Genomic DNA, 224,516 nt, shown 5'->3' on the forward strand with positions numbered 1-224,516 from the left:
CTGCACATCCGCGTTGAAGGGGAGGATCTCGCAATACACGCCGCTCTCGCGCACGCGCCGGGCGATCAGCTGGGTGACCTGGCTGCCGAAGTCCAGGATCAGGATTTTTTGCTGGCTCATGCGCCCAACTAGAGGAGGGCGCGGGGCTTTGCAACAGAGGGAAAGCGCGGCTCAGGCATTTACGTCGAGCAGGGTCTCGATCGGGTCCCAGGCAAAGGCGATCTGGGGGATTTCCTCGCCGCCGACCCAGGTTGTGCCAGAGGCGATCTGCTTGCCGCCGAGATGCTGGTAGAAATAGCGGGACGGATTCTCACTCAGCACCCAGGCATAGACCGAGCGGCAGCCGAGCCGGGCCAGATGCTTGGCCGAGCTGCGCAGCAACTGCCCGCCCAGCCCGCGGTCGCGGTAATCCTCATGCATATAGAGGGTCTCGATCTCGCCATCACCGAGGGTTTTTTCCCGGCAGCGGGCGGCGCTGGAGAAGCCGAGAATCGGCGGGGCGCCGGGCTCGCCATAGCAGGAGATCACATGCAGCCCGCCGCCGACGCGGATGGAATGCTCATAATAGGCACAAAGCCGGTTGAGGGAGAGATTGGCGAGATAATCATCAGGCAGCAGATTGGCATAGGCGCTGCGCCAGGTGGCCACATGCACGGCGGCAACGCCACTGGCATCGGACAACCGGGCGCGGCGTATGGAAATCAACTGGCACGCACCATGATGGCGGCGAAGAACCCGTCAGTGCCGTTGCGGGCGGGGGAGAGGCGCAGATGCGCGGAACCTTTGAGCGCCTCGGGCGCTTCCAGGGGCAGGACGGAGAATTCAGGATGACGCGCCATGAACGCCTCGATTTGTGCCTCGTTCTCATCTTGCAGCACGGAGCAGGTGGCGTAAACCAGTCTTCCACCCGGCTTCACCAGTTTTTGCGCGCGGTCGAGAATATCGGCCTGTTTCACCGTCAGCTCGGCCAGATCGGTCTCGGTGAGGCGGGTGCGGGCGTCCGGGTTGCGGCGCCAGGTGCCGGTGCCAGTGCAGGGGGCGTCCACCAGCACGCGGTCGAATTTTTTCTCCTGGCGCTTCACCCACTTGTCGCCGGGCTCCAGCAGATGGCGCTCGGCATTGTGCACCCCGGCGCGGCGCAGGCGCTTGATGGCGCCCTCCAGCCGGGGCTCGGAGACGTCACAGGCGATGATATGGCCCTTATTGGCCATGCCCATGGCAATCGCCAGCGTCTTGCCGCCAGCGCCGGCGCAGAAATCCGCGACGCGCATGCCCGGCTTGGCATCCACCGCCAGGGCGATGAGCTGGCTGCCTTCGTCCTGGATCTCCACCAGCCCCTCCTGGAAGGCTTTGCCGGTGGTGACGGACTGGCGGTTGCGCAGCCGCAGGCCCCAGGGGGAATATTCGGTCAGCTCGGCGCGCAAGCCTTCGGCGGCGAGCGCCATGCGGGCGCCGTCGCGGTCGGTTTTCAGCAGATTGACGCGCAGATCCAGCGTTGCCGGCTCGTTCATCGCCGCCATTTCGGCGGCGAGGGTGGGGCCGAACTGGGCGCGCAGCTTGGGCAGGATCCAGTCCGGGATCTCGAATTTCACCGCTTCGGGCATGTCCGGATGTTCCAGCGTGCGGGTCGAGAGCTTCTCCAGCAGCGCCATTTCCTCAGGCTGCAGCGGTGGCGGGCCGTAGCGGCCGGAGACGAAGGCCATGGCGATCTTGTTCACCGTCTGGCCGGAAAACAGCGCCTGGGCCGCCAGCAGCAGCCGCGGGGTGTGCGGGGCGCGGTGATAATCCAGCCACCAGCCCAGATGCCGGCGGGTGCGCAGAACCCCCCAGACCAGGGCCGAGACGGCGCGCCTGTCGCCGCCGCCGATGAAGCGGCGGGTGCGGAAGAAATGGTTGGCCACCGCATCGGCGGGGCGGGGATCGGCCTCAATGAGGCCGAGAAGGTCGATGGCGGCGGCAAGCTGTCCGGCGGGTGTCATGGCGCACCCGTCGCGGATGCGGGGCAGGGCGTCAAGTCAAATCCGCCAAATGGGGGCGGATAGGGGGTTTGCAGGGGCTAAAGCGAGAACCCGCCGAGGGTTTGCAGCCCAACACCGCGTTCCATCCACCCAAGCCGCGCCACCCACGGCAAGCCGGAGGCGGGCGCCGCCCGGTTCAATTAGCGCCTTCTGAACGCGGGCCAGCGCCAGCCCTTGAACAGGCTGCGGCGGCTCAGCGGCTCGAAGATTTCGTCGGGCCCTTCCGGGTCGAGGATTTCATTGTCGGCCAGCCACTCTTTCACGCCGCCCAGATCCGGCAATTGGTAGGGCGTGAGGCTGCGGCCGGTGGCAGCTTCGCGCAATGTTTCGATGGTACCGATCAGCGAGCCGCATTGCGCGAACAAAGCGGCGATCTCGTCGGCGGTGCGATCGAAATGCTCCGCGAGGAGATCGTGCAGCAACGGCATGAAATGAAGCTCGCCGTCTTGGTTGTCCGCCTCATGGGCCGGCAGGATCACATCGCATTCAGTGTCAAGCCGCAGCGAGCGGTTGTTGAAGTTGGAGGAGCCGAGCCGCAGATATACGCCATCGACGATGGTAATCTTGGCATGCACATAGATCTCGTTGCCGCCTTTGGTCAGCGGGTGATAGAGCCGAAACCGGCCCTGATGGTCGATCCGCCGCAGCGCCTCGACCAGCCGGGCGCGGGCGGAGTCCATGGCAATGGGCTCGATCCAGCCTTCGGCGCTGACCGGGTTGAGGATGACGATCTCCGGACCGTCACGCTCGGCCAACCGCTTGGCGATGGCCTGCGCCACCCGCCGGGAGGCGAAATATTGGCTTTCCGCGTAGATCCATTTTTTCGCCCGCGCGATGAGGTCGAGATAGATTTGCTCGATCTCGGCAACCGGTTCGCGGTCCGGCATTTTGGGTATGGTGCGGGCAATGGCCAGGCGGATATTATGAAAATTGGGACGTAGCGCGGCTGGCCAACAATCATGCGTGGCGGTTTCCGGGGTGAGCACTTCCCCTGTTGCCGCCCGCCAGCGTTGACGCGCGAGATCTCCCATGGCCCGGGCCAGGGGGCCATCGAAGGCGCTGGTGGCATCATGCCAAGGCTTTAGTTTTTCGCCGTTGGGGCCGACACGTTGTGGGTCGTCGTCAAGATGACGGCGCGTGTCCCACCGCCCGAGAGTCATATCAATGCCGCCGCAAAACGCGATTCGATCGTCAATGACAACGATTTTTTGATGATGTGAGCCCGCCAGCGGATGTTCGCCATCAAGCTTGAGGCGAATCTGCTTATTCAGCTTCCAGCGGATAATTGAGAAAATTGTGCCGCCGCGAAATATTGCCTTGAAGGCGCCGGTGTCCCATCGCAACAACCTGATATTCAGGGATGGCGTGCGCCGCGCCAGCCAAAGGATGAAATCGCCGAGTGCGACAGGCCCGCCATCGCCCCCATCTCCCAAGCGGATACGCGCGTCAAAATCCCAGCCGATGAGATAGATGCTGTGTTTGGCCGCCAACATCGCCTGGCGGACGGCAATGAAATAATCGGCCGCGTCGATGATGACGGCGAAGCGCTCCGCCTGTTCAATGCGCCAGCAATTATGGCCGGGCTGCAAAAGCGCTTCAGCGCGCGGTCCAGGGGAGGGGGGCGTGATGTCGTTGGCTATCGACATAAACCTGCCCAGCCCGGCATTTTCCGCTTCCCTCATCCGCAGTTTTGAGAGCCAGATATGGGATGGCCGAAAGCGAAAACAATTGGCGGGGAGGTTGGTCGCATTCGGGGCAAGCGATTGATCATGCGGCGATGGAGCACGATGAGATGCTTCATGAGAATGAATTTTTAGTTATGTATGGGTGAAAATTATGGATCTGTCCTGTGCGGCGCACTGATCCATATTCCCTTTGGCAGCGTAAGTCTTCTGATGAAGTCCTTTAATTTTTTGTTATCAACAAGTAACGATTGGGATGGTCAGCTGCCATGAGTAGGCTCGGTGATCGCGCGGTTATATTCGGGGCACGCGGTGCCATTGGCGGCGCTTTGGTTGACGCGTTGAGGCGACGCGGCGTGGGGGAGGTGCATGCGCTCTCGCGCCAGCCGGTTGCCGCCGCGCCCGGCATCTATCCCGCGCAGGTCGACCTGTTGGATGAAGCCAGTCTCAGCTTCCATGCGGCGCGGCTGGGAGCTGACGGGGTGTTGGATACGATCATCGTCGCAACCGGGCTCCTGCATGCGCCCGATATGCTGCCGGAGAAGGCGTTGCGTGATCTGCGGGCCGACGCGCTCGCCATGTCGTTCGCGGTAAATTGTATCGGCCCGAGCCTGGTGATGAAGCATTTTCTGGGGCTGTTGCCGCGCGACCGTGCTTCCAGGTTCGCGGCCCTTTCGGCCCGCATCGGAAGCATTTCCGATAATCAAAAAGGTGGCTGGTACGGTTATCGCGCGGCGAAGGCGGGGCTCAACATGATGCTGCGCAATGCCGCGATCGAAACCGCCCGGCGCGCGCCGCACGCGGTTATCATGGGCCTTCACCCTGGCACCGTCGATAGTGCATTGTCGCGTCCATTCCAGAAACTGGTTCCGCCTGGGCAGTTGCGCAAGCCCGAGGATGCGGCCGAGCAATTGCTGGATGTGATGGAGGCGGCCACGCCGGCGCAATCCGGAAAATTATTCGCTTATGACGGCACGGAGATTTTGCCATGACCTCATCATCCGTCGCCGTGATCGGTGCGGGCACGGCGGGGCTTGCGGTGGCGCGTGGTCTCTCCCGCCATTTTTCGGTGCGCGTTTTTGAAAAAGCGCGTGGGCCGGGAGGGCGGCTGGCGCATCGCCGCCGGGAGGGGTTCGCGTTTGACTTCGGCGCGCAATATTTCACCGCGCGCGATCCCCGCTTTGTCGCGGAGGTTGCGGCGCTACGCAGCGCCGGCATCGTCTCCCCATGGCGCTGCCGGTTTTCGAAAATTGAAAATGGGTGTGAGATAAGTCGCCAGCTCTGGGATGATGACACGGCGCATTATGTCGGGACGGGCCGCATGAGCGCGCTCTCCGCGTATTGGGCGCGCGGCTTGGATGTGAAATTGCAAACCAGGATCACGCAGCTGCGTGAGACGCGAACCGGCTGGAGCCTGCAGAGTGACAGCGGGGAGGTGTTCGGCCCGTTTGCCTTTGTGGTCATCGCCTTGCCGGCGTTGCAGGCGGCCGCTTTGTTGCCCGATCAGTCAGCCTTGCGTGTCAATGCCCAGGCCGCGCGCATGTCGGGCTGTTTCGCATTGATGCTGGGGCTGGAGGCGCCTGCGGAATTGCCTTTCGATGCCGCGGAAATTATCAGCGGGCCGCTCAGTTGGCTGGCGGTTTGTGAATCGAGGCCAGGGCATGAAGCCGGGCCAGGGTTGGTGGTGCTGTCCAATAATCTTTGGGCGGATGTTCATATGGAAGATCCCCCGTCTCTGGTTGAGGCGGTGATGCGCGCGGAACTTGATCGTCTGATCGAGGGGAAATTGCGGGTGCAGCACGCGGATCTGCATCGTTGGCGCTATGCGAATTGTCCGCCGGCCCAGGATGGCTTGCCGATGCTCGATGCCGAAAATCGTCTGGCGCTGTGCGGGGACTGGACGGATCACGGACGCGTCGAGGCGGCGTATCTCTCCGGTGTGCGGATCGCGGAGCAGGTTCGCAAGGCGCTTACGGCTTAGCGTGACAAAGTCATCGCACGCATCAACAGATCGAATTATCCTCCATAAAATACTTGTCATTTGTTAAATCTCCCAGGATAGTGTGGCACTCGGCGGCTCGGCGCGTTTGTGCCGTCGTTCGCCGTGCTCGCAAAAATATCCAATAATCGCGTGTAATTTTCTTGGAGAGTATTCATGGATTGGCTTAATCCCCCGGCCCTGGCCGGCGCCATGCTGGAAGCCGGCACAAAGAAGGCAAATCTTCCGGCAAAGACCATCTTACTGACCGGCATTCTCTCGGGCATGTTTTTGGGTTTCACCACCACCTTGTTCGTGAGTGCGCTTGTGGCCACCGGCAATATCGTGGTTTCGGCCTTGTTCTTCCCGGTCGGGTTCATCCTGCTTGTCCTGCTCGGACTTGAACTTTTCACCGGCAATGCCGCGCTGCTGCCTTACGCGCAGATGGGCGGGCGGATTTCCGGCGGCCAGGTCGTCTCCGGCCTGGTCTTGGTCTATATCGGCAATCTCATTGGAAGCGTGATTTACGCTTTGCTCTTCGCCGCCATCGATACGAAGTTTTTCACCGACGCGCCGTCCCCGATTGGGGCGAAAATTATCGCGATCGCCACCTTGAAAGTGGTTCCCTATATGAGCGCGGGCGCGGCCGGTTGGGGCACGGCGCTGCTCAAAGGTGTGATCTGCAACTGGATGGTCAGCCTCGGCGCGGTGATGGCGCTGGTCACGCGCTCGACCATTGGCAAAATCTTCGCGATGTATCTGCCGATCATGGCCTTCGTCGCGCAAGGGTTTGAGCACTGCGTGGTGAACATGTTCGTGATTCCCTGCGGCATCATGCTCGGTGCGAAGGTGAGTGTGGCGCAGTGGTTGATCTGGAACGAGATCCCGGTGACGATCGGGAACATTATCGGTGCGGTCATCATCACGGCGGCTGGGCTGTATCTGTCTTTCGGCAGGTCCGCTACCCCGGTGGCTGAGCAAGGCTCGATACCGGTGCAGGGGTAAATAAAAAGGGAGGGGAATTTCCCCTCCCTTTTTTTTGATGTCTGGAAAATTTCAGTTTCGTTCGTGATGCAGTTGAGACAAGGCTTTATGAACACGCTCATTTAGCCCGCTGCCCCCCTGCTCCAGATGCGCGAAGATATTCGCGAGCATGCGTTTTTCCCAGAAGCTCTTGAGGTGGCCGGCGATTTCTCGCACGGCCACGTCCTCCTTTTCATGCTTGAAGAAAGTGCCGATCTGGTTGGCCATGTAGACGAGTTTCTCGGTCTTCATTCCGCGGCCTCCTGAGGCGCGATCTGGCGGGCCTTCTCGCTATGTGCCTGGTAGCGCTCCTGCCATTCGGTCGGGCCGTTGGAGAGCGAGACCTGCACCGCCGTCACCTTGTATTCCGGGCAATTCGTCGCCCAGTCCGAATAGTCGGAGGTGATGACATTGGCCTGCGTCATCGGGTGGTGGAAGGTGGTATAGACCACGCCCGGCGCAACGCGATCAGTGATCTTCGCGCGCAGCGAGGTTTCGCCGGAGCGGCTGGCGAGCTTCACCCAGGCCCCGTCCTTCACGCCGCGCTGCTCGGCATCATGCGGATGGATTTCCAGAAGATCCTCTTCATGCCAGGCGACATTCGCGGTCCGCCGCGTTTGCGCGCCGACATTATATTGCGAGAGGATGCGCCCGGTGGTGAGCAACAGCGGGAAGCGCGGGCCGGTTTTCTCGTCCGTCGGCACATAGTCGGTGACGACAAACTTGCCCTTGCCGCGGACGAAATGGCCGATATGCATGATCGGCGTGCCCTCGGGCGCGGCGTCGTTGCAGGGCCATTGGATCGAGCCTTTCTCCTCCAGCGCCGCGTAGGAGACATTGGCGAAAGACGGTGTGGTGCGCGCGATCTCGTCCATGATCTCGCTGGGGTGGGTGTAGTCGAGCGCCATCCCCATCGCCTTGGCCAGCATCAGCGTCACTTCCCAATCGGCATAGCCATTGCGCGGCGCCATCACCTTGCGCACACGCTGAATGCGCCGCTCCGCGTTGGTGAAAGTGCCGTCCTTCTCCAGGAAGGTCGAACCAGGCAGGAACACATGCGCGTAGTTCGAGGTCTCGTTGAGGAAGAGATCCTGCACCACCACGCATTCCATGGCGCTGAGGCCGTTGGTGATGTGGGTCGTGTCGGGATCGGACTGGGCGATATCCTCGCCCTGGATGTAGAGCCCCTTGAAGCTGCCATCCATCGCCGCATCGAGCATGTTGGGAATGCGCAGCCCCGGCTCGTTGGAGAGCGGCACGTTCCATTCCGCCTCGAAAATATGCCGGACATTGTCATCCGCCACATGCCGGTAGCCGGGGAATTCATGCGGGAAGCTGCCCATATCGCAGCTGCCCTGCACGTTGTTCTGGCCGCGCAGCGGGTTGATGCCGACACCGCGCCGACCGACATTGCCGGTGACCATGGCGAGATTGGCGATGGCGATGACGGTGGTAGAGCCCTGGCTATGCTCGGTCACCCCCAGACCGTAATAGATGGCGCCATTGCCGCCAGTGGCGTAAAGCCGTGCCGCTTCGCGGATGGTTTGCGCCGGCACGCCGGAAATCTGCTCCACCGCTTCCGGGCTGTTCTTCGGGTCCAGAATGAAGGCCGCCCATTCGGAGAACTCATCCCAATCGCAACGCTCGCGCACATAGGCTTCGTTCACCAGCCCTTCCGCGACGATGACATGCGAGAGCGCATTCACCACCGCGACATTGGTGCCGGGGCGAAGTGCGAGATGGTGCGCAGCCTCGACATGCGGGGTGCGGACAATGTCGGTGCGGCGCGGATCGATAACGATCAGCTTCGCCCCCTGGCGCAGACGCTGCTTCATGCGCGAGCCGAACACGGGATGCCCGTCCGTCGGGTTGGCGCCGATGACCATGATGACATCGGACTCCATCACGCTGTCGAAATCCTGGGTGCCGGCGGAGGTGCCCAAAGTCGTTTTCAGCCCGTAGCCGGTGGGTGAGTGGCAGACGCGGGCACAGGTATCGACATTGTTATTGCCGAAGCCCGCACGGATCAGCTTCTGCACCAGGAAGGTTTCCTCATTGGTGCAGCGCGAGGAGGTGATGCCGCCGATCGCATCCTTGCCATATTGCGTCTGGATGCGCTTGAATTCGGCGGCGACATGCGAAATTGCCTGCTCCCAGCTCACCTCCTGCCAAGGATCGGTGATTTTGGCGCGGATCATCGGCTTGGTGATGCGGTCCTTGTGGGTGGCATAGCCCCAGGCGAAGCGGCCTTTCACGCAGGAATGGCCGTGATTGGCTTGGCCATCCTTGTAGGGAACCATGCGCACCAGCTCCTCGCCGCGCATCTCCGCCTTGAAGGCGCAGCCCACACCGCAATAGGCGCAAGTGGTGACGGCGGAATGCTCCGGCTGGCCCTGTTCGAGCACCGAGGTTTCGATCAGCGTCGCGGTCGGGCAGGCCTGCACGCAGGCGCCGCAGGAGACGCATTCCGAGCCCAGGAACATCTCGCCGATGCCCGGTGAGACTTTCGAATTGAAGCCGGAGCCGGCGATGGTCAGCGCGAAGGTGCCCTGGATTTCCTCGCAGGCGCGCACGCAGCGCGAGCAGACGATGCATTTCGAGGGGTCGAACTGGAAATAGGGATTGGAGGTGTCTTTGGCCTGGCCGAGATGGGTTTCGATCTCGTTGCCATAGCGCACATCGCGCAGCCCGACAGCGCCGGCCATGTCCTGCAATTCGCAATCGCCATTGGCGCCGCAGGTCAGGCAGTCCAGCGGATGGTCGGAGATATACAGCTCCATCACCCCGCGGCGCAGCTTCGCCAGCTTGGCGTTCTGCGTGTGCACCACCATGCCTTCGGCCACCGGCGTGGTGCAGGAGGCCGGGGTGCCGGCGCGGCCTTCGATTTCCACCAGGCAGAGCCGGCAGGAGCCGAAACTATCCAGCGTATCGGTGGCGCAGAGTTTGGGGATTTGCGTGCCCATCTCCATTGCCGCGCGCATCACCGAGGTGCCGTCCGGCACGGTGATGCTCTGGCCATCGATGGTGAGGCTCACCAGCTTGGTGGCGTTGCTCGGCTTGGTGCCGTAATCGACTTCGTGGATCAGACCCATGTTGGACTCCTATTCCGCCGCCAAAGGCAGCGCGGCGCCGCCAAAATCTTCAGGAAAATGCGTGATCGCGCTCAGCACGGGGTAGGGGGTGAAACCGCCCAGGGCGCAGAGCGAGCCGAATTTCATCGTCTCGCAAAGATCCTTGACCAGATCGAGATCCCCCGGCCGGGACGCGCCGGCCACCACCCGGTCCAGAATCTCCGCGCCGCGCGTCGAGCCGATGCGGCAGGGCGTGCATTTGCCGCAGGATTCATGGGCGCAGAATTCCATCGCGAAGCGCGCCATCGCGGCCATGTTGGCGGTGTCGTCAAACACCACCAGCCCGCCATGGCCGATCAGCCCGTTGCGCGCGGCGAAGGCTTCGTAATCATAGGGCGTGTCGAATTGCGCCGGGGCGAAATAGGCGCCGAGCGGCCCGCCCGCCTGCACCGCGCGCACCGGCCGGCCGGAGGCGGTGCCGCCGCCGATCTCGTTCACCAGCTCGCCCAGCGTGATGCCAAAGGCGGTCTCGAACAGCCCGCCATGCTTGATGTTACCGGCCAGCTGCACCGGCATGGTGCCGCGCGAGCGCCCCATGCCGAAACTGGCATAAGCCTCCGCGCCCTGTGCCATGATGTAGGGAATGGTCGCCAGCGAGATCAGGTTGTTGATCACCGTCGGCTGGCCGAACAGGCCGCGCAGCGCCGGGATGGGCGGCTTGGCGCGGACCATGCCGCGCTTGCCCTCCAGGCTCTCCAGCAGCGCCGTCTCCTCGCCGCAGACATAGGCGCCGGCGCCGACCCGCAGCTCCAGCGCGAAGCCGTCGAGCAGGCCGGTTTCCTGCGCGATCGCCAGCGCTTCGTTGAAGATTTTGATGCCGTTGGGATATTCCGAGCGGCAATAGACATAGCCCTGGCTGGCGCCCACCGCCCGCCCGGCAATCGCCATGCCCTCGATCAGGCAGAACGGGTCCGCCTCCAGGATCATGCGGTCCGCGAAGGTGCCGGAATCGCCTTCATCGGCATTGCAGACAATGTATTTCTGCGGCGCCTCGGCCTTGCGCACCGTCTCCCATTTCACCCCGGTGGGGAAGCCGGCGCCGCCACGGCCGCGCAGGCCGGATTTGGTGATCTCGGCGCAGATCGCCTCGGCGCTCATCCCGCGCGCCCGCTCCAGCCCGGCGAGGCCGCCATGGGCGCGATAATCCGCCAGGCTCAGCGGGTCGATGATGCCGCAGCGCGCGAAGGTCAGGCGCTGCTGCTTGGCGAGGAAGGGCAGGGCCTCGACCAGCCCCAGTGCCTTGGGGTGGGAGGCGGGATCGGCGAACAATCCGGCCACATCCGCCAATGTCATCGGGCCAAAGCCGGTGCGCCCTTCGGGGGTCTCGATTTCGACCAGCGGTTCCAGCCAGAACATGCCGCGTGAGCCATTGCGAATGATCTTGGCTGCAACGCCGCGCCTGGCGGCTTCGGCGGCGATGGCGGCGGCCAGAAGGTCAGCCCCCAGAGCCAGGGAAACCGCATCGCGGGGGACGAAAATACGCATCAGGCGGCCTCCTCGGCGAGGGCGTGCAGGGCTTGCGCATCCAGCCGGGCGCGGGGTTCGCCATCCAGCATCGCGTTGGGGCCGCAGGCGCAGAGCCCGAGACAATAAACCGGCTCCACCGTCAGCCGCCCATCCGGCGTGGTCTCGCCCCATTTCAGCCCGAGGCTTTGCAGCAAGGCGTTGGCATGGGCTTCGCCACCGACCGACTGGCAGGCTTCCGCCCGGCAGATTTTCAGCACATGCCGGCCCGCCGGGGCCTGGCGGAAATCATGATAGAACGACACCACGCCATAGACTTCGGCGCGGGTGACATTGAGGCTCTGCGCCACCAGGCGCATCGCCTCGTCACTGATAAACCCGAACTCTTCCTGGAGCGCGTGCAGGATTGGCAGCATCGGACCTTTGATAGGCAGATACTTATTAACAATCTCTTGCGCGCGTGACGCATCCCAGCTGGCGGACATGGATCGCTTCACCTTCTTGCTCTTGACGGCGGGAAAATGCGCGAACGTAAGGTGAATTTCAATCCGGGTAATTCAGTGCTGCGATAGCACAAAACTATAGAACCAGCCCGCCCTCCAGGACTAGGGTGAACATCGCCTGGGCCAGCGGCGGCATCGGGCTGCGGTCGCTCGCCAGCAGCCCGACAATATGCGCCTCCTCGGGGTCATTGATCGGGATTGAGCGAAACCCCGGCCCCAGCCCGAAAATCTCCACCAGCTTCTCCGGCAGCACGCAGGACCAGTTGCCGGTGCGCACATGCGAGAGCAGCACCATGATCGAGTTCGATTCCACCGCCGGCGGCAAATGCGCGCCGGATCGGCTCAGCAGCCGGTCGATGATGCGCCGGTTCTGCATATCCGGCGTCAGCAGGCAAAGCGGCGTCTGCGCGACCTCGGCCCAGCTCACCGCGTCGCGCTCGCCAAAGGCGGAGAGGGCGCTGGTCACCAGCCGGTAATGCTCTCTGTAAAGCGGCGTGAAGCGGAATTTGCCGATCGGCTCGTTATCCAGATAGGTGACGCCGACATCGATTTCAGCGTTCTGCAGCTGCCGCAATATCTCTCCGGAATTGGCGGATTCCACGCTGAAGCGCACATTCGGGTGGCGGGCGCGGAAGGGCGAGGTGAGCCCGGCGACCACCGCCAGCGCCGTCGGGATCACCGAAATCCGCAACAGCCCGGCGAGGCCGCCGCTGGCGGTGGCCAGCTCCAGCCGCATCGAGCGCAGATCGGTGGCGATGCGCCGTGCCCAGCCCAGCACGATCTCGCCTTCCGGGGTGAAGCCCTGAAAGCGCGAGCTGCGAATGACCAGAGGCAAGCCCACCTGCTCCTCCAGCGCGCGGATGCCGGCCGAGAAGCTGGGCTGCGTGACGCCACAGGCCTGCGCGGCGCGGCCGAAATTCTTCTCCCGCGCCAGGGCGATGAGATATTCAAATTTGGTGAGTATGGGGACGCTCCCGGGCTGCTGGCGCAGAGTATCGGCGGGCGTGGCGGGCTGTCAAAGCCCAGATCTGCCGGCTTTGCGCATTGCCGTTTGCCGGCTTCGCCGCCATGTTATCACAACCCGGTCTGAACGAGGCCGGGAGAGGCGGCCGGCCGCCATCCTCCTGGCGCAAGACCGGCGATGGGAGGAAAACAGGGCCATGAGCTTGTCCACATCCGAGCGCGAGGTCGAATCCGGCGCGGCGTTTGATGATCCAGAGCGGACGCCGATGGATGGGGGGCCGGTGCGCGCGCTCAATTTGCTCTCCTTGTCGCTGATCGCGCTGGGGCTGGGGATTTTCACCGGCGCCGGCGCGGCCTTGTTCCGGGCGCTGATCGGGCTGATCCATAATCTCGGCTTCCTGGGGCAACTTTCCTGGCATTACGACGCGAATCACTTCACCGCCGGCTCGCCCTGGGGCGGGCTGATCATTTTCGTGCCGGTCATTGGCGGGCTGGTGGTGACGTTTCTGGTGGTGAATTTCGCCCCGGAGGCGCGCGGCCATGGCGTGCCGGAGGTGATGGACGCGATCTTCTATAAAAGCGGCGTCATTCGCCCGGTGGTGGCGGTGGTGAAATCCTTGGCTTCGGCGGTGGCCATCGGCACCGGGGCGGCGGTCGGCCGGGAAGGGCCGATCATCCAGATCGGTTCGGCGCTGGGCTCGACGCTGGGGCAGCTCATCCGGATGCCGGCGGATCAGCGGATCATTCTGGTCGCCTCCGGGGCCGGGGCCGGCATCGCGGCGACCTTCAACACCCCCATCGGCGGGGTGATGTTCGCCATCGAGCTGATGATGCCCGAAATCGGCGTGACGGCGTTTTTGCCGGTGGCGCTGGCGACGGGGGCGGCCACCTTCATCGGGCGTGCCTTTTTTGGCGACCAGCCGGCGTTCTTCGTGCCGCCCTTGCCGTCGCTGGGCACCGGACCGGACGCCGCCGCGACCTTGCTGCTGTTCGCCGTGCTAGGCGGGCTGATCGGCGTCGCCGCCTGGGGCTTTATTCGGGGGCTGCATTTGGCGGAGGATGCGTTTGAGCGGATCCCGAATCGCTATCTGCGCCACGCGCTGGGCATGGCGATGGTCGGGCTGCTGTTCTACCTGCTCTATCGCACGCTTGGGCATTATTATGTCGATGGCGTCGGCTATGCGACGATCGAGGCGATCCTCACCGGCCAGCTCGGCACCAGCCTGCCAATGCTCGGAGCCTTGCTGCTGTTCCTGTTCGTGGCCAAGCTGTTCGCCACCTCGGTCAGCCTCGGCTCCGGTTCCTCGGGCGGCATTTTCTCACCCTCGCTGTTCATGGGGGCGGCGATCGGCGGCGCCTTCGCCGCGGCGCTGAAGGCGCTGCATGTGCCGTTGCCGATCGACGTGGCGAGCTTCGCCATGGTCGGCATGGCGGCGATGGTGGGCGGCGGCACCGGCGCGGTGATGACGGCGGTGGCGATGATCTTCGAGATGACGCGCGATTACGGCATCGTCATGCCGATGATCGTCGCGGTGGCGGTGGCGGTCGGGGTGCGCCGGCTGCTCTCGCCGGAGAATATCTATACGGTCAAGCTGGTCGGGCGCGGCCACAGCATTCCCCGGGCGCGCCATGCCAACATGTTCCTGGTCCGCCGGGCGCGCGACATCATGGTGCGGAGCGTGACCATCCTGCCCGCCGAGACCAGCTTCGAGGCGTTTCTGAGCGCTGAGGAGGAGACCGGGCGGATGCGCCATGTGGTGGTGACGCAAGCCGGGCAGATCCGCGGCGTGCTGCGGGTGAATATGGCGCTGCGGCGAGGGCTGGCGGAAGATGAGCGCGGGATCACGCTCGGCGATCTGGCCAGCCGGGATTTCACCATCGTGCGCGAAAACACCATGGCTTTCGATGTCATCCGCCGGCTCTGGGGAAAACAGGCGATCATGGCGGTGGTGGTGGGCGATGGCGTCGGCGCCCCGCGCGCCGAGGATGTGCGCGGCGTGATTACCAAGGAGCATGTGGCCGACAGCGTCGCCGCGAATGTCGCCGATTACAGGAATGACTGAGGCGGGGTGAGCTTCAGGGCCGCTCGCGCCCGGTGGTGGAGCCGCGCGTCAGGCAGCGCCCGCCGAGAACCATTTTGCGCAGTGGCGCGTCTGGCTCCTCCAGCCGCTCCAGCAGGAGCTGCATGGCGGTGCGGCCCATCGTCGCCACCGGCTGCTCGATCACCGTCAGCCCGGGGCCGATCAGATCGGTCCAGCTCTCATTGTCGAAACCCGCCACCGCGAGATCGTCCGGCATCGATTTGCCGGCGGCGCGCAGGGCGCGCACCACCCCCATCAGCAGCAGCCCGTTGGAGGCGATGACCGCTTCCGGCGCCGGGCCGCGTCTGAACCAGCCAGCCACCTCTTCCTCCGCCGCCTTGATGCTGGGGGGGATGAAGCGCGCCGAGGGGGTGAGGCCGAAGCGGCGCATCGCCTCCTCATAGCCCAGGCGGCGTTCGACGCCGGTGGTGGAGGCGTTGCCGAACAGCCCCTCGATGCGCCGGTAGCCACGGTCGCGCAGATGCTCGACCAGCAGCGCGGCGGCGCCGGCATTGTCCAGCACCACCGCATCCTGGCCGCTGCCGGGTTCGGCCCGGTCGATCAGCACCATCGGGAAATTGAACTGGCGTTTGGCGAGCTTGCCCACCGTGGCCCGGGTGGGGGCGAAGATGACGCCGGTGACGCGTTCCTCCTCCATCAGCTGCAGGTAGAGTGCCTCCTTGTCCGGGTTTTCGTCGGTATTGCAGAGGATCACCCGTAGCCCGGCCTTGTAGGCTTCATCCTCCACGGCGCGGGCCACGGCGGTGAAGAACGGGTTGGAGATATCCGCCACGATCAGCCCGATGGTCTGCGACTCCTGCGAGCGCAGCCGCCGCGCCGAGAGGTTGGGGCGGTAGCCGGTGGCTTTCACCGCCTCCTCGACCTTGGCGCGCAAGGCGGCACTCACCTGCCCGCCCGCCAAGGCGCGGGATACGGTGGCGGGGGACACATTCGCCCTGGCTGCAACGTCTTTGATGCTTACGCTCATGCTTCCTCCGGTTTCGCCTAAAAGCACGAAATCGTTCTCAGTCAAATGAGCGCTGAATCGCCGGAAAAAGCAAGAGACAAGCATGATGTTGCGTCTTGATGGCCTTGCGATGCTGGATAATGCTTGACATGGAAACTGAAAACGATTTCAGTTGGCCGCAAATATGTCTGAGGAAATGCCATGTCGATGACACCGCCAGATCACCTGCTGGGCCGGGAATTTGTCCGGCTGAACGCCACGCCCGCCAGCAAGGAGGAGGCGATCGCGCAAGCCTGCCAGCTGCTGGTGGCGGCGGGCTGCGTGGCGCCGGCTTTCGGGGAGTCGATGCTGCGGCGCGAGGCGGTGGCGAATACCTTCCTTGGCCATGGCGTGGCGATTCCGCACGGGCTGGGCGAGGATAAAGGGCTGATCCAGCGCGACGGCATCGTGGTGCTGCAGGTGCCGGCCGGGGTGGAATGGAATGCCGGGCAGCGCGCGCATCTGGTGGTGGCGATCGCCGCCCAGGGCGATGCACACATCACCATCCTGCGCCGCCTGACCCGCCTGATCCAGGACGATGCCAGGCTGCAGGCTTTGTTCTCCACCGCCGATGCCGATGCCATCCTGCACGCCCTGGCCAGCGACGGGCCGCGCCAGGAGGCCCCGGCGGCGAAGGATTTCAGCCAGGCTTTTGAGTGGGTTGTGGATTATCCCGCCGGGCTGCATGCGCGCCCGGCCAGTGCCTGGGTGGATGTGGTGCGCGCCCATGGCGTGCCAATTCGGGTGCGCCATGGCCAGGAGATGGCGGATGCGCGCAACTTGGTTTCGCTGCTGCAGCTCGGGCTGCGGCGGGGCGATACGGTGACGGTGTCCGCCGAAGGCGAGGGCGCCGAGACGGCCCTGGCGGCGTTGCGCGCCAAGATCACCGGGCTGACCGCGCAGGAGGTGGCGGATGCCGCCGCCGCTGCCGCCAAGCAGGCCGCCGCCCCGGTACGCGGCTGGACCCCGCCCGGCAATCCCTTGACGATTTCCGCCATCGCCGCCAGCCCGGGCCTGGCCATCGGCAGGCTGCATGTGCTGCGGGGCGACGCGCTGGAGATCCCGGACCAGCCGGTGGCGCTCGCGCAAGGCGGGCAGTTGCTGCATGAGGCCCTGACCAACACCCGCCAGCAGCTGGTGGCGCTGGCGGATGCCACCGCCCGCCGCCTGGGCGCCCAGGATGCGCAGATTTTCAAGGCGCAGGCTGAGCTTTTGAACGACTCGGACCTGATCACGCTGAGCTGCCAGCTGATGGTGGAAGGCCATGGCCCGGCCTTTGCCTGGAATGAGGCGGTGAACCGCATGGCCGCCCGGCTCGGCGCGCTGGGCAACCCGGTGCTCGCCGCCCGGGCGGCGGATCTGCGCGATGTCGGGCGGCGGGTGCTCTCCTGGCTCGACCCGTCGATCGCCTCGGGCTCGCTCACCGAGCTGCCGGAGGCGCCGTGCATTCTGGTGGCGCAGGATCTCTCCCCCTCCGATACGGCGGGGCTGGATATCAACCGCGTGCTGGGGCTGGCGATGATCCAGGGCGGGCCGACCGCGCATAGCGCGATTCTGGCCCGCACTTTGGGTCTGCCCGCCATCGTCGCTGGCGGCGAGGCCTTGGCGCAGGAGGCGCTTTCCGGCCAGCTCGCCATCGTCGATGGCCAGACCGGGCGGCTTTATCTCAACCCCTCGCCGGAGGATGTGGCCTCGGCGGAAAACTGGGCGGCGGGCTTGCGCGCCACCCGGGAGCGTGAGGAGGCTGAGCGCGCCCGCCCGGCCACCACCATTGATGGCGTGCATATCGAGGTGGCGGCGAATGTGAACCGGCCGGACCAGGTGCCGATGGCGCTGGCCGAAGGCGCCGAGGGTGTGGGGCTGATGCGCACCGAATTCTTGTTCCTGGAAAGCGGCGCCACGCCCAGCGAGGATGAGCAGCTGGCGATCTATCGCGGCATGATCGAGGCGCTGGAGGACCGGCCGCTGATTATCCGCGCCCTGGATATTGGCGGCGACAAGCAGGTGGCGCATCTGCATCTGCCGCGCGAGGAAAATCCCTTCCTGGGCGTGCGCGGGGCCCGGCTGCTGTTGCGCCGGCAGGATCTGCTGCTGCCGCAGCTGCGCGCCATCTACCGCGCGGCGGGGCAGGGCGGGAACGTGTCGATCATGTTCCCGATGGTGACCTCGGTGGCCGAGATCATCCGGCTGCGCGAGATCTGCGAGGAGGTTCGCGCCGCGGTGAACGGGCCGGCGCTGCCGATCGGCATCATGATCGAGGTGCCTGCCGCCGCCATCCAGGCCGACAGCCTGGCCGCGCATTGCGATTTCTTCTCCATCGGCACCAATGATCTGACGCAATATACGCTGGCGATCGACCGGCAGAACCCAGAGCTGGCGGCGGAGGCGGACAGCCTGCACCCCGCCGTGCTGCGGCTGATCGCGCAGACCGTGCAGGGGGCGCGGGCGCATGGGCGCTGGGTGGGCGTGTGCGGCGGTATCGCCGGCGATGCGCTGGGCGCGGCCTTGCTGGCTGGGCTTGGGGTGAGCGAGCTTTCGATGACCCCGCGCGACATTCCCGCGGTGAAGGCTAAGCTGCGCGGCGTTGCCTTCAGCGCCCTGAAGGCGCTGGCCGAGCAGGCGCTGGAGGCCGCGAGCGCCGCCGAGGTGCGGGCGTTGGAGCTGCCGTGAGCGCGCCGGTTTTAACCGTCACCCTGAACCCGGCGCTGGACCAGACAGTGCTGCTGGACGGGCTGCACCCCGGCCAGGTGCATCGCGCCAGCGCGGCGTTCGTGCATGCCGGGGGCAAGGGGGTGAATGTCGCCGCCTGCCTCGCGGATTGGGGCGGCGGCCCGGTTGCCGCCAGCGGGCTGTTGGGGGCGGATAACCAGGCTGCCTTCACCGCTTTGTTCGCCGCCAAGGGGATCGAGGACGGGTTTCTGCGCCTCCCCGGCGAAACCCGCACCAACATCAAGCTCAGCCATGATGGCGACACTACCGACATCAACCTGCCCGGCCTCATTGTGCCGGCCGGGATGGAGGCTGCCCTGGCGGACCGTCTGGAGGGTTTGGCGGTGCCGGGGGGCGTGGTGCTGCTGGCCGGCAGCCTGCCAGCCGGGATCGCGCCCGGTTTCTATGCCAGCCTGATCGCCCGTCTGGCCGCGCGCGGGGTGCGGGTGTTGCTGGATAGCTCGGGCGCGCCGCTGAAGGCCGGGCTGGGCAGCGCGGTGAAGCCCTTCGCCATCAAGCCCAACCGGGCGGAGCTGGAAGAGTTGGCCGGCCGGGTCTTGCCTGACGACGCGGCGCTGCTGGCGGCGGCGGGTGAATTGAATGCCGGCGGCGTCGAGCTGGTCGTCGTCTCGCTCGGCGCCGAGGGCGCCGTCTTCGTCACCGCCCGGCAGGCCGTGCACGCCGGCTTGCCGCCCTTGCGGGTGGTCAGCAGCGTCGGCGCCGGGGATGCGATGATGGCGGGGATCATCGCGGCGCTGCGCGACGGGGCGGGGCTGGAGCGGATCGCCCGGCTGGGCACCGCTTTCGCGGCGGGCAAGCTCGGGCGCGCGGGGGCCAATCTGCCGCCGCGCGAGGAGATCGAGGCGCTGGCAAACCAAGTGGTTGTGAAAAACCTGACAAAAATGGAAGCGGAAGGGATGAGCGTATGACGGAGATTATCGCGTCGGTTGCCGCGGGCAAGGCGGTCGTGCAGGGCGTGCTGGCGGCGGAGGCCTTGCGCAAGGCGGCCAAGCTGCAGGGAAGCAGCATCGAGGTGGAGGTGCATACCTCCGAAGGCGTGCTGAACAAGCTCAGCGCCGCGCAGATGCAGCAGGCCAGCCTGGTGCTGCTGGTGGGCGAGGGCGCGGCGCTGCCCGAGGCCACGGCGCCGCGTGTCACCGCGAGCATCGAACAGGTGCTGGCCGATCCCGCCGCCTTGCTGGGCGGGCCGAAGCAGGCGGTGAAGCGGATCGTCGCCGTCACCTCCTGCCCCACCGGCATCGCGCACACTTTCATGGCCGCCGAGGGGCTGCTGCAGGCCGCCGCCGCGCTGGGCCACGAGATCCGGGTTGAAACCCAAGGCTCCGTCGGCGCGCAGACGCCTTTGACGCCGGAGGAGATCGCCGCGGCGGATCTGGTGATCATCGCCGCCGACCGGCAGGTGGATCTCTCACGCTTCGCCGGCAAGCGGCTGTTCGAATCCGGCGCCAAAGCCGCGATCAATGATGGGCAAAATCTGATCCGCCGCGCCTTCGAGCAGGCATCGCTGCAGGGCGGCGCCACGGGCACGGCGACGCCGCAGAAGGCGGCGGGAGTGAAAACCGGTCCCTACCGGCATCTGATGACTGGCGTCTCCTACATGATCCCGTTCGTGACGGCGGGCGGGCTGTTGATCGCGCTGGCCTTCGCCTTTGGCGGCATCTACGCCACCGAGCCGAGCCACGCCCACAGCTTCGCCGGGGCGTTGTTTGAGATCGGCGCGAAATCCGCCTTCACCCTGTTCGTGCCCATCCTGGGCGGGTTCATCGCCTATTCCATCGCGGATAGGCCAGGGCTGGCGCCGGGCATGATCGGCGGGTTGCTCTCCTCACTGCTGGGGGCGGGGTTTCTGGGCGCCATCGCGGCTGGGTTCCTGGCCGGGTATTTCACCTCCTGGTTCAACAAAACCCTGAAGCTGCCGCGCGCGCTGGAAGGGCTGAAGCCGGTGCTGATCCTGCCGCTGGCGGGTACGCTGGTGACGGGGCTGGCGATGGTCTACGTGATCGGCACCCCGATTGCCGACATCATGAATTTCATGACCAATGTGCTGAAATCCATGCAGGGCTCCTCGGCCGTGATTCTCGGGCTGCTGCTCGGCGCGATGATGGCGTTCGACATGGGCGGGCCGGTGAACAAGGCGGCCTACGCCTTCGCGGTCGGGCTGCTCTCCGCGCAGATCTACACACCGATGGCCGCCGTGATGGCCGCGGGCATGACGCCGCCTTTGGGCATCGCGCTGGCGACCTATCTGTTCCCGAGCCGTTTCACCTTGGATGAACGCGAATCCGCCCTCTCCACCGGCGCGCTGGGTCTGTCCTTCATCACCGAGGGCGCGATTCCCTTCGCGGCGCGCGATCCGTTCCGGGTGATCCCCTGCAACATGGCCGGTTCGGCCCTGGCCGGGGCGATTTCGATGGCGATGGGCGTACAGTTGAAGGTGCCGCATGGCGGGATTTTCGTGCTGCCGATCCCGAATGCGGTGACGCATCTGGGGGTCTATGCCATCGCGATTATCGCCGGCAGTGTCGCCACGGCGCTGGCGCTGGGGCTGGCCAAGCGCAACGCCGCCATTCTGGCCTGAGGCTGGGGGCTGGACGCTCCCGTTAGAAGACTCTCGGTTTATCGCAAACGGAACAGGCCGGTGGGCATCCACCGGCCTGTTCCGCGTTTTGGGCCCGGCTGGCGGGGGCGCGCTCTGGCGGGTTTTCTTGAGACAGCCTTTCTGGTAAGGAGCCCTGCCGTTAATCGATCAGTCTGACCGATTAACGGTCGGGTTCAACATCAACAAAGCTGCGTCCACCCGTCTTCGGGGAACGACAACGTCAGGGAGCGAGACATTGCAACCGCATCAACAAACAGCCGCGTCGGGGCCGGGCGGTCATCACGGCGTGATCGGCAAAATCGTATATGTGTTCGAGCGGGTGCTGCCGGACCCGTTTGTGCTCTCGATCTGGCTGACCGTTCTGGTCGGGCTGCTCGCCATCGCCTTCGCCCCGCATGCGAGCGCGACGACATTGCTGAACAGCTGGTATGGCGGGGCCTTCAAGATCCTGCAATTCGCCTTCCAGATGGTGCTGATCCTGGCCACCGGCTTTGCCGTGGCGGATGCGCCGGTGGTGCGCGCCCTGCTGGAGCGCCTCGCGCGCGGCGCGACCTCCCCAGGCCGCGCCGCCGCCTTGGTGTTCCCGATTGTCGGGCTCGCCGCCTGGGCGAATTGGGGGCTGGGTCTGGTGGTGGCGGCCTTCCTCTCGCGTGCCATCGCCCGCAATACGCGGATCGATTTTGGCTGGCTGGTCGCCGCCTGCTATTCCGCCTGGTCGGTCTGCAATAACGGGCTGTCCAGCTCGATTGCACTGTCCCAGGCGAGCCACGGCAATGAGATGAATTTCATCGAAAAGGCCACCGGGCAGTTGATCCCGCTCTCCGCGACGATTTTCGCGCCCTTCGTGCTGTTGCCCAGCCTCGCGGTGCTGGTGGTGATGGGGTTTGTGTTCGTGCGCATGTATCCCGCCGCCGACGTGCAGCCTTTGGTGCCGGATGCGCAGACGCCGGCGCAGGACAGCCATAGCCGCAGCGCCATCGCGCCGGACTCTTTCGCCGCCCGGCTGGAGCGCTCGCCGATCGGCACGCTGATCCTGCTGGCGATCGGGCTTGGGGTGATTTTCATCGCGGTGCAGGCGCATAAATTCGCGCTGGACATCAACACGACCATCCTGATCTTCCTGCTCGTCGGTCTGGCACTGCAGGGGCGGCCGATCGCCTACGCCAACGCCATCCGCGCCGCGGTGACGCAATGCGGCGCGATGGTGCTGCAATATCCGATGTATGGCGGGATCATGGGCATCATGGCCGGCACCGGGCTGGCGGCGGCGATCGCCAAGGGCTTCGTCGCCTTCGCCTCGGCCGGCACGCTGCCCTTCTGGAGCTATTGCAGTTCGCTGATCATCACGCTGCTGGTGCCGAGTGCAGGCGGGCATTGGGCGGTGCAAGGGCCTTTCGTGGTGCCGGCCGCGGTGGCGCTGCACGCGGATGCCGCGCGCACCGCGATGGGCGTGGCGATGGCGGAGAATGTCTCCAACATGCTGCAGCCTTTCTGGGCGGTGCCGATGGTGGCAATGGCGGGCATCCGCATCCAGAAAGTGATGGGCTACACCGCCATCACCTTTCTGGTCTCGCTGGTGATCTATGCCGCGGCGCTGCTGCTGATCCCGTAGGCGGCGATGACTGCGCTGATATCGGTAAGGTTATCAGTCGCCTGTCATAGATTATTTTTACTGTGCGACGTAGGTTGATACGATATGGCGCTTTTTGAAAGGAAGCGCCATGAAAAACATAAAAATCAAATCGACAAAGCAAATGGCCGGAATTGCCGTTCTGGCCGCGATCGCCGGTGTGGGAACGGCACATGCGGATAGCGTGACCCATGACAGTTTCGGCACATTGGCCAACGGTCAGAGCGTGGAGCAATACACGCTGACCAACGCGCATGGCATGGTGGTGAAATTCATCACGCTGGGCGGCTGCATCACCGCCATCGATGTGCCGGACCGCGACAACAAGCTCGGCAATGTCGTGCTCGGCTTCAAGGACCTCAACGGTTACGCGGTGAAGAACTCCACCTATTTCGGCGCGATTGTCGGGCGGTATGCCAACCGCATCGCCAAGGGCACGTTCACGCTTGATGGCAAGACATACCATCTGCCGATCAATAACGGCGTGAACTCGCTGCATGGCGGCACCACGGGCTTTAATCTGCAGCTCTGGAAGGTTGCGACCAAGACCGTCAATGACGGCGTCGCCGCCGTGCTCACCTATACCAGCCCGGACGGGCAGGATGGCTATCCCGGCACGATGAAGGTGACGGTCACCTACACGTTGGAGGATTCCAACGCGCTGCGGATCGATTACGAGGCGACGACCGACAAGCCGACGGTGATCAACCTCACCAGCCATGATTATTTCAACCTGGATGGTAACGGCTCCGGCTCCGCCCTCGGGCAACTGGTGCAGATCAACGCCGACAGCTACACGCCGACCGACGCCACCCAGATCCCCACCGGCGAGATTGCGCCCGTGGCCGGCACGCCCATGGATTTCCGCACGCTGCGGCCGATCGATTCGCAGATTTATACCGATTTCCAGCAGCTGATCATGGCGCATGGCTACGACCATAACTGGGTGCTGAACAAGCCGCAGCCCGATGCGCTCAGCTTCGCCGCGGAAGCCTACGCGCCAAAGACCGGGCGGATCATGAAGGTCTACACGACCGAACCCGGCGTGCAGTTCTATACCGGCAACTATCTCAACGGCACCACGGTCGGATCCGACGACAAGCTTTACCGCCAGGGCGAGGGCTACACCTTCGAGACCCAGCACTACCCTGATTCGCCGAACGAGCCGAAATTCCCGAGCACCGTGCTGAATCCGGGGCAGACCTTCAAATCCACCACGGTCTTTAAGTTCTCGACCGACTGAAACTGAAAACGCCGGCCTCGCGGCCGGCGTTCCTTTCTCTTAGCGCATCAAGCTTTTAGCTTGATGCGCTAGTTTTTGTTTTAGCGGGAAACTTTGTGACCCTGAATGATTCCAGTCAGGGTCATGTCAATTTAGAGCCTCAAGCTTTTAGCTTGATGCTCTAAATTTGGTATTGGCGAGCAATTTCATTTGTTTATCTAGACGCTGGAGCGTTAAGATAAACAAATATTGCTCTAATGGCTGTCGCGGGGGATGCCCTTAGTTTGGGCGATGCGCTGGTAGGCGATGGCGGGTTCCAGCACCGCGCCGGTATCCATCTGGCCGACGACGGCGCGTTGCATTTCCTGCCAGGGCGTCTGGTGCGCGGGATATTGATAGCCCCCGGCTGCTTCCAGTGCCGCACGGCGCGCAGCCAGTTCCGCTTCCGGCACCAGCATGTCGGCCCGGCCATTCTTGAGATCGATCCTGACCTGGTCGCCGGTTTTCAACAGCGCCAAGCCGCCGCCAACGGCCGCTTCGGGAGAGGCGTTGAGGATGGAGGGTGAGCCGGAGGTGCCCGATTGCCGGCCATCACCGACGCAAGGCAGCGAGGTGATGCCGGCCTTGATCAGGTAATCGGGCGCGCGCATGTTCACCACCTCCGCGGTGCCGGGATAGCCGATCGGCCCGGCGCCGCGCATGAACAGGATGCAATTGGCATCGATGTTCAGCGCTGGATCGTCGATGCGCGCATGATATTCCTCCGGCCCGTCGAACACGATGGCGCGGCCTTCGAACGCCTCCTCGTCATGCGGGTTGGAGAGGTAGCGGGCGCGGAATTCTTCTGAAATCACGCTGGTTTTCATGATCGCGGAGGTGAAGAGATTGCCGCGCAGAACCCGGAAACCTGCCCGCTGCTTCAACGGGGTTTCAAAAGGCCGGATCACCGCCTCGGCCATGATCTCCGCCCCCCGGCAATTCTCGCCAAGGGTTCGGCCATTCACCGTCAGCGCCTCCTCATGGATCAAACCATGGCGCATCAGCTGGTTGACCACGGCCGGCACGCCGCCGGCGTGATAATAATCCTCGCCGAGATACTCGCCCGCCGGCTGCAGATTGACGAGCAGCGGGATCTCTTCACCATAGGTCTGCCAATCATCGATGCTGAGCTCCACGCCGATATGGCGCGCTAGCGCGTTCAGATGAATGGGCGCGTTGGTCGAACCGCCAATGGCGGAATTGACGCGGATCGCGTTGATGAAGGCTTCGCGCTTGAGAATATCGGAGGGTTTCAGATCCTCATGCACCATCTCGACGATCCGCAGCCCGGTCAGGTAGGCCATTTCCTGCCGGTCCCGGTAGGGGGCGGGGATGGCGGCGGAGCCGGGCAATTGCATGCCCAAAGCTTCCGCCAGGGAGTTCATCGTCGTGGCGGTGCCCATCGTGTTGCAATAGCCGGTGGAAGGCGCTGAGGAGGCGACCAGCTTGATGAAGCCCGCCTCGTCGATCTCGCCCTTGGCCAGCAATTCCCGCGCCTTCCAGACGATGGTTCCCGATCCTGTCCGCTCGCCGCGAAACCAGCCATTCAGCATCGGGCCTACGGAGAGGGCGATCGCGGGAATATTCACCGTCGCCGCCGCCATCAGGCAGGCCGGCGTGGTCTTGTCACAGCCGATGGTGAGCACCACCCCGTCCAGCGGATAGCCGTAGAGCAGCTCCACCAGCCCAAGATAAGCCAGATTGCGATCCAGCCCCGGTGCCGGGCGCTTGCCGGTTTCCTGGATCGGGTGCACGGGAAATTCCAGCGGAATACCGCCAGCTTCGCGAATCCCTTCCTTCACCCGGGTGGCGAGTTCAAGATGATGCCGGTTGCAAGGGGAAAGATCGGAACCAGTCTGGGCGATGCCGATGATCGGCCGCCCATCCTGGAGTTCCTTCTGGCTGATGCCGAAATTCATGTAGCGTTCGATGTGCAGCGCCGTCATGTCCGGGTTGGCGGGATCGTCGAACCAGGCGCGGGAACGTAGTTTTGGAGGTGTCGTCGTCATGGGCAACTCTTTTCAAAAAGAGGCAGATGGAGGCTGGCGGCGGTTCATGTCCCCCAGCGCAGCACAAGCGGATCGAGCGGGCGGGCGAGGGCGAGCAGCCCTTCGCGTTCGGCGGGATGAACCGGCGCGATCGGGTGGCGCAGCCCATCATGCGCGATCACACCGCCCGCGCGCATCAGGATTTTTGCCGTGGCAAAGCCGCATTGGCGGTTTTCCCAGTTGATCAAGGGCAGCCAGCGCATATAAGCCTGCGTCGCTTCTTCCCGGTTGCCGGCAAACCAGGGATCGATGATCTGCCGGATGCCATCCGGAAAGCCGCCGCCGGTCATGGCGCCGGTGGCGCCAGCGGCGAGATCCGCCATCAGCGTGATCGCCTCCTCGCCATCCCACGGCCCCAGCACGGCGTCCCCGCCTGCCTCGATCAAGGCGCGCAATTTCGACGCGGCGCGCGGTACCTCGATTTTGAAGTAGGCGAGATTGCCGATCTCTTTCGCCATGCGGGCCAGCAGCGCCACGCTGAGCGGCGTGCCGGCGACCGGCGCGTCCTGCACCAACACCGGAATCGTGATCGCCCCGGCGACGCGCTGGTAAAATTCATAAATCTCCGCCTCGCCGACGCGAATGGTGGCGCCATGGTAGGGCGGCATCACCATCACCATCGCCGCCCCCGCCGCTTCGGCGCGGCGCGAGCGGGCGGCGCAGACGGCGCTGCTGAAATGGCTGGTGGTGACGATGACCGGGACGCGCCCCGCAACATGCGCGAGGCAATCCAGCATCAAAATCTCACGCTCTTCATCGCTGAGCGCGAATTGTTCGGAGAAGTTCGCGAGAATACAGATTCCGTGTGAACCGGCGTCGATCATGAAGTCCAGCGCGCGTCTCTGCCCCGCCAGATCCAGCTCGCCATGTTCATTAAAGATCGTTGGGGCGACGGGAAAGACGCCACGATAGACCGGGCCGCTCATTGCGCCGCCGCCCGGTATTCCCGCTTGACGATGTCCAGCAATTCCATCACCGAGGTTTCGGCGGAGCGGCCCTCGAAGGTGCAGGTGCCGCGCTGGACCATCATCACCTTGTCGGCGACATCCAGCGTTTGCGCGTAATTATGCGCGATCATGATCAGCGAGACATCGCCGCGCGCCTTCAAGCGTTCGATCAGCGCGATGATCATCCCGGCTTCGCGCGCGCCCATGGCGGCCAGCGGCTCATCGAGCAGCAGCACCCGGGCATTGGAGGACACCGCTCGGGCAATAGCGATGGCCTGGCGCTGGCCGCCGGAGAGCATGCCAACCTCCTCATCGACGGAGGGCACATTCACCCCGATATCGGCGAGCGCCGCGGCGGCGCGCTCGCGCATCGCCTTGTGATCGAGAAACGGCGTGCCCGGCTTGCGCAGCTCGCGGTTCAAAAACATGTTGTGATAGACAGAGAGCGTGTTGACCAGGGCGAGATCCTGATAAACGCATTCAATGCCGTGGCTGCGCGCATGATCAACCGATTCAAACGCCACCTGTTGCCCATTGACCAGCAGCTCGCCGCTGCTGGGGGCATGAAACCCTGAGAGGATTTTCATCAGCGTCGATTTGCCGGCGCCGTTATCACCCAATATGCCCAGCATTTCGCCTGGTTTCAGGTTCAGGGAAATGCCGTGCAGGGCCTGCACCCGGCCGAAGCGTTTGGTGATGTTGCGCGCTTCCAGCGCGTAGGTTGTGTCGCTCATGTCAGGTCCGGCTCCGGCGGCGCCAGGCCGCGAATTGCACGTTGGAGATCATGGTGATGAGAATCGCAGCACCGGTGATGATGTCGAAGGTGAAGGCGTTGATGCCCAACAAAGTGAAGCCATCCTGCAGAATGCCCAGCACCGCGGCGCCGATCAGCCCGCCCAGAATGGTGCCCGAGCCGCCCATCAGCGAGGTGCCGCCGATCACCGCCGAGGCGATGGCGAGGAACATCACATTCGCGCCTCCGGCATTGGGGTCGATGGAGGTGACATGAAACGCGTTGAGAATTCCAGCGAACCCGCCCAGCAGGCTGCACAGCATGAAATTGCCGATCTTGATCCGCCGGATATGGATGCCGGCCTCCGCCGCCCCGGTGGGGTTGCCACCGACGGCCACGGTATGCAGCCCCCAACGCGTATGCCGCAGCATGACATGCATGCCCAAAGCAATCACGACCGCCCAGAGGATTTCACTATAATCCCAACCGCCGAGCACGAAGCCGGTGGCGCCGGCCGGGGTGTCGATCGGAAAGCCGCCGCTGATCGTCAGGGTCAAGCCGTTGAAGAGCAGCATCGCGCCGAGCGTGGTGATGAAGGAGGGCACACCAAAGCGCACCGTGATCACGCCGATGAACAGGCCGAGCAAGGCTGAAACCAGCAGCGCCACGATCACGCCCAGGATCACCGGAAGCCCGGCGAGCATGGCGAAATGCATGATGAACGGGGCCAGGGCGAAGACCTGGCCGACCGAAAGATCAACCTCGCCGGCGATGAGCAGCATGATCTCACCGCAGGCGATCAGCGTCCAGGGTGCGAAAAACTGGCTCACCGTCTGCAGATTCGCGTCGGTAAAGAAATTCGGCGTCAAAATCTGGAAGACGATGACCAGCACGATGCCAGCCAGCAGGATACTCGCCTCGGGTTTGCGCAATAATAGCGTCGGCAGAGTGGCTTTTGTCTTATTCACGTTCGTTTCATCCCAAATGCAAGAATGCTGGCTGGCGCGCGATTATGCCGAAATCGGGCCGGTGCGCGGCACGATCTGTTGTTTCGCGCTGTTGCCCTCATAGCGGGTGGAGGTGTTCAGGTAGGGGCCGACATTGTCCTTGGTCACGAATTTCAGGCCGGTATTGATATCCGCCGGGCCAACCAGACCGCCGGAGGCGAGATACATGACCATCTCCATCACCGTGTAGAAGCCCTGCAAATAAGGCTGCTGGTCGATGGTGAAATCCAGCACGCCGGCATGAATGGCTTCCAGTGTGCGGGGCACGAGATCGAAGCCGCCGCCATGCACGCCCTTCTTGTCGAGATTGAATTCCTGCATGACCTGGCCGATGGACTGGGTCGAGCCGGCATCCACCGCGAACATGCCTTTCACGTCCTGATGCCCGAGATAATAGGCTTTGATCTTGGGCAGTTCTTCATCGATGGTGGCGCCGGTGGCGATTTCCTCGTAGGTGATCGGCTTGCCAGACGCCTTGATCGCCGCCGCCGCGCCGTCGATCCGCGGCTGGATGTTCAGCTGGCCAGGGGTGGCGATGAACAGCCCGACATGGCCGCTGCCGACCAGATCGACAATTTTCTGGCCCATCTGGAAGCCGGATTTGTAGAGATCCTGCCCGATATAGGCGAGGCGCTTATTGTCGCTGTTGGCCGGCGCGTCGGCATTGTAGGAAAATACCGGAATGCCGGCCTGCAAGGCGGCGTCGGTCGGGCCGTTGAAGGCTTTGGGGTCGACGATGGCGACGGCGATGGCATCGGCCTTGCCGGCGATGGCGGCGTTCATCGCGTTCACCATCTCGCCGACCACGGCGGTCTCCGAGCCGGTCCATTGGTAATCGCAACCGAAATAGGCGCACGCGTCCTGGATGCCATATTGCGTCGGCACGAAGAACGGGTTGGTGGTGACGTGATTCACGAACACCAGCTTCCAGCGCTTATGCTTGGGCAGGGGGCCAGATTCCGCCGCCTGGGCGGTCTTTGACATCGCCGCCATGCCGGCCGCCGCGGCCAGCAAGGCAGGGCCGCCTTGCACCATCATGCGCCGCTTCAGATTGAGCAAACCTTTGGATTTTTCAGTATCGTCCATTTTGGTTGGTTCCTCGGAGGTTATTGTTACTTACGGAATGAAAAATATCTTAGGCGTTGAGCGATAGCAGTCAAATGCTTAATAGCGGGCATTTGATATCTTATTTATTATCGATTTCGCCGGCGATCAGCCGGCGAAATCCGGGCAAGGCAGGCCGGCAAGCCCCGGCTGCAGCGCGAACAAGCCACCCGCCATGGGTTCGCGGGCGCGCTGCGCGGGGTTCAGCCCAATCGCGGCGGTGGTCACGTAAAGCGTCTCCAGCCGCTCACCGCCGAAGCAGCAGCTGGTAACTTGTGAAACCGGCAAGGCGATGGCGCGGTCCAGCCGGCCATCCGGGGTGAAGCGGCTGACGCGCGCGCCGCCCCAATGCGCCACCCACAGCCCGCCTTGTGAGTCCAGCGTCATGCCATCCGGATAGCCATCCGCTTCGGTGAAGCGGATGAAAGGCTGACGCGGCGCCAGCGTGCCATCCGTTTGGCGGGCGTAGCGATAGATCGTGCGCGCGGCTGAATCCGTGTGATAGATGCAGCTGCCATCGGGCGCGATGGCCGGACCATTGGCGATGGTGTAGCCGCGATCCACCAGGCTGGCGGAAAAATCCGGGCGTAGATGGTAGAAGCCGCCGCTGGCATGGGTCTCGCCATCATCCATGCTGCCAAACCACAGGCTGCCATCATGGTCGGTTTTCGCATCATTGAGCCTGTTGCCAGGAAACTCCGCTTCCACCGCCAGGCGCGGCGTGAAATGCGGATGCGGCTCAAGCTGCAAAATGCCGATCTCGTGCGGAAAGCCGGCGACAAAACCGCCGTCCCTACGCGGCAACAGCCAGGCCAGCCGGTCGTGCATCTCCCAATGCTGGGAGCTGCCGTCCGACGGGCGATAGCGATGCAGCCTCAGGCCTTTGATATCCACCCAATAGAGCGCCTGCTCGCGCAGGTGCCAGACCGGGCCTTCGCCCAGTAAGGCACCGGGTTCGCCGCAAGGGCGGATGTCAGATCCAGCCGCCATCGACCGTGAATTCCTGGGCGGTGCAGGCGGCGCTGTCATCGGCGGCGAGGAACAAGGCCATGGCGGTGACATGGTCGGGCATCACCCGTTCCGGCAGGCATTGCTGGCGGGCGCGCTCGGCATCGGCCTCTGGCGTCAGCCAGAGCTGCAGCTGGCGCTCGGTGATGATCCAGCCCGGGACGATGGTGTTGACGCGCACATGGGAGGGCCCGAGATCGCGCGCCAGGCCACGGGTGAGGCCGTGGATCGCCGCCTTCGCCGCGGTGTAGGCCGGCATGCCGCCCTGGCCTTTCTTCCAGGAGGAAGAGCCGAAATTGATGATGCTGCCGGATTGGCGCGCCTGCATGCCCGGCGCCACGGCCTGGGCGGCGAAGAATTGCGGGCGCAGATTCACCGCCATCCGCTCATCCCAGAATTCCGGCGTTACGTCCTCGATCTTGTGGCGCTGGTCGTTGGCGGCGTTGTTGACCAGCACGTCGATATCGCCAAGCGCCTCCTGCGCCTGGGCGATGCTGGCGCGCAGGGCCGCGATGTCGCGAATGTCGCAAGGGATGAAGAGCGGCGTGCGCCCGGTCTCTGCGCCGAGCCGCGTGGCCAAAGCGCGGCTGGGCTCTTCGGCGATGTCGATGAATGCCACCTTGGCGCCCTGCGCGGCGAAGCCGGCGGTCAGAGAGGCGCCGATGCCGGTTCCGCCACCGGTGATGAAGACCACGCGGTCCTTCAGGCTGGGGTAGGAGGCGGTTAGAATCTTTGTCATTTTTTCTCCTTGGACTGGCTTTGCGGCAGGCGCCGCGCGGCGCCTGGATTCGCCGCGACGCGCGAATTTGGGTAGGGCATGGGCAGAATAGCGGTCAAATGCGAAAATGCGGGCGGTCGATAATTTTTTGAATATCGTTCAGCCGGTGGCGCGGAATTTCTCAGGGTAACGGCGGGCCGCAAGCCCCAGGATCGCATCATGCATCACCCGTGCCCCTGGTGAGAGCGGCCGCTCCGCCAGGCGCAGCACCCCATAAGGCTGCAGGAACACGCGCTCGGGAAATTCCAGAATCCGCAGCCGGCTCATATCGGACATCAGCTTCGCGACATTCCATTCCAGCGAGGTGATCGCATCGGACTGGTTGACCATGATCAGCGACATCACCGCCGAGGTGGAGTTGACGATGGAGGAGGGCATCGGCACGCCGGCGGTGAGGAAAAGCTGCTCGACCTTCTGGCGCAACGGCGCGCCACGCGGTTGTAGCACGAAGGGAAATTCCGCCAGCTCGGCCAGGCTGACATTCTTGCGGCCGGCCAGAGGATGAGTTTCCCGGCAAAGCAGATGCAGCTCCTCACCCCATAATTCCTGGTAGGCGAACTGCTTCGGATCCATGTCGCTGGGAATGCGCGCCAGGGCGAAATCGATCTCACCATCCAGCAGCTTTGTCGCCAGCACGTCGCTGATATTATGCTCGACGGTGATTTGCAGCCCAGGATGATGGCCACGCACCTCCTCGATCGCATCGACCAGCAGCTCGATCATCGGCGCCATCACCGTGCCGATGCAGACCATGCCGGTCTGGCCCTTGGTGAAGGCGTTCATCTCCATCGCCGCCTGGGTCAGGGTGCGCAGCGCCATGGCGCCATTGCGGATCAGGATCTCGCCCTGCACCGTCGGTAGCAGGCCGCGCGGATGCCGCTCGAACAAAGGCTGGCCGAAAATCGCCTCGACCTCCGCCAGCAATTTCGAGGCGGCGGGCTGGGCGATATTCATGTGCTCGGCGGCGCGGTGCAGATTGCGCTGCTCGTCGATCGCCAGCAGCAATTGCAGGTGCCGCAGCTTCAGGCGTGAGCGCAGGAACCAGTCTGGTGCGAGACCGTGCGGCATGCGCTCAGCCCAGGCCCGGCCGATGGCGCCAGATGCGTCGCATGAGCGCTTCGAACTCCCTTTGCCATGGTTGATTATGGCCGGATCATTATCACGCATGGGTTGTGCCGTATATGCTGATTATGACCGGCCGGCGGGCAGGGCGTCGTAGGCCGCAATCACGCGCCGGGCGCGCTTGGCCACCTCGTCCGGATGGTCGCCGGGCCGGTAGAGGCTGGTGCCGAGGCCGAAGATACGCACCCCGGCCTGCCAGAAGGCGGGAAAGTCCGGCTCCGCCACGCCGCCGACGGCGCCGGTGAGCGTGCCGGGCGGCAGAATGGCGCGGATGGCCCCCAGCCCCGCCGCGCCCAGCACATTGGCGGGGAAGAATTTCAACCCGGAGGCCCCGTAACGCAGCGCCGCCAGCGCCTCGGTGGGGGTGAACACGCCGGGCATGCTCACCAGCCCCCGCCTGGCGGCTTCCACGAGCACCTCCGCTTCGACATTTGGTGAGACGATCAGCCGCCCGCCGGCGGCGGCGACATCCGCCACCGCGCTTGCGGACAGCACGGTGCCGGCGCCGATCAGCAGGCGATCTCCCCATGCTTTCGCCAGGATCTCAACCGAACGCAGCGGCTGGGGTGAGTTGAGCGGAACCTCAATCGCCTCGAACCCGGCCTCGGCCAGGATCGTGCCAATCGGTTCGGCTTCGTCCGGTGTCAGTCCGCGTAAAATCGCCACGAGTCCGCGTTTGAAGGGCGGGAAGGGCGCTGAGGATGAAAATTCTTGCATGGGTCAACCTTGGAAAAATGCCGGGAAGAGATGGCGTGCCGCCTGTTCCAGCCCGGCCAGGGTCAGCGGTTCGGCCTCCAGCTGGCGGCAGGCGCGGCCGGTTCGGACGATGGCCTGGGCATAAAGCGGCGCCAGCTTCCCGGAGGCCAGCAGCACCAGCTCTTGTGCTGCCTCGCCCTCCAGCGCCGCGGCCAGCTCCGCGCCGATCAACAGGCCCGAGAGCCGTGCCGCCGCCGCGGCGCCTTTTTCTCCGGCCAGCAAACCGGCGGCGCGGACGGGAAACAAAGCCAGCGGCCAGCGCGCCGGGTGCGCCAGCGCCGCCTCCACCCCGGCGGCGAACGCCGGATGATCCGGCGCAAACCCTGACGCATCGCCGATCACATGGCGCAGGACCGAGTGGTGGGCGAGCAAGGCGAATAATTCACCAGTCATCGCGGTGTAGAAATGCATCACCCGTCCGGCCTGCAGCTTCACCCATTTATTATGCGTACCGGGCAGGCAGAGCAGGCCGGAAAATGCCGGTTCGGTGGCGAGGAAGCCGAGCAACTGCGTCTCCTCGCCGCGCATCACATCCGGCCGGTCTGCATCCTCGAAGGCCAGGCCAGGCAGGATGCGCACATGCAGCCCGGCCTCGGTAAAGGCGCTGGCGGCATCTAGACAGGCGGCGGGCGCCGCGGGAAGGCGCGCATAACCGGCCTCGCGCCAGCCGCGCCAAGCGCCCGCCATGCCGCAGATAACCACCGGCAGGTCGTTGCTCTCGGCGAGTCCCATGGCGTGCAGCCGGGCCCGCAGCAGCGGCGCATAATCCGGCGGGGTGAGGCCGTCCGCGCCATCGGGGCTGGCGGCGTGGGCGCAGACCTGACCACCCGCATCCAGCACCCAGAGGCGCAGATTGCTGGTGCCCCAATCGGCCAGCACGAGTCTGTTGCTCATCGGCCTCACCGTGCGGCGCTCACCACAATGCGGCGCTGGGCCGGGTATGGCATGGTTTCACTCCTTGCCAGCGATTTCATATGCTGGTCGATCGGCGCGCAGGTTGTTCCCGAGCGCTTATCGCTCAGTGGTAGGGCGATGGTTTGATAATTGTCAAATCGAATTTTTCGCATGATTGATACCAAAAAAAATATCAAAACGAGAAAAACGAGATGCCTTTTTGATGATCGATCATGGCTTTATCGATATTTGACGCGATCTCGTGCGCAGCCGATCATCGGCGCCTTCGAGCGTCCATGAACTTAAAAAAGGATCAACCATGAGGCTGAAAGGCAAGACCGCTCTCATCACGGCGGCGGGGCAGGGCATAGGGCGTGCCACGGCGCTCGCCTTTGCCGCGGAGGGCGCCAATGTGCTCGCCACCGACATCAACGAAGCCGCGCTAAAGCAGCTTTCCGGGCTGCGGACCGCGACATTGGACGTCACCGACGCCGCCGCGATCCAGGCGCTGGTGGCCGAACATGGTCCCTTCGACATCCTGTTCAACTGCGCGGGCTATGTCGATGCCGGCAGCATCCTGGAAACCGAAGAAAAATCATGGGCATTTTCCTGGTCGCTGAATGTCACCTCGATGTTTCACACCATCCGCGCGGTGCTGCCGGGCATGCTGGCGGCGGGCGGCGGCGCCATCATCAACATGGCCTCCGTTGCCTCCAGCCTGAAGGCGGTGCCGAATCGCTGCGCCTACAGCGTCACCAAGGCGGCGGTGATCGGGCTGACGAAATCCGTCGCGGCGGATTATATCGGGCAGGGGATACGTTGTAACGCGATCTGCCCGGGCACGGTGCAATCGCCATCGCTGGATGATCGGATCGTGGCCCAGGCCAAAGCCCAGGCGCGCGACGCGGAGCAGATCCGGCGCGATTTCATCGCGCGCCAACCGATGGGGCGTTTGGCCACCGCCGAGGAGATCGCCGCCTTGGCCGTCTATCTCGGCAGTGATGAGGCCGGTTTCACCACCGGCACGGCGCAGATCATCGATGGCGGCTGGTCAATGTAGCCTGTGCATCTGATCGCCGCCGGACGGCGTCGGGCCGGGCCTGCTGGTCTCTCGCGGACCGCCTGCGTCTGATGTTGGTCCTGGCGATTTTGCTTTCGCAAACAACCTTGAAAAGATTTGGGAGATTTTGAAATCTCCCAAATCTCGCATCGTAAACGGAATTTTCCGCGAAAATTTCAATAAGTCATCCGGACGATGCCGGGTATCTCTTAGATGAGCGGCCTGTGGCGGCCATAATAATCATCGATCTGGCCGCGATAACCCGGCTGGGACCAATCAGGCGCATCAGCCGCCCCATAAGCCGGCGCGCCTTCAAGAACATCGCGGCTGAGATTGATGATATAGCCGCCATGTTGTTCGCTATATTTCAACTGATTCCAGGGCAGAGGATGATATTTCTCGCCAAAGCCCAGAAACCCGCCGAAGGACAGAATCGCGTAGGCGACACGGCCGGACATTTTGTCGATCATCACATCATAGATCGAGCCGATTTTCTCGCCATCGACGCCATAGACATTTGTGAAATTCACTTTGCTTGCCGCAATCAGCGACATTGTTTCAAGCGCGCCATCGGTAAGCGAGCGGTTTTGATTCGTGTAGCTCATCTTGTCCTCCATTAAGCGTTTTGTTCAGGGTGCCGAGGAGGAGATGTGGGGTGAGGCGCGCCGTCTGATTATGGGCGGGGAAATTACAAATACGGACAGCTTGCCGCGTCTTGAATGCCTTGAGCAGGTGGGTTTATAGCCACGCGTCCTAGATCAGCGGGCTCAGGCTGACGCGCGCCTGCCGGCGCAGCATGGTCTTGAAATCCTCCAACGCCGCGCCGCGCAGCTCCTGCCAGCCGAGCCAGGGGAATAGATCGTCGCGATTGTGATGCAGGACGATCAGCATGCCCATCGCCGCGAAGGCGCGCAGCCTGGTGTTGATATCCTCCGGCGCCTGGCCGGTGGCGATCCCCGCCAGGGCGAAGAGATGGCCGAACAGTTTGTTGGTGAAGCGCTGCTTGTCCTCCGACTGATAAGGGCCGCACCCGTCCTTGGCCTTGATCCGCGCGGCAAAGAGGCGCCAGCCTTTCACCTCCGAGGTCTCGAACAGAAACTCCGCCATCACCGCCAGCGTGTCGCCGAAAATCTCCGTCGCCGCGTCGCGATCGGTCGGCTGCAACGCTGTGGCCCGGGCAAACACGTCTTCCAAAGCCACGCTGAAATGCTCGCGGATATAAGTGAGGCAGGCGGCGTAGAGCCCTTCCTTGCTGTCAAAATAATATTGCAGGGCCGGCGGATTCACCCCGGCCTCCTGGGCGATCTGCCGGGTGGAGGTGCCTTCGTACCCGTCCTCGCCGAAGCGGCGCAGGGCGGCCTCGATGATTTTCAGCCGCTTTTCCTCGCCGCGCGCATAGCCGCCGCTTTTGGGGCTGCGGCGGGGGCCGTCCTGCTTCTGTGGATCATCCACGAGGTGGGTTAAATTTGTACCAGTTGACATACATTTGCGCCGGGTTACATTTGTAGCATCCGGCATACATTGAAAGTCGCCCCTTGTCAGCTTCGTCCTTATCTCCCGGAGCGAGCACCTCTGCCGCGCCCGCGAAAACGCCTCTGCTCAAGCGCCCCGTCACCTGGGCCGTGCTGTTCCTGCTGCTGTTGATCCTGTGCATCTGGGGGCTGTATTGGCTGCTGGTGGCCCGGTTCTATGTCAGCACCGACGATGCCTATTTGAACGCCGACCAGGTGGCGATGGCGCCGCGCATCTCCGGCTATGTCGGCCAGGTGCTGGTGCATGACAATCAGCACGTGACCCAGGGGCAGCTGCTGGTGAAGATCGACCCGGCGAATTACCAGGCCAGCCTCGCCCAGCAACAGGCCAGTGCCCAGGCCCGGCAGATGGATGTGGCCATCGCCCAGGGGCAGCTCACCCAGCAACAGGCGGATCTGGCCCAGGCGCAGGCCAGGCTGGCCGGGGACGAGGCCAACCAGCATTACGCCGCCGGGCAGGTGGCGCGCTATCACAGCCTGGCGCAGAGTGGGGCGGAAGCGCCGCAGACCTACGCGCGGCTGGTCAGCCAGCGCGACCAGGCGGATGCGGCGGTGAAGGCGGATGCCGCCGGGGTGCGCGCCGCCCAGGCGCAGTTGGAGACTGCCCAGGAAAAGATCGGCCAGGCACAGGCGGAGGCGAAGGCCGCGCAGGCGGCCCTGGCCAGCGCCCAGCTCGATATCGACCATACCGAGATCCGCGCCGGCATTTCCGGCGTGGTGGGAGACAAGACGGTGCAGGTCGGCCAGTTCGTGCAGCCCGGCACCAGGCTGCTCACTTTGGTGCCGGTGCAGAATATCTATGTGACCGCGAATTTCCAGGAAACCCAGCTCGACCATATGCGCATCGGCCAGCATGCCACGGTGGCGGTGGATGCGCTGGATGGGCGCAAGCTGGATGCGGTGGTGCAGAGTTTTTCACCTGGCACCGGAGCGCAATTCGCGCTGCTGCCGCCGGAGAATGCAACCGGGAATTTCACCAAGATCGTCCAGCGTGTGCCGGTGCGGCTGCGTCTGCAGGCTGACGCGGCGACGCTCGCGCGGCTGGTGCCCGGGCTTTCGGTGACGGTGACGGTAGATACCCATGCCCAAGGCACCGCTCAGGGCGCCGGCTGATGGCGCCCGATCCGCACGCGAAAGCGAGCATGACCGACTGGCTGGCGGTGCTGGCCGGGGCGCTGGGCGCGCTATTGGCGACGCTGGATACCTCCATCGTCAATTCCGCCTTGCCGACCATCCAGGGTGAGATCGGCGCCACCGGGACCGAGGGCACCTGGATGTCCACCGGCTATCTGGTCTCCGAGATCGTCATCATCCCGCTCACCGCCTGGCTCACCCGGCTGCTCGGGCTGCGCACCTTGCTGCTCGGCACGGTGGTGATGTTCAGCCTATTCTCGGCCCTGTGCGGGCTCTCCTCGGGCCTGACCATGCTGATCCTGGGCCGGGTGGGGCAGGGGTTTTTCGGCGGGGCGCTGATTCCCACCGCGCAGACCATCGTGCGCACCCGGCTGCCGGAGAGCCAGCAGCCGTTGGGGATGAGCCTGTTCGGGCTGATCGTGATCATGGGGCCGCTGGTGGGGCCGGTCCTGGGCGGCTGGCTGACCGAGACGGTAAGCTGGCGCTGGTGCTTCTTCCTCAACATGCCGGTGACATTGGCGCTCGTCACCTTGCTGCTGCTCGGGCTGAAACATGAACCCGCCCGGCCGGAACTGCTGGCCCGCGCCGACTGGGCCGGGATTTTCGGGCTGACATTGTTCCTGAGCTCGCTCACCGTGGTGCTGGAAGAAGGCCAGCGCGACCGCTGGTTCGACTCCAACCTGATCTGCTGGCTGACCGCGACCACCATTCTCGGCTTCGTGACGCTGATGCTCTCCCAGCTCACCGTGGCGGACCCGGTGGTGAAATTGCGGCTGCTGCTCAACCGCTCTTATGCCAGCGTCATCATCATGGTGGTCGCGGTCGGTTCCGGCCTGTACGGGCTCACCTATCTGCTGCCGCAATTCCTCGCCAATATCGCCGGCTATAATGCCGAGCAATCGGGACGGGTGCTGGTGCTCTCCGGCATTCCGGCGTTCCTGCTGATGCCGATCCTGCCGCGGCTGCTGGGACGGGTGGATCTGCGGATCATGGTGACGATCGGGCTGCTTTGTTTCGGCGGGGCCTGCATGCTGAATATCGGCCTCACATCGCAGGAAAATGGCAGCGCCTTCGTCGCCTCGCAGCTGCTCACCGGTACCGGCATGCTGATGGCGATGATGCCGCTGAACCAGGCCTCGGTGGGGGCGGTGGGGCGCGAGTTTGCGGCCGATGCGGCCGGGCTCTACAGCATGGCGCGCAATCTCGGCGGCTCCTCCGGCATCGCCATACTCGGTATTTTCATCGACCGGCGCACGGAGTTTCACGCCGACACCATCCGCGCCAGCCTGGATGCGAATTCGCCTTTGGTGCAGAGCCGGGTGGCGGGGATGGCGGCGAGCTTCATGCAGAACGGCACCGATACCGCCTACGCGCGGATGCAGGCGTTGAGCCAGCTGGCGGCGCAGATTCATATTCAGGCTCTGGTGATGACCTATTCCGATTGCTTCTATCTCTCCGGCGCCATGCTGCTTGGCATTATTCCGCTGGTGGCCTTGCTGCGCCCGCCGCCGCGCCGGGCGCGACCCGCCCAGGGAGGGCACTGAGATGCGCAGAACCGCCAGCCTCTCTCTGGCCTGCCTGCTGCTCTCCGGCTGCATGCTGGGGCCGAATTATAAAGGCCCGCCAAAGATGCTGCCGCCCGGCCAGGGCTTCGCCCGCGCGGCGGATGCCGGCGCTGTCCCCGGCCCGCCTCTCGCGCAATGGTGGACCGAGCTGAACGATGCCGAGCTGAACAAGCTGGAAGCCCAGGCGCTGTCCGCCAGCCCGGATCTGGCGGCGGCGCGCGCGCGCCTGCGCGAATCCCGCGCCCAGCTGCATGCCGATCAGGCGCAGCTTTTGCCGACCACCGGGGCGAGCGCTGTGTATCTGCACAGCCATAGCGGCGATGGGCTGCTGAACGGGCTGGTCGGCAGCACCTCTGGCGGCGGCGCCCAGGATTTGAATTTCTATAGCACCGGCTTCGATGCGAGCTGGGAGCTGGATCTGTTCGGGGCGAAGCGACGCACCGCGGAAGGCGCGGCGGCACAGGCGCAGGCGCGCATCGCGGATCTGGCGGATACCCAGGTGAGCCTGACCGCCAATGTCGCCCGCGCCTATGTGGATCTGCGTGCCGACCAGCAGCGTGTGGCACTCGCCCAGGCCAGCCTGGGGCTGCACCAGCAGATGCTGGGGTTGGAACAGCAGCGCGCGGCCGCCGGCACGGTGTCCCAGGATGATCTGCTGCAGCTGGCCGAGCAGGTACAGCAGGATCAGGCCAATCTGGCGCCGCTGCGGGCGGAGATTTCCGTGCAGCTGGACCAGCTCGCCATCCTCACCGGCCAGCTGCCGGGGGCCTTGGATGCGGAACTGGCCCCCCCGGCGCCGGTGCCGATGCCACCGGCGCAAGTCGCGGTGGGCAACCCCGCCTTGCTGCTGCGCCAGCGCCCGGATATTCGCGCGGCGGAGCGCAACATTGCCGCGCGGAATGCCGCCATCGGCCAGCATCTGGCGGATTATTTTCCGAAAGTGACCCTGCTCGGCGATATCGGGTTTTCCTCAACCAATATCTCGCAGCTTTTCAACGGCAATGCGTTCTCCTCCCTCGCGGCGCCGGTGATCTCCTGGACGCCGTTTGATTTCGGCCGCACCGCCGCCGCCGTCTCGCAGGCCCGGGCGGGGCGCGATGAGGCGGTGGCGAATTATCAGAGCACGGTGTTGAAGGCCTTGCAGGATGCGGAGGATTCGCTGGCGCGTTACGGCGCGCAGCGGCAGAATTTGCAGGCGCTGGCGCAGGCTTACGGGCTGGCGCAACGCAGCGCGGGATTTGCCCGGCAGCGCGCCGCGCAGGGCACCATCTCGAATCTGCAATGGATGAGCGCGCAGCGTGATCTGGACAGCGCGCAGGATCGTTTCATCCAGGCCCAGGCGCGAACCACCGAGGATTACATCGCCTTGCAAAAGAGCCTGGGGCTGGGCTGGCAGGCGCCGGGCCAGGTGTAGGCAACAGCCGCCTGGCATTCCCGTTGTGAAACTGAAGAAAGCAGCGGATTTGGCAGTTGTCTGTAGTGCTGTGCAGCTTGCCTCTGCCGGACTTTCAAGACCAGCTCTCGGACCATGAAATTGGCTTGTTTTGACCCGAATTTTAGGATCGAAAACAGCGAATCGCTCGACCAAAAATGCAAAGACATCCCATTTGCGGCTGATGCGGCGCGGGGCCCGTGACGCGCCGTCAGCCGTCGTCGCTGCTCAGCTCGTGCGGGGGCGACGAAATTAATCCTCACCTTACCCTGAAACCATCCTGATATACTGAGACTTTAGGGATGTCAGGAACTCTGCGGACATGAAGCTCGTCGAGGCGCGTTCTTGCTGACTCCGCCACTCATTTGTCTGCTTCCCGGCTGATGCTGACAATCAGATCATCCATGGCTTGTCTTTTATAACGGGCTTTTTGCAAATTCGGTCTTGATTTCCTGCCTCTCGAAAATCCCGCCCGTTGCGGCTAATAATTTTTCAACTTCACCTGTCGGCGATCGCGCCAGATCAACCAGCCTACATGCGCCGCGCAGAGGAGCGCATATCCAACGGCCCCGTCCATCACCGCCTGGTTAAGCGTGCTTTCAGCGGGCATATCCTGCAGCAGCCAAGCCGGCAGAAAAAGTTGCACCACCGCGGCCGCACTGCCCAGCGCAAGCATGGTGAACATGAACGCCCCTTTGTGCAGTCGATTGGGTAATGTGCTGAACCACCAGAATGGCCGGGTGAACCAACTCTGCCAGGACCTCACCATGGCCAGAAGCCCCAGCGCGTCCAGATCCGTCGCATTGCGGGATAAGGCCCAGAGCGCCATGTCCCGTGCTGTCGCGATGTCGTTCAGCCGGAATGCGATCTGCCCCTTCAATAACATCAGTTCCGGCGTTTCGGGGGCGCAGCGCAAGGCGCGGTCGGCGAAGACTTGCGCCTGTTTAAAATGGCGCTGCGCCTTATGCAGCTGCGCATAACCCTCCCAGACCGATGCTGAATCCGGAGCCAGGCGTTGCGCCTGTGCCAGTGCCGCCTCGGCCGGTTTAAAGCGGCCAAGCGCGCGCAGGACGGTGCTTAGAACAATGTGGTTCTCCTCGGATTCCGGTGCGATGGCGACGGCCTCTTGCGCGGTGCCCAGAGCCTCACGCTTGCGCCGCAATTGCAGCAGCGTGAGCGCCCGCACACGCAAGCCATAGGCGCGCTCCGTCTCGTCGCAAGGCAATCCCAGCCCGGTCTCCAGCAAGGCCAGGGCCTGCTTGTAACGGCCGAAGCCATATTGCAGATTGCCCGCGTGCAGATAGGCTTCGGCCGCGCCAGGGGCGAGGTAAATGGCCCTCTCATAATGCTGCAAAGCCGCTGTCAGATTGCCCGCCCGCCAAGCGGCTTCGCCCTGCTTGAGCACGGTTTGCAACTGAGTATCCGTCACTTCTGATACCGCTCGAGAAAGGCCAGCAACTCTCCATATAATCCGGGCTCGGGCGCGTATTTCGCGTAATTGCGCGCGGTGGAGAGCCATTCCAATGTCGTCGGGCGGGTTTCCTCCAGGGCCGCGTCCATGTGCAGACGCGAAATCTGCGTGCTCTCGCGCCCCTGCATCTCCTGCTCGATGGCGAGATCGATCGCGGTTTCAACGAGGTTGGTAAGATCGGCGCCGGAATAGCCGCTGGTCAGCGTGGCATAGCGCGCAATATCCAGCCCCGGCACAATCGGACGGTTGAGCAGCAGCCGGCGCAATATGGTCAGCCGGGCCGCCTGGTCAGGCGGCGGAACGAAGATGACACGGTCGAACCGTCCTGGGCGACGAAAGGCGCTGTCCACCGCCCAGGGCACGTTGGTGGCGGCCAGCACCAGAATGCCGTCATTGCGGCTATCAAGCCCGTCAAACGTGCTCAGAAAGGTAGAGACCAGTGAGGTGTCCAAGCCGGATTTGCGCCGCGCCGCCAGGGCCTCAATCTCATCAAAAAACAGAATGGCGGGCTTGCGCTGCCGTGCCTCGGTGAATGCGGCGACGAGCTTTTTTTCCGCCTGGCCGCTATAGCAGTCCAGTATCTCCGCAATGCCGACCTCGATAAAACTTGTACGCGCCTCGCCGGCGGCGGCGCGGGCCAGCAGCGTCTTGCCGCAACCCGGCGGGCCGTAAAGGAGAATGCCGCCTCCGGCACGCCGGCCGAAGCGCTCGAACAATTTTGGCTTCTCACGCGGTGCGATGATGCGGCGATGGATCTGGCGCTTCACCTCCTCCAACCCGCCTACATCGGCGAAGCTCATCGGCGCGGCCTGCAACGCTGGCGGCACCGAAACCGGACGATGTTCGTTTAGCTGCACCAGCACAGGCTGCTGACTCCAACGTGCCGCTTCGCCAGGCTCGCCGAGCTCCAGGAGAAACGCTCTGATCTCCCGGCAAAGCGTTTCGTCGGTGATCGCGGCGGGATCAAGTGTCGAAATAAAAGCCGCGGCGTCGGCAAGCTTTCCCGTCTGGGTTGCCAGTGACAGCAAGGCCCGCAGCAAAATACCTGACTCAGGATGCTTCGTGCAGGAGGCCAGCAACGCGTTAAACTCGTGATCCAACGTACCAGACATATGCCAACGCAGCTCCATCTTGTGATCAGCCGACATTACCCATTTGAGCTGCCCATCCGCCCTTGATGGAGGACAGGATAGCCCGATCCTGGCTCTAGGAGAAGGCGGAATGGTGTGGTGATAACCTCCATTCCATTCGCAATCATTGCCCGACAGACATGGTTGAGCTATGCTTGTACGCTATATCCATGGGGTTAGCATGACGAAAGCCATTATTTTTCGCCACGCCCAGCCGCTTGCCGGTGCCCTTCTGCTGTTTTGCTCTTTGGCATCATCTGCCCGGCCTGCCGTCGCGGCGGATATCTCTCTTTCAGACCCTCCGGCATGGGATGTTAATTGGAGCCCGGATGGCAAAAATCTTGCCTATTGCGGGACCCAAAGCTGCCATGTCCTCAATGAAGCGACAGGCAAGACCATCACCAATCTGCCCGACGGGCTGGCAGGGCAGATCATCCATTTTTTTCCTGGTGCCGAAACACTCGTCACGGACGCACCGGGTAACATCCCCGGCCAGGTGCTGACCGTTTGGGAAGCAAAGAGTGGCAAGCTGCAGACCGCGCTGCCTTGGCCGCATGACCCGCATTTCCGGTTTGGTGAGCGCATTGCGGCGTTCTCAGCCAATGGCGCAAGGCTGGCTGTTACGCAGTTGCAGGCACCGGGCCAGCCCGCGCAGCTCTACATGCCACCGGCCTACAAACCTGGCCCGGCCTTTATGCCGCCCGGTAAGTTAGGGGCGCTGGCGCTGGCGCTTTCGCCGGATGGCAACACGCTGGCCATGGCGGTCGATAATGGCCGGATTATCCTCCAGCCGCTTGATTCCGCGACCAGTCCCGTTGTGTTGCATTACCAGTTACCGCCCGGCAGCGTTGCGGTTCTCACTCAGCTTGCCTTCAACCCAGACGGTAACGCCCTCGCCGCGTCCTTCAGCTCTGTGGGGGATGGCTCTTCCGGTTGGCCGCGCCCGCCTTTGTTGCTCTGGCATTTGGCGCAGCCTGGCCCGCCACAGCCGCTTTGTGGGGCGCAGCCCTCCGGTGCCTCTCGCCTCTCCTGGCGTCCTGACGGAGACAGCATTGCTATAGCCAACGGCGAAGGCGCGGTGGAAATCTGCCCGGCAGGTGGAGGTGCGCCGCGTATCATCCACGTACCGGATGGCTGGGCCATTCCGGCATTCAGCCCTGATGGGCAGCAGCTCGCTGTTGCCATAGATTCCGAAATATTGCTCTTCAAACCTGATACTTAAAAGGTTCCACATGCCGGGCGTGGATAATCAAACCTATATTCATGCATCCCGCTTGGCCTATATCGACAAAGCGGGGGATTACGTCAAAACTGTGCTACCCGGCTACAAGCTGGAATCCATGATAGGAACGGACAAGCCGGATGGCTTCCGGGCCCTTGTACTCAGCGGCGCAGGTGGGGTGATTGTTGCCTTCCGTGGGACGGTCCTCTATTTTCACAAACTCTCAGACCGTGCTTTGAGGCTTTTGAGCTGCCTATCCACCCTTGATTGAGGGCAGGATAGCCCCCTGGCCCTAAGAAAAGGCGGAATGGTGTGGTGGTAGCTTCCTCTGAGGTGGCTGGTTTAAGGAGTGCCTGCCCAAGGCGGTGATTGCGGGAGCTATATGTTCAGTTTTGCCGTAAGCGTGGCGGGTGCCTGAATTACCCCTTCGCAGGCAGCCGGATGTTGCGGGAGGCTGCGTTGTTGCGCGCCGGTGATGCCGGCATATGACGCATCTGTTTCAGGCGGCTGTGCGCCCTGAGTTTCGCAAAGAGAGGTGTGTCGTGCATAATGCCTATCGGTCTGTGTCTTTCAGCGGCGGCGAGATGTCCGTCCCGGATGATTGGCCGGGCGAATCATCCGGCGATGGCCTGCAATATTTTATAGGGTCACCGGATGATACGTTGATGATAACCCTCTCGGTTTATTATTTTACCACTGACGGCTCCGCCGAGGACGCCCAGCATGTTTTTGACCGGTTTCTCCAGATTCGCCGGGATTCGGAGTTCAGCGCCGCGCCGGACGCGGATATTACCATCGGCGTCGCAGATGTTCTGCAACATGAGGATGGAACCCTGTCCGCCACCTATGAGGGGCAAGAGGCAGATGAGCGTCGTTTTGCCGCGAAGCTGGCGATGAAGGGCGGTACGCTGGCGGTGGTCTATCTCGAAGCGGTCGGGGAGGATTTGGCGGCTGTCGAGGAAATCGCACCAGCGATATTCCAAAGCCTCGTCGTCAGAGCTGTTTGATCCCCGGCTTTAATAGCGCATTATTTACCGGCCGAACCCGGCCCGGGCCTGGCTAGCGTCCTTGGGGAGGCCGTAAAGATCACGCGGCATCCTCCATCTGCATCTTCGTCGGCTCTTTGCCCCGGCGCCGCGTGCGGCCGATCAGCGCGGCGGCCGATGGCTGTCCCTCCAAACACGATATCCGCCCAGATCTGCGCCAGCTCCCGGCGTTCCTCCAGATATTTCTCCCGGCCCTAAGCGCTGGCGACTTCATCGGACGGGGGCAGCATCAGCTCGATAACATAAGAATCCATACGGTTGCGCTTCTTCATGATGAAGGAAAAGCAGCTCCTGAGTCCATACGCGCTCTGGCCCCCTTCATAGCCGGCTCGTTTAATGAGGCTGTTGACGGCGTTGCCGCTGATGACGCTCACCCTCTGGAAAGACGGAAAGACCCACTCCGAATCCCCGCTCATTTCCCGTACCTGCAGCAGCAACGCCACCGCCTGCCGTGAAAGCGGCACCTTATGATCTGGTGGCACGTGGGGGGCTTCGCCCTTCATCCGATGCCCCGGGATGATTCAGACCGGCGCCTCTCCCGCCAGATCGTGGAACTCTTTCCAGACGGCGAACCGGATTTCGCTCTGGCGTGAGGCGGTCAGCAGCGTCATCCGGGTTTCACCCCTGCATAATGCGTTGGTGTGCAGAGCTTTTCCTGGCGCTTCAGCCCGCGCGTCGCAGCTTCGGCAAAGGTCGCCGGCCGCCGCCGGCTTGTCCTGTGCAGAATGGGCTCGCCGGCGCGTGCCTGCATGCGCAGCGGGTCCCGCGCATCTCGGGCCTGGCGCAAGGTCATGTAAGGGTAATCGCCGAGGGTTATCGTGGTTGGTCGTTTGCCGAGGCGTAGCTGATACTGCCAGACCCGACAGCCTGAGGTCCCGGCCCGCAAAAACAGCCTGTCACGGTCATACGATATATTGCTTTCGGGCCGGCTTGGGCGGCACCTAATTTCGCATTCGTTAAAGGCAACACCTGCGACCTTCTGAAAAGTCATGCTAGCGTTACGTGACATCACTTATGGCGACAAGCGGGCTGAACACTTATGGAACAACAAGAAAAGTTATCACCCTAAAAAACACAAAAACGTTTGATTTCATATGGTTCGCTGTCGGCGCAATAGTGCCGTGTGGGTTTTGGAAGATCTGGCGCCCCCGGCAGGACTCGAACCTGCATAAACGAACTTAGAAGGATCGGAGCTTATCCAATTAGCCAACGGGGGCGCGGCGCCAGGCTCATATCATGAGGCTGCGAAACTGCCAAAATCCGGGTCAACCTTACGATTCACTACAATTTTGCGTGACATAGCTATCAAAATGACCCGCAAATGAGCTAGCATCGAGATGGTTCAGCGCGCTGTTCAGTAATATCTTTGTGTGCCAGCCCTAGGGTGAATGAACTGATGATGTTGAGGGGCTTAGGTCAAAATATGGTCGTCAGGCTGGCGGTTTTTCTGCGCGATCGCCGAGCTGTTACGTCCGTGGAATATGGCGTGATCGCATTGATCATCATCTTGGCTATCGTCGGGGGGTTAACGCGGATCGGCACCGAAGTCGCAGTGCCGTTCAATCAGGTGGCCTCGGAACTCTGACAGGGAGAAAACGCTTATCCGTGTCTGCAGGCGGGCTGTCAATACTGAAGATGCTGCTTGTCTCATAAAAGCAGATTATCATAAAAATTTAAACAAATTCTGTCGCTGTGCGGCTTGGTGACCAAATCGTTAGGGTTGCCGCCGGTCAAGCGTGAGTTTTTTTGACAAAAAAGTCACGCTCACGGATTTTTGTTTAGTTCGTGCGCAAACTTCGTTTGACAGAAATGGCTGATTTTTATGTATTGAACACCAGCCTCGACAGGTTGATGACAAGGTGGGCAGATGGCGTGGCAGTTCCGCGTGAGACGCTTTCTCTGTTATCAGGTTTCGGTCTCGAATTAATTTTTTGAAAGGGTCTTCTTTCATGCTCGCTAACTATATCCGCGCCGCCATGACCACCAAGCTGGCGCAGCTCAATGTCGACAAGCGTGCCGTCACCGCCATTGAGTACGGCCTGATTGCTGCGCTGATCGCGGTTGTGATCATCGCCGCCGTGTCCAGCCTCGGCACTCGCATCTCCAACACCTTCAACGCAGTGGCGTCCGAGCTCTAAGCTCCGCTCCGCGACATCTGCGCTGCGGCCGATCGGGTTCCCGGTCGGCCGTTTTTTGTGGTGTGACACACAGCTTAAAAGCCCTTGTAATTTTTCAATTTTGCACGGTAAAATCGGAGTCTGTGCGGTGTAGGTTGTGTTGAAAATGTCACGCCGAGACCGTACTTCGATGGATTTTCGTTAACCTGATCGCTTTTTTTAAGCAGACTCGGATAAAGGCCTATTTATGGGGCGTTAAAGGGCGGAGCGGATGACGATCCTGGGGCGTATATTGATGAGGCGGACATGATCACCGCCCTTTTCGGCTTGGGGCTGGCTCTGCTTGTCTATGCTGCGGTGCACGACGTCGCTGTGCGAACGGTGCCCAATTCCGTTTCAGCTTTGGTTCTTCTCACCGGTTTCGGGCTGCGGCTGCTTGAGCATGATCTGCTCCCCGCCTTGCTGGCCGCTTTGCTGGTGTTTATCGCCCTGTTCGGCATCTGGGCTCTGGGTTTGATGGGCGGCGGCGATGTGAAGCTCTGGGCCGCGACCACGCTGCTGGTGCCCCCGGGCTGGCTCCCGCAATTGATGTTTCTGGCCGATGTCATGCTGCTCGGCGGCATTCTCGGGCTGCTTTACCTTTTCTTATCCTTCGTCGTGGGAAAACCGGCCGCTTCACGGGCCGGCTCGCGCCTGGCGCGTGCCTTGCGCACGGAGCGGTGGCGAATCCGTCGCCGGGGCCCGCTTCCCTATGCCTGCGCCATTGCCGGTGGCGCTTTCGTGGCAATCCTGCCACGCTTTTTTGAAACATAAGGTGGCCAATGGTCTTTCGCCTCGGCATATTCGCTGTCCTGATCGCCGCGCTGGCCGCTGTCCTCATTTTTGGATATTCGATCCTCAATCAGGGCCATAAAGCCCCGGTGGCCGCCGCTCCGCCGCCGACCGAACAAATTCTGGTGGCGGGGGTGCCGCTCTCCGGCGGCGCGCTGATCCAGCCCGGCAACATTACCAGCAGCTCGATGCTGATCAGCGCCGTGCCGCCCGACGCGCTGATCGACACCCCCAGCAATCGCAGCTCCCTGACCGGCGCGATGGTGAAATCGCCGATTGCCCAGGGCGCGGTCATTCTAAACAGCGGGGTCATCCATCCTGGCGATCACGGCTTCCTGGCCGCGGTGCTCGCACCCGGTATGCGGGCGGTGACGGTGGCGGTCGATAACGTCACCGGCGCGGACGGGCTGATCTGGCCGGGCGATAAGGTGGATATATTGCTGACCCAGAGCATTGCCGGCGCGCCGGATGGCAAAAGCATCGCCGCCGAGACGGTACTGAGCGATGTCCGGGTGATCGCCACGGGTCAGGAACTGATCAAGAATGCCAGCAATGGCAGCGGCGGCCCGAACAACCAGCCAGCCTCGACGGTGACGCTCGAGGTCACACCCGAGCAGGCGGCGCGCTGCCTGGTCGCGGTCAATCTCGGCAAATTGTCCCTGATCGTGCATTCCGCCGCGAGCTCGACCACGGCGTCGGTGCCGCAGCAGACGCCCGGCCCGGTCTGGGCCGGTCAGGTTTCGCCGGCCCTTTCCGCCGCGCAGCCGGCGCAGCAGACCGTCACCACCGTCAATGTGATTTCTTCAGGCACTACAGGGGAGTTCAAGTTCTGATGCGCGGTTTGTTCACGGCGTCAGTGCTGGCGCTTTCTACCCTTGCGCCGGCCGCCCTGGCGCAAACCGCAACCGGCAGCGGCGCCGCGGCGCAACAGGCGCAGGTTGTGCCGCCCGCTTATTATGGCGGCATTACGCTGGCGAAAGGGCAGGGCAAGCTGATCAAACTGCCGCGTCCGGTCGCCAATCTGTTCGTCGCCGATGACAGCATCGCTTCGGTGCGCCCGGCCAGCCCCGGCGCGATGTTCGTGTTTGGCAAGGCGGCGGGCGAGACCGATGTCGTCGCCACAGACGCCGCCGGCAATCGAATCGCGCAATATTCGGTCACCGTGAACCAGTCCGGCTATGCGGGCCAGCGCATCGAAACCCAGTCCCAGGCGGTGGCGCCGGGCAGCGGCGTCACTGCCGAGTCTGAGCAGGGCGGCATGGTCGTGCGCGGCACGGTGCAGAGCCCCGAGGATGCCGACAAGGTGATGAGCCAGGCCAAGCTGATCTCGCCGAGCGGCAAGGTCACCAATGACCTCACCGTGGCGCAGCCGATCCAGGTGGAGCTGAAAGTGCGCATCGCCCAGATGTCGCGGCAAGTGACGCGCGAGCTTGGCATCAATTGGAGCAATGTCGGCTCCTCGGCGATTTCCATCGGCAAATTCGCGCTGACCGGCAGCACCGCCTCGGCCGCCAGCTCGCTCGCCTCGACCACGGCTGGTGGTATCGGCGTCACCTTCCCCGGCGGCACGTTCGAAGGTGTCATCGACGCCCTGGCCACCGATAATCTCGCCCATATTCTGGCCGAGCCGACCTTGACCACGCTCTCCGGCACCCAGGCGAATTTCCAGGTGGGCGGGCAGTTCCCGATTCCGGTGTCCTCCGGCGGCACCGGCGGCAGCTCGACGGTGACGGTCAGCTTCAAGAATTACGGCGTGCTGCTCTCCTTCATCCCGACGGTATTTTCCGATGGGCGGATCGCCCTGCAGGTATCACCGCAGATCAGCACCATCGACAGCTCTAACGCCTCCACCATCAGCACCGGTGGCAGCTCGCAAGTCTTCTCGGTGCCCTCGCTGACGGTGACCGCCGCGTCCTCCACAGTCGTGCTCGGTTCGGGCCAGGGCATGGCGATCGCGGGTTTGCTCGAAGATACCACCAATCAGGTCAGCAATGGTCTGCCCGGCCTCTCCGAGATTCCGATCCTGGGCGCCTTGTTCCGCGGCAATGCCTTCCAGCGCGAGCAGCAGGAGCTGGTGATCACGGTGACACCTTATATCGTCAATCCGGTCAACCATCCCAACAGCATCGCCTCGCCGGACGATGGCTGGTCGCCGCCGAACGATCTGCAGCGCATTCTTTTGCTGCGCAATAATGGCACCGATCAGGCCAGCACCAGCATCCCCGGCAATGCCGGCTTCATGGTGCAATGATGGAGCGCCCCGCCATGACCAAACCCGTGTCGCTGTTTTGTCTGATGGCGCTGCTGGCGCTCGCCGGCTGTCAGGGGGCGTTCAACCCGTTCGACCGCCCCGGTAATTGGTCCCTGACCGGCGCCTCGAATGAGGCGACGGCGCAGCAGGTGGCGAACAAGGCCGATCTGGTCAGCGGCCATGGCGAGCCGGGTAGCAGCGGCATCCTCGCCGTCGGCGGCGTCCAGCGTGCGACCACGAATGGCACCGGCACCGGCATTCAGACGCCGGTGCAGGCAACCTCGCCGGCCACGACCATCAATAGCGGCAGCTAGGATACGGGGATGCACAGGACGGAAGGGGCAATGATATGAGCACCCAGGGCGCGTTTGGCGGACTTGCCGATTCCGGCAGGATGACCAGCCGCACGGACAGGCTGACCGTGCTTGCCTTTATCAACGATACCGTCAGTGAACAGATTCTGCGCGACACGCTGATCACCTCGGCTGGCGGCGGCATGGATGTGCGCCGCGGCACGGTGCGCACCGCCATCGCGGCCATGTCCAAACTGCCGACGCCGGAAGTGCTGATCGTCGACATCGCCGGTGAGGAGCAGCCGCTGCAGGCGCTGGGCGAATTGTCCGACGTGGTGGAGCCGGGCGTGCGCGTGCTGGTGGTCGGCGATATTCAGGAGGTGGATTTCTACCGCCACATTACCCGCGGCATGGGGGTGATGGAATATCTGTTCAAGCCGATCACCCGCGAGGCCGTGGCCCGGCATTTCGCGCCGCTGATCACCCGCAAATCCATCGGCGACGACGCCACACGCGGCGGGCGCGTGGTGGCGGTGATGGGCGCGCGGGGCGGGGTAGGGGCGACCACCATTGCCGGCAATCTCGCCTGGCTGCTGGGCGTGGTGGAAAAGCGCCATACCGTGTTCCTGGAATCCGATATCCATATGGGCTCCGGCGCGTTGCTGCTGGGCGCCAAGACCGGCCCTGGCCTGCGTATGGCGCTGGAAACGCCGGACCGGATCGATCCGCTGTTCGTCGAGCGCGCCGCCCAGCCGGTGGCGGAGCGCCTGCATGTGCTGGCCTCCGAAGAAAAGCTGGCGGAGCCGATGAATTATACCCCCGGCGCCGCCCGCCGGCTGATCGAGGCGCTGCGCATCCGCTATAATTTCATCTTCATGGATGTGCCTTTCCTGCCGATGGCCTGTAATCGCGAGCTGATCGAATTCGCGCATCACCGGGTCATCGTCATGGACCCGTCTCTGGCCTCGGTGCGCGATACGATCCGGCTGCTGGCGCTGCCCAACGGTCCCTGGCAGCCGCAGAGCCCGACCGTGGTGCTGAACCGGCTCGGCCGGCCGGGCGGGCTGTCCCGCAAGCAGATCGAGGAGGCGCTGGAGCTGAAAATCCACATCACCATTCCGGACATGCCCAAGCAGCTGAATGAAAGTGCCAGCTTCGGCGAGCCGGCGGTGACCAACAAGGGCCCGTTCCGCCAGGCGGTTCTGGATCTGGCGCGCGAAATCGGCTTCGTGGGGAATCGCGACGAGATCGAGGGCAGCTTGGCCTTGCCCGGCCGCGGTGGCGGCGGCTTGTTCAAAATGCTCGGCTTCAGCAAGGGATAACCGGCAATGTCTGACAGCATGCCGGTATTTGGCCGCCGCCGCAGGGAAGAGCTGGAAGCCGCGGCCGCCATGCCGGCCCTGGCCGCCGCCGCGCCCGCCGCGCCGACTCCAGAGGCCAGCCGGTTTCCGGCCGATACCAGCACATCAGTGCGGGCCGAAATCGCCGAGCTGCGCAATATGTGCCTGGCGCGCATGGACGCCACCGCCGTCGCCGCCTTGCCGCCGGAACGGCTGCTGATCGAAGTCGAACGGCTGATCTCCGATCTCGCCACCGATAAGCGCGTGCAGCTGAATGCCCGCGAGCAGCGCGCCTTGGCGACCGAGCTGGTGGACGACATGCTCGGGCTGGGGCCCTTGGAGCCCTTGCTTCTGGATGAGAGTATCAACGACATCATGGTCAACGGCCCGGACCATGTGTTTGTCGAGCGCTCGGGAAAATTGCTGCAGGTGCCGGTGCGGTTTCGCGACTGGGCGCATCTGACCAATATTTGCCAGCGCATCGCCGCCTCGGTTGGGCGGCGCGTGGATGAAGCCAGCCCGATGTGCGATGCGCGCCTGAAGGATGGCTCGCGCGTGAATATCGTGCTGCCGCCGCTGGCGATCGACGGGCCGTCGATCTCGATCCGTAAATTCTCCAAGAAGCCGATCGATTTCAAGAAGCTGATCGAATTCGGCGCGATGACGCCGCCGATCGCCCGGGTGCTGGAAATCGCCGCGCGCTGCCGGCTCAACATCATCGTCTCTGGCGGTACCGGCTCGGGCAAGACGACGATGATGAACGCGCTCTCGCGCTTCATCGACGCCACAGAGCGTATCGTCACCATTGAGGATGCGGCGGAGCTGCAGCTGCAGCAGCCGCATGTGGTGCGGCTGGAAACCCGCCCCGCCAGCCTTGAAGGCAAGGGCGAGGTCACGGCGCGCGATCTGGTGCGTAACGCGCTGCGTATGCGCCCGGACCGCGTCATCATCGGCGAAACCCGTGGCGCCGAAGCCTTCGACATGTTGCAGGCGATGAACACCGGCCATGATGGCTCGATGTCCACCATCCACGCCAACAACACCCGCGACGCGCTCTCGCGTATCGAAAACATGGTGCAGATGTCCTCGATGGGCCTCACCCCGCGCGCCATCCGCCAGCAGGTCTGCGCCGCGGTCAATCTGATCATCCAGGTCGAGCGCCAGCGCGATGGCGGTCGTCGCGTCACCCAGGTCACCGAGATCGCCGGGATCGAGGGCGAGACCCAGCTGCTCAACGATATCTTCAAGCTGGAAATCACCGGCGAGACGCCGAATGGCCGGTTGATCGGGCGCTACGAGGTCAGCCGCATCCGCTCCTCCTTCCAGGAACGGCTGCAATATTACGGGCTGGACCGGGCCTGGATGGCGGCGCTGGAGGAAACCTGATGCTGCATCAGCTGCTGATCCTACTTGTGCTGGTCATCATCCTCGCGGTCGCGACGGTGGCGGTCACGCTCAATCTGGTGGGGGCGCATGAGCGCGAGGAGCGGCTGAAACGCCGGCTCACGGCGGCCACCACCTCCACCTCCGCCCCGATCACCACGGTCGATGAAGAATTGCGCCTGGTGCGTCAGGTTTCGCGGGCGGATCAGATCAAGGAAAAAGCCGCCGAGCTGATCGGCGTCGATCTGCAGCAGGCGGAAACCTACCCGATCAAATGGTGGCTGGTTCCGCCGATCGCCGCGGTCATCACCCTGGTGATCATCTGGCTCGCCTCGCACCCGCTGGGCAAATATCCCAGCATCTGGCTGCTGGTGAAATATGTCGGCACGCCGGTGTTCTGGTATCTGATCGACCGTTTCATCTTCAACTGGCTGAAGAATCGCCGCAACGCCAAGCTGATCGAGCAATTTCCCGACGCGCTGAACATCATCGTGCGCTGCGTGCGTGTCGGTATCCCCATCGGTGAGGCGCTGCGCACGGTGGCGCAGGATTCGATGGAGCCGACCAAGCGCGAATTCACCATTTTGGCCGACAAGGTGAGCATCGGCATTCCGCTGGATGTTTCGTTGCGTGAGCTCTCCGAGCGGGTGAAGCTGACCGAGTATCAGTTCTTCGCCACCGCCATCACGCTGCAGGCCCGTTCCGGTGGCGGCATCACCCAGACTCTGGAGACGCTGGCGGATGTGATCCGCAAGCGCGTGGCGCTGAAATCGCGCGGCTACGCGCTGACCGCCGAAGCCCGCATGGGCTCCATGGTGCTCACCGTGCTGCCCTTCCTGGCCGGTGCCGGGCTGTTCTGGCTGCAGCCCAATTATATCCGCATTCTCTTCACCACCGATGGCGGCGAGGCCATTCTTGGCGCGGCGATCCTGCTGCTGGCCGCCGGCATGGGCGTCATTCAATTCATGATCAGCAATGTTCTCAAATAGCTCCATTCCCCCCGTGGTCCTGCTGGCCGGCATGGTGCTCGCTTTGCTGGTGCTGGCGGCTGGCGTTTTCTATCTGAACCATACGATGACCCGTTCGCAGAAGCTCGGCAAACGGATCGATCTCGCCATCCATGGCCGCAATGCGGCTCTGCTGGAGGAGGCCAAGCCGGAAGGCTCGGCGCTGGTGCGTCTGGTCTCGGCCTTTGGCATGTCCGTCGCCCGGTCCGGCCTGTTGTCGCGCAAAACCCTCGCGGAGATGACCGCGACGCTGGAAGGGGCGGGGTTTCGCGGCGGCCGCGGCATTGGCCTGTTCGTCGGCGCCAAGGTGCTGGGTCTGTTTCTGCTGCCGGTGCTGCTCTATTTCGCCTTCCATAATATTTTCGTCTCCACCATCGGGCTGGTGCTGAAGATTGGCGGCGGCGCGGTGGTCGGCATGTTGCTGCCGGATATGATGGCGAAGAATATCCGCACCCGGCATCTCGAACAGGTTGAACGCGGCGTGCCGGATGCACTCGATATGCTGGTGATCTGCGCCGATGCCGGCCTGGCGCTGGAGGCTGGCATTGGCCGTGTGGCCCAGGAGATTTCGCAGCTCAACCCGGATCTGGCGCAGGAGCTGACCCAGACCTCGCGCGAATTGCAGATCGGCGCGGATATGCGCAGCGTGATGTTTTCGCTGGGCCAGCGCACCGGGCTGGAAGTGCTCAAGCGGCTTGCCACCACGCTGAGCCAGTCGCTGCAATATGGCACGCCGCTGACGGCGGCGCTGCGCACCCTCTCCGCCGAATTGCGCGCCGAGGCGCTGATCCGCTTCGAGGATCGGGCCGGCAAGCTGCCGACCTTGATGACGCTGCCGATGATCGTCTTCATCCTGCCCTGCGTCTTCCTCATCGTTGGCGGGCCGGCGGTGATCCAGGTCATGGCCGTGCTGGCCCATCACTGAACATGAACCCTTGCACCGAAGAAGAGACATGATGATCCCCTGCGCCTTCGCTCGATCAGGCTATCCCCTGCGCCGCCTGCTGCGTGGTTCCGCCGCGGCGACGATGGTTCTCGGTCTTGCCGCGTGCAGCCAGCCAGAATCGCAGACGGCCGCGAACGCGCCCACCGGGTCCGTCGGGCCGAACACGCTGAATGTCGCGGATGCGGCCATCGCCGGCGGTGATCCGAACATGGCGCTGTCGATCTCGCAATCGATCCTCAAGGACGATCCGGACAATGTCGACGCGCTGGTGCATGAGGGCGATGCCTATTACGCGCTGGATCGCTGTTTGCCGGCGCAGGCGGCCTATTCCGTCGCGTTGAAATATGACGCCAAATCCAGCCCGGCGGAAACCGGCCTCGGGCGCTGTTTGCTGAAGAGCGATCCGGCGGCGGCCGAGCAGGCTTTCATCGCGGCGGTGAATGACGACCCGGGCAATGCCGCGGCCTGGAGCGATCTGGGGATCGCGCGCGACCTGCAAGGCAATTTCGCCGGCGCGGTCGAGCCTTATCAGAAATCGCTGCTGGCCAATCCCGGCAGCATGGCAACCGAGGTCAATCTCGGCCTCTCCCTGGCGCTCTCCGGGCATGGGCCGCAAGCCCTGGCCTATCTCGGCCCGCTGGCCAGCGGCCAGAGCGCCACGCCGAAAATCCGCGAGGATTACGCGGCGGCGCTGATCGCGTCGGGGCGGGATGAGGAGGCGCGGCAGGTGCTCGCGATCGATCTGCCCCCCGAACAGGTGCAGCAGGCGATGGATGGTTTCTCGGCGCTGATCGCCAGCTCGATCCAGACACCGCCGCCGCCACCGCCGCCGGCACCGACCCAGCCGGTGGTGACGACAACCCAGGTGACCACACAAACCACTAGCGTTGCGCCGACGCCACTTGTGCCGCCGGTGCCGGTGGCGCCCGTGCCGGCTCCGGCTCCGGCTCCGGCTCCGGCTCCGGCTCCGGTGCCAAAGCCAGCGGCGGCCATTCCGACCAGCGGCGACCCCAACGCCGCCTATTCCGGCCCATCGCCGATCCCAGGCGCGATATCCTCCTCGACACCCGGCCCGGTGGCGACGCCGCCGATGCCAGCCGCAACCCCGGGCCCCACACCGGTGGCGATGCGCTACACACCGCCCGCCGTGCCCCCGGCGCCGGTGCATACCAGCCCCGGCGGCCCGGCGGCGGTGCAGCTCGGCGCGCTGCCGAGCCAGGAGGCAGCGCAGCATCAATGGAACAAGGTGCGCGCCGCGGCACCGTCTTTGTTTGCCGGAAAATCGCCCGACATCGTCGAGGCGAATGTGAAAGGCGTTACCTATTACCGCCTGCGCGTCACCGGCTTTTCCAGCCAGCTCGATGCGGCGCGGTTCTGCGGCGAGGTCTCCTCCGCCGGCTATGCCTGCACGGTGGCGAATTTTTGAAAATGAATAGGTTATAAAAGTTTTTTGGTGCCGCTTTTTTACAAAAAAGCGGCACCAAAACAAAAGGCCGGACGTCCCCTCAAGGGGCGATCCGGCCTTTTGTCACGTAGGGGCGTTTTTGAAAAAACGCCCCTACAACCCCCAAAAACTTCCGCGCCTTCAGGCCAAAGCCTTTTACTGGCTATTGCCCGTGGTCCCCATGCCGGTGGTGGATTTGCTGCCGGTCATGTTGCTGGCGCCGGAGCCATTGGTGCCGCTCTTCATCGCGTTGGAGGACGAGCTGCCGCCGGCCGTTCCCATCGACATGCTGGAGCCGCCGGAGCCCATGCCCGCGGTGGAATGGCTGCCGGCCATGTTGTTGGAGCCGGTGCCGGCGGTGCCGGCCTTCATGCCGCTGCCATTGCCGCCGGAGGGGGCCATGCCGGCCCCGGTGGTGCCCATGCCGGCGGTGGAGTGGCTGCCGATGGTGTTGGTCGAGCCGCTGCTGCCGGTGGCGGAGCTCTGTGCCAGGGCCGGGGTGACGGCGCCGATGGCCAGAAGACACGTCGCGGTGGTGAAAAAGCGTTTCATTGCAAACTCCCGTTTTTAGTTGGCCGGGTCGTCCCGGCTCACAACCCGATGTGGGGGCGCGGCCGGGATGTTTGCATGAACATGAGCTGAACGATGAGACGGATTACCCCTCAGGCGGCAACCGCCCGGATGCGCGCCAACGCCTCGGCCTTGCCGAGCGCGATCAGCGTCGCGTCGATCCCCGGGCTCATCGTGCTGCCGGTCAGCGCGGCGCGCAGCGGCTGCGCCACCTGGCCGAGCTTGCGGCCCTCCGCTTCGGCAAAAGCGCGCAACGCCGCGTCGATCGCCTCGGCGGTGAAATCCGTGCCCTCCAGCAGGCCGGCCAGACGCGCCAGCATCTCGCGGGCCTCCAGGCTCAGCAGCGCCTCGGCCTTCGGTTCGAAGGGCAGGGGGATTTCGCGGGCCAGGAAGGCGGAAGAGTTGCTCAGCTCCTCCAGCGTCTTGGCGCGCTCCTTCAAGCCCGGCATCAGCGCCAGAATACGCTGCATGGCGGCGGTGCCGACGGTGATGTCGGCCTTGGCCAGGCGCTCCACCACATCGTCACGCAGCCGCGCATCCTCGGCCTGGCGCAGCCACATGCCGTTGAGATGGGTGAGCTTGGCATAATCCATGCGGCTGGCCGCCCGGCCGACACCCTCCAGGGTGAACAGCGCGATCTGCTCGTCGCGGCCAAGGAACTCGGCATCGCCATGGCCCCAGCCCAGGCGCAGCAGATAGTTGCACAACGCTTCCGGCAGGAAACCCTGCTCGCGGAATTCCAGAATGCTCACCGCGCCATGGCGCTTGGAAAGCTTCGCCCCGTCCGCGCCATGGATCAGCGGAATATGCGCGAAGGCGGGTGTCTCCCAGCCCATCGCGTCATAAATCTGGATCTGCCGGAAGGTGTTGGTGAGATGGTCATCGCCGCGAATCACATGGGTGATCGCCATGTCATGGTCATCCACCACCACCGCGTGCAGATAGGTCGGCGTGCCGTCCGAGCGCAGGATGATCATGTCATCCATCTCGGCATTCTTCACCCGCACCTCGCCCTGCACCAGATCATTCAGCACCACCTCGCCCTCACGCGGGGCCTTCAGGCGGATGGCGGGCTTCACTCCCGCCGGCGCCTCGGACGGGTCACGGTCGCGCCAACGGCCATCGTAACGCGGCGGGCGCTTCTCGGCCATCGCGGTTTCGCGCATCTGCGCCAGCTCTTCCGGGGTGCAATAGCAGCGATAAGCCTTGCCCTGCGCCAGCAGCGCCATCGCCACCTCGACATGCCTTGCCTCGCGGCTGCTCTGGAACACCGGCGCCTCGTCGGCTTTCAGATCGAGCCAGTCCAGCCCGTCCAGGATCACCTGCACCGCCTCCTGGGTGGAGCGGGCCTTGTCCGTATCCTCGATGCGCAACACGAACTCGCCGCCATGATGTTTGGCGAAGAGATAGTTGAAGAGGGCGGTGCGGGCGCCGCCAATATGCAGCAGGCCGGTGGGAGAGGGCGCGAAGCGGGTACGGACTTTCATGGGCTGGCTGTTACTCTTTTGCGCCGATTTGTGCCAGCCGGGCGAAAAGGTTAATCATCCGGAACAATCGGAGGTGGTATTGGCCCGGGACTGGTTCGCGCGCTGGGTGGAGGCGGAGCGGGGGCATTTCATCCTGCTGCTGCCGGTCGCCATGGGGGCCGCCATCCTGGTCTATTTCGCGCTGCCTTCGGAGCCGCCGCTCTGGGTGGCGGCGGCCCTTCCGGTGGGCGCGCTGCTGGCGCTGGGGGCGAGCTGGCGGTTTCCTTATGCGCGGTTTCTGGCCTGGCTGCTGCTGGCGGGGGCCATCGGCTTCGCCCGGGCCGAATATCGCAGCGCTACGATGCCGCCGATGCCGCCCATCCCGTCCGGCGTGGTCAGCGTCAGCGGCTTCGTCGCGCGGGTGGAGATGCTGCCCAACACCGCCCGCGTGGTGCTGCGCGCCCCGCGGATCGATCACGGCCCGACGCTGCGCCGTCTGGTCCGGCTGAAGCTGCGCCCCGGCGATGCGCCGCCCGCCCCGGGGGCGCTGGTGAAAGCCTACGCGCTGCTGTTCGGCCCGGACCCGCCGGCCTATCCGGGCGGCTGGCAGCAGGGGCGGGATGAATATTTCGCCAATCTCGCCGCTGTCGGGGTGGCGCTGACACCGCTGAAGCAGCTGCGCCCGGCCCCGCCCAGCCAGTGGCGCGATGCGCTGCAGGCGCTGCGGCTGGAGATCGCCACGCAGATTCTGCGCGCGCTGCCGCTTTCCACCGGCGCCATCGCGGTCACACTCCTGACCGGCGATGAGCAGATCATCCCGCCGGGTGAGCGGCAGGGCTTCATCCTCTCCGGCCTCGCCCATATTCTCGCGGTGGCGGGGCTGCATGTCGGCATCGTCATGGGCATCGTGTTTGTGCTGGCGCGATGGGGGCTCTCGCGCAGCGCCTGGATGGCACTGCACTGGCCGGGCAAACCCATTGCCGCCGTGCTGGCGCTGGCGGGCGGGGCGGGGTACGCGCTGCTCACCGGGGCGCATCTGCCGATCCTGCGCAGCCTGGCGATGGCCAGCCTGGTGACGCTCGGCGTGCTGCTGGGGCGGCGCGCGGTCTCGCTGCGCGGGCTGGCCCTGGCGGCGATGATCCTGCTGCTGGCCACCCCGGAGGCGATTCTCTCCGCCAGCTTTCAGATGAGCTTCTCCGCCGTGGCGGCGCTGATCGCCGGCTATGAAGCGGTGCATCCGATCTGGCGGCGCTTCCATGCCGGGCGCAGCATGCTGGGGGCGGGGCTGATGCATGTGGCCGAGCTCGCCTTCACCAGCCTGCTCGCCGGCGGCGCCTCGATGCCGTTTTCCGCCTATCAGTTCCAGCAGATCGAACCTTACTGGATCCCGGCCAATCTGGTCGCGGTGCCGCTCACCGCGCTCTGGATCATGCCCTGGGGCTTGGCCGGGCTGGCGCTGCTGAAGCTGCATCTGGCCTGGCTCGCCTTCAAGCCGATGGGCTGGGGCATCGCCATCATCGTCTGGATGACCGCCCATATCGCCACCTGGCCGGATGCGCTGCTGAAGGTGGCGCCGATGCCGGGTGCCGCCATCCTGCTGATCGCGGCGGGGCTGGCCTGGCTGTGCCTCTGGCGCTCGGCCGCGCGGCTGGCGGGGGCGGGGTTGATCGCGGCCGGGCTGGTGGCAGCGCTGCTGGCCCGCCCGCCGGATGTGCTGGTCTCCGCCGATGCCAGGCTGATCGGCATCCGCCAGGGCGGGCAGGTGCTGCTGGTGGAAATGCCCAAGGCCAGCAGCTTCACGCTTGAACAATGGCGCGCGGTCTGGGGCTGGGCGAGCCTGGTGCCATCCGCCTGCAGTGCTGCCACCTGCCGAATCGGCGCGGTGCTCTATGCCGCTACCCCGGTGACGGACTGCCAGGGGGCGCGGTTGCTGGTCTCGCCAGTGTCGCAACCGGGCTGCGCTGGCGCGGTGATCCTGGATGCCCGCCGCGCCGCGCGGGATGGCGCGCTGGCCGCCTGGGTGAGCCCGGCGCGGATCCGCCTGGTCACGGACCGCGCCTTTGAGGGAGTGCGCCCCTGGGTGCCGAATCTGTCGCAACCATAGATTGTTTTCGCCGGCTGTTTTCGTTAATCTATCGTTATGAGTGTCGCACTCCCGCCTCTGGCTGTCGCCGCCCCGCCCTCGCTGGCCGACCAGTTGCAGGGGCTGGGGCGGCGATGGCGGATTTTGCTGCTCTCCACCCTGCTGGCCCCGGCGCTGGCCGGCTTGTTGCTGGCGCTCAGCCCCTCGCATTATGAAGCCACCGGCATTCTGCTCTATGATCCCGAAGCGGCGCGCCTGCCCGGCGCCAATGCCGCCGGCCCCGCGACAGAGCTGAACCAGGATGCGGTGATGGCGAGCCAGAGCGCCATCGTGCTCGCTTTGCCGGCGGCGGCGGCGATCGCGACGCGGCTGCATCTGGACCAGCTGCCGGAATTCAACCCGGCTTTGCGCAAGCGCATCTTCCCGCTCTCGCTGTTGCCTGCCCCCGCCGCGCCGGATGCGGCGACGCTGGCGCAAACCGTGCAGACCCATCTCGCCGTTTCGGTGCAGCCAGGGGCGCGGGTGATCGCGGTGCGTTTCTCCGCCCGCAGCCCGGACCTCGCCGCCGCCGGGGCCAATCTCGCGATGCAGCTTTATCTGGACCAGGGGCGCGATGTCGCCTTCCAGGCCCTCAATGACGCGCAAAGCTGGCTGGAGGCGCATTCCGCTCAGGTGCAGCAGCAGCTGGACGAGACCGAGACGCAGCTGGCGAAAGCCAGGGCCGGGGCAGGGGTGGTGGCGGCAACGCAAGGCAGCACCTTGACCGGCGAGACGGCGAGCCGGCTCGCCGCCTCGCTGGTGGAAGCGCAGGCGGCCCTGGCGATGGCCCGCGCCCGGCTCGATGCCGCCACCGAGGCCGGCGGCGATGCCGCTGCCGCCAACGCCGCCGTGGCCCCCAACCTGCTGCCGCTGCGCACCCAGCAGGCGCAGCTTGCCTCCCAGGTGAAGTCGCTCGCCAGCGAATACGGTCCCGCCTATCCGGCGCTGGTGACGGCGCGCGCGCAATTATCCGCCGTCACCGCGCAGATCGACGCGGAGGCGGGGCGCGAGATGCAGGCGGCCCGCGCCGATGTCGCCGCCGACGAGGCCCAGGTGCGGACGCTGCAGGCGGCCCTGGCCCATATCCGCATCGCCAGCCAGACCGAGGATGAGGAGAGTGCCCCGGTCCGGGCTCTGGAGCAGCGCGCCGAGGCCGGGCGGGACATGTTGCGGGCGATGACCCTGCAGGCCGGGCAGCTGGCGCAAGATGCCTCGCTGACCCGGCCGGAGGCGCGCATCCTGTCCATGGCGGCGGTGCCGGCGCGGCCGGAGTCCAAGCATTATGCCATGGTGCTCAGCGCCGCGACGGTGCTGGGGCTGTGCCTGGGGGTGCTGCTGGCGGGCTTGCGCGATACGCTGGACCGCTCGCTGCGCTCCGGCAATGAAGTGCGCGCGGCGCTGGGGGTGAGCTGCCACGGGCTGCTGCCGGTCGCCGCCAGGCCGGAGGAGCGCGCCATCACCGCGCCGCTCTCGCTCTATTGCGAGCAATTGCGCGGCATCCGCACCGGGCTGGGGCTGGGCGAGCCCGGGCGGCAGATTCTGGCGGTGACGGCGGCGCGCCCGGCGGAAGGCAAGACCACGCTCTGCGTCTCGCTGGCGCGGATGCTGGCCGCCTCCGGGCTGCGGGTGCTGGCCATTGACGGCGATGTGCGCTGCCCCGGCTTCGGGCGGGTGTTCGGCCTGGAGGAGCGCCCCGGCCTGGCGGAGCTGCTCCGCGGCACGGCGCAACTGCCCGACGCGCTGGGCCGCGACAAGCTGACCAGCCTGAGCCTGCTCTGCGCCGGCGGCGAGCGGGCCAGCGCGCTGGATCTGTTTCTCTCCCCAGCCTTGCCGGCCTTGCTGGCCGCCTTGCGGGAGCATTACGATATCATCCTGCTCGACGTGCCCCCGGCCTTTGCCCTGGCGGAGGCGCGGGTGCTCTGCCGGATGGCGGATCTGACCCTGCTATGCATCCGCTGGGGCAGCACCCCGCGCCGGCTGGCGCGCGAGGCGCTGAATCTGCTGCGCGAGGCCGGCGCCGATGTGGCCGGCACCGCGCTCACCCGCGTCAACCCCGCCGCCCATGCCCGCTCTTTCTATGCCGACGCCGAATTCTACGCCCCGCGCTATGGCGGGTATGTGACGAAATAGCCGGGCGACGTACTGCTCCTTTCAGCTGTGGTGCTCGTGGCTGTGGCGCATGCGCGGGGGCAGGGGCGGCCAACCATGGTCCTGGATGAGCAGCCACGCTGCCCGGCATAAGATCGGCCCGAACAATCCCGCCGCCATCAGCGCCGGGGCGAAGAGCAGGAAATGCGAGCCGTTCCAGGAGCCCAGCCGCAGCATCATGCCCTTGGCGAGCCCGATGCAGATGGTGTTGCCGAGATAGATGGCAAAGCTGGCCCGCCCGAGGACGAGCAGCGCGGCGCGCGCCCTCTGCGCCCGCAAGGCCCGCATCGCGCCATGCAGGGCCGGCATCGAGATCACACCGAGCGGCAGCATGTAGAAAGGCTGCGGCCAGTCCTGCCCCCATAGCGCGACGACACTCAGCCCCGCCAGCAGGCAGAGCAAAGCCGGCCGCCAGAGGCGGGTGAGGCAGCGCTCCCAGCTCGCCCGGGCAAACCCCGCCAGCGCCCCCAGCAGAAAGAACGGCGCGTAGCCGGTCAGCCGGTCGGCATAGAGATAGCCCGGCACCGGCAGCCAATAGGCCAGCAGCGCCAGCGCCAGCAGATTCGCCAGCCGTTCGATCTGCCCATCCAGCGCCCAGCGCGTCGCCAGCACCAGCACGAACAGGACGAACAGATACCACACACTCAGCGCTGGGCTGGCCTCGGTCTGCCAGAACAGCCCGGTCAGCCCGGCGGTGAGGCTGGGTGGCGTATTGTCCACGGCGATGAAGCGCGCCGCCACCAGCTTGCCGGCGAGAATGAGCAGCCCCAGCGCGAAAAACGGCAGCAGCAAACGTTGCGCGCGCTCCTGCAACGCCGCGCCAAAGCCCGCCCGCCCGCGCACGAGAAAGCCCGAGGCCGCCGCCACGAAGCCGCTCAGATACAGGAAGAACGGCATATGAAACGCATAGATCGCGCGGCGCAGCGGCTCGTACCATTGCACCTGGGCGGGGTCCTGGCGCGCCACGATATGGCCGAACACCACCAGGGTGATGGCGAGGCCCTTGGCCATGTCGATATCCTGGCGGCGTGCGGAAATCTCAGCGTTCATTTGTTTTGTTATTAACATTATTCCACTTAGAGTGGTATCAGAAACCGTGTCGCGTGATCTCGCATCCTGGTTGTGCCTGGTTCTGCTCTGCTGGCCCGCCGGCGCCGGCGCGCAGATGCTGGATGATCTGTTGCCCGTCACCATCCCCGGCTTTGCGCCGGGTGCGCCCGCTCTCACCCCCCGGCAGGGGCGGGCGCTTGGCGCCACCGGCTGGCGGTTCGGCACGCTCAGCCTCAGCCCCACATTGAGTGCCACCAGCGGGTATGACAGCGCGCCGAATGGTGCCGCCGGCTCGATGCTGGTGCAGCTTTCGCCCAGCCTGGCGGTGAGCGACCCGGTGGCGGGGTTCGGCGCCTATGCGCTGGTCAGCCCCAGCCTTTATCCGCAGGACCAGCCGCAATCCTCCACCATGGCGGCGCTGGCGGTGGGGCAGGGCTTCACCATGGCGCGCCAGACCCTTACCCTGGCGGGTGGCTTCGTGCGGGGGGCGGAGACCGGCTTTGCCATCGGGGCCGGCAGCCTCGCCCGCCCACTGCCCTTCACCTTGTCACAGATCCGGCTGAACGATGCCATCACCCAGGCGGCGCTGACCATCACCCCGGAACTCTCCGCCAGCCTGCTGCGCTTCCCCGACGCCCCGGCGCAGGACCGCAGCGACCTGCGCCCGGCCTTGCGGCTTGCCTATAATGACGGCGCGCCGGTGAGCTATTTGCTGGCGCTGCGCGGGGATCTCTCGGATGGGCGGATCGTGGCGCAGGATGCCACCAATCTCGCCCTGCTCGGCGGGGTGCGTGAGCAGGCGAGCGGGCTCTGGTCGGTCTCGGTGCTGGCCGGCGGGGCCGGGCGGCTGCCGCGCCAGGGGCCGGCACTGCTCACCCCGGCGCTGGAAATCCGCCTGGATTGGGCGCCCGACCGGCTCGACGAGCTGCGGCTGAATCTGGTCCGCGAGCTGGACGACCCGGACCGGGTCAGCGCGCTGCCCTACACGCTCAGCGCCGCCAAATTCACCCTGCTGCGCGCCGGGCTGCAACAGCTCTCGTTCAAGGCGCAAGGGGAGGTCTCGCAGGCCGATTATCTGCATGGGGATCTGCGGGAAACCCTGGTCAATCTCGGCGCCACGGTCGCCTGGCAACTCAGCCCCTTCCTCGCGCTGGAGCTGCGCTATGGCTTCAATGACCGGCAATCGCCCCAGCTTGGCGCCGCCAATGAGCATGTGATGACGATGGGGGTGAGCTGGACGCCATGAAACGCTTCGGGCTGCGCTTTGCGACAGGGGATATGAGGATGACCGCCACCGCCATTCTGGCCCAGGCGGAGGCGGCGGATTTCAGATACGTCGTCACCCCGAATGTCGATCATCTGGAACGGCTGCGCCGCCAGCCGGGGCTGCGGCCGCTCTACCAGGAGGCCTGGCTCTGTTTGTTCGATTCGCGCTGCCTCGCCCGGCTGCTCGGGCTGTTTGGCCGCGCCACCCCGCCAGTGGTCACCGGCGCGGACCTCACCGCGGATCTGCTGCCGCGCCTGGCGGGGATGCGGGTTGCGGTGATCGGCATGGCGGATGCTGATTTCGCAGCGCTACGATTACGCTACCCGGCAATCCTGTTTCACCGCCACGCGCCGCCGATGGGGCTGCTCACCAATCTCGCCGCGCAGGAGGATGTGCTGGATTTCCTGCGCCAGCTGCAACCGCGGGTCAGCTTCTTCGCGGTCGGCTCGCCGGTGCAGGAGATCCTCGCCCACCGGCTCTGGCGCGAGGGCGGGGGCAGCGGGGTGGGGCTGTGCATCGGCACGGCGCTCGCCTTTGCCGCCGGCACGGCGCGGCGCGCCCCGCTCTGGATGCGCCGGGCCGGGCTGGAATGGCTGCATCGGCTCATCCGGGAGCCGCGCCGGCTGGCACGGCGCTATCTGCTGGCTGGGCCGCGTTTGCTGCTGGCTTTGGGGCTGGCTGAAATTCGGTCTGGCCATCGCGCGCGAGAGGGCGGATAACAACGCATCCCTCAAGCCTCCAGCAGGAGACCGGATTTGGAGTCACTTCCTCCCGAAAAGCGCCGGGGCGGCGAAGATTCGCTCTGGGCCGTGGTCGCCGTGATCGGCCGGGTGATCCGCATCGCCGAGATCTTCCCCAACCGGGCGCAGGCCTTGCGCGATCAGGCGTGGCGCGAAGCCCAGGTGCGCGCTTATGCGAGCTTCCTTGAAAGAACCGACCAGCCAGCCCCACGTTACATGATAAGGCCGATCCGCCGCACGGATCTGCCCCGCCGGTGGAAACCTCTCCCGGCCCTCGGGTTTTTGCATGGGAATTGGTGATGGCCACAACACGGATTGAACATGACGCGCTGGGCGACGTGGCGGTGCAAGCCGACCGGCTCTGGGGCGCGCAGACCGAGCGCAGCCTGGAGAATTTCAAGATCGGCCGGTCGCGTTATGTGTGGGGGCGCGAGGTCATTCGCGGCTTTGGCATTCTGAAGAAAGCCTGCGCGCTGGCCAACCAGGCACTGGGGCAGCTGCCGGAGGAAAAGGCGCAGCTGATCGTGCAGGCGGCGCAGGAGGTGATCGACGGCAAATGGGATGAGGAATTCCCGCTTGTGGTGTTCCAGACCGGCTCCGGCACCCAGAGCAACATGAATGCCAATGAGGTGATCTCCAACCGCGCCATTCAGATTGCCGGCGGGGTGGTCGGCAGCAAAAAGCCGATCCACCCGAATGATGATGTCAATCACAGCCAGTCCTCCAACGACACTTTCCCGACCGTGATGCATATCGCCGCGGTGGAGGCCACCAAGGCGAAGCTGTTGCCGGCCATCGCCCGGCTCTCGGATGTCTTCCGCGCCAAGGCGCTGGCTTATGGCGATGTGGTGATGACCGGGCGCACCCATCTGCAGGATGCCACCCCGGTGACGCTGGGCCAGGTGATTTCCGGCTGGCAGGCGCAGCTGGATCAGGCCGCGGAGGGGATCGATCTCTCGCTGGCCGGGCTGTATGAGCTGGCGGTGGGCGGCACCGCGGTGGGCACCGGGCTGAACGCGCATCCGAATTTCGGCGCCACGGCGGCCGCGTTTATTGCCGAGGAAACCGGCCACCCCTTCATCACCGCGCCCAACAAATTCGCGGCCCTGTCCGCGCATGACGCGCTGGTGGCAGCCTCCGGCGCGGTGCGGGTGCTGGCGGGGGCGGCGATGAAGATTGCCAATGATGTGCGCTGGTATGCCTCCGGCCCGCGCACCGGCATCGGCGAACTGCTGATCCCGGAAAACGAGCCCGGCTCCTCGATCATGCCCGGCAAGATCAACCCGACCCAGTGCGAGGCGCTGACCATGGTGGCGGTGCAGGTGTTCGGCAACGACCATGCCGTGGCTTTTGGCGGCTCGCAGGGGAATTTCCAGCTCAATGTCTATAAGCCGGTGATGCTCAGCAATCATCTCGACAGCGTGAATTTGCTGGCCGACGCGCTGGAGAGTTTTTGCGCCCATTGCGCCGAAGGCATCGAACCGGCGCGGGGTAAAATTGCGGAGAATTTGGCTGCCAATCTGATGCTGGTGACGGCTTTGAACCCGCATATCGGCTACTCGAAATCGGCTGAGATCGCGCTGAAGGCGCATCGGGAAGGGCTGACCTTGCGTGAGGCCGCCCTGGCCAGCGGAGCGCTGAGCGGCGCGCAGTTCGATGAATGGGTGAAACCCCAGGCGATGACCGCACCGCTGAGCGTTTAGAACAACATGACCCTGACTGGACCCAGTCAGGGTCATGTTGCTTGCCAAAACACAGAGCTAGAGCGCGCTGAGCGTTTACGGTCAGCCTGAAAGCGCTCTAAGCGCGAATTTTGCGGCGCGCGGGCGAGATGTGCTAGCAACCTTGCCCTGACCAATCGAGGATATTTGCTTATGGATGGCGGTGCCGATTCACGCCGGATCACGATCTACAAACCGGAGGATTTCGCGCCGATGCGCGCGGCGGGCAAGCTCGCCGCCGAGACGCTGGATATGATCACCGAACATGTCGCCCCCGGTGTCACCACCGAGCATCTGAACACGCTGTGCCATGAGTTCATCCTCGCCCATAATGCGGTGCCGGCGCCGTTGAATTATCGCGGCTATCCGAAATCCATCTGCACCTCGATCAATCATGTCGTCTGTCACGGCATTCCGGGCGACCGGAAGCTGCTGGACGGGGATGTGCTGAATATCGACGTGACGGTGATCCTGGATGGCTGGTACGGCGATTCCAGCCGGATGTATGTGGCCGGCAATGCCAATACCCGCGCCAAACGCTTGATCGACGTGACCTATGAGGCGCTGATGCGCGGCATCGCGGCGGTGAAGCCGGGCGCGACCTTTGGCGATATCGGCTATGTGATCCAGCAATATGTCGAGGCGCAGCGTTTCTCGGTGGTGCGGGATTTCTGCGGCCATGGCATTGGCCAGCGCTTCCACGAGCCGCCGAATGTGCTGCATTTCGGCAAGCGCGGGGAAGGGGCGGTGCTGAAGCCGGGCATGTTCTTTACCATCGAGCCGATGGTGAATATCGGCCGCCCGGATGTGAAGATCCTGGATGATGGCTGGACGGCGGTGACGCGCGACCGCTCGCTTTCGGCGCAGTTCGAACACATGATCGGCGTCACCGAAACCGGCGCCGAAATCTTCACGGTCTCGCCAAAAGGCTACACCCGCCCGCCCTACGAGGCCTAAAAGAGCAAAAGTTTTTGGGGGGCGGAGGCGCCCAAGGTTCCAACGTCGCGCAGCGGCGTTGGAATGGCGCCGGAGGGGTGGGGGTGTTTTTCCAAAAACACCCCCACCTCTTACCCCTCAACCATTCGGATCAATCCACCCAACATGGCCATCCCCGCGTCGATAAACGACGTTGAGCCCGCCAGTCTTGGAATTGCGGAACATCATCACCGGCTGAAAGGCCAGATCCATCTTCATCACCGCATCGCGCACGGTCAGCGTCTCGATGGTGGTGGTGTCCTCGGCGATGACGGTGGCGTGCAGCTCCATCTGCACCGCCTCATGGCCGTTGGGGGGCGCCTCATGCTCCTCCTCCTCGTCCGGCTCATGCGCCAGCACATAGGCGCGGGCCATTTCCGGCTTGATCTTGCCGAGGTCGCGCTGATGCGCGGAGACCCGGCGCCGGTAGCGGCGCAGCCGCTTGGCGATATGCTCGGCCGCGTCCTCAAAGGCGGCGCGCGCATCCGCCGCCTCGCCCTCGCCGCGCACCGTGATGCCGCGGCCGGCATGAAGGTTGATGTCGCAAGTAAAGAAACTTCGGGCCTTGCTGAAGGTCACCTGTGCCTCAAGCGCGTGATCGAAATATTTGGCGGTAATCGTGCCGAGTTGCTTGTCCACATGCACACGCAAAGCGTCGGACAGTTCAACTTGCTTGCCAGAGACCGTTAACTGCATGGTCTTCTCCCGAACACAAACCGGCTCTGATTTCAGGCTGCCTGACGCCACTCTTTCGCGTCAGGACTAGGCGGGCATTTTCTCCCGCTTACGCTGCGCCGAGCCGGGAATACGCAGCGCTTCCCTGTATTTGGCCACGGTCCTCCGTGCTATGTCTATGCCTTCTTTCTGTAATATTGATGCGATGGCGTCATCCGACAAAATATTTTTCGGACTCTCCTGGCCGATGATCTGCGCAACTCGATAACGAACGGTTTCCGCCGAGTGGGTTTCTCCATTCGCCCCCGCCAAAGCGGTGGTGAAAAAGAATTTCAGCTCGAAAATCCCGCGCGGGGTGGCGATGGATTTGTTGGAGGTGACGCGCGAGACGGTGCTTTCATGCAACCCCAGCTCCACGGCGATGTCGCGCAGGGTCAAGGGGCGCAGATGCGAGATGCCGTGATGGAAAAACCCGTCCTGCCGGCGCACGATCTCGGCGGCGACGCGCAGGATGGTCTGGGCGCGGGATTCCAGCGCCTTCACCAGCCAAGTCGCCCCTTGCAACTGCTCGGAGAGGAAGCTCTTGGTCTCCTTGTTGGCGGAGGCCAGGATGCGGGCATGAAAGCCGCGGCGGATGAGCAGGCGCGGCATCGTCTCCGGGTTGATTTCCAGCAGCCAGTCGCTGCCCTCCTCGTCGCGTACCGGGGCGGGGCGCATCAGCACGTCGGGGATCAGCGGGCGCAGCGGCTCGGACTCAAAGCGCGCGCCGGGTTTGGGGTCGAGGCGCTTCAGCTCGGCCACCATATCGGCGAGATCCGCCGCATCCACACCGCACAGCTCCTGCAGCGCGCGCATCTCACGCTTTGCCAGCAGCGGCAGATGATCGAGCAGCGCCTGCATCGCCGGGTCCAGCCGGTTCAGCTCGGCCAGCTGTGCCGCGAGACATTCCGCCAGGCTGGTGGCGAAGACGCCGACCGGGTCGAAATGCATCATCACGGTGCGCACCGCTTCGAACCGGGACAGCTCCACCCCCAGCGCGCCGGCCAGAGCCTCCGGCGTGTCGCCCAGCCGGCCAGCGGGATCGAGGGTCGCGATCATCATGCTGGCGATCAGCCGCTCCTCGCGGCCAGCGAAGGCCAGACGCGCCTGCTGCTCAAGATGTTCGCGCAGACAAAGGCGCTGAGCCCCCAGCGCGTCGATGGCGTTCCAGTCCTCATCGCCATCGCCACCCAGGCGGCTGGCGCTATAGCCATCGGCGTTTGTGCCTGCGTCATAGACATTGCTGCTATCCATATCCAGCGGCGCCGATCCCGCTTCAGGCAGCATTCCGGCCAGTGTCAGGCTTGCTGTATCTTCGGGCAAATCGGCCGCTTGCGCTGCGGTGGGGGGCTCCAAGGCGGTGACCGTCTCGCCGCCATCATCTTGCTCAAGTAGCGGATTTTTAAGGAGTTCTTCCTCGATATAGGCGCTGACCTCGAGGTTGGTGAACTGCAGCAGCTGGATCGCCTGGCGCAATTGCGGGGTCATCACCAGCGACTGAGACTGGCGTAAATCCAACCGCGGCGCGAAGGACGGAGCAAAAGCCATGCCAGAAACCTAGCGCGGTTTTCATCTTTGTCAAAGGGCGTTTGGCGCGAAACCTGCATGGTGCCGCGCAGCATTTCGGCGCGGCGGATTTGGCGCATGAAAAAGAGGGCCTGCGCCCCCTTTAAGCCAGCCTACAGGCTGAATTTCTCGCCAAGATAGACCCGCCGCACATCCTCATGCGCCACCACCTGGTCGGGCGTGCCTTCCATCAGCACCTGGCCGTCATAGAGAATATAAGCGCGGTCGATGATCTCCAGCGTCTCGCGGACATTATGGTCGGTGATCAGCACGCCCAGGCCACGATGCTTCAGATGCGCGACCAGATCGCGGATCTCGCCCACCGCGATCGGGTCGATGCCGGCCAGCGGCTCATCGAGCAGGATATAGCTGGGGCCGGTGGCCAAAGCGCGGGCGATTTCCACGCGCCGGCGCTCACCGCCGGAGAGGGCCAGCGCCGGGGTGCGGCGCAGATGCGAGATGGAGAACTCCGCCAGCAGCTCGGTCAGCATCTCCTCGCGCTTGTCGGCATCCTGCTCGACCATGTCGAGCGCGGCCATGATGTTCTGCTCGACATTCAGCCCGCGGAACACGCTGGCCTCCTGCGGCAGATAGCCGATGCCAAGGCGGGCGCGGCGATACATCGGCAGCCCGCCGATCTCGGCGCCATCCAGCGAGATGGTGCCGCTATCCGGGCCGATCAGCCCGACGATCATGTAGAAAGTGGTGGTCTTGCCCGCACCGTTGGGGCCGAGCAGCCCCACCGCCTCGCCGCGTTTCACCGACAGCGAGACATTGCGTACCACCGGGCGTTTCTTGAAGCGCTTGCCGAGGCCCTGCGCCACCAGCCCGGTTTGCTCGCCCAGCGGGCCGGTTTGGCTCATCAAAGCCGTGTCGATCGTCATGCTCATTTGGTCTTGCCGGAATTGGGTAGCACCACGCCGGAGACATGCCCGCCCGGGCCGGCCAGCAAGGTGGCCACGCCGGTCTTCATGTTCACCAGGGCGTCCGCGCCCTCCAGCTCGTTCGGCCCATGGATGATATGCACATTGCCGCCCAGCCGCGCCTGCCCGGTGGGGGGCAGATAAATGCCGCGATCGCCGGTGGCGGTATCGGTGGTGGTCTTGATCACCACATGTCCGAACGCTTCCACCTTCTGCAGATTGCCGGCCTGGCCCAGCGCATCGGGGCTGCTCGCTGCGACGGGTTTGGTGCCCGGCTTCGCGTTATCCGCCTGCGCCGCGAAATAGCCGACAATGACATCAGCGGCGATGGAGCGACCGTCATCGGCGACGATCAGCGCGTTGCCGCGCGCAATCGCCTTATGCTCGCCGGCGTAATATTCGATCGAATCCTTGGCGGTGACGGTGTCGTGCTGGGTGGTCAGTTTCAGATGCTGGCCAGTGAGCACCAGCACCTGCTGGGCCATGGAATAAACCGCGTGATCGCCCCAGGCATTATCGGTGGGGGTATAGATATGGACGTTGCCAATTGCATCCAGCTCGGTCAGCTGGGCATTGCCCTGGTCCAGCCCGTCGGTGCCGCCATTGGCGCTGGTGGGCTGGGAAGCGGCGGCGGCTTGCGCTGGCGTGCCGGCCGGCGCAGTGGTGCCGCTCGCGGCCTTTTTCACATAATGCGCCACCAGCTGGTCGGCGGTGACGGTGACATCCCCGCGCACCGCCTTGGCATCGCCATTGGCGGTGACGGTCTGCGCATCCTGCGACCAGGTGATACCCTGCTGGGCGGTGATCTGAATCGGCACCGGCGCTGCCCCGGGTTGGCCACCCAGATTCAAATCCTGCGCATGGGCCGGCGCGGCGGCGAGGGCCGCGGCCGGCAGGAGATAAATGAATTTCATTGAACCTGTGTGAGTGTCAGCGTCGCGGGACCATTGAAGGTGATTTTGCTGCCTCGCCCGGTCAAGGTAAAGCCCTTCTGCGCGTTCAGCGTGCCGAAAGGCCCGGTCACCTGCACCGGATCGGTGCTGGTTGCATCGCCGGCGTGCAGATCGATGGCGCTGCGCTGGGTGGTCACCACGGTACCGTCATTGCGATACAACGTCACACCGCCGCCCAGCTCCAGCCTGTCGCTTTTCTGGTGATAATCACCATTCGCCGATTTCAGCGACAGCCAGGAGCCGGATTTCAAGGTGATGTCCCCCTGCGGCGCGACGAGGGCGACATTATCGTCGCCCTGCTGCACGGCGCTGCTGGCGGTGACGGTGTAAGGCTGGCCCTGCTGGTCGCGGCCATGATAGGTCGCGCCTTGCATACGCGAGGCCTGGGTGCTGGCGCCGGCGGTCACATGATACGTGACGCGGTTGGCGCTGGAATGCCAGGAGGGCGCCAAGGCCAGCGCCACCAGCAACAGCAGAGCCGCCGCCGGCAAGGCGCGTTTGAGCAGCGTCACCCGCAGGCTGCGCTTGGTCAGTTTATCGGCGGCCGGTTGGCGCTGCCGGCGGATTTCATCCAGCACGGAATTGCGGGGCGCCTGCGGAATGTGATTCATGCGGTCTCCTTGCGCGAAGGAACCATGAAAACCATAAAGCGAGCCATGTCTCGATCCTGCCGCTCAAATAAGGCGGGAGCGGGGCAAATCTGCGCCCCGGCGATGCCCTTTGGCAAGGGCGTCGTGCATGCGTCGCCGCGAGGCCCGAAAATCGATCTCATTCTCTACGGTATGAACAGCGTCTCAACACCGGTCAACACGCGTTACGCAACTCTGTGTAACCTAACGTTAATGGCTGAAGAGATCGGGCTCCTGATAGCCCAGCAGGTCCAGCTGGGCCCGCGTCGGCAGGAAGCGATAGGCCGATTCGGCGAGGGCGAGGCGATTTTCGCGGACCAGCAGCGCGCGCAGCTTCTCCCAGATCAGGTGCAGATACAGCACGTCCGAGGCGGCATAGGTGAGCTGCTCGGCGGTCAGGCTGGTACTCCCCCAATCGCTGCTCTGCTGCTGCTTGGAAATATCCACCCCGGCGAGGTCCCGGCACAGCTCCTTCAGCCCATGCCGGTCGGTATAGGTGCGGACCAGCTTGGAGGCGATCTTGGTGCAGATCACCGGGGCGGTGAGCACGCCAAACGCATTATAAAGGGCAGCGATATCGAACCGCCCGTAATGGAACAGCTTGGTGACCTCAGGATCGGCCAGCAAGGCTTTGAGATTGGGGCAATTCGCGCCTTGGCCGCCGAGCGATTCGGGGATGATCTGCACCAGATGCGCAATGCCGTCCCCGGCGCACAGCTGCACCAGGCAGAGTCGGTCGCGATGCGGGTTGAGCCCCATCGTCTCGGTATCGACGGCGACGAGCGGGCCGAGCGACAACCCGGCCGGCAGATCATGCTGGTGAAGCTGAATGCTGCTCGTCATCGTCTTAACTTTGGTTTTCAATGTTTTGGAAAAACAGGAAAAAATGGTGCCCAGGAGAGGACTCGAACCTCCACGCCCTTGCGAGCGCTAGCACCTGAAGCTAGTGCGTCTACCAATTCCGCCACCTGGGCTTGACCATTTTTTCAGGCTCGCTTCGCTTTCGTTCAGCTTGCCGTCCCGACACCGTGGCGTCGTGGGACGGGCGTTTAACTGTCCCGTCACATCACGTCAACTCGACTTGAGAGATTTTTTTCAAGCCTTACATTTGCAAGCAACTCAACAAGGGGGATTTCATGGGCGCGGCGCACGGAATTGCTACGGTTTTCGGGGCTTCAGGCTTTTTGGGCCGGCATATTGTGCAACGCCTGGCCGAGGCCGGGTACCGGGTGCGGGCGGCGGTGCGCGATGTTGAAGGCGCGAAATTCCTGAAACCGATGGGCGATGTCGGCCAGGTGGTGCCGCTTTACGCGCCAGTGAGTGACGAGGCCGCCTGCATGCGGGCGATCGAGGGCGCGCAGATCGTCATCAATCTCGCTGGCATATTGGCCGAATCGCGGACGGGCGATTTTGGCCGCACCCATGCGCAAGGGGCCGGGCGGGTGGCGCGGCTGGCTTATGCGGCCGGGGCGCGGCTGGTGCATGTCTCGGCCATCGGGGCGAATCCGGCCAGCGCTTCCTCTTATGCGCGCAGCAAGGGCGAGGGTGAGCAGGCGGTGCGCGCCGCGCATCCGCGCGCGGCGATTTTGCGCCCTTCCATCGTGTTCGGGCCGCAGGATGAGTTCTTCAACCGCTTCGCCAAGATGGCGGTGGTCTCGCCGATCCTGCCGATCGTCTATGGGGAGACGAAATTCCAGCCGGTTTTTGTCGGCGATGTCGCGGATGCGGCGATGCTCGCCCTCTACCCCCAGGCCGAGGGGCAGATTTTCGAGCTGGGCGGGCCGGAGCAGAAGAGCTTCCGGGCGCTGATGCGCCAGATGCTGGATATCATCGACCGTGATTGCTGGATCTGGGACATGCCGGTGGGGCTGGCCCGGCTGATCGCCAGCCTGCCGATGGCCGGGCTGACCGGGGATCAGATCATTTTGCTCGCCAGCGATAATGTCGTCGCTCCCGGGGCGCTTGGGTTCGAGACGCTGGGCATCGCGCCCAAGCGGCTGGATCTGATCCTGCCTGGCTATCTGCAACGATATCGCGCCACAGGCCGCCGCCACGCTGATATTTTCAATTATTAGGTCCGAATAGATACCTAATATGAGAAAATTTCCCACGCGCCCTCGTGCTCTATGAAGGGTTTTTGCGAAATTAGGTATTAAACTGCGACCTAATTCAAAAAAACCCTTGGCGTTCCGCGAAAAACTTCGTTAAGGGTGTCTGCAACGCACGCTTCCAGGCGCGGCGCCGCTTGCGGTGTCGCGCTTTGTTGACGGGCGAACCCGACGACGATCCCAGACGAACGAGGCGAAACATGGCCGAGCGCATGCTGAAATTCATCAATCTGCCGCAGCAGACCCCGGAGAAACGTCCGGCCACGCTGCGCCGCGAGGATTTCAACGAGATTTACGACAAGTTCGTGCCGGAAAAAGCCGCCGAGCAGGCCAGCCGCTGCTCGCAATGCGGGATCCCGTTCTGCTCGGTGCATTGCCCGCTCTCCAATAATATCCCGGACTGGCTGAAGCTCACCGCCGAGGGGCGGCTTGAGGAAGCGTATGAGCTTTCCTCCGCAACCAACACATTTCCCGAGATTTGTGGCCGCATCTGCCCGCAGGACCGGCTGTGCGAGGGTAATTGCGTGATCGAAAAAGGCTTCGAATCGGTCACAATCGGCGCGGTCGAGCGCTATATCACCGATACCGCTTTCGAGAATGATTGGGTGAAGCCGATTTCCCCCATCGCCGAGCGGCCGCAGAGTGTCGGCATCATCGGTGCCGGACCGGCCGGGCTGGCGGCGGCGGAGCGGCTGCGCGCCCAGGGCTATCAGGTGACGGTGTATGACCGGCATGACCGCGTCGGCGGGCTGCTGATCTATGGCATTCCCGGCTTCAAGCTGGAGAAGGAGATCGTGCTGCGCCGCTGGAAATGGCTGGAAGAGGGCGGGGTGAAGTTCGTGCTCAATGCCGATATCGGCGGCGCGATCCCGTTCGCGCAGCTGCGTCAGGATCATGACGCGGTGCTGATCGCCACCGGCGTTTACAAGGCGCGCGAAATCGGCGGACCCGGTGCCGGCCTGCCCGGGATCGTCAAGGCGCTGGATTATCTGATCACCTCCAACCGCAAGAGCCTGGGCGATGCGGTGCCGGATTATGAGTCCGGCCTGCTGAACGCCGCCGGCAAGGATGTGGTGGTGATCGGCGGTGGCGATACCGCGATGGATTGCGTGCGCACCGCCATCCGCCAGGACGCCAAATCCGTCACCTGCTTGTATCGTCGCGACAAGCAGAACATGCCGGGCAGCTTGCGCGAGGTGAAGAACGCCGAAGAGGAAGGGGTCACCTTCACCTGGCTCTCCGCCCCGGAAGCCTTCCTGGGCGACGACAAGATCACCGGCGTGCGCGCCGTGCGCATGCATCTGGGCATGCCCGACGCCTCCGGCCGCCAGTCGGTCGAGCCGATCGAGGGTTCGTCCTTTACCGTTAAGGCGGATCTGGTGATCAAGGCGCTGGGTTATGACCCGGAAGAGCTGCCGGGCGCTTTCAATGAGCCGGCGCTGAAGCTCACCGGCTGGGGCACGCTGAAGGTCGATTCGAAGACTTTCGAAACCTCGCTGCCCGGCGTTTATGCCGCCGGTGACATTGTGCGTGGCGCCTCGCTGGTCGTCTGGGCCATTCGCGATGGCCGTGACGCCGCCGCCGCCATCCATCGTTCCATCCAAGCCGCACACATCGCGCAGGCCGCGGAGTAATCCCAAGATGAATCACGAAACCGCACCCGAATTCCTCGCCGCCTGGGACGCCAATGTTCAGGCCCTGGAGCACACCTATTCGCGCGACATGGAACATGATGCCTGCGGCGTCGGCCTTGTCGCCGCCTTGGATGGCAAGAAGCGCCGGGACATCGTGCAGGCCGGCATCGACGCGCTGAAGGCCGTCTGGCATCGCGGCGCCGTCGATGCCGATGGCAAGACCGGCGATGGCGCCGGCATCCACATCGAAATCCCGCAGGATTTCTTCGCCGACGAGGTCAAGCGCGGCGGCGACCGGCTGCATGGCGGGCCGATCGCGGTGGGCATGGTGTTCCTGCCCAAGACCGATCTCTCAGCCCAGGAGCGCTGCCGCCAGATCGTCGAGACCGAGATTCTGAGCTTCGGCTATCGCATCTATGGTTGGCGCCAGGTGCCGATCAATGTCGCCTGCATCGGCGAGAAGGCGAATGCCACCCGCCCCGAGATCGAGCAGATCATGCTCTGGAATGCCCGCGGCATTTCCGAGGATGAGTTCGAACGCGAGCTCTACATTATCCGCCGCAAGATCGAGAAGGCGGCGATCGAGGCGCAGGTGCCCGAGCTCTATCTCTGCTCGCTCTCCTGCCGCTCCATTGTCTATAAGGGTATGTTCCTGGCAGAGAGCCTGACGGAATTCTACCCGGATCTGCTGGATGAGCGCTTCGTCTCGCGCTTTGCCATCTATCACCAGCGCTATTCCACCAACACCTTCCCGACCTGGAAGCTGGCCCAGCCTTTCCGGATGCTGGCGCATAATGGCGAGATCAACACCGTCGCCGGCAATATCAACTGGATGAAGAGCCACGAAACCCGTCTGGGCGCCGAAGGGCTCGATGAATTCCTGGATTATGTGAAGCCGGTGGTGCAGGCGCATGGCTCCGACACGGCGGCGCTGGATAATGTGTTCGAGCTGCTGGTGCGCGCCGGGCGCGACGCGCCGATGGCCAAGGCGCTGATGATCCCGCCCTCGCTCAGTTCCGACGCGACGATGCCGCAGGCCCATAAGGATCTGTTCTCCTACTGCGCCGCGGTGATGGAGCCGTGGGACGGCCCGGCCGCCGTCTGCGCCACCGATGGCCGCTTCGTCATCGCCGGGCTCGACCGCAACGGGCTGCGTCCGCTGCGCTACTCGATCACCCGCCATAATATGCTGGTGGTCGGCTCCGAGACCGGCATGGTGAAGTTCGATGAGGAAGACATCATCGAGAAAGGCGCGGTCGGCCCCGGCCAGACCATCGCCGTCGATCTGCAGGACACCAAATTCTATCATGATGGCGAGCTGAAGGACATGCTGGCGGCGCGACAGGATTTCGCCGCCTGGACCAAGCGCATCACCGTCATCGACCATATCGTGAAGACCGACGCGCCGGAGCCGGTGCGCCTGGATGCGGAGGGCTTGCGCCGCCGCCAGCTCGCCGTCGGCTTCTCGTTGGAAGATATGGAGCTGATCCTGCACCCGATGGTGGAAACCGCGCAGGAGGCCATCGGCTCGATGGGCGATGACGCGCCGATCGCGGTGCTCTCCGACAAATATCGCGGCATGCATCATTTCTTCCGCCAGAGCTTCAGCCAGGTGACCAACCCGGCCATCGACAGCTTGCGCGAAACCCGGGTGATGTCGCTGAAAACCCGCCTGGGCAATCTCGGCAACGTGCTGGACGAGAATGAGGAGCAGTGCGACCTGCTGCAGCTGGAGAGCCCGGTGCTCTCCACCGCAGAGTTCGAGGCGATGCGCCGCACTATGGGCGATGCCGCCTGTGTGGTCGATGCCACCTTCAAGATCGCGAACGGGGAGGGTGGGTTGCGCCGCGCCCTGGAGCGCATCCGCCGCGAGGCCGAGGAAGGGGTGCGCGCCGGTTGCACACACGTGATCCTCACCGACGAGGCGATGAGCCCCGAGCGTGCGCCGATCCCGATGATCCTCGCCACCGGTGCGGTGCATACGCATCTGGTCCGCCAGTCCCTGCGGACCTTCACCTCGCTCAATGTCCGCTCCAGCGAATGCCTGGATGTGCATTATTTCGCGGTGCTGGTCGGTGTGGGGGCGACCTCGGTGAATGCCTATCTGGCGCAGGAATGCATTGCGGACCGCCATGCGCGCGGGCTGTTCGGCGCGCTCTCGCTGAAGGAATGCGTCGCCCGCTACAAGAAGGCGGTGGATAAGGGGCTGTTGAAGGTGATGTCCAAGATGGGCATTTCCGTCATCTCCTCCTATCGCGGCGGCTATAATTTCGAGGCCATCGGGCTGTCCCGCGCGCTGGTGGGTGAGTTCTTCCCCGGCATGCCCTCGCGCATTTCCGGCATCGGCCTGCCCGGCATCGCGCAGAAAGTGCTGGAGCTGCATGAGAAGGCGTGGAGCGGCAATGTGGTCACGCTCGATGTCGGCGGGCAATACCGCCTGCGCCGCTCCGGCGAGGCGCATGCCTTCGACAATAACGCCATCCATCTGCTGCAAACCGCCGTCGGCACCGGCTCCTACCGGATGTTCAAGAAATATTCGGAGATGGTGCGCAAGCAGAAGCCGGTGGCGCTGCGCGATTTGCTGGATTTCCGTACGGAAGGCCGGTCCGCGATTTCGGTGGACGAGGTGGAGAGCATCACCGAAATCCGCAAGCGGCTGCTGGCGCCTGGCATCTCGCTGGGCGCGCTGAGCCCCGAGGCGCATGAGACGCTGTCGATCGCGATGAACCGCATCGGCGCGCGCTCGGATTCCGGTGAGGGCGGCGAGGACCCGGCCCGCGCCGAGCCGCGCCCGAATGGCGATAATGCCTCCTCCGCGATCAAGCAGATCGCCTCGGGGCGCTTCGGCGTCACCGCGGAATATCTGAATGATTGCAAGGAGATCGAGATCAAGGTGGCGCAGGGTGCGAAGCCCGGCGAGGGCGGGCAGCTGCCCGGCTTCAAGGTCACTGGGCTGATCGCCAAGCTGCGCCATGCCACACCGGGGGTGACGCTGATCTCGCCGCCGCCGCATCACGATATCTACTCGATCGAGGATCTGGCGCAGCTGATCTATGACCTGAAGCAGATCAACCCGCGCGCCACGGTGTGCGTGAAGTTGGTGGCGCGCTCGGGCATCGGCACCATCGCCGCCGGTGTGGCGAAGGCGAAGGCGGATGCGATCCTGGTCTCCGGCCATGTCGGCGGCACCGGCGCCTCCCCGCAAAGCTCGGTGAAATATGCCGGCATGCCCTGGGAGATGGGGCTTTCGGAGGCGCATCAGGTGCTGATGCTCAACCGGCTGCGCCATCACGTGGTGCTGCGCACCGATGGCGGCCTGAAGACCGGCCGTGACGTCGTCATCGCCGCGATGCTGGGGGCGGAAGAGTTCGGCATCGGCACCGCCTCTCTGGTGGCGATGGGCTGCATCATGGTCCGCCAGTGCCATTCCAACACCTGCCCGGTCGGCGTCTGCACCCAGGATGAGGAGCTGCGCAAGAAGTTCGAGGGCACGCCGGAGAAGGTGATCAACCTGTTCTCCTTCGTGGCCGAGGAAGTGCGCGAAATCCTGGCCCAGCTCGGCTTCCGCAGCCTGCATGAGGTGATCGGCCGCACTGATCTCTTGCATCAGGTCTCGCGCGGCGCGGATTATCTGGACGATCTGGATCTCAACCCGATCCTGGCTCAGGCCGATCCCGGCCCCTATGCCCGCTTCTGCACCCGCGAGGGCCGCAACGAGGTGCCGGAGACGCTGGATGCGCAGATGATCAAGGATGCCGAGCCCTTCTTCAAGAGCGGCGAGAAGATGCAGTTGCAGTACAATATCCGCAACACCCATCGCGCCATCGGCACCAAGTTCAGCTCGCAGATCGTCGCCAAATACCGCAAGGTGAAGCTACAGCCAGACCACGTGACCGTGCGGCTGCGCGGCTCCGCCGGGCAAAGTCTTGGCGCCTTCGCGGTGAACGGGCTGAAGCTGGAAGTGGTGGGCGATGCCAATGACTATGTCGGCAAGGGTCTCTCCGGCGGCACCATCGTGGTGCGCACCGGCCCGTCCTCCAAGCTCAAGACCAACGAGAACACCATCATCGGCAATACCTGCCTCTATGGTGCCACCGGTGGCGCTCTGTTCGCGGCGGGTCTGGCGGGTGAGCGCTTCGCGGTGCGCAACTCCGGCGCCAATGCGGTGATTGAAGGTGCGGGCTCCAATGCCTGCGAATATATGACCGGCGGCACGGTGGTGATCCTGGGCGAGGTTGGCGACAATTTCGGCGCCGGCTTCACCGGCGGCGTGGCCTTTGTCTATGACCGTGCGAATATCTTCGAGAAGCGCATGAACAAGGAGACGCTGCACTGGCAGCGGGTGAATTCCAGCCACTGGGCCGGCGTGCTCAAGGGGCTGGTGGAGCGCCATGTCGCCGAGACGGAAAGCCGCTACGCCGCGACACTGCTGAATGACTGGGAGCGCGAGGCCCCACATTTCTGGCAGATCGTGCCGAAGGAGTTCGTGAAATATCTGGCGGCGCCGTTGGATGAGACGGAGCAGGCGCAGTCGGCGTGAAGTCGTGGGGGCTTTTTGAAAAAAGCCCCCACCCCTCCGGCGGCTTTCCATCGCCGCGATGCGGCGATGGAACCTTGGCCGCCTACGCCCCCCAAAAACTTTTGCAAATTTTGGCTCTGGGGGGCAGTTTTTCCACCCATAACGGCGCGAGTGGCTTTGGCCCTCGCGCCGTTTTCATGCGCGCCGCGTTCATGTGTCCCATGCGCGAAAAATCTCGGCGGGGCCGCTTTTGTTAAAAAATGCCCCCTGCCATAAGAGGCGCCATGCGAATCCTCTATCACCTGCCGCTCTCACCTTATTCGCGCAAAGTCCGCATGGTGCTGGCGGAAAAACGTCTGCCCTTCGAGCTGCGGGCCGAGAAAATCTGGGAACGCCAGGACAGCTATCTGGAGCTGAACCCGGCCTGCACCGTGCCGACGCTGATCGAGGATAACGGGCTGGTCATCCCCGATTCGCGGGTGATCTGCGAATATCTCGAAGAAGCCTACCCGGACACGGCGCTGATCAGCCGCGCCCAGCCCGAGCGTGTGGAAACCCGCCGCCTCGTCGCCTGGTTCGATGAGAAATTCTACCAGGAAGCAACCCGCAACCTGTATTGGGAAAAGCAGCTGAAGCCGGCGCTGAAGCTGGGCTCGCCGGATGCCAACGCGCTGCGCGCCGGTTATGCGAATCTGAAGCAGCATCTGCTCTATATCGGCTGGCTGGCGGAGCATCGCCGCTGGCTCGCGGGCTCGGGCCTCTCGGTCGCGGATTTCGCCGCCGCCGCCCAGCTCTCCACGCTGGATTTCATGGGCGATGTCGATTGGTCGGTCTCGCCCGCGGCCAAGGAATGGTATGCGCGGATCAAATCCCGCCCGAGCTTCCGCGCCATCCTCTCCGACCGCGTCAACGGCATGACCCCGCCGCCGCATTATACCGATCTGGATTTCTGAGGCGGGCCATGCAGCTTTCCGATTTCCCGCTGAAATCCCACGATAAGATCCGCTATAGCGATGTGGACCGGCAAGGCCATGTGAATAACGCCGTCTTTGTCACCTATCTGGAAACGGCGCGGACGGATTTGCTGGAGCAGATCGTCCCCGGCTTCTGGGACTCGGCATACGGCATTGTCGCGGCGCGGCTGGAGCTGGATTACCGGGCGGAATTATTCTGGCCCGGCATTGTCGAGACCGGCACCGCCCTGGCCTCGATCGGCCGGACCTCGATGGTGATCGAGCAGGCGATGTTCCAGGAGGGGCGGCTGGTGGCGCAGGCGAAGACGGTGCTGGTGCTGATCGACGCCAAGACCCACAAGCCGGTTCCGGTGCCGGACGATCTGCGCGCCAGGCTTATGGCGTTTGCACGACCTTCCGCATGAGCCGGTGCGGGATGCCGGCATCGAGATAGACCGGCCCTTCCGCGACATAGCCGAGCGCCTCGTAGAACCCGATCGCATGGGTCTGGGCTTCCAGCATGAATGAGCGGGCAGGGCAGGCGGCTTCGATGCCCTGCATCACCGCCTTGCCCAGCCCGAATTTGCGGAACGGGGCGGCGACGGCGACCCGGCCGATCTTCCACACGCCTGGCGCCTTTTCCACCGCCCGCGCCGTGGCGGCGGGTTGGCCCTCATGGCGCAGCAGTACATGGGTTGCGGTGGCGTCCAGCGCGTCCAGCTCTTCCTCCGGCGACACCTTCTGCTCCTGCACGAACACCGCCATGCGCAGCGCAAAACACGCCTCCAGCTCCGGCGAGCCGGGCAAAGCGCGCAGGATCTCGGCCATTATTGCGTGACCAGCCCGATGATGGTGGTCTGCGGCGGCATGTTGGGCCGCAAGGTCGGCCAGCGCGTCTCCGGATGGTCGAAGCTCGCCCCCGGTGTCGCGCCGGGATGGCGCACCGCGCCAAAGGCGGTCTTGCTGTTGGCATCGAAGGCCACACCGCCGGCGGCGGCGCCCACCGGCGCCAGATAGGCATAGGCCAGGGCGCCGGTCGCTGGGCCGCTGGTCTGCATGATGAACAGCCCGTCGGCGCTCTGTTCGGTATCGCCCTTCTGATCGGTGCCGATCCAGAGATTGCCCGCCGGATCAACCGCCAGCGTGCGCGGCTTGCGCAGCCAGGCCTGGCTGCCGGGGCCGTATTGCGTGCCCTCGCGCAGCGCCGGATTGCCGGCGACAAGTGCCAGCGTGGCGGGGAAATGCCGGGCTGTGGCATCGCCGCCGGGCAGGGTGAAGCGCAGGATATGCCCCTCGCCGCCGCCAGGATTCAGCGAATCGGCAACACTGCGCTGGGCGTTGCCGGCACAGGCCATATAGAGCGCGCCGCCATCCTGGCTCAGCGCCAGCCCGGCCGGAGCGTCGAAGGTCTCGCCGCCGGCGGTGGCGCCGGCATTGGCCAGCCCCGCCAGAGTCGGCACGTCATTCGGCAGGGCCACCCAGTCGATTCCATCGCCCCCCAGCACCGCCACGCTCAGCGTGCCGGAATCGAGCGCGGTGCCGTCCTGGGCGTTGGTCGCGGCGACGAAGCGGAACAGCATGCCGGCCTGCGCGTCCTGGGTGAAGAACAGCACCGGGCGGCCATCCTTGCTCTGGGTGGCGAGCAGCCCGGCGCGGGCGATGCGGCCGATGGCGGTGCGCTTCACCGGAATATAAAGCGGGTTCAGCGCATCCAGCTCCACCACCCAGCCATAGCGCGCGCCCTGGCCCGGGTCGCCATAGCCAAAGCCCAGGCCGGAGAGGCGGTTGAGCCAGGGGCCGGCATCGCCCTCGGCCAGCAGCACATTGCCCCAGGGCGTGGCGCTGCCGGCCTGCACCGCCAGCACGCCTTGCACCGTGCTCCCCACCTGCGCGGCGGCCGGGCCGGAGAGCTGGCAGAGCGTGCCATCGGAGAGGCGGCGGGTCTGATAGCCGCCCACCACCGTCACCCAGCGCCCGGCCTGATATTGCAGATTGACCACCGTCACACCCTGCTCGCGCCCGGCGATGGCGGGATGGTCCATCCCGCCGGGAAACAGCATATTGGCCGGGGCGGTCGGGTTGGCCGTCACCAGCACCAGGCGCGGGATATTATCCTGCGCCGGCGGCGGGGCGATCAGCGCCGCGATTACCGCATCATAAGGAAACTGGTTATCCGCCTGCGCCAGGCTCAGCGCATCGGGGGTGAAAGGCGGCGCATCCGGCTGCAGCAGATCGCCCCAGCGGGCGATCACCAGCCGTGAGAAGCCGGGGCCGATCTTGTCACCCAGCCCCGGCGCCTGTGGGTTGGCCGGGTTGTAGCCGAGATAATAAGGCGGGGTCGCCGCCATCTGCGCGCCAGCCCCGCCGGCGGCGAGGCTGGCAATGCCGGAGAGCAGCAGCGTGCGCCGGCGCATCGGCTAGAAGCTACTGCCGGAGCTGCCGCTGCCGATATTGCCGGAGCTGCCGCCCAGGGAAGCGGCGCCGCCAGCGCTGGTGTCGGAGGCCGTGCCCAGCGGGTTATAGCTGCCGACACCGCCGATCAGCTGCTGCAGGAAGCCGGCGGAACCGCCCGGAACCGGGGTCTGCTTGCCGTCCATATCGACGCGGATACCGTCCTTGAGATCCTTGCGGACATAGGATTCATAGGTGCCGTTGCCATTGAAGGTGACGACCACGACGCTCTGCTTCTTCACGCCCTCGGTCTGGCCGATCCGCATCTTGGTGATCTGCGAGACATAGACCCAGTTATTCGGGTCATATTGCTCCACGAAGGTCGGCGGGCCGATCAGCGCCTGCACATCCGCCTGCTGCGACACGCCCGGGGTGAGCTGCTTCAACTCATCATTCGTCACCGCAATGCCGCGATAATGCGGCGCGTCGGAGAAGATGGCGCAGCCGGACAGGCCCGTCAGGGCGCAGAGAAGCAGGCTTTGGGACAGCTTGGTCAGGCGCACGCGTCTATCCTTAAACATTGGGAGCGATCTCTCGCCCGGTTGGGTCTCATGGCAGGGGCTTACGTGTCAATGCGCAGCGTCTATATTGCACGAATGACTGAAGAATTCAGCTATCCGGTGAAGGCCGGGCAGATCAAGGACCAGAAGCTCGACTACAGCCTGAAGGCGGACGAGGCGCAGCGCGCGGCGCTGGCCAAACGCTTCGGGCTGGTGGGGCTGACCAAGCTCGAAGGGCAGTTCACCCTTTGGCACGAACGCTCGGGTATCATCGCCGGCACGCTGAAAATGCGCGCGGCTTTGACCCAGACCTGCGTGGTCAGCCTGGAGCCCATCGATGCCAAGCTGAACGAGACCGCTGCGCTGCGCTTCGTGCCGGAGGCGCATATGGGCCAGGCGCCCCGGGTTGAGGATAGCGACGAGGATGAGGAGGACATCACCCCGGACTCCTTCGATTCGCCCGACGAAATCCCTTATGCCAATGATATCATCGACCTCGGCGCCGCCCTGGCCGAGCAGCTGGGGCTGGCGCTGGACCCGTATCCGCGCAAGCCGGGGGCAAGTTTGCCGGAAGAGGCCAGCGACCATAGCGCCAACCCTTTCGCCGCCTTGGCCGCGAGGCTGACCAAGCCCGAGGGCTAGTACCCTGTTTTCCAATATAATGAGCAGCTATGACTTGCGATGCGTTCAGGCCTCTGCTACGCGGCGCCTTCCATAATACTCAGACTGTTTTCTGTAAGGCGTTTTGTCATGGCTGTTCCTAAGCGAAAGACCTCTCCCTCCCGCGCCGGCATGCGCCGCAGCCACCAGGCGCTGACCGCCAACGCGCATGCCGAGTGCGCCAATTGCGGCGAGCTGAAGCGCCCCCACCATGTGTGCGCCCATTGCGGCCATTATGACGGCCGTGAAGTCGTCGGCGCCGGCAAGGAAGCCAAGGGCGTCGTTCGCGTCTAACCGCTATGGCGGTATGGCGTGAAATGGTGGTGTAACCCGAGACAGGGGTGAGATGAGCCAGAGCAGTAAACTGGCAGTGGATGCCATGGGTGGTGACCACGCGCCGGACGCGATTATTGCGGGGCTCGACATTGCCGCGGAACGCCATCCGCAAGCGCAATTCCTGATTTTCGGCGACGAGGTGCGGCTGCGTCCGGTCCTGGCCAAGTGCAAGCGCCTGGCCGGGCGGTACGAGCTGCGCCACGCCGCCGAAGTGATCACCGGCGACATGAAGCCGACGGTGGCGCTGCGCCTGCGCGATTCCTCGCTGCGCCGGGCCATCGATGCCGTGCTGGCCGGCGAGGCCGAAGGCGTGATCTCCGCCGGCAATACCGGCGCGCTGCTCGCCCTCTCCAAAATCGTTCTGAAAACGCTGAAGGGCATCGACCGCCCGGCCATGGCCGCCATCGCCCCCTCCGCCAAGGGCGATGTGGTGATGCTCGATCTCGGGCTCAACGTGGTTTATGATGCCCGTAATCTGGTCGAATTCGCGCTGATGGGCACGGTGTTTGCCCGCATTGTGCTGGGGCTTCCCACCCCCACATTCGGCCTGCTGAATATCGGCTCCGAGGAAGGCAAGGGGGATGAAACCCTGCGCGCCGCCTCCAATACTTTGCGCGAAAGCCCGATCGCCGGGCAGTTCTATGGCTTCGTCGAAGGCCACGACATCGCCGCCGGCACCGTGGATGTGGTGGTGACGGACGGCTTCACCGGCAATGTCGCGCTGAAGACCGGCGAGGGCGCCTTGAAGCTGGTGGGCGATCTGCTGCGCCAGGTTTTCTCCGCCGGGCCGTTTGCGAAAATGGGCTATCTCTTCGCCCGTGGCGCGCTGAAGCGCCTGAAGGAAACCTTGGACCCCCGCCGCTATAATGGCGCGGTGCTGCTGGGGCTCAACGGCGTGGTGGTCAAATCCCATGGCGGCACCGATGCGCTGGGCTTCGCCCATGCGGTGGATGTGGCGCTGGACATGATCGCCAATGATTTCAACAGCCGCATCGCCGACGCCCTGACGGCGATGGACCACGCCATCCTCTCCGAAGCCCCGGTGCCGAACCAAAATGGTTGATGATAATCTGAGCCTTCGCCGCGCCGTGCTCACCGGCATCGGCGCCTATCTGCCTGCGCAAATCGTCACCAATGCCGATATGGCGGCACGGGTTGAGACCTCGGATGACTGGATCACCGAGCGCACCGGCATCAAGCAGCGCCATTTCGCCGCCCCGCATGAAACCGCCGCCTTCATGGGCGCCGAAGCCGGGCGCCAGGCGCTTCAGAAGGCCGGGCTGGCGCCGGAGGCGCTGGGCGCGATCATCGTCGGCACCTCCACCCCGGATCAGGCTTTTCCCTCCACCGCCGTGCATATCCAGGCGGCGTTGGGCGCGAAGAACGCTTTCGGGTTTGACCTTGCGGCGGCCTGCTCGGGCTTCATCTATGCGCTCTCGGTCGCGGATGCGATGCTGCGCGCCGGCCAGGTGCAAAGCGTGCTGGTGATCGGCTCCGAGGTTTATTCCCGGATTCTGAATTTCGAGGACCGCACCACCTGCGTGCTGTTCGGTGATGGCGCCGGCGCGGTGCTGCTGGAAGCCAAGAGCGTGACCAAGGATGGCCCTGGCGTGCTCTCCACCCATCTGCACGCCGATGGCAAGCTGGCGGATATTCTCTATGTGGATGGCGCTGTCGGCCAGCCTGACAAATCCGGCCATCTGGTGATGCATGGGCGCGAGGTGTTCCGCCATGCGGTGACGCTGCTGGCCGGCGCGGTGAATGAGGCGCTGACCGAGAACGGCCTCACCGCTGCCGATATCGACCTGCTGGTGCCCCACCAGGCCAATCGCCGTATCATTGACGGTGTCGGCAAGAAGCTCGGCCTGCCGGATGAGCGCGTTATCGTCACTGTCGACAAGCACGCCAACACCTCCGCCGCCTCCATCCCGCTGGCGCTGGCGGTGGCGATGGAAGAGGGCAGGGCAAAGCCCGGCCAGCTGGTGCTGCTGGAAGCCTTGGGCGGCGGCCTGACCTGGGGCTCCGCGCTGCTGCGGCTGTAAGCCAACTAAAAAGCGTTTAAGATCAACACCTCGCCACGAGTCGCCACCATTTCACGCGAATCGGTCAAGAACTGATTGACCGCCAAGCCGCTCGTGCTAATCTTGCAAAATGAACACTTTGACGCGTGCACAGCTTACCGAGGCGATCTACGCGAGTGTCGGCTTGTCGCGGCACGAATCGGCGGATCTGCTTGAGCATGTCCTGAACCGGATCGCGGATGCGCTCGAGGTTGGAAAATCTGTTAAAATTAGTGGCTTCGGCACTTTTTCTGTCAGGCAGAAGGGGCGCCGTATTGGCCGGAATCCGAAAACCGGTGTTGAAGTCCCGATCCTGCCGCGGCGCGTTCTGGTGTTTCGCCCCAGCCAGATGTTGCGCGACGCGGTGAATGGCGGCCCGTCCGCCCCCAAAGACTGACTGAGCGAAGGATCGCATGGTGGATGAAGAATTTAACGCGGCGCTGGATGACGGCGTAGCGTCCGACCTGAGCCATGAGGCCGGGCGTCCGCGTATCCGCAAGGCCGCCGATGCGTTCCGTACCATTTCCGAAGTCGCTGACGAGCTGCATGTGCCCCAGCATGTGCTGCGCTTCTGGGAGACGAAATTCCCGCAGGTGCGGCCGCTGAAGCGCGGCGGCGGGCGGCGCTATTACCGGCCCGAGGATGTGGGGCTGCTGCGCCGGGTCGCGGATCTGCTTTATACTCAGGGCTATACGATCAAGGGCGTGCAACGCCTGCTGCGCGATTCCGCGCCGAACCACGCCGCTGAGCCGGCCCGCCAGACCGCGGTGGAATTGCCGCTGGACCAGCCGCCCGTGCCGGTTCCCGTTCTGGTCCCGGTGATCGATGCCTCCGAGACCATGCTGGTTGAGGAGGTGGTGCAGACCGAGGCCGCGCTGGGCGACGACATAACGCCGCTTGAGGATGAGGCCGCGCCGTCAAGCCCGGAGCCGGTCCTGGCGGAGGATGCGCCGGCGCCCCGCCAGCCTCTGGCGCCCGAGGACGAGATCCTGCGCCTGCGCGCGCTGCTCACAGAAACTTTGGTGGCGTTGGAGGCGATGCGCGGGGTTCTGCGCTGATTGCCTGATAAGCCTCTCGCAACACAAACCGCCGCGCCCGCTGGGCCGGCGGTTTTGTTTTAGCCATCGGTTTTATCGCCTCTGCCCCTTGGCGGCGCGCGCCCATGCTGCTACAGCCTCGCCCCACGGCCGGAGCGTAGCGCAGCCTGGTAGCGCATCAGTCTGGGGGACTGGGGGTCGTGGGTTCGAATCCCGCCGCTCCGACCATTTTCCATCTCATAAATCCTTGTTCATCAACGCTTGAACCCCCAATTCGGCGATGATTTGGCACGCCCCGTGGCGTGCCGCGAACAGGATCAAACGCATGAAAATCGGATTTATCGGGCTGGGGCAGATGGGCCACGGCATGGCGGCGAACCTCATCAAGGCCGGGCATGAGGTCACGCTTTATAATCGCAGCCGCGAGAAGGCGGTGGGGCTGGATGCGCCGATCGCCGCCACCCCCGGCCAGGCCGCCGCCGGCAAGGAAATCATATTCACCATGCTCGCCAATGATGCGGCGCTGGAGGCGGTGCTGCATGGGCCGGATGGGATTCTGGCGCATCTGCCCCAGGGGGGCTTGCATATTTCCTGCAGCACCATCGCGGTCGCCACCGCCGAGATGCTGGAAAAAACCCATGCCAAGGCCGGGCAGCGTTATCTCTCCGCGCCGGTCTTTGGCCGGCCGGATGCCGCCGCCGCCGCCAAGCTGTTCATCGCCGCCGCGGGGGCCAAGGCGGATATCGAGGCGGCGCAGCCGCTTTTTGATGTCATCGGCCAGCGCAGCTTCGTGCTCAGCGAAACCCCCTCCCATGCCAATCTGGTCAAGCTCAGCGGCAATTTCCTCATCGTCTCGGTGATCGAGGCGCTGGGTGAGGCGCTGGCGCTGGTCGGCAAGGGCGGGGTGGATAAGGCGGCTTATCTGGAGCTGCTCACCTCCACTCTGTTCAACGCGCCGGTTTATAAAATCTATGGCCAGATCCTGCTGGAGCAGAAATTCTCGCCGCCCGGCTTCGCCGCGCCGCTCGGCCAGAAGGATATTCGCCTGGTGCTGCAGGCTGCTGAGGCGCTCAACGTGCCGCTGCCGCTCGCCAGCCTGCTGCGCGACCGCTTCCTGACGCTGATGGCGAATGGTGGTGAAAATCTGGACTGGGCCGCCATCGGCGCGCTGGCGGCGAAGGATTCCGGCCAGGCTTGAGCCGGCGCCCCGTTCCTTTTAGAACAGAGGCACGGGGATGGAGTCCCCCAAAACCGCTCCTTCGGGGAGCTGATGACTCCTGCACGGATCATGCGCTTTGCATGGAACGCTGCGGGAGTTTTGTGCCTGATTGGCATCTCCCGCGGCATTGAAGAAGGAGAGAGAGACCATGCTGCAAACCCTGGTTGTCGCGCTGGGCGGGGCCATCGGCTCGGTCGGGCGCTATTGGGTGGCCATATTCTTCGCTTCGGTCAGCAAGAATCTGCCCGTCGGCACCATCATCATCAACATCATCGGCTCCTTCGCCATCGGGTTTTTCGGCTCGCTGACACTGAGCCATGGCAAATTCCCAGCACCCGAGCCGGTGCGGATCTTCTTCATGGTCGGAGTCTGCGGCGGTTTCACCACCTTCTCCTCCTTCAGCCTGCAGACGCTGGATCTGCTGCGCGGCGGGGCGCCGGGCCGGGCCTTCCTGAACATCTTCGTCTCCGTGCTGTTCTGCCTGGCGGCGGTGGCGGCGGGGTACGCTTTGGGGACGCATCTTGGCGGCACCAGTGCCCAGGTGGCGGAGGTGGCGCAGAATGCGATCGAGGAGGAAGCCTCCTGATGTTGCGCGTGCTCGCCCTGCTCACCGAAACCGCGACGGCGGATCAAATCCTCTCCGCCAGCGCCTGCCTGCTCGCCCAGGCTGGCCCCACCGCGATCACGCTGCTGCACCCGCTGGCGCAGAGCGACCCTGATTTCATGCCCACCGAAGAGGTGCACACCGCCCGCACCGATGCCCGCTTCGCCGCCGCCCAGCAGGCGCTGGCGGTGGAGCTGGCGCAGCGCGCCGAGGCCTGGCGCCAGACCGGCCTGCCCAGCCTGGAAATCCGCGCCGGCGCGCCCGAGCAGATCGTCACCGCGGCGGCGCGGGAGGCGGATCTGATCCTGCTCGCCGCCCCGCAGGGCGATGCCGATGCCCGCGCGCTGCTGGACCTGCTCTTGCTGCGGCTGGCCAAGCCGGTGCTGTTGCTGCCCCGGCAGATGCCGCACAGCTTCGCCCAGAGCATCGCCATCGCCTGGTCGGATGCCGACAATGCCGCCGCACGGGCCATCGGCGCGGTGCAGGCGCTGCTGCGCGCCTGCCAGCGCGCCACCATCCTGCTCGGCACCGACAGCCCCCATGCCGCGCCGCCGCCGCAAGCTTTGCTGGACAGCCTGGAAGCCGCCGGCCGCCCGGCGCGGCTGCATGAATTCGCCCTTGCCGGGCGCCATGTCGGCACCGCCTTGCTGGCGGAGGCACATGCGGTCGGCGCGGATTTCCTGGTCATGGGGGCGTTTACCCATGGCAGGCTGCGCGAAATCCTGTTTGGCGGCGCCACCGCCGAGGTGCTGCGGCAGCTCGATCTGCCGGTATTGATGCAGCATTGACCAGGCTGGGGCGATTTTGCCCCGAAATCTCGCGACTCTCTTCCAAAGCACCCTATATCCCCTAGCGATATGAATGATTTCCTGACCTCGATGCTGAGCCTGCTGGTGGTGGCGACCCTGGTGGCGCTGATCGCCCATCGTTTGAAACTGCCCTACACGGTCGGGCTGGTGCTGGCCGGCATCGCCCTGGCGGTGAGCCCGTTCCAGGCCGGGCTGACCCTGACCCAGAGCATCATCTATGAAATCATCCTGCCGCCTCTGCTGTTCGAGGCCGCGATCAATATCCAATGGAAGGATCTGCGTCAGGATGCGCTGCCGATCCTCACCCTGGCGCTGCCCGGCACGCTGATCTCGGCCGCCTTCGTCACCGCCGCTTTGCATTTCGGCCTGGGCTGGCCGTTGCCCCCGGCCTTGATGTTCGGCGTGCTGATCGCCGCAACCGACCCTGTCGCGGTCATCGCCATGTTCAAGGATAATGGCGTGCGCGGCCGGCTGCGGCTGCTGGTGGAGAGCGAGAGCCTGTTGAATGACGGCGTTGCCGCCGTGCTGTTCGCGCTGGCGTTGGTCTGGGTGCAGGCGGCGGGGCAGGCGCATGTCGGTGTCGGGCAGATTGGCGGGCTGCTGCTGGTCACGGTCGGCGGGGGCATCCTGGCCGGGGCGCTCTGCGCCGGGGTGGCGATTCTGCTGGTGCGCGGCACCGAGGATCATCTGGTGGAGAGTACTGTCACCGCCGTGCTGGCCTATAGCGCCTTCCTGCTGGCTGAGCATTTCCACGGCTCGGGCGTGCTGGCCACGGTCACCGCCGGGCTGCTGCTGGGCAATCTCGGGCTGGCCGAGACCAAGACCCGCTTCACCGGCATGGTCAGCGTGAAGGGCAAGGAGTTCGCGCTGGAGATGTGGGATTTCGTCGCCTTCATCGCCAACTCCATGGTGTTTCTGCTCATCGGCATCACCGTGGCGGGGATTCCGTTCCATAGACTGGGGATGTGGGCGCTGGTCTTCATCATTCTGGCGGTGCTGGCCGGGCGGGCGCTGACGGTCTATCCGCTTTGCGCTTTGTTCGCGGGCTCACGCTGGCGCATCGAGCCGCCTTGCCAGCACGTGCTCTGGTGGGGAGGCTTGCGCGGGGCGCTGGGGCTGGCGCTGGCGCTGTCACTGCCGCTGGACATGCCGATGCATGACGAGGTGCTGGTGGCGACGTTCGGTGTGGTCGTGGTCTCGGTGGTGGGGCAGGGGCTGACGATGCCGTGGCTGCTGCGGCACTTCAAGATTGGTGGCGTGCGGGAATAGAAAACCAAGAGCGCAATCGGCGTTGAGGTTGACGCGCCAGCCTCAACCTCAACACAGATTGCTCTAAAAAAATCGACTCACTTAGCCTTGGATTTCGGCTTGGCCTTTGCCGCCGGCTTCGCGGCTGGCGCCTTGGCGGCCGGCTTCGCCGCCGGGGCCTTCACAGGCTTCGCCGGCGCATCCGGCAGCAGCTTCGCCCCCACGATCTCCTCGATATAAGCCCGGTAACGCGCGATATACGCATCCATGCCCAGATGCGCCTCGGCATAATCGCGCGCGCCCTTGCGCAGCTTCGCGGTCAGCTTGGCATCACCCAGCAGCCGCAGCACGTTCTCGGCCAGCTTGTCATGGTCCAGTGTCGGTGTGGAGATCCCGTTCACCCCATCCTTGATGAACTCCGCCACCGTCACGCTGTCCGCCCCGATGATGGCGCAGCCGCAGCCCAGAGCCTCGCGCAGCGACCAGGAGGCGACGAACGGGTAGCTGAGATAAACATGCGCGTCCGAGCGCTTCAGCAGGGTCAGATGGTCGCCATACGGTACCTTGCCCATGAAATGCACGCGCGAGATGTCGATCTGGCCTTCCAGCTCCTTCATCATCTTTTGCCGCCAATTGCCGCCCTCGGCGGGCATGGCGCCATAGCTGATATCGTCGCCCCCGACGAGCGAGACCACCACATCCGGCCGCGCCTTCAGGATCGCCGGCAAGGCGCGCATCATGGTGTGGAAGCCGCGATAGGGCTCCAGATTGCGCGAGACGAAGGTGATCAGCTTCTGCTTGGGCGTGACGGTAAGCGGGCCGACCTTCACGGTTTTCTTGAACAGGCTGGGGTCCGGCGCGCAGAGTGACAGATCCACCCCTTCCTCGATGATCCGCATCTTGCCGCGGGCCCATGCGGGGTAGGTGTCGTACTGCCAGCGCGTTGGGGTTTGGCCCCATTGCTCTAGCGCCAGCGCCAGCAGATTGATCGTGTTCTTGCCGCGCACCGCGCCGTAATTGGTCACATGCATCGGGAATTCCGGGTCGAAATTCACGTCTGAATCATGGATGCGGTAATAGAACTCGAAATAGCCGAGGATCGGCACGCCGGGGAAGACATCGCACAGATTGAGCATCTCACCCCAGCCATGATGGCCGATGATGATATCCGGCTTGAAGCCGAGCGCCTTGATCTGGGCGAGGCCCTGATAGCCGGCCTGGGCGCGGATCGCCGCCTGCTCGAATTCCCGCGCCGCCGGAGTGAGGGATTTGGGCGGCGGCGGCGGCCTTGAGTAGGTGACCTTGCGGACCCCTTCCATGTAATTCTGGTTCGGCTCGGACATGAACACGATCTCGTGCGTGCCCGGCTCCGCCTGGTTATCGGCCAGCAGGCTGCGCAGAATATGCAGATACTGGCCGGGAAAGTTCTGATGGACGAAGAGGAAATTCACGCCAGGCCTCGCCGGGTTTTACTTGCGGGCCTTGGCCGGCTTTTTGCCGCGCGGAGTCAGGGTGATCTGGAACGCCTCCAGCGGCGCCAGCCGCTCGGCCTCGCAGGTCTCGTCATTGCCGACCGGCCCGGCCGAGGCGCCGCCGATGAACTTGGCGGAATAGGAAATATCGTACTGCTCCGCCGCTTCGCCGGAGAGACGCACACGCAGCCCCAAGAGCGGCAGCGCCATCCCGCGCGAGCCGCAATATTGCCCGGCTTCCACCCAAGGCGAGAGCCAGCCGCGGCCCAGCACCGCCTGATAGGTGAAGTCCGCCGGGGCAACGCCCGCCGGCGCCTTGATCGAGAAGCCCTCGACCCAGTTCTTGCTGCCAGCCTCGCCCAGCCAGTCCCCGAAGCCAGCGCCGACATCGCCACGGCTCTGGATATGCGCCATGAAATCCATCTCCTCGGCCGGGTTCATCGCGGTGCTGGCCGGGGCAGGGGCGGCTTCAGCGGCCGGAGCGGGCTGGTTGGCGGCGATCTGCGCCTCGCCCAGCAGCTGGCGCACCTGCAGCTTCGGCGCCGCATCCGGCAGGTTGGCGTATTGATAGATGGTCACCAGCACCTGGCCGGGCTGGTTCTTCACCCGCACCAGCGCGGCATCGCCCTCGGCATTCAGCCAGCCATCGCCACGGAAGCTGGAAATCTCGACATTCTGCGCGCCCGAGGGCGGCGGGGAGACGCGCACACCCGGCATGCCGTTATGAATCGCGGCCCCAGGGTTCAGCTCGTTAACGAAACAGAACAGGCCCGGCGGCAGTTGCATCAGATGCCCCGTCACCTTCAGCTCCTGCAGCTTGGCGCCGCCCTGGTTGGCGGCCTCCGGCTGGGGGGCGGGAGCGGGCGCTGCCGGCTTCTTGGGCGTGGCGGTGGCGGATTTGGCAGCGGCCATGGGGTGTCCTCGAAGTTAGAAATTCAAAAAGCAAGACAGCGTGGTTGCCCATATTGTTGCAGAACTTTCCACACACGCAAGGCATGACACAGCTAACTTAACGAAGCCCGACTGGCCAGCCTGAGGGCGGCGCTGCGGGGTCAAAAATTGATCCCGAGCAGGGCGTTGTTGATCCGTTCCGCGGGCAGACCGAGCGGCAGCACGGCGCCGCGTTGGGTGGCCCGCACCCGCTCCGCCTGCGCGCCGAGATCGAACACCAGCGCATACAGCCCCGCCGCCCAGGCCTCGGTGAGGGTGAAGCACCAGGTTTCCGGGCAGATCGAGGGAATGAAGGCGAGGTCGGGCTGGATCTCCGCGATCAGGCTGTCCAGCTCCTCCGGCTTGTAGCCGCCGGTGATCTTGACCCCGGCTTCAAGCAAGGCGCCGTCCTCGGCGCTGGACCCGATGATGAAAAATTCCAAGGGCAGGGCGCGGGCTTTGGCGTCCAGCGCGCAGTCCAGCAGCACGTCATAGCCCTTGGTCGGGCCAATGCCGCCCAGCACCGCGATCCGTCGCGCCCCGGTGCGTGGCGGGCGCAAGGAGACCGGCTGGCTGTCATCATCCCAGGCGGTGATGCGGGGCTTCAGCCCGGGGAAATGCCGCGCCAGGCGGCGGGCCATGTCGCCGGAGGGCACGCGCACCTCCCTGGCGCCAGCGAATTCGGCGCGGGAGCGGGCGAGCAGGCGTTGCACCGGCAGCGTCTCGAACACGCCGCGCCGGTCCTGCTTCACGCAGGTTTCGCAGCCTTTCACATCCGGCTCGCCGCAATAGCGCAACGGCGCCTCCCGCGTCGGGCGGTTGAGCAGCGAGACGCGGGGGCAGAAGCTGGCATAATCATGCAGCACGATGTCCTGCCGTACCCCCAGCGCCGCCGCCAGCCCACGCAGCGCCTCATGCTGGCCCAGCATATGGTGCATCTCCACCCGCTCGACCCGGAAGCCGCGCAGCAGCGCCAGCAAGGCCTCGAACTGGCGGGCGAGGTCGAAGGTCAGGTTGGGGCTGGTCTGGGTATGGCCATCGCAGAGCAAGGCCGGCCAGGGATAGCGCGGGGCCTTCCGGGTGGTGGGAAATTTCGTTGTCAGCACCAGGGGAAATTTCCCCTGCGCCCGCAACGCGGCGCAGACGCGCTCGATCTGCCGGGCCACCCCGCCGCCATGGCCATGGCTGATCAGCAGCACGCTGCGGCGCCCGGCGCGGGCCGCCTGCAGCCGGGCCGCATCCAAGGCGGCGCGGGCGGGGGCGAGCGCATCCGCCGCGCTGGCCGCTTCGATCAGCGCCCGGTAGCCCGGAAAGAGCTGCTCCAGCACCGCCTGATTGCGCCGCATCAACGCCTGGGTGGCGCCCCGGAAGGAGACGCCGCCGCGATGCGCGACATAGGCGCCCAGCGCGGCGACGCTGGCAAAGCCGAGATGGCGTGCCCGCAGGCAGAAATCATTCTCCTCGCCATAGCCCTGGGCGAACAGCGCGGTGCGCAAAGCCCCTGTCTGTTGCAGGCAATCATGCCGGATATAAAGGCAGAACCCGACCCCGGTGGGGATCTCCGCCCAGCCCAGCCCGTTGGTTTTATGCGCCAGCCGGTCCAGCCTGGTGGCGCCCGCCAGATCCGGCATCGCATTGCCGCCGGCGGGATTGGGATAGGAGCAGAGCGTCGCTTCGTTGGAGAGTGGGGTGACGGTGCCGATGCAGGGCGCCGCATAGGCGACCTCGCGCAGTGTCGCGAAGGCATCTTTCGGGACCAAAACGTCACTGTTGAGTAATATCACATCGTGATTTTTGGCCGCGTCCAGGCCGGTATTCACCGCGTCGCAGAAGCCCCGATTCGCTTCGTGCCGCAGCAGCTCGATCTGGCCGCGCTTTGCCGCCCGGTTCAACAGGGCGGCCAGGGCCGGCTCCGGGGTGGCGTCATCGACGACGATCAGCCTTGCGCCGGGCGGCAAGGCGCGGCGCGCACTGGCCAGGGCGGCCCTGGTCTCCTCCAACCCGCGATAGACCGGCATGATGATGGCAAGCCGGGCCCGGCGCGGGCCGCGTGACGGGGCCTTGCCGCGCCGGGCCGCCGGACGCGGGCGCTGCGCGAAATCTTCCGGGTTCAGCGGCGCCCCCAGCAAAGCGCACCCATCCGCGCCGCTGACCAGATAAGGCGGGGTGAGGCCGGCAAGCCGCCGGGCGGTGAGGCTGAACCGGTAGCGCGGCAGCAGCGGCGTCGCCTCATCCGCTGGCAGCGCCGCGCCGCAGGTGAGGCTGAGCCGGGTGCCATTGCCGCCGGTGACGATGAGGCGCGGCTTCTGGTCCGGTGCGGCCGGGCGCACCGCCCAGCCGCGCAGCCCGCCGCGATGCGCCTCCACCACCCCTTCGATCCGGTTCAGCACCGCCTCGTCAGGTGGCGCCCCCAGAAAGGGCGGCTGGCCGTGCTGGATGCGTGTCCCTTGCGCATCCATTCCCTGAAACCCGCCATAGCCGGCATTCAGGCTGATATGCTGCAGGAAGGCCGGCAGCTGCGGATCCTCCCCCAGACAATGGCGCGCCAGCAGCTCCTCGGCGGCGCGGGCGGCGGCGGCGGCATCGCCCTGGATCTGCGCGGCGATGGCCAGGCCAATCCAGGCGGTGGCGCTGTCATGCTTGGCCGCGATCTCGGCGAAACGCGCCGCCGCCCGCTTCGCACCGTCCAGCCCGGCCGCCAGCTCGCGCTGCGCCAGTTCGAGATCGATCCTGGGGTCTTTCGGCGCCAGCCGCTTGGCGCGCTGCAGCCAAAACAGCGCATCCTCGCCCGGACGCTGCGCCCGTAGATAGGCGGCGGTGGCGGTGCTGGGATCTGCCGTGCCGGGCGTTTTGCTCAAGCGCGGATACGGCTCATTCCGCCGCTGCCGCCGGGGGCAGGCCAGCGAGCGCGGCCTTGGCCTCGTCCAGCCCCGCCTCGGCGGCGAAGCTGAAGCATTGCCGTGCCGCTTCGAGATCGGGCGCGGTGGCGATGCCATCGCGCAGATACAGGCCGAGCATCAAGGCCGCGCGGGGATGCTGGCGCTGCGCCGCCTGGCGGTACCAGGCGAGGGATTTGGCGCGATCGGTCTCGATCTGATGGCCGCCGCCATAGAGCGCGCCGAGCGAGAACATCGCCTCCGCGCTCTCCTGTTCGCTGGCGCGCTCAAACAGCACCCGCGCCGCCTCATCGTCACGCGGGCCGCCGAGGCCTTGCAGATGCAGCATGGCGAGATCCAGCAAGGCCGGCAGCAGATTGAAATCGGCGGCCTTCTGCAGCCAGAACCGCGCCTCCTCCAGATTCTGCTCCACCCCGCGCCCTTCGGCGAGGATGCGGCCATAGCGATACTGGGCATTGACGACATTCTCCGCCGCCTTGCGGAACCAATGCGCCGCCGCCGCGTCATCGCGCGCCACGCCGACCCCTTCGGCCAGGCAGACCGCGAAATTATAGGCGCCGATCGGATCGCCGGATTCGGCTGCCTTGGCGAACCAGTCCTGCACCGGCGGAATCTCCGCGACGCGCGGATTGACCTGACGCTTGACCACCATGCTGGCCAGATCCGTCTGGGCGCGCTGATCGCCCTGCTCGGCGGCCAGACGCAGCCATTTCGACGCCTCGTCCGGGTTGCGCGGCACGGCGCCGATGCCGGTGAGGTTGAGCAGCCCGAGCGTGCGCGCCGCCCCGCGATGCCCGCCCTCGGCGGCCACCCGGAACCAGTTGGCGGCCTCGGCATAATTCGGCGGAAACCCGTCATCGCCCTTGGCGTAGATCTCGCCGACGCGCATCGCCGCCTCGGCATCGCCGGCCAGGGCGGCGCGGCGCAGCCAGGTTTCGCCCTCCACCTTGTTCTGCGCGATCACCTGGCCCTGATACAGCATGATGCCATAGCGGTGCTGGGCATCGCGGATGCCCTTCTCCGCCGCCAGCTTGTAATGCCTGGCGGCCTGTTCGAGATCCGCATGCACGCCGATGGCGCGCTCATGGATCAGCCCGAGATAGAAATGCCCGGTGGCCAGATCCGCCTCGGCCGCCTTGCGGATATGCGCGACGGCGGCAAAGGTTTTCTCGTCGTCATCGGCTTCCAGCAGCAGGATGGTGCCCAGCCCGAGATGGCCGTGCGGCAGGCCAGCGGCGGCGGCGCGGCCATACCAATGCTTGGCCTGCTCGATATTCTGCACCTCAGCCGGGCCGCGCGAATAGAGATAGCCTAGCTGGGTCTGCGCATTGGCTTCCCCGGCCTCGGCGGCCAGGGTCAGCCATTTCAGAGCCGCCTGAAGGTCCGGCGCGGTCTGCTCGGGCGTATCGGTGCCTTGGTCCTGGGGGGCGAACAGGGCCTGGCTGTCATCATCGCGGTAGAGCCCATGGGCGTAGAGATTGCCCAGCTCCGCCTGCGCCTTGGCATCCCCCGCCTGGGCGGCCAGCAGCAGCCAGCGCGCCGCCTCCTTGGCGCTGCGAAAGCCGGTGGCGGCACCATTCAGGTAATAAAAGCCAAGCTCCCGTGCCGCGTCCGCCAGCCCGGCCTCGGCGGCGGTGGCGAAGAGCGGGAAGGCCCGCTCATGCGCGCCCTGGGCCGCCAGCTCGCGGGCGCGGGCCAGGGCCTTTTGCGGATTGCGCGCCGCCAGCTTGTCGGCAAGGGAGAATTTCACCGCCATGGCTCAGGGCTCGTGCAAGCTCTGATAGGCGACAGGCGCCATCTGCGAGAGGAAATAAGAGAGGATGGAATGCTTGCCGACGACGATGTCCGCCTCCAGCGGCATCCCCGGCACCAGCCGGAAGCCGGGCGGCACATTATGCAGGTTCATCACATCCAAGGAGATCTGCGCCTTGTAATACAGCGTATGCGGCGCGGTGGGCAGCGGCGCGCCCATGGTCACGGCATTTTCCTGGTTCTGCGGGTTGATGCTCTCCGGGCTGACCGACTGCACGGTGCCCACGGCGCTGCCGTAACGGGTGGAATCCAGCGTGTTGAACTTGATGGTCACCTTGTCGCCCACCCGCACGAAGCCGGATTCATCGGCGGGAATATCGGCCTCGACGATGAAGGGGGCGTTGATCGGCGCCAGCTGCATCAGCTGCTGGCCGGCCTGCAGCACGGAGCCGACGGAAACCGGGGCGACGCTCTGCACGATCGCATCCTGCGGCGCCTGCAGCACCACCAGCGAGTTATTCAGCTTGGCCTTGGCCAGCTCCTGCTGGGACTGGGCGAGATTATTCAGCGCCGTGGCGAGGTCGGTCGAGATCTTCGCCCGGAATTCCTGGGCGAAGCTGTCGCGCTGGGCCTGCACCGCGGCGAGCTGGCGCTCATCCGCCTGCGCCTGGGACTGGGCCTGGGAAAGCTGCGCCTGGACGTTCACCCGTTCATCGGTCGCGGCCTCTGAATCGAGCTGGCTGCCGACCTGCATCTGCTGCAGCTTCTTGCGCATCGCCTCGACATTGGTGGCGATCTTCAGGCGCTGGGCATAATAATCCGCCTGCTGCTGGTAGCCGGTGATCTGGGTTTTCAGCTGGTTGATCTGCTGGTCGTAATTCTCCAGCGTATAATGATACTGGCCCATCTGCTGGTTATAGGTCTGCAGCATCAGCGCCGAGGACGGGTTGTTGGGATCCGGCACATAGGGCTTGTCCTCTTCCTGCGCCTTCAGCTGCGCCACCTGGGCGGCATAGTTCTGCTCCTGCTGGGTGAGGGAATCATAATCCGCTGTCGCGTAGGTCGGGTCCAGCGAGGCCAGAACTTGGCCCTTATAGACGAGGTCGCCCGGGCGGACATTGATGTCGCGCACGATCGAGGCGGCGCTGAAGGCCTGCACGCTGATATCCGGCGTGGTGGCGTTCAGGATGCCGGTGGCGGTCACCAGCCGGTCCACCTTGAACACGGCGGCGATCAGCAGCACGATCGCCACCAGAGCGGTGATCGTATAGCCGGTCGAGCGCGCCAGCGGCGGCAGCGGGGTGGCGATGACGGCGGCGGTGGGGGACTGGAATTCCAGCGCCGCCATCGGCAGCGTGTCTTCCGCGCCGGTGGTCGCCAGCGCGCGCCGGGGGGATTTAGACAATAGCTGGCTGAGACGATTCATCGTCGAACCCTTCAGGCGCAAGGTGGCGGTTCTGCTGGAACCAGAGATGGCGATAGATGGCGCAACGCTGGACCAGCTCCTTATGCGGCCCGATATCCATGGTCTTGCCCTGATCGAGCACCATGATCAGGTCGCAATCCAGCAGCGAGGAGAGGCGGTGGGAGACGATGACCATCGTCCGCCCGGCGGCGATGCGCTGGATATTGGCATTCACCAGCGCCTCGCTTTCCGGGTCGAGCGCCGAGGTGGCTTCGTCCAGGATCAGCACGCGCGGGTCGGAGATCAGCGCGCGGGCGATGGCCAGGCGCTGCTTCTGCCCGCCGGAGAGGTTGGGCGAGCCTTCCTGGATGAAGGTGTCATAGCCATTGGGCAGACGCTCGATGAACTCCTCGGCCCCGGCCAGGCGCGCGGCGCGCACCGCATCCTCGAAGGACAGGCCCGGCCGCCCGGCGATGATATTATCCCGCACCGTGCCGCGAAACAGGAAGTTATCCTGCAGCACCATGCCGAAATTCTTGCGGATATGGCGCAGATTGATCTCGCGCATATCGGTGCCGTCGATGCGGATGGAACCGACATAGTCGCGGTTGATGCCCTGCAGCAGCCGGGTGATGGTGGATTTGCCCGAGCCCGAGCGCCCGACCAGCCCCAGCATGGTGCCGGCGGGGATCTTGAAATTCATCTTGTCCAGCGCCGGGGTCTTGGCCCCTTCATAGCGGAAGGTTACGTCCCGGAACTCGATCGCGCCCTCGAAGCGCGGCCGCAGCCCCGTGGTCAGCGCCTGGCGCTCGTTTGGCCGGTTCAGCACATGGCCGACCTGATCGATGGAGGCGCGGGCCTGATGCACCTCGTCCAGCAGGCCGGCGAGGCTGACCAGCGGGCCGGCGACGCGGCCGCCCAGCAGCATGAAGCCGAACAGGCTGGCGCTGTCGATCGAGTTCTGGGTGTGCAGCACGATGAAGGCGCCGACCAGAATGACGCCATAGCTGCAATAACGCTGCAGCGGCATGGTCAGCACCGCCGGCCAGTTGGCCATGCGCGCCTGCTCGACATTCAGCTCCGCCACCTCGGCGACGCTGGCATCCCATTGCGTGGCGCGGGTATTCTCCAGCGCCAGCGCCTTGACGGTGCGGATGCCGAACACGGTTTCGATCAGGATCGAGCCCTTGGCCGATTCCGCCGCGATCACCTTGCCGATCAGGATGCCGATCGGGCGCAGGAACACGGCGATGATCGCCGCGATCAGGGCGGCGGCGATCAGGATGGTCCAGGCCAGCGGCGCGCTCATATAGAACAGGATCGGCAGCAGCAGGATCAGCATGAACACGTCGATGAAGGCGTTCATCAGCTTGCCGGTGAGGAAGTCCCGCACCCGGTTGACCTGGCTGATCTTGTAGGAAATCTGCCCGGCCTGCTCGCGTTCGAAAAATTCGATCGGCAGCGCCACCAGCCGGTCGAAGATCATCAGGTTGAGCTTCGCGTCCAGCTTCGCCGCGAGCACCACCTCCATCATCTTGCGGCTCCAGGTCATCATCGCCTCGAACAGTACCGCGACCAGCATCAGGATGATGACGAGATTGAGTGTCTGCGTGCTGTGGAACTGGATGACTACGCCGATGATGCGCATCACCACCAGGATCGGCACCAGGCTGAGCACGGTCAGCGTCACCGAGGTGATGGCGATATCGCGCAGGATCTTCGCATCGCCCCAGACGATCCGCGCGATCATGCCGAGATTGAAAGGCTGTTCCTCGAGCGCGCCATGGCGGCTGGAGCGGATCAGCAAGGTGGCGCCGCTCCAGACCTGCTTCAGCCGCAGCTCATCCACCAGCACCGGGGCGGCGGAGGTCGGCTGGCGCGGGTCGCGCAGCACCAGCACGCCGCGTCCCCGGTCGCGCCCCACCAGCAAGGCGGCGCCGCCATCATCCAGCAGCAGGATGATGGGGGAGGGCGACTCCATATTCATGATCTGGCGGAAATTCATCTGCACGCCACGCGCCCACAGCCCGGCCTCCTTCAGCCAGACCACCAGCTCCGGCGGGGGCGGTGCGGCCTCGCTGCCGCGCAGGCGCAGCCCGTCCAAATCCATTTCGACGCCATGGAAGCGGGCGACGTTCAGCACCGCCGCCATCCGCGCCTCGCCAGCCTGGTTCAGCTGCAGCTTGGCATCGCTGAGGGCCGCCATGTCGGGATTGGCGGGACCTCTCGGCTCGTCGGCGCCCAATCCCGGGTTGCGCGGCGTGTCATTCATATGGTCTCAACCCTCACTCATGCGGCAGCATCCGGCGGCGCTAGGCACCGTGACGCACCCGCTTTATGCCCGGAAAACGGCGCGGAGCACAACGGTAAGACAGCGCGCCAGCGAAAGATAACCAATTCATAAAATACACAAAAATATAAAATTTTATAAACTTCATGAAATGATTGTTGGTTTTCGGTCAGCTCGGGATTTGCCATCGCCGGGCGGGTTGCATTACCCAGAAGCGCAAATGACAGGCAGGCCCATGAAAATCAGACCCGCGACCACCGACGATTTGGCGCAGATGCAGGCGATCTACGCCTATCATGTGCTGCACGGCACTGGCTCTTTCGAGGATGTGCCGCCCTCTCTGGAGGAGTTGAGCCAGCGATTCGAGGCCAATCAGGCGGCCGGCTATGCCTGGCTGGTGGCCGAGGACGGGCCGAAAATCCTGGGCTATGGCTATTACGGCCCGTTCCGTACCCGCCCGGCCTATAAGCATACGGTCGAGGACAGCGTGTATGTGCGCGAGGATGTGCGCGGCCAGGGGGTCGGCAAGGCGCTGGTGCTCGGGCTGGTCGAAGCGGCGCAGGCGGCGGGCTATAAGCAGATGGTCTCGCTGATCGGGGATTCGGAGAACACCGCCTCGATCGGCGTGCATGCCAGCCTGGGCTTCCAGCATGCCGGCACCATGCGCAAGGTCGGCTTCAAGCTGGAGCGCTGGCTGGACGTGGTGATCATGCAGAAGGCGCTCTGAAGCGCCCGGCTTACATCCGCTCGAAAGAGCGGAATTTTTCCCAATCGGTGATGGCGGCGTTGAAGGCGTCCAGCTCCACCTTGGCCATATTGGCGTAGTGGGAGACCACCTCGGCGCCGAAGGCGGCGTGGGCGAAGGCGCTGGAGGCGAAATGCAGCGCCGCGTCGCCCAGGCTGGCTGGCACCCGGGGTAATGCCGCCTGATAGGCGTTGCCGGTGAAGGGCGCCACCGGCGCGTAATCCCCTTCGATCCCGGCGAGCCCCGCGGCGATCATCCCGGCCAGCGCCAAATACGGGTTCACATCCCCGCCCGGCAGCCGGTTTTCCACCCGCAGGCCCGGCCCATGCCCCACCACCCGGAAGGCGCAGGTGCGGTTATCCATGCCCCAGGCCAGGGCCGTCGGCGCGAAGCTGCTGGCGACATAGCGCTTATAGGAGTTGATGTTGGGGGCGTAGAATAAGGTCGTCTCCTCGGCATGGCGCAGCAGCCCGGCGATGAATTGCCGGAACAGCCGCGACGGGCCGTGCTGCTCGGCATCCAGAAACACAGCCTCGCCCGCCGCGTTGCGCAGCGAGAGATGGGCGTGGCAGCTATTGCCCTCGCGCTCATTATATTTGGCCATGAAGGTCAGGGCCTGCCCTTCCTGCGCCGCGATCTCCTTGGCCGCCTCCTTGTAGATCACGTGCTTGTCGCAGCATTCCAGCGCCGGGCCATAGCGGAAATTGATCTCGTGCTGGCCGAGATTGCACTCGCCCTTCGAGGTCTCGACCTGGATCCCCGCCGCCTCCATGGCGTTGCGGATGCGCCGCAGCAGCGGCTCCACCCGGGCGGTGCCGAGGATGGAATAGTCGTTATTATACTGGTTGGCCGGGGTGAGGCCGCGATAGCCCTTGTCCCACGCGGCCTCATAGCTGTCCTTGAACAGGATGAATTCCAGCTCGGTGGCGGCATAAGCGAACAGATCATGGCCGCGCAGCCGCTCCAGCTGGCGCTTCAGGATGGTGCGCGGCGCCACCGCGGCCGGCTGATGGCCGGGCAGCTCGATATCGCACAGCACGATCGCCGCCCCCTCCTGCCAGGGGGCCAGGCGCAGCGTCGCGAGGTCCGGCCGGAAGACGAAATCCCCGAAGCCTTTTTCCCAATTATTGATCGCATAGCCTTCGATCGGCTGGCATTCGATGTCGGTGGCCAGCAGATAGGCGCAGCCTTCCGCCTCGCCCTGCGCCACCATTTCCAGGAAATGGCGCGGCATCACCCGCTTGCCCTGCAGGCGGCCTTGCATGTCCGGGATGGCCATGATCACCACATCCAGCGCGCCGCGTTCGGCCAGCGCCCGCAGCTCTGGCAGGGTCAATTGTGTATCGGCCATGTCCCGCACCTCGTCTTGTTGCTTGGCCTTTGATTATACGCGCTTGTTGGCGGCTTCATAGGCTGGGCGGCGAAGGGCAGGGGCATGAAAAAGGCCCCTTGCGGGGCCTTTTTCAACGCGCTCGATCAATTCTCTTCGAAGCTGGCGTCCGCCGGCGCCAGGGACTTGATCAGATCGAAGATCCGCTTGTGCATCGGGGCGTCGGGGATGCGGTAATAGGCCCGCACCAGCTCCAGCGTTTCGCGCTTGGTGAGCTGATCATCGATGCCGACGCTGAACGGCTCCTGCTGCTCGGCGAAGCCATAGGTGCGGCCGCGCGGGCCGGAAACCGGGCTCTCGGACATGCCCTCGGGCATATCATCGAAGAAATAGGAGATGGGGACATCCAGGATCCGCGAAATATCGAACAGGCGCGAGGCGCCAACGCGGTTCATGCCGCGCTCATATTTCTGCACCTGCTGGAACGTCAGCCCCAGCGCATCGCCGAGGCGTTCCTGGGACATGCCCAGCAAAGTCCGGCGGAGACGAATCCGCGACCCGACATGCACGTCGATGGGACTGGGACGGCTTTCACGTTCCGGACGCTCAGCGTTCTCTTCAGCCATAAATGTCTTACTCTCCAGCATCCGACGCGATTACGTCGAATTAAGATTTGACCGTTCCAGTCGACGCGCGCGTGCGCCACGTGAACGGCACATAGAATAACAAAAAGGCCAGGATATACTAGCCTAAGTTAAGTTAACAGGCGTTAACCGCAAAATCAATACAAAACTCATCAAATTGAATTATTAAATAGACACAACATTTATAACCCTATCAGTTTTGCAGCTTTTTGGTGTATCCTACGGCGAGACCGGCGATGAGCAGGGCCAATGATAGCGTCAAGGGGATTTCAAGCCCCCAGCGCGCATAGAGAGTCGCGGGTTGAGCGGCCGGCAGCGGCGCGACGAGCACGCCCTGCGCATCCAGCGGCAATAAGGCGGTCACCCGTCCGAACGGATCGATGACCGCCGAAATCCCGGAATTTGCAGCGCGCACCAGCGGTAATCCCTCTTCCACGGCGCGCAAACGGACATCGGCGAAATGCTGGCGCGGCCCGGCCGAATCGCCGAACCAGGCATCGTCGGTGATGTTGACGATCCAGGAGGGGCGGTACGCCTCGTCGATAATCTGGCCGCTGAAGATCGCCTCATAGCAGATGATCGGCGCGAAAGCCGGCAGGCCGGGGATGTTGGCGATGGTTTCCGGGCCGCTGCCGGGGGTGAAGCCGCCTTCGAGCAGGCTGGGAATGATCTTCAGCGGAATCCAATGCGGCATATATTCGCCGAACGGCACCAGCTTCCATTTATCATAGACGGCAAGCGGTGGTTGTGGCCCGTCCGTGACGATCAAGGAGTTGCGGTAATCCTTCGGCCCGGCGACTCGCAGGCTGCCGGCGATGATCGGGGTGGTGCCGGTGACGGCGGCAAGCTGGGCGCGGGCATTATCGTCGCTCTGCAGCAGCCAGGGGCTGGCGGCTTCGGGCCAGATCACCGTGGTCGCCCCGGCCTTGATCCCGGCCTGGCTCATCGCCAGCAGGCGCTGCCAGTTGGCGAGCAAAGCCGGGCGGGAGAAATCCGGCGGCTCCGGAAAATCCGGCTGCAGCAGGGCGACTTTCGTGTCGGTCTGGCCCTCGGGGGTGGCCAGCCGCACCCAGCCATAGCCGGCCCAAAGGGCCAGCACCGCCACCAGCGCCGCCAGCCCCTTGCGGCCGAAGAGCGGCATCGCGGCCAGGAAGACGGTGAGCAGCGTCAGCCCGTAAACTCCGAACAGGCTTGCCGGCTGCAGGAAGATATTGCCGAGCGTGCCAGGAATCGCCCAATCCGTGCCCCAGAAATTCCAGGGAAAGCCGGTGAAGAGGAATTGCTGGGCGAGGTTGGAGAGCCCCCAGACCCCGGTGAAGACCAGCACCCGGCCCAGCCCCGGCCTTACAAGCCGCGCCGCCAGCACTGGCGGGATGGTGTAGAACGCTACCGCAAAGGCCAGCGCCGGGGCGGCGAGCGGCACCAGCCACCAGAAGGTCTGCGCCTCGGTGAGGATGGGCTCGGTGATCCAGTACAGCCCGGCCAGCGCCAGGCCGAAGCCGTAGCACCAGCCGGTCAGCGCCGCGCGCCGCCAGTTCGGCGCCTGGTCCAACAGCCGCAGCAAGGCCGGCACGGAAAACAGCAGAACCGGAAGCAGATGCACCGGCGGCAGCGCCAGGGCGGCGGCGAGCCCCCACAAAAAAGCCCGCGCGAGCGGGGCTTTCTGCAGGCGCTCAGACAGCGCGCGGAAGAGGGCGACCGGCCGCTTATCCGCGGGGGAGGTGGTAAAATTCTGCGACATCTTTGAAATCCACCGCGTTTTTATGTTTGGCGCTGGGCCTGGTCTCATCCTGCGGGCGCACCAGCTGGCAGGTCGCCAGCCCCGCCGCCGCCGCCGCGTCCAGCTCGGCTTCGACATCCGAGAGAAACAACGCCTCCTCCGGCGCCCCGCCGATCGCCCGGGCGATGGCCTGATAGCTGCCCGATTCGCGCTTTGGCCCGACGGTCGTATCGAAATAAGACTGGAACAGAGGGGTGAGGTCTCCCTCCGGCGTATGGCGGAACAGCAGCTTCTGGGCGGCCACGGAGCCCGAGGAATAGACGTAAAGCCGCAAGCCGGCGCGCATCCAGCGGCGCAGGGCAGGGGGCACGTCCGCGTAAATCTCCCCGGTCAGCTCGCCCTTGGCGTAGCCCTCGGCCCAGATCTCGCCCTGAATGCTCTTCAGCGCGGTGATCTTCTCATCCCGGTCCATCCAGCCCAGCAGCGTCTCCAGCTTCGGCTCCGCCACCTCGGCCAGTGCCGGGTGCTCCGGATGGGCGGCCAGGAAATCCGCCATCCGCGCCCGCGCATAAGGAAACAGCACCCGATGCACGAAGCTGATCGGCGTCGTGGTGCCCTCGATATCCGTGATGACCGAGAGAATCACGCGACCGGAAACCGCTTGGAAATCTCATCCCCGGTGAATTGCGCCACCCAGCCGGACGGGTCGGTGAACACCCGCAAGGCGGTGAAGCTGGGCGCCGGCCCGGCATCGAACCAATGCTTGATGCCGGTGGGCACGAAAATCAGATCGCCCTTTTCGCAGAGCGCGTCATAGACGCGGCCATTGGCGTGCAGCACGAAATGCCCGGCCCCCTCCACGAAAAAGCGGATTTCCGGCTCGCTATGGGTATGCTCGGAGAGGAATTTCTCCCGCAACGCGCCGGCCTGCGGATGATCCGGCGAGAGCTTGATCACATCCGCCGAACCGGCCCCGGTCTCGCCCATCAGCGTGTCCAGATAAGGCCGGTAAGCTTCCAGAATCTCATCCGAACTGGCTTCGGCGGAAAGCTGCACCGGGCTCTCCCAGCGCTCGAACCCGACCTCGATGGTCTTCAGCTCGGCGGCAACGGCCGCCGGATCGGTGCTGTCGAACACCGGCGTGCCGGGGTTGGTGTCTTCATAAACGGTCAGACGGCTCATTTCAGCTTCCTCCGCTCCAGCTCACAGGCCAGCAGGAATTCCAGCGCCTCCAGGCGCCAATAGGCATGCTCGACATCTTTGCCCCAGGCATAGATGCCATGCCCGGCCAGCACATAGCCGATCGGCGTTTCCGCGATCAGATCGGGCTCGATCAAGGCCGCCAGCCGGCCGATATCCTGGTCATTCTCATAAACCGGCAGGGTGATTTCCAGCTCATGGGTGGGAAAGCCAAACGCCTTCAGCAGCTCATAATTGGCGAAGCCGATCGGCCCTTCCTTGGAGAGCACGGTGGCGGCCACGGAATGGCCGTGCAGCACCGCGCCCACGGGCGGGAACAGCCGGTAGAGCTGGCAATGCAGCAGCGTCTCCGCACTTGGCTTCTGGTTGGAGACCAGCGGCTTGCCGGCATAATCCACTGCGATGATGTCCTCATCCGGCTTCAGCCGGCCTTTATGGACACCGCTGCGGGTGATGGCGATGCTCTGCCCGTCCAGGCGCGAGGACAGATTGCCGGCGGAGCCGGGAACCCAGCCGCGCGCATCCATCCGGCGCCCGATCTCCGCCAGCGTCGACGCCGCCTCAGATGGGACCATGTCAGCCCTGGTGGGTCGTCGTGGTCTTGACCTGCTGCTCAGGCAGCGGGGCGTTCAGCTCGCTCATCCGCGCGTCAGCCGCGGGCGCGGGCTTTTCAGCGGGCTTGTCTTCCTCGGCCATGCTCTGCTTGAAGCTCTTGATGCCCTTGCCGAGGTCACCCATCATCGAACTCACCCGGCCGCGGCCGCCCAGCAGAAGCAGGGCAACGACGAGAACAATCAGCCAATGCCAGATGCTTAAACCACCCATAACCTACACTCCAAAACCGCTATCGGCGGTTAGTGTACCGAATTCCCCTTCCCCTGCCAAATGCCCCATTATTGGCTAATGTAACAGCGGTGCGGCGAGCAACAGGCCGGTATTATAGGCGATGTGCAAGGCGATGCCGGGGCGAATGGAGCCCAGCCGCAGCCGCAAGCCGCAATTGATCAGCGCCAGCAGCGTCACATCCACGAAGCCCGGCGGGTAATGCAGCTTTTCGGGCGCATGCAGGGCGGCGAAGAGCAGGCTGGAACCCAGCGTTGCCCAGAGCGGGCCGAGGCGGCTGGCCAGCCCCGCGAACAGAATGCCGCGAAACAGAATCTCCTCGACAATCGGCGCCAGCACGCAGATGGCTAGCAGCAAGGCCGGCAGCGCCCAGAGCGGCCCGGAGAGCATCCGCGCCGAGGGCAGGGATTGCAGCTTCGCCGGATCCGGCGGCAGCAGATGGAAAATCCCCAGCACCAGCAGGATCACCGCCAGCGCCAGGATCAGCGCCAGCGCATAATCCTGGCCGCGCGCCGGGCGCCAGGCGAGGCCAGCGGGGCTGCCATCCTGGGCCAGAGCCGGGCCTAGCCGGCGCAGCGCGCCCACCAGCCAGAGTGCCACCGCCAGCTCGCCGCAAATGGCGATTTCCATCAGGCTCAGCGGCTTGTGGAAATCCGGCAGATGCACCCGCCCGGTATGCAGGCTATGCAGCAGCCCGGCATCCAGCGGCAGCAGCACCGGCAGCAAAGTCGCCAGCCCCATCACCAGCCCGGCCAAAATCAGCAGCCAGATCGCCCGCAGCGGCCCGAGCCGGGCCGGTTGCTTGGCCCTTGTGCCGGGCAGCCCGCCAAAGCCCAGCGCCAGCAGGCCCAGCGCCAGCCCCTCGGCCGCCCCCAGCCCGAGGAAATAAAGCTGCATTTTTAGGGGGTAATGCCCGGGATCGGCGGCGAGATCCCCGGCCGCGAAACATAAGACCGCGCCAATGGCCGCGAACAGCGCCGCCCAGCCGAGAGCTGCCAGCGCCCGCCTCATGCCGCGAATCCACGCAGCAGCGTGTCCGGATGCACGCCCTCCGCCCGTAAGGCGCGCAGCGTCTGCGCCTTGTCGCGCTTGGCCAGCCTTTGCCCGTCCGGCCCCAGCAGCAGGCGATGGTGATGGTAGATCGGGGTTTCATAGCCCAGCAGCTTTTGCAGCAGCACTTGGATATGCGTCGCCTCACGCAGATCCTCGCCGCGGATCACATGAGTCACCCCCTGCAGCGCATCGTCATGCACCACGCAGAGATGATAGCTGGTTGGCGTGTCCTTGCGGGCCAGCACCACATCGCCCAGCCGGCGGGGCTGCGCCTCCACCCAGCCGGTCGCTTCCTCGAAGAACCACAACGCCCCGGCTTGCGCGCAGGCGCGCATTGTATCCAGCCGCAGCGCGTAAGGCGCGCCGTTCTCCATCCGTGCCGTGCGTTCGGCGGCACTCAGATGCCTGCAGGTGCCTGGGTAGATGCCTTCCGCCGCATGCGGAGCGGATTGCGCCTTGGCGATTTCCGCGCGGCTGCAAAAGCACGGATAAAGCAGCCCGCGCGCCGCCATCCCCTCCAAAGCCGCGCGATAATCGGCGAAATGCGCGGATTGGAGTCGCACCTCGCCCTCCCAGCGCAGCCCCAGCCAGGCCAGATCCTCCCGGATCGCATCGGCGAATTCCGGCTTGCAGCGTGTGGTGTCGATATCCTCCAGCCGCAAAAACCACTGCGCCGCGCGGCTGCGCCCGAGCCAGGCGGAATAAGCGTGGCCCAGATGCAGATAGCCGGTGGGGCTGGGGGCGAAGCGGGAGATGATGCTCATATTGCCCCCTGATATAGCGCGCCGCCCTGGCTTCACGAACCGGCCTTGCAGATGACAAATGGGCGACAATCAAGCCCGATGCTTGCCGCCTATCGCGCCGCCTGTCATAAAGTCCACATGACTCGAACGGCCTACCATATGTGGCAGCGTTTCGTATCTGCCCCCCAAGATTTCGGCCTCAGCCCGGATAGGCGAGACTGATGCCCGACGGCGGTTTGCATTTTCCCGCCCTCGTCCTCAATGCGGATTTCCGTCCGCTTTCCTATTTTCCGTTATCGACCTGGACCTGGCAGGATGCCGTGAAAGCGGTGTTCCTGGACCGGGTTTCGGTGCTGTCGGAATATGAGCAAGAGGTGAGATCGCCCAGCTTCTCCATGCGCCTGCCCAGCGTGATCGCCTTGCGCGATTTCATTCCCTCGGCGCGCATGCCTGCCTTCACGCGGTTCAACGTGTTCCTGCGTGACGGGTTTTCCTGCCAATATTGCCTTGATCGTCGCGCCACCCAGGAGCTGACCTTCGACCATGTGATCCCGCGCGCCCGCGGCGGGCGGACCAGCTGGGAGAATGTCGTCACCGCCTGCGGCCCCTGCAATCTGCGCAAGGGCTCGAAAATGCCGCGCGAGTGCAATATGATCCCCCGACAGGAGCCGCGCCGGCCCACCGGCTATGAGCTGCAGGAGCGCGGGCGGCATTTTCCGCCCAACTATCTGCATGAGAGCTGGCGCGATTATCTGTATTGGGATTCGGAACTGGAAGGATAGACCATGGCGTTGACGCTGGAGACCGCGCAGAAAATCATCGCGGGGGCGCTGGCCCATGCCAAGAGCATCGAGACCAAGCCGCTGGCGGTGGTGGTGCTGGATGCGCGCGGCGCGCAGAAGGCGTTCGCGGCGCAGGATGGCACCTCGCTGAAGCGTGGCGAAATCGCGATGGGCAAGGCGCAAGGCGCGCTGGGGCTGGGCATGGGCTCGCGGGCGCTGATGAAGCGGGCCGAGCAGCAGCCTTATTTCATCGCCGCCGCCACCGCCGCCATTGGCGGTTCGCTGGTGCCGGTGCCAGGCGGGGTGTTGATCCGCCAGAACGGGGCGATCATCGGTGTGGTGGGCATTTCCGGCTGCACCTCGGATAATGACGAGGCCTGCGCGGTGGCGGGGATTTCGGGCGCTGGCCTGGACGCGGACGGCGGTTAATAAAAGTTTTTTGGTGCCGCTTTTTTACAAAAAAGCGGCGAAAACGTTTGGGGCGTTGGCAACGAGGTTGCCAACGCCCCAAACGTTTTACAGCCCTTTTTGAAAAAAGGGCTGTACCCCAAAAACTTTTTTAGCCTGGCGTAAACGCGTTGAACGCGGTCATCGTCGAAGTGTCGCGAATCCCAGGCACCTTGTGCAGATGTTTGTTCACGAACAATCCCGGATCCTCGTCCTCCTCCAGATTGATGATCGCCATCAGATCATACGGCCCGGAAATCGAGTAGATATGGCAGGGGATCACATTGTCGATAATATAGGCCGCCACCTCATAGGCCTGGCCCAGCTCGCATTTGATCTGCACGATCAGCGTTTTCATGCGTATTCCTTCAATTCCTGCACGCCCTGGGATTCCACGGCGAAGTTTTTCAGCTGCTCGATGAACCAGCGCCCGGCCGGGCCCGGCGGCGCATCCTGCCGGTAGGCGGCGGACATGCTGATCTGCACCCGTGCTGGAATGTCCTGCAATTGCAATTCCCGCAAGCGCCCGGCATCGAGATCGTTCTGCACCATCTCCAGCGGCATCCCGCCCCAGCCAAGACCTGCGAGCAGAAACGCATGTTTCGCGCCCAGATCCGCCAGCCGCCAGTTGCGCCTGGAATGCACGCTGAATTCCTGCCCGTCGGTCAGTTCCGTGCGGTCGGTCAGCACCAGCTGCACATGCTGCGCCACCTCGCATTCGCCCAAAGGCGCGTTCTTCATCGCCAGCGGATGCGAGGGGGCGGCGACGTTCACCATCTCCACCGCCAGCAGCCGCTCGGTCATCAGCCCGGAAATGCTGATCGGCAGGTTGCACAAGATGCCGATCTGGCTTTGCTGCTGCAGCACGTTTTTCGCCACCCCGCCCAGCGCCTCGACATAAAGCCGCAACGGGGTGAGGGGGAAGCGCTTGCCGAACACCTCCGCCGTGCGGGTGAGCACGGACATCGGGAACATCACATCCACCGCCACGGACAGCTCCGATTCGATCCCCGCCGCCATGCCCCTGGCGCGGGATTTCATCAGCGCCATGCCGCCCAGCATCGCCTTCGCATCGGCCAGCAGCAGCTCGCCCCCCGGTGTGAGTTCCGGATAGCGCCCCTCACGCCGGAACAGCTCCACCCCCAACTGCTCCTCCAGATTGGCGATCGCCTGGCTGACCACGGATTGCGCCCGCCCCAGCCTGCGCCCGGCGGCGGAAAAGCTCTTCTCCTCCGCCGCGGCGGCGAAAATCCGCAACTGGTCGAATGTCACGCCCTCAATCATGCGAACCTATCGGCGAATAAGATGGTATCCATCTTTATATATAGGCTTCTGCGCCGAAAATCATCTCCTTAATAAGGCTCCGAACCGCGCCGCAGACCGGCGCCATAGTCAGGAGTGACATCATGAAGCTTTGGCATATCGATTCCAGCGTGCTCGGCGATAATTCCGCCTCCCGCAAGCTTACCGCCGAGATCGTGGCGCGCGAAAAAGCGAAGCATCCCGGCCTCGAGATCTCGTATCTGGACGTCGCCGCCACCCCGCTGGGTCATCTCTCTCCGGCCCATATCGGCGCCATGTTCGGCCACCCGCCCACCGACGAGGCCACTTTGGCCGACATCGCCCGTGGCGCCGCCGCGATGGACGAGCTGTTCGCCGCCGATATCATCGTCATCGGCGCGCCGATGTATAATTTCGGCATCCCCAGCCAGCTGAAGGCGCTGATCGACCGCCTGCTGGTCGCCGGCAAGAGCTTCAAATATGGCGATGGCGGCGTGCCGGTCGGGCTCGTCCCGGCGGGCAAGAAGGTCATCATCGCCTCCACCCGTGGCGGGCTCTACACCCCGGGCAACCCGGCGGCGGCGCTGGAGCATCAGGAGAGCCACCTGACCGCGCTGCTGAATTTCATCGGCCTGACCGACATTGTGTTCGTGCGCGCCGAAGGCCTGGCGCTGCCTGATAACCGCGCCCCGTCTTTGGCGAAAGCCGAAGCCGAAATCGCCGCGCTGTGAAATCTTGGGGGCTTTTTGAAAAAAGCCCCCAAACCCCCAAAAACTTTTGCCATTATTCATTGCGTTTCGCAGGGAGTTCCTATGAAGACCCAGATTATCGCGCTTGCCGCTCTCGCTCTGCCGGCTTTTGCCATGGCGCAGACCGCGCCCAACCCGAACCCGGCGGACGTGAAGGCCGGCACCTACAGCGTCGAGCCCACCCATACCCGCATCCTGTTCGCGGTAGACCATATGGGCTTCACCACCTGGTACGGCGATTTCACCAACGCCGCCGGCACCCTCACGCTGGACCCGAAGAAGCTCTCCGCCTCCAGCTTCGACATCACCGTGCCGACCGACAGCGTCACCACCACCAACACCACGCTGGATGGCGAGCTGAAATCCCCCGAATGGTTCGATGCGGCGAAGTACCCGACCATCGAATTCAAGTCCGAGAAGATCGTGCGCACCGGCAAGGATACCGCTCTGGTCACAGGTGAGTTCACCTTCCATGGCGTCACCAAGCCGCTGACCCTGAAGGCGAAGTTCAATGCCGGCGGCATCAACCCGCTGAGCAAGCAATACACGATCGGCTTCAACCTCTCCGGTTCGCTGAAGCGCTCGGACTTCGACCAGAAAACCTACGTGCCGCTGATCGGCGACAATGTCGCCATCACCATCAGCGCCGCCTTCGTTCAGAAGTAATATGGCCGCGCGGTCGCGCTATGACCTGGTTGCGATCACCCTGCATTGGGTGATCGCGCTGGGGATGCTGTTCCAGATCGCGATGGGGCTGGCGATGGTGCATTGGGGCTTTCCTATCGGCACCAAATTCATGCTGTTCCAGCTGCATAAATCCATCGGCATCACCATTCTGGCGGCGGTGATTTTGCGCGTGCTCTGGCGCCTCTGGCACAAGCCCCCGGCGCTGCCGCGCACGATGAGCGGGCTGGAGGTCAAGGCCGCGCATGGCACGCATCATCTGCTCTATCTGCTGATGCTGGAAATTCCGCTCAGCGGCTGGCTGGTCGCCTCGCTCTCGCCGCTGCATATCCCGACGGTTCTGTACAAAACCATCCCCTGGCCCGCGCTTCCCGTGCCGGCGGGCTGGGTGAGCCAGCTCGGCGAGCACCGCGCCGGCACGCTGCATGCCTGGAGCGCCTATATCATCCTGGCGGCGATCGGGGTGCATCTGCTGGCCGTGATCCGTCATCAATTTTTCAAACGCGACGGCGTGCTGGCCCGCATGCTGCCCTTCTCCCGGAGCGCCTGATGAAACCCTCACTTCTCCTGGCCGGCTTCCTGCTGGCCGGCTCCCCGGCTCTGGCGGCGGATTGGAGTATCCAGCCCGCATCCTCCAGCCTCACCTTCACCGGCACCGAAACCGGCGCCTCCTTCACCGGCAGCTTCGGCAGCTGGGGCGGGCAGATCTCCTACGACCCAGCAAAGCCGCAGGACGCGCATGTGCATCTCACCATCGCCCTGGCCAGCGCCAAATCCGGCGATGCCCAGCGCGACCAGGCGATGCCGGGCTCGGACTGGTTCGATGTCAGCGCCTTCCCGCAGGCGACGTTCGATGCCACCGGTTTCACCCCGCAGGGCGGTGACAAATTCCTGGCCAATGGCACGCTGACGATTCGCGGCGTGAAGAAGCCGGTGTCGCTGCCGTTCACGCTCGATGTCACCGGCAACAAGGCGGTGGCGAAGGGCAAGATCACGCTCACCCGCACGGATTTCGGCGTGGGGCAGGGGGCCTGGAGCAGCGGCGATTATGTCGGGCTGAAGGTGGATGTCGCGTTCACGCTGACGGCAACCTCGTAAGAATCTGACTTAAGGGCGCAAAAGTTTTTGGGGTGTGGCCCTTTTTTCAAAAAGGGCCACGAAACGTTCGGGGTGGTGGCAACGCCGGTACCACCACCACAGACCTTCGTGGGAACTTTTTGAAAAAAGTTCCCACACCCTCAAAAACTTTTGCTCCTCTTTTATGCTGCTCCGCAGCATTCTTAAAAACTTTGAAAATCAAACGCTGGCATCTATAACTTACGCCATGGCTGTTGATCTGGGTGCGCGTCGTTTCATATCTCCGTCCATCCGCGCCCAGCTCAGGCGCCGGACAGGCGAGCTTGGCGCCATCATTATCGCGCTGGTCGCGCTCACCCTCGGCCTGGCGCTCGCCTCCTACAACCCGGCCGATCCCTCTTTCGACACGATCAGCGCCACCCCGGCCCATAATCTCGCCGGCACCACCGGCGCCGATATCGCGGATCTGATGCTGCAAGGCTTCGGCATCGCCGCCTTCATCCCCGTGGCGGTGCTGCTGGCCTGGGCTTATCGCATGGGTATCCGCGGCCAGGTGGGCCATTCCAAGACACGCATCATCCTCGCCTGCGCCGCCATGCCGCTCGCCGCCATGGCGCTGGCGATGGCGTTTCAGATCATCCCGGGCGGGCGGCTCGGCTGGCCGGTGCCGGCCGGGCTTGGCGGTGCCGCCGGGCAGGTGCTGGCGCATATGGTCACCGCGCTGGGCCATTCCGTGCTCGGCAAGCTGGGCGGCGGGTTGGTGATGATCGTTACGCTGCTCCTGGCCCTCGGCAGTTTCGGCTTCGCGCTCGGCTTCACCCCCGGCGAATGGCGCTCCGGCGGCAGGCGCGCGGTGCAGGCCGCCTCGGGGGCCGCCAGCCATAGCCGCAAGAGCGCCGCCGTCGTCTCCTCCTGGCTCTCGCCCTTGCTGCAGACCGCCTCCGGCGGCGCGGCGGAGGCCGCCGAACCCTCCCGCGCCTGGGTCCCCTCGCTGGGCGCCCCGGAGGATGACGAGGACGAGGCGCTGCCCGCCCCACGCAGCGAACCGGCCTTGCCGATGCGCGCCAAGCCGAACGTAAAGGCCGTCGCCACCACCCGTGCCGCGCCGCCGCAGCAGCAGCGTTTGCCGCTGGAGGAGCTGGGCTGGGAGCCGCCGGCGCTCGATCTGCTGCGCGCCGCTCCGGCCCGCGGCAATAGCGGCCCCTCCGAGGAGGCGCTGCAGAACAATGCCCGCCTGCTGGAGACGGTGCTGCAGGATTACGGCGTGCAGGGCAAAATCGTCGAAATCCGTCCCGGCCCGGTGGTCACGCTCTATGAGCTGGAACCCGCCCCGGGCATCCGCTCCGCCCGCGTCATCGGCCTCTCGGAAGATATCGCCCGCTCGCTCTCGGTGATGTCCGTGCGCATCGCCGTCGTCGCCGGGCGCAATGTCATCGGCATCGAGGTCCCGAACGCCAAGCGCGAGACGGTGTTCCTCTCCGAGCTGCTGGGGGCTGCCGATTGGGGCCGGCAGAACGGCGCGCTCTCCCTGGCGCTGGGCAAGGACATCTCCGGCGCCCCGATCATCGCCGATCTCGCCCGCATGCCGCATCTGCTGATCGCCGGCACTACCGGCTCGGGCAAATCCGTCGGCGTCAATGCCATGATCATGAGCCTGCTGTTCAAGCTCTCGCCCGAGCAATGCCGGCTGATCATGATCGACCCGAAAATCCTGGAATTGTCGGTCTATGACGGCATCCCGCATCTGCTCACCCCGGTGGTGACGGAGCCGCCGAAGGCGGTGGCGGCGCTGAAATGGGTGGTGCGCGAGATGGACCGCCGCTACCGCGCCATGAGCCAGCTCGCGGTGCGCAATATCAGCGGCTATAATGACCGGGTGAACGAGGCCCGCGGCCGCGGCGAGGTCGTCACCCGCCGGGTGCAGACCGGCTTTGACTCCGAAACCGGCAAGCCGGTGTTCGAGGAACAGCCGCTGGCGCTGGAGCCGCTGCCCTTCATCGTCGTCTTCATCGACGAAATGGCGGATCTGATGATGGTCGCCGGCAAGGAGATCGAAATCTGCGTGCAGCGCCTGGCGCAGAAGGCGCGCGCCGCCGGCATCCACGTGATCATGGCCACCCAGCGCCCCTCGGTGGACGTGATCACCGGCACCATCAAAGCCAACTTCCCCACCCGTATCTCCTTCCAGGTGATTTCGAAATTCGACAGCCGCACCATTCTGGGTGAGCAGGGGGCTGAGCAGCTGCTGGGCCAGGGCGATCTGCTCTACATGGCCGGCGGCGGGCGCATCACCCGCGTCCATGGCCCCTTCGTCTCGGACCAGGAGGTGGAGGCGGTGGTGGAATATCTGCGCGAGCAGGGCGAGCCGAATTATCTGGATGAGGTGACCGAGCCCGGCGAGGACGAGGAAGCCCCGGCCGGCGGTGGCGGGGCTATCGGCGGCAACACCACCGGCGAGAACGCGCTTTACGACCAGGCCGTGGCCATCGTGGCGCGGGACCGCAAGGCCAGCACCTCCTATCTGCAACGCTGCTTGACCATTGGCTATAACCGCGCGGCGAAGCTGATCGAGCAGATGGAAAAGGAAGGGGTGGTCTCACCCGCCAACCATGTCGGCAAGCGCGAGGTGCTGGTGCGCCCGGAACGGGATGAGGATTAAAAGTTTTTGGTGCCGCTTTTTTCAAAAAGCGGCGAAGAGGTTTGGGGGGTGACGGCGGCGTCGTCACCTCCCCAAACGCTTTGTGGCCCTTTTCGAAAAAACGGCCACACCCCAAAAACTTTTGTAAATTATTCATTTTTCTGCGTTTTTGCTGCACCGCAAAATAATTCTGGCGGTCCGCGCATGCTTTGTGGCAGGCTGAGCATTCCATTCCGCATAGAGAAGGAAGCCGCTCATGCTCGATAAAGCGATTGTGAATCTCTTCTCCCACGTCAAACCCGCCGACACACCCTGGCGCGCCGACGGTCTTCGCAGCTTCTTCCTCTACAAGGATCTCGGGGTGGACGCCGCCACCGGCGGGCGCGTCATCGCCCAGCTGGTCAAGGCTAACCCGGACTTCCCGCCCGAGGCCGGCACTGGCTGGCACCAGCATGTCGCGGATTTCCACATCGTCTTCATGACCAAGGGCTGGGCCCGCTTCATGTATGGCGACAAGGAAACCCTCGTCGAAGCCGGGGATTGCGTGCACCAGCAGCCCGGCATCACCCATTACCTGTTCGATTATTCGCCGGACATGGAATATCTCGAAATCACTTCGCCCGCCGCCTTCGGCACGGTGGACGCCCCCGGCCCCTGCGCCGTGCCCGACCCCACACCCTGGCCGGCGGCATAAGCCTGGCCTGTTTTTAGGCGCAAATAAGCCGCCTTTCTGCCCGAGAAAGGCGGCTTATTGAATTTGCCATGATCCATCACGCCGCCCAGCCGGGGCGCGCTGGCGGTACGCCGGCGCCGCGCTCAGAAATCCAGATCCAGCTCGATGATCTCCTGCGGTTCCTCGCGGGCATCCGCGATCCATTCCTTCATCGGCGACCAGTTCAGGATGGTGTCACAATAATCCTGGCAGACCGAGCCGACCGTGACATCGTAGGAGAGAAACCGCGTCACCACCGGCGCGTACATGCAGTCGGCAATCGTCGGCTGACGCCCGAACAGGAACGGGCCTTTCCAGGTGGTCAGGCAATCATGCCAAATGGAGAGAATCCGGTCGATATCCGCCTGGGCGGAGGACCAGACGGTGAACCCCGGCTTGCGAAAGCGCAGATTCATCGGCAGCGAGGAGCGCAGCGCCGCGAAACCGGAATGCATCTCGCCCGAGATGGAGCGGCAGCGCGCCCGCGCCGCCGGATCGCGCGGCAGCATATTCGCTTCGGGGAAGGCTTCGTTGAGATATTCAGCGATGGCGATGGTGTCCCACACGCTGATTTCGCCATGGATGAGGCACGGCACCAGAATCGAGGAGGTGCGCATCAGCAGCTCCTCCTTGGCGCGCGGATCATCCGGCGAAACCCGCTCCTCCTTGAAGGAAAGGCCGGAGAGCTTGGCGAGCAAAAAACCCCGGAGCGACCAGGAAGAATAATTCTTGCTGCTGATCAGCAGGGTCGCTTCCGTCATGTTCACCCTTTCCTTTTACCCAAAATGAAACCATGATTACTAAAACTCAAAAGCATCAACAATGCTATGTCGGTTTCGCGGGGCGTGCCCATTTTTGTAAGAGTCGTAGGCGCTGGGGATTAGTTTTTTAATGCTGTATCAAATCTATCAGGCGCAGTCTGACCTTGTCGATCCCCTTCGCCGGCTGGCGCGTGGCACCAGCTCCTGGCTGAGCAGCTTCACGCCTGCCAGCCCGTACGGGCTGGTGATGCGCCATTTTAACGCAGCCCTGCAGGTTTTCGGCTATTCCGGCACCACCCATCAGCGGCCCGATTACGGCATCAAGGAGGTGCAGGTCGGCAACAGCGCGGTGGCGGTGCGCGAGGAGGTGGTGTTTTCCACCCCCTTCGCCAATCTGCTGCATTTCAGGAAGGACAGCGACCGCGCCCAGCCGAAATTGCTGGTGGTCGCCCCGCTTTCCGGCCATTTCGCCACCCTGCTGCGCAACACGATCGAGGTGCTGCTGCGCGACCATGATGTCTATGTCACGGACTGGGCGAATGCGCGTGACGTGCCGGTGTCCGCCGGCACATTCGGCTTCGACGATTATGTCGAGCACGTGATCAAGTTTCTCGAAAAAATGGGCCCGCGCAGCCACGTCATCGGCGTCTGCCAGCCCACCGTCGCGGTGCTGGCGGCGGTTTCGGTGATGGCGCAGGATAATAACCCCGCCACGCCGCGTTCGATGACCCTGATGGCCGGCCCCATCGATACCCGCCGCAACCCGACCAAGGTGAATGTGCTGGCGAAAACCAAGCCGATGTCCTGGTTCGAGGAAAAGATGATCGGCATCGTCCCCTGGCGTTATGCCGGGGCGGGCAGGCGGGTCTATCCTGGCTTCATGCAGCTCACCGCCTTCGTGTCGATGAATATGGACAAGCATATCAGCGCCCATATTCGCCAATACGGCAATCTGGTGAAGGAAGATGAGAACGCCACGGACACGCATCGTCGCTTCTATGATGAATATCTGGCGGTGATGGATTTGCCGGCGGAGTTTTTCCTTGAAACCGTCGATAAGATTTTCATGCAGCATCAGCTTGCCACAGGTGAGCTGACCTATCGCGGCCGCAAGGTGGAGCCTTCGGCAATTCGCAAAACCTTCCTGTTCACGGTGGAAGGCGAGCGGGATGATATTTGCGGCTTGGGGCAGACGGCGGCGGCGCTGGATCTGTGCAGTTCGCTGAAGCCGATGCTCAAGCGCCATTATGTGCAAACCGGCGTTGGCCATTACGGCGTGTTTTCCGGCCGGCGCTGGGAAAACGAAATCTACCCGCTGGTCCGCGAAGTCATTCAATTCTCGGTCTAAAGAAGCAAAAGTTTTTGGGGTGTGGCCCTTTTTTCAAAAAGGGCCACGAAACGTTCGGGGTGGTGACGACAGCGGTGCATACGCCCAAACGTTTTTCGCCGCTTTTTGAAAAAAGCGGCACCAAAAACTTTTGTAACTTAATCCTTGGGCGCGAGCAGATGCCCCATCGCGTGGCCGCCCAGTATGTGCGCATGGAAATGCGGCACCATCTGCTGGCTGTCCGGCCCGGCATTGCAGACGATGCGAAACCCGCTCTCATCCACCCCGCATAATTTCGCCACATGCGAAACCGCCCGGTAAAACCCGGTAATCTCTTCCGCCGAGGCGCTGGCGCCGAAATCCAGCGCAGATACATAAGCCCCCTTCGGGATCACCAGCACATGCGTCGGCGCCTGCGGTGAAATATCCGGAAAGGCCAGCGCGAACTCATCCTCATAGATCACCTTGGCGGGGATCTCCTTACGCAGGATTTTCGCGAAGATATTGTTCGGATCATACGCCATGCCGGCCTCCTTACGGGATCTTCTTGGTGGGAAAGCCAGGTAGCGCCTGCTTGCGCGCGGCCTTCTCGGCGATGCCGCTCATGCCCTCGCGCCGCATCAGCTCGGTCCAGACCTCTTCCGGGCGCAGCCCCGCATCCACCCACAGCACCATCAGATGATAGAGCACATCGGCACTCTCGCCGATCAGCGCGGTGCGGTTGCCCGCCACCGCCTCGATCACGCATTCCACCGCTTCCTCGCCGAATTTCTGCGCCACCTTGGCGGTGCCGCGCGAAAGCAGGCGGGCGGAATGGCTTTCATTCGGGCTGGCATCGGCGCGGCTCAGCACCGTGCCCCAGAGCCGGTCCAGCACCCGCGCATCGGCGCCGGCCAGGGCAGGGGGCGGCACGGCGCTCACCTTGCGCTTCGGTGCGGCCTTCTTCTTGGCGGGGGCAACGGGGGCTTTTTCGGTCTTTTTGGCCATGACTCGCACGCGACTCCTAGGGATCGAGCGCTATATTGCCCGTGGCAGGCGCACCGGCAAGCCGGCAGCCCCCAGCGCCTCTTTCACCTGCGCCACGGTGAACTGGCCGAAATGGAAGACGCTGGCGGCCAGCAACCCGGTGGCCCCGGCCTGTGCGCCCTCGACGAAATGCCGCAATTCGCCCACGCCGCCGGAGGCCACCACCGGCAACCTCACCGCGCCGCATACCGCTTTCAGCAGCTCCTGGTCGAAGCCCTTGCCGGTGCCGTCGCGGTCCATCGATGTCAATAAAATTTCACCGGCGCCACGGGCTTGCATCTGCCGGGCCCAGTCCAGCACGTCGATCCCCGTCGCTTTGCGCCCGCCATGGGAATAGACCTCCCATTTGCCGGGAGCACTCTGGCGCGCATCGATCGCCACCACCACGCATTGGCTGCCGAACTTCTCCGCCGCCTCGTTGATCAGCTCGGGGCGGGAGATGGCGGCGGAATTGACCGAGCATTTATCCGCCCCGGCCAGCAGCAGCCGGCGCATATCGGCCACCTGGCGGATGCCCCCGCCCACGGTCAGCGGCAGAAACACCTTCTCGGCGGTGCGATGCACCACATCCAGAATGGTGTCGCGGTTATCGGAGCTGGCGGTGATGTCCAGAAAGGTCAGCTCATCCGCGCCGGCCTTGTCGTAAAGTGCTGCCTGCTCAACCGGATCCCCGGCATCGCGCAGCGAGACGAAATTCACCCCCTTCACCACCCTTCCGTCCTTCACGTCCAGGCAGGGGATCACGCGCAGCTTCAGCATGCGGCCAGCGCCTCCTTCGGGCTCAGGCTGCCATCATAGAGGGCGCGGCCCAGAATGGACCCGTTCAGATTGGGCTGCTGTGCGGCGGCGGCCTTCAACGCGATGATATCGGCCACCGAGGCCACCCCGCCAGAGGCGATCACCGGCACGCTCACCGCCTTGGCCAGCGCGATGGTCTCCTCCAGGTTCAGCCCGGTCTTCATCCCGTCGCGGGCGATGTCAGTATAGATGATGGCAGCGATGCCGGCATCCTCGAAGCGCTGCGCCAGCTCGGTCGCCGGCAGGTCGGAGGTCTCGGCCCAGCCTTCGGTCGCCACCATGCCGCCCTTGGCGTCGATCCCAACCGCCACCCGGCCCGGAAAGGCCTTCGCCGCCTCGCGCACCAAAGCCGGGTTCTTCGCCGCCGCCGAGCCGAGAATGACGCGGCTGATGCCGGCCTCCAGCCACGCCGCGATCCCGGCCATGTCCCGCAAGCCCCCGCCCAGTTGCACCGGCACGGACACGGATTGCAGAATGCTTTCCACCGCTTCCCGGTTTTCCGTTTTGCCGGCGAAGGCGCCGTTGAGGTCCACCACATGCACCCAGCCGAACCCGGCCGCCTGCCAGGCCGCCGCCTGCGCCCCCGGATCGGTCCCGAACACCGTCGCCTGATCCATCTCGCCGCGCTGAAGCCGGACGCAATTGCCGTCCTTGAGGTCGATGGCGGGATAGAGGGTGAGTGTCATTTCAGCGCCTTGTAGAAATAATGCCCCTGGATGATCTGGCCCTTGACCCGCGCATAAACCGGATGCGTGCCCCAAAGCTGATAGCCCTCGGCCTCATAAAGCGCGATGGCGCTGGTCTGGCTGGCCCGGACATCCAGATTGATCACGTGAAAGCCGAGCGCGCGTGCCCGCTCCTCGGCCTTGCGCAAAATCATCCGCGCCAGCCCGTGGCCGCGCGCATAAGGGGCGACGAAGAGATGCATCAGCTGCACCGCGAAGCTCTGTGCCTCGTTATTGCGGGAGGGTTTCTGCAACTGCGCCGCACCGTAGATGACACCATCCATCCGCCCGACGATCAGCTCGCGCTCCGGCACCAAAGGCACGCCGCGATAATATTGCACCACCGAGGCGGCGGTGGGCGGTTTCACCCAGCCAAAGCCGCCGCCATCGAGCACCGCGGCGGTGGCGGCTTCCGCCAGGGCATGGATGTCGGCCTCGTCGGTGAAGGCCTCGATCCGCTCGGCCGTGATGCTGGTGGGGGCGGGCAGGGTCGTACTCACGCCTGCCTCTTGGCGCGTTCGGGCGGGGTTATCAAGAGGGGCTGGGGCAACAAGGGGGCTTTTTGAAAAAAGCCCCCACCCCTGCGGCGCCTTTCCAACTTTGCTTCGCAAAGCCGGAACCTTGGGCGCCTTCGCCCTCCAAAAACTTTTGCGACTTAACGCCGGGGGCGTTTCTTGGTTACGGGGTCCAGGTGAGGAAATTGCCGAGGATGGTCAGGCCGACTTCCTGGCTTTTCTCGGCATGGAACTGGGTGCCGGCGCGGTTGCCGCTGGCCACCATCGCCACCACGTCCCCGGCATAATCGGTGGTGGCCAGGATCTCATCCGGGCGTCCGCCGGACAGCGCGTAGGAATGCACGAAATAGGCATGGTCGCCCGGCTTCAGCCCGTCCAGCAGCTTATGCGATCCGGGCTCGAAGCGCAGCTCGTTCCAGCCCATATGCGGCAGGCGCTCAGCCCCCACCTGCATCCTGGCGATCTCGCCCCGCACCCAGCCAAAGCCCGGCGTGGTGCCATATTCCAGCCCGCGCTGCGCCATCAGCTGCATGCCGACGCAGATGCCCAGGAACGGCGCGCCCTGCGCCACCCGCTCCTCCAGCGCCGCCTTCAGCCCGGAGATGCTCTCCAGCCCCTTGGCGCAATCCGCAAAGGCGCCCTGGCCGGGCAGCACGATCCGATCAGCCCGGCGCAGCTCATCCGGGTCGGCGGTGATGAACACCTCAACCTCCAACCCCTGCCGCGTCGCCGCCAGGGCCAGCCCGCGCGCCGCCGAGGCCAGATTGCCGCTCTGATAATCGATAACGGCGACGCGCTGGCTCACAGCGCGCCTTTGGTCGAGGGGATCTGCCCGGCGATGCGCGGCTCCGGCGCGATCGCGGCGCGCAGCGCCCGGGCCACCGCCTTGAAGCATGCCTCGGCCACGTGATGGGCATTATGCCCGGCCAGCTGGCGTACATGCAGGTTGAAAAACCCGTTCCCGGCAAAGGCGCGGAAGAATTCCTCCACCAGCTGGGTGTCCATCTCGCCCAGCATCGGCCGCTCGAAATTCACATTCCAGGCGACGAAGGCGCGGCCGGAGAGGTCGATCACCGCCTCCACCAGCGCCTCATCCATCGGCACCGCGGCCTGGCCGAAGCGCTGGATGCCGCGCTTGTCGCTCAGCGCGTTGGCGATGGCCTGGCCCAGCACGATGCCGACATCCTCGACCGTATGGTGCGAATCGATATGCACATCGCCCTTGGCGATGACGGAAATATCGATCAGCCCGTGCCGGGCGAAGGATTCCAGCATATGGTCGAAAAACCCAACCCCGGTATCGACATCCGCCTTGCCGGTGCCGTCCAGATTGACGGTGACGACGATGTCGGTTTCGTTGGTCTTGCGGCTCAGAGAATTGATGCGTGACATGGTGTTGACCTACACCGGTTCGGTGGCCGGAAAAAGGCAGAATCATTGCATGGCACGCCCCGGCGCAAACATTACAGCAATGCTGTCCCGCCGCTTTTCCCGGGCCGGTAATCTCTCTACTCAGGATCGGCCATGAACCGCGCCGTCACCCCAAAATTACCGTTCCTGCTGGGCGCGATCATCGCCATCGGCCCGGTCTCCACCGACATGTATCTGCCCGCCTTCCCGCAGCTGGCGCATGACATGCACGACCAGGCGGCGCCGCAATATTCCCTGGCCGCCTATTTCCTGGGGCTGGCCGTCGGCCAGATGACGCAGGGCGCGCTCTCGGATCGCCTGGGACGGCGCGGGCCGCTTCTGGGCGGGCTGGTGCTGTTCATTCTGGCCTCGGCCGGCTGTGTCATTGCCTGGAACACTCCCTCGCTGGTGGTCTTCCGCTTCCTCACCGCCCTTGGCGCCTCCGCCGGGCTGGTGATCCCGCGCGCCATGGTGCGTGACCTGGCGGATGGTCCGGCGGCGGCGAAGATGCTCTCCAAGCTGATGCTGGCGATGGGGCTGGCGCCGATCTGCGCGCCGATGATCGGCGCCGTCTGTGTCATGTTCGCCAGCTGGCGTTTCATCTTCGGGCTCTGCACCGCCTACGGCGTCGTCGCGCTGCTTTGCGCCTGGTGGCTGATCCCGGATACGCTGCCGCCGGCCCGCCGCTCGCGCCTTGGCGTCGGCGCGGTGCTGGTGCGCTATGTCGAGATCTTCCGCGAGCGCGGCTTTCTTACCCATGCGATCATCAATGCCTGCGTCGCCGCCTGTCTGTTCGCTTATCTCAGCGGCACCCCGCAGATCTTTGAGGAAAGCTTCCACTGGTCGAGCACCGGATACGCGCTGCTCTTCGGGGTCAATTCCCTGGCTTATATCGGCTATAGCCAGCTCAACCCGATCCTGGCGGCCCGATTCGGCATTGCCCCGGTGATCACGGTGATGACCATCTGGCAGCTCGTCTGCACGCTACTGCTGGTGCTGCTTTCGATGCTGCCCTTTGGCGGGCTGCCCTTGGCCGGCGGGCTGCTGCTCACCGAGGGGGCGTTTGGCCTGCTGCTGCCCTGCTGCATGGTCGGCGCGCTCACCCGGCACCAGAACCATGCCGGCTCGGCCGCGGCCTTGCTCGGCACGCTGCAATATGCCGGCGGCGCGGTGGCGGGGCTGGGGGTGGGTGTGCTGGCGGACGGCACCGCCCGGCCGATGGCGCTGGTGATGCTCGGCTGCGCTGCAATCGCCGCGCTTGCCGCCACCAAGCGGCCGCGTTTAAGTTTCGGTGCAGCGGAGTGATTGATATGCAAACATCGATTCTGGTCGGCATCCCGGCCTGCACGAAACTGATCAACGGCTATATCCAGCACGCCACCCCGGCGCGCTACGGCCAGGCGCTGCTGGACGGCGCCGGCGCCATCCCGGTGCTGATCCCGCCCGAGGGCGAGGCGATGCTGCCGCTCCTGGACCGGGTGGACGGAATCATGTTCAACGGCTCCCCCTCCAATGTGATGCCGACGCGCTACGGCGCTGATTACGACGCCACGCCGGACGCGCACGACCCCGAGCGCGACGCCACCACCCTGCCGCTGATCCGCGCCGCGATCGAGCGTGGCATCCCCATCCTGGGCATCTGCCGCGGCATGCAGGAGCTGAATGTCGCCCTCGGCGGCACGCTGTTCCAGGAGGTGCACAAGGTGCCCGGCCGCGCCGACCACCGCTCCGGCGAGGGCGATAACGAATTCCGCTTCCGCCTGCAGCACGAGGTCGCGCTCTCCGGCGAGCTGGCGCGGATTTCCGGCGCCACCTCCATCCAGGTGAACTCCCTGCACGGCCAGGCGATCGACCAGCTCGCCCCCGGGCTGGTGGTGGAAGCCACGGCGCCCGATGGCACCATCGAGGCGGTGCGGGTGGAGGGGGCGAAAGCCTTCGCCCTGGCGGTGCAATGGCATCCGGAATGGGAGGTGACGCATTTCCCCGACCGTCTGGCTTTGTTCCAGGCCTTCGGCGCCGCCTGCCAGGCCTATGCGGCGCAGCGCTCAGCCCGGCTTGCCGCGTAATTTAGTGCAACAAGAGGGCCATCCGGGCCGGAGGCGGCTATAAAGCCGCCTCAATCGGATTATATCATCGGCGGTATCAAGGAGGGTCACATGGACATCCAAACCATCGACAACCAATACGACCAGTTGCAGAACCAAGCGCGCCAGACCGTGATGGAGCTGCAGAATTTGGCGGGCAAGCTGCAAAATGCCGCCAATGCGGGCAACCAGAATGCCCGTGAATGGTTCCTGGACCTGAAGAGCATCGCGCTGGCCATCCAGGCGGAGCAGAATCAGGTCGCCAATCTGCTGCAGGCGCTGCACGGCTATGTCGCCAACCAGGCGCAGCAGGGCTATGGCCAGCCAGCCTACCCGCAACAGGGCTACCCGCAGCAAGGTTATCCGCAACAGGGCTATCCCCCGCAGGGCTATGCGCAGCCGCAGCAGAGCGGCGGCATTCTTGGCGGCTTCCTGAATTCCGGCTTCGGCCGCGCCCTGGAAATGGGCGCGGGCTTTGGCATCGGCGAAGATATCATCAACAAGATTTTCTAAAAGTTTTTGGAGGCGTGGGGACTTTTTACAAAAAGTCCCCACAAACGCCTGGGGTGCTGGCGCATCATCGCCACCACCCCGAACGTTTTTCGCAGCTTTTTGAAAAAAGCTGCACCAAAAACTTTTAGAACTTATACATCACCGCCAGCGAGACGCTCTCGTCATTCGGCGTCTGCGTGATCGGGCTGTCCGCGGCGTCGCCCATCAGCCGCTGATAGCCGCCGCTCAGATCCACCAGCACATGCGGCGTCACGAAATAAGTCGCCGAAATGCCGATCCCGGCCTGTTCAACCCCGCCATGCGCCTTGAAGAAATGATAGCGCGTGCTCGCCGCCTGGGTGTGGCTGACACCGAAATAGGTGGTCATGTAGCGCGTATCCGCCAGCGTCACGCTCGGCCCCATGAACCAGGCGAATTTCCGCGAGCTGCCCGGCATCGGCATATAGGCGCCGATATCCCCGACATAGCCGAAGGAGGCGCCCAGCTGCTTGCGCACATCCACCCGCAGCGTCAGCGGAAAGCTCTTGGAGAGCACGGTGGTGGCGAACAGCTTCACTTCGGGGGCCATATGGATGGTGCCCAGCCCGTTCAAATCCCGCCCATCCACATGCGGCGAGCGGCCAAGATCATAGGTCAGCGCCGTGCCCACCGAAATATGCCGGAAGCTGAACAGATTCACACCCAGCCCCTCGCCGGTGGAGAGGAAGGCGATGTCCTTATAACGGATATCGATCGCCGGGCCGCCCTGCACGGTGTAGCGGCGCAGCCCATCGGCCGCCGGCCCGAACTGGGCACCGGCCCCCACCTCGACCTCCCAGGTCGGGATTTTTGGCTCGAACAGCCGTTGCAGCTGAACCCCGGAGGAATATTGCCATTCGGCCATGGCGGACGCGCTCTGCGCGGCGGCCGGGTGCAGTCCAGCAAGGCTAAATGTGCCCATCGCGCCAACACCGCAGATCATCTCACGCCACGCCATCAAAACCCCATCCCGTCGTTGTTTGATGAGGCAGTATGGCGAACTTGCCGCGTCAGCGCAGCAGGGCAGGCGGCAATTATGGCCATTTTTGCCCTGCGGTTTGATGAAATGACGGCAAGGCGGCGCGTGCCGCCCTGCCGTCCCGTGCTCAGGCGTAATCCGCCGCGTCGGTCTCGTCCTTATGCCGGTCATTCGCCATGGCGTTCAGCGGGAAGCTGAGCACATAAGCGATGAGCGCATTCAGAATCACGGTGGCGAAGGCGATGTAGGCGGGCAAGGTGTAGCCCGCGACATGGAACGCCCAGACGCCGCCGAAATTATTATGCGCCACCAGCCAGGTGGCGGTGACGATGCCCACCGCCCAGCCAATCAGCAGCGCCCAGCCATTGAAGAATCGGGTGAACACCGAGAAGACGATGGCTGGGAAGGTCTGGATCACCCACATGCCGCCGAGCAGCTGCAACTGCACCGCGAACTGGGTGGGGATGGCGACGATGAAGAACAACGCGCCGACCACCATCACCATCGCGAAGATCTTCGCCACCAGCGTCTCCGCACTGCCTTTGGAGCGGCTGATGAAGGGCTCGTAGATGTCGCGGGTGAAGATATTGGCCGAAGCGATCGCCATGATCGCGGCGGGCACCAGCGCGCCGATGGCGATGGCCGCGAAGCCCACACCGACGAACCAGTCCGGGAACTCATACATGAACAAGGCCGGCACCGCGAAGCTCGCCTTGAAATGGGCAAAGCCGGCAGCGAATTGCGGCATCTTGTCCACACCGGTGGCCACCGCCATGAAGCCCAGCATCGCCAGCAGGCTCAGCAGGATGGTGTAGGCCGGCAGCAAAGCGGCATTGCGGCGCAGCACACGCGGCCCGGCGGAGGAGAGAATGCCGGTGGTGGTGTGCGGATACAGGAACAGCGCCATCGCCGAGCCCAGAGCCAGCGTCGCATAGCCGCCATAGCTGCCCAGGCTGTGCGCCGGCGGGGCGGCCAGGATCAGCTTCGCCGGATTCACCTTGGCGAAGATATTGCCGAACCCGCCGAGCGACATCGGAATCGCGATGATGGCGACGATCACGGTCAGATAGATCAGCAGATCCTTGACGATGGAGATCATCGCAGGGGCGCGAAGGCCCGAGGTCCAGGTGAAGGCGGCCAGCACCACGAAGGCGGCGATCAGCGGCAGGTGGCCTGGAATGCCAAGCGCGCCGATGATCACCTGCATGCCGACCAGCTGCAGCGCGATATACGGCATGGTGGCGGCAATGCCGGTCACGCCCACGGCCAGCGCCAGCCAGCGATTGCCATAGCGTCCGCGCACGAATTCCGGCCCAGTGATGTAGCCGTATTTATGCGCCACCTTCCAGAGCTTGGGGAACACCATATAAAGAATCGGGTAGCACACCACCGTATAAGGCACGGCGAAGAAGCCCAGCGCCCCGGCCCCGTAGATCAAGGCCGGAATGGCGATGAAGGTATAGGCGGTATAGGCATCGCCCCCGATCAGGAACCAGGAAATCAGCGTGCCGAAGCGCCGCCCGCCCAGGCCCCATTCCTCGATATGGTCGAGATTGCCGCCCTTCCAGCGCCCGGCCAAGAAGCCCATGATGATGACGGCGACGATGAGGACCACGAACACCGTGATCGCGACGATATGATTCATTTGTCGGCGCCTTCCTTGTCTTCAACCTTATAGACGATCCAGATCATCACCGAGGCGGCGATCACCACCAGCATCTGGAACCAATAGAAGAACGGAAAGCCGAACAGCGTCGGGTCGACCTTGTTATAAAGCGGCACCCAAAGCGCGATCACAAAGATGATCACGAAAAACAATAATCTGATCATTAGACCCCCCAGAACGTTGTTTATGCCAATGATCCGGCGGGAAAGATTTTGCAAGATTTCGCGGCGCTTTTTTGGAGGGCCTACCAATCGAGGCGGCTGAAGCCGGTCCTGTCCGGCGGGCCGGGGGCGAAACATTGTGTCGCAGGGCTGGTTTTCGGCAAATCCACCAGCAGCGCGCAGACCGTGCCGAAGCCATCGGCGGGGGCGGGAATATTCAGCTGCTCTTCGCGCGTGCCGCTGGCATCCGCCAGCAGGGTTTTCCAGTTTTCACGAGGCTGCGCCTCGAAACGCGGCAAATGCCGGGCGATGCGCGGCAGTGCGCGCTCATTCGGCTCGCCGGAGGTGATCATGGTGACGCGCGCGGTGAGCGCCTGCGCGTCGATCAGCCCATCCCCCAGCCCGCGCAGCAGATAGGCCGCGCTGGCATCGGCGATCACCAGATTGAAGCTGCGATAGGCCCCGGCATCCTGCCCGGCCAATGCAGCGGCGGCCTTATCCGCGCTGTCATGCGCCAGCGCCAGCAGCGGCAATTCCCCCCGGCTGCGCTTGCCCGGGGCCGGCCCCAGCGTGCCGTGCCGGTTGAGCAGGGCGGCGAACACCCCGGCCCGGTTCAGCGCCGCCCAGCTGCCGCCGCCCAGCCGGTCCCGCCCGCCGCAAATGCCCGACCAATATTCCGCCGGCGCGTCCCAGGGCCGGTTTTTCATCTCATCCCGGTTGGCGGCAATGAAAATGCCCGTCGCGTCCCGGTGCAGGATGATGCTACACATTCAGCGCATCCCGGATCATCTCCAGATGGTCCGGCACCGCCAGATTTTCGGGCTTCACCTCGGCGGCCGGTAGAATGCTCACCGCCGTGGCGTCGTCCCCGGCCTTGAAGGGAATATCCCGCAAATCTCCCGGCAATTTCACCCGAAAGGCGAGGCTGGAGACAGTGAACAGCTCATTCTTGCGCACCGGCGTGCCGGGCAGGTTGTTCCAGGCGCGGCGAATATCGAACGGGCGTATATGCCGGCGTGCCCCCAGCTGCGTCACAAGCGCGCGCGCCAGCAGCGCGGCGCTGATCCCGGTCTCCTCGCGCGCCTCTCGTAGCGCTGCGATTTCGGAGCGCTCCACCCCGCCCGGCGCCGCATCCAACAGCCCGCCCGGCAGCGCCTGTTTGCCACGTCCGGGGTTATGCAGCCTCGTGATAAGCAGCGTCTGGCCTAAATCATCCAGCAGCACCGCATCGGCGGCATGCACCAGCCAGACCCGCACATCAGACCCGTCCGGCAGGCGCAAAAGCCCCAGATCATTGGCGATGGCGCTGGGTTCATCGGGGAATTGGCCGGCGGCGCAGCGCGCCATGATGTCGGCCTGCAGGCGCGGATCGGCCAGCATATGGTCCAGAAAAAGCTCATCCATGCCGGGAGTTTAGAGCAATATTGGTTTAAATCGAATCTCTATACTCGATTTAAGCCAATGAAATTGCTCGCCAAACAAAGTTAGGGGCGCAAGCAAAAAGCTTGATACCCGAACGCCCGGCGCAGCCCGTCAAACCGTCTGCAGCTGCTCGGCTTCGGCCTGCTTGGCGCGGCGCAGGCTGCGCTTGGCGCGGGGCGGGCGCGGCGGCGCATTGCGCGCCATGCCGAGGATACCGGCCAGGATCAGCCCCAGCGGCAGCAGCGCGAAGCTGCCCCCGAACAGAATCGCCATCAGCGTCCCCCGGCCGAGCAGCGAGGAGCCGGCCAAAGTGCGGAACGGGCTGCCATCCATCGCCATCGGCGCGATCCCGGCAAAGCCCAGCCCGAGAGCCAAAGCGATGAAGGCGGCGGCGAGAAGGGCGAGCAGGGTCAGGCGCATGCGCCTCCTAAACCGCACTCAGCCCGCCCGCGCCAGTCCTGTTTCGGCAAGGCTGCGTTGAGCCTCAGCTCCAATGCGCCGGCACCCACACCCAGGCGCCGCCGCGCAGCGCCCAACGCCCATGCACCCAATGCTGCCAGCCGGCCTGACGCACCACATAATGGCCACGCACCCAGACATAGCGCACCCCATTCCAATGCCAGTGGCCCGGCTGCCAGACATAGGCGGCGGAGGGCGGCGGCGGCACGGTTTCAGCCTGCGGCGGCGGCGGCGGGGCAGGCTCGACCGGGCCCGGCGCCACCACCACAGGCCGCGCCGGCTGCGCCTCAACCGTGCAGCCCGCCAATGCCAGCGCCCCCAGCGACAGGGCGCCGGCGGCCAGGGTCAGGCGGGCAGTGATGCGTGGACTGATCATATTCGGTTTCCTTGTTACTTGAGCCGCGTCCTTATTTTCGCGGCCCAACATCATACCCGAATCATGGCAGCGTTATGGCGGGTTTCAGCCGAACACGCGCTTGAAGATGGTATCCACATGGGCGTGGTGCATCTCGGCACTCATCGCCTTGTCGATCGCCTCCACCGGCACCCGGGCCGCCACCTCTTCATCCGCCAGCAGGTTCTCGCGGAAGCTCTTGGCATCCGCCTGGCCCAGCCTGGTCCAGGTCGCCATCGCGTTGCGCTGGATGATTTTGTAGGAATCCTCGCGGGAGAAGCCGGCCTTGGTCAGCACCAGCAGCACCTCGCCGGAATGCACCACCCCGCCCAGGCTCTCGACATTGGCGGCCATCTGCTCGGGGTAGATGGTCAGCTTGTCCATCATCCCGGCCAGGCGCACCAGGGCGAAATCCAGGGTCACGGTCGCATCCGGGCCGATGCCGCGCTCCACCGAGGAGTGCGAGATATCGCGCTCATGCCACAGCGCCACATTTTCCATCGCCGGGACCACCGCGGCGCGCACCAGCCGGGCCAGGCCGCAGAGATTCTCCGAAAGCACCGGGTTGCGCTTATGCGGCATCGCCGAGCTGCCCTTCTGCCCGGCATGAAAGAATTCCTCCGCCTCGCGCACTTCGGAGCGCTGCAGATGCCGCACCTCGGTCGCCAGACGCTCCACCGAGGAGGCGATGACGCCCAGCGTGGCGAAAAACGCCGCATGGCGGTCACGCGGGATCACCTGGGTGGAAACCGGCTCGGAGGCCAGCCCCAGCTTCTCGGCAACGTACTCTTCCACGCGCGGATCCACATGCGCGAAGGTGCCGACCGCGCCGGAAATGGCGCAGGTGGCGATCTCGGCGCGCGCCGCGATCAGACGCTGCTTGTTGCGGGCGAATTCGGCATAATGCCCGGCGAGTTTCAGGCCAAAGCTGGTCGGCTCGGCATGGATGCCGTGGCTGCGGCCGATGGTGAGCGTGTATTTATGCTCCTTGGCGCGCTTCTCCAGCGCTGCCAGCACCTTGTCCAGATCCGCCAGCAGCAGGTCGGCGGCCTGGGTCAGCTGCACGGCGAGGCAGGTATCCAGCACGTCCGAGGAGGTGAGGCCCTGATGCACGAAGCGGCTTTCCTCGCCGACGCGCTTGGCCAGCCAGGTCAGGAAGGCGATCACGTCATGGCGGGTGACGGCCTCGATCTCGTCGATCTCCTGGGTATCTGCCTCGGTGAAGGCGGCCATCGCCACATCGCCCTTCTCGCGGATCACCTTCGCCGCCTCGGCCGGGATCGCCCCCACCTGTGCCATCGCCTCGCAGGCATAAGCCTCGATCGCGAACCAGATCCGGTACTTGTTTTCCTGGGTCCAGATGGCGGCGGCCTCGGGGCGGGTATAGCGGGGGATCATCGGGCACTCCTGCGGCGAAACGGGGGAAATCTGCGCCTCGCCTAATCAGTTGCGTCCGCATTGACAAGACATGCCGGACTGAGACACCTCCCGCGCATGGATATACTCAGCCTTGCCGCCATCCTGGTGCAGATCCTGCTGATCGATCTGGTTCTGGCCGGGGATAATGCCATCGTCATCGGCATCGCCGTGGCGCGGCTGGCACCGGAGCAAAGGCGGGTGGCGATTCTGGCCGGGATTGGCGGCGCCACCATCATCCGAATCATCTTCGCGCTGCTGGCGCTGAAGCTGCTGGCGGTGATCGGCCTCACTTTGGCCGGCGGGTTGCTGCTGCTCTGGGTGGTGTGGAAATCCGCGCGCGAGCTTTACGCGCACCGGCAGGCGCCAGAGGGACCAGGCGGTGCCGCGCCTGCCAGCCTGCGCGCCGCGATCTGGAAGATCGTCATCGCCGATCTCTCGATGAGCCTGGATAATGTACTGGCCGTGGCCGGGGCGGCGCATGACCATCCCTGGCTGCTGGCCATCGGGCTCGTGGTCTCGGTAGCGCTGATGGGGGTGGCAGCCAGCTTCGTCGCCAGGATCATGCGGCGCTTCCCCTGGGTGGCCTGGGTCGGCATCGCCATCGTCGCCTATGTCGCCCTGGAGATGATCTGGGACGGCTGGCACCAGGTGGCGCCGCATCTGGCGCCACATCTGGCACATGTGCTGCACTGAGCCGCGCGTGACGCAGAGTTCATCGACGCGTTAACCGTAAGAGCCGCAATGCTTAAAATTCTCTTTGCAGAATGAAGCGGGTCGGTTCAGCTTTCTGACATAAGCCACGGCCCCGCCGCCGGCGCCGTGGCGCTCCGCTTTGAAGCAAAAATATTTGAAAAGGACAGCGCATGGGGACTGAACCCACCGAAACCATGAAGGTCGAGGACATGAATGCCGCGCAGAAGCGCGCCTGGCTGGACTCCCATGAGGAAGGCTACCACAAGGGGCTGAAACCAAGGCAGGTGCAGATGATCGCCATTGGCGGCGCCATCGGCACCGGGCTGTTCCTGGGCGCTGGTGGACGGCTGCAGCAGGCCGGCCCGTCTCTGGCGCTGGTTTACGCGGTTTGCGGGATTTTCTGCTTCTTCATCATGCGCGCTTTGGGCGAGCTGGTGATGCACCGTCCCACCTCCGGCAGCTTCGTCTCCTATGCGCGGGAATTCCTCGGCGAGCGCGGCTCCTTCATCGCCGGCTGGATGTATTATCTGAACTGGGCGATGACCGGCATCGTCGATACCACCGCCGCCGCTCTTTATATGAAATATTGGCATATGTTCGATGGCGTGCCGCAATGGCTGTTCGCCTTCATCGCCATGGCGATCATCGGGGCGATGAATCTGATGGCGGTGGGCTGGTTCGGCGAGATGGAATTCTGGTTCTCGCTGATCAAGGTCGGGGCGCTGGTGCTGTTCCTGATCATCGGCGTGGTATTCCTGCTCATCGGCCATCCTGTCGCCGGGCAGGCGACCGGGCTGCATCTGATCGCCGATCATGGCGGCATCTTCCCGCACGGGCTGCTGCCGGCGGTGGTGCTGATGCAGGGTGTGGTCTTCGCTTATGCGGGCATCGAGCTGGTCGGCACCGCGGCGGGCGAGGCGCAGGATGTGAAGCGCATTCTGCCGAAGGCGATCAACGCGGTGATGTACCGGATCGGTATTTTCTATGTCGGCTCCGTGGCGCTGCTGGTGCTGCTGATGCCTTGGAGCAGCTACAAGGCCGGCACCAGCCCGTTCGTCACCTTCTTCGGCTCGCTCGGCGTGCCCGGCATCGGCACCATCATGAATCTGGTGGTGCTGACGGCGGCACTCTCCTCGCTGAATTCCGGGCTCTATTCCACCGGGCGGGTGCTGCGCGCGCTCTCCATGGGCGGCTCGGCGCCGGATTTCGTCGGCAAGATGAACCGCTCGAAAGTGCCCTATGGCGGCATCGTGGTCACGCTGGTGATCTATTTCTTCGGGGTGATCCTGAATTATCTGGTGCCGAGTCAGGTGTTCGAGATCGTGCTGAATGTCGCCTCGCTGGGCATTCTCAGCACCTGGGCCTTCATCATCATCTGCCAGATGAAACTGCGCCATGCCCAGGCCAAGGGCAGCGTACCGAAGGTGGAGTTCCGCATGCCGGGCGCGCCGGTGACCTCCTGGGCGACACTCGCCTTCCTGCTGGCGGTGCTGGTGCTGATGGGCTTCGATTATCCGGACGGCACCTTCACCGTGGCGCTGATCCCGCTGGTGATCATCTGCCTGGCGGTGGGCTGGTTCGTGCTGAAGAAATCCGCGCTGTTCAGCCCCACCGCGCCCTCGGCGCTGCTGACCGAATTGCTCGGCGATACCGACGTAAAGGACTGAGCCTTCCCGGCCAAGACGATCCAGGCCCCTGCCAGTGATGGCGGGGGCTGGCTGAGATTTTTGGGGAAGATCTGGGGGGTGATGGCGGCGTTGCATCCGCCCCGGCGTTTTTCGCAGCTTTTTGAAAAAAGCTGCACCAAAAACTTTTAGAGGCTGTTTCAAAAGTCGCTATGGTGAGTCGCCAAGTGGTGATTTGCGAGCACCGGAGCACAGCAAATCGCCGCTTGGCGGCCGCCAGAGTGGCTTTTCAAACAGTCTCTTACCCTATCGGTGCCTCCGGGTAGGCCAGCTCATGCCGCGCCCGCCATTCGGGCGTCACGTAATTCACGATCAGCGTGCGCCTTACCCCGGTGATGCGGCGCGTCTCAAACCCGTGCCACGTATCCGTCCCCGGCACGAAGATCAGCCCGCGATTGCGCCCGGACGGCGCCGGGCCGAGGCAGGCTTCCGGGCTTGTATAGATATCCGTCCCCCAATTCTCCCCCGCCGGCGGATCATTCAGATAGATCAGCAGCGTGAAGAATTTCGCCCCGATATCGGTATGCGGCTCCAGCCAGAACCCATCGCGGTCCTGGCAATATTCGATGCGCAGAAAACTGCCGCGCAGCCTGGCGCCGGTCAGGGCCTGCAGCCGGTCAGTGACCTCCTGGCTTTGAAAGGCGCGGGCGAGGGCGGCGCAGGCCGGATAGTCCGCCCGTGCCGCGGTGCCGAAAAATAGCCGGGTGGAATTATGCGTCTCGCGCCGCCCCTGCGTGTCGCCAATGGCGGGCGGGGCGAGCGGCAGGGCGCAGATTTCCTCAGGCAACGCCTCGGGCAGCACATGGCTGAGCAGCCAGTGCGGATAGGGCGCGCCCCGCGCCCGGGCCGCGCCCAGGCTGGCGAGGAGGGCGCTGGTAACCGGCAGCTCAAGCATAATTGAGCAGGCGCTTGGCCTGGGCGGAGAGGCGGTGGCGCATCAGCTCGCGCTGCGCGGAGAAGCCGCTGGCCATCCAGTTGATCATCACATAGCGCCGCACCCCGACGAAGGGTTCGTGCCCGTGAAAGGAGTTATCGCTGCGCTGGAAGGCGACCAGCGTGCCCAGGCTGGGCGGCACCTCGGTGATGATGTCGTTGAGATCATCCGCCGTGCGCAGCAGCCGCAGCCGCCCGCCCTGGGATTGCCACTCCTCGTTGAAATAGAGCAAAGCGGTGATCAGCTTGGTCTCGCTGTCGGTATGGATGCGCCCGTCCTTCTCCTGGGCGCGGCCGCGAATGGTCACCATGGTCGGGCGGTCCGTGAGGTCGATGCCGAATTTGCGCGAGACGGCCAGGGTCAGCGCCGGCCCGGTCAGCTCGTCGATCAAGGCGGTGAAGCTGGGGCCGGGGCGGGTGGCTTCCACCGGCAGCAGCCCGGCATGGTCGATGGCGGGGAAATCCCGCAGCACCGCCTGTTTCTGATCAGCGGCGATGAAATCGCTCACCACCATATGCTTGAACGGGGCGGTGGTCAGCTTGGTCTGGGCGAACCGGTCGAGATCGAGAATCGGCATGGGAGATCCAGTCTGGGGATGGGCCGGAGCTAGGCGCGTTGCGCGCCTAGCTCATTGACCTGGATCAAGCCTTGCCGACGGCATTTGGCCTTTATTAAGCTTTTCCCCGCATCCTGGCTGAAGCGAAGATTGGACCACAGGCCTTCCCAGATGTTTTCCGGCAAATCCCCCAGCCCGTTCGATAGCGCCGCCTTCAGCAAGGCGCTGCTGGCGGAACGCCGCGTGGCGCCGCGATTCGGCGTGATCAAAAGCGCCAAGCTGCTGGTCGGGGAAGGCTATGCGCAGGGTGTCTATGATTGTCTGGTGCTGGATGAATCCGATACCGGCGCGCTGGTGGATCTCGGTACCGTGGTCAATCTGCCGGAGGAGATGGTGCTGCAGGTGGCCGGCGGGGCGCAGCGCCGGGCGCGGCGCTGCTGGGCGGTGGGCAGCAAGGCCGGGCTGGAATTTCTCGGCGCGCCGCTGCGCTCCAGCGAGGTTGCGCGCGGCATGCAGGAGGTGGCGCGGCTGATCGAGACCAAGGGGCTGGCGGCTGGGATGATCGCGCTGCGCGGGCTGGCGTTTTTCGAAGAACCGGCGGTGCGCGAGGCGGCTTTGCAGGCCGAGGCCGCCTGCGCGAAATTGTCGGATTTATTGAAGGGGTAGATGCTCAGGGGCTGGGGTGCAGCAGGAACAGGTTTATGCCCGGGACATGCGCCCAGAGCCGGTAATGCGCGGCCAGGGCGGCGTGCAGTTCCGCATAGACATCCGGATTTGTTGTGGCCGGGTCGGGCGGCCAGCTATGGGTGGCGATGATCTGCGGGCGCTGCGCCAAAATCCGCGCCACTTCCTGCGCCGGGTTGACCCGGGCGACGCCCGGCAGGGTCCGGCCGGTCAGCTCGGAGGGCAGCACGAAGCGCGTCGGCGGCGTCAGCCCGGTCAGCGCGTAGAGAATGGGCTGCGAATCGAAGACATACAGGCTGCGCGGCGCGGCGGCGCGGATCAGCCGGGCGGCGGCGCGCACGATGTCAGGCCCGGTGAAGGGGGCGAACGCGTGCCAGGCGGCGAGGCCAAGCTGGGCGGCGATCGCCAAGGCAGCGAGCCCGCGCGCCATGCGCCAAGGCAGCCGCGCCAGCGCCAGCCCCGCCGCCACGCAGAGCGGCGGCAGCAACTCCAGGAAATAATGGTCGTAGAAACTCTTGGCGCTCAGCGCGCCGAGCAGGGCCGCCAACAGCCAGAGCGGCAGGAACCAGCGCGGCGGGCGGCCTTGTGCGGGGAGCAATCCGGCCAGGGCGGCGAGATAGAGCATCCCCCAGCGCTCCGCCTGCTGTGCCGCCGCGAAGCGCGCCTGCGCCCAGGACAACGGCACCCCGGCGCGGCGAAAATTGGCGAGGATCGCGTCGTCCCAGAGCAGCCCGAACCGTCCGGCGGCGAGATACAGTAAGGCGGCGGCCAGCGCGGGCAGCGCCGCGCCGAGCAGGCCTGCCAGCGCCGCCCGCGCCCCGCGCAGCCGCCAGAGCAGTGCCAGCACCAGCAGCGCCTCCGGCGCGCAGACATATTTCACCATCACCCCGGCCCCAAGTCCAAGCCCCGCCAGCCAGGCCGGGCCGCCGCGCAGCACGCACAGCACCCCCAGCGCGATACAGCAGGCCATGAAGGGTTCGGTATTGGCGGACAGCCCGTCATTGGAGAGCCCGGCCAGCAGCGCGATCCCGCCCGCAACCCAACCGGCCCAGGCCCGCCCGCCCAGCGCCATCACGATGCCCCGCACCGCCCAGCCCTCCAGCCCCAGGCAGAGCGCGCTGGCGATGCGGATGGCCGCGATGCCGGGGATGATCGCCTGAAAGACCGCGAAAATCGCATAAATGCCCGGTGGCTTGTTGTCCCATATCTGGGTGTAGGGCAGGTGGCCGGCCAGCCAGTCCTGCGCCATCAGCACATACAGGCTCTCATCCCAGTCCAGCACCGAACGATGCAGCACCGGCAGCCGCAGCAGCACGGCCAGGAGCAGAAAACAGGCGACTGGCCAGGTGCGTCTCACCCGGAATTTGTCGCATGCGGGCTTGGCACCTGTCCATCGGGCGGGTGCTTGCCTTGGGCGCGGGGCTTCGGCACATAGGGCAGCGCACGGAGGAGTGACATGAAGCTTTTCGCCTATTCTCTGGCTGCCTCGCTTTTGGCCGGGTCCATGGCCCTGGCGCAGCCGGCCACTGACGATCCGACCGGCCCGCAGCCCAAGCTGCCGACCCAGCCTCTGCAGATCAAAACCGCCGCCGGCAAGGTTTTCAACTTCACCGTCGAAATCCCCAAGACCCAGCAGCAGCAGGATACGGGCGAGATGTTCCGCACGGACATCCCCGCCGATAGCGGCATGCTGTTCATCTGGCCGCAGCCGCAGAGCACGGCCATGTGGATGAAGAACTGCCCGGTGCCGGAGGACATGGTGTTCATCGGCGCCGACGGGAAAATCGTCTCCATCGCCGAGATGACCGTGCCTTATTCGCTGAAGCCCATCGCCCCGCCGGCGCCGGTGAAGGCCGTGCTGGAGCTGCAAGGCGGGCTGACGGCGAAGGATGATATCAATGTCGGCGACCAGGTGATTGCCAAGCCCTTCCCGGGGAGCTAAGTCCCCGGGGCAGTTCGGGGCGTGGCGCAGCCTGGTAGCGCGCTTGTTTTGGGTACAAGAGGCCCCCGGTTCGAATCCGGGCGCCCCGACCAGTCAGGAGTGATGTTGCATGCGGGCTCGTATCTTTCTTCCTCCCAAATCGGCCATGCAGTCCGGTCTGGCGCGCACCCATCGTTGGGTGCTGCAATATGAGCCGGAGAAAGCCAAGATCCGCGACCCGCTGATGGGCTGGACCGGCTCCGACGATATGCGCCAGCAGATCCGCCTGAGCTTCGAGACCAAGGAAGCCGCCATCGCCTATGCCGAGGCGCAGGGCATCCCCTATGATGTCGAGATCCCGCCGGCGCGCGTGCATAAGCCGAAATCCTATGCCGATAATTTCCGCGCCGACCGCAAGGAAAACTGGACCCACTAAAAACCAACCCTCTTGGTTTTTGGGGGCGTAGGCGGCCAAGGTTCCGGCACCGCGCAGCGGTGGTGGAAAGCCGCCGGAGGGGTGGGACTTTTTTCAAAAAGTCCCCACGAACGTTTGGGGTAGTGACGGCGGCGTAGTATACGCCCGGGCGGTTTTGCCGCTTTTTTGTAAAAAAGCGGCACCAAAAAACTTTTATCACTTTATTCAGGATTCATGAACGACATGGCCAATCTGCCGGAGCCTATCCTCAATATTGGCGGGGTGCGCTTTGGCAATAACCTGCCGATGGCGCTGATCGCCGGGCCTTGCCAGATCGAAAGCGCCGCCCATGCCTTCGAATGCGCCAGCGCCCTCAAAGAGATCGCTGCACGCCTTGGCATCGGCCTCGTGTTCAAATCCTCCTTCGACAAAGCCAACCGTACCTCGCTGAAGGGCAAGCGCGGTGTCGGGCTGGATGCGGCGCTGCAGATTTTCGCCGACATCAAGGCCAAGCTCGGCCTGCCGCTGCTCACCGATGTGCATGAGCGCGAGCAATGCGCCCCGGTGGCGCAAATCGTCGATATTCTGCAGATCCCCGCCTTCCTCTGCCGCCAGACCGATCTGCTGATCGCCGCCGCCGAAACCGGCGCGGTGGTGAATGTGAAGAAGGGCCAGTTCCTCGCCCCCTGGGACATGAAGAATGTCGTGGAAAAGCTCACCGAATCCGGCAACCCCAAGGTGATGCTGACCGAGCGCGGCACCAGCTTCGGCTATAACACCCTGGTCTCGGATTTCCGCGGCCTGCCGGTGATGGCCGGCTACGGCGCGCCGGTGATTTTCGATGCCACCCATTCCGTGCAGCAGCCGGGCGGGCAGGGCGGCTCCTCCGGCGGGCAGCGCGAATTCGTGCCGGTGCTGGCCCGCGCCGCCGTGGCGGTGGGGGTGGCCGGTTTGTTCATTGAGACCCATCCGGACCCGGATAACGCCCCCTCCGACGGGCCGAACATGATCGCGCTGAAGGATTTCGAGGCGCTGGTGGCGCGGCTGATGGCGTTCGACGCGGTGGCCAAGGCGTGAGCGAGATCTCCGCGCGGGCGCGGATGCTGCGCACGCTCGATACCGAGATGGAGGGGCTGGCGGCGCTGCGCGCGGCTCTGGAGGGCGCGCTGGGCGATGCGTTTCTGGCGGCGGTGGAAGCCATCGAGCAGAGCGGCGGCTCCGTCATCGTCACCGGCATGGGCAAATCCGGCCATATCGGCAAGAAGATCGCGGCCACATTGGCCAGCACCGGCACCCATAGCCATTTCGTGCATCCGGCCGAGGCCAGCCATGGCGATCTCGGCATGGTCGCGCCCAATGATGTGGTGCTGGCGCTGTCCTGGTCCGGCGAGGCCCCGGAGCTGGCGAATATCATCAATTACGCCAAGCGCTTCGGCCATAAATTGATCGCCATCACCGCCCGGCCGGAGAGCGCCTTGGGGCGGGCGGCCGATATCGGGCTGTTTCTGCCCGCCGCCGAGGAAGCCTGCCCGAACGGCGTGGCGCCAACGACCTCCACCACCATGACCCTGGTGGCCGGTGACATTCTGGCGGTACTGCTGCTGGAGCGGCGTGGCTTCACCGCGACGGATTTCCGCCGTTTCCATCCTGGCGGCAAGCTTGGCGCCCAGCTGATCAGCGTGAGCCAGCTCATGCATAAAGGCGCGGAAATGCCGATCATCGGGCAGGATACCATGCTCTCGGCCGGGATTGTGGAGATGACCTCGAAGCGCTTCGGCATTGCCGGGGTGGTGGATGAGGCCGGCGCGCTGATCGGCGTGCTGACGGATGGCGATCTGCGCCGGGCCTTTCAGGCCGGGTTCAAGGATATGCCGGCGCGTGAGGCGATGGGGCGCCGGCATCCGCCGCAGACCATCACCCCGGACGCGATGGCCGCGCAGGCTTTGGCCCGGATGAGCGATACGCAGATCACCTGCATGTTCGTGGTGGAAGAGACCAAGCCCGTCGGGCTGCTGCATATTCACGATCTGCTGCGCGCCGGCGTGGTCTGAGGTTATAAACGGTTTTGGGCGGCTTCGGTTCCGCCGCCCAAATATCGCTTGTCGCAAAAAAGCGGCATGGACCCGGCATGGTGCCTCAGGACGCTTTATCGAAATCCTGCTCGGGGCGCGGCGCCATCGCCGGGGCGGCCTCGCGCGGGGCGGGGGCGGCGAAGCCTTGCGGGGCGAGGGGCGCGCGGGGATGGGCCGGCTCGGGCCGGCGAAAGCGCGGCACCGCCCACAATATAACAGTCTGAGGAGCCTGGCTGCTCATGTTGGTCTACCTTTTCGGCGCCGCTCATTCGGCGCTGTTGGACGTGCCCGATATGGGAAAATTTAGCATCTGAATATGGTGGAAAAGGTTAAGATTCAGAGAACTGCGTAAACATCTTTGAATGTTCACGGCCGCCTCAGGCGCGATAGCCGAACCGCTCCATATAGCCCGGCAGCCGTGCGGCGATGTGGGCCGCCTGCGGCGGGTCAAGCTGCTGGCTCCAGCGCCCCACCACGCCGCTGCGGCCAGCATGGTGAGTATGCCATTGCGTATCCGTATCGACAAGATCGCCATTCGCCTTGTTGCGCCAGCTTGTGGCCAGGGCTGGCAGCGCGGCGATGCGGGTTTCGATGACCACCCGGCGGGAGGCGGCGAACAAAGCCGCCAGCGTCTCCGGGGCCAGTCGGCGCGCTGCGCGCATCCATTCCGGCAAGGCGGGCTCCATGTAGCGGGTCGGTCGCGCAAATGCTAAGAGCCGGGCCCATGACAGAGCAAGTGCAAATCGTTTCGATGACGGGTTTTTCCCGCGCCCAGGGCGAGCAGGGGGCGGCGAGCTTCGCCTGGGAGCTGCGCAGCGTGAACGGGCGCGGGCTGGACGTGAAATTGCGTCTGCCGCCGGGGCTGGAGGCGTTGGAGTTTCCGCTGCGCGAGGCGGTGGGCAAGGTGCTGAAGCGCGGCAATGTCTCGGGCACGCTGAGCCTGAAGCGCGAGAGCGCGAATGAGGTGCAGCCGGATATGGCGGCGCTGGCGCGGATCAAGGAACTGGCGATCGAGCTGGCGGATTCGATCCCCGGCGCCCTGCCGCCCCGCGCCGAACTGCTGCTGGGCTTGCCGGGCGTGATGCGCTCCACCGCGCCGGAGGAGAGCGAGGCGCAGCGGGCTTCCTTGGTTGCCGCCGTGCAGACAGCCTTTGTCGATGCGCTGGCCGGGCTGGCGCGGGCCCGCGCCGATGAAGGCGCGAAGCTGGACGAGATTTTGCGTGCCAATCTGGCCGAGATCGAGACGCTGCATGCTCAGGCTTTGAGCCTGGCCGCCCAGCAGCCGGCGCTGCACCGCGCCCGGCTGAGCGCGCAGCTGGCGGAGCTGCTCGGCAATGCCACTGGTTTTCCGGAAGAGCGGCTGGCCCAGGAGATCGCGCTGCTGGCCACCAAATCCGATGTGCGCGAGGAGCTGGACCGGCTGACCGCGCATATTGCCTCCGCCCGCGCGCTGCTGGCCGAAGGCGGCGCGGTGGGGCGCAAGCTCGATTTCCTGATGCAGGAATTCAACCGCGAGGCGAACACGCTATGCAGCAAATCGGCGTCCACCGAGCTTACCAATCTTGGCCTCGCGCTGAAGGCTGCCATCGAGCAGCTGCGCGAGCAGGTGCAGAACGTTGAGTAGGCGCGGGCTTTGTCTGGTGCTGGCCGCCCCGTCCGGCGCCGGCAAGACCACGCTCTCGCGCGCGTTGCTGGAGATTGACGACCAGCTCTCGCTCTCGGTGAGTGTGACGACGCGCGAACGCCGCCCCGGCGAGAAGGAAGGCAAGCATTATTTCTTCATCACCCAGGACCGTTTTGACGAAATGGTGGAGCAGAGCGAGCTTCTGGAATATGCCCGGGTGTTCGGCCGCTCCTACGGCACGCCGCGCCAGCCGGTGGAAGCGGCGTTGCGCGAAGGCCGGGATGTGATGTTCGACATCGATTGGCAGGGCTTCCGCCAGCTGCGCGCCTCGCTGGGGGAGGATGTGGTCGGCGTCTTCATCAAACCGCCCTCGCTGGAGGTTTTGCATAACCGGCTGGTCAAGCGCGGCGACACGCCCGAGCAGGTGGCGCACCGCATGCAGCATGCCGAGGCCGAGATCAGCCATGCCGGGGAGTTCGACTATATCGTCGAAAATCACGATCTGGATGTGGCGCTGGCTGATATCCGCGCGATTCTGCGCGCCAGCCGGTTGCAGACGAAGCGCCAGACCCCGGGCTGAAGCCAGGGGTCACGGATTTGTAAAGCCCCTGCGCGCATGCTATAAAACAGGCAGAATGCGGAAAATTTTTGCCTGTAAAATCAATATCTTCGTCCTGTCTGCCGGCACGGCAAACGGGCCCCACCGCGACTCTGCGCTGACATGAGCGAGATCACCGACGAGCCGGGCGCGGGGCCGCTGACGCCGCGCGGGCAGGAGCCGGTTTCCATCGAGCAGGAGATGCGTAAATCCTACCTGGATTACGCCATGTCCGTCATCGTCTCGCGCGCGCTCCCCGATGCGCGGGACGGGCTGAAGCCGGTTCATCGCCGTATTCTGTACGCGATGAACGAGGCGAACAACACGCCCGACAAGCCCTACCGCAAATCCGCCCGTATGACCGGCGACGTGCTCGGTAAATACCATCCGCATGGCGACCAGGCGGTGTATCTGGCCGGCGTGCGTCTGGCGCAGGATTTCTCCATGCGCCTGCCGCTGATCGACGGCCAGGGCAATTTCGGCTCCATCGACGGCGATAACCCCGCCGCCTCGCGTTATACCGAAATGCGCCTGGCCCCGCCGGCGATGCTGCTGCTGGCCGATATTGACAAGGACACTGTCGATTTCCAGGCCAACTACGATGAAAGCGAGCAGGAGCCGAAGGTTCTGCCCGCCGCTTTCCCGAATCTGCTGATCAATGGCGCCGGCGGCATCGCGGTGGGCATGGCGACCAATATCCCGCCGCACAACCCCACCGAGATCATGGATGCGGTGCTGGCGATGATTTCCAATCCGGAAATCACGCTGGAAGAGCTGATGAAAATCGTGCCTGGCCCGGATTTCCCGACCGCCGGCATCATTCTCGGCCGCTCCGGCATTCGCAATGCCTACGAGACCGGGCGCGGCTCCATCATCATGCGCTCGCGCGCGACGATCGAGCAGATCCGCAAGGATCGTGACGCAATCATCGTCACCGAGATTCCGTATCAGGTGAATAAATCGACGCTGCTGGAGCGCATCGCCGAGCTGGTGCGGGCCAAGGAGATCGAAGGCATCGCGGATCTGCGCGATGAGTCGGATCGCGAAGGCATGCGCATCGTCATCGAGCTGAAGCGCGATGCCACCGGCGAGGTGGTGCTGAACCAGCTCTACCGCCTGACCTCGCTGCAGCAGAGCTTCGGCATCAACATGCTGGCGCTGGATCGCGGCAAGCCGCGGCAGATGGGGTTGCGCGAGCTGCTTCGCCTGTTCATCGAATTCCGCGAGGAGGTGATCCTCCGCCGGGCGCGGTTCGACCTCAACAAGGCGCGTGACCGCGCGCATCTGTTGATCGGGCTTGGCATCGCCGTGGCGAATATCGATGAGGTGATCCGCCTCATCCGCGCCGCGCCTGATTCCAACGCGGCGCGCGCGGCCTTGATGGCGCGGGACTGGCCGGCGGATGATGTGCTGCCGCTGCTGGCGCTGGTGGATGATTCCGGCAATGCGGTGGCGGACAACAACACCATCAAGCTGACCGAGGCGCAGGCGCGCGGCATTCTGGAGTTGCGTCTCGCCCGCCTCACCGGGCTGGAGCGTGAGAAAATCCAGGCCGAGCTCGCGGAAGTTTCAGAAAAGATCAAGGAATTCCTGGACATCATCGGCAGCCGCATCCGCCGGCTGGAGGTGATGCAGCAGGAGATCGTCGCGGCGAAGGACAAGATCGGCAGCGCGCGCAAATCCTCGATCGAGGATCTGGACGCGGATCTGGACGATGAAAGCCTGATCGAGCCGGGGCAGATGGTGATTACGCTCACCCGCGACGGCTTCATCAAGCGCACCCCGCTGGAGGTATTCCGCCAGCAGAATCGCGGCGGGCGCGGGCGCTCGGCGGCGGCGACGCGCGGGGATGACATCGTCACCCGCAGCTTCAACGCCCATACGCATCAATTCGTGCTGTTCTTCTCCTCGGGCGGCAAGGTGTATCGCGAGAAAATCTGGCGTCTGCCGGAGGCCGCCGCGAATACCAAAGGCCGGGCCTTGGTCAATCTGCTGCCGGAGCTGGGGTCTGATCAGATCACCACGGTGCTGCCGCTGCCGCAGGATGAGAGCCTGTGGGAAAATCTGCATCTGGTCTTCGCCACCTCCTCGGGCAATGTGCGCCGGAACAAGCTTTCGGATTTCCGCAATGTCCGCGCTTCCGGGCTGATTGCGATGAAGCTGGATGAGGGCGATCACCTCATCGGTGTCGCCACCTGCCGGGATGGGGATGATGTGTTCCTCGCCACCAAGCTGGGGCGCTGCATCCGCTTCCAGATCAGCGATGAGACGCTGCGTGTGTTCTCCGGGCGGGATTCCACCGGTGTGCGCGGCATCAGGCTGGGCAAGGATGACGAGGTGATGAGCCTGTGCGTGCTGCGCCATGTCGAGGCCAGTGTGGAAGAGCGCGCGGCCTATCTGAAGCAGCGCAATGCGGCGGCGGATGAAGAGGGCGCGGCGCCGGAAGAGAGCGACGAGGCGGTGGCTGAGATCGCGATTTCTGAAGAGAAGATTAAGGAGCTTGGCGAGGCGGAAGAAATTCTGCTCACCGTCACCGATTCCGGCTTTGGCAAGCGCTCTTCGGCCTACGAATATCGCGTCACCGGCCGTGGCGGCCAGGGTGTGGCCAACATCACGCTGAATGCCAAGCGCAACGGCACCGCCGTGGCGGCGAGCTTCGCGGTGCGCCCGGGCGATGATGTGATGCTGGTGACCAATGGCGGGCGGCTGATCCGCGTGCCGGCGGACCAGGTGCGCCTCACCGGCCGCACCGCGATGGGTGTGACCTTGTTCCGGCTCGATGATGATGAGCGCGTCACCTCCGTCTTCCCGGTGTTGGACGATGAGCAGGCGGAGCCTGGGGAAACCGCCGATGCCTGAACGCGTCGCCCTCTATCCGGGCACCTTCGATCCGATCACTAACGGGCATCTGGACATCATCACCCGCGCGGCGCGGCTGGTGGACAGGCTGGTGATCGGGGTGGCGGTGAATATCGGCAAGGGGCCGATTTTCAGCCTGGAGGAGCGCGTCGAACTGGTCCGCGCCGAGGTGGCGGGGATTGCGGAAAAGGTGGGGATTACGGTTGAGGTATATCCGTTTTCCTCCCTGCTGATCGATTTCGCCCGCGAGGTGGGAGCCGGCATGATTGTCCGGGGCCTGCGCGCGGTGTCCGATTTCGATTATGAGTTTCAGATGGCCGGGATGAATTACCGGCTGGATTCCAAGATCGAGACGGTGTTTCTGATGGCGAGCGAGACGCATCAGTTCATTTCCTCGCGGTTCGTGAAGGATATCGCCGCGTTCGGCGGCGATATTTCCAGCTTCGTGCCGAAGCAGACCTGTGAGGCCACCCAGGCAAAACTGAAGGGGAAAGCATGACCACCCGCCGCACCTTTATCACTGCCACAACCGCTACATTGCTGACGGGAGCTACCATGAGCGACGCGATGGCCGAGACCACGGCCTCTAACAACCTGAAGATGACGCTGAAATATGGCGACGTCACCATCACGCTGCGCCCGGACCTGGCGCCGCTTGCGGCTGAACGGCTGCGCACGCTGACCGCGCAGGGTTTTTATGATGGCTGCAAATTCTTCCGCGTCATCGCCGGCTTCATGGCGCAGACCGGCGATCCGACCAACACCGGCACCGGCGGCAGCCAGTTGCCGAACCTGCCGGCGGAATTCACCCAGGATGCGAGCTTCCTCACCGGCACGGTGGGCATGGCGCGCACCCAGGATCCGAATTCGGCGAACAGCCAGTTCTTCATCTGCTTCGATCCGTGCAGCTGGCTGGATGGGCAGTACACCATCGTCGGCCAGGTGACGGCGGGCATGGATGCCGTGCAGCAGATCAAGAAGGGCTCGGGCTCTTCGGGCTCCGTGCAGGATCCGGATTCCATCATTAAGATGGTCGTAGCGTAAACGTTTTTGGGGGCGCCCTTTTTTCAAAAAGGGTGCAAACCAAAAACCCGGAGGGCTCGATGCCCTCCGGGTTTTTTAATGCCCGTGCCTTGGGGATTGATGGAGGGCGCGGCGAAGGCATTGACCTTCTCCGGCGGCCGGGCATGAAAAACCCCAAGGCGCGTTGAGCGCCTTGGGGTTTTGGGGACGCCGCTTTTTGAAAAAAGCGGCACCAAAAACTTTTTTACGCCAGTTTGGTTTCCTGACGCTCTTTCAGGAAGGCCTTGAACTCCAGCCCCTCGCGCAGGCGGCGCACCAGCATCTGCGGCGAGAGCGCCATTTCCTTCAGGATCGACAGGATCTTCGACGGGCGGAAATAGAATTCGCGATACAGCGTCTCCACCGAATCGAAAATCTCCTTGTGGGAGAGATGCGGATAATGCAGCGGCGCGATCTGCACGCCATGCTCGTCGATCAGCTCGGCATTCGCCACATCCAGCCAGCCTTCCTGCACCGCCTGATTATACAGGAAGGTGCCTGGATAAGGGGCGGCCAGCGACACCTGGATGGTGTGCGGGTTGATCTCCTTGGCGAATGCAATGGTTTCCTTCAGCGTCTCCTGCGTCTCGCCCGGCAGGCCGGCGATGAAGGTGCCGTGGATCTTGATGCCGAGCTTGTGGCAATCCGCGGTGAAGCGCTTGGCGACATCGACGCGCAAACCCTTCTTGATGTTGTGCAGAATCTGCTGGTTGCCGGATTCATACCCCACCAGCAGCAGGCGCAGACCGTTCTCCTTCAGCACTTTCAGCGTGCTGTAGGGCACATTGGCCTTGGCGTTGCAGGACCAGGAAATCTTCAGCTTGCCAAGCTCGCGGGCGATCTCCTCGGCGCGCGGCAGGTTATCCGTGAAGGTGTCGTCATCGAACATGATTTCCTGAACATTCGGGAACAGCTCGATGGCGCGCTTGACCTCGGCGATCACGTTGCCCACGGAACGGGTGCGGTATTTATGCCCGCCCACCGTCTGCGGCCACAGGCAGAAGGTGCAATGGGATTTGCAGCCGCGACCGGTATAGATGGAGATGTAGGGGTGCTTCAGATAGCCGATGAAGTAATCCTCCATCCGCAGATGCTTCTTGTACACGTCGACGACGAAGGGCAGCTCGTCCATATCCATCAGCAGCGGGCGGTCCTCGTTCTTCACGATCTCGCCATTGCCGTTGCGCCACCAGATGCCGAGCACCTCCGGCAGGGGCTTGCCCTCGGCGATTTCCTTGATGGTGAAATCGAACTCATTGCCGCAGACGAAATCCAGAACCGGGGCGCGCTCCAGGCTCTCCACCGGCTGCACCGCGACCTTGGCGCCGATGAAGCCGACCATCATCGCCGGGTTCAGCTTCTTGAACTCTTCCGCCACCTTCACGTCATTGGCGAAGGAAGGGGTGGAGGTGTGGATGATCAGCAGCTGGTGGGTGGTGGCGTGCGGGAGCACATCCGCCATGGTCAGCTTCGCCGGCGGGGCATCGATCAGGGTGGAGTCCGGCAGCAGGGCCGCGGGCTGGGCCAGCCAGGTCGGGAACCAGAAGCTCTTGATCTCGCGCTTGGCCTGGTAGCGAGAGCCCGCGCCGCCATCGAAGCCATCGAAGGAGGGTGGCTGCAGAAACAGGGTTTTCATCGTCATTTTGTCACTCACTCTCTCGAACCAGGGGCTGGATGGCCCTTATCGGCGGCCATGGACTGGCCGCGCCAGACGACGCGGTTGCCCATGAAGCCGGCTATATAAATGATCGTGCTGAAGAAATCACGCAACAGATAAAGCCAGATCTCTCGCGTGCGGGCGATGCGCAGCGCCGCCTCGATCCGCCAGCCCAGCACCACCCGCGCCGCCCACACCAGCAGGAACAGCGCCAGGCTCCACAGCCCGAAGCCGGAGAAAACCAGAGTGAGGGCCGCCCAGAGCAGCGGGATCTGCAACACCGAGGCGGCAAAGCCCAGCGGCTCCAGCGCCCGGATGGTGCGGGCCCAGCGCAGCTCATGGCTGAACAGGCTGGCGAAGCTCTCTTCCGGCACGGTGGTGGCGGGGATGACCGGCGCCAGCGCCACGCGCTCGCCCGCCGCCAGCACCTTGCGGCCGAGCAGCTGGTCGTCCGCCAGATGGTCGGCCAGCGCCTCCAGCCCGCCGATGCGGGTCAGCAGGCTCTTGCGGATGGCCATGGTCGCGCCCAGGCAATCCTGCCGGCCGAGCTCACGGGCCAGCAACACGCCGGGCAGGAAACCCTGGTTGATCTGCATGGCGCCGAGCAGAGCCGGGAGGTCCCGGTTGCCGGGCAGGCCGGTATAGAGGCTGGTCACCAGCCCCACACCGGGCGTCTCCAGCGCGGCGACGACATCCGAAAGGAAATGCGGCGGCACATGCACATCCGCATCCGAAATCACCAGCAGCTCATGCCGGGCAAGCGGGCGCATATTTATGAGGTTTGCGATCTTGCGGTTGCGGCCATGCGGGGTGTCGTTGACCATCAGCGCCACGTCGCGCTCAGGATGGCGTTTGCGCAAGCGGCCGAGCAGCGGCAGCACCGGGTCATCCTGGCTCTGCACCCCGAAGACCAGCTGGTAGTCCGGATAATCCTGCAAAAAGAAGGATTCCAGCGCCACCTCGCTGAGGATTTCATCGCCATGCAGCGGCTTCAGCACGGTGACACCCGGCCGCGCCGCGGAGTCGCGGCGGGGCCGGGGGGCACAGAAACGCTCGGTCAGACGCGCGCCCAGGAAAAGCTGCACCACCCCGACAAGGGCGAACAGAGCGGTGAGTAAAGCCAGAAATTGCAAAGGAGGCGCGTTTACCGAACAGAAGGGAAGGGAATTAGCTCGCTTGCAGGGCTTTGATCTTGGTCTTCAGCGCCGCGATCAGCTGCGAGGCATCGCCGGATTTCACCAGCGAGGCGAAGTCCGAGGCGTGCACGGCGACCTGGCTGATGGTGCCATTCAGCAGCACATCCTCGATCTGCCAGCCATTCGAGCCTTGCGCCACCACATAATCGATCTCAACCCCGGTATCGCCGGGCGAGGCCAGCTTGGTTTCGACGATCTTCTTACCGCCCAGGCTCTTTTCCTCGGGCAGGATGGTGATGGTCTGGCCGCTATAGCCGTTGAACTCGGCGACATAGCTGGTGATGGTGAACTGGGTGAACAGCTCGATCAGCTCTTTCTGCTGGTCCGCCGGCAGGGTGGACCACAGGAAGCCGACGGAATTCTTCGTCACTTCCGGCAGGTTATAGGCTTTCTCCACCACCGGGGCGAGCGCCTGGTAGCGGGCCTGGAAGCCCTGGCTCTTTGCCGACTTCATCGAGGCGATGAGCGCGGTGTCCAGCGTGGAGACAGGCGCGCTGGCGGCGGAACCGGCCGCGAAGGCGCAGGGGGTGAAAGCGAGGCTGGCGCTGAGCGCCAGCGCCGTGAAGCGGAGTGAATGTTTCATGCGCTTCATATAGGAGACCTATTGCGCCGGCATCGCGACAAAATCATGGAAAGATTGCAACCCGAGCGCGGTCAGCGCGTGGGTGGCGATATCCTGCGCCGTCAGCCCGGCTTCGATCATCTGCGCGGCCGGGCTGTTATGGTCGATCAACCGGTCCGGCAGCGTCATCGGGCGGAATTTCAGCCCCTTATCGAAAGCGCCGCTCCAGGCGAGGTGATGCGCCACCGCCGCGCCGAAGCCGCCGGCGGCCCCTTCCTCGATGGTGATCAGCACCTCGTGATGGCGGGCGAGCTGGTCGATCAGATCGGTATCCAGCGGCTTCATGAAGCGCGCATCCGCGACTGTCGCGGGGAAGCCCTTGGCGGCGAGCTGGTCAGCGGCGTTCAGCGCGTCCTGCAGGCGGGTGCCGAGCACGAGTATGGCAACCTTGCCGCCCTCGCGCAGGATGCGGCCCTTGCCGATCTCCCACGGCGTGCCGCGCGCCGGCAGCTCGATGCCCAGACCCTCGCCGCGCGGATAGCGGAAGGCGGAGGGGCGGTCATCGATGGCGGCGGCGGTGGCCACGGCATGCATCAGCTCGGCCTCGTCGGACGGGGCCATGATCACCATGCGCGGCATCGGGCCGAGGAAGGCGAGGTCATAGGCGCCGGCATGGGTGGCGCCGTCCGCGCCGACCAGGCCGGCGCGGTCCATGGCGAAGCGCACGGGCAGGCTCTGCAGCACCACGTCATGCACCAGCTGGTCGTAGCCGCGCTGCAGGAAGGTGGAATAGATGGCGCAGAAGGGCTTCAGCCCTTCGGTCGCCATGCCGGCGGCGAAGGTGACTGCATGCTGCTCGGCGATGCCGACATCGAACATGCGGTCCGGGAATTTCGCCTCGAACTTGTCCAGCCCGGTGCCCGGCGACATCGCGGCGGTGACCGCAACCACGGCGGGATCCGCCTCGGCCTCTGCGATCAGCGCCTTGGCGAAAACGGAGGTATAGGTCGGCGGGCCGGGCGGCGCCTTTTTCTGCTCGCCGGTGACCACGTTGAATTTCTGCACGCCGTGATATTTGTCGGCGGCGGCCTCGGCCGGGGCATAGCCCTTGCCCTTTTGCGTCACGATATGCAGCAGCACCGGCTCATTCGCTTCCGAATCGCGCAGATTGCGCAGCACCGGCATCAGATGCTCCATATTATGCCCGTCGATCGGGCCGACATAATAGAAGCCCAGCTCCTCGAAGAGAGTGCCGCCGGTGAGGATGCCGCGGGCATATTCCTCGGCCTTGCGGGCGGTGCGCTCGATCGGGCGGGGGAAGCGCTTGGCCATCTTGGCGGCGAAATCCCGCAGGCTCATGAAGCTGCGCGAGGAGATCAAGGTGGAGAGATAGGCGCTCATCGCGCCGACCGGCGGGGCGATCGACATGTCATTGTCGTTCAGCACCACGATCAGGCGCGAGCGCATCGCCCCGGCATTATTCATCGCCTCATAGGCCATGCCGGCGGACATCGAGCCGTCGCCAATCACGGCGATGACGTTACGCGGGTCCTCCTCTTTTTTCAGGTCGCGAGCCACGGCCATGCCGAGCCCGGCGGAGATCGAGGTGGAGGAATGGGCGGCGCCGAACGGGTCGTACTCGCTCTCGGAGCGGCGGGTGAAGCCGGACAGCCCGCCCGGCTGGCGCAGCGTGCGGATGCGATCGCGCCGGCCGGTGAGGATTTTATGCGGGTAGCATTGATGCCCGACATCCCAGATCAGCCGGTCGCGCGGGGTGTCGAACACGGCATGGATGGCGACGGTCAGCTCGACCACGCCGAGCGAGGAGCCCAGATGGCCACCGGTGACGGAGACGGTATCGATGGTCTCGGCGCGCAGCTCGTCCGCCAGCTGTTTCAGCTGCTCGATCGAGAAATTGCGCAGGTCTGCAGGCACATTCACCCGGTCGAGCAGGGGGGTTTTCGGGGGCATCAGCAACAAGCTCCGTTTTGCGTCCGCGCTGCTTTGCCCATGGTGGTCCCTGTCATACGCTCTAACCTATTCATAAACGCTCCACCCGATTCGCGGCGGGGCTATTATTTATACATCCCTCACACATAGGCGACCGGGCGCCGAAAAGCCAGAAGCCCCCAACCGAAACAGGAGGCTGCCATTCCGCAGCCGCCGCCTGAGATGCAAGCTTATACTATGTGCACGCTTGCGGATTGTGGAGGCAATGACTTATTGCTGTGCGAGAATGCGTTGCGGCGTGACGCGCGGGCAACAGCCAGCAGACAGGATTGAGAAAACATGGACGGTTCACAGCCCCCGAAAACATTGCGGGTCATTCTGGCGCAGCCCCGCGGCTTCTGCGCCGGGGTGGAGCGGGCGATCGACATTGTCGAACGGGCGCTGACCAAATTCGGCCCGCCGATCTATGTGCGCCACGAAATCGTGCATAACCGCCACGTCGTCGAGGATCTGCGCTCGCGCGGCGCGGTGTTCGTGGATGAACTGGACGAGGTGCCGGAAGGCGCCTGGACCGTGTTCTCCGCCCATGGCGTCGCCCGCAAAGTGGTGCAGGCCGCCGCCGACCGAGAGCTGCCGGTGATCGACGCGACCTGCCCGCTGGTGGCCAAGGTGCATGCCGAAGGCCGCCGCTACGCCGCGCAAGGCCGTGAAATTGTGCTGATCGGCCATGCCGGGCACGCAGAGGTGGAAGGCACGATCGGCCAGATCGACGGCACCGTGTATCTGGTGCAGACGGTCGAGGATGCGGAGACGCTGGAGGTCAAGGACCCGGAAAAGCTCTCCTACATCACCCAGACCACGCTGTCCGTCGACGATACGCGCGGCATCATCGCCGCGCTCAGCGCGCGTTTCCCGGCGATTGTCGGCCCGGATGTCAAGGATATCTGCTATGCCACCCAGAACCGCCAGGAGGCGGTGCATCAGCTGGCCGAGCTGGTGGACTTGATTTTGGTGGTGGGCAGCAAAAATTCTTCCAACTCCAACCGCCTGCGTGAAATCGGCGCGGAGCTGGGCCGCCCGGCCTATCTCATCGACGATGCCGCCGCCCTGCAGCCGGAATGGTTCCATGGCGTGGCCAAGGTGGGGCTGACCGCCGGCGCCTCCGCGCCGGAGGTGCTGGTGCAAGGTGTGATCGACGGGATGCGCCGGTTCGGCCAGGTCGAGATCGAGCTGCTGGCCGGCACGCCGGAAGATGTGAAGTTTAAATTGCCCGCTGAAGTGGCTGAAGTTTAAGGATAACCAAATATGGGTGTACCGTTGAACCAGGCCGTCCGCGTTGGCGGCTATATTCTCAAGCAGCATCTCAAGGGCAATAAGCGCTACCCGCTGGTGCTGATGCTGGAGCCGCTGTTCCGCTGCAATCTGGCCTGCCAGGGCTGCGGCAAGATCGATTACCCGAACGAGATCCTCAACCAGCGCATCTCGCTGGAAGATGCGATCAAGGCGGCCGAGGAATGCCCGGCCCCGATCATCGCCATCGCCGGCGGTGAGCCGCTGCTGCACAAGGAAATGCCGCAGATCGTCGAGGCCTATCTGAAGATGGGCAAGTTCGTGATCCTGTGCACCAACGCGCTGCTGCTGGAGAAGAAGATCGACCAGTACAAGCCGCACAAGAATTTCTGCTGGGACATCCATCTGGATGGCGACAAGGAGATGCATGACCGCTCCGTCGACCAGGATGGCGTCTATGAGCGCGCGATCGACGCGCTGAAGCTCAGCAAATCCAAGGGCTTCCGCACCTCCATCAACTGCACATTGTTCGATGGCGCCGACCCGGACCGGGTTGCGGCGTTCTTCGACATGGTCGCGGATCTGGACATTGAAGGGGTGATGACCTCGCCGGGCTATGCCTATGAGCGCGCCCCGGACCAGGAGCATTTCCTCAACCGCCAGCGCACCAAGGAGCTGTTCCGCGCGGTGTTCCGCCGTGGCAAGGAGAGCAAGAAGCGCGGCAAGGTGTGGAAATTCACCCAGTCCCCGCTGTTCCTGGACTTCCTGGCCGGCAACCAGTCTTACGCCTGCACCCCCTGGGGCAACCCGACCCGCAACGTGTTCGGCTGGCAGCGCCCCTGCTACCTGCTCGGCGAGGGCTACGCCAAGACCTATCAGGAGCTGATGGACAGCACCGACTGGGATAAATACGGTGTGGGCAATTACGAGAAATGCTCCGACTGCATGGTGCATTCCGGTTTTGAGGCCACGGCGGTGATGGATTCCATCAAGCGCCCCTGGCAGATTGCCAAGGTCGCGCTGAAGGGCATCAAGACCGAGGGCGCCATGGCCAAGGATATTCCGCTGGATAAGGCCCGCAAGGCCGATTTCAACGTGTTTACCCGGCACGTGGACAGCAAGATGGCCGAGATCCATGCCGCCAAGGCGGCGCGCCAGGCGGCGGCGCAGCCGGCGGAGTGAGGTAAGGCTGGGGGATGTTTTTGGAAAAACATCCCCCAGACCCCCTCAAAAACTTTTGCGATTTTTGGCCCGGGGCGCGTGAGCGTTTCGGGCTAGATTTTTTCGGGCAGGGTTTTGACCCAGTTTATCAGGGCTTTGCGGGCGGCGGCGGCGTCGCGGCCGACTTTGATCAGGCCTGGAATTTGCCGGGGCTGGCGCAGGATGGAGCGGGCCAGGGCCATGCCGTCCAACTTGCCATCGGCCTTCAGCGCCACCAAAGCGGCGGGCGGCAGGTCGCGCTCCGCCGGATCGGCCACGGCGCGCAGCACCGCGAATGGCAGTTCCCGCTCCTTGGCCACCTCCGCCACCGCGCCGGATTCCAGATCCACCGCCGCAACGTGATAACGCTGGCTGAGCAACTGCTTTTCCTCGGCGCTGGTGACGATTTTGTGCCAGCCGAGAATCGGGCCGGCGAGCGGGCCGCCGAGGAACTCCAGCAGCCGGTAATCGCAAGGGAAGGTGAGCAGGCCGGCCTGAATCGCGGAGGGCACCAGGATGCGGCCGGGCTTGAGGCCCTTTTGCAGCCCGCCGGCCAGGCCGAAACTGAGCAGCCCCAGCACGCCTTGTTCATCCACCAGCGCCTCAGCGGCCTTGCGCGCGCCAAGCGGCGTGCCGCCGCCAATCATCACCGTGAATCCCGCATCGCGGAGCCATTGAGCTTCCGCCTGCAGGCCCGTCACGATGCCGATTTTGGCACGGTCCATTCAGAATTCCGAAATATGCCGCATTGAGATCCGCTTGGTGAGCCCGGTGGGGGTCGAACCCACGGCCGTCCGATTAAAAGTCGGATGCTCTACCACTGAGCTACAGGCTCTTACCAAGGTCCCGTGGGGCGGCGCCGCACGGTGAGGCGCAAAAACCATTTTTCGCCGTATGAAGTCAACCCATTGCCGGGCGAAAACGGCGCGCCTCGATGAAAGGCGCGCCGCGTTGGCTCAGGCCGCCTTCAGGCTCTTCATGTCGATGCAGAAGCGGTATTTCACGTCCGATTTCAGCATCCGCTCATACGCTTCGTTGATCTGCTGGATATTGATCATCTCCACATCCGCGGTGATGTTGTGCTTGCCGCAGAAGTCCAGCATCTCCTGGGTTTCCTTGATGCCGCCGATCATCGAGCCGGCGAAGCTGCGCCGGCGCATCAGCAGCGGGAACACCGAGATCGGCAGCGGATGCTCGGGCGCGCCCACCTGCACCATGGTCGCATCGCGCTTCAGTAGCCCGAAGAAGGGGCTGAGATCATGGCTGGCGGAAACGGTGTCGATGATCAAATCGAAGCTCTCGGCATGTTCGGCCATCTGCGCCTCATCCTTGGAGAGGATGACCAGGCTCGCACCCAGGCGCTTGGCATCCGCAACCTTGCTGGCGGAGGTGGTGAACAGCGCGGTTTCAGCCCCCATCGCATGGGCCAGCTTCACACCCATATGGCCGAGCCCGCCGAGGCCGATGATGCCGACCTTCTTGCCCGGCCCGGCACCCCAATGGCGCAGCGGCGAATAGAGGGTGATGCCGGCGCACAGCAGCGGCGCGGCGGCGGCCGGGTCGAGATTTTCCGGGATGCGCAGGACGAAATTCTCATCCACCACGATCTTGTCCGAATAGCCGCCCTTGGAGGGCTCGTTGATCACCTTGTCGGTGCCGCCATAGGTCTGGCCGGTCAGGCCCTCGGCGCAATATTGCTCCAGCCCTTCCTGGCAGGAGGGGCAGGTGCGGCAGCTATTGACCATGCAGCCGACGCCAACGCGCTCGCCGACTTTATATTTGGTGACGCCAGGGCCGACACTCTTCACCCGGCCGACGATCTCGTGGCCCGGCACGGCGGGGTACTGGGTGAAATGCCATTCATCGCGGGCGAAATGGATGTCCGAATGGCAGACACCGCAATATTCAATTTCGATTTCAATATCATTCTGGCCGACATCGCGGCGATTGAAGGTGAGGGGGGCCAGCGCCTCAGTGGGGCTGGCGGCGCCGTAACCGGTGCAAATAAGCATATGAATCTCCCGGGGTTAAAAATCCGAGAGGATATGGCCCCGGGAAAACCCGATTCAACCAAAGCGCCGGCCGACGCGTTCAGTTTCCTTTTAAGAAATCTTTGTTCTTACAAGTTGACGGCATCAAAACCCTTGGATAACCTGCGCGCAGCGGAAAGGAGCAGGTTGCGCAGATGTGTGGGATTGCCGGATTATTTCTGAAGAACTCAGCTTTGGAGCCGCAGCTGGGCGCGCTGATGAGCCAAATGCTGAATGTGCTGACCGAGCGCGGGCCTGACTCCGCCGGGTTTGCGATTTATGGCGCGGCGGCGCCGGGCCAGGTGAAATTCACCCTGCGCGCGCCGGCGGGGTTTGACATGGCCGGATTCGCGGCCCGCTTCGGCGCCAGCCTGTCGGTGCATGACGACCATGCGGTGCTGAGCCTGGCCCAGGAGAAAGCGGCCGAACTCCGCAACGCCTTGGCGAAGATGCCGGAGATTATCGTGGTCTCCGTCGGCAATCGCATCGAGCTGTTCAAGGGCATCGGCCTGCCGGAAGAGGTTGGCGCGCGCTTCGGGCTGGCCGGTATGGCCGGCAGCCATGCGGTCGGCCATACGCGCATGGCGACCGAATCGGCGGTGACCACGGAAGGCGCGCATCCTTTCTCCACCGGGGCGGATCAATGCCTGGTGCATAATGGCTCGCTCTCCAACCATAATGATGTGCGCCGCCGGCTGATGCGCGAAGGCATCAATTTCGCCACCCAGAATGATACCGAGGTGGCGGCGGGCTATCTCTCCTACAAATTGCGCGAAGGCGCCAAGCTGGATGCGGCGCTGACGCAGGCGCTGGAAGATCTCGACGGGTTCTATAATTTTGTCGTCGGCACCGAGACCGGTTTCGGCGTGCTGCGCGATCCGGTTTCCTGCAAGCCGGCGGTGATGGCGGAGACGGATGATTATGTCGCCTTCGCCTCGGAATATCGCGCGCTGGCGGATCTGCCGGGCATCGAGGCGGCGCATCTGTTCGAGCCGGAACCGGGGCGCGTCTATTTCTGGGAGCGCGCGGCATGAGTTCGGCGTTGGAAAAAACCATGGAAGATACGATTATGTTTGATCTCGCCGCGGCCCCGCTGCGGGAGCTGAATGAGAAGCTGCAAACCTTACCCGGCGGCACCAACCAGACCGCCTGGAGGATCGCCAACCCGCGCGGCGCGCATGCGCTGGCGGTGGGCATCACCACCCCGGTACAGGTGCTGATCGACGGCCATGCCGGCTATTATGCGGCGGGGATGAATGATGGCGCCGCCATCACCATCAATGGCAATGCCGCCACCGGGGTTGCGGAAAACATGATGTCTGGCCGCGTGCATGTGAAAGGCGATGCCAGCCAGTCGGCCGGTGCCACCGCGCATGGCGGCTTGCTGATCATCGACGGCAATGCCTCGGCGCGCTGCGGGATTTCGATGAAGGGCATCGATATCGTGGTGAAAGGCAATGTCGGCCATATGAGCGCCTTCATGGCGCAGAGCGGCAATCTGGTGGTCTGCGGCGATGCCGGGGATGCGCTGGGGGATTCGCTGTATGAGGCGCGGCTGTTCGTGAAGGGCAGCGTGAAGAGCCTGGGTGCGGATTGCGAGAAGAAACAGATGGGCGCGGAAGATGCCGCCATTCTCAGCGATCTTCTGCAACGCGCCGGTGTGGCGGCGAAGCCGGAGGAATTCACCCTCTATGGCTCGGCGCGCACGCTGTATCATTTCCATGTCGATAATGCCGGGGCGTACTGACCATGAACGACACGCCGTTCTCCCAAATTCCGCAGACCAAGCCGCGCTTTTCCGCGACCTTCGATCCGCATACCATCGCCGAGATCCAGCGCGCCGCCGCCACCGGCATCTATGACATCCGCGGCGGCGGCACCAAGCGCAAGCTGCCGCATTTCGATGATCTGCTCTTCCTTGGCGCCTCGATGTCGCGCTATCCGCTGGAAGGCTATCGCGAGAAATGCGGCACGGATGTCGTGCTCGGCACGCGCTTTGCCAAAAAGCCGATTCATCTGAAAACTCCGGTGACGATTGCCGGCATGTCCTTCGGCGCGCTCTCGGGCAATGCCAAGGAGGCGCTGGGGCGCGGGGCTACCGCGGTGGGCACCTCCACCACCACCGGCGATGGCGGGATGACGCCGGAGGAGCGCGGCCATTCGCAGACCTTGGTCTATCAATATCTGCCCTCGCGCTACGGCATGAATCTCGCTGATCTGCGCAAGGCGGATGCGATCGAGGTGGTGGTCGGCCAGGGCGCGAAGCCGGGCGGCGGCGGCATGCTGCTGGGGCAGAAAATCTCCCCGCGCGTGGCCAAGATGCGCAATCTGCCGGAAGGGATCGACCAGCGCTCCGCCTGCCGGCATCCGGACTGGACCGGGCCGGATGACCTGGAGATCAAGATCCTGGAGCTGCGCGAGCTGACCAATTGGGAGAAGCCGATCTATGTGAAGGTCGGCGCCTCGCGGCCTTATTACGACATCGCGCTGGCGGTGAAGGCCGGGGCCGATGTGGTGGTGCTGGATGGCATGCAGGGCGGCACCGCGGCCACACAGGAAGTGTTCATCGAGCAGGTCGGCATTCCCATCCTCGCCGCCATTCGCCCGGCGGTGCAGGCGCTGCAGGATCTGGGTATGCACCGGCAGGTGCAGCTGATCGTCTCCGGCGGCATCCGCACCGGGGCGGATGTGGCCAAGGCGATCGCGCTGGGCGCGGATGCGGTGGCGATCGGCACCGCGGCGTTGGTGGCGCTTGGCGACAACTCCCCGGAGTTCGAGGAGGAATACCGCAAGCTCGGCACCACCGCCGGGGCCTATGATGACTGGCATGAAGGGCGCGACCCGGCCGGCATCACCACCCAGGACCCGGTTTTGGCGGCGCGGCTGGACCCGGTGAAGGCCGGGCGGCGGTTGGCGAATTACCTCTCGGTGCTGACCCTGGAGGCGCAGACCATCGCGCGGGCCTGCGGCAAGAGCCATCTGCATAATCTCGAGCCCGAGGATCTGGTGGCGCTGACGCTGGAGGCCTCCGCCATGGCGCAGGTGCCGCTGGCGGGGACGAGCTGGATCCCGGGGAAGGGGGGCTGATGAAGGTTCGGGGTGTTGGCGACGACGTCGCCACCGCCCCGAACGTTTTCGCCGCTTTTTTGAAAAAAAGCGGCCCCAAAAAACTTTTGCGATAATTTCTAAAAATACCCGACAAAACCGGGACAATAGTCACACAGCTTGCTCCACCAGACACAACACCAAGCAAGGGACGACGATGGCGATCAAGCTTGCCGAAAAGGCGAAAGAACTCGGCCTCAAATATTTTCTGATTTCCTACACGGATCTGTTCGGCAGCCAACGCGCCAAGCTGGTGCCGGCTTCCGCCATCGCGGGCATGCAGAAGAACGGCGCCGGGTTCGCGGGATTTGCCACCTGGCTCGATATGTCGCCTGCGGATTCCGACATGTTCGCCCTGCCGGACCCGGAAACCCTGACCGTGCTGCCCTGGAAGAAGGAGGTCGGCTGGCTGGCCTCCGACATCTATATGGACGGGCAGAAGGTGGAGCAGGGGCCGCGCAACGTGCTCAAGCGCGTCATCGCCCAGGCGGACAAGGCCGGGTTCCTGATGAAAAGCGGGGTGGAGTGCGAGTTCTTTCTCACCACGCCGGATGGCCAGGCGATTTCGGACGCGCTCGATACCGGCAGCAAGCCCTGTTACGACGCCGGCGCGCTGCTGCGCCGCTATGACGTGATCACCGAGATCTGCGATGCGATGCAGGAACTCGGCTGGGAGGCCTACCAGAACGACCATGAGGACGCGAACGGCCAGTTCGAGATGAACTGGCATTATGACGAGGCGCTGCTGACCGCCGACCGGCATGTGTTCTTCAAATTCATGGCCAAATCCATCGCCGAGAAGCATGGGTTGCGCGCCACCTTCATGCCCAAGCCGTTCCTGGGCCTCACCGGCTCGGGCTGCCACAGCCATGTCTCGCTGTGGAAGGGCAAGGAGAATCTGTTTGAGGATGAGACGGGCGAGCTGGGCGTCTCGCAGCTCGGCTATCATTTCATTGGCGGCGTGATCCAGCATGCGGACGCGCTGGCGGCGATCACCAACCCGACGGTGAACAGCTATAAGCGCATCAACGCGCCGCGGACAATTTCCGGGGCCACCTGGGCGCCGAACACCGTGACCTATGCCGGCAATAACCGCACCCATATGATCCGCATCCCCGAGCCGGGGCGCTTTGAGATGCGGCTGGCGGATGGGGCGGTGAACCCGTATCTGCTGCAGGCTTCGATCCTGGCGGCGGGGCTGGATGGCATCGCCAAACAGACCGATCCGGGCAAGCGGCTGGATATCAACATGTACACGGACGGCCATCTGGTGAAGGACGCCAAGAAACTGCCGCTGAACCTGCTGGACGCGCTGCGCGCGCTGGAGGCAAATGACACGCTGAAGGCAACGTTGGGCGAGGGCTTCGTCTCTGCCTACACCAAGCTCAAGCATGGCGAATGGAACGCCTACGCGGCGTATCTCTCGGACTGGGAGCGCCAGGCGACGCTGGATTGCTGATCAACCCGCCGGGGCAAGCCGCAGCAGCGTGCCATTATGGTCCTCGGTGATCAGCACGCTGCCATCCGGCAGCTCCGCGAGTGAGACCGGGCTGCCCATCGGCGCCTGGCCCGGCGTACCCGCCCAGCCCCAGATCACCTGCCAGGGCTGGCCTTCCGGCAGGCCCTGGGCGTTCAGCGTCATCGCCATCAGCCGGTGCCCTTGCGCGCGATAGCCGTGATAGGGGATCAGCAGCGTATCTTTCAGCGCCGGAATCGCGGCGCCGCGATAGACCAGCAGCCCCAGAGGGGCGGCGTGCGGCGCGAGCAGGACGCTGGGTGCGGTCATTTTCGCGCAATCGAAGTGTGGATATTCCGGGCTGGGGCGGTTCGCGTCGAAGCAATAGGGCCAGCCATAATCCGCGCCGGGCGTGATGATATCCAGCGTGTCGCGCGGTTCGGTCTCGTCGGAGAGATTCGGGTCGGCCAGGTTGATGAAATCCCGCGCATTGACCGCCGCCGCCAGCTTGCCGTCCGGCAGGATCGCCAGCCCCATGGAATTGCGCAGGCCGGTGGCGAGGATCTGCGCGTCCTGAAACCGCAAGACCTTGCCGGGCTGGGGCATGATGCGCGCGATGCTCGCACGCGGCGGGGTGGCGGCGGTTTCCGGGCAGGGTTTCGCGGGGTCGGGCGGGGTTTTGCCCGGCCCTTCGCAATTATTCGTGGCCGAGCCGATATTGATGTCCAGCGCGCCGTCCGGCTCGGCCACCAGGGCGGTCAGCGGATGGCGGCCGGTATCGGGCAGGCCGGTGATCACATCCTCCAGCGTCGCCTTGCCGCCCGAAAGCCGCAGCCGGGCAACGCGCCCGAGCAGCCCGAGATAGATCGTGCCATCCGGGGCAACCGCGATGCCGTTCGGTTCGTCCAGCCCGGTGAGCAGGGTTTGCGGCGGCGCCGTGCCGTCATCGGTGAAACGCAGCAGCGCGCCGCGCCCCTTCACCCAGCCGCCCATCTCCACGACATAGACATCATGCCCGACCACGGCGAGGCCGCGCGGAAAGCGCAACCCCTTGGCCACCAGCCCGACGCAGGTGCCGGGCAGGCTGGCGAGATCAAGGCGCGGAAAGCCGGCGCAGCTGCCCTGGGGGTGATAAGGGGGCGCCGCCAGCGCGCGCAACGGCAGGCAGAGCAGGAGCAGACTAAGAAGCCGGTTCATGGCGTTCCTTTCACGCAAATTTCGCAGAGCTTCGTTGAAATATGGCTCTTGTCAGGGGCGAGGTGTCGGCCAATTGTCAGGCATGCTTACACGTCTTTCCACCGATACGCCGCATTTTTCAGCTTTGCTGACGCTCAATAACGAACACGCGCAGGAGCTTTCGGCGGCGGATGAAGCCCGCTTCGCCTTGCTGCTGGAGCGGGCTTTTTACGCCGCCTCGATCAATGACAGTGAGGCCCTGCTGATCGCCTTCGATCAGGACGCGGATTATGATTCGCCGAATTTCCTCTGGTTCAAGCAACGGTTTTTGAAATTCGTCTATATCGACCGGGTGGTGACCGCGAAGGCCGCGCGCGGCCGGGGCCATGGGGTGGCGCTGTATGATGCGCTGTTCCAGCAGGCGCGTCTGGCCGGCCATACGATCGCGGTGTGCGAGGTGAATGAGGATCCGCCAAATCCGGCCTCGGACGCGTTCCACGCCCGTTTCGGGTTTTCACTGGCCGGCCAGGCCAAGCTGCCCAACGGCAAAGCCGTCAGATATTTCGTAAAAACGCTTTGAGGTCAGCGGAGCGCAATATGCGTTTGAGTTGACGCGCGTGCGTCAAGATAAACCCATGAAATTGCTCGCCAAAACATGAGTAGAGCGCGTGGGTGTAAACCCATCTCGCTCGAGCGCCGCGGAACTGTTCAGGGCTGTCCCGGATTCCGTCTCAATATGCACCAAGCGGGTCCGGGGCGGTAAAATGTCTACAGCAGCACGCTTTCCACCAGATTGCGCCCATTCTCCTTGGCCTGACGCATCGCCTTGTCGGCGGCGCTGATCAGCAGCGCGGGGGAAGGGGAGACGGTCTTCGCCGCCGCCACGCCGATGCTCACCGTGATCGGCATGTCCATCCCCGGCACGCTGTGGCGCGCCACCGCCTCGCGGATGCGCTCCGCCACCAGCTTGGAATCGATGATGCCGGCGCGCAGCAGCACCAGGAAGGTGCCCGCGCCATAGCGGCCGATCACATCCACCTCGCGCACGCTCTGGCGCAGCCGCGCGGCGACGTCGAACAGCACGGTATCACCCGCCTGGGTGCCGTATGTCTCGTTGATCTGGTTCAGATGATCGATATCCACCAGCAACAGGCTGAGCGGCGAGCCCCGGCTGGCGGCCGCGCATTCCAGATGCGCCAGATCCATGATCACATTGCGCTTCCACATCTGCGTCAAGCCGTCGATCGAATCGCGCCGGGCCAGCGGGTCCTGGGATTTGATCAGCGATTCCTGGAAAGACCCCTGCATCACCCGGGTCAGCTCGCGTTCAACGATCACCGCCAGATCGCGCAGCGTGTCCAGCCCGGCGCGGCTGGGGCGGCGCGGCAGCGTATCCATCACGCAGAGCGCGCCAACGCAGGAGCGCGCCCCGGCATGAATCGGCTGGCCGGCATAAAAGCGCACATTCGGGTTGCCAGTGACCAGAGGGTTTTGGGCGAAGCGCTCATCCTGCGTGGTATCGGGGATGATAAGCGGATGATGCGCCTCGATCGCATGGCCGCAGAAGGACAGCTCGCGCGGAATTTCCGCCATCGGCATGCCGACGCTGGATTTCAGCCATTGCTTGTCGCCGGCGATGAAGCTGATCGTGGCGATCGGTGCCTGCAGCACCCGCGCCGTCAGCCGGGTGATCCGGTCAAACCGCTCCTCGGCCGGGGTGTAGAGCAGATTGAGGGCGTTGAGATCCTTCAGGCGCTGCGATTCGGCCAGGCTGAGATACCCGCCCTCAGGCGTCAGCAAGCTGGACGTCGTCGTCTGTTGGTTCGTCCACATGCGAAGTCTCTCATCGTCCAGAACGGCGTTAACACAGCGTTAAATTGTATCGTTTCCGAACGGCTTTCAAGGACCAACTCGTTTGCTCTGGCGTTTTTTTGGCTTGATAAAACCGGCATCACGCGGATGTGAATGTAGTTTGCACGCGGAAGTTTTCAGTGCGCGATGCGATTTCCACCGGATGGCGGCGCGGCGGGCGCGCCGACATCTTATGTCGTGGTTGCGGTAAAAATTGAGCGCAGCCGCCGTGCCGCCTCAAAACCGAGACGGGCGGGAGGCGCGCCTGATATTAACGGTAGGTTAATTGCCTTTCATCAAACCAGGCCTCGCCTCAGGCGCTGGCTTCATCCAGCGCCGCGATGCTGTCCTTATCCAGCTCAAGCGCCGCGGCGCGGATCAGCGATTGCATCTGGCTCAGGCTGGTGGCGCTGGCAATCGGCGCGGTGATGCCGGATTTCTCCCTGCACCAGGCAATCGCCACCTCGGAAGGCGCCGCGCCAATCCGCTGCGCCTGCGCCAGCAACGCCGCGATCACCGCCTTGCCCTTTGCCGTCGCCAGATATTTTTTCGCGCTCTCCCCGCGCCGGCCGACGCAATCCGCCTCGCTCTTGTACTTGCCGCTGAGAAAGCCAGCGGCCAGGGCGAAGTAATTGATCGCGCCCACCTCCTCGGCGATGCAGAGCGATTGCAGCTCAGCCTCGAAGGCCGGGCGCTCCATCAGATTATAGAGCGGCTGCAGGCTTTCATAACGCGGCAGGTTGTTGGCCTTGGCCACATCCAGCGCCGCTTTCAAGCGCGGCGCGGTATAGTTGGAGGCGCCGATCGCCTTCACCTTGCCCTGCTTGATCAGCTCGGCGAAGGCTCCCAGCGTCTCTTCCAGCGGCGTTTCCGGATCGTCCTGATGCGCCTGGTAGAGATCGATATAATCGGTCTGCAACCGGGTCAGCGACGCCTCGACGGCGGCGAAGATCCGCGCCTTGGACAGGCTGGCCTGATGATGGCCCATCGCCATGCCGACCTTGGTGAGGATTTTCACCTGGGAGCGGTTTTTGCGCTCCTTCATCCAGGCGCCGATGATCGCCTCGCTCTCCCCACCTTCATGCCCCTCGACCCAGGTGGAATACATATCCGCCGTGTCGATCGCATTCAGCCCGCCCTCCAGCGCGGCGTCCAGCAGATCGAGCGAGGTTTTGATATCGGCGGTCCAGCCGAAGACATTGCCGCCCAGAACCACGGGCGGCAGCGCCAGGCCGGAGCGGCCGAGCATTTTGGTGGGAAGCGCCATCAATCAGAATCCTTCCAGCACGATCTTGCCCATCGTCATCCCCGATTCCAGGGCGGCATGGGCGCGGATCAGGTTTATCGCGTTGATGGGGCCATAATTCTCGGTCATCGTCGTCTTCAACGTGCCGTTATCGACGAGATGCGCGATGGCCTCCAGCGTGCGGTGCTGCACGCTCATGTCATGTGTGTGCAAAAGCCCGCGTGTGAAGACATATTCGGTATGCAGCGTGGCACTTTTACGGATCAGCGGCGAAACATTCAGCTCGCCGGCATTGGATTCGATGATGCCGACCGCACCTTCCGGCGCCAGCAGCTCGACCAGCTTGTGGAAATGCTGCTTCACATGCGCGACGCAGAAAATATGGCCGGGCGGGTTGAGGCCAGCCTGCAAAATCTGCGCGCCGAGATCATGCTGGTGATTGACGATATGGTGCGCGCCTAGGCTGCGGCACCATTCCGCCGTCTCCGGGCGGGAGGCGGTGGCGATGATGGTCATGTCGGTGAGCTGCGCAGCGAGCTGAATGGCCATCGAGCCGACACCGCCGCCAGCCCCCACCACCAGCATGGTGCCGCCATGCGGCTGGTCGCGCGGGATGCGGAAGCGCTCGAACAGCATCTCCCAGGCGGTCAGCGCCGTCAGCGGCAAGGCTGCCGCCTGCGCGAAGCTCAAGCTTTTCGGCTTATGGCCGACGATGCGGTCATCGACGAGCTGGAACTCGGCATTGCTGCCCTGGCGGTCCGGCACGCCGGCATAGAACACCTCGTCGCCGACGGAGAAATTCTGCACTTCGGGGCCGATGGCGCGCACGATCCCGGCGGCGTCATAGCCCAGCACCCGCGGCTCGCCCAACGGCTCGGCCGACTGGCGGATCTTGGTATCGACCGGATTGACCGAAACCGCCTTGATCTCGACCAGCAGATCATGATGCCGGGGGACGGGCACCGGCAGATCGACATCCTGCAGCGCATCCATGGAGGTAATCGGGCGGGCATGGGTAAAGGCAACGGCTTTCATGGGACGACTTTCTCTTCAGTTGGCCTGCTAGACATTGATATCTAAGACATATCCGATGTTACATTTGAACTCATGCGCCGATGCGCAACAGCCCCGCCCCCTCGCTGGCCAGCCATGCGGTGGCGGCTTGCCTGTGCGGGGTGAGGGTTTCGGTCAGCGCCCAGAAATGCGGGCCGTGATTCATATGGCGCAGATGCGCCACCTCATGCGCCACCACATAATGCTGCACAGGCTCAGGCGCACAGATCAGCCGCCAGCAGAAAGCCAGCGTGCCATCCGGCGCGCAGCTTCCCCAGCGTGAGCGCGTGTCCTTGATCCGCACGATCTTCGGCCGCAGCCCGGCCTCGCGGGCAATGTCCGCGGCCATCGCGGTCAAACGCTGCCGGGCCAGGCGCTTCAGGCAGTCCGCGACGCGACGCGCCAGAAACTCCGCCTCGCCGGTGACGATGATCCGCCCCTCCTCGATCCAGGCGCCGCCGCGCCCCTCCGGGCGATGCACGATCTCATGCGCCAGCCCATGCACCGGCACCAGCGCGCCTTGGGTCAGGCGCAAGGGCTGGGGCAGGGCCTCCAGCTTCTCATTCACCCATGCCTCATGCGCATGCAGCAACGCCAGCCCGGCGCGGCGGGAGGCGCGCATCGGCAGCGTGATCACCACCCCCTGGGCCGGGTCCACCCGCAGCGAAATCCGCTTTGCCCGGGCCGAACGCTTGAAGGCAACGGCGATCAGCGCCCCCTGCACGGGCACCAGCTCCGTGGTGAGGGGCTCCTGGCTCATGCGCGCCGGCGCCGTGGCATCTGCCCCGGCCAGTCCATGATATGGTCTTCGAGCGGCCCGGCCTGGCGCTCATCCAGGCAGCGCCCGGCGACCGACGCCCCGGCCTCGATCACGCTCTGCGCCCGGCCCGAGCGCAACGGGTGCCAGGCCGGCAGATCCTTGCCCTCATGCACCAGCCGATAGGCGCAGCTCGGCGGCAGCCAGTCCATTTTCTCCAGCTTCTTCGGGGTCAGCTTCACGCAATCGGGCACCAGCGATTTGCGGTTGGCATAATCCCGGCAGCGCGCGGTATTCACATTCAACAGCCGGCAGGCGACATTGGTGAAGGCGATTTCGTCTGTATCCTCGTCGCGCAATTTATGCAGGCAGCAGCGCCCGCAGCCATCGCAAAGCGACTCCCACTCCGCCCGGCTCATCTGCGCCAAAGTTTTTTCACGCCAGAATCCCATGCCGCCAACATACAGGAGCGCGCCGCGCCGCGCCATGCCGCCCGCTTCATGACAAGTTGTGCAGGCGCGCGCGGGCCCCGTTGCGGCGGCGCGGCATCGCGTGGCAAACTCCGTCTCATGTTCAGACGCATGATGTTGGCGGGGCTTGGCAGCGCTTTGGTGTTGCCGCGAGCGGGCAGGGCGGCACAGCCTTTTCCGGAATTTCTGGCGCAGCTGCAGGCGCGCGCGCGGGCGGCGGGCATCCCTGAGCGGATCGTCATGGCCAGCACCGGCAGCCTCACCCCCAACCAGGATGTGATCAAGCTCGACCATCACCAGGCCGAATTCACCCTGACCTGGGCGCAATATTCCAGCCGGGTGCTGAGCCAGACCCGCATCGCCAACGGCAAGGCGAAATACGCGCAGGTGCGCAGCCTGCTCGCCGCCATCACCAGCCGCTACGGCGTCTCCGCCGATGTGATGCTGGGGATCTGGGCGCTGGAAACGAATTTCGGCGCCAACCAGGGCGATTTCAACGTGATCGACGCACTGACCACCTTGGCCTGGGACCGCCAGAGCCATTATTTCGGCAATGAGGTGATCAAGGCGATGACCATCGTGGCGCGCGGCGATGCGCCGGTGGCCAATCTGCTCGGCTCCTATGCCGGCGCCATGGGGCAGCCGCAATTCATGCCCAGCACCTATCTCACCACCGCCGTCTCCTTCTCCGGCAACCACGCGCCGGATATCTGGAATTCCGATGCCGATGCCCTGGCCTCGATGGCGAATTACCTCGCCAAGGCCGGCTGGCAGGCGGATGCGCCCTCCTCCGAGCCGGTGCTGGCCCCGGCCAGTTTCAATGCCGCGATGGCCGGGCGCGAAAACATGCAGACCATCGGCTATTGGGAAAAACTCGGCGTGCAGCGCCTGCCCGGCGCGCCGCAGCTCTCCGCCGCCACCCCGGCCGCCTTGCTGTTGCCCGATGGCGCCGGCGGCCAGGCCTTCCTGGTCTATGAGAATTTCAAGGCGATCCGCCGCTATAACCCGTCCGATTTCTACGCGCTGGCGGTCGGCGCGCTGGGGCGGATGATCCTGTCATGAGCAGCCGGCTGATCCTGGGGCTGTGTGCGTTTCTGGCCGGCTGCATGCCCAAGGCGCCGCCACCGCCCGCCCCGGGGCCGGTGACCTATACGATCGGCAACCCCTATCAGGTCGGCGGGGAATGGCGCTATCCGCGCGAATTCGGCGCCTATGACGTCACCGGGTTGGGCATCATCATCGAACATGGGGACGATCCCTACACCGCCGATAACGAGCTCTATGACCCTGACGGGCTGATGGCCGCCAGCCCGGTGCTGCCGCTGCCCAGCGTCGTCACCATCACCAATCTGGTGAATGGCCGTTCGCTGCAGGTGCGGGTGAATGAGCGCGGGCCGAACGTGCCCGGGCGCGTCATCGCCGTCACCCCGCGCGTGGCCCGGCTCTTGGATTTTCCAAGCGGCGGCGTGGTCGAGGTCGAGGTGAAGCTGAACGCCCAGGCCAGTTCGGCGCTGCAGGGCGCGCTCGGCGCCGGGCCGAAGCTGCAGGCCGCCCCTGTCGCCGGCATCACCGCGCAATCGCTGGGCGCGCCGGGCAGTGCCGGGCCGGTCGGGGTGGCGCATCAGCTGGTGCAGGCCAACGACAACGCCCCGCAAAATGCCGGCCCGACCCTCTCCGGCCAGGTGATGCAGGCCCAGCCCGCCCCCGGCCCGCTCTTCGTGCAACTGCCCGGCTATGGCAGCGAAAGCGACGCGGCGCGGGTGATGGCCCGGCTCTACGGCATGCCGGCGCGCATCGTGCCGGTGTTCGGGGCGGACCGCACGCTCTGGGCGGTGAATATCGGGCCCTATCATTCGGTGGAGGATGCCGACCAGGCGCTGCAGCATGTGCTGAATGCCGGCATGACCGACCCTGAGATCATCGTCCGGTAAGTGGCGCAGGGTCTGTTCATCACGCTGGAAGGCGGGGAGGGGGCTGGCAAATCCACCGCCGCCCGCGGCCTCGCCGAGGCGCTGCGGGCCGAGGGGCATGAGGTGGTGCTCACCCGCGAGCCCGGCGGCACCAAGGGGGCGGAGGCGATCCGCGCGCTGCTGCTCAACCAAGACCTGCCCTTGGATGCGCTGGCCCAGACCATGCTGCATTTCGCCGCCCGCGCCGACCATGTGGCCGGGCTGATCCGCCCGGCACTGGCGCGCGGCGCTATCGTCGTCTGCGACCGGTTCTATGATTCCACCATGGCCTATCAGGCCTATGGCCAGAACGTGCCCATTGCCCAGGTGCGCGCCTTGATCGAGCTGGTCGGGCTTCAGCCGGACATCACCTTTTTGCTCGCCCTCCCGGAAGCCCAGGCCCAGGCGCGGCTGGCCCAGCGCGCCGCCGCGACCGACCGCTATGAGCAGATGAACCGCGATTTCTTCGCCCGGGTGCAGGCAGGCTTTGCCGAAATCGCCGCCGCCGCGCCTGAGCGTGTCGTCACCATCGATGCCAGCCCGGCGCCGGAGGCGGTGGTTGCCACCATGCGGACGGCCCTGCGCGCCCGGACCGGACGCTGATGCCGCCCGATCCGCGCGCCAACCCGCATTTTCGCGGCCATGAAGCGGCGATCCACGCGCTGCGCTCGGCGGTCACCGCCGGGCGGCTGCATCATGGCTGGCTCTTCGCCGGCCCGCCCGGCATCGGCAAGGCGACCCTGGCTTATCGCTTTGGCCGCTGGCTGCTGGCGGCCGGGCAGAGCGAGGATCTCTCCATCCCCGAAAGCTCCGGCCCGTTCCGGCGCATCGCCGCCGGCACCCATCCGGATTTCTTCACCGTCGAGCGGCGGATCAACGCCAAGACCGAGAAGCTGCAAGGCGAAATCGTCATCGCCACGATCCAGGAGGCCAGCGCCTTCATGCGCTTGACGCCCGCCGAGGGCGGCTGGCGCGTGGTGCTGGTGGATGGCGCCGAGGACATGAACAGCAACGCCGCCAACGCGCTGCTGAAATTGCTGGAGGAACCGCCGCCGCGCTCGATCCTGCTGCTGACCAGCGCCGCCCCGGGAAGGCTGCTCCCCACCATCCGCAGCCGCTGCCGGGTGCTGCCAATGTCGCCGCTGCCGGATGCGGTGATGCGCGCCTTGCTGGCCGATTACGCCCCGGACGCCGATGCGGCCCGGCTGATCGAGCTGGCGGAAGGGAGCATCGGCAATGCGCTGAACCTGGCGGAGGGCGGCGGTGTCGCCGTCGCCGCTTTGGTGGATGAAGCGCTGGACGCCCCGGTTGCCCCCGCCCGCGCCCAGGCGATGGCCGACAGCGTCGCCCGCAGCGTGGAAGGGGCCGACAAGTTCGAGCTGTTCTTTTCCCTGCTGCGCACCCGCCTGGCGGCGCGCACCCGTGCCGCCGCCCGCGCCGGGGCGGGCAACCTCTCCCATAACGTCACGCTCTGGCAGGATTTTGGAAAACTGGAGCGTGAGGTGTTAGGACTGAACCTGGATAAGCGCGCCGCCATCCTCGTGGCGCTGGAACAGTTGCATAGGTCATGAGCAAGACATTTTATATCACCACGCCGATCTACTACGTGAACGGCGCGCCGCATCTCGGCCATGCTTACACCTCCACCGCCGCCGACGTGCTGGCCCGCTGGCACCGCCTTGCCGGCGATGAGGTGTTTTTCCTCACCGGCACCGATGAGCATGGCCAGAAGGTGGAAGCCGCCGCCCGTAATGCCGGCATCGCCCCGCAGGAGTTTACCGACCGCGTCTCGGCCGATTTCCGCGACATGGCGCAGGCGATGAACATCTCCAACGATGATTTCATCCGCACCACCGAGCCGCGCCACAAGGCCGCCTGCCAGGCGATCTGGAGCAAGCTGCAGGAAAACGGCTTCATCTATCTCGGCGCCTATGAAGGCTGGTACGCGGTGCGCGACGAAGCCTTCTACGACGAGAGCGAAACCGCGCTGAAGCCGGACGGTACACGCTACGCGCTCGCCTCGGGTGCTGCGGTGGAATGGGTGGTCGAGCCCAGCTATTTCTTCAAGCTGAGCGCCTTCCAGGACAGGCTCTTGGCCTTCTATGAGGAAAATCCAGGCTTCATCGCGCCCGCCGCGAAGCGCAACGAAATCCTGTCCTTCGTGCGCGGCGGGCTGAATGATCTCTCCATCTCCCGCACCTCCTTCTCCTGGGGCGTGAAGGTGCCGGGCGATGAAAAGCATGTGATGTATGTCTGGCTGGATGCTCTGGTGAATTATCTCACCGCAATCGGCTATCCTGAGATGTCCGGCCCGCGCGCGAAATTCTGGCCCGCCAGCCTGCATTTGGTCGGCAAGGAGATCATCCGCTTCCACGCCGTCTATTGGCCGGCTTTCCTGATGGGCGCCGGGCTGGAGCTGCCGAAGAAGGTGTTCTCGCATGGCTGGTGGACGGTCGAGGGCGAGAAAATGTCGAAATCGCTCGGCAATTTCATCGATGTGCGGCCGCTGGTGCAGGAATACGGGTTGGACCAGATACGCTATTTCATTCTGCGCGAGGTGCCGTTCGGCAATGATGGGGATTTCTCAAAAGAGTCTCTGCATCGCCGGATCAATTCGGACCTCGCCAACGGCATCGGCAATCTCTCCCAGCGCACGCTCTCCTTCATCGGCAAGAATGCCGGTGCCGCGGTGCCGCCGAAAGGCTCGCTGACCGAGGCGGATGAGGCGCTGCTCGCCGAAGCCGCCGCGCTGCCGGCCAAGCTGCATGCCGCGATGGACAAGCTCGCCTTCCATGAAGCGCTGGATGAAATCTGGCGCCTGATCCGCGCCGCCGATGGCTATATCGACTCCCAGGCCCCCTGGAGCCTGCGCAAGACCGATCTCGATCGCATGAACAGCGTGCTCTACACGCTCTGCGTGGTGCTGCGCACGCTGGGCGTGGTGCTGCAGCCCTTCATGCCGGAAACGATGAGCAAGCTGCTGGATTATCTGGGTCTGGACGAAGCCCGTTCGCTGGCCGTGCTGGACGTGCCTTTGGCGGAGGGCACCGCGCTGCCGACGCCGACCGGCCTGTTCCCGCGCGTGGGTGTCTGATGCTCGTCGATTCCCACTGCCATCTCGATTATTTCAACCAGCCCGGCGAACAGGCGGAGGTGATCGCCCGCGCCGTCGCCGCCGGGGTCAGCGAGATGGTCAGCATCGGCGTGACGCTGGCGCAAAGCCGCGAGATCCTCGCCATCGCCGAGGCGCATGAGAATGTCTGGGCCTGTGTCGGCGTGCACCCCAACCACGCCGCCGATGTGCTGCCGGTGGTGGAGCCGGAGGTGCTGGCGAAGCTGGCTGAACATCCGAAAGTCATCGGCATCGGCGAATCCGGCCTGGATTATTTCTACGACAAGGCGCCGAAGGACGTGCAGGAACAGAATTTCCGCGCCAATATCCGCGCCGCCCGCCTGGCCGGGATGCCGATCTGCATCCATGCCCGCGATGCCGATGAGGATATCGCCAGGATTCTACGTGAGGAAAGGGAAGGGGGGCATTTCGAGTTCCTGCTGCATTGCTTCTCCTCCTCACGCTGGCTGGCGGAGCAGGCAATGGAACTGGGCGGCTATTTCTCCTTCTCCGGCATCATCACCTTCCCGAAAGGCGAGGCTGTCCGCGAGGTCGCGGCGATGGTCCCGGCGGATCGCATCCTTGTGGAGACCGACAGCCCCTACCTCGCCCCCGCCCCCTATCGCGGCAAGCGCAACGAACCCGCCTACACCGCCTACACGGCGGCGAAGCTGGCCGAGGTGAGGGGGCTTTCCGAGGAAGCGCTGGCCGCCCTCACAACACGCAATTTCCGCACCCTGTTCCCGAAAGCGGCTTCATGAAAATCACCCTGCTGGGCAGCGGCGGCTCGGCGGGGCTGCCGCAAATCGGCGGGCCGGACGGGCGTGGCGATTGGGGCCAGGCGGACCCGGCCGAACCCCGCAACCGCCGCACCCGCCCCAGCATCGTCATCGAAACCGATACTGGCCTGCGCATCCTCGTCGATACCGGGCCGGATCTGCGCGAACAGCTCATCAACTGCGCCATCCCGAAAATCGATGCGGTGATCTACACCCATGACCATGCCGACCATGTCGCCGGGCTGGATGATGTGCGCATCCTCAACCGCATTCTGGAAGCGCCGATGCCGGCCTACGCCATCGCCTCGGTCTGGGAGCAGCTGCGCGCGCGCTTCTCCTACGCGTTCAGGGAGTGGAAAGGCGGCTTCTTCGGCCGCCCGGCCTTTTTCACCCATGACATCGTCGCAGGCACGCCCTTCGAACTTTTCGGCCTGTCGATTTTGCCCATCGACCAGGATCACGGCTATTCGCGCTCGCTTGGCCTGCGCATCGGCGATTTCGCCTATTGCACGGATGTGGTGCGCTTCGAGCCGGCGCAGATGGAGGCCTTGCAAGGGGTGAAAACCCTGGTGGTGGATTGCTTCACCCCGGACAATAACCATCCCACCCATGCCGGGCTTGGCACCGTGCAAGGCTGGGTGCAGGCGCTGAAAATCGAGCGCACCATCCTCACCCATATGGGCCCTGCGATGGATTACGCGAAACTGCGCCGCACGCTGCCGGACTGCATCGAGCCCGGCTATGACGGCATGGAATTTCACGCCTAGAGCATCAAGCTTTTAGCTTGACGCTCCAGGCTTTGTTTTGGCGAGCAATTTCATGTGTTTAGGTTGACGCTGTCGCGTCGACCTAAACAGATATTGCTCTAAAAAACCGGAGCCATCGCTGGCCCCGGCTTCCCCCCCTCGAATGCTCAGGCGGCGGCGGCGATGCCGAGCCGGCGGCGCAGCGCCATCGGCAGCTGGCGCGCGGATTTCACGCGCGCATAGCCCATTTCGGGTTTCTCCGGCGTGTCACCGAAAATCGCTTCATGCTCGGCCCAGTTATCAAAGGCCATGCGACCGACATGGTCGATGAAGATCTCCGCCGAAACACCTTCGGCGAGGATCAGCTCATGCGCATCCACCTCGACATGGTAATAGGTGAAAATCTCGCTCATCGCCTCACGGGTGATGTCGCTGCCATTCACCATCGCCCCGGCATTCAACAGCACATGATCGACCAGCAGCGCATGATCCGGCGAGATCAGCAGATCGCGCCGCGGCAGCCCGTCGCCCAGGGCGCCGGCGGCGATGCGGATGGGTAGGCTGCGCACCGGGTCCGCGAAGCGCGGCGAGACGCGGCGCGTGCCGATCCAGCGCACCGGCACCGCTTCGCCCGTATCGGTGAGCACCAGATCGCCAATCTTCAGGCTCTCAACGGCCACCTCGCCATGGGGGGTGGAAATCGCCGTGCCGGTGAGGAAACAGGCCGCCTCGATGATGGTGCCGCCGGTACCGTCGGACACCAGGTAAAGCGGGCCATTGGTGGTGCTGTAGGTGCCGTTGGTCAGCCCGGCGCCGGTGACATCGAAGGTGAAGCTGCCGCCATTATTGGCGTTGACGACGATCTGCTGCACGCCGGCCTGGCCGGAAACGGCGGAGATCGTGTAGCCGGTGACATTGGTGAAATTCAGCGCCGGATCGTCCAGCTTGTCGGTCGCGGCGACGAAATTCTGGATCGGGCCGAAGACCGAGACCAGGCTCAGATTGAGCAGGCCGCTGCTCGTTGAGCCGAACACGGCGGTACCGCCGCTGCTGCCGAAGCTCAGCACGGTATTCGACAGGAGCTGTGCGGAAATCAGGCTGGAGGCAATGGTGAAGGAGCCGCCATTGATGTTGACAGTCGTGGCACCCAGCGCCCCGACCGAGGAGGCCAGCGTCAGGCTGCCGCCATTGGTGTAGAGATTGAGAGTGTTGGCGACGTCGACATTGTTGTTGACCGTCACCGACGAGCCGGCGGCGGAGTAGATGTTGAAGGTGTCCAGCAGGCCGATCAGGTTGAACGTCGTCGTGGAGTTGGTATCCGCCGCCGCGGTCACCGGGAGGATAACCCCAGTCAAGTCAAAAGTGCCTGTACCGTAATTCGCCATCTTTTTTCTCCCCAAACTGGTTTTACGGCTCCAGGTCAGCTCTCTAACGATAGGCGCACATCCGCGACGGCTTCAAAACATAACCGTGACCAAGACGCGATTAGATAACTAACATTTACCCGCCGTGAATCGATCAATATATCGATACCGAAGCATATTCGGCCTACATTTGCGGGCGGATCAAGACAATTGTCCTAAATAAAAGTTTATGAAATGGTAGGGTTTATGGCCATAGATGAAGTAAAAAAGGCGATCTATTCGTCATTGATGCGGCGCTTTGGGTTTCCAGGCGGTAATAACCCCCGCCTTTGAGGGCGGAAGTGGCGAAGTGGTTCGTGTAAAAACAAATTTAAAGCCACGGATCTGGTTAGATTTATACGTTAACAAAAGCCGTAAAAAATCTTTAAAGACTTCGATATGTTAACGAATGACTCCAGCACGCGGCGAGGATTAAGCCGAGGACAAAGACAGCCGTAAGGCCTATGGCGTCCATGGGGGTGTGCGCGCCGCGCCGGTTGCTCAGCGTTCAGTGATGATCCTCACACGCCCCGCCGGCCCGCCGTAACGCCGCCGGCATGCTTACTTTCCATAATATAGATTCTGCGTTTTACTGAGGCGTGAAAAAGGCGGCCGAAGCCGCCTTCCTTCAGTGCCCGATTTCGACCAGCACCCGCCGCGCCGCCTGCACCGGCGCCCCTGGCGCCTCGCTCGTGGGCCGGATTTCGCCGCGCGCATGGATCCGCAGCCTGGCGCGATCCACGCCATCCGCCACCAGCTGGTCCGCCACCACCTGGGCCCGGGTTTTGGACAGATACAGATTGGCCCGCGGGTCGCCGACACTATCCGCCGCCCCTATAACGGTGACCGGCGCATCGGGCTGCTCATTGGCGGCCTTGGCGATGGTGGCGATGGTGGTCAGCGCCGGCTGGTCGAGCGCGGCGGAGAATGGCTGGAAAAACACAGGGGTTGCCGGCGGCGGCGGGCCGACCGGCCCCTCGAGTTCGGCGCACCCGGCCAAACCGGCCAGAACGCTGAGAATCAGAAGTTTTTTCATCGAGCCCCCGTATTGCTTTGCAATACATCATTTCAGGAGCCGGGCCAAAAAATCAACTGGCGCATTCCCTGGCGGGCTGGATTATGGTCTAAGGCGGCTCGCCATGGCGTCATTGAAACATCTGCTCGGGATCGAGGGGCTCAACCCGGCCTCCGTCACCAATCTGCTGGATCTGGCCGAAAGCTACGCGCTTTTGAACCGCTCCGGCAAAACCCAACGCGACAGTTTGCGCGGCCGCACCCTCATCAATCTGTTCTTCGAGGATAGCACCCGCACCCGCACCAGCTTCGAGCTGGCCGGGCGCCGGCTGGGGGCTGACGTGGTGAACATGTCCGTCGCCACCTCCTCCGTCACCAAAGGAGAGACGCTGCTGGACACCGCCGCCACGCTGAACGCGATGAATTGCGATCTGCTGGTGGTGCGCCACAAATCCTCCGGCGCCCCTGCCCTGCTGGCGCAGAAGGTCGGGGCCTCGGTGATCAATGCCGGGGATGGCACGCATGAGCACCCGACCCAGGCGCTGCTGGATGCGCTGACCATCCGCCGCAACAAGGGCCGGATCTCCGGCCTCACCGTCGCCATCTGCGGCGATGTGCTGAATTCCCGCGTCGCCCGCTCCAATATCCTGCTGCTGACGATGATGGGCAATTTCGTCCGCCTGGTCGGCCCGCCGACCTTGGTGCCGGGCTCGATCGGCGTGAATGGCGTGGAGATTTTCCACGACATGGAAGAAGGGCTGAAAGGTGCGGACATCGTGATGATGCTGCGCCTGCAGAAAGAGCGCATGACCGCCGGGCTGATCCCCTCAAGCCGCGAATATTTCGCCTTCTACGGGCTGGACCGCAAGAAGCTGGCCTATGCCAAGCCGGATGCGCTGGTGATGCATCCGGGCCCGATGAACCGGGGGGTGGAGATCGATAGCGAGGTGGCGGACGATGCCGCCCGCTCGCTGATCAAGGAACAGGTGGAAATGGGTGTGGCCGTCCGCATGGCGGTTCTGGAAACCTGCGCGCGGAGCAACCATTGAGCACTTTATTTCGTAAAATCCGATATTTGGATGCGTCAGCGCAGAGCCTGCATGAAGGCGAGCTGCTGGTGCAGGACGGCAAGATCGCCGATTTCGGGCCCTCTCTGGGCAATCCGGACGGCGCTGAGATCATCGAGGCAGAGGGCGCCATCCTCTGCCCCGGCCTGGTCGATCTGCGCGCCGCCATCGGCGAGCCGGGCTTTGAATATCGCGAGACCATCGCCAGCGCCGCGCAGGCCGCCGCCGCCGGTGGCATCACCTCCATCGCCGTGCTGCCAGAGACCGATCCGGTAATCGACGATCCCGCCCTGGTGCGCTTCCTGCGTTCGCGCGGAGAGGAAACCGGCAGCCTCACTCTGCTGCCCTATGGCGCCGCCACGCGCGGGCTGGAGGGCAAGGAGCTGGCCGAATACGGGCTGATGAAGGCCGCCGGCGCGGTGGCCTTTACCGACGGTTCCAAAGCCATCGCCTCCTCGCGCACCATGCGGCTGGCGCTGTTCTATGCCTCGGGCTTTGACATGCGCATCGTCCAGCATCCTGAGGATGTGGAGCTGGCTCGTGGGGCGGCCGCCACCGCCGGCCCCCGCGCCACCTGGATGGGCCTGCCCAGCGTCTATGCCGCCGCCGAGGCGATCTGCGTGGCCCGTGACATCCGGCTGGCTGAACTCACCAATGGCGCGCTGCATTTCGCGCATGTGACCACGGCCGAGGCGCTGGAGCATATCCGCCGCGCCAAGGAGAAAGGGCTGAACATCACCTGCGACACCGCCCCGCCTTATTTCGACCTGAACGAAACCGCCATCGGTGATTACCGCACCTATGCCAAGCTGTCCCCGCCGCTGCGGGTGGAAGCCGACCGTCTGGCCGTGGTGGAAGCGCTGAAGGACGGCACCATCGACGCCATCGCCTCCGACCACCAGCCGCGCGATGCCGATGACAAGCGCCAGCCTTTCGCCGAGGCCGCCCCCGGCGGCTGCGGCCTCGCCACGCTGCTCAGCGTGACGCTGGCACGGGTGCAGAATGGCGATCTCTCTCTGCCCCAGGCGCTGGCTCTGCTCACCGCCAAGCCCGCCGCCTGGCTGGGCATCGAGGCCGGGCGCATCGCCAAGGGCCTGCCCGCCGATCTCTGTCTTTTCGATCCCGAAAAATCCTGGCAGGTTCAGGCCGGGAAACTTCCGGGCAAGGCGCAGAACACGCCGTTCGATGGCCGGGCCCTGGAAGGCGTGGTGCTGGGCACCTGGAAAGCCGGGCGGAGGGTGTACGGGTGATTCTGTCTTATCTTGGCGTTGCGATTTTCGGCTATCTGATGGGCAGCGTGCCTTACGGGCTGCTGCTCACCCGGCTGGCCGGGCTCGGCGATATCCGGTCCATCGGCTCGGGCAATATCGGCGCCACCAACGTGCTGCGCACCGGCAACAAGAAGCTGGCGGCGGCGACCCTGTTGCTCGACGCGCTGAAAGGCTTCGTCGCGGTGATGGTGGTGAAGCTCGCCTGGCATCATGGCGTGCTGGTCACCGGCATCGCGGCGGTGCTGGGGCATCTGTTTCCGGTCTGGCTGCGCTTCAAGGGCGGCAAGGGGGTCGCCACCGGCTTGGGCGCGTTCTATGGCATGATCTGGCCGCTGGGCGTCATCTGCTGCGCCATCTGGCTGCTGGTGGCGTTCACGCTGCGCTATTCCTCTCTCTCCGCCCTCATCGCCTACGCCGTGGCGCCGGTTGCGGCCTTGCTGCTGGACGGGCCCTTGGCGGCCGAGGCGGTGCTGATCATCTCGGCCCTGGTGTTCTGGAAGCATAAGCCCAACATCCAGCGCCTGTTGCGTGGCGAGGAGCCGCGGATCGGCGGAAAGGCAGCCGCATGAAACGCGCTTTTCCCTTCGCGCTCTGGCTGCTGGCGGCGGCGCCCGCCTTGGCGATCAGCCATTTCCAGGCCGACCGCATTCATATCTTCAATGCCGGCAGCTGTGCCGCCCCCACCGGCCCGCTCTGGATCACGATTGGCACCGGCATGGCCGCCCCCGGCTTTGTCAATGTGACCGCGCCGGGGTTCGACCAGATCGGCGCGCTGGTCTCCGGCAATGGCCCTGGCCAGTCCGAGGCGGTGCTGGCCGCGCAATCGCCCGGCTGCGGCGTCATCGCCGGCTTTTACCATGAGGGTACGCCGGTCGGCGCCTGGATCGTCCCGCCCGCCAAGCTGCCGGAGCTGGTCGCCATCCTGAAGGCGAATGGCTGAGTCTGCTCTCGGGTTTTTGCGTCTGGCCCGCACCGAGAGCGTCGGGCCGATCACTTATCGCCGGCTTTTGCAGCGCTTCGATGATCCGGCGGCGGCGCTGGACGCCCTACCCGGCCTGGCCCTTGCCGGCGGCCGCGTCACCCCGCCGCGCATCCCGCCCACCGCCGAAATCGAGCGCGAAATCGCAGCGCTACGAAAAATTGGCGGCCGGTTTCTCTTTCTCGGCCAGCCCGGCTACCCGCCGGCCTTGGCGGAATTGCCGGACGCCCCCGCCGCCCTCGCCGTGCTGGGCGATGTGGCCCTGCTCAGCGACGCCGGCATCGGCATTGTCGGCGCCCGCAACGCCTCGCTGAACGGGATGCGGCTGGCGGAGCTGCTGGCGGCGGAGCTGGCGGTGCATCTGCCCATCATCTCTGGGCTGGCGCGCGGCATTGACAGCGCCGCGCATCAGGGCGCGCTGCGGGCGGGCAGAACCATCGCCGTCATCGCCGGCGGGCTGGATGTGCCCTACCCGCCCGAGAATGCCGATCTGCAACGCCGCATCGCCCAGGGCGGCGTGGTGGTGGCCGAGGCGCCGCTCGGCACCGCCCCGCTCGGCCGGCATTTTCCCAAGCGCAACCGCATCATCGCCGGGCTCTGCCAGGGGCTGGTGGTGATCGAGGCGGCGGCGCGCTCGGGCACGCTGCTCACCGCGCGCCTTGCCGCCGAGGCCGGGCGGGAGATTTTCGCCGTGCCCGGCTCGCCTTTGGACCCGCGCTCCGCCGGCGGCAATGACCTGCTACGCCAGGGCGCGCATCTCACCGAAACCGCGCAGGATGTGCTCGCCAATCTGCGCGCCACGCCGTCCCCGGCCGGGTTCGCCGCCCCAAAGCCGCCGCCGATCATCGCCACACCGGACCCGCAGGAGCTGGCCCGCGCCCGCGCCGCCATCCCGCCATTGCTGAGCCGCGAGGGGGCCAGAGTTGACGAGATAGCCCGGCGCTGCCAACTGTCGATCCCAGCAATAAGGGCGGTGATCCTGGAATTGGAGCTGGCCGGGCGGGCGGAAAGCCTGCCGGGCGACAGGATCATCAGCCTGGAAGACCCTTAAAGACGCTGCCCTCGCAGCGGCAAGACGAATGAATGGAACGGCCAGTTGACTGATATCGTCGTCGTCGAATCTCCCTCCAAAGCCAAGACGATCAATAAATATCTGGGCGATTCCTATAAGGTTCTGGCGAGTTTCGGGCATGTGCGCGACCTGCCGCCGAAGGATGGCTCCGTCCGCCCGGACGAGGATTTCGCCATGGACTGGCAGGCCGATGACCGCGGCGCCAAGCAGCTCTCCGAAATCGCCAAGGCGCTGAAGGGCGCCGGCACGCTCTATCTGGCGACCGACCCGGACCGCGAGGGCGAGGCAATTTCCTGGCATGTGCAGACGGCCCTGGCCGAGCGCAACGCGCTGAAGGGCGTGAAGGTTCGCCGGGTGACCTTCAACGAGATCACCAAAAGCGCCGTCAAACACGCGATGGCGCATCCGCGTGATCTCGATACCCCGCTGATCGAGGCCTATCTGGCCCGCCGGGCGCTGGATTATCTGGTCGGCTTCACCCTCTCGCCGGTGCTCTGGCGCAAGCTGCCGGGCAGCCGCTCGGCTGGGCGGGTGCAATCCGTGGCGCTGCGGCTGATCTGCGAGCGCGAAGCCGAGATCGAAGTGTTCAAGGCGCGGGAATACTGGACGGTGGAAGCTTCGATGCTGACCCCGACCGGCGCCCCCTACCCTGCCCGGCTGACCCATTACCAGGGCAAGAAGCTGGAACAGTTCGACCTCAATAACGAGGTCTCCGCCCGCGCCGCCGAGGCGGCGGTGAAGGCCGGGACGTTCAACGTCGCGAATGTCGAGAAAAAGCGCACCCGCCGCTCGCCGCCGCCACCCTTCATCACCTCCACCCTGCAGCAGGAGGCCAGCCGCAAGCTCGGCTTCTCCTCCCAGCAGACCATGCGCCTGGCCCAGCAGCTTTATGAGGGTGTCGAGATCGGCGGCGATACGGTGGGTCTGATCACCTATATGCGAACCGACGGCGTGCAGCTGGCGCAGGAGGCGGTGTCCTCCATGCGCAAGCAGATCCAGGCCGAATTCGGCGAGGCCTATGTGCCGGTGGCCCCGCGCATCTATCAGAGCAAGGCCAAGAATGCCCAGGAAGCGCATGAGGCGATCCGCCCGACCGATATCGCGCTGAAGCCCGAAAAAGTCGCGCGCATGCTGAATGCCGAGCAGGCGAAGCTCTATGACCTGATCTATAAGCGCGCTCTGGCCTGCCAGATGTCCCCGGCCGAGCTGGACCAGACGGCGGTGGACCTGACCGACGGCAAGGGCCAGACCCTGCGCGCCACCGGCTCCGTGCTGGCCTTCGATGGCTTCCTGAAGCTCTACCGCGAGGACCAGGACGACCCGTCCGATCAGCAGGATGAGGATAGCCGCATCCTGCCGCCGATCGCCAAGGGCGACCCGGCCAAGACCCGGGACGTCACCGCCAGCCAGCATTTCACCCAGCCGCCGCCGCGCTTCTCGGAGGCCAGCCTGGTGAAGAAGATGGAAGAGCTGGGCATCGGCCGGCCCTCCACCTACGCCTCCATCCTCTCGGTGCTGCGCGACCGCAATTATGTGAAGCTGGAAGCGCGGCGCTTCATCCCTGAGGATCGCGGCCGGCTGGTTACCGCCTTCCTCACCAGCTTCTTCGCGCGCTATGTCGATACCGGCTTCACCGCCAATCTCGAAGAGCAGCTCGACCAGATCGCCGAGGGCAATGAGGATTGGCGGGCGGTGCTGCGCGCCTTCTGGGATGATTTCTCGGCCGCCGTGGCGCAGACCAAGGATCTGAAAATCTCGGACGTGATCGACGCGCTGGACGCCGATCTCGGCCCGCATTTCTTCCCCACCCGCGAGGATGGGACGGATCCGCGCCTCTGCCCCGCCTGCGGCGAGGGCCGGCTTGGGCTGAAGCTCGGGCGGTTTGGCAGCTTCATCGGCTGCTCGAACTACCCGACCTGCCAATATACCCGCAAACTCGCTGTCGAGGGCGGGGATGACGAGAGTGATGCGCTGAAGGATGGCATGCGCCTGCTCGGCCAGCATCCGGATACGGGCGAGGATATCACTTTGCGCCGTGGTCCTTACGGGCTCTATGTGCAGCAGGGCGAGCCGGACCCTGAGGATAAGAAGGCCAAGCCCAAGCGCGCCTCGCTGGCGCGCGGCATGGAAGGGGCGACGCTGACGCTGGAAGAGGCGCTGGGGCTGCTCTCCCTGCCGCGGCTGATCGGGCTGCACCCGGAGACAGGTCAGAAGATCGAGGCGAATATCGGCCGCTTCGGGCCTTATGTGAAAATGGGCGCGCTGTTCGCCTCCATGGACCGCGATGACAGCGTTCTGCATATGGGGCTGAACCGGGCGATGGAGCTGATCGCCAAAAAGCAGGACAGCATCAAGAGCATCGGCGCGCATCCGAAGGATGGGGCGGAGGTGCTGGTGCGCAAGGGCCGCTTCGGGCCATATGCGCAATGGGGCAATGTCGTCGCCAACCTGCCGCGTGGGGTGGAGATGACGGCGGTGACGCTGGATGAGGCGGTGGCGCTGCTGGCCGAGAAGGGCAAAACGCTGGCGCCGCGCGGCAAGAAGGGGGCGAAGGCGCCAGCGAAGAAGGCGCCGGCTGCGAAGAAGGCCGCACCCGCCAAGGATACGGCGAAAGCGCCCGCTGCCAAGGCGCCTGCGAAAAAGCCCGCTGCGAAGAAACCGGCCGCGAAGGCCGCGCCTGCCAAAAAGCCGGCAGCCAAGACGCCGGCCGCGAAAACGGCCGGCTGAACCGGGTCAGGCGCTCGGCTTGGAGCGCGCCCGGCTGACCGGGCGCGGCGCGGGACGGGCTTTTGCCACCGGGGCGGGCGCTTCCTCATCCTGAGGCACGGGCGTTGCCGCGCTTGCCGCAACGGGCTTGTTGATTTGGGTTTTCGGCGCGGTTGTCGCCAACTCGGCAGTCCGGGCCTTGGACGTGGAGGTCTCATGCACCTCCCGCGCCGGCTCCGGCGAGGTCGGCTCGGCGGCTTTGCGCGGGGCCGGGATGGTGCGCAGCAAGGTGCTGGCCTCGGTGAAGCTCTCGCGCAGCTCGTCGGAGATTTCCTTCGCCAGCGCCTGAGCCTGTTCGATATCGCGCTGCACCAGGTCCGAGACATGGGTGGGGTCGAGCTGGTTCCACTGCATCAGCGTCATCCGGCTGGCCAGATATTCCTGGCTGAAGCGCATCTGCGCGCGCATCGCCGCCCCCAGCCCCTGGAACAGACGCTCCTGTGCCTGCAACAGATTGGCGGTGCGGGCCTGGAATTGCCGCATCGCGGCCTCAGGATCGAAATTGGCGCCCATGAAGGCGGGGCCGGATGGGGTGTGCGGGTCGAGCTTCGCCATGTCGCGTCCTCCTCAGCAATAAGGTCAATATAGCCATTGCCGGCGCCGATGTGGCGGAATTTCGCGTAATTTTATAAGGTTTTTGCAGACTCGGAGGTAAGGATGAACGGATTTCACGGGCTCTTGGCCAGTGCTGGCGTGCTGGGCGGGCTGTTCGCGCTGCTCACCGCGAATGTGTTTTCCCAGCGCTTCAAGGCGGGGGTGAAGCTGGGGACTGGCGGGCCGGAGCATCAGGCGTTGCTGGTGGCCGTGCGCACCCATGCGAATTTCGCCGAATATGTGCCGCTGTGCTTGCTGCTGCTGGCCGGAGATCTCTATGGCGGGGCGCCGGCCGGGCTGGTGGTGAAGGCCGGCTGGGTGCTGGTGGCGGCACGGGTGGCGCATGTGTTCGGCATGCAATTGCCCGCCCCGAATAAAAGCCGCGCGGCCGGCGCGCTGTTGACGCTGGCGGTGCTGGTTGGCGCCAGTCTGGAGGCGGTTTATCTGGCGATCTAGATCAGCTGCTTGAAATCTCCCGCAAAGAAAAAGCCAGAGTGTTCCGCGTGCCCATGGGCACGCGGAACGCTCTAGCTTTGGTCGTCGCGAGCAATCTCATCTGTTGATCGTGGCGCTGGCGCGTCAGCCTACACAGATATTGCCCTGAAGGCGGTATCGTCGCGTCAGGTCAGAAGGTCAGCTTGGTCTCCAGCCCAAACACCCAGGCATTGGCGTAATGCTTGTAGGAGAAGGTGCCGGGGTCCATCACATATTGCACGTTGGGATGGATGATCCACCACGGCGCGGCCTGGAACCCGTAACCGGCTTCGATCACGCCCTCACCCGTGGACAGATCCGTCAGCGTCCCATGCGAGGCGGCTTCCTTCGCGTCGATCGCGCGGTGATTGATGATGGCCCGCACATAGCCGACATTGATGTAATCGTTCGGCCGCGCCGCGAAGGGGCCGCGCGCTTCCAGCCCGCCAAGAACCGAGCCCTGGAACAAAGCGGTGCTGGGGTCGGAATAGGAGACCATGGCGATGGCGATCAGCCCGCGCTTGGGCCCGCCAAAGCTCATCAGCATCTGGTCGCCGATCGCGTAAAACCCATAGCGCCCGTTCTGGAGGTCCGAGGCGTTGGTGACGGAGGCGGCGTTGCTGGTATCGTAATAGGCGCCAACCTTATATTCGCCGGGCAGGCCGCCGAAATGCGTCTTGTAGGCCGCCTCGACGGGGATCAGCGCCCCGGTGGAGCCGGAGGTGGACATTTTCAACCCATTGCCCGGATTGCCGTAGGTTGGATTGACGTCATAGACACCGGCTTCGAGATAGGCGTCCGGGGTGAAGTTCAGCTTGACGCGACCGCCCCATTTTCCGGTCGGGTTATCGGACCAGCCAGAGGCGTTCGGCAGATTCTGCGGATGGGCGCAGAAGCCGACATTCTGGAAGTCGCAGCCATAGGCGATGCCGGCGAAATCATTGCCCATCGGGTAGAAGCCGCCTTTGAGCTCGACCTGGTCGTGGAAAAGCTTCTGGGTCAGGCTGACCTCGACGATGCGCGTCGTCTCGCCGGCGCCGTAAACTTCCTGCACCGCGAGCTTGTTGCCGGTATAATCGGCCGAGGTATTGCGCCCGACGCGGCTGTTGAAACCGACCGTCAGCGTGGTGCCGTTCAGCCCGGCGAGCTTGCCGAGATCCGCCTTGAAACCGTAATAAAATTGCGAGGCGAGATCGCTGCCCTGGCGCTTGCCGCCGGAAGCACTGCTCGCCAGCTCGCCGACATAACCTGCGGTGAAATCGATCCCGTCCGCGGCAAGCCGGGTGCGCCCGCCATTCCAGTTCCCGGTCATGGTTTTCTGGTTCATCCAGTCCTGCCATGTATAGGCCTGGGCGGCGCCGGCTGAAATCGCGGCAAGGCCGAGCCCCCCCAGCAACACAGCTCGTAATTTGGTAAATTTGTATGACAAATCTCGGGCAATCATGAACATGCTCCCAGCATTGTTTTTGCTTTCACGCGGAATTCGCGCTCTGATGACGTACAAAGCCGGACAAAATATGTCAAATATAATTATCTCTTAGTTTACAGGCTTTTTTCCGTGTCTCGTATTCTTTAGTTTTTAAAAGCATTTTTGGCAGCGCGCCGAAATTTGTTTAGTCGTAAAATGAGTTGACATATTTTCGGCGCTGTCCTTTTATGCGCCACGGCCGCGCGCCGCGTGGCGGAGTCGCAATAAGCCCATGCAACTGGGCAAAAGGGAAACGGAACATGATATCAGAAAAATTCTCGCGCAGAACGGTTTTGGGTGGCATGGCGGCGGCTGGGTTGAGCGGCGTGGCGCGCGCTGCAGCGCCGGCCCTGCCGTCCTCGCCGGTGAGCCTCAGCATCGTCGACGTGGCCGGCACGCTGGCCCTCACCCGCCCGGCTTTCGACGCTTATCTGAAGCAGAAGCCGCATCTGGTGTCGCACATCGAATACAGCAAGGCGCCGGCGCCGGAACTGCCGGGCAAGCTGCATGCCGAGCAGCAGGCCGGGCGGCTGGATATCGACATGGTGCTGACCGGGATCGACGCGCTTTCCGCCGGCCTGAAGCAGGGCATCTGGATGCCGCTTTTCCCCAATTACGCCAGCGCCCTGCCCAACCCGTCCGCGATCTATCAGCCGCATGCGCTGCAGATGCAGAATTTCGCCCAGGACCATGCGCTGGAAGTGGTGTTCTGCCCCGCCGGGCCGCTGATCGAATACAACCCGGCGATGGTCAAGCAGGTGCCGACGACGACCGCCGACATGCTCGCCTGGGCCAAGGCGAATCCGAAGAAATTCATCTATGCCCGGCCCGAGAACTCCGGCCCGGCGCGCATCTTCATGATGGGCCTGCCCTATCTGCTGGGCGATTCCAACCCGCGTGACCCGCGCAAGGGCTGGGACAAGACCTGGGCCTTCATGGCGGAGCTGGGCAAGACCATCGAATATTACCCCTCCGGCACCGGCACCGTGATGCAGGAGTTGGGCTCGGGCCTGCGCGCGATGACGCCGACCCAGACCGGCTGGGACATCAACCCGCGTGCCCTGGGCGTGGTGCCGGCCTCGGTCGAGGTCGCGAAGTTCGATAACCAGATCATCGTCTGCGATGCCCAGTACATGGCGGTGCCGAAGGGCATCAAACCGGAAAAGCTGGCTGTGATCCTGGATCTGATGAATTTCATGCTGCAGCCGGCGCAGCAGGCGGTGACTTATGACGAGGGCTATTTCTATCCCGGCCCGGCGGTGAAGAATGTGCCGCTGTCGATGGCGCCGCAGAAGAGCCAGGATGTGATCGCGAAATTCGGCCGCCCCTGGTACGATCAGATGATCGCCAGCGCCCCCACCTACATGCCGCTGAACGCTGACGATCTCGTCTATGCGCTCGGCCGCTGGGACCAGCAGATCGGCGTGATCACCGCGTCCTGATAAAAGACCAACGAGGAGTTCAAGGGTTATGACGATTTCCGCGAAGAATTTCCGGGAACTGAGGCTTGAGCGCATGCGCCGCGACTTTGGCGGGCTGAACGCGCTCAAGGATATTTCCCTCACCATCAAGCGGGGCGAGTTCATCGCCTTGCTGGGGCCTTCCGGGTGCGGCAAGTCGACGGCCCTGAACTGCCTCGCCGGATTGCTGCCGCTCACCGGCGGCAGCATCTGGGTGGATGATAACCGCATCGACCATCTGAAGCCGGAAGATCGCGGTTTTGGCATGGTGTTTCAGAACTATGCGCTGTTTCCGCATATGTCGCTGCGCAAGAATATCGGCTTTGGCCTGCGCATGCAGAAGCAGCCGCAGGCGGTGATCGACGCCAAGGTCGAGGAGGCGCTGGCGCTGGTGCGTTTGACCAAGCAGGCGGACAAGCTGCCCGGCCAGATTTCGGGCGGCCAGCAGCAGCGCGTCGCGATCGCCCGCGCCATCGTCGTCGAACCGCCGCTGGTGCTGATGGATGAGCCGCTGTCCAATCTCGATGCCAAGCTGCGTCTGGAAATGCGCGCGGAAATCCGGCGCATCCATAACATGATCGGCTGCTCCACCATCTACGTAACGCACGACCAGGACGAGGCGCTGTCGCTCGCGGACCGCATCGTGGTGCTGCGCGATGGCGAGGTGCGTCAGGTCGGCACGCCGCAGGAGCTTTACGCCCGCCCGGCCCATGCCGATGTGGCGGAGTTCATGGGCTATCGCAACCTGCTGAAGGCCGAGGCGGAGACGGAAGAAAATGGCCGGCTGAGCATGCGCGTGGGCACCGCGCGCATCGCCGGTCTGGCGGTCGAGCCCGGCAATGGCCGCGATGTGATCGCCGCCCTGCGCCCGGAGGATCTGACCCCCTCCACGGACGGGCCGATCGCCGCCTCGGTGATCTCCGCCGAATATCGTGGCCGGGATTTCTACGGCCTGGCCCGCACCCAGGATGGCATGGAGCTTTGGTTCCGCTCCGATATCCCGGTGCAGCCGGGCGAGGCGCTGCGCCTGGGCGCGCCGGCCGAGCGTGTGCTGGTCTATCCCGCGAGGGCGGCATGAGTGCGGCCATGGAACGCGCCCCCCTCACCGCCCCCGCCGCGCCCGACCGTGTGAGCCTGTCCCAGCGTCTGGCCCGCCGCGGGCTGGATGTGACGACCCTGCTGCTGATGCCAGCGCTTTTGTTCGTGCTGGCACTGTTCGTCTATCCGGCGCTCTACGGTTTCTGGCTGTCCCTGCACCCGATGAACGCCAACGGCGTGTTCGGCTTCGGCAACTACATCTCATTCTTCAGCGACCGTTACGTCTATGGCACTATCTTCACCACGCTGGAGCTGGCGGTGCCGGTGACGCTGGTGAATATCGCGCTTTCCGTGCCGATCGCGCTGCGGGTGCGGCATCTGCGCAAGCAGCGGCTGCTGACCACCATCCTCATCATTCCGGTGACGCTGGGCACGGTGCTCACCGCGCAGGGCATGCTGAATTTCTATGGCCCGCTCGGCTGGTTCAACCGGATTCTGATGACCCTGCATGTCATCGATGCGCCGGTGCGGCTGGTGCATAATTTCACCGGCGTGTTTCTCTCGCAGATTGTCAGCGGCTTTCCCTTCTGCTTCATGCTGATTCTGTCTTATGTCAGCGGCATCGATCCGTCGCTGGAACAGGCGGCGTCGATGCTCGGCGCCGGGCCGGCGGCGCGCTTCCGGCATATTCTGCTGCCGCTGCTGGGGGCTGGGCTGGCGATCACCTTCTGCCTTGCCTTCGTGCAGGCCTTCTCGGTGTTTCCCTCGGCGGTGCTGGTGGGCTCGCCCTCCGGCCCCACCCGTGTCATCGCCATCGCCGCCTATCACGCGGCCTATGAACAATATGATTATTCGATGGGCTCGGCCATCGCCATCATCATGGGCGGGGTGCAGATCATCGTCGTCGCCATCGTGATGAAGGCCAGTGCGGCCCTCTATCGCGGCCCGGCAGCGGGCGGCAAAGGGTGAAACACATGAAAATCGAAAGCGAAATCGCGGGCAAGCTCTGGCGCATCGCCATCTGGGCGCTGGTGGGCTTCTTCATCATCAACCTGACCGGCATCATTCTCAGCGTGGTGGTGGATAGTCTCGGCACCTCCTGGTTCGCCACCTGGCTGCCAAACGGCTTCACCACCAGCTGGTACAGCGAATCCTGGAGCAGCTTCCAGCTCGGCGGCGTGCTGGTGGTGACGCTGGAAGTGGCCGGCGCGGTGCTGATCGGCTCCGCCCTGCTCGGCGTGCCGGCGGCCTATGCGCTGGCGCGGCGGGATTTCCCCGGCAAGAAGCTGGTGATGCTGCTGTTCGTGCTGCCGCTGATCATCCCGCCCTTCACCTACGGCATTCCGCTCGCCTCGGTGCTGTATCAATTCGGCCTCGGCGGCACCCTCACCGGCGTCATTCTCGCCAATCTGATGCCGAGCGTGCCCTTCGTGATCTTCATCCTGGTGCCGTTCATCGAGCAGATCGACCCCAGGGTGGAGGCGGCGGCGCGGGTCTTCGGCGCCGGCACCTGGGCCTTGTTCCGCACGGTGATGGTGCCGCTGCTGCTGCCCGGCATCCTGGCGGCCCTGGTGCTGGTGCTGGTGCGCACGATCGGCCTGTTCGAGCTGACCTTCCTCACCGCCGGGCCGGGCAACCAGACGCTGGTTGTGGCGCTCTATTACTCGGTGTTCGCGGCCGGCATGCGCGCCAACCAGACGATCGACGCGATGGCGGTGATCTATATGGTCACCAGCCTGGTCTGCCTGATCATCGCGCTGCGCTTCGTCGATCCCACCCAGATCGTCGGGCGCTCCAAAAAATCGGCGGCGCATTGATGGCCGGGCCCAAACTCACCCTCACCGGGGCCGGCGGCGCGCTGGGCCTGGTGCTGCGCCCGCGTCTGATCGCCCGGGGGGCGGTGCTCACCGCCGCCGGGCATCGCCTGCCGAAACCCGTCTCGCCCGAGGAGCGGGTGCTGGGTGGCGATCTGCGCGAGGATGCGGTGGTGGATGCGGCGCTGGCCGGTGCTGACGCGGTGATCCATCTCGCCGGCAGCTCGGTCGAGAAGCCGCTGGCGGAGATCATCCAGAATAATCTGGTCGCGCTGCAGCGCCTCTATGAGGGGGCGCGGCGGCACCAGGTGAAGCGGATCGTCTTCGCCTCCTCCAACCATACGATCGGCATGTACCCGGCCGGGCAGCGCTTGACCCTGGCCGACAAGGTCCGCCCGGACGGCAATTATGGCCTCTCCAAGGTCTGGGGCGAGGCGATGGGGCAGCTTTATTTCGACAAGTTCGGGATCGAGACGGTCTCGCTGCGGATCGGCAGCGCCATCGAGCGGCCGACCGAGCCGCGCCATCTCTCCACCTGGCTGGGCTATGACGATCTGGAGGATCTGGTCTGGCGCGCCGCCACGGTGCCGGATGTCGGCTGCCTCACGGTCTGGGGTGTTTCCGCCAATACCCGGTCCTGGTGGGACAATGCCGAAGCCGCCGCGCTGGGCTATGCGCCGAAGCAGAATGCCGAGGATTATGCCGAGGAGATTTTGCGCGGGCATGATCCGGGCTGGCGCTTCCAGGGCGGCAGCTTCGCCCTCGCGGACGTGACCTGAAGGCTCCCCTCACCCCGACATGCGCCGCATGATCGGGGTGAAATCGACCCCGGCCGGCAAGGTGCCGAGCGCCTGCCCGCCATCCCCGCCAAGCCTCGTCGCGCAATAGGCTTCGGCCACGAAGCCGGGGGCGTGGCGCAGCAGCAGGCTGGCGGCCAGGGCCAGGGCCAGCTGCTCGGTCAAACGCCGGGCATTGCGCGCCTCAAAGGGCGGCAGCGGGGCGGCGAGCCAGGCATCCAGCGCCTTGTTGGCGCCCTTGGCCTTGCCGATTTCGTCGCGTAACAGCGCCAGCCCCTCCGGTTGGCGGGAGAGCGCGCGCAACACATCCAGGCAGATGACATTGCCGGAGCCCTCCCACAGCCCGTTCAGCGGCGCGTCCCGGTAGAGCCGGGCGATGTCATGCTCCTCGATAAAGCCATTGCCGCCATGGCATTCCAGCGCCTCGGCCACCACCATGGGGGCGCGTTTACAGATAAAATATTTGGCGATCGGCGCCAGGCACCGGACCAGTATCTGCTCGCTTTCGTCCCGGCTGGCGGCATCCAGAGCCGCCGCCGCCCGCATCGCCAGCCACATTGCCGCCTCGGCCTCCAGCGCCAGATCCGCCAGCACATTCGCCATCGCCGGCTGGGCGGCGAGATCAGCCCCAAAGGCGCTGCGATGCGCGGCGTGATGCGCCGCCAGCCGCACCGCCTGGCGCATCTGCCCGGCGCTGCCCAGCGCGCATTCCAGCCGGGTCAGATGCGCCATCTCCAGAATGGTCGCGATGCCGCGCCCCTCCACCCCGACAATCCTGGCCTCCAGCCCCCGGAACTCGACCTCCGCCGAGGCGTTGGAGCGGTTGCCGCATTTATCCTTCAATCTTTGCAAGGCCAGGAAATTGCGCCCGCCCGCATCGCGCCAGCCTTGGGCCAGAAAGCAGGTCGGCCCGGCCGGGGTGCGCGCCAGGGTCAGGAACAGATCCGCCACCGGCACGGAGAAGAACCATTTATGCCCGGTGAGCTCGTACATATCCCCGCCCTGATGGGTGGCCTGGGTCTGCACCTGCCGCAGATCGGAGCCGCCTTGTTTCTCCGTCATCGCCATGGCCACGGTCAGCGCCGCCTTCTGCGCCGGCGGCAAGGGGCGGGGATCGTAGCCGGGAGACAAGATGCCGGGCTGGAACCGCGCCAGCAGCGCCGGGGCATGGCGCAAGGCAGCCAGGGAGGCGAATGTCATCGCCGCCGGGCACCCTACCCCGGCCTCGCCCTGCGCCCAGAGATAAGACAGCGCCGCGCGCGCCACATGGGCGCCGGGGCGCTGGTCGGTCCAGCCCAGGGCATGCACCTCATCCGCCCGCACCATGCCCATCAGCTCATGCCAGGCCGGGTGGAAGGCCACCTGGTCAATCCGGTGCCCGTAACGGTCATGGGTCCGCAATTCCGGCGTGAAGCGGTTGGCCTGCCGGGCCAGCTCCAGCACCCGGGCCGACCCCACATGCCAGCCGCAGGCGCAAAGCCGTGGCGCCGCCCAGCCGCCGCCATAGGTTTTCACGGCGTCGCGCAGCGCCTCATCATTTGTCCAGGCGTTGAAATCCTCCAAGGGCGGGGGCTGGTTCAGCACCTCGTGCGTGGGCGCGCCTTGCATGGTGTCCTCCAGGCTTTGGCTCCAGCTTATATGTTTTCAGGCCCCTGGTCACATCATAATCGTCACATCATAATCGCCCGCGGGCGGCTCCAAATTCAGGCGCCGCCACTGCGGCGCCGTTCAAAAATTGCCTTGCTGCTGGCGCTGCATTTGCTGCTCGTGCGCCTGCCTCTTCTGGCGCTTTTTCAGCTCATGACCCGCGATGCAGCCGCCGACAGCCCCAAGCACGGCATGATGGCCGGCATAATGCCCGGCAACGGCCCCCACGGCCGCGCCGGACACGCATCCGGCGGCGAAGGCCGGTGAGGACCCGATGATGGCGAGAAGGGGGACTACGAAAATGAGACGCTTCAAGACAGACTCCATGAATTCGCGCCGGACCACTCCGACGCCACCTCACAATCAAACCAGCAAATGGCGAAAAATGGGCGATCGTCGGTCGCGATTATGGAGGAGGCCTCGCGCTCAGGGGTCAAAGCTGTGGTCGCAAGCAGGCCTTAGCTGGCGGGCGAAGCCGATCCAGAGCGCCAGCGAGACCAACGCGAACCCCCCTAATATTGTAAACATCGTGGGATATCCCAGCGCCTCGGCGATCCATCCGCCGATCGCCGGGCTTAAGGCGGCGCCGATGCCTTGAACCGTCATCACCGCCCCCTGGCCGACATTCACCCGGCCGGTGCCATTGAGGATGCGCGCCACCAGGCTAGGGACCGCGACGCTTTGCAAGCCGGCGCCGATGCCATCCAGCATCTGCACCGGATAAACGCCCCAGGCGACGATGAGATGCGCGGCGACGATCCCCCGGATGGGCAAAGAGACAAATGAGAGAAGCAGCTAAAGCCAATAGCCGCGTTTATCCACCAGCCGCATGGCGAAAATCGACGCGAGGATCATCACAGCCTGCGCGACGACAACCGTCTGCGCCACGAAGATCGTCGGGTTTCCCTGCCTGGCGCCCACCACCGCAAGCCCGTAAAGCGGCAACATCGCGGCGTTGCCCAAATGGAAGCAGGCGAGCGAGGCCGCCAGGATCAAGAGCGGCTTCGTCCGCAACAGAACTTGCAGACCACTTGCGTGGCCGTCGTGGCCTGTTGCGCTGGTCAGCCCCCGGGCGGCCTCATGGTCGATCGCCCTGGCGGGAATCATCAACACCGAAATGATCGACAATACGCCAAATGCGCCCGCCAAAGCGAGAACGGCGGGAAACCCATAGAGCCAGCCCAGCAAACCAGACAGGCCCGCGCCGACCATGTTCCCCGCATGATTGAATGCCTGGTTGCGGGCATTTTGGTGAGGAAAGCCGGTTTGGTGCACGATGCCGAGGGTGAGCCCGGTGACCGCCGGGCCAATCGCCGCCCCGGCGATCGCCGTTGCCACTTGCGAGGCGGCAATCATCCAAAATTCCTGCGAGAGAAGGATGAGGCTGGAAGCGGCAACGGTGCAGATGCCGGTGAGGACGATCAAGAGTCTCTTGCGGTGCGTCGCATCAACCAACGCACCAGCCGGCGCCGTCATCACCATCCCCGCGAGACCGCCAAATGTCATCACCGTGCCGATCGGCCCGCTTGTCCAATGATGCGCGAGCAGGAACACGCTCAGGAATGGCCCGATTCCGGCCTGCATGTCGGCCATGAAGAAATTCAGAGCCTGTAGCGGCCAAATCCCCAACCGCACGCGGTTTACCTTATTCCCCGGATTGATCATCACATCCCGCTGGCGGTCGAGTAGAGCTTTACGGATCTGGGCGCGGGCTGGGCTGATGACAATATATGAGCCCGCCAAATGGCTAGAGCAACATCCGATCAAACGGACTCGTTTGATCGGATAAAGTTGCTCGCTCGAAAAAAAAGCTAGAGCGTGTTCCGTGCACCAACGGGAACGGAATACGCTCTAGATCAGCTTGCGCAGGCTCTCCAGCCGGTCCGCCTCCTCGGCCGGCTTGTCCGTGCGCAGGCGCAATATGCGCGGGAAGCGCAGCGCGATGCCGGATTTATGCCGGCTGGAGAGCTGGGCGGCGTCGAACCCCAGCTCGAAGACCAGCTTTTTCTCCACCTCCCGCACCGGGCCGAAGCGGGCGATGGTGTGGGCGCGGATCCATTTATCGATGAAATTCAGCTCCTCGTCCGTATAGCCGGAATAGGCTTTCGCCACCGGCACCAGCTCGCCCGCCTCGGTCCAGACGCCGAATGTGTAGTCTGAATAGAAAGAGGAGCGTTTGCCGTGGCCGCGCTGGGCATACATCAGCACCGCATCCAGGCTCAGCGGAGCGCGCTTCCATTTCCACCACAGCCCCTTGGGCCGCCCGGCGAGGTAGGGCGCATCGCCGCGCTTGAGCATCAGCCCCTCGCTGGCCTCCGCCCGGGCCGCCTCGCGCAGTGTCGCCAGCTCGTCAATGCTGGTGAAGGGGATCAGGGGCGAGAGCTGCATCGCGGCGGGTCTGGTGGCCGCGAACCAGGCCTCCAGCCGGGCGCGGCGGGCATCGAAGGGCAGTGCGCGCAGATCCTCGGTGGCCTCGAACAGCAGATCATAGAGCATGATCCCGACCGGGAATTTTTGCTGCAAGGCGGATGTGGTGGTTTTGCGGTTGAGGCGTTGCTGCAGGTCTGAGAAGGGCGCGATTTCGCCGTCCCGGATCACCAGCAGCTCGCCATCCAGCACCGCATGGAAATCAAGCGCCTCCAGCAGTTCCGGGAAGGACGCCGAAATATCCTCGGCGGCGCGCGAATAGAGCCGCTTGCCGGTCGGGGTGGCGACGATCTGCACCCGGATGCCGTCATATTTCTGCTCGGCGCGGAAATCCCGCCAGTCGGTGCGGGCGATGTCCTCTGTCTCCACCGGATGCGCCAGCATCACCGGGCGGAAGACCGGGGCCTCACCGGGCGTGGGGCGCGGCCCCCTGCCCTCCAGCCAGGCGAACAGGCTGGTATATGGCGGGGCGAGGCCGTGCCAGATCTCCTCGATCTCATTCACATCCACCAGCCCCATCTCCGCCAAGGCGAGCTTGGCCAGGCGCAAGGAGGCGCCGACGCGCAGCCCGCCGGTGAGCAGTTTGATGAGGGCGAGCCGGGTGGAGGGATCGCAGCGATCCAGCCAGCCTTCGATGAGTCTAGGGATTTCAGTGCGCTTGGCGTTTCGTAGCGCTTCGATGACAGCGGGCAGATCGGGCGCGTCGTCGCCCTGGGTGGGCCAGATCAGCGCGATGGTTTCGGCCAGATCGCCGACGAAATCGTAGGACAACGAAAACAGCTCGGCATCGGTGCGGGTGGCGGCCAGCTCCTTCAGCGTCGCGGATTTCGCACCGGGGAAATCCAGCGCGCCGGCGATGGCGGCGAGCGCATAGCCGCGCTCCGGGTCCGGCCGACTGGCGAAATAGGCGCGCAGCAGGGCGATCTTGGTGTTGCGGCCGGGGGCAAAGAGCAGCCGCTCCAGAAGCTCCGCGAACGCCCTCATGCGCCGTCTTCCTCGCCATAACCCACCAGAGAGAGGGCGCGGGCGCGGATCTGGCGCAGGGCGCAGGCGCGGATCAGCGCCTCCTCGGCGCCATGGGTCACCCAGATTTCCGGGGCCTGCACCTCGGCGATCGTGGCCAGCAGGTCGTCCCAATCCGCATGGTCGGAGATGATCAAAGGCAGCTCGATGCCGGACGCCTTGGCGCGCTGGCGCACCCGCATCCAGCCCGAGGCCTGGGCCACCACCGGGTCTTCCAGCCGCCGCCCCCAGCGCTCGCCGACCGCCGAGGGCGGGGCCAGCACCATCGCCCCTTTCATCTGGGTTTTTTGAGCTACCGTCGCCGGGCGCAGATCGCCTAAAGGCACGCCAAGGCTTTCATAAAGCGCGCAGAGATTGGCATGCGCCCCATGCAGATAGATCGGCGCATCGAACCCCTGCTGGCGCAGCATGGCGATCAGGCGCTGGGATTTGCCGAGCGAATAAGCGCCGATGACATGCGTGCGATCAGGGAAAAGCGCATGCGAGCGCAGGAGTTTCTCGATCTCCTTGGCCGGGTCCGGATGGCGGAACACCGGCAGGCCGAACGTGGCTTCGGTGACGAAGACATCGCAGCGCACCGGCTCGAAGGGCGCGCAGGTCGGGTCCGGCTGGCGCTTATAATCGCCGGAGACGACGGCGCGGCTACCGGCATGGTCGAGCACGATCTGCGCCGAGCCTAACACATGTCCCGCCGGAACCAGTTTTATATTAACATCGTTAATTTGGAGCGTCTCGCCATAGGCCAGAGCCTGTTGCGTGGCCCCTGCCCGCTCCGCGCCCATCCGGGTGCGCATGATGGCGAGTGTCTCGGGCGTGGCCAGCACATGGTCGTGGCCGGGCCGCGCATGGTCCGAATGGCCATGGGTGACGATGGCCCGCGGCACCGCCCGTAGCGGATCGATATAAAAATCGCCCGGCAGGCAATAGAGCCCGGCCGGGGTCGGCTTCAGCCAGCGTTCCGGATGCGGGGTGTTGGAACAAAACATGAAAGCACCATATGGTGGCTTATGGCCTCTCTGCCAGAGCGATTTGAAAAATGGTTCGCCGCCAAGGGCTGGGGGCTGCGCGCCCACCAGGCCGAGATGCTGGACGCGGCACAGGACGGCGCGGATGCGCTGCTGATCGCCCCCACCGGTGCCGGCAAGACGCTGGCCGGGTTTCTGCCCAGCCTGGTCGCGCTGGCGGCGCGGCCGCGCGAGGGGCTGCACACGCTCTATGTCAGCCCGCTGAAGGCGCTGGGCACGGATATTGCCCGCAATCTGCAAATCCCGGTGGCGGAGATGGGCTTGTCTGTCTCCATCGAGACCCGCAGCGGCGACACCCCGGCCAATCGCCGCGCCCGGCAGAAGGAGATGGCGCCGAATATTCTGCTGACCACCCCGGAATCGCTGCTGCTGCTCTCGCAAGAGAATAGCGGCGTGTATTTCAAGGATCTGGCCTGCGTGGTGGTGGATGAGATCCATGCTTTGGCCGGGACCAAGCGGGGGGATCAGCTGGCTTTGTGTCTCGCACGGCTGCGCGCGCTCTCGGCCACGCGAATCGTCGGGCTCTCGGCCACGGTGGCGCATCCTGAGGCGATGCGCCGGTTCGTGGGGCCGGAAGCGCGGCTGGTACAGGCCAAAGAGGGGGCGGCGCCCGAGATCACGCTGGCGCTGCCCGAGACCGAAATCCCCTGGTCCGGCCATATGGGGCTGAAATCGGCAGAGCTGGTGCTGCGGAAAATCGCCCAGGCGAAGATGAGCATCGTCTTCGTCAATACCCGCGCCCAGGCGGAGCTGCTGTTTGCGGAAATCTGGCGGCATAATGAGGAAAACCTGCCCATCGCCATCCATCATGGCAGTCTGGACATCGCCCAGCGCCGCAAGGTGGAGGCGGCGATGGCGGAGGGGAGATTGCGCGGGGTCATCGCCACCTCCTCGCTGGATCTCGGCATCGATTGGGGCGGGGTGGATCAGGTGCTGCAGATCGGCGCGCCGAAGGGGGTCTCGCGGCTGTTGCAGCGCCTGGGCCGGGCCAATCACCGGCTGGATGAGCCCTCCCGCGCCGTGCTGGTCCCGGCCAACCGGTTCGAGGTGCTGGAATGCGAGGCGGCGATGGCCGGCGTGGCCGAAGCGGCTCTGGATGGCGATCCGCCCCGCCCCGGCGGGCTGGATGTGCTGGCCCAGCATGTTCTGGGCATGGCCTGCGCGGGGAAATTTCACCCGGATGATCTCTATCGCGAGGTGGTTTCAGCTGCGCCCTATGAAGCGCTTTCGCGCCCGGACTTCGATGCGGTGCTGGGCTTCGTCGAGGATGGCGGCTACGCGCTCGCCGCCTATGAGCGCTATCGCAAATTGTTCCGGGATTCAGAGGGGTTTCTCTATCCGGCCAACGCCAAAGTGGTGCAGCAATTCCGGATGAATATCGGCACCATCGTCGAGGCGCCGCTGATCAAGATCCGGCTGCTGGGGCGGCGTGGCGGGGGCTTTGGCGCGGCCTTGGGCGAGGTGGAGGAATATTTCGTCAATCAGCTCGTCCCAGGCGATAGCTTCATGTTCGCCGGGCGGGTGCTGAAATTCATCCGCCTGCGGGAAAACGCGGCGGAGGTGGTGGAAGCCCCTGGCAAGGAGCCGAAAGTGCCGGCTTATGCCGGGGCCAGGCTGCCGCTGACCACCAATCTCGCGGCGCGGGTAAGGGCGATGCTGCATGACCCGGGCTGCTGGGGTGCCTTTCCGGAACAGGTGCGGGACTGGCTGGCGCTGCAGAGGCGCCGCTCCCGGCTGCCCGGCCCGAACGGGTTGCTGGTGGAGACATTCCCGCGCGCCGGGCGCTGGTTCATGGTGGTCTATGCCTTCGAGGGGCGCAACGCGCACCAGACGCTCGGGCTGCTGCTGACCAAGCGGATGGAGCGCGCCGGCTTCGCGCCGATCGGCTTTGTCGCCTCCGATTATGTGCTGGCGATCTGGTCCGCTTATCGCCCGGAAAAGATCGAGCAGCTGTTTCATGAGGATCTGCTGGGGGATGATCTGGAGGAATGGATGGAGACAAGCTCGCTGCTGCGCCGCGCCTTCCGGCAGGTGGCGGTGATTGCCGGGTTGATCCCGCGCCAGCTCCCAGGGGTTGAGAAGAACCGCCGCCAGGTGACGGTGAATTCAGACCTGATCTATGACGTGCTGCGCCGCCACCAGCCCGACCATATTCTGCTGCGCGCCACCCGCGCGGATGCGGCGCATGGGCTGATCGATCTCTCCCGCATCGCCGCCCTGCTGGCGCGGGCGAAGGGACGGATTACCCATATGGCGCTCTCCCGAGTCTCGCCCTTGGCGGTGCCGGTGCTGCTGGAGATTGGCCGCGAACATGTGCAGGGCGAGGCCGAGGACCTGCTGCTGGCCGAGGCGCAGGCGCTGATCGCCGAAGCTGGTGAGGATGAGAATGTTCATGGAAATTTTATCCATGGTCCGAAAGGACAGAATATGCTCTTTGACCATACATGACCGCCGCACCGATTCATTTCCGCAACGAACGTTTGATGCTCGACCCCTCCGGTGCCGCTTTCTGGCCCGCCAAGCGGGTGCTGATCGTCGCCGACCTGCATTTCGAGAAATCCTCCTCGCTGGCCGCCCGCGGGGCGCTGCTGCCGCCTTTCGATACGCGCGCCACATTGGAGCGGCTGACCAGGCTGGTGCGGCTCTATCGCCCCTCCCGGCTGATCGCGCTGGGGGACAGCTTCCATGACGTACAGGGCCATGCCCGGCTCTCCAAGGACGACCGCACGCGGCTGGAGGCGATCGGCCGGGAGGCGCAGATCATCTGGATCGCCGGTAATCACGATGCCACCCCGCATGATCTGCCGGGGCAATGCGTGGCCGAGCATCGGGAAGGCCCGTTCGTGTTCCGCCACCAGGCGCAGCCCCTGCTGGGGTTGCGGGAGATCGAGCTTTCCGGGCATTTCCACCCGAAAGCCAGCATCGAGTCGCGGGCCAAGCGGGTCTCGCGGCCCTGCTTCGTCTCCGATGGCAGCACCAGGCTGATCCTGCCGGCCTTCGGTGCGCTCACCGGCGGGCTGGATGTGCGCGAGGCGCCGATTGCCCGGCTGTTCCCGCGCGGCTTGCGGGTGTTCATGCTGGGCCAGGAGCAGCTTTATTCTTTCGCGCTGGAGCAGCTCGGGCGGCTGGCCGAGGTGGCGTAAGCGCCTCGTGCCCCTATATTCACCCGCATGACCAATCTTGTCTGGTTCCGTAACGATCTGCGCCTTGCCGATAACCCGGCCCTGCACGCCGCCGCCGCGGCCGGCGATGTCATTCTGCTCTATATCCTCGATGAGCGCGCCGGCGGGGCGAGCCGCTGGTGGCTGCATCATTCACTGAGCGCGCTGGGGGCGGAGATCGCCGCGCGCGGCGGGCGGCTGGTGCTGCGCCGGGGCGATGCGACGGAGATCATCACGGGGCTGGTGAAGGCGCAAAAGGTTGCGGCGGTGCATGTGGCGCGCGCCTATGAGCCGGCTTGGCGCGAAGCGGACCGGGCGCTGGATGCGGCGCTGAAAAGGCTGGATTGCGGGCTGCACCGGCATCTTTCCACCTCGCTGTTTCACCCGGAGCGGATCACCACCAAGGCCGGCGGGATGTACGGCGTCTACACGCCTTTCTCGAAAGCCTGCCAGGAGGCCGGGGTGCCGGAGACGCTGCTGCCGGTGCCCAGCGCCCTGCGCGGGCCGAAGATCGAAAGCGAGAATCTGGCCGATTGGGGGCTGCTGCCGATCAGGCCGGACTGGGCTGGCGGGATGCGGGCGGAATGGACGCCCGGCGAAGCGGGGGCGAAGGCGCGGCTGGAGGCGTTTCTGGCCGGGCCGGTGCAGGATTACGCCACCGCCCGCGACATACCCGGCCGCCATGGCACCTCGAAACTCTCCCCGCATGCGCATTTTGGCGAGATCTCGCCACGTTATGTCTGGCACCGGGCGCGCGCGGCGGGTGCCGGCAAAGGGGTGGAGACCTTCCTGAAGGAGCTGCTCTGGCGGGAATTCTCGATCAATCTGCTCTGGCAGCATCCGGACCTGCGCCGCGCGCCGATCCGCAGGGAGTTCAAGGATTTCCCCTGGGAGACCAACCGCGACAGGCTGACCGCCTGGCAGACGGGCAAGACCGGGATTCCCATCGTCGATGCCGGGATGCGCGAGCTCTGGATCACCGGCTGGATGCATAACCGGGTGCGGATGATCTGCGCCTCCTATCTGGTGAAGCATCTGCTGATCCCCTGGCAGGCCGGCGAGGCCTGGTTCTGGGATACGCTGTGCGAGGCGGATGAGGCAGCGAATGGCGCCTCCTGGCAATGGGTGGCGGGGTGCGGGGCGGATGCCGCGCCTTATTTCCGGGTCTTCAACCCGGTGCTGCAGGGGCAGAAATTCGATGGCGACGGCGCCTATGTGCGCCGCTTCCTGCCGGCGCTGAGGCGGCTGCCGGACAAATATATCCACGCCCCCTGGGAGGCGCCGCCTGAGATTTTGGCGGCGTGCGGGGTGAAGCTGGGGAGTAATTATCCGCAGCCGCTGGTGAAGCCGGCGGAGGGGCGCGACAAGGCGCTGGCCGCCTATGCGAGGTTGAAAGGCGGGAGGCCAGCGTAAGCCCTTGCCAGAGGTCGCGGAACAACCCATCTTTGAGTTGTAATGTTACCTTTTATTTCAACGCGTTGCTGGTCCATGCGATGATCCCCTCCGGACGCGGACTGCGCATTGTCGGCGATGTGCATGGCGATTCCCGCGCCTTCGCGGCGGCGGCGCAGACGGATCGGTTCATCATCCAGCTCGGCGATCTCGTCGATGACGGGCCGGATACCCCCGGCGCGCTGCGGATCATGTTCGAGATTTTGGACGAAAGGCGTGGGCTGTTCCTGCTCGGCAATCATGATTTCAAGCTCGGGCGGGCGCTGCGGGGGGATCGGGTGCGCGGCGAGCCGACGGCAAAGACCATGGCCATTCTGCCGGACGAGCTGCGGGAGCGCACGCGCGAGGAGATTTTGCGCGCGCCGGTCTGGCTGCAATCGGGAAAGCTGTTTTTCGTGCATGGCGGGTTTCATCCGGCGATGCTGGAGCAGCCCCCCGGCCCCTTCCCGCCCGGCCGGCCGGAGCCGCTCTGGGCGCGCGCTCTCTATGGCCAGACCAGCGGCCGGGTGAGCAGCGGCGGCAAGCCGGAGCGGCTGCTGCGCTGGGTGGATGATCTGCCCGCCGGCATCACCGCCTATGTCGGGCACGACCAGCGCTCCACCGATGGGCGGCCTTATATCCGCCATGGGCGCAAGGGCGGCATGGCGGTGTTTCTGGATACCGGGGCGGGCAAAGGCGGGCATCTCTCCTGGATGGATATCGACCCCCTGCCCTGAGCCGGCCCTCGGCGGCGCAGAGGCGGGCTTGAACCGCTGGCGCCGCGCCCGACATCTTCACCGAAAGGATGCGGGCGGATGCAGGCATGGCACGCGCTGGTGGGTGACGGGGCGACGCGGATTCTCTGGTGGCAGATGAGTTTGCGCGCGGTGATCGTGCTGGTCTATGGGCTGGCGGCGATCCGGCTGCTGGGGCGGCGCGCCTTTGGGCGGCAGAGCCCGCTGGATATCGTCATCGTCATCGCCATCGTCATCGGCTCCAGCCTCAGCCGCGCCCTAACCGGCAATGCCAAGCTGATCGACACGTTGGTGGCGACGACGGTGTTTCTGCTGCTCTACTGGGCGTTGGACCATAAGGCAGGCCGATCCCGCTGATCGAAAATGGCAGGATACGCGGTGCCGAGATGCGGGCCAGCGCGGTGACGCCGCATGATATCGAGGAGGCGGCGCGTTGTGCCGGGCATGAGGGGCTGGGGGCGCTGGAAACGGCGATGCCGGAGCGCAACGGCCAGATCAGCACGATCGCAAAAAAATAAGAGTTTTTTGGTGCCGCCGGCGCGCCGATGAGGAAGCAGCTTTGCTGCTGTCTCTGAATCGGCCCGCCCAGCGCAACTCAAAAAAGCGGCGAAAAACGCCGGGGTGTATGCACCGCCGGTGCCAACACCCCAAACGTCTCTTGGCCCTTTTTGAAAAAAGGGCCAAACCCCAAAAACTTTTATTCGTTTAAGTAGGGATTGGTTTCACGTTCGGCGCCAATCGTCGAACCAGGGCCGTGGCCGCACAGAAACCCGAAACTGTCCGGCAGCACCAAAAGCTCGCGCTTGATCGAGGCGATCAGCTGCGCATGGTCGCCGTAATCACCGAAATCCGTGCGCCCGACCGAGCCCTTGAACAGCACATCGCCGAGAATGCCGAATTCCAGCGCCTTGTTCAGGAACACCATATGGCCGGGCGTATGGCCGGGGCAGTGACGGACCTCGAAATCCGCGCCGCCGAGCTTGATCACATCCCCCGCCCGCAGCCAGCGATCCGGCGTGCAGTCCCGCGCCTTGATGCCGTAGCGCGCCCCCTGCTCGGCTAGGCCATCGAGCAGGAATTTATCCTCGATGCCGGGGCCGATGATGCGCACATCCAGCTTTTCCGCCAGCTCCATCGCCCCGCCGGCATGGTCGATATGGCCATGGGTGAGGAAAATCTCGGTGATGGAGAGGCCGAGCTTGGTGATCTGTTCGGTGATGTAGGGCACATCCCCGCCCGGGTCGATCACCGCGCCGATCCTGGTTTCGTCATCCCAGGCCAGGGCGCAATTCTGCTGAAAGGCGGTGACGGGGATGATGCCGATTTTGAAGCTCATGCGCGAAGATCCGGGGCGGTGGCTTCGGCTTTCAACAGGGCCACCGCTTCATCCAGCGACAGGATTTCCTGCGCGGCGCCACCCAGGCGGCGCAGGGCGACCTTGCGCTCCTCCGCCTCCTTGCGCCCGACCACCAGGATGTTGGGCACATGGTGCAGCGAATGGTCGCGGATTTTCGCCTGGATCTTCTGGTTGCTGCTATCCAGCTCCACCGAAAGCCCAGCGGCGCGCAGCGCCTGCGCGACTTCGGCGGCATAGTCATCGGCATCCGAGACGATGGTGGCGACGACGACCTGGGTCGGGGCCAGCCAGAGCGGGAAGCGCCCGGCATATTGCTCGATCAGGATGCCGAGAAACCGCTCAAAGCTGCCGATGATCGCGCGATGCAGCATCACCGGGCGGGCGCGGCTGCTCTCGGAGGTGACATATTCCGCGTCCAGCCGCTCGGGCAGCACGAAATCCACCTGGATGGTGCCGCATTGCCAGTCCCGCCCGATCGCATCGCGCAGCACGAATTCCAGCTTCGGCCCGTAGAAGGCGCCCTCGCCGGGGTTCAGCGTGTATTCCACCCCGGCCTTTTCGCAGGCGGCCTTCAGCGCGCCTTCGGCACGGTCCCAGACATCGTCGGCGCCGGCGCGAACCTCCGGGCGGTCGGAGAATTTGACCGTGAAGCTCTCGAAGCCGAAATCCTTGTAGACGCTCTCCAGCAGGGCGACGAATTTCACCGTCTCGTCGGCGATCTGGTCTTCCATGCAGAAGATATGCGCATCGTCCTGGGTGAAGGCGCGCACGCGCATGATGCCGTGCAGCGCGCCCGAGGGCTCGTAGCGATGGCAGGCGCCGAATTCGGCCATGCGGATCGGCAATTCCTTGTAAGAGCGCAGGCCCTGGTTGAAGATCTGCACATGGCAGGGGCAGTTCATCGGCTTCAGCGCGAGGGTGGTATCTTCCTCGGCCACCTCCGCGATGAACATGTTCTTGCGGTATTTGTCCCAATGGCCGGAAAGCTCCCACAGCTTGCGGTCGACCAGCTGCGGCGTGCGCACTTCCTCATAGCCCCCCGCTTCCTGGCGGCGGCGGATATATGCCTCCACCGTGCGGTAGAGCTTCCAGCCTTTCGGGTGCCAGAAGATGGAGCCGGTGGCCTCTTCCTGGATATGGAACAGATCCATCTCGCGGCCGATCTTGCGGTGGTCGCGCTTTTCCGCCTCTTCGAGCTGGGTGAGGTAGGCGTCCAGCTCCTTATTGTCGCGCCAGGCGGTGCCGTAGATGCGGCTCAGCATCGGGTTCTTGGAATCGCCGCGCCAATAGGCGCCGGCGGTCTTCATCAGCTTGAAGCCGCTGCCGATATCGCCGGTGGAGCGCATATGCGGGCCACGGCAGAGATCCAGCCATTCGCCCTGGCGGTAGATGGTGATGGTCTCGCTCTCCGGCAGATCGCGGATCAGCTCGGCCTTGAAGCGCTCGCCGCGGGCCTCGAAGAATTTGATCGCCTCGTCACGGTCCCATTCCTCGCGCACAAAGCCAGCATTGCGGCCGATGATCTCGCGCATCTTGGCCTCGATCGCCGGCAGATCGGCCGGGGTGAAGGGCTCGTTGCGGTAGAAATCATAATAGAAGCCGTTTTCGATGGAGGGGCCGATGGTGACCTGGGTGCCAGGAAACAGCTCCTGCACCGCTTCTGCCAGCACATGGGCGGCATCGTGGCGGATCATCTCCAGCGCCGCCTCATCCTTGCGGGTGATGAATTTCACCGCGCTGTCCTCGGCGATCTCGCGGGAGAGGTCCATCTGCTTGCCGTTCACCTCCATCGCCAGAGCGGCGCGGGCCAGGCCCGGGCCGATGGCGGCGGCGATATTGGTGCCGGTCACAGCGCCGTCGAAGGAACGAACGGAACCGTCGGGCAGGGTGATGGCAGGCATAGGCGTCTTCCTAAATATAATGAAACGTCGCGGCGGGTTATGGCAGCAGGGCCAGCACTTGCGCAACCGGCAGCTCTTGCAGGGAGGGGGCGCGGGCGATGGCGGGCCAGCCGCCATCAGGATAGCGCGGCGCGGTGCGGGCGGGCGCGGAGGCGGCGGAGAAGAGCGAGATGCACGGCGTGCCGAGCGCGGCGGCGAGATGCATCGGCCCGGTATCGTTGCCGATGGCCAAGCTGGCGCGCCGGAACACCGCAGCGAGCTGGAAGAAATCCGTGCGGCCGGTGAGGTCGATGCCGCCGATGGTCTGGGCCAGGGGCTTTTCGCCGGCGGTGCCGACGATGACGCACGGGGACGGCAAAGCGGCGGCGAGCTCGCGGAATTTCTCCGCCGGGAAGCGTTTTTCCGGCCGGTGCGGGGCGGCGCCGGGGACCAGCACCACGTAGTCCGGCGGCAGATCGAAGGCGGAAATGTCGCTGGCCAGCCAGGATAAATCCGGGGCCGGCAAAGGGGTCGGGATGCCGGCCAGGCCGAGCTGCTGCTCCAGCCGCTCGCGGCTATGCAGGGTTTCACGGTTGGCGGCATCCGGAAAAGCGCAGCCGCGTGCGATGCCGGACCAGGAAGGGCGGCCGGCCAGGGCGAAATAACGGGTGGAGCGGCCGGAGGTTTGCAGGTCATAGACCATGTCGAACCCGGCGAGCTGGCGTTTGAGCCGCAGCAAGGCGGGGAGCTGCCACCAATCCGGCTTGGCGTCGATCTCGATTTTGTCGAACCAGGGGCTGGTGCCGAGCAGACCGGCATAGGGCCTCGTGGTGAGCAGGGTGATCTCATCGCCCGCATGGCGGGCACGGATGGCGGCGAAGGCGGCGAAACTCAGCACGATATCGCCAAAGGCGCCATGGCGGATGACGAGGATGCGGCTCATCCCAGCAGCTCGGCATAGAGATGGAGATAGCGCGTCTGCATCGCTTCCAGCGAGAAACGCTGCCCCACCGCCTCGCGGGCGCGCTGGCCGAAGGCGAGGCGCAGCTCCGCATCGCCCTCCAGGATCGCGTCGAACAAGGCGGCCAGGGCGGTGTCGTCGCCGGGCGGGAAGAGGAAGCCGGTGACATCGGGCTCGATCGTCTCATGCGCGCCGCCATGGCCGGCGGCGACGACGATTTTGCCCATCGCCTGCGCCTCGATGATGGTGCGGCCGAAGGCTTCCGGCTCGGTGGAGCAATTCACCACGATATCGGCCAGTTTCAGCGCGGCGGGCATGTCTTCCACATGCCCGGCCAAACGCAGCCGGCCGCCGACGCCGAGCCGGTTGGCGAGATCCAGCAGCTCCTGGGTGTATTTATGCCGGCCCTGATCCGAGCCGATGAGAATGCCCACAGCCTCCTGATGCTGCATCTTCGCCAGGGCGCGGATGAACAGGCGCTGGCCCTTCCAACCGGTGAGCCGGCCGGGGAGCAGGATGGCGGGCTGGCCGTTCTCGATCCGCCATTCCTTGGCGAGGCGCACGGCGCGGTCACCGCGCACCGCGGCGGGGTCGAATTTCCGCAGATCGACGCCGTTATGGATGACGCGGAGTTTTGCAGGGTCAATCTTGTAGCGGGATTTGATGAGATCCGAGATGAACTCACTCACCGCCACCACCCGGGCCCCGGACGCCATCACCTGGTTGTAGCGCTTCTTCAGCTTGCTCTTTTCGCCATAGGAGCCGTGATAGGTGGTGACGAAGGGGATATCGAGCGCCCGCGCCGCGCGGAAGGCCGCCCAGGCCGGGGCGCGGGAATGGGCATGCACGAGATCGACATGGTTTTCCCGCATCACGGCGCGCAGCTTTCGCCCGTTGCGCCATATCTTTAAAGGATTTTTGGACGCGACCGGCAGATGGATCAGCTCCGCACCGGCGCGCAGGGCGAGGTTGGAAAGCGGCCCATCCTCGGCCACAATGATCGAGCGATGGCCGCAGAGATGCACCGCCTGGGCGATTTCGATGGCCACCCGCTCCGCGCCGCCGGCATCGAGCTTGGGGAGCAGCTGGAGAATCGTGCGCGGGCGGTCAATCATGGCTGCGCGCTACCAGGGTTGGAGGGTTATGACTATGCCGTTTGTGTCACGCCTGCCGGGAATCGACCTGGCCTATGAGGTTCTGGACGGGCGCGGGCCGCTGGTGATGTTCTGCCCCGGCTATGCCTCGGACATGCAGGGCACCAAGGCGCTGGCGCTGGAAGCCTGGTGCAAGGCGCAGGGCCGGGCGATGCTGCGCTTCGACTATGCCGGGCATGGCGCCTCCGGCGGGGTGTTTCTGGAAAACGGCATCGGCGACTGGGCGGCGGATGCGGCATTCGTGCTGGAGCAGGTGGCGCCAGGGCGCGAGGTGCTGCTGGTCGGCTCCTCGATGGGCGGCTGGATTTCGCTGATCCTGGGGCAGGCTTTGGGCGCGCGGCTGGCGGGGCTGGTGCTGCTGGCCCCTGCCCCGGATTTCACCGCCCGGACGCTGGAGGTGGAGCTGCCGCCCGAACAGCAAGAGGCGATCCGCAAGCAAGGCGTGATTTATAAGCCTTCGGAGTATGGCGATCCGATGCCGTTCTCGCTGGCGTTGCTGGAGCGCAGTGCCGGGCATTATGTGATGACAAAGCCCATCGCCATCACCGCGCCGGTGCGGATTTTGCACGGCATGCGCGATGACGCGGTGCCCTGGGAATTGTCGCTGAAGCTCGTGCAAAATCTGACCGGCTCGGATGTGCGGGCGAGCTTCATCAAGGCCGGCGACCATCGGCTTTCCACGCCGGATGATCTGGCGTTGCTAGAGCAGACCGTTGGCGCGCTCCTCGGCCAGGATGGCGGCTAGGCCCTCGCGGTAGGTGGGGTAGCGCCAGGCGAGGTTGAGGCCGGATTTGGTGGCATCGGCCCGCACCTTGCGGTTCTCCGCCCAGAAGCTGCGCGCCATGGGGGACATGGTTTTCACCGCCTCCTCAAACGGCACGGGCGGCGGCGGGGCGATGCCGAGCAGGCGGGCCGCTTCCTGGACCACGTCCGTCGGCGCGGCGGGCTCGTCATCGGCGAAGTTGAAAATGCCGGTGGCGCCCTGGCGGATGGCGGCGGCAACGCCCAGCCCGATATCCTCCCGGTGGATGCGCCCGAACATATGGCCGGGCTTGATCACATGCCGCCCCTGCCCGGCCCGCAGATCGTCCAGCATGGAGCGTCCGGGGCCGTAAATGCCGGCGAGGCGGAAGATGGCCAGGGGCTTGCCCAAATCCGCCCAGCCTTGTTCGGCGGCGATGCGCCGGCGGGCGCGGGCGGAGCCGGGATTGGGTGGGGTGGTTTCATCCACCCAGCCGCCTTGCGCGTCGCCATAGATGCCTGTGGTGGAGAGATAGCCCAGCCAAATGGGGGACGCGGCGCGCAGGGCGGCGCTGTAGCGGGCCAGCACCGGGTCGCCCTGCTCATCCGGCGCGGCGCTGGTGAGGATGTGGCTGGCCTGGGCGATGGCCGGCTGCGCCTGCGCGAAGGGCAGCAGCGTGACGCCGGGCTCCGGCCTGGCCTCGCTGCGATAGGTGGCGCTCACCTGCCAGCCCGCCGCCACCGCCTCTTTGGCGATGGCGCGGCCGGCATAGCCGAGGCCGAAAATGAGAAGATGCGGGGACGAGACTGTCATCCCCGCCTTTCTGGCATCAACCCGGCCCCGTTAAAAGCCTGGAAAAATTAGCAAAAGTTTTTGGTGCCGCTTTTTTCAAAAAGCGGCGAAGAGGTTCGGGGTGGTGGCACAGTTGTCGTCAACACCCCAGACATTTTGCAGCCCTTTTTGGAAAAAGGGCTGCACCCCAAAAACTTTTATAACTTATTCAGCGGGTTGCTTTAGCCCTTCTTGCCCAGCTTATATTCCAACGCCTCTTCCGCCGTGGCGACACCGCCATGCGCGGCCGACCAGGCCATCGGGTTTTCCAGGAATTTGCGCACCCCAGCCAGGGCGGAATCCGAGAAATAAGCGTGGCTCTTGGCGGCTTCCAGCACATCCCACCAGGTGCAGAGATGGTGCAGCTTGATGTCCATGCTCTCCAGCGTCTCGAAGGAGCCGGGGAAGACGCCGTAGAAGAACACCACGAAGGTATGGTGGCAGAGCGCGCCGGCCTCGCGCAGCGCGTTGGCGAACTGGATCTTGGAGCCGCCATCAGTGGTCAGATCCTCGACCAGCAGCGTGTTCAGCCCTTCCGGCACGTCGCCCTCGATCAGCGCGTTCTTGCCAAAGCCCTTCGGCTTCTTGCGGACATAGGCCATCGGCGCGTGCATGCGCTCGGAGATCCAGGCGGCGAAGGGAATGCCCGCGGTCTCGCCGCCGGCCACGGCCTGGATGGTCTCATGGCCGACATGGCGGTAGATCTTCTCCACCGCCAGATCGCAGATTTTGGCGCGGGCGCGGGGGAAATAGATGATCTTGCGGCAATCGATATAGACCGGGGATTTCCAGCCGGAGGTGAGGGTATAGGGCTCCTCGGGGCGGAAATTCACCGCCTTGATCTCCAGCAGCAGCTTCGCCGTGGTCAGGGCAGCATCCCGGTCCCAGTCGCTCGCCCAGTCGATTTTCGCGGCAATCCGCCCACTCATATCCTTAAACTCCGTTCAACGCGGTCAAACCGCCCCCCTCCTAGCCGCTCGCTTGCAGCCCGTCCATGCGTTTTGGCGGGGCGGGGCCAGGGTTGTGCGGCGCGGCGGGAGTGGTATTTGATAGGGCCAGCATGGAGTAGAGAGAGTAGAAATGGCCAAAATCAAGGTAAAAACCCCGGTCGTGGAGATGGACGGCGACGAGATGACCCGGATCATCTGGGGCTTCATCAAAGAGAAGCTGATCCTGCCCTATCTCGACATCGACCTGAAATATTACGATCTGGGCATCGAGTATCGCGACCAGACCGATGATCAGGTGACCGTGGACGCGGCCAATGCCACCAAGCAGTATGGCGTGGCGGTGAAATGCGCCACCATCACCCCGGACGAGGCGCGGGTGAAGGAATTCAAACTCAAGAAGATGTGGAAGAGCCCGAACGGCACCATCCGCAACATCGTGGACGGCACGATTTTCCGTGAGCCGATCATCTGCAAGAACGTCCCCCGGCTGGTGCCGCACTGGACGCAGCCGATCGTGGTGGGGCGCCATGCCTATGGCGATATCTACCGCGCCACCGACTATAAGGTGCCCGGCCCCGGCAAGCTGCAGCTGAGCTTCACCCCGGAGGGCGGCGAGCCGGTGGTGATGGATGTGCACGACTTCACCGGCCCCGGTGTGGCGATGGGCATGTTCAACACGCTGAAATCCATCGAGGGTTTCGCCCGTGCCAGCTTCAATTACGGCCTGGCCCGGAATTACCCGGTTTATCTCTCCACCAAGAACACCATCCTGAAGGGCTATGACGGGTTCTTCAAGGATACGTTCGAGCGCATCTTCGAGGCCGAGTTCAAGGCGCAGTTCGAGAAGGCCGGGCTGACCTATGAGCATCGGCTGATCGACGACATGGTGGCCTGCGCGCTGAAATGGAGCGGCGGCTATGTGTGGGCCTGCAAGAACTATGATGGCGACGTGCAGTCCGACATCGTGGCGCAGGGCTTTGGCTCGCTGGGGCTGATGACCTCGGTGCTGCTGAACCCGGATGGGACGGTGGTTGAGTCCGAGGCCGCGCACGGCACCGTGACCCGGCATTTCCGCGAGCACCAGAAGGGCCGCCCGACCTCGACCAACCCGATCGCCAGCATCTTCGCCTGGACGCGCGGGCTGATCTATCGCGGCCGCTTCGATGGCACCCAGGATGTGGTGGATTTCGCCGAGACGCTGGAGCGCGTGTGCATCGAGACGGTGGAAGCCGGGCACATGACGAAGGATCTGGCGCTGCTGATCGACAAGAACGCGCCCTGGCTGACGACACAGGATTTCCTGGATAAGCTGGATGCGAATTTGAAAGTGGCGATGGGGTAAGGCTGTAGGGGGGCGGATAAGATGTGTCCGCCCCTTTTCGTGTAATACAGAACGGACAGGAGTATGATTGGATGACGAGGCCGTTCTATTTCGATAAAAATCATAGCCTCGGTTTAGCAACAGCTAAGGACACTCTATCTCCTAGCGCTCCGGTAGAAGCCCGCCTTCTCTTGGAATTTGAAGCAGAGGGAACTTACACGAGACGCCCACCTGCTCTTGTCGATTTGGATGCGGCTCTTCCTAATACAGCCGACACCGCCCGAACCTGCTTTGCTCAGCTCTCGCAATGGCACCAGCCTGTCGAATTGTTCGAACTCCCGATGGCAGCTGTTGTTGGGCAAGGCAGCGTAGTGACCAATGAGCGTCGGTTGATCAAAGAGAGCGCGATTGAATTCATCGCGCATAATCGCGCACCAGACGGTTTTATTACCAAGCCTGACGGGACATATGCCTGCACCGTTGAACGCGGTCAGTTCATTCAAGGCGCTTGTCTACTTGCGAAGCGTCCGTGGTATCAGAATTACGGGCACTGGCTTGTTGACAGCCTGACCGTCATCGCGCTGGCAGCGGAGTTGATCCGCATCAATAAGTGGAAAATCGTCATAGGGAAATTTCCCAGCGCGGGCATGAGGCGCGCGGTGCTGGACAGCATTCAAATGATTTTCCCAGACATCGAGATGGAAGTCTTGGAACACCCGGACGACGAAGTCTGGTACTTCGAAAAACTTCTCTATGTCACACCGACACACGTCCCCCCCTTGTTCAAATCGCCAACCGCACTCCATAAGCTGCGTGGCTTCGCGGCTTCAATCGTGCCCAGAACGCCGGGGCGTCGCATATTCATTTCGCGGAATACGTCCAGTTTTCGTCGCCTGCTCAATGAAGAAGAGTTATTTGTGCTTCTTGGTGAGTACGGATTTGAAATGGTCTATCCAGAGACATTGCCCTTCGAAGAGCAGGTAGGGCTTTTTGCTGAAGCCGAAATCATCGTCGGTGTCAAAGGCGCAGCCTTGACGAATTGCATCTTCTCGCCACGCGGGATGAAGGTTTTGGCTCTTTGCCCAGCGGATTTTCCGGACATGTTTTTCTGGGATTTCATTGCACAGCTCGATGGCCACTATGCTGAAGTGTATGGTCCAATCGTGACCAACAACTATCCCAGCCATAATGATTTTTCGGTATCGATCGAAGCGTGCCGACGCGCGATCGAGACACTTTTAGACCTCTGACATTCAACTTTTCGCCGAAGCGGATAACATCCATGTGGAATGACGAAATTCTGCGTAACCTGATTACATCGTCTCTCTGGCGCTACGGCGAATGGGGCAAAGATAACCACTCACTTTTACGCTTTGCCCCGAACGGGAAAGTTGCATGGTATAAGCACTATAACGAAGCGTTGTGGAGGCTGAAGGAAGGCTGCATCGTCATCTCACATATCGACGGGATGGAAACCGTTCGGTTCAACGAGGTCCATATGGTAGACCAGAAAATTCATCTCGTTGGAGATTTTCTTTTGTCCGATCCATCACCTTTCAAGATGACGCTGACATCGGTCGATTTCGAGGAGGCAGCGTTGGCAATCCCTGCTCCCGACCAAACTGCGCTTGCCGAAACCGCTGGTAATAGAATTCTGGTTTCGCTCTGTTTTCATTTCCGCGCGGCGACGGTCAAATATCTGTTGCAGGTCATCAGAAACTACCTGTCTTTTCCCGTGGCGAAGCTAGATGTGCTTATCTACACGAACGCCTCAGGCGAAGATCTCGGCGTGCTTCAGGCTGCTGTACAACAAGGTCTCTCTGGGCAGGAGGAACGTAACAGCGTTTTAATCAAACCTGTTCCGAACCTGGATGACCCTTGGCTGCTGCCTTGGGCGCATAAAGCCGACTTTAAGGATCTCTTCCTCGATCGCGATGATTATACCCATTACATCTACTCGGAAGACGATCTCGCCTTTAATTTCGCGAATTTTCAATATTTCGTGCGTTACAGGGACACGTTGAAGAGCCTTGGGCTTGTGCCCGCTTTTTGCGTCACTGAATATAGTGATGACGGGCAAGTTTACGCAAAGGAACAGCCCTACAAGATCGACCTCAGCCTAACCAGGTCGGTTCGTATCGGTGACCTCAACTTCATCAATCACGAAAATCCATACAACGCGTTCTACATTTTGGACAAAGCCATGGCACAAGCCTACATTTCGTCCGATTCGTTCGACGTGGAGAAGAGCAAGGGTAAATGCGTTTGGGGAATCGCCGAGCGCGCCGCGATGGGGCTGTGCTACGAAAATATTCCCGAAGGCTTTGCCTCAACCTATGTTGTGCCACTGGACCGCGAAAAAAAGACTATCCCGTCTTTCGCTATGGTCGAGCATCTTCCCAATAAATATGTGAACGAGAAAAACACGGCTTTCTCGAAGATTTTGCTGCGGGATCTGTTCACCTGATCCGTCAGCTGCGGGAGCTGGGATACGTCCCCTCCCAGCCCCCGCCAAGGGCCTGATACAACGTCACCAAATCCGTGCCCAACTTCTGCAGTGAGTCCGCCTGGTTCTGCTGGGCGGCGAGGTTGGTTTGCTGGGTGGTCAGCACGGTCAGGTAGTCCACCAAGCCTTCCTTGTATTGCTCTTCCGCCAAGCTGAGGGCGATCTGGCTCTGGTGTACGTCTTCCTGCAGCGCCTGCTGAGTGGCGTGTTCCTGTTCATAATTCACCAAAGCGGTATTCACCTGGGTGAAGGCGGTGAGCGCGGTTTTGGCGTAGGCGATGGCGGCTTCCTTCTGCTTGGCCTCGCTCAGCTTCAGCGCGCCGCGCAGCTGGCCGCCCTCGAACAGCGGCAGCGTCACCGTCGGGCCGAAGCCGTAGGTGAGCGATTTCCAGCTATCCATGGCATTCAGCGTCATCCCTTCCAGCGAGGCGGAGGCGCTGAGCGAAATGTCGGGGAAGAAGGCGGCCTTGGCGGCGCCGATCTGCGCGGTGGCGGCGTGCAGATTATCGGCGGCTTCGCGCATATCCGGCCGACGGGTCAGCAGCTCGGCCGGCAGGCCCACCGGCACGCTGGGCGGGGTGAGCGGCACAGGGGCGGGGGTGAGCAGATCCTGCGGCAGCCCGTCCGGGGTCTGGCCCAGCAACAGGCCGATCTGGTTGATCAGCCCGTCGCGCTGGGCGATCAAGGTCGGGATCTGCGCGGAAATCTGCGCCGCGGTGGCGCGGGCATTGGCGACATCGAGCGAGGTGGTCAGCCCCGCCTGCTGGCGCTCGGCGGTGAGTTTTACCAGCTGGTTGGCGAAATCCAGGTTCTTCTGGGTGATGCCGAGCACGGCCTCGGTGCCGCGCAGCTGGATATAATTGCTGGCCACCTGCGCTTCCACATTCAGCAGGGCGGCGCGGCGGGCTTCCTCGGAGGCGCGGGCCTTGGCCACGGCGGCTTCGACCAGGCGCTTGTTCTTGCCCCAGAGATCGAGGTCGAACATCGTCTGCAGCCCGTACTGGTAGAGATTATAGGGCTGGGTGACGCTGGGAAAGGCTTTGCCGAACTGGCCGAGCGGGCTGTTCGGGCTGACCACGTTGCGGCTATAGGAGGCGTTGGCGCCGAGATTGGGGTAGAGCGCCGCGCCCTGGATCTGCGCCTGCGCCTCAGCCTCGAACAGGCGCTGGGTGGCGATCTGCAGGTCCAGATTCTGCTGCACGGCGCGGGTTTCCAGGGCGGTCAGCACCGGGTCGTTGAAACTGTTCCACCATTGCGGGTCCACCGCGCCGCCGGAGACGTAAGGCGCGCTGCTGGCCGGGGCATCGTTGAGGAAGGCGATGGGCGCGTTGGCGTGGGGCGCCTGGTCATTCGGCCCGAGCATGCAGCCCGACAAGGCGGCCAGCAGCCCGAGCGACAGGGCGGAGCCGGTAAGGCCACGGCGCAAATGCATGGATGTCACGATCTTCAAACTCCCTGTGCCGCGCCCGCGGCGGCCGCCAAAACAACCATGGCCGGGCCTGTCCGGGCAAGCCTCGCCCTGGGCAGAATCAACCAGCCGATGAAATTGCCGTCTTGTTGCACATAGGACAGGTTTCATACCACTCTTAAACCAAGCTGGCAGCTATACGGCGGAAAACCCCGCGCACATCTTGAAAAACAGGGGAATTGTGCCGGGTGGCGCCGCCGCCATCGCAGCGAAACTGTTGAAAAGCCAAATCTTTGATTGAGCTTGCGCAACGCGGTTCTCATCAAAATCGCTAAGATCGTTAAAATATCGAAAAAAACCCTTGCGTCCGAGTCGTTTTTGCAGGTTAACTCCACTTAAGGTTGAAGTGCCCAAAAAGGGAGATAACGAAATGGCTGGTTTCACTTCTTTGGACGTGATCGTTCGTGACAAGCTGCGGACGTGGCCGCAGCATCCGCCGGGTCTCGCGGATCACGATATGGGGGCGTCCGGGTCATGGCTGCGGGCGAGGCCGGGGCCGCCGCAGGAACGCGACCAGCCTTTCCTGAAGCTGCCCGGCGCCAACCGGCTGCGCACCCATCCGGATGGGTTGTGGCTGTGTTTCGGCGGCACCGAGGCGGACCCGTATGTCGATCTCTTCGCCATCGAGGCCTGCGGCTGCTACCAGAATTTGCTCGATAAGCGCTCGCGCTTCGCCCCCTCGATGCATTCCTGGCTGGCGGTGTGTTCGGAGGAATGGCTGATGCAGCCGGTCTCGCCCAACAACCCGATGCCGCGCTGGCGCTATACCGGCTTGCTGCGGCGCACGCCGACCGGGCCGCTGGTGCTGCCGGTGCGCGATATGCGGGTGATGTATGCGCTGCGCCCGCGCCAATATACCGGCTTCGTCACCAGCCAGATTCCGCACGCGCATGAGTTTTTCGCGCCGATGGAGGCGATCATCGGGCCGGAGGGCTGGCAGCATCCGCCGCTGCGCGCTTTCATCGCCCGCACCTCGCCGCGGGCGAATTTCTTTTCCTATCCGGGGGCGAGTGCGGCCTAAGGCTCAGGCGGTGAGGTCGGCGGGCAGTTTACCGTCCGCCAGCGCCTTGGCCAGCGAGGTGCCGTCCAGCTCATTGGCGATGGCATCGCGCACCCGGCGCATCACCTTGCGGATCTCGCAGGCCTGCTCGTCGCGGCATTCGTCGCAGCGGCGGTAATAATTCACCGAGACGCAGGCGAGCGGCGCCAGCGGGCCATCCATGATGCGCACCACCTGGCCGAAGGTGATCAGATCCGCCGGCTTGGCCAAAGCGTAGCCGCCGCCACGGCCCCGGCGCGAGCGCACCAGCCCGTTGCGGTTCAGCTCCAGCAGGATGGCTTCGAGGAATTTCTTCGGCAGATTCTCGCGCTCGGCGATTTCGGAGACCAGCAACAGCTTGTCGTCCTTCTCACGCGCCAGCACCATCAGGGCCTGCAAGGCATATTTGCATTTCTGCGACAGCATGACCCTTCTCCCGGCTCCTTTTGATCTGACATATTCATCTACAAGACATAGGGCGCGTAGAAAATATCCCAGCGAACATATTGCGGAATTTCCGATAGAAAAACAAGGAATTCGGTAGGCGTCAGAGACCGGCCAGGCTCTTGATCACCGCTTCCGCGACCTTGATGCCATCCACCCCGGCGGAGAGAATGCCACCCGCATAGCCGGCCCCTTCCCCGGCCGGATACAGCCCGCGCGTGTTCAACGAGCAGAAATCCTTGCCCCGGGTGATGCGCAGCGGCGAGGAGGTGCGGGTTTCCACCCCGGTCAGCACCGCATCCGGACGGTCGAAGCCTTTGATCTGCTTGCCGAAGGCCGGCAGCGCCTCGCGGATGGCTTCGATGGCGTAATCCGGCAAGGTCGGCGCCAGATCGGTGAGGTGCACGCCGGGCTTGTAGCTGGGCAGCACCTCGCCGAACGATTTGGAAGGCGTGCCGGCGATGAAATCGCCCACCAGCTGCCCTGGCGCCTGGTAGGCGCCTCCGCCCGCCACATAGGCGGCACGTTCCCAGACCCGCTGGAATTCCACCCCGGCCATTACATCCCCCGGATAATCCGCCGGGGTGATGCCGACGACGATGCCGGCATTGGCGTTGCGCTCGGCGCGGGAATATTGGCTCATGCCGTTGGTCACCACCTGCCCGGCCTCGGAGGTGGCGGCGACCACTGTGCCGCCCGGACACATGCAGAAACTATAGACCGAGCGGCCATTCCTGGCGTGGTGCACCAGCTTGTAATCGGCGGC

Annotated in this window: 218 protein-coding genes, 5 tRNA genes and 1 riboswitch (2 of these 224 only partly in view); of the genes, 114 read left to right on the forward strand and 109 right to left on the reverse strand. The window is 64.4% G+C overall.

What is annotated here, in order from left to right; all coding sequences use genetic code 11:
* The 4 genes from guaA to T331_RS0100305 form a co-directional block, all read right to left on the reverse strand.
* Positions 1-120 carry the 5' end (the start) of a glutamine-hydrolyzing GMP synthase gene (gene guaA / locus T331_RS0100290; RefSeq protein ID WP_026438594.1) on the reverse strand. The gene continues 1,431 nt to the left of window position 1, outside the view, so 120 of the gene's 1,551 nt are visible here — the first part of the coding sequence; the start codon lies at positions 118-120; its stop codon lies off the left edge, out of view.
* A gap of 51 nt (positions 121-171) precedes the next feature.
* Positions 172-705: a GNAT family N-acetyltransferase gene (locus T331_RS0100295; protein WP_026438595.1), complete on the reverse strand. Its 534-nt coding sequence runs from the start codon at positions 703-705 to the stop codon at positions 172-174.
* Entirely contained in the window at positions 702-1,979 is a 1,278-nt protein-coding gene (locus T331_RS0100300) for an RsmB/NOP family class I SAM-dependent RNA methyltransferase (protein ID WP_026438596.1), read from the reverse strand. Before T331_RS0100300 ends, T331_RS0100295 begins: the two co-directional genes overlap by 4 nt.
* Before the next feature lie 179 nt (positions 1,980-2,158).
* The gene (locus T331_RS0100305) at positions 2,159-3,700 is read right to left on the reverse strand and encodes a phospholipase D-like domain-containing protein (protein WP_244876861.1); all 1,542 of its coding nucleotides are present in this window, start codon (positions 3,698-3,700) and stop codon (positions 2,159-2,161) included.
* Positions 3,701-3,969: 269 nt separating this feature from the next.
* Here T331_RS0100305 and T331_RS0100315 point away from each other — a divergent pair, with 269 nt between their 5' ends.
* The 3 genes from T331_RS0100315 to T331_RS0100325 all read left to right on the forward strand — a co-directional run bounded on the left by T331_RS0100315 (position 3,970) and on the right by T331_RS0100325 (position 6,683).
* Positions 3,970-4,692: an SDR family NAD(P)-dependent oxidoreductase gene (locus tag T331_RS0100315; protein ID WP_026438598.1), complete on the forward strand. Its 723-nt coding sequence runs from the start codon at positions 3,970-3,972 to the stop codon at positions 4,690-4,692.
* Entirely contained in the window at positions 4,689-5,681 is a 993-nt protein-coding gene (locus T331_RS0100320; RefSeq protein ID WP_026438599.1) for an NAD(P)/FAD-dependent oxidoreductase, read from the forward strand. Before T331_RS0100315 ends, T331_RS0100320 begins: the two co-directional genes overlap by 4 nt.
* 174 nt (positions 5,682-5,855) lie before the next feature.
* Positions 5,856-6,683, forward strand: a complete 828-nt coding sequence (locus tag T331_RS0100325) for a formate/nitrite transporter family protein (RefSeq protein ID WP_008492812.1) — start codon at positions 5,856-5,858, stop codon at positions 6,681-6,683.
* Positions 6,684-6,734: 51 nt separating this feature from the next.
* On the opposite strand, the gene T331_RS0100330 is transcribed toward T331_RS0100325, so the two are convergent.
* The 5 genes from T331_RS0100330 to T331_RS0100350 form a co-directional block, all read right to left on the reverse strand.
* Positions 6,735-6,953 carry a formate dehydrogenase subunit delta gene (locus T331_RS0100330; RefSeq protein ID WP_026438600.1) on the reverse strand — a complete coding sequence of 73 codons (219 nt, stop codon included), beginning with the start codon at positions 6,951-6,953 and terminating at the stop codon, positions 6,735-6,737.
* The gene (gene fdhF / locus T331_RS0100335; protein WP_026438601.1) at positions 6,950-9,793 is read right to left on the reverse strand and encodes a formate dehydrogenase subunit alpha; all 2,844 of its coding nucleotides are present in this window, start codon (positions 9,791-9,793) and stop codon (positions 6,950-6,952) included. The genes T331_RS0100330 and fdhF overlap by 4 nt, the downstream gene beginning before the upstream one ends.
* Positions 9,794-9,802: 9 nt before the next feature.
* Positions 9,803-11,317: a formate dehydrogenase beta subunit gene (locus T331_RS0100340; protein ID WP_026438602.1), complete on the reverse strand. Its 1,515-nt coding sequence runs from the start codon at positions 11,315-11,317 to the stop codon at positions 9,803-9,805.
* On the reverse strand, positions 11,317-11,781 hold the full coding sequence (locus tag T331_RS0100345; RefSeq protein ID WP_026438603.1) for a formate dehydrogenase subunit gamma: 465 nt from the start codon (positions 11,779-11,781) through the stop codon (positions 11,317-11,319). The genes T331_RS0100340 and T331_RS0100345 overlap by 1 nt, the downstream gene beginning before the upstream one ends.
* Before the next feature lie 94 nt (positions 11,782-11,875).
* Positions 11,876-12,790, reverse strand: coding sequence for a LysR family transcriptional regulator (locus T331_RS0100350; protein WP_268843607.1), 915 nt, complete (start codon positions 12,788-12,790; stop codon positions 11,876-11,878).
* Positions 12,791-12,959: 169 nt separating this feature from the next.
* Between T331_RS0100350 and T331_RS0100355 the strand changes: the two genes are divergently transcribed.
* Positions 12,960-14,825 (forward strand): chloride channel protein, encoded by a 1,866-nt coding sequence (locus T331_RS0100355; RefSeq protein WP_026438605.1) that lies wholly within the window; start codon positions 12,960-12,962, stop codon positions 14,823-14,825.
* 13 nt (positions 14,826-14,838) lie between these two features.
* On the opposite strand, the gene T331_RS0100360 is transcribed toward T331_RS0100355, so the two are convergent.
* Positions 14,839-15,831 (reverse strand): LacI family DNA-binding transcriptional regulator, encoded by a 993-nt coding sequence (locus tag T331_RS0100360; protein ID WP_026438606.1) that lies wholly within the window; start codon positions 15,829-15,831, stop codon positions 14,839-14,841.
* A gap of 180 nt (positions 15,832-16,011) precedes the next feature.
* Here T331_RS0100360 and ptsP point away from each other — a divergent pair, with 180 nt between their 5' ends.
* The 5 genes from ptsP (at position 16,012) to T331_RS0100385 (ending at position 24,051) form a co-directional block, all read left to right on the forward strand.
* Positions 16,012-18,519 carry a phosphoenolpyruvate--protein phosphotransferase gene (gene ptsP, locus T331_RS0100365; protein ID WP_026438607.1) on the forward strand — a complete coding sequence of 836 codons (2,508 nt, stop codon included), beginning with the start codon at positions 16,012-16,014 and terminating at the stop codon, positions 18,517-18,519.
* Entirely contained in the window at positions 18,516-19,487 is a 972-nt protein-coding gene (gene pfkB / locus T331_RS0100370) for a 1-phosphofructokinase (RefSeq protein ID WP_026438608.1), read from the forward strand. The genes ptsP and pfkB overlap by 4 nt, the downstream gene beginning before the upstream one ends.
* The gene (locus T331_RS0100375; protein WP_026438609.1) at positions 19,484-21,157 is read left to right on the forward strand and encodes a fructose-specific PTS transporter subunit EIIC; all 1,674 of its coding nucleotides are present in this window, start codon (positions 19,484-19,486) and stop codon (positions 21,155-21,157) included. The genes pfkB and T331_RS0100375 overlap by 4 nt, the downstream gene beginning before the upstream one ends.
* A gap of 307 nt (positions 21,158-21,464) precedes the next feature.
* Positions 21,465-22,790, forward strand: a complete 1,326-nt coding sequence (locus T331_RS0100380; RefSeq protein WP_051621942.1) for a TIGR00366 family protein — start codon at positions 21,465-21,467, stop codon at positions 22,788-22,790.
* A gap of 142 nt (positions 22,791-22,932) precedes the next feature.
* A complete protein-coding gene (locus tag T331_RS0100385) occupies positions 22,933-24,051 on the forward strand; it encodes an aldose epimerase family protein (RefSeq protein WP_244876862.1) in 1,119 nt (372 codons plus the stop codon).
* Positions 24,052-24,284: 233 nt separating this feature from the next.
* Here T331_RS0100385 and T331_RS0100390 read toward each other — a convergent pair whose 3' ends face one another.
* From T331_RS0100390 to T331_RS0100435, 10 genes are all read right to left on the reverse strand, one after another.
* Positions 24,285-26,078: an IlvD/Edd family dehydratase gene (locus tag T331_RS0100390; RefSeq protein ID WP_026438612.1), complete on the reverse strand. Its 1,794-nt coding sequence runs from the start codon at positions 26,076-26,078 to the stop codon at positions 24,285-24,287.
* A gap of 44 nt (positions 26,079-26,122) precedes the next feature.
* Positions 26,123-27,043 (reverse strand): dihydrodipicolinate synthase family protein, encoded by a 921-nt coding sequence (locus T331_RS0100395; RefSeq protein ID WP_026438613.1) that lies wholly within the window; start codon positions 27,041-27,043, stop codon positions 26,123-26,125.
* Complete coding sequence (locus T331_RS0100400) at positions 27,040-27,798, reverse strand: ATP-binding cassette domain-containing protein (RefSeq protein WP_008492828.1); 759 nt, start codon at positions 27,796-27,798, stop codon at positions 27,040-27,042. Before T331_RS0100400 ends, T331_RS0100395 begins: the two co-directional genes overlap by 4 nt.
* Before the next feature lies 1 nt (position 27,799).
* Positions 27,800-28,765: an ABC transporter permease gene (locus tag T331_RS0100405; protein ID WP_051060176.1), complete on the reverse strand. Its 966-nt coding sequence runs from the start codon at positions 28,763-28,765 to the stop codon at positions 27,800-27,802.
* Positions 28,766-28,807: 42 nt separating this feature from the next.
* Entirely contained in the window at positions 28,808-29,890 is a 1,083-nt protein-coding gene (locus T331_RS0100410; protein WP_008492831.1) for a sugar ABC transporter substrate-binding protein, read from the reverse strand.
* 126 nt (positions 29,891-30,016) lie between these two features.
* Positions 30,017-30,898, reverse strand: a complete 882-nt coding sequence (locus tag T331_RS0100415; RefSeq protein ID WP_051621946.1) for an SMP-30/gluconolactonase/LRE family protein — start codon at positions 30,896-30,898, stop codon at positions 30,017-30,019.
* Positions 30,882-31,655, reverse strand: coding sequence for an SDR family NAD(P)-dependent oxidoreductase (locus T331_RS0100420; protein ID WP_008492833.1), 774 nt, complete (start codon positions 31,653-31,655; stop codon positions 30,882-30,884). Before T331_RS0100420 ends, T331_RS0100415 begins: the two co-directional genes overlap by 17 nt.
* 138 nt (positions 31,656-31,793) lie before the next feature.
* Positions 31,794-32,762: a LysR family transcriptional regulator gene (locus tag T331_RS0100425; protein ID WP_035178806.1), complete on the reverse strand. Its 969-nt coding sequence runs from the start codon at positions 32,760-32,762 to the stop codon at positions 31,794-31,796.
* A gap of 120 nt (positions 32,763-32,882) precedes the next feature.
* Positions 32,883-33,533 carry a 2-dehydro-3-deoxy-6-phosphogalactonate aldolase gene (locus T331_RS0100430; protein ID WP_026438617.1) on the reverse strand — a complete coding sequence of 217 codons (651 nt, stop codon included), beginning with the start codon at positions 33,531-33,533 and terminating at the stop codon, positions 32,883-32,885.
* 3 nt (positions 33,534-33,536) lie between these two features.
* Positions 33,537-34,466, reverse strand: a complete 930-nt coding sequence (locus T331_RS0100435; RefSeq protein ID WP_035178680.1) for a 2-dehydro-3-deoxygalactonokinase — start codon at positions 34,464-34,466, stop codon at positions 33,537-33,539.
* 319 nt (positions 34,467-34,785) lie between these two features.
* Between T331_RS0100435 and T331_RS0100440 the strand changes: the two genes are divergently transcribed.
* Positions 34,786-35,526, forward strand: coding sequence for an SDR family oxidoreductase (locus T331_RS0100440; RefSeq protein WP_026438619.1), 741 nt, complete (start codon positions 34,786-34,788; stop codon positions 35,524-35,526).
* A 209-nt stretch (positions 35,527-35,735) separates the two neighbouring features.
* Here the strand turns inward: T331_RS0100440 and T331_RS0100445 are convergent, their stop codons facing one another.
* A complete protein-coding gene (locus tag T331_RS0100445; protein WP_244876864.1) occupies positions 35,736-36,131 on the reverse strand; it encodes a PRC-barrel domain-containing protein in 396 nt (131 codons plus the stop codon).
* A gap of 148 nt (positions 36,132-36,279) precedes the next feature.
* Positions 36,280-36,978, reverse strand: coding sequence for a TetR family transcriptional regulator (locus T331_RS16825; RefSeq protein ID WP_008492840.1), 699 nt, complete (start codon positions 36,976-36,978; stop codon positions 36,280-36,282).
* Positions 36,979-37,148: 170 nt separating this feature from the next.
* Between T331_RS16825 and T331_RS0100455 the strand changes: the two genes are divergently transcribed.
* The 3 genes from T331_RS0100455 to T331_RS0100465 are packed head-to-tail and all read left to right on the forward strand — an operon-like array spanning position 37,149 to position 41,171.
* Positions 37,149-38,171: an HlyD family secretion protein gene (locus T331_RS0100455; protein ID WP_244876865.1), complete on the forward strand. Its 1,023-nt coding sequence runs from the start codon at positions 37,149-37,151 to the stop codon at positions 38,169-38,171.
* Entirely contained in the window at positions 38,171-39,736 is a 1,566-nt protein-coding gene (locus T331_RS0100460; protein WP_026438622.1) for a DHA2 family efflux MFS transporter permease subunit, read from the forward strand. The genes T331_RS0100455 and T331_RS0100460 overlap by 1 nt, the downstream gene beginning before the upstream one ends.
* 1 nt (position 39,737) lies before the next feature.
* Entirely contained in the window at positions 39,738-41,171 is a 1,434-nt protein-coding gene (locus T331_RS0100465; RefSeq protein WP_026438623.1) for an efflux transporter outer membrane subunit, read from the forward strand.
* Positions 41,172-41,670: 499 nt separating this feature from the next.
* Here T331_RS0100465 and T331_RS0100470 read toward each other — a convergent pair whose 3' ends face one another.
* Entirely contained in the window at positions 41,671-42,708 is a 1,038-nt protein-coding gene (locus T331_RS0100470) for a tetratricopeptide repeat protein (protein WP_081822070.1), read from the reverse strand.
* Entirely contained in the window at positions 42,615-43,772 is a 1,158-nt protein-coding gene (locus tag T331_RS16830) for an ATP-binding protein (protein ID WP_162173862.1), read from the reverse strand. Before T331_RS16830 ends, T331_RS0100470 begins: the two co-directional genes overlap by 94 nt.
* Before the next feature lie 199 nt (positions 43,773-43,971).
* Between T331_RS16830 and T331_RS0100480 the strand changes: the two genes are divergently transcribed.
* The 3 genes from T331_RS0100480 (at position 43,972) to T331_RS0100490 (ending at position 46,019) form a co-directional block, all read left to right on the forward strand.
* On the forward strand, positions 43,972-45,012 hold the full coding sequence (locus T331_RS0100480) for a WD40 repeat domain-containing protein (RefSeq protein ID WP_162173863.1): 1,041 nt from the start codon (positions 43,972-43,974) through the stop codon (positions 45,010-45,012).
* A gap of 10 nt (positions 45,013-45,022) precedes the next feature.
* Positions 45,023-45,283 (forward strand): hypothetical protein, encoded by a 261-nt coding sequence (locus T331_RS0100485; RefSeq protein ID WP_026438626.1) that lies wholly within the window; start codon positions 45,023-45,025, stop codon positions 45,281-45,283.
* Positions 45,284-45,497: 214 nt separating this feature from the next.
* On the forward strand, positions 45,498-46,019 hold the full coding sequence (locus T331_RS0100490) for a hypothetical protein (protein WP_155992540.1): 522 nt from the start codon (positions 45,498-45,500) through the stop codon (positions 46,017-46,019).
* Between the two features lie 233 nt (positions 46,020-46,252).
* Here the strand turns inward: T331_RS0100490 and T331_RS0100500 are convergent, their stop codons facing one another.
* From T331_RS0100500 to T331_RS0100510, 3 genes are all read right to left on the reverse strand, one after another.
* On the reverse strand, positions 46,253-46,561 hold the full coding sequence (locus T331_RS0100500) for a site-specific integrase (RefSeq protein WP_155992542.1): 309 nt from the start codon (positions 46,559-46,561) through the stop codon (positions 46,253-46,255).
* A 104-nt stretch (positions 46,562-46,665) separates the two neighbouring features.
* Complete coding sequence (locus T331_RS20590) at positions 46,666-47,067, reverse strand: Arm DNA-binding domain-containing protein (RefSeq protein ID WP_081822072.1); 402 nt, start codon at positions 47,065-47,067, stop codon at positions 46,666-46,668.
* Between the two features lie 131 nt (positions 47,068-47,198).
* A tRNA-Arg gene (locus tag T331_RS0100510) sits at positions 47,199-47,275 on the reverse strand.
* A 167-nt stretch (positions 47,276-47,442) separates the two neighbouring features.
* Between T331_RS0100510 and T331_RS0100515 the strand changes: the two genes are divergently transcribed.
* From T331_RS0100515 to T331_RS18930, 11 genes are all read left to right on the forward strand, one after another.
* Positions 47,443-47,643, forward strand: coding sequence for a Flp family type IVb pilin (locus tag T331_RS0100515; protein ID WP_211248653.1), 201 nt, complete (start codon positions 47,443-47,445; stop codon positions 47,641-47,643).
* 364 nt (positions 47,644-48,007) lie between these two features.
* Entirely contained in the window at positions 48,008-48,196 is a 189-nt protein-coding gene (locus tag T331_RS0100520; protein WP_081822073.1) for a Flp family type IVb pilin, read from the forward strand.
* Positions 48,197-48,481: 285 nt separating this feature from the next.
* A complete protein-coding gene (locus tag T331_RS0100525; RefSeq protein WP_035178684.1) occupies positions 48,482-48,988 on the forward strand; it encodes a prepilin peptidase in 507 nt (168 codons plus the stop codon).
* An 8-nt stretch (positions 48,989-48,996) separates the two neighbouring features.
* Positions 48,997-49,839: a Flp pilus assembly protein CpaB gene (cpaB, locus tag T331_RS16835; protein WP_051621948.1), complete on the forward strand. Its 843-nt coding sequence runs from the start codon at positions 48,997-48,999 to the stop codon at positions 49,837-49,839.
* Positions 49,839-51,257 (forward strand): type II and III secretion system protein family protein, encoded by a 1,419-nt coding sequence (locus T331_RS16840; RefSeq protein WP_051621950.1) that lies wholly within the window; start codon positions 49,839-49,841, stop codon positions 51,255-51,257. The genes cpaB and T331_RS16840 overlap by 1 nt, the downstream gene beginning before the upstream one ends.
* Before the next feature lie 14 nt (positions 51,258-51,271).
* Positions 51,272-51,571, forward strand: a complete 300-nt coding sequence (locus T331_RS0100540) for a hypothetical protein (RefSeq protein ID WP_155992544.1) — start codon at positions 51,272-51,274, stop codon at positions 51,569-51,571.
* A gap of 35 nt (positions 51,572-51,606) precedes the next feature.
* Positions 51,607-52,872: an AAA family ATPase gene (locus tag T331_RS16845; protein WP_155992546.1), complete on the forward strand. Its 1,266-nt coding sequence runs from the start codon at positions 51,607-51,609 to the stop codon at positions 52,870-52,872.
* A gap of 6 nt (positions 52,873-52,878) precedes the next feature.
* Positions 52,879-54,276: a CpaF family protein gene (locus tag T331_RS0100550; RefSeq protein WP_026438633.1), complete on the forward strand. Its 1,398-nt coding sequence runs from the start codon at positions 52,879-52,881 to the stop codon at positions 54,274-54,276.
* Positions 54,276-55,262 (forward strand): type II secretion system F family protein, encoded by a 987-nt coding sequence (locus T331_RS0100555; protein WP_008492862.1) that lies wholly within the window; start codon positions 54,276-54,278, stop codon positions 55,260-55,262. The genes T331_RS0100550 and T331_RS0100555 overlap by 1 nt, the downstream gene beginning before the upstream one ends.
* Before the next feature lie 13 nt (positions 55,263-55,275).
* Complete coding sequence (locus T331_RS0100560; RefSeq protein WP_162173865.1) at positions 55,276-56,205, forward strand: type II secretion system F family protein; 930 nt, start codon at positions 55,276-55,278, stop codon at positions 56,203-56,205.
* A 28-nt stretch (positions 56,206-56,233) separates the two neighbouring features.
* Positions 56,234-57,652, forward strand: a complete 1,419-nt coding sequence (locus T331_RS18930; RefSeq protein ID WP_051621955.1) for an SPOR domain-containing protein — start codon at positions 56,234-56,236, stop codon at positions 57,650-57,652.
* A gap of 174 nt (positions 57,653-57,826) precedes the next feature.
* Here the strand turns inward: T331_RS18930 and T331_RS0100570 are convergent, their stop codons facing one another.
* A complete protein-coding gene (locus tag T331_RS0100570; protein ID WP_008492865.1) occupies positions 57,827-58,222 on the reverse strand; it encodes a hypothetical protein in 396 nt (131 codons plus the stop codon).
* A 110-nt stretch (positions 58,223-58,332) separates the two neighbouring features.
* Entirely contained in the window at positions 58,333-59,727 is a 1,395-nt protein-coding gene (gene gltX / locus T331_RS0100575) for a glutamate--tRNA ligase (protein ID WP_026438635.1), read from the reverse strand.
* A gap of 73 nt (positions 59,728-59,800) precedes the next feature.
* On the opposite strand from gltX, the gene T331_RS0100580 reads away from it, so the two are divergent.
* Entirely contained in the window at positions 59,801-61,810 is a 2,010-nt protein-coding gene (locus T331_RS0100580) for a ComEC/Rec2 family competence protein (protein WP_211248654.1), read from the forward strand.
* Between the two features lie 36 nt (positions 61,811-61,846).
* Positions 61,847-63,958 carry an AAA family ATPase gene (locus T331_RS0100585; RefSeq protein ID WP_026438637.1) on the forward strand — a complete coding sequence of 704 codons (2,112 nt, stop codon included), beginning with the start codon at positions 61,847-61,849 and terminating at the stop codon, positions 63,956-63,958.
* Positions 63,959-63,979: 21 nt separating this feature from the next.
* Here the strand turns inward: T331_RS0100585 and T331_RS16855 are convergent, their stop codons facing one another.
* Positions 63,980-65,026 (reverse strand): acyltransferase family protein, encoded by a 1,047-nt coding sequence (locus tag T331_RS16855; RefSeq protein WP_051621959.1) that lies wholly within the window; start codon positions 65,024-65,026, stop codon positions 63,980-63,982.
* Between the two features lie 46 nt (positions 65,027-65,072).
* On the opposite strand from T331_RS16855, the gene T331_RS0100595 reads away from it, so the two are divergent.
* From T331_RS0100595 to map, 5 genes are all read left to right on the forward strand, one after another.
* Positions 65,073-66,272 carry a porin family protein gene (locus T331_RS0100595; RefSeq protein WP_162173867.1) on the forward strand — a complete coding sequence of 400 codons (1,200 nt, stop codon included), beginning with the start codon at positions 65,073-65,075 and terminating at the stop codon, positions 66,270-66,272.
* 38 nt (positions 66,273-66,310) lie between these two features.
* Positions 66,311-67,012 carry a WecB/TagA/CpsF family glycosyltransferase gene (locus T331_RS16860; protein ID WP_211248655.1) on the forward strand — a complete coding sequence of 234 codons (702 nt, stop codon included), beginning with the start codon at positions 66,311-66,313 and terminating at the stop codon, positions 67,010-67,012.
* A gap of 36 nt (positions 67,013-67,048) precedes the next feature.
* Positions 67,049-67,333 carry a hypothetical protein gene (locus tag T331_RS0100605; RefSeq protein ID WP_051060181.1) on the forward strand — a complete coding sequence of 95 codons (285 nt, stop codon included), beginning with the start codon at positions 67,049-67,051 and terminating at the stop codon, positions 67,331-67,333.
* Entirely contained in the window at positions 67,333-68,736 is a 1,404-nt protein-coding gene (fumC, locus tag T331_RS0100610; RefSeq protein WP_026438639.1) for a class II fumarate hydratase, read from the forward strand. Before T331_RS0100605 ends, fumC begins: the two co-directional genes overlap by 1 nt.
* A gap of 171 nt (positions 68,737-68,907) precedes the next feature.
* Positions 68,908-69,711, forward strand: a complete 804-nt coding sequence (map, locus tag T331_RS0100615) for a type I methionyl aminopeptidase (protein WP_008492878.1) — start codon at positions 68,908-68,910, stop codon at positions 69,709-69,711.
* Between the two features lie 117 nt (positions 69,712-69,828).
* Here the strand turns inward: map and hpf are convergent, their stop codons facing one another.
* The 7 genes from hpf to T331_RS0100655 form a co-directional block, all read right to left on the reverse strand.
* Positions 69,829-70,425, reverse strand: coding sequence for a ribosome hibernation-promoting factor, HPF/YfiA family (gene hpf / locus T331_RS0100620; RefSeq protein WP_026438640.1), 597 nt, complete (start codon positions 70,423-70,425; stop codon positions 69,829-69,831).
* A gap of 66 nt (positions 70,426-70,491) precedes the next feature.
* Positions 70,492-71,991 carry an RNA polymerase factor sigma-54 gene (gene rpoN / locus T331_RS0100625; RefSeq protein WP_035178689.1) on the reverse strand — a complete coding sequence of 500 codons (1,500 nt, stop codon included), beginning with the start codon at positions 71,989-71,991 and terminating at the stop codon, positions 70,492-70,494.
* 131 nt (positions 71,992-72,122) lie between these two features.
* Complete coding sequence (gene lptB, locus T331_RS0100635) at positions 72,123-72,899, reverse strand: LPS export ABC transporter ATP-binding protein (protein WP_008492881.1); 777 nt, start codon at positions 72,897-72,899, stop codon at positions 72,123-72,125.
* The gene (locus T331_RS0100640) at positions 72,896-73,846 is read right to left on the reverse strand and encodes an LptA/OstA family protein (RefSeq protein ID WP_026438642.1); all 951 of its coding nucleotides are present in this window, start codon (positions 73,844-73,846) and stop codon (positions 72,896-72,898) included. The genes lptB and T331_RS0100640 overlap by 4 nt, the downstream gene beginning before the upstream one ends.
* Entirely contained in the window at positions 73,843-74,496 is a 654-nt protein-coding gene (gene lptC, locus T331_RS16865) for an LPS export ABC transporter periplasmic protein LptC (protein WP_008492883.1), read from the reverse strand. The genes T331_RS0100640 and lptC overlap by 4 nt, the downstream gene beginning before the upstream one ends.
* Positions 74,497-74,724: 228 nt before the next feature.
* On the reverse strand, positions 74,725-75,357 hold the full coding sequence (locus T331_RS0100650; protein WP_026438643.1) for a ribonuclease D: 633 nt from the start codon (positions 75,355-75,357) through the stop codon (positions 74,725-74,727).
* 44 nt (positions 75,358-75,401) lie between these two features.
* Positions 75,402-75,488: transfer RNA gene (locus tag T331_RS0100655), tRNA-Leu, on the reverse strand.
* Positions 75,489-75,650: 162 nt separating this feature from the next.
* Between T331_RS0100655 and T331_RS0100660 the strand changes: the two genes are divergently transcribed.
* The 5 genes from T331_RS0100660 (at position 75,651) to T331_RS0100680 (ending at position 84,153) form a co-directional block, all read left to right on the forward strand.
* Positions 75,651-76,589 (forward strand): complex I NDUFA9 subunit family protein, encoded by a 939-nt coding sequence (locus T331_RS0100660; RefSeq protein WP_026438644.1) that lies wholly within the window; start codon positions 75,651-75,653, stop codon positions 76,587-76,589.
* A 233-nt stretch (positions 76,590-76,822) separates the two neighbouring features.
* Positions 76,823-78,256, forward strand: a complete 1,434-nt coding sequence (locus tag T331_RS0100665; RefSeq protein WP_008492887.1) for an NAD(P)-dependent oxidoreductase — start codon at positions 76,823-76,825, stop codon at positions 78,254-78,256.
* A 7-nt stretch (positions 78,257-78,263) separates the two neighbouring features.
* Entirely contained in the window at positions 78,264-82,796 is a 4,533-nt protein-coding gene (gltB, locus tag T331_RS0100670) for a glutamate synthase large subunit (RefSeq protein ID WP_026438645.1), read from the forward strand.
* A 263-nt stretch (positions 82,797-83,059) separates the two neighbouring features.
* Positions 83,060-83,728: a glutathione S-transferase family protein gene (locus T331_RS0100675; RefSeq protein WP_008492889.1), complete on the forward strand. Its 669-nt coding sequence runs from the start codon at positions 83,060-83,062 to the stop codon at positions 83,726-83,728.
* Between the two features lie 8 nt (positions 83,729-83,736).
* Positions 83,737-84,153: an acyl-CoA thioesterase gene (locus tag T331_RS0100680; RefSeq protein ID WP_035178692.1), complete on the forward strand. Its 417-nt coding sequence runs from the start codon at positions 83,737-83,739 to the stop codon at positions 84,151-84,153.
* Here T331_RS0100680 and T331_RS0100685 read toward each other — a convergent pair.
* The 3 genes from T331_RS0100685 to T331_RS0100695 are packed head-to-tail and all read right to left on the reverse strand — an operon-like array spanning position 84,125 to position 86,682.
* The gene (locus tag T331_RS0100685) at positions 84,125-84,556 is read right to left on the reverse strand and encodes a GNAT family N-acetyltransferase (RefSeq protein WP_026438646.1); all 432 of its coding nucleotides are present in this window, start codon (positions 84,554-84,556) and stop codon (positions 84,125-84,127) included. The genes T331_RS0100680 and T331_RS0100685 overlap by 29 nt on opposite strands.
* Entirely contained in the window at positions 84,556-86,142 is a 1,587-nt protein-coding gene (locus T331_RS16870) for a PhoX family protein (RefSeq protein ID WP_051621963.1), read from the reverse strand. The genes T331_RS0100685 and T331_RS16870 overlap by 1 nt, the downstream gene beginning before the upstream one ends.
* Positions 86,143-86,145: 3 nt before the next feature.
* Positions 86,146-86,682 (reverse strand): outer membrane protein assembly factor BamE, encoded by a 537-nt coding sequence (locus T331_RS0100695; RefSeq protein ID WP_051621964.1) that lies wholly within the window; start codon positions 86,680-86,682, stop codon positions 86,146-86,148.
* Positions 86,683-86,775: 93 nt separating this feature from the next.
* On the opposite strand from T331_RS0100695, the gene T331_RS0100700 reads away from it, so the two are divergent.
* The 11 genes from T331_RS0100700 (at position 86,776) to T331_RS0100755 (ending at position 94,673) form a co-directional block, all read left to right on the forward strand.
* Positions 86,776-87,321 (forward strand): DUF177 domain-containing protein, encoded by a 546-nt coding sequence (locus T331_RS0100700; RefSeq protein WP_035178695.1) that lies wholly within the window; start codon positions 86,776-86,778, stop codon positions 87,319-87,321.
* A 108-nt stretch (positions 87,322-87,429) separates the two neighbouring features.
* Positions 87,430-87,633, forward strand: coding sequence for a 50S ribosomal protein L32 (gene rpmF / locus T331_RS0100705; protein WP_008492897.1), 204 nt, complete (start codon positions 87,430-87,432; stop codon positions 87,631-87,633).
* A gap of 52 nt (positions 87,634-87,685) precedes the next feature.
* Positions 87,686-88,738 (forward strand): phosphate acyltransferase PlsX, encoded by a 1,053-nt coding sequence (plsX, locus tag T331_RS0100710; RefSeq protein ID WP_026438649.1) that lies wholly within the window; start codon positions 87,686-87,688, stop codon positions 88,736-88,738.
* Positions 88,731-89,717, forward strand: coding sequence for a beta-ketoacyl-ACP synthase III (locus T331_RS0100715; RefSeq protein WP_026438650.1), 987 nt, complete (start codon positions 88,731-88,733; stop codon positions 89,715-89,717). Before plsX ends, T331_RS0100715 begins: the two co-directional genes overlap by 8 nt.
* Positions 89,718-89,826: 109 nt before the next feature.
* Positions 89,827-90,132 carry an integration host factor subunit alpha gene (locus T331_RS0100720; RefSeq protein WP_008492900.1) on the forward strand — a complete coding sequence of 102 codons (306 nt, stop codon included), beginning with the start codon at positions 89,827-89,829 and terminating at the stop codon, positions 90,130-90,132.
* A 16-nt stretch (positions 90,133-90,148) separates the two neighbouring features.
* Complete coding sequence (locus tag T331_RS0100725) at positions 90,149-90,793, forward strand: MerR family transcriptional regulator (RefSeq protein WP_026438651.1); 645 nt, start codon at positions 90,149-90,151, stop codon at positions 90,791-90,793.
* Between the two features lie 130 nt (positions 90,794-90,923).
* Positions 90,924-91,000, forward strand: a tRNA-Pro gene (locus tag T331_RS0100730).
* 97 nt (positions 91,001-91,097) lie between these two features.
* Positions 91,098-91,970 (forward strand): NAD(P)-dependent oxidoreductase, encoded by an 873-nt coding sequence (locus tag T331_RS0100740; protein WP_026438652.1) that lies wholly within the window; start codon positions 91,098-91,100, stop codon positions 91,968-91,970.
* Positions 91,971-91,994: 24 nt separating this feature from the next.
* Positions 91,995-92,059: riboswitch (Fluoride riboswitch) on the forward strand.
* Positions 92,060-92,139: 80 nt separating this feature from the next.
* On the forward strand, positions 92,140-92,577 hold the full coding sequence (gene crcB, locus T331_RS0100745; protein ID WP_026438653.1) for a fluoride efflux transporter CrcB: 438 nt from the start codon (positions 92,140-92,142) through the stop codon (positions 92,575-92,577).
* Positions 92,577-93,383: a universal stress protein gene (locus T331_RS0100750; RefSeq protein WP_026438654.1), complete on the forward strand. Its 807-nt coding sequence runs from the start codon at positions 92,577-92,579 to the stop codon at positions 93,381-93,383. The genes crcB and T331_RS0100750 overlap by 1 nt, the downstream gene beginning before the upstream one ends.
* 69 nt (positions 93,384-93,452) lie before the next feature.
* Complete coding sequence (locus T331_RS0100755) at positions 93,453-94,673, forward strand: cation:proton antiporter (protein ID WP_026438655.1); 1,221 nt, start codon at positions 93,453-93,455, stop codon at positions 94,671-94,673.
* Between the two features lie 77 nt (positions 94,674-94,750).
* Here T331_RS0100755 and T331_RS0100760 read toward each other — a convergent pair whose 3' ends face one another.
* From T331_RS0100760 to T331_RS16880, 6 genes are all read right to left on the reverse strand, one after another.
* A complete protein-coding gene (locus T331_RS0100760; protein WP_026438656.1) occupies positions 94,751-96,103 on the reverse strand; it encodes a glycosyltransferase in 1,353 nt (450 codons plus the stop codon).
* Positions 96,104-96,121: 18 nt separating this feature from the next.
* Positions 96,122-97,036 (reverse strand): hypothetical protein, encoded by a 915-nt coding sequence (locus T331_RS0100765; RefSeq protein ID WP_026438657.1) that lies wholly within the window; start codon positions 97,034-97,036, stop codon positions 96,122-96,124.
* A gap of 140 nt (positions 97,037-97,176) precedes the next feature.
* The gene (locus T331_RS16875) at positions 97,177-99,912 is read right to left on the reverse strand and encodes a glycosyltransferase (protein WP_051621966.1); all 2,736 of its coding nucleotides are present in this window, start codon (positions 99,910-99,912) and stop codon (positions 97,177-97,179) included.
* A gap of 13 nt (positions 99,913-99,925) precedes the next feature.
* Positions 99,926-101,707, reverse strand: a complete 1,782-nt coding sequence (locus tag T331_RS0100775) for a tetratricopeptide repeat protein (RefSeq protein ID WP_026438658.1) — start codon at positions 101,705-101,707, stop codon at positions 99,926-99,928.
* Positions 101,708-101,710: 3 nt separating this feature from the next.
* On the reverse strand, positions 101,711-103,129 hold the full coding sequence (locus T331_RS0100780) for an HlyD family type I secretion periplasmic adaptor subunit (protein ID WP_081822076.1): 1,419 nt from the start codon (positions 103,127-103,129) through the stop codon (positions 101,711-101,713).
* A complete protein-coding gene (locus T331_RS16880; protein ID WP_244876866.1) occupies positions 103,101-105,380 on the reverse strand; it encodes a peptidase domain-containing ABC transporter in 2,280 nt (759 codons plus the stop codon). Before T331_RS16880 ends, T331_RS0100780 begins: the two co-directional genes overlap by 29 nt.
* A gap of 253 nt (positions 105,381-105,633) precedes the next feature.
* Between T331_RS16880 and T331_RS0100790 the strand changes: the two genes are divergently transcribed.
* Positions 105,634-106,125 carry a GNAT family N-acetyltransferase gene (locus tag T331_RS0100790; RefSeq protein ID WP_008492914.1) on the forward strand — a complete coding sequence of 164 codons (492 nt, stop codon included), beginning with the start codon at positions 105,634-105,636 and terminating at the stop codon, positions 106,123-106,125.
* A 10-nt stretch (positions 106,126-106,135) separates the two neighbouring features.
* On the opposite strand, the gene T331_RS0100795 is transcribed toward T331_RS0100790, so the two are convergent.
* The 9 genes from T331_RS0100795 to gluQRS form a co-directional block, all read right to left on the reverse strand.
* On the reverse strand, positions 106,136-107,494 hold the full coding sequence (locus T331_RS0100795) for a glutamine synthetase family protein (RefSeq protein WP_008492915.1): 1,359 nt from the start codon (positions 107,492-107,494) through the stop codon (positions 106,136-106,138).
* Positions 107,495-107,619: 125 nt separating this feature from the next.
* On the reverse strand, positions 107,620-108,099 hold the full coding sequence (locus tag T331_RS0100800; protein WP_026438660.1) for a helix-turn-helix domain-containing protein: 480 nt from the start codon (positions 108,097-108,099) through the stop codon (positions 107,620-107,622).
* A gap of 211 nt (positions 108,100-108,310) precedes the next feature.
* Positions 108,311-109,858 carry an apolipoprotein N-acyltransferase gene (lnt, locus tag T331_RS0100805; RefSeq protein WP_026438661.1) on the reverse strand — a complete coding sequence of 516 codons (1,548 nt, stop codon included), beginning with the start codon at positions 109,856-109,858 and terminating at the stop codon, positions 108,311-108,313.
* Entirely contained in the window at positions 109,824-110,483 is a 660-nt protein-coding gene (gene mtnC / locus T331_RS0100810; RefSeq protein ID WP_008492919.1) for an acireductone synthase, read from the reverse strand. Before mtnC ends, lnt begins: the two co-directional genes overlap by 35 nt.
* Positions 110,480-111,019, reverse strand: coding sequence for a 1,2-dihydroxy-3-keto-5-methylthiopentene dioxygenase (locus tag T331_RS0100815; RefSeq protein ID WP_026438662.1), 540 nt, complete (start codon positions 111,017-111,019; stop codon positions 110,480-110,482). Before T331_RS0100815 ends, mtnC begins: the two co-directional genes overlap by 4 nt.
* Positions 111,016-111,612: a methylthioribulose 1-phosphate dehydratase gene (locus tag T331_RS0100820; RefSeq protein ID WP_026438663.1), complete on the reverse strand. Its 597-nt coding sequence runs from the start codon at positions 111,610-111,612 to the stop codon at positions 111,016-111,018. Before T331_RS0100820 ends, T331_RS0100815 begins: the two co-directional genes overlap by 4 nt.
* Before the next feature lies 1 nt (position 111,613).
* Positions 111,614-111,862: a twin-arginine translocase TatA/TatE family subunit gene (locus T331_RS0100825; RefSeq protein WP_008492923.1), complete on the reverse strand. Its 249-nt coding sequence runs from the start codon at positions 111,860-111,862 to the stop codon at positions 111,614-111,616.
* Positions 111,863-111,937: 75 nt separating this feature from the next.
* A complete protein-coding gene (locus tag T331_RS18935) occupies positions 111,938-112,891 on the reverse strand; it encodes a CPBP family intramembrane glutamic endopeptidase (RefSeq protein ID WP_051621970.1) in 954 nt (317 codons plus the stop codon).
* Positions 112,888-113,697: a tRNA glutamyl-Q(34) synthetase GluQRS gene (gluQRS, locus tag T331_RS0100835; protein WP_026438664.1), complete on the reverse strand. Its 810-nt coding sequence runs from the start codon at positions 113,695-113,697 to the stop codon at positions 112,888-112,890. Before gluQRS ends, T331_RS18935 begins: the two co-directional genes overlap by 4 nt.
* A 200-nt stretch (positions 113,698-113,897) precedes the next feature.
* On the opposite strand from gluQRS, the gene T331_RS0100840 reads away from it, so the two are divergent.
* Complete coding sequence (locus T331_RS0100840) at positions 113,898-114,458, forward strand: HNH endonuclease (protein WP_008492927.1); 561 nt, start codon at positions 113,898-113,900, stop codon at positions 114,456-114,458.
* A 3-nt stretch (positions 114,459-114,461) separates the two neighbouring features.
* A complete protein-coding gene (locus T331_RS0100845; protein ID WP_026438665.1) occupies positions 114,462-114,887 on the forward strand; it encodes a GlcG/HbpS family heme-binding protein in 426 nt (141 codons plus the stop codon).
* A 130-nt stretch (positions 114,888-115,017) separates the two neighbouring features.
* On the opposite strand, the gene T331_RS0100850 is transcribed toward T331_RS0100845, so the two are convergent.
* Both T331_RS0100850 and T331_RS0100855 read right to left on the reverse strand, forming a co-directional pair.
* Positions 115,018-115,263 carry an Lrp/AsnC ligand binding domain-containing protein gene (locus T331_RS0100850; RefSeq protein ID WP_008492929.1) on the reverse strand — a complete coding sequence of 82 codons (246 nt, stop codon included), beginning with the start codon at positions 115,261-115,263 and terminating at the stop codon, positions 115,018-115,020.
* On the reverse strand, positions 115,260-116,189 hold the full coding sequence (locus T331_RS0100855; protein WP_008492930.1) for a LysR family transcriptional regulator: 930 nt from the start codon (positions 116,187-116,189) through the stop codon (positions 115,260-115,262). Before T331_RS0100855 ends, T331_RS0100850 begins: the two co-directional genes overlap by 4 nt.
* A gap of 122 nt (positions 116,190-116,311) precedes the next feature.
* Here T331_RS0100855 and T331_RS0100865 point away from each other — a divergent pair, with 122 nt between their 5' ends.
* The 6 genes from T331_RS0100865 to T331_RS0100890 all read left to right on the forward strand — a co-directional run bounded on the left by T331_RS0100865 (position 116,312) and on the right by T331_RS0100890 (position 122,028).
* Positions 116,312-116,917, forward strand: coding sequence for an FMN-dependent NADH-azoreductase (locus T331_RS0100865; protein WP_026438666.1), 606 nt, complete (start codon positions 116,312-116,314; stop codon positions 116,915-116,917).
* Positions 116,918-116,998: 81 nt separating this feature from the next.
* Positions 116,999-117,601, forward strand: a complete 603-nt coding sequence (locus tag T331_RS0100870) for a YceI family protein (protein WP_026438667.1) — start codon at positions 116,999-117,001, stop codon at positions 117,599-117,601.
* A gap of 1 nt (position 117,602) precedes the next feature.
* Entirely contained in the window at positions 117,603-118,169 is a 567-nt protein-coding gene (locus T331_RS0100875) for a cytochrome b (RefSeq protein ID WP_026438668.1), read from the forward strand.
* Positions 118,169-118,717: a YceI family protein gene (locus T331_RS0100880; RefSeq protein ID WP_051621972.1), complete on the forward strand. Its 549-nt coding sequence runs from the start codon at positions 118,169-118,171 to the stop codon at positions 118,715-118,717. The genes T331_RS0100875 and T331_RS0100880 overlap by 1 nt, the downstream gene beginning before the upstream one ends.
* A gap of 226 nt (positions 118,718-118,943) precedes the next feature.
* The gene (locus tag T331_RS0100885) at positions 118,944-121,355 is read left to right on the forward strand and encodes a DNA translocase FtsK (RefSeq protein ID WP_026438670.1); all 2,412 of its coding nucleotides are present in this window, start codon (positions 118,944-118,946) and stop codon (positions 121,353-121,355) included.
* A 235-nt stretch (positions 121,356-121,590) separates the two neighbouring features.
* Positions 121,591-122,028, forward strand: coding sequence for a cupin domain-containing protein (locus tag T331_RS0100890; RefSeq protein WP_026438671.1), 438 nt, complete (start codon positions 121,591-121,593; stop codon positions 122,026-122,028).
* A 122-nt stretch (positions 122,029-122,150) separates the two neighbouring features.
* Here the strand turns inward: T331_RS0100890 and T331_RS0100895 are convergent, their stop codons facing one another.
* A complete protein-coding gene (locus T331_RS0100895; protein WP_008492937.1) occupies positions 122,151-122,807 on the reverse strand; it encodes a glutathione S-transferase in 657 nt (218 codons plus the stop codon).
* A 130-nt stretch (positions 122,808-122,937) separates the two neighbouring features.
* Here T331_RS0100895 and T331_RS0100900 point away from each other — a divergent pair, with 130 nt between their 5' ends.
* Positions 122,938-124,155: a polyhydroxyalkanoate depolymerase gene (locus T331_RS0100900; protein WP_026438672.1), complete on the forward strand. Its 1,218-nt coding sequence runs from the start codon at positions 122,938-122,940 to the stop codon at positions 124,153-124,155.
* A 137-nt stretch (positions 124,156-124,292) separates the two neighbouring features.
* Here the strand turns inward: T331_RS0100900 and T331_RS0100905 are convergent, their stop codons facing one another.
* The 7 genes from T331_RS0100905 to hisB form a co-directional block, all read right to left on the reverse strand.
* Complete coding sequence (locus T331_RS0100905; protein WP_008492939.1) at positions 124,293-124,658, reverse strand: histidine triad nucleotide-binding protein; 366 nt, start codon at positions 124,656-124,658, stop codon at positions 124,293-124,295.
* Positions 124,659-124,668: 10 nt separating this feature from the next.
* On the reverse strand, positions 124,669-125,121 hold the full coding sequence (locus tag T331_RS0100910; protein ID WP_026438673.1) for a phosphoribosyl-ATP diphosphatase: 453 nt from the start codon (positions 125,119-125,121) through the stop codon (positions 124,669-124,671).
* Between the two features lie 30 nt (positions 125,122-125,151).
* The gene (gene hisF / locus T331_RS0100915) at positions 125,152-125,919 is read right to left on the reverse strand and encodes an imidazole glycerol phosphate synthase subunit HisF (protein ID WP_026438674.1); all 768 of its coding nucleotides are present in this window, start codon (positions 125,917-125,919) and stop codon (positions 125,152-125,154) included.
* The gene (gene hisA, locus T331_RS0100920; RefSeq protein ID WP_026438675.1) at positions 125,913-126,644 is read right to left on the reverse strand and encodes a 1-(5-phosphoribosyl)-5-[(5-phosphoribosylamino)methylideneamino]imidazole-4-carboxamide isomerase; all 732 of its coding nucleotides are present in this window, start codon (positions 126,642-126,644) and stop codon (positions 125,913-125,915) included. Before hisA ends, hisF begins: the two co-directional genes overlap by 7 nt.
* Positions 126,641-127,183 carry a GNAT family N-acetyltransferase gene (locus T331_RS0100925; protein WP_008492943.1) on the reverse strand — a complete coding sequence of 181 codons (543 nt, stop codon included), beginning with the start codon at positions 127,181-127,183 and terminating at the stop codon, positions 126,641-126,643. The genes hisA and T331_RS0100925 overlap by 4 nt, the downstream gene beginning before the upstream one ends.
* Before the next feature lie 178 nt (positions 127,184-127,361).
* Entirely contained in the window at positions 127,362-128,003 is a 642-nt protein-coding gene (gene hisH / locus T331_RS0100930; protein ID WP_026438677.1) for an imidazole glycerol phosphate synthase subunit HisH, read from the reverse strand.
* Positions 128,000-128,590, reverse strand: coding sequence for an imidazoleglycerol-phosphate dehydratase HisB (gene hisB / locus T331_RS0100935; protein WP_008492945.1), 591 nt, complete (start codon positions 128,588-128,590; stop codon positions 128,000-128,002). Before hisB ends, hisH begins: the two co-directional genes overlap by 4 nt.
* A 132-nt stretch (positions 128,591-128,722) precedes the next feature.
* Here hisB and T331_RS16890 point away from each other — a divergent pair, with 132 nt between their 5' ends.
* The 3 genes from T331_RS16890 to T331_RS0100950 all read left to right on the forward strand — a co-directional run bounded on the left by T331_RS16890 (position 128,723) and on the right by T331_RS0100950 (position 131,205).
* Positions 128,723-129,913, forward strand: coding sequence for a multidrug effflux MFS transporter (locus tag T331_RS16890; RefSeq protein ID WP_008492946.1), 1,191 nt, complete (start codon positions 128,723-128,725; stop codon positions 129,911-129,913).
* 5 nt (positions 129,914-129,918) lie between these two features.
* Positions 129,919-130,674, forward strand: coding sequence for a gamma-glutamyl-gamma-aminobutyrate hydrolase family protein (locus tag T331_RS0100945; RefSeq protein WP_026438678.1), 756 nt, complete (start codon positions 129,919-129,921; stop codon positions 130,672-130,674).
* A 90-nt stretch (positions 130,675-130,764) separates the two neighbouring features.
* A complete protein-coding gene (locus T331_RS0100950) occupies positions 130,765-131,205 on the forward strand; it encodes a hypothetical protein (protein ID WP_026438679.1) in 441 nt (146 codons plus the stop codon).
* A gap of 124 nt (positions 131,206-131,329) precedes the next feature.
* Here the strand turns inward: T331_RS0100950 and T331_RS0100955 are convergent, their stop codons facing one another.
* The 8 genes from T331_RS0100955 to purB form a co-directional block, all read right to left on the reverse strand.
* Positions 131,330-132,181, reverse strand: coding sequence for a MipA/OmpV family protein (locus tag T331_RS0100955; RefSeq protein ID WP_244876867.1), 852 nt, complete (start codon positions 132,179-132,181; stop codon positions 131,330-131,332).
* Between the two features lie 148 nt (positions 132,182-132,329).
* Entirely contained in the window at positions 132,330-133,847 is a 1,518-nt protein-coding gene (gene mctP, locus T331_RS0100960) for a monocarboxylate uptake permease MctP (protein ID WP_026438681.1), read from the reverse strand.
* A complete protein-coding gene (locus T331_RS0100965) occupies positions 133,844-134,032 on the reverse strand; it encodes a DUF3311 domain-containing protein (protein WP_026438682.1) in 189 nt (62 codons plus the stop codon). The genes mctP and T331_RS0100965 overlap by 4 nt, the downstream gene beginning before the upstream one ends.
* An 80-nt stretch (positions 134,033-134,112) precedes the next feature.
* Positions 134,113-134,799, reverse strand: coding sequence for an NRDE family protein (locus T331_RS0100970; protein ID WP_026438683.1), 687 nt, complete (start codon positions 134,797-134,799; stop codon positions 134,113-134,115).
* Positions 134,792-135,433 (reverse strand): NUDIX domain-containing protein, encoded by a 642-nt coding sequence (locus tag T331_RS18940; protein WP_008492953.1) that lies wholly within the window; start codon positions 135,431-135,433, stop codon positions 134,792-134,794. Before T331_RS18940 ends, T331_RS0100970 begins: the two co-directional genes overlap by 8 nt.
* Before the next feature lie 129 nt (positions 135,434-135,562).
* Positions 135,563-135,871, reverse strand: coding sequence for a hypothetical protein (locus T331_RS0100980; RefSeq protein ID WP_026438684.1), 309 nt, complete (start codon positions 135,869-135,871; stop codon positions 135,563-135,565).
* A gap of 64 nt (positions 135,872-135,935) precedes the next feature.
* Positions 135,936-136,286 (reverse strand): YXWGXW repeat-containing protein, encoded by a 351-nt coding sequence (locus T331_RS0100985; RefSeq protein WP_035178704.1) that lies wholly within the window; start codon positions 136,284-136,286, stop codon positions 135,936-135,938.
* 84 nt (positions 136,287-136,370) lie between these two features.
* Complete coding sequence (purB, locus tag T331_RS0100990) at positions 136,371-137,702, reverse strand: adenylosuccinate lyase (RefSeq protein ID WP_008492956.1); 1,332 nt, start codon at positions 137,700-137,702, stop codon at positions 136,371-136,373.
* A gap of 96 nt (positions 137,703-137,798) precedes the next feature.
* Here purB and T331_RS0100995 point away from each other — a divergent pair, with 96 nt between their 5' ends.
* The gene (locus T331_RS0100995) at positions 137,799-138,416 is read left to right on the forward strand and encodes a YjbE family putative metal transport protein (RefSeq protein WP_026438686.1); all 618 of its coding nucleotides are present in this window, start codon (positions 137,799-137,801) and stop codon (positions 138,414-138,416) included.
* Between the two features lie 209 nt (positions 138,417-138,625).
* Positions 138,626-140,083, forward strand: a complete 1,458-nt coding sequence (locus tag T331_RS0101000) for an amino acid permease (RefSeq protein WP_244876879.1) — start codon at positions 138,626-138,628, stop codon at positions 140,081-140,083.
* A 259-nt stretch (positions 140,084-140,342) separates the two neighbouring features.
* Here T331_RS0101000 and T331_RS0101010 read toward each other — a convergent pair whose 3' ends face one another.
* Positions 140,343-140,996 carry a 2OG-Fe(II) oxygenase family protein gene (locus tag T331_RS0101010; RefSeq protein WP_026438688.1) on the reverse strand — a complete coding sequence of 218 codons (654 nt, stop codon included), beginning with the start codon at positions 140,994-140,996 and terminating at the stop codon, positions 140,343-140,345.
* The gene (locus tag T331_RS0101015) at positions 140,989-141,612 is read right to left on the reverse strand and encodes a 2OG-Fe(II) oxygenase family protein (RefSeq protein WP_026438689.1); all 624 of its coding nucleotides are present in this window, start codon (positions 141,610-141,612) and stop codon (positions 140,989-140,991) included. The genes T331_RS0101010 and T331_RS0101015 overlap by 8 nt, the downstream gene beginning before the upstream one ends.
* A gap of 129 nt (positions 141,613-141,741) precedes the next feature.
* Between T331_RS0101015 and T331_RS16900 the strand changes: the two genes are divergently transcribed.
* Positions 141,742-142,257, forward strand: a complete 516-nt coding sequence (locus T331_RS16900; protein ID WP_211248656.1) for a hypothetical protein — start codon at positions 141,742-141,744, stop codon at positions 142,255-142,257.
* Between the two features lie 4 nt (positions 142,258-142,261).
* On the opposite strand, the gene T331_RS0101025 is transcribed toward T331_RS16900, so the two are convergent.
* Positions 142,262-143,632 (reverse strand): hypothetical protein, encoded by a 1,371-nt coding sequence (locus tag T331_RS0101025; RefSeq protein WP_155992552.1) that lies wholly within the window; start codon positions 143,630-143,632, stop codon positions 142,262-142,264.
* A 99-nt stretch (positions 143,633-143,731) separates the two neighbouring features.
* Between T331_RS0101025 and T331_RS0101030 the strand changes: the two genes are divergently transcribed.
* The 5 genes from T331_RS0101030 (at position 143,732) to T331_RS0101050 (ending at position 146,662) form a co-directional block, all read left to right on the forward strand.
* Positions 143,732-144,217, forward strand: coding sequence for a DUF192 domain-containing protein (locus T331_RS0101030; RefSeq protein ID WP_026438691.1), 486 nt, complete (start codon positions 143,732-143,734; stop codon positions 144,215-144,217).
* Between the two features lie 15 nt (positions 144,218-144,232).
* Positions 144,233-144,309, forward strand: a tRNA-Pro gene (locus T331_RS0101035).
* A gap of 17 nt (positions 144,310-144,326) precedes the next feature.
* Positions 144,327-144,632 carry an ETC complex I subunit gene (locus tag T331_RS0101040; protein ID WP_026438692.1) on the forward strand — a complete coding sequence of 102 codons (306 nt, stop codon included), beginning with the start codon at positions 144,327-144,329 and terminating at the stop codon, positions 144,630-144,632.
* Positions 144,633-144,854: 222 nt separating this feature from the next.
* Positions 144,855-145,688, forward strand: a complete 834-nt coding sequence (kdsA, locus tag T331_RS0101045) for a 3-deoxy-8-phosphooctulonate synthase (RefSeq protein WP_008492968.1) — start codon at positions 144,855-144,857, stop codon at positions 145,686-145,688.
* Entirely contained in the window at positions 145,685-146,662 is a 978-nt protein-coding gene (locus T331_RS0101050; protein ID WP_026438693.1) for a KpsF/GutQ family sugar-phosphate isomerase, read from the forward strand. Before kdsA ends, T331_RS0101050 begins: the two co-directional genes overlap by 4 nt.
* A gap of 85 nt (positions 146,663-146,747) precedes the next feature.
* On the opposite strand, the gene T331_RS19730 is transcribed toward T331_RS0101050, so the two are convergent.
* Both T331_RS19730 and T331_RS0101060 read right to left on the reverse strand, forming a co-directional pair.
* Positions 146,748-146,924, reverse strand: coding sequence for a hypothetical protein (locus tag T331_RS19730; protein WP_155992554.1), 177 nt, complete (start codon positions 146,922-146,924; stop codon positions 146,748-146,750).
* Positions 146,925-147,060: 136 nt separating this feature from the next.
* A complete protein-coding gene (locus tag T331_RS0101060) occupies positions 147,061-147,369 on the reverse strand; it encodes a hypothetical protein (protein WP_026438694.1) in 309 nt (102 codons plus the stop codon).
* A gap of 38 nt (positions 147,370-147,407) precedes the next feature.
* On the opposite strand from T331_RS0101060, the gene T331_RS0101065 reads away from it, so the two are divergent.
* From T331_RS0101065 to T331_RS0101085, 5 genes are all read left to right on the forward strand, one after another.
* The gene (locus tag T331_RS0101065) at positions 147,408-148,307 is read left to right on the forward strand and encodes a YicC/YloC family endoribonuclease (protein WP_026438695.1); all 900 of its coding nucleotides are present in this window, start codon (positions 147,408-147,410) and stop codon (positions 148,305-148,307) included.
* The gene (gene gmk, locus T331_RS0101070; protein WP_026438696.1) at positions 148,300-148,887 is read left to right on the forward strand and encodes a guanylate kinase; all 588 of its coding nucleotides are present in this window, start codon (positions 148,300-148,302) and stop codon (positions 148,885-148,887) included. The genes T331_RS0101065 and gmk overlap by 8 nt, the downstream gene beginning before the upstream one ends.
* Positions 148,888-149,028: 141 nt before the next feature.
* Positions 149,029-151,764 carry a DNA gyrase subunit A gene (gene gyrA, locus T331_RS0101075; protein WP_026438697.1) on the forward strand — a complete coding sequence of 912 codons (2,736 nt, stop codon included), beginning with the start codon at positions 149,029-149,031 and terminating at the stop codon, positions 151,762-151,764.
* Positions 151,757-152,263 carry a pantetheine-phosphate adenylyltransferase gene (gene coaD, locus T331_RS0101080; RefSeq protein WP_008492975.1) on the forward strand — a complete coding sequence of 169 codons (507 nt, stop codon included), beginning with the start codon at positions 151,757-151,759 and terminating at the stop codon, positions 152,261-152,263. The genes gyrA and coaD overlap by 8 nt, the downstream gene beginning before the upstream one ends.
* 56 nt (positions 152,264-152,319) lie before the next feature.
* Complete coding sequence (locus T331_RS0101085) at positions 152,320-152,808, forward strand: peptidylprolyl isomerase (RefSeq protein WP_211248657.1); 489 nt, start codon at positions 152,320-152,322, stop codon at positions 152,806-152,808.
* Between the two features lie 223 nt (positions 152,809-153,031).
* On the opposite strand, the gene hpnJ is transcribed toward T331_RS0101085, so the two are convergent.
* The 4 genes from hpnJ to dxs are packed head-to-tail and all read right to left on the reverse strand — an operon-like array spanning position 153,032 to position 158,212.
* The gene (hpnJ, locus tag T331_RS0101090) at positions 153,032-154,468 is read right to left on the reverse strand and encodes a hopanoid biosynthesis associated radical SAM protein HpnJ (RefSeq protein WP_244876868.1); all 1,437 of its coding nucleotides are present in this window, start codon (positions 154,466-154,468) and stop codon (positions 153,032-153,034) included.
* Positions 154,469-154,476: 8 nt separating this feature from the next.
* The gene (gene hpnI / locus T331_RS0101095; RefSeq protein ID WP_026438700.1) at positions 154,477-155,616 is read right to left on the reverse strand and encodes a bacteriohopanetetrol glucosamine biosynthesis glycosyltransferase HpnI; all 1,140 of its coding nucleotides are present in this window, start codon (positions 155,614-155,616) and stop codon (positions 154,477-154,479) included.
* A gap of 34 nt (positions 155,617-155,650) precedes the next feature.
* Positions 155,651-156,262 carry an ABC transporter substrate-binding protein gene (locus T331_RS0101100; RefSeq protein ID WP_026438701.1) on the reverse strand — a complete coding sequence of 204 codons (612 nt, stop codon included), beginning with the start codon at positions 156,260-156,262 and terminating at the stop codon, positions 155,651-155,653.
* Between the two features lie 18 nt (positions 156,263-156,280).
* Positions 156,281-158,212 (reverse strand): 1-deoxy-D-xylulose-5-phosphate synthase, encoded by a 1,932-nt coding sequence (dxs, locus tag T331_RS0101105; protein WP_035178709.1) that lies wholly within the window; start codon positions 158,210-158,212, stop codon positions 156,281-156,283.
* A gap of 318 nt (positions 158,213-158,530) precedes the next feature.
* On the opposite strand from dxs, the gene ispH reads away from it, so the two are divergent.
* Positions 158,531-159,484, forward strand: coding sequence for a 4-hydroxy-3-methylbut-2-enyl diphosphate reductase (gene ispH / locus T331_RS0101110; protein WP_008492982.1), 954 nt, complete (start codon positions 158,531-158,533; stop codon positions 159,482-159,484).
* Between the two features lie 12 nt (positions 159,485-159,496).
* Positions 159,497-160,663, forward strand: a complete 1,167-nt coding sequence (gene hpnH, locus T331_RS0101115; protein WP_008492983.1) for an adenosyl-hopene transferase HpnH — start codon at positions 159,497-159,499, stop codon at positions 160,661-160,663.
* Positions 160,664-160,755: 92 nt separating this feature from the next.
* On the opposite strand, the gene T331_RS16905 is transcribed toward hpnH, so the two are convergent.
* The 3 genes from T331_RS16905 to T331_RS0101130 all read right to left on the reverse strand — a co-directional run bounded on the left by T331_RS16905 (position 160,756) and on the right by T331_RS0101130 (position 162,693).
* Complete coding sequence (locus T331_RS16905) at positions 160,756-161,406, reverse strand: phosphorylase family protein (protein WP_008492984.1); 651 nt, start codon at positions 161,404-161,406, stop codon at positions 160,756-160,758.
* Positions 161,407-161,441: 35 nt separating this feature from the next.
* Positions 161,442-161,516: transfer RNA gene (locus T331_RS0101125), tRNA-Lys, on the reverse strand.
* 121 nt (positions 161,517-161,637) lie between these two features.
* Positions 161,638-162,693 carry an NAD(P)-dependent alcohol dehydrogenase gene (locus tag T331_RS0101130; RefSeq protein ID WP_026438703.1) on the reverse strand — a complete coding sequence of 352 codons (1,056 nt, stop codon included), beginning with the start codon at positions 162,691-162,693 and terminating at the stop codon, positions 161,638-161,640.
* A gap of 173 nt (positions 162,694-162,866) precedes the next feature.
* Here T331_RS0101130 and T331_RS0101135 point away from each other — a divergent pair, with 173 nt between their 5' ends.
* The 4 genes from T331_RS0101135 (at position 162,867) to glnT (ending at position 167,275) form a co-directional block, all read left to right on the forward strand.
* A complete protein-coding gene (locus T331_RS0101135) occupies positions 162,867-163,745 on the forward strand; it encodes a class II glutamine amidotransferase (RefSeq protein ID WP_026438704.1) in 879 nt (292 codons plus the stop codon).
* 20 nt (positions 163,746-163,765) lie between these two features.
* The gene (locus T331_RS0101140; protein WP_035178862.1) at positions 163,766-164,458 is read left to right on the forward strand and encodes a GltB/FmdC/FwdC-like GXGXG domain-containing protein; all 693 of its coding nucleotides are present in this window, start codon (positions 163,766-163,768) and stop codon (positions 164,456-164,458) included.
* A 2-nt stretch (positions 164,459-164,460) separates the two neighbouring features.
* A complete protein-coding gene (locus T331_RS0101145) occupies positions 164,461-165,798 on the forward strand; it encodes an FMN-binding glutamate synthase family protein (protein ID WP_026438706.1) in 1,338 nt (445 codons plus the stop codon).
* A gap of 175 nt (positions 165,799-165,973) precedes the next feature.
* Positions 165,974-167,275, forward strand: coding sequence for a type III glutamate--ammonia ligase (gene glnT / locus T331_RS0101150; protein WP_026438707.1), 1,302 nt, complete (start codon positions 165,974-165,976; stop codon positions 167,273-167,275).
* On the opposite strand, the gene T331_RS0101155 is transcribed toward glnT, so the two are convergent.
* Positions 167,276-168,469 (reverse strand): PQQ-dependent sugar dehydrogenase, encoded by a 1,194-nt coding sequence (locus T331_RS0101155; protein WP_026438708.1) that lies wholly within the window; start codon positions 168,467-168,469, stop codon positions 167,276-167,278. It lies immediately after the preceding gene.
* Between the two features lie 82 nt (positions 168,470-168,551).
* Here T331_RS0101155 and T331_RS0101160 point away from each other — a divergent pair, with 82 nt between their 5' ends.
* Entirely contained in the window at positions 168,552-169,028 is a 477-nt protein-coding gene (locus T331_RS0101160; protein ID WP_035178712.1) for a GNAT family N-acetyltransferase, read from the forward strand.
* A 188-nt stretch (positions 169,029-169,216) separates the two neighbouring features.
* Here T331_RS0101160 and T331_RS0101165 read toward each other — a convergent pair whose 3' ends face one another.
* The 5 genes from T331_RS0101165 to T331_RS0101185 all read right to left on the reverse strand — a co-directional run bounded on the left by T331_RS0101165 (position 169,217) and on the right by T331_RS0101185 (position 173,843).
* Complete coding sequence (locus T331_RS0101165) at positions 169,217-170,281, reverse strand: sensor domain-containing diguanylate cyclase (RefSeq protein ID WP_081822078.1); 1,065 nt, start codon at positions 170,279-170,281, stop codon at positions 169,217-169,219.
* A gap of 331 nt (positions 170,282-170,612) precedes the next feature.
* The gene (locus T331_RS0101170; protein ID WP_026438711.1) at positions 170,613-171,566 is read right to left on the reverse strand and encodes an aldo/keto reductase; all 954 of its coding nucleotides are present in this window, start codon (positions 171,564-171,566) and stop codon (positions 170,613-170,615) included.
* A 3-nt stretch (positions 171,567-171,569) separates the two neighbouring features.
* Positions 171,570-172,580, reverse strand: a complete 1,011-nt coding sequence (locus tag T331_RS0101175) for a zinc-binding alcohol dehydrogenase family protein (protein WP_008492997.1) — start codon at positions 172,578-172,580, stop codon at positions 171,570-171,572.
* A 70-nt stretch (positions 172,581-172,650) separates the two neighbouring features.
* Positions 172,651-173,358: a M48 family metallopeptidase gene (locus T331_RS0101180; RefSeq protein WP_008492998.1), complete on the reverse strand. Its 708-nt coding sequence runs from the start codon at positions 173,356-173,358 to the stop codon at positions 172,651-172,653.
* The gene (locus T331_RS0101185) at positions 173,355-173,843 is read right to left on the reverse strand and encodes a YcgN family cysteine cluster protein (RefSeq protein WP_008492999.1); all 489 of its coding nucleotides are present in this window, start codon (positions 173,841-173,843) and stop codon (positions 173,355-173,357) included. The genes T331_RS0101180 and T331_RS0101185 overlap by 4 nt, the downstream gene beginning before the upstream one ends.
* Before the next feature lie 81 nt (positions 173,844-173,924).
* On the opposite strand from T331_RS0101185, the gene T331_RS0101190 reads away from it, so the two are divergent.
* Genes T331_RS0101190 through T331_RS0101220 form a run of 7 tightly spaced genes read left to right on the forward strand, consistent with a single transcriptional unit; the run spans position 173,925 to position 180,432 of the window.
* Positions 173,925-174,887, forward strand: a complete 963-nt coding sequence (locus T331_RS0101190; RefSeq protein ID WP_026438713.1) for a lytic murein transglycosylase — start codon at positions 173,925-173,927, stop codon at positions 174,885-174,887.
* Positions 174,884-175,756: a septal ring lytic transglycosylase RlpA family protein gene (locus T331_RS16910; protein WP_051621984.1), complete on the forward strand. Its 873-nt coding sequence runs from the start codon at positions 174,884-174,886 to the stop codon at positions 175,754-175,756. The genes T331_RS0101190 and T331_RS16910 overlap by 4 nt, the downstream gene beginning before the upstream one ends.
* Entirely contained in the window at positions 175,757-176,377 is a 621-nt protein-coding gene (tmk, locus tag T331_RS0101200; protein ID WP_026438714.1) for a dTMP kinase, read from the forward strand.
* On the forward strand, positions 176,377-177,345 hold the full coding sequence (locus T331_RS0101205) for a DNA polymerase III subunit delta' (RefSeq protein ID WP_026438715.1): 969 nt from the start codon (positions 176,377-176,379) through the stop codon (positions 177,343-177,345). Before tmk ends, T331_RS0101205 begins: the two co-directional genes overlap by 1 nt.
* The gene (gene metG / locus T331_RS0101210) at positions 177,342-178,868 is read left to right on the forward strand and encodes a methionine--tRNA ligase (RefSeq protein WP_026438716.1); all 1,527 of its coding nucleotides are present in this window, start codon (positions 177,342-177,344) and stop codon (positions 178,866-178,868) included. The genes T331_RS0101205 and metG overlap by 4 nt, the downstream gene beginning before the upstream one ends.
* A complete protein-coding gene (locus T331_RS0101215; protein WP_026438717.1) occupies positions 178,868-179,647 on the forward strand; it encodes a TatD family hydrolase in 780 nt (259 codons plus the stop codon). The genes metG and T331_RS0101215 overlap by 1 nt, the downstream gene beginning before the upstream one ends.
* Complete coding sequence (locus tag T331_RS0101220; RefSeq protein ID WP_026438718.1) at positions 179,644-180,432, forward strand: MBL fold metallo-hydrolase; 789 nt, start codon at positions 179,644-179,646, stop codon at positions 180,430-180,432. Before T331_RS0101215 ends, T331_RS0101220 begins: the two co-directional genes overlap by 4 nt.
* Positions 180,433-180,578: 146 nt before the next feature.
* Here the strand turns inward: T331_RS0101220 and T331_RS18945 are convergent, their stop codons facing one another.
* Positions 180,579-181,766 carry a Hint domain-containing protein gene (locus tag T331_RS18945; RefSeq protein ID WP_162173869.1) on the reverse strand — a complete coding sequence of 396 codons (1,188 nt, stop codon included), beginning with the start codon at positions 181,764-181,766 and terminating at the stop codon, positions 180,579-180,581.
* 676 nt (positions 181,767-182,442) lie between these two features.
* The gene (locus T331_RS16920) at positions 182,443-182,850 is read right to left on the reverse strand and encodes an OmpA family protein (RefSeq protein WP_051621989.1); all 408 of its coding nucleotides are present in this window, start codon (positions 182,848-182,850) and stop codon (positions 182,443-182,445) included.
* A 103-nt stretch (positions 182,851-182,953) separates the two neighbouring features.
* Between T331_RS16920 and T331_RS0101235 the strand changes: the two genes are divergently transcribed.
* Genes T331_RS0101235 through topA form a run of 6 tightly spaced genes read left to right on the forward strand, consistent with a single transcriptional unit; the run spans position 182,954 to position 189,944 of the window.
* Positions 182,954-183,877 carry an aspartate carbamoyltransferase catalytic subunit gene (locus T331_RS0101235; RefSeq protein ID WP_026438719.1) on the forward strand — a complete coding sequence of 308 codons (924 nt, stop codon included), beginning with the start codon at positions 182,954-182,956 and terminating at the stop codon, positions 183,875-183,877.
* Between the two features lie 26 nt (positions 183,878-183,903).
* The gene (locus T331_RS0101240; protein ID WP_407637422.1) at positions 183,904-185,145 is read left to right on the forward strand and encodes a dihydroorotase; all 1,242 of its coding nucleotides are present in this window, start codon (positions 183,904-183,906) and stop codon (positions 185,143-185,145) included.
* Entirely contained in the window at positions 185,142-185,735 is a 594-nt protein-coding gene (gene plsY, locus T331_RS0101245; protein WP_026438721.1) for a glycerol-3-phosphate 1-O-acyltransferase PlsY, read from the forward strand. The genes T331_RS0101240 and plsY overlap by 4 nt, the downstream gene beginning before the upstream one ends.
* Positions 185,732-186,106 (forward strand): hypothetical protein, encoded by a 375-nt coding sequence (locus T331_RS18950; protein ID WP_008493013.1) that lies wholly within the window; start codon positions 185,732-185,734, stop codon positions 186,104-186,106. The genes plsY and T331_RS18950 overlap by 4 nt, the downstream gene beginning before the upstream one ends.
* On the forward strand, positions 186,099-187,196 hold the full coding sequence (gene dprA, locus T331_RS0101260; protein ID WP_026438722.1) for a DNA-processing protein DprA: 1,098 nt from the start codon (positions 186,099-186,101) through the stop codon (positions 187,194-187,196). Before T331_RS18950 ends, dprA begins: the two co-directional genes overlap by 8 nt.
* A 45-nt stretch (positions 187,197-187,241) precedes the next feature.
* Positions 187,242-189,944: a type I DNA topoisomerase gene (gene topA / locus T331_RS0101265; protein WP_026438723.1), complete on the forward strand. Its 2,703-nt coding sequence runs from the start codon at positions 187,242-187,244 to the stop codon at positions 189,942-189,944.
* 6 nt (positions 189,945-189,950) lie between these two features.
* Here the strand turns inward: topA and T331_RS18955 are convergent, their stop codons facing one another.
* Positions 189,951-190,538: a hypothetical protein gene (locus tag T331_RS18955; protein ID WP_026438724.1), complete on the reverse strand. Its 588-nt coding sequence runs from the start codon at positions 190,536-190,538 to the stop codon at positions 189,951-189,953.
* Positions 190,539-190,640: 102 nt separating this feature from the next.
* Between T331_RS18955 and T331_RS16930 the strand changes: the two genes are divergently transcribed.
* On the forward strand, positions 190,641-191,033 hold the full coding sequence (locus tag T331_RS16930) for an MAPEG family protein (RefSeq protein ID WP_035178719.1): 393 nt from the start codon (positions 190,641-190,643) through the stop codon (positions 191,031-191,033).
* A 169-nt stretch (positions 191,034-191,202) separates the two neighbouring features.
* Here the strand turns inward: T331_RS16930 and T331_RS0101280 are convergent, their stop codons facing one another.
* Positions 191,203-192,450: a carbohydrate porin gene (locus T331_RS0101280; protein ID WP_244876869.1), complete on the reverse strand. Its 1,248-nt coding sequence runs from the start codon at positions 192,448-192,450 to the stop codon at positions 191,203-191,205.
* Between the two features lie 371 nt (positions 192,451-192,821).
* Here T331_RS0101280 and T331_RS0101285 point away from each other — a divergent pair, with 371 nt between their 5' ends.
* The 5 genes from T331_RS0101285 to T331_RS0101305 are packed head-to-tail and all read left to right on the forward strand — an operon-like array spanning position 192,822 to position 197,610.
* The gene (locus T331_RS0101285; protein WP_008493020.1) at positions 192,822-193,961 is read left to right on the forward strand and encodes an extracellular solute-binding protein; all 1,140 of its coding nucleotides are present in this window, start codon (positions 192,822-192,824) and stop codon (positions 193,959-193,961) included.
* 28 nt (positions 193,962-193,989) lie between these two features.
* Positions 193,990-195,057, forward strand: a complete 1,068-nt coding sequence (locus T331_RS0101290) for an ABC transporter ATP-binding protein (protein ID WP_026438727.1) — start codon at positions 193,990-193,992, stop codon at positions 195,055-195,057.
* Positions 195,058-195,065: 8 nt separating this feature from the next.
* On the forward strand, positions 195,066-195,986 hold the full coding sequence (locus T331_RS0101295) for an ABC transporter permease (RefSeq protein WP_051621991.1): 921 nt from the start codon (positions 195,066-195,068) through the stop codon (positions 195,984-195,986).
* A 5-nt stretch (positions 195,987-195,991) separates the two neighbouring features.
* A complete protein-coding gene (locus tag T331_RS0101300) occupies positions 195,992-196,834 on the forward strand; it encodes an ABC transporter permease (protein WP_008493025.1) in 843 nt (280 codons plus the stop codon).
* Positions 196,834-197,610: an NAD-dependent epimerase/dehydratase family protein gene (locus tag T331_RS0101305; RefSeq protein WP_026438729.1), complete on the forward strand. Its 777-nt coding sequence runs from the start codon at positions 196,834-196,836 to the stop codon at positions 197,608-197,610. The genes T331_RS0101300 and T331_RS0101305 overlap by 1 nt, the downstream gene beginning before the upstream one ends.
* A 9-nt stretch (positions 197,611-197,619) precedes the next feature.
* Here T331_RS0101305 and T331_RS0101310 read toward each other — a convergent pair whose 3' ends face one another.
* Entirely contained in the window at positions 197,620-199,236 is a 1,617-nt protein-coding gene (locus T331_RS0101310; protein WP_035178725.1) for an acyl-CoA dehydrogenase family protein, read from the reverse strand.
* A gap of 132 nt (positions 199,237-199,368) precedes the next feature.
* On the opposite strand from T331_RS0101310, the gene T331_RS20245 reads away from it, so the two are divergent.
* Entirely contained in the window at positions 199,369-199,542 is a 174-nt protein-coding gene (locus T331_RS20245; RefSeq protein WP_211248658.1) for a hypothetical protein, read from the forward strand.
* A 159-nt stretch (positions 199,543-199,701) separates the two neighbouring features.
* On the opposite strand, the gene T331_RS20365 is transcribed toward T331_RS20245, so the two are convergent.
* The 4 genes from T331_RS20365 to T331_RS0101330 form a co-directional block, all read right to left on the reverse strand.
* Positions 199,702-200,049, reverse strand: a complete 348-nt coding sequence (locus tag T331_RS20365) for an MFS transporter (protein WP_244876870.1) — start codon at positions 200,047-200,049, stop codon at positions 199,702-199,704.
* Positions 200,050-200,070: 21 nt separating this feature from the next.
* On the reverse strand, positions 200,071-200,940 hold the full coding sequence (locus T331_RS16935) for an MFS transporter (protein ID WP_280512639.1): 870 nt from the start codon (positions 200,938-200,940) through the stop codon (positions 200,071-200,073).
* Positions 200,941-201,126: 186 nt separating this feature from the next.
* Positions 201,127-202,686, reverse strand: a complete 1,560-nt coding sequence (locus T331_RS0101325) for a cisplatin damage response ATP-dependent DNA ligase (RefSeq protein WP_026438732.1) — start codon at positions 202,684-202,686, stop codon at positions 201,127-201,129.
* On the reverse strand, positions 202,683-203,711 hold the full coding sequence (locus tag T331_RS0101330) for a ligase-associated DNA damage response exonuclease (protein ID WP_026438888.1): 1,029 nt from the start codon (positions 203,709-203,711) through the stop codon (positions 202,683-202,685). The genes T331_RS0101325 and T331_RS0101330 overlap by 4 nt, the downstream gene beginning before the upstream one ends.
* Positions 203,712-203,732: 21 nt before the next feature.
* Between T331_RS0101330 and T331_RS16940 the strand changes: the two genes are divergently transcribed.
* The 6 genes from T331_RS16940 to T331_RS19350 all read left to right on the forward strand — a co-directional run bounded on the left by T331_RS16940 (position 203,733) and on the right by T331_RS19350 (position 209,615).
* Positions 203,733-206,198 carry a ligase-associated DNA damage response DEXH box helicase gene (locus T331_RS16940; RefSeq protein WP_035178727.1) on the forward strand — a complete coding sequence of 822 codons (2,466 nt, stop codon included), beginning with the start codon at positions 203,733-203,735 and terminating at the stop codon, positions 206,196-206,198.
* Positions 206,195-206,893, forward strand: coding sequence for a ligase-associated DNA damage response endonuclease PdeM (gene pdeM / locus T331_RS0101340; RefSeq protein ID WP_026438733.1), 699 nt, complete (start codon positions 206,195-206,197; stop codon positions 206,891-206,893). Before T331_RS16940 ends, pdeM begins: the two co-directional genes overlap by 4 nt.
* A 27-nt stretch (positions 206,894-206,920) precedes the next feature.
* On the forward strand, positions 206,921-208,324 hold the full coding sequence (locus T331_RS0101345) for a cryptochrome/photolyase family protein (RefSeq protein ID WP_026438734.1): 1,404 nt from the start codon (positions 206,921-206,923) through the stop codon (positions 208,322-208,324).
* 80 nt (positions 208,325-208,404) lie between these two features.
* Positions 208,405-209,079, forward strand: coding sequence for a metallophosphoesterase (locus T331_RS0101350; protein WP_026438735.1), 675 nt, complete (start codon positions 208,405-208,407; stop codon positions 209,077-209,079).
* Between the two features lie 78 nt (positions 209,080-209,157).
* Positions 209,158-209,454: a DUF421 domain-containing protein gene (locus T331_RS18960; RefSeq protein WP_051621993.1), complete on the forward strand. Its 297-nt coding sequence runs from the start codon at positions 209,158-209,160 to the stop codon at positions 209,452-209,454.
* 29 nt (positions 209,455-209,483) lie between these two features.
* Positions 209,484-209,615, forward strand: a complete 132-nt coding sequence (locus T331_RS19350; protein WP_081822081.1) for a DUF421 domain-containing protein — start codon at positions 209,484-209,486, stop codon at positions 209,613-209,615.
* A gap of 179 nt (positions 209,616-209,794) precedes the next feature.
* Here T331_RS19350 and T331_RS0101360 read toward each other — a convergent pair whose 3' ends face one another.
* The 4 genes from T331_RS0101360 to T331_RS0101375 are packed head-to-tail and all read right to left on the reverse strand — an operon-like array spanning position 209,795 to position 214,410.
* Entirely contained in the window at positions 209,795-210,433 is a 639-nt protein-coding gene (locus T331_RS0101360) for an MBL fold metallo-hydrolase (protein WP_026438736.1), read from the reverse strand.
* Complete coding sequence (thrS, locus tag T331_RS0101365; RefSeq protein WP_026438737.1) at positions 210,430-212,355, reverse strand: threonine--tRNA ligase; 1,926 nt, start codon at positions 212,353-212,355, stop codon at positions 210,430-210,432. Before thrS ends, T331_RS0101360 begins: the two co-directional genes overlap by 4 nt.
* A 37-nt stretch (positions 212,356-212,392) precedes the next feature.
* A complete protein-coding gene (locus tag T331_RS0101370; RefSeq protein ID WP_026438738.1) occupies positions 212,393-213,277 on the reverse strand; it encodes a glycosyltransferase family 9 protein in 885 nt (294 codons plus the stop codon).
* Complete coding sequence (locus T331_RS0101375; RefSeq protein WP_026438739.1) at positions 213,274-214,410, reverse strand: glycosyltransferase family 4 protein; 1,137 nt, start codon at positions 214,408-214,410, stop codon at positions 213,274-213,276. The genes T331_RS0101370 and T331_RS0101375 overlap by 4 nt, the downstream gene beginning before the upstream one ends.
* Before the next feature lie 34 nt (positions 214,411-214,444).
* Between T331_RS0101375 and T331_RS0101380 the strand changes: the two genes are divergently transcribed.
* Positions 214,445-215,194 (forward strand): alpha/beta hydrolase, encoded by a 750-nt coding sequence (locus tag T331_RS0101380; RefSeq protein WP_026438740.1) that lies wholly within the window; start codon positions 214,445-214,447, stop codon positions 215,192-215,194.
* Here T331_RS0101380 and T331_RS0101385 read toward each other — a convergent pair.
* Together T331_RS0101385 and T331_RS0101390 are read right to left on the reverse strand one after the other, a co-directional pair.
* Positions 215,150-216,004 carry an SDR family oxidoreductase gene (locus T331_RS0101385; RefSeq protein ID WP_026438741.1) on the reverse strand — a complete coding sequence of 285 codons (855 nt, stop codon included), beginning with the start codon at positions 216,002-216,004 and terminating at the stop codon, positions 215,150-215,152. The genes T331_RS0101380 and T331_RS0101385 overlap by 45 nt on opposite strands.
* Positions 216,005-216,204: 200 nt before the next feature.
* A complete protein-coding gene (locus T331_RS0101390; RefSeq protein WP_155992556.1) occupies positions 216,205-216,951 on the reverse strand; it encodes an orotate phosphoribosyltransferase in 747 nt (248 codons plus the stop codon).
* Positions 216,952-217,102: 151 nt separating this feature from the next.
* Here T331_RS0101390 and T331_RS0101395 point away from each other — a divergent pair, with 151 nt between their 5' ends.
* From T331_RS0101395 to T331_RS0101405, 3 genes are all read left to right on the forward strand, one after another.
* Positions 217,103-218,314 (forward strand): NADP-dependent isocitrate dehydrogenase, encoded by a 1,212-nt coding sequence (locus T331_RS0101395; protein WP_026438743.1) that lies wholly within the window; start codon positions 217,103-217,105, stop codon positions 218,312-218,314.
* 71 nt (positions 218,315-218,385) lie between these two features.
* Entirely contained in the window at positions 218,386-219,543 is a 1,158-nt protein-coding gene (locus T331_RS18965) for a glycosyltransferase family 61 protein (RefSeq protein WP_081822082.1), read from the forward strand.
* Positions 219,544-219,575: 32 nt separating this feature from the next.
* On the forward strand, positions 219,576-220,760 hold the full coding sequence (locus T331_RS0101405; protein ID WP_026438745.1) for a hypothetical protein: 1,185 nt from the start codon (positions 219,576-219,578) through the stop codon (positions 220,758-220,760).
* Positions 220,761-220,764: 4 nt separating this feature from the next.
* Here the strand turns inward: T331_RS0101405 and T331_RS0101410 are convergent, their stop codons facing one another.
* Positions 220,765-222,231, reverse strand: coding sequence for an efflux transporter outer membrane subunit (locus tag T331_RS0101410; RefSeq protein WP_026438746.1), 1,467 nt, complete (start codon positions 222,229-222,231; stop codon positions 220,765-220,767).
* A 406-nt stretch (positions 222,232-222,637) separates the two neighbouring features.
* Here T331_RS0101410 and T331_RS0101415 point away from each other — a divergent pair, with 406 nt between their 5' ends.
* A complete protein-coding gene (locus tag T331_RS0101415) occupies positions 222,638-223,288 on the forward strand; it encodes a hypothetical protein (protein WP_008493052.1) in 651 nt (216 codons plus the stop codon).
* A gap of 3 nt (positions 223,289-223,291) precedes the next feature.
* On the opposite strand, the gene T331_RS0101420 is transcribed toward T331_RS0101415, so the two are convergent.
* Complete coding sequence (locus T331_RS0101420; RefSeq protein WP_008493054.1) at positions 223,292-223,732, reverse strand: RrF2 family transcriptional regulator; 441 nt, start codon at positions 223,730-223,732, stop codon at positions 223,292-223,294.
* 121 nt (positions 223,733-223,853) lie between these two features.
* A protein-coding gene (locus T331_RS0101425) for an NAD(P)/FAD-dependent oxidoreductase (protein WP_026438747.1) crosses the window boundary here: on the reverse strand, positions 223,854-224,516 show its final stretch. It continues 933 nt past the right edge of the window; only the last 663 of its 1,596 coding nucleotides appear in the window; its start codon lies off the right edge, out of view; the stop codon is at positions 223,854-223,856.

Origin of the sequence: Acidocella facilis ATCC 35904 (genome assembly GCF_000687875.1) — a bacterium.
In the GTDB taxonomy this organism is placed as follows: domain Bacteria; phylum Pseudomonadota; class Alphaproteobacteria; order Acetobacterales; family Acetobacteraceae; genus Acidocella; species Acidocella facilis.

What these genes read in the sequence shown, in the direction of transcription:
- T331_RS0100300 (WP_026438596.1), bottom strand. Translation starts at nt 1,979, where the DNA reads ATGACACCCGCCGGACAGCTTGCCGCCGCCATCGACCTTCTCGGCCTC.
- T331_RS0100305 (WP_244876861.1), bottom strand. Translation starts at nt 3,700, where the DNA reads ATGAGGGAAGCGGAAAATGCCGGGCTGGGCAGGTTTATGTCGATAGCC.
- T331_RS0100315 (WP_026438598.1), top strand. Translation starts at nt 3,970, where the DNA reads ATGAGTAGGCTCGGTGATCGCGCGGTTATATTCGGGGCACGCGGTGCC.
- T331_RS0100320 (WP_026438599.1), top strand. Translation starts at nt 4,689, where the DNA reads ATGACCTCATCATCCGTCGCCGTGATCGGTGCGGGCACGGCGGGGCTT.
- T331_RS0100325 (WP_008492812.1), top strand. Translation starts at nt 5,856, where the DNA reads ATGGATTGGCTTAATCCCCCGGCCCTGGCCGGCGCCATGCTGGAAGCC.
- T331_RS0100330 (WP_026438600.1), bottom strand. Translation starts at nt 6,953, where the DNA reads ATGAAGACCGAGAAACTCGTCTACATGGCCAACCAGATCGGCACTTTC.
- fdhF (WP_026438601.1), bottom strand. Translation starts at nt 9,793, where the DNA reads ATGGGTCTGATCCACGAAGTCGATTACGGCACCAAGCCGAGCAACGCC.
- T331_RS0100340 (WP_026438602.1), bottom strand. Translation starts at nt 11,317, where the DNA reads ATGCGTATTTTCGTCCCCCGCGATGCGGTTTCCCTGGCTCTGGGGGCT.
- T331_RS0100345 (WP_026438603.1), bottom strand. Translation starts at nt 11,781, where the DNA reads ATGTCCGCCAGCTGGGATGCGTCACGCGCGCAAGAGATTGTTAATAAG.
- T331_RS0100355 (WP_026438605.1), top strand. Translation starts at nt 12,960, where the DNA reads ATGAGCTTGTCCACATCCGAGCGCGAGGTCGAATCCGGCGCGGCGTTT.
- T331_RS0100360 (WP_026438606.1), bottom strand. Translation starts at nt 15,831, where the DNA reads ATGAGCGTAAGCATCAAAGACGTTGCAGCCAGGGCGAATGTGTCCCCC.
- ptsP (WP_026438607.1), top strand. Translation starts at nt 16,012, where the DNA reads ATGTCGATGACACCGCCAGATCACCTGCTGGGCCGGGAATTTGTCCGG.
- T331_RS0100375 (WP_026438609.1), top strand. Translation starts at nt 19,484, where the DNA reads ATGACGGAGATTATCGCGTCGGTTGCCGCGGGCAAGGCGGTCGTGCAG.
- T331_RS0100385 (WP_244876862.1), top strand. Translation starts at nt 22,933, where the DNA reads ATGGCCGGAATTGCCGTTCTGGCCGCGATCGCCGGTGTGGGAACGGCA.
- T331_RS0100390 (WP_026438612.1), bottom strand. Translation starts at nt 26,078, where the DNA reads ATGACGACGACACCTCCAAAACTACGTTCCCGCGCCTGGTTCGACGAT.
- T331_RS0100395 (WP_026438613.1), bottom strand. Translation starts at nt 27,043, where the DNA reads ATGAGCGGCCCGGTCTATCGTGGCGTCTTTCCCGTCGCCCCAACGATC.
- T331_RS0100400 (WP_008492828.1), bottom strand. Translation starts at nt 27,798, where the DNA reads ATGAGCGACACAACCTACGCGCTGGAAGCGCGCAACATCACCAAACGC.
- T331_RS0100410 (WP_008492831.1), bottom strand. Translation starts at nt 29,890, where the DNA reads ATGGACGATACTGAAAAATCCAAAGGTTTGCTCAATCTGAAGCGGCGC.
- T331_RS0100415 (WP_051621946.1), bottom strand. Translation starts at nt 30,898, where the DNA reads ATGGCGGCTGGATCTGACATCCGCCCTTGCGGCGAACCCGGTGCCTTA.
- T331_RS0100420 (WP_008492833.1), bottom strand. Translation starts at nt 31,655, where the DNA reads ATGACAAAGATTCTAACCGCCTCCTACCCCAGCCTGAAGGACCGCGTG.
- T331_RS0100425 (WP_035178806.1), bottom strand. Translation starts at nt 32,762, where the DNA reads ATGCCGCACGGTCTCGCACCAGACTGGTTCCTGCGCTCACGCCTGAAG.
- T331_RS0100430 (WP_026438617.1), bottom strand. Translation starts at nt 33,533, where the DNA reads ATGCAAGAATTTTCATCCTCAGCGCCCTTCCCGCCCTTCAAACGCGGA.
- T331_RS0100435 (WP_035178680.1), bottom strand. Translation starts at nt 34,466, where the DNA reads ATGAGCAACAGACTCGTGCTGGCCGATTGGGGCACCAGCAATCTGCGC.
- T331_RS0100440 (WP_026438619.1), top strand. Translation starts at nt 34,786, where the DNA reads ATGAGGCTGAAAGGCAAGACCGCTCTCATCACGGCGGCGGGGCAGGGC.
- T331_RS0100445 (WP_244876864.1), bottom strand. Translation starts at nt 36,131, where the DNA reads ATGAGCTACACGAATCAAAACCGCTCGCTTACCGATGGCGCGCTTGAA.
- T331_RS0100460 (WP_026438622.1), top strand. Translation starts at nt 38,171, where the DNA reads ATGGCGCCCGATCCGCACGCGAAAGCGAGCATGACCGACTGGCTGGCG.
- T331_RS0100465 (WP_026438623.1), top strand. Translation starts at nt 39,738, where the DNA reads ATGCGCAGAACCGCCAGCCTCTCTCTGGCCTGCCTGCTGCTCTCCGGC.
- T331_RS0100470 (WP_081822070.1), bottom strand. Translation starts at nt 42,708, where the DNA reads ATGGCTCTCCACCGCGCGCAATTACGCGAAATACGCGCCCGAGCCCGG.
- T331_RS16830 (WP_162173862.1), bottom strand. Translation starts at nt 43,772, where the DNA reads ATGTCTGGTACGTTGGATCACGAGTTTAACGCGTTGCTGGCCTCCTGC.
- T331_RS0100480 (WP_162173863.1), top strand. Translation starts at nt 43,972, where the DNA reads ATGACGAAAGCCATTATTTTTCGCCACGCCCAGCCGCTTGCCGGTGCC.
- T331_RS0100485 (WP_026438626.1), top strand. Translation starts at nt 45,023, where the DNA reads ATGCCGGGCGTGGATAATCAAACCTATATTCATGCATCCCGCTTGGCC.
- T331_RS0100490 (WP_155992540.1), top strand. Translation starts at nt 45,498, where the DNA reads ATGACGCATCTGTTTCAGGCGGCTGTGCGCCCTGAGTTTCGCAAAGAG.
- T331_RS0100500 (WP_155992542.1), bottom strand. Translation starts at nt 46,561, where the DNA reads ATGAAGGGCGAAGCCCCCCACGTGCCACCAGATCATAAGGTGCCGCTT.
- T331_RS20590 (WP_081822072.1), bottom strand. Translation starts at nt 47,067, where the DNA reads ATGTCACGTAACGCTAGCATGACTTTTCAGAAGGTCGCAGGTGTTGCC.
- T331_RS0100520 (WP_081822073.1), top strand. Translation starts at nt 48,008, where the DNA reads ATGCTCGCTAACTATATCCGCGCCGCCATGACCACCAAGCTGGCGCAG.
- T331_RS0100525 (WP_035178684.1), top strand. Translation starts at nt 48,482, where the DNA reads ATGATCACCGCCCTTTTCGGCTTGGGGCTGGCTCTGCTTGTCTATGCT.
- cpaB (WP_051621948.1), top strand. Translation starts at nt 48,997, where the DNA reads ATGGTCTTTCGCCTCGGCATATTCGCTGTCCTGATCGCCGCGCTGGCC.
- T331_RS16840 (WP_051621950.1), top strand. Translation starts at nt 49,839, where the DNA reads ATGCGCGGTTTGTTCACGGCGTCAGTGCTGGCGCTTTCTACCCTTGCG.
- T331_RS0100540 (WP_155992544.1), top strand. Translation starts at nt 51,272, where the DNA reads ATGACCAAACCCGTGTCGCTGTTTTGTCTGATGGCGCTGCTGGCGCTC.
- T331_RS16845 (WP_155992546.1), top strand. Translation starts at nt 51,607, where the DNA reads ATGAGCACCCAGGGCGCGTTTGGCGGACTTGCCGATTCCGGCAGGATG.
- T331_RS0100550 (WP_026438633.1), top strand. Translation starts at nt 52,879, where the DNA reads ATGTCTGACAGCATGCCGGTATTTGGCCGCCGCCGCAGGGAAGAGCTG.
- T331_RS0100555 (WP_008492862.1), top strand. Translation starts at nt 54,276, where the DNA reads ATGCTGCATCAGCTGCTGATCCTACTTGTGCTGGTCATCATCCTCGCG.
- T331_RS18930 (WP_051621955.1), top strand. Translation starts at nt 56,234, where the DNA reads ATGATGATCCCCTGCGCCTTCGCTCGATCAGGCTATCCCCTGCGCCGC.
- T331_RS0100570 (WP_008492865.1), bottom strand. Translation starts at nt 58,222, where the DNA reads ATGAAACGCTTTTTCACCACCGCGACGTGTCTTCTGGCCATCGGCGCC.
- gltX (WP_026438635.1), bottom strand. Translation starts at nt 59,727, where the DNA reads ATGAAAGTCCGTACCCGCTTCGCGCCCTCTCCCACCGGCCTGCTGCAT.
- T331_RS0100585 (WP_026438637.1), top strand. Translation starts at nt 61,847, where the DNA reads ATGAGTGTCGCACTCCCGCCTCTGGCTGTCGCCGCCCCGCCCTCGCTG.
- T331_RS16855 (WP_051621959.1), bottom strand. Translation starts at nt 65,026, where the DNA reads ATGAACGCTGAGATTTCCGCACGCCGCCAGGATATCGACATGGCCAAG.
- T331_RS16860 (WP_211248655.1), top strand. Translation starts at nt 66,311, where the DNA reads ATGACCGCCACCGCCATTCTGGCCCAGGCGGAGGCGGCGGATTTCAGA.
- fumC (WP_026438639.1), top strand. Translation starts at nt 67,333, where the DNA reads ATGGCCACAACACGGATTGAACATGACGCGCTGGGCGACGTGGCGGTG.
- map (WP_008492878.1), top strand. Translation starts at nt 68,908, where the DNA reads ATGGATGGCGGTGCCGATTCACGCCGGATCACGATCTACAAACCGGAG.
- hpf (WP_026438640.1), bottom strand. Translation starts at nt 70,425, where the DNA reads ATGCAGTTAACGGTCTCTGGCAAGCAAGTTGAACTGTCCGACGCTTTG.
- rpoN (WP_035178689.1), bottom strand. Translation starts at nt 71,991, where the DNA reads ATGGCTTTTGCTCCGTCCTTCGCGCCGCGGTTGGATTTACGCCAGTCT.
- lptB (WP_008492881.1), bottom strand. Translation starts at nt 72,899, where the DNA reads ATGAGCATGACGATCGACACGGCTTTGATGAGCCAAACCGGCCCGCTG.
- T331_RS0100640 (WP_026438642.1), bottom strand. Translation starts at nt 73,846, where the DNA reads ATGAAATTCATTTATCTCCTGCCGGCCGCGGCCCTCGCCGCCGCGCCG.
- lptC (WP_008492883.1), bottom strand. Translation starts at nt 74,496, where the DNA reads ATGAATCACATTCCGCAGGCGCCCCGCAATTCCGTGCTGGATGAAATC.
- T331_RS0100650 (WP_026438643.1), bottom strand. Translation starts at nt 75,357, where the DNA reads ATGACGAGCAGCATTCAGCTTCACCAGCATGATCTGCCGGCCGGGTTG.
- T331_RS0100660 (WP_026438644.1), top strand. Translation starts at nt 75,651, where the DNA reads ATGGGCGCGGCGCACGGAATTGCTACGGTTTTCGGGGCTTCAGGCTTT.
- T331_RS0100665 (WP_008492887.1), top strand. Translation starts at nt 76,823, where the DNA reads ATGGCCGAGCGCATGCTGAAATTCATCAATCTGCCGCAGCAGACCCCG.
- gltB (WP_026438645.1), top strand. Translation starts at nt 78,264, where the DNA reads ATGAATCACGAAACCGCACCCGAATTCCTCGCCGCCTGGGACGCCAAT.
- T331_RS0100675 (WP_008492889.1), top strand. Translation starts at nt 83,060, where the DNA reads ATGCGAATCCTCTATCACCTGCCGCTCTCACCTTATTCGCGCAAAGTC.
- T331_RS0100680 (WP_035178692.1), top strand. Translation starts at nt 83,737, where the DNA reads ATGCAGCTTTCCGATTTCCCGCTGAAATCCCACGATAAGATCCGCTAT.
- T331_RS0100685 (WP_026438646.1), bottom strand. Translation starts at nt 84,556, where the DNA reads ATGGCCGAGATCCTGCGCGCTTTGCCCGGCTCGCCGGAGCTGGAGGCG.
- T331_RS16870 (WP_051621963.1), bottom strand. Translation starts at nt 86,142, where the DNA reads ATGCGCCGGCGCACGCTGCTGCTCTCCGGCATTGCCAGCCTCGCCGCC.
- T331_RS0100700 (WP_035178695.1), top strand. Translation starts at nt 86,776, where the DNA reads ATGACTGAAGAATTCAGCTATCCGGTGAAGGCCGGGCAGATCAAGGAC.
- rpmF (WP_008492897.1), top strand. Translation starts at nt 87,430, where the DNA reads ATGGCTGTTCCTAAGCGAAAGACCTCTCCCTCCCGCGCCGGCATGCGC.
- plsX (WP_026438649.1), top strand. Translation starts at nt 87,686, where the DNA reads ATGAGCCAGAGCAGTAAACTGGCAGTGGATGCCATGGGTGGTGACCAC.
- T331_RS0100715 (WP_026438650.1), top strand. Translation starts at nt 88,731, where the DNA reads ATGGTTGATGATAATCTGAGCCTTCGCCGCGCCGTGCTCACCGGCATC.
- T331_RS0100720 (WP_008492900.1), top strand. Translation starts at nt 89,827, where the DNA reads ATGAACACTTTGACGCGTGCACAGCTTACCGAGGCGATCTACGCGAGT.
- T331_RS0100725 (WP_026438651.1), top strand. Translation starts at nt 90,149, where the DNA reads ATGGTGGATGAAGAATTTAACGCGGCGCTGGATGACGGCGTAGCGTCC.
- T331_RS0100740 (WP_026438652.1), top strand. Translation starts at nt 91,098, where the DNA reads ATGAAAATCGGATTTATCGGGCTGGGGCAGATGGGCCACGGCATGGCG.
- crcB (WP_026438653.1), top strand. Translation starts at nt 92,140, where the DNA reads ATGCTGCAAACCCTGGTTGTCGCGCTGGGCGGGGCCATCGGCTCGGTC.
- T331_RS0100750 (WP_026438654.1), top strand. Translation starts at nt 92,577, where the DNA reads ATGTTGCGCGTGCTCGCCCTGCTCACCGAAACCGCGACGGCGGATCAA.
- T331_RS0100755 (WP_026438655.1), top strand. Translation starts at nt 93,453, where the DNA reads ATGAATGATTTCCTGACCTCGATGCTGAGCCTGCTGGTGGTGGCGACC.
- T331_RS0100765 (WP_026438657.1), bottom strand. Translation starts at nt 97,036, where the DNA reads ATGGCCGCTGCCAAATCCGCCACCGCCACGCCCAAGAAGCCGGCAGCG.
- T331_RS0100775 (WP_026438658.1), bottom strand. Translation starts at nt 101,707, where the DNA reads ATGGCGGTGAAATTCTCCCTTGCCGACAAGCTGGCGGCGCGCAATCCG.
- T331_RS0100780 (WP_081822076.1), bottom strand. Translation starts at nt 103,129, where the DNA reads ATGAATCGTCTCAGCCAGCTATTGTCTAAATCCCCCCGGCGCGCGCTG.
- T331_RS16880 (WP_244876866.1), bottom strand. Translation starts at nt 105,380, where the DNA reads ATGAATGACACGCCGCGCAACCCGGGATTGGGCGCCGACGAGCCGAGA.
- T331_RS0100790 (WP_008492914.1), top strand. Translation starts at nt 105,634, where the DNA reads ATGAAAATCAGACCCGCGACCACCGACGATTTGGCGCAGATGCAGGCG.
- T331_RS0100795 (WP_008492915.1), bottom strand. Translation starts at nt 107,494, where the DNA reads ATGGCCGATACACAATTGACCCTGCCAGAGCTGCGGGCGCTGGCCGAA.
- T331_RS0100800 (WP_026438660.1), bottom strand. Translation starts at nt 108,099, where the DNA reads ATGGCTGAAGAGAACGCTGAGCGTCCGGAACGTGAAAGCCGTCCCAGT.
- lnt (WP_026438661.1), bottom strand. Translation starts at nt 109,858, where the DNA reads ATGTCGCAGAATTTTACCACCTCCCCCGCGGATAAGCGGCCGGTCGCC.
- T331_RS0100815 (WP_026438662.1), bottom strand. Translation starts at nt 111,019, where the DNA reads ATGAGCCGTCTGACCGTTTATGAAGACACCAACCCCGGCACGCCGGTG.
- T331_RS0100820 (WP_026438663.1), bottom strand. Translation starts at nt 111,612, where the DNA reads ATGGTCCCATCTGAGGCGGCGTCGACGCTGGCGGAGATCGGGCGCCGG.
- T331_RS0100825 (WP_008492923.1), bottom strand. Translation starts at nt 111,862, where the DNA reads ATGGGTGGTTTAAGCATCTGGCATTGGCTGATTGTTCTCGTCGTTGCC.
- T331_RS18935 (WP_051621970.1), bottom strand. Translation starts at nt 112,891, where the DNA reads ATGAGGCGGGCGCTGGCAGCTCTCGGCTGGGCGGCGCTGTTCGCGGCC.
- gluQRS (WP_026438664.1), bottom strand. Translation starts at nt 113,697, where the DNA reads ATGAGCATCATCTCCCGCTTCGCCCCCAGCCCCACCGGCTATCTGCAT.
- T331_RS0100840 (WP_008492927.1), top strand. Translation starts at nt 113,898, where the DNA reads ATGCCCGACGGCGGTTTGCATTTTCCCGCCCTCGTCCTCAATGCGGAT.
- T331_RS0100845 (WP_026438665.1), top strand. Translation starts at nt 114,462, where the DNA reads ATGGCGTTGACGCTGGAGACCGCGCAGAAAATCATCGCGGGGGCGCTG.
- T331_RS0100850 (WP_008492929.1), bottom strand. Translation starts at nt 115,263, where the DNA reads ATGAAAACGCTGATCGTGCAGATCAAATGCGAGCTGGGCCAGGCCTAT.
- T331_RS0100855 (WP_008492930.1), bottom strand. Translation starts at nt 116,189, where the DNA reads ATGATTGAGGGCGTGACATTCGACCAGTTGCGGATTTTCGCCGCCGCG.
- T331_RS0100865 (WP_026438666.1), top strand. Translation starts at nt 116,312, where the DNA reads ATGAAGCTTTGGCATATCGATTCCAGCGTGCTCGGCGATAATTCCGCC.
- T331_RS0100870 (WP_026438667.1), top strand. Translation starts at nt 116,999, where the DNA reads ATGAAGACCCAGATTATCGCGCTTGCCGCTCTCGCTCTGCCGGCTTTT.
- T331_RS0100875 (WP_026438668.1), top strand. Translation starts at nt 117,603, where the DNA reads ATGGCCGCGCGGTCGCGCTATGACCTGGTTGCGATCACCCTGCATTGG.
- T331_RS0100880 (WP_051621972.1), top strand. Translation starts at nt 118,169, where the DNA reads ATGAAACCCTCACTTCTCCTGGCCGGCTTCCTGCTGGCCGGCTCCCCG.
- T331_RS0100885 (WP_026438670.1), top strand. Translation starts at nt 118,944, where the DNA reads ATGGCTGTTGATCTGGGTGCGCGTCGTTTCATATCTCCGTCCATCCGC.
- T331_RS0100890 (WP_026438671.1), top strand. Translation starts at nt 121,591, where the DNA reads ATGCTCGATAAAGCGATTGTGAATCTCTTCTCCCACGTCAAACCCGCC.
- T331_RS0100895 (WP_008492937.1), bottom strand. Translation starts at nt 122,807, where the DNA reads ATGACGGAAGCGACCCTGCTGATCAGCAGCAAGAATTATTCTTCCTGG.
- T331_RS0100900 (WP_026438672.1), top strand. Translation starts at nt 122,938, where the DNA reads ATGCTGTATCAAATCTATCAGGCGCAGTCTGACCTTGTCGATCCCCTT.
- T331_RS0100905 (WP_008492939.1), bottom strand. Translation starts at nt 124,658, where the DNA reads ATGGCGTATGATCCGAACAATATCTTCGCGAAAATCCTGCGTAAGGAG.
- T331_RS0100910 (WP_026438673.1), bottom strand. Translation starts at nt 125,121, where the DNA reads ATGGCCAAAAAGACCGAAAAAGCCCCCGTTGCCCCCGCCAAGAAGAAG.
- hisF (WP_026438674.1), bottom strand. Translation starts at nt 125,919, where the DNA reads ATGCTGAAGCTGCGCGTGATCCCCTGCCTGGACGTGAAGGACGGAAGG.
- hisA (WP_026438675.1), bottom strand. Translation starts at nt 126,644, where the DNA reads ATGACACTCACCCTCTATCCCGCCATCGACCTCAAGGACGGCAATTGC.
- hisB (WP_008492945.1), bottom strand. Translation starts at nt 128,590, where the DNA reads ATGTCACGCATCAATTCTCTGAGCCGCAAGACCAACGAAACCGACATC.
- T331_RS16890 (WP_008492946.1), top strand. Translation starts at nt 128,723, where the DNA reads ATGAACCGCGCCGTCACCCCAAAATTACCGTTCCTGCTGGGCGCGATC.
- T331_RS0100945 (WP_026438678.1), top strand. Translation starts at nt 129,919, where the DNA reads ATGCAAACATCGATTCTGGTCGGCATCCCGGCCTGCACGAAACTGATC.
- T331_RS0100950 (WP_026438679.1), top strand. Translation starts at nt 130,765, where the DNA reads ATGGACATCCAAACCATCGACAACCAATACGACCAGTTGCAGAACCAA.
- T331_RS0100955 (WP_244876867.1), bottom strand. Translation starts at nt 132,181, where the DNA reads ATGGCGTGGCGTGAGATGATCTGCGGTGTTGGCGCGATGGGCACATTT.
- mctP (WP_026438681.1), bottom strand. Translation starts at nt 133,847, where the DNA reads ATGAATCATATCGTCGCGATCACGGTGTTCGTGGTCCTCATCGTCGCC.
- T331_RS0100965 (WP_026438682.1), bottom strand. Translation starts at nt 134,032, where the DNA reads ATGATCAGATTATTGTTTTTCGTGATCATCTTTGTGATCGCGCTTTGG.
- T331_RS0100970 (WP_026438683.1), bottom strand. Translation starts at nt 134,799, where the DNA reads ATGTGTAGCATCATCCTGCACCGGGACGCGACGGGCATTTTCATTGCC.
- T331_RS18940 (WP_008492953.1), bottom strand. Translation starts at nt 135,433, where the DNA reads ATGGATGAGCTTTTTCTGGACCATATGCTGGCCGATCCGCGCCTGCAG.
- T331_RS0100980 (WP_026438684.1), bottom strand. Translation starts at nt 135,871, where the DNA reads ATGCGCCTGACCCTGCTCGCCCTTCTCGCCGCCGCCTTCATCGCTTTG.
- T331_RS0100985 (WP_035178704.1), bottom strand. Translation starts at nt 136,286, where the DNA reads ATGATCAGTCCACGCATCACTGCCCGCCTGACCCTGGCCGCCGGCGCC.
- purB (WP_008492956.1), bottom strand. Translation starts at nt 137,702, where the DNA reads ATGATCCCCCGCTATACCCGCCCCGAGGCCGCCGCCATCTGGACCCAG.
- T331_RS0100995 (WP_026438686.1), top strand. Translation starts at nt 137,799, where the DNA reads ATGGATATACTCAGCCTTGCCGCCATCCTGGTGCAGATCCTGCTGATC.
- T331_RS0101000 (WP_244876879.1), top strand. Translation starts at nt 138,626, where the DNA reads ATGAATGCCGCGCAGAAGCGCGCCTGGCTGGACTCCCATGAGGAAGGC.
- T331_RS0101010 (WP_026438688.1), bottom strand. Translation starts at nt 140,996, where the DNA reads ATGCTTGAGCTGCCGGTTACCAGCGCCCTCCTCGCCAGCCTGGGCGCG.
- T331_RS0101015 (WP_026438689.1), bottom strand. Translation starts at nt 141,612, where the DNA reads ATGCCGATTCTCGATCTCGACCGGTTCGCCCAGACCAAGCTGACCACC.
- T331_RS0101030 (WP_026438691.1), top strand. Translation starts at nt 143,732, where the DNA reads ATGAAGCTTTTCGCCTATTCTCTGGCTGCCTCGCTTTTGGCCGGGTCC.
- T331_RS0101040 (WP_026438692.1), top strand. Translation starts at nt 144,327, where the DNA reads ATGCGGGCTCGTATCTTTCTTCCTCCCAAATCGGCCATGCAGTCCGGT.
- kdsA (WP_008492968.1), top strand. Translation starts at nt 144,855, where the DNA reads ATGGCCAATCTGCCGGAGCCTATCCTCAATATTGGCGGGGTGCGCTTT.
- T331_RS19730 (WP_155992554.1), bottom strand. Translation starts at nt 146,924, where the DNA reads ATGAGCAGCCAGGCTCCTCAGACTGTTATATTGTGGGCGGTGCCGCGC.
- T331_RS0101060 (WP_026438694.1), bottom strand. Translation starts at nt 147,369, where the DNA reads ATGGAGCCCGCCTTGCCGGAATGGATGCGCGCAGCGCGCCGACTGGCC.
- T331_RS0101065 (WP_026438695.1), top strand. Translation starts at nt 147,408, where the DNA reads ATGACAGAGCAAGTGCAAATCGTTTCGATGACGGGTTTTTCCCGCGCC.
- gyrA (WP_026438697.1), top strand. Translation starts at nt 149,029, where the DNA reads ATGAGCGAGATCACCGACGAGCCGGGCGCGGGGCCGCTGACGCCGCGC.
- coaD (WP_008492975.1), top strand. Translation starts at nt 151,757, where the DNA reads ATGCCTGAACGCGTCGCCCTCTATCCGGGCACCTTCGATCCGATCACT.
- T331_RS0101085 (WP_211248657.1), top strand. Translation starts at nt 152,320, where the DNA reads ATGAGCGACGCGATGGCCGAGACCACGGCCTCTAACAACCTGAAGATG.
- hpnJ (WP_244876868.1), bottom strand. Translation starts at nt 154,468, where the DNA reads ATGACGATGAAAACCCTGTTTCTGCAGCCACCCTCCTTCGATGGCTTC.
- T331_RS0101100 (WP_026438701.1), bottom strand. Translation starts at nt 156,262, where the DNA reads ATGAAACATTCACTCCGCTTCACGGCGCTGGCGCTCAGCGCCAGCCTC.
- dxs (WP_035178709.1), bottom strand. Translation starts at nt 158,212, where the DNA reads ATGCCCCCGAAAACCCCCCTGCTCGACCGGGTGAATGTGCCTGCAGAC.
- ispH (WP_008492982.1), top strand. Translation starts at nt 158,531, where the DNA reads ATGGACGGTTCACAGCCCCCGAAAACATTGCGGGTCATTCTGGCGCAG.
- hpnH (WP_008492983.1), top strand. Translation starts at nt 159,497, where the DNA reads ATGGGTGTACCGTTGAACCAGGCCGTCCGCGTTGGCGGCTATATTCTC.
- T331_RS16905 (WP_008492984.1), bottom strand. Translation starts at nt 161,406, where the DNA reads ATGGACCGTGCCAAAATCGGCATCGTGACGGGCCTGCAGGCGGAAGCT.
- T331_RS0101130 (WP_026438703.1), bottom strand. Translation starts at nt 162,693, where the DNA reads ATGCTTATTTGCACCGGTTACGGCGCCGCCAGCCCCACTGAGGCGCTG.
- T331_RS0101135 (WP_026438704.1), top strand. Translation starts at nt 162,867, where the DNA reads ATGTGTGGGATTGCCGGATTATTTCTGAAGAACTCAGCTTTGGAGCCG.
- T331_RS0101140 (WP_035178862.1), top strand. Translation starts at nt 163,766, where the DNA reads ATGGAAGATACGATTATGTTTGATCTCGCCGCGGCCCCGCTGCGGGAG.
- T331_RS0101145 (WP_026438706.1), top strand. Translation starts at nt 164,461, where the DNA reads ATGAACGACACGCCGTTCTCCCAAATTCCGCAGACCAAGCCGCGCTTT.
- glnT (WP_026438707.1), top strand. Translation starts at nt 165,974, where the DNA reads ATGGCGATCAAGCTTGCCGAAAAGGCGAAAGAACTCGGCCTCAAATAT.
- T331_RS0101155 (WP_026438708.1), bottom strand. Translation starts at nt 168,469, where the DNA reads ATGAACCGGCTTCTTAGTCTGCTCCTGCTCTGCCTGCCGTTGCGCGCG.
- T331_RS0101160 (WP_035178712.1), top strand. Translation starts at nt 168,552, where the DNA reads ATGCTTACACGTCTTTCCACCGATACGCCGCATTTTTCAGCTTTGCTG.
- T331_RS0101165 (WP_081822078.1), bottom strand. Translation starts at nt 170,281, where the DNA reads ATGTGGACGAACCAACAGACGACGACGTCCAGCTTGCTGACGCCTGAG.
- T331_RS0101170 (WP_026438711.1), bottom strand. Translation starts at nt 171,566, where the DNA reads ATGGCGCTTCCCACCAAAATGCTCGGCCGCTCCGGCCTGGCGCTGCCG.
- T331_RS0101175 (WP_008492997.1), bottom strand. Translation starts at nt 172,580, where the DNA reads ATGAAAGCCGTTGCCTTTACCCATGCCCGCCCGATTACCTCCATGGAT.
- T331_RS0101180 (WP_008492998.1), bottom strand. Translation starts at nt 173,358, where the DNA reads ATGAGCCAGGAGCCCCTCACCACGGAGCTGGTGCCCGTGCAGGGGGCG.
- T331_RS0101185 (WP_008492999.1), bottom strand. Translation starts at nt 173,843, where the DNA reads ATGGCGCGGCGCGGCGCGCTCCTGTATGTTGGCGGCATGGGATTCTGG.
- T331_RS0101190 (WP_026438713.1), top strand. Translation starts at nt 173,925, where the DNA reads ATGTTCAGACGCATGATGTTGGCGGGGCTTGGCAGCGCTTTGGTGTTG.
- T331_RS16910 (WP_051621984.1), top strand. Translation starts at nt 174,884, where the DNA reads ATGAGCAGCCGGCTGATCCTGGGGCTGTGTGCGTTTCTGGCCGGCTGC.
- T331_RS0101205 (WP_026438715.1), top strand. Translation starts at nt 176,377, where the DNA reads ATGCCGCCCGATCCGCGCGCCAACCCGCATTTTCGCGGCCATGAAGCG.
- metG (WP_026438716.1), top strand. Translation starts at nt 177,342, where the DNA reads ATGAGCAAGACATTTTATATCACCACGCCGATCTACTACGTGAACGGC.
- T331_RS0101215 (WP_026438717.1), top strand. Translation starts at nt 178,868, where the DNA reads ATGCTCGTCGATTCCCACTGCCATCTCGATTATTTCAACCAGCCCGGC.
- T331_RS0101220 (WP_026438718.1), top strand. Translation starts at nt 179,644, where the DNA reads ATGAAAATCACCCTGCTGGGCAGCGGCGGCTCGGCGGGGCTGCCGCAA.
- T331_RS16920 (WP_051621989.1), bottom strand. Translation starts at nt 182,850, where the DNA reads ATGAAAAAACTTCTGATTCTCAGCGTTCTGGCCGGTTTGGCCGGGTGC.
- T331_RS0101235 (WP_026438719.1), top strand. Translation starts at nt 182,954, where the DNA reads ATGGCGTCATTGAAACATCTGCTCGGGATCGAGGGGCTCAACCCGGCC.
- T331_RS18950 (WP_008493013.1), top strand. Translation starts at nt 185,732, where the DNA reads ATGAAACGCGCTTTTCCCTTCGCGCTCTGGCTGCTGGCGGCGGCGCCC.
- dprA (WP_026438722.1), top strand. Translation starts at nt 186,099, where the DNA reads ATGGCTGAGTCTGCTCTCGGGTTTTTGCGTCTGGCCCGCACCGAGAGC.
- T331_RS18955 (WP_026438724.1), bottom strand. Translation starts at nt 190,538, where the DNA reads ATGGCGAAGCTCGACCCGCACACCCCATCCGGCCCCGCCTTCATGGGC.
- T331_RS16930 (WP_035178719.1), top strand. Translation starts at nt 190,641, where the DNA reads ATGAACGGATTTCACGGGCTCTTGGCCAGTGCTGGCGTGCTGGGCGGG.
- T331_RS0101285 (WP_008493020.1), top strand. Translation starts at nt 192,822, where the DNA reads ATGGCGGCGGCTGGGTTGAGCGGCGTGGCGCGCGCTGCAGCGCCGGCC.
- T331_RS0101290 (WP_026438727.1), top strand. Translation starts at nt 193,990, where the DNA reads ATGACGATTTCCGCGAAGAATTTCCGGGAACTGAGGCTTGAGCGCATG.
- T331_RS0101295 (WP_051621991.1), top strand. Translation starts at nt 195,066, where the DNA reads ATGGAACGCGCCCCCCTCACCGCCCCCGCCGCGCCCGACCGTGTGAGC.
- T331_RS0101300 (WP_008493025.1), top strand. Translation starts at nt 195,992, where the DNA reads ATGAAAATCGAAAGCGAAATCGCGGGCAAGCTCTGGCGCATCGCCATC.
- T331_RS0101305 (WP_026438729.1), top strand. Translation starts at nt 196,834, where the DNA reads ATGGCCGGGCCCAAACTCACCCTCACCGGGGCCGGCGGCGCGCTGGGC.
- T331_RS0101310 (WP_035178725.1), bottom strand. Translation starts at nt 199,236, where the DNA reads ATGCAAGGCGCGCCCACGCACGAGGTGCTGAACCAGCCCCCGCCCTTG.
- T331_RS16935 (WP_280512639.1), bottom strand. Translation starts at nt 200,940, where the DNA reads ATGATCAATCCGGGGAATAAGGTAAACCGCGTGCGGTTGGGGATTTGG.
- T331_RS0101325 (WP_026438732.1), bottom strand. Translation starts at nt 202,686, where the DNA reads ATGAGGGCGTTCGCGGAGCTTCTGGAGCGGCTGCTCTTTGCCCCCGGC.
- T331_RS0101330 (WP_026438888.1), bottom strand. Translation starts at nt 203,711, where the DNA reads ATGTTTTGTTCCAACACCCCGCATCCGGAACGCTGGCTGAAGCCGACC.
- T331_RS16940 (WP_035178727.1), top strand. Translation starts at nt 203,733, where the DNA reads ATGGCCTCTCTGCCAGAGCGATTTGAAAAATGGTTCGCCGCCAAGGGC.
- pdeM (WP_026438733.1), top strand. Translation starts at nt 206,195, where the DNA reads ATGACCGCCGCACCGATTCATTTCCGCAACGAACGTTTGATGCTCGAC.
- T331_RS0101345 (WP_026438734.1), top strand. Translation starts at nt 206,921, where the DNA reads ATGACCAATCTTGTCTGGTTCCGTAACGATCTGCGCCTTGCCGATAAC.
- T331_RS0101350 (WP_026438735.1), top strand. Translation starts at nt 208,405, where the DNA reads ATGATCCCCTCCGGACGCGGACTGCGCATTGTCGGCGATGTGCATGGC.
- T331_RS18960 (WP_051621993.1), top strand. Translation starts at nt 209,158, where the DNA reads ATGCAGGCATGGCACGCGCTGGTGGGTGACGGGGCGACGCGGATTCTC.
- T331_RS19350 (WP_081822081.1), top strand. Translation starts at nt 209,484, where the DNA reads ATGCGGGCCAGCGCGGTGACGCCGCATGATATCGAGGAGGCGGCGCGT.
- T331_RS0101360 (WP_026438736.1), bottom strand. Translation starts at nt 210,433, where the DNA reads ATGAGCTTCAAAATCGGCATCATCCCCGTCACCGCCTTTCAGCAGAAT.
- thrS (WP_026438737.1), bottom strand. Translation starts at nt 212,355, where the DNA reads ATGCCTGCCATCACCCTGCCCGACGGTTCCGTTCGTTCCTTCGACGGC.
- T331_RS0101370 (WP_026438738.1), bottom strand. Translation starts at nt 213,277, where the DNA reads ATGAGCCGCATCCTCGTCATCCGCCATGGCGCCTTTGGCGATATCGTG.
- T331_RS0101375 (WP_026438739.1), bottom strand. Translation starts at nt 214,410, where the DNA reads ATGATTGACCGCCCGCGCACGATTCTCCAGCTGCTCCCCAAGCTCGAT.
- T331_RS0101380 (WP_026438740.1), top strand. Translation starts at nt 214,445, where the DNA reads ATGCCGTTTGTGTCACGCCTGCCGGGAATCGACCTGGCCTATGAGGTT.
- T331_RS0101385 (WP_026438741.1), bottom strand. Translation starts at nt 216,004, where the DNA reads ATGACAGTCTCGTCCCCGCATCTTCTCATTTTCGGCCTCGGCTATGCC.
- T331_RS0101390 (WP_155992556.1), bottom strand. Translation starts at nt 216,951, where the DNA reads ATGAGTGGGCGGATTGCCGCGAAAATCGACTGGGCGAGCGACTGGGAC.
- T331_RS0101395 (WP_026438743.1), top strand. Translation starts at nt 217,103, where the DNA reads ATGGCCAAAATCAAGGTAAAAACCCCGGTCGTGGAGATGGACGGCGAC.
- T331_RS18965 (WP_081822082.1), top strand. Translation starts at nt 218,386, where the DNA reads ATGACGAGGCCGTTCTATTTCGATAAAAATCATAGCCTCGGTTTAGCA.
- T331_RS0101405 (WP_026438745.1), top strand. Translation starts at nt 219,576, where the DNA reads ATGTGGAATGACGAAATTCTGCGTAACCTGATTACATCGTCTCTCTGG.
- T331_RS0101410 (WP_026438746.1), bottom strand. Translation starts at nt 222,231, where the DNA reads ATGCATTTGCGCCGTGGCCTTACCGGCTCCGCCCTGTCGCTCGGGCTG.
- T331_RS0101415 (WP_008493052.1), top strand. Translation starts at nt 222,638, where the DNA reads ATGGCTGGTTTCACTTCTTTGGACGTGATCGTTCGTGACAAGCTGCGG.
- T331_RS0101420 (WP_008493054.1), bottom strand. Translation starts at nt 223,732, where the DNA reads ATGCTGTCGCAGAAATGCAAATATGCCTTGCAGGCCCTGATGGTGCTG.